Here is a 230686-nt window from a genome sequence, read left to right as displayed (position 1 = left end):
GTCGCGCGCGGTGGCGCCGTCGCCGTGTCCGGCGTCGACGCCTGGATGACCGGTGAGACACGCTCGGGACAAGCCGGTTCCGCGCCCGCAGCCGCCGGAACGGATCTGGTTCTCCCGCAGGTCCCGGTTGTCGCGGGTACGCCGACCGTGCGGGTGGCGGTGCCGGGAGCCCTCGGCACCTCGGTGCGGGTACGGGCCATCGACAGCGCCGGCCTGGTCGTCGCAGACGAAGTCACCGATGTCGATGCCAAGTCGACCGTGGCGGTGCCCCTCACGGATGTCCCGAAGGGCAGCTATGCCGTTCGTGTGACCTCCGAGCAGCCGGTGGCCGCAGCGGTACTGGCGATGGCGAACACCTCCGGCACCTCCGACATCGGGTGGGCGACTCCCGTTCGAAGCAGTGGCGCGTTGATCGGGTCGCCGCTGCCGAAACTGCCGGAGGGTGCCGGCGCGACGCTCGGGTTGTTCTCCGCAGACCGTCCGGCGACGGTCGACGTCGTCACCGACGACGGCGCTCCCCGGCGGGTGCACCTGGAGAAGGACCGCCCACTGCGGCTCGACGTGAGTGAACGCGACTCTGTGTGGGTGCGTGTCCTCGCCGGGTCGGTGCGCGGATCGGTGGTGGTCTCCGGACAGATCGAGGACCGGCCCGTGCTCGAGGTCAGTCCGCTCGAACCGGTGGCGGTCGAGGCCACCGTCCGGGAGTCGACCGCCGAACGCGACTGAGCCGCGGTGCGATTCGGCCCGTGTGCGGTTCTACTAGTGCGTGGTCAACCAGGCGGCGTAGGTGCAACCGCCGCGCCGGGCGTCCGGCCCGGGAAGGTTCGAACCGTTCGCGAACGCCTTCAGCACACCACCGACCCGAGGCACGGCAAGGCTGCGACGTAGCTTCACCCCACGCACGTGCGCGGTGAGGACGGCGATCTCGCGGGCACTGAGCACCTCCGGGCCGGCCAGTTCGAGCGGGCCGGTGGCATGGTCCTGCGCGAGCGCCACGTCGACGAGCGTCTTGGCGACCCACTCGGGATCGACCGGGGCCAGGCGAAGTCCCTTGGGCGCCAAAGCTATTCCGGCCGCGTACGGTCCGAGATACTGCGCCGCCAGGGCGTGGAACTGCGTCGCTCGGACGATCGTGTGCGGCATCCCGGACTCGACGACCACCGTCTCCGCCTGCGCCTTCGCGCGGTAGTAGGGCAGCGGGTTGTCCCAACAGCCGACGATCGACACGTGCACCAGCCGAGGTGCCGGTTCGGCGTCGAGCGCGGCCAGGGCAAGCCGTCGGGTGCCGTCGACGTCGACGTCCTGTGCGTGACGTCCGTCGGTTGCGCAGTGGATGACTGCCTGCACTGCGTCGAGCGCCTCGGACAAACCCGAGCCGTCGCGAAGATCGCCGGTCACGTAGCTGACGCCGGCCTCGGCTCCACCATCCGACGAACCGCGGGTGAGGACGCGAGCCGGCACCTGGGAGTGGACCAATTCGGCGACGACTGCGCGTCCGAGGGTGCCGGTGCCACCGGTCACCAGAACGGGGCGTCGGCCGACGGTGGGCAGTCCGGGAAGAATCGTGGGTGGTGCTGCGGCGTCCGACATCAGCGGTCCTTCAGTTCGTCCGGGTCGAGGCCCAGCAGGCCGGCTATCTGTTCGCAGATGACCAGATCGACCAGTTCGACGAGATCGGCCTCGCAGGAGGACCTCGTCTCGATCGGCCGGCGGTACACGACGACGCGGGCCGGCAGCGAGCCCTCGGCGGGAAACGCACGGGCCAGGGCGATCTGATCCTCCCACGGAGCGGGATCGCTGGGCGGGACGTCCTCGACCGCCAGCTCGATCGGCGACTTCTTGATCTCCGCCTTGGTGCACACCTGTTCGAAGGCGTCGAGCACGACCTCGTCGAAGCGTCGGCTGCGCGATCGCATCGCCGGCACACGGGGCCAGGCGACCGGGCCGCGCATGCCACGTCCGCGGCGGCCCGCGCGGCGGTTGGAAGTCATGTGTCGCAGCCTAATTGCTGCGCACCGCGACATCAGGACGTCGGCGTTCGGCGCGGCACACACAGCATGTCCGTCGACGGGCCTAGAGTCGTCGCCGTGATGAAGACGGGTGCGCCGCGATGCTGAAGCGACAGTGCTGCCGGGCCGGTTGCGGCCAGGGCGCCGTGGCCACCCTCACGTATGTGCACCGCGACCAGACGGTGGTTCTCGGACCGCTCGCAACCTACGCGGAGCCGCACGCGTACGACCTGTGCGCGAACCACGCGTCCCGCCTGACTGCGCCCCGTGGCTGGGACGTCGTGCGCCTGCCGATCGACTACAGCGAACCCGCGCCCAGCCAGGACGACCTGCTCGCGCTCGCCGATGCCGTGCGTGCCGCGGGCACCCCGCAGCCCGCACCCGTCGAGGTGCAGCAGCCCGACGAGGCACCGCGACTGCGGGTCGTCCGCTCCCGCTGACCTGCCCGCCGCTAGCGTGGAGCAGTGACTTCCGCGCGCATCCTGTCGACGAACGTCGCCTCGCCCCCGCTTGCCCGTAAGGGTCGACGGTCCACGGGGATCGTGAAGCTGCCACACGAATCGATCGAGGTGTTCGCGCCCGGCCCTGACTACGGGGACGGCTCCGGTGTCGTGGGCGATCTCGTCGGCAATCGCAAGCATCACGGTGGAGCGCAGAAGGCCGTGTATGCCTACGCGCGTGAGGAACTTGACCACTGGGGCCGTGAACTGGGCAAGGAGTTCCCGGATGGATGGTTCGGGGAGAACCTCACCACGACCGGTATCGACCTGGAGCGGGTGCTGATCAACCAGCGACTGCGGATCGGCTCCGCACTGTTGGAGGTGTCGATTCCGCGCAGCCCGTGCCGTACCTTCGCCGACCACCTCGGAGTGCGCGGTTGGGTGAAGCGATTCACGACGCACGGACGCTGCGGGGTCTACCTGCGTGTGGTCGAGCCGGGCACCGTTCGTCCAGGTGACCCCATCGAACTGATCGGTCGACCCGACCACGAGGTCGACATGAAGATCGCCTTCGCCGCCGCGATGGGCGACGACGACGCCTGCGAACTCGTGGTGCGAGCCGGGTGCCTGCCGCCGATGTACCACCAGCGACACGTCGAGCGACTGGCCGCGCGCCCCGTCTCCAGTGACCACTAGGCTTCGCCGGGTGAGTCGAGTGGATCTGTCCGAATTCATCAAGGCGTACGACGTTCGCGGCCTCGTGCCCGAACAGCTCAGCGAGTCGGTGGCGCGAGCGCTCGGCTCGGCGTTCGCGCAAGTTGTCGTGTTGCCGGCCGAGGAGACCGCGGTCGTGATCGGACACGACATGCGTCCGAGTTCACCGGGTCTGTCGCGCGCGTTCGCCGAAGGTGTGGTTGCGCACGGTGTCGACGTGACGCTCATCGGACTGTGTTCGACCGACGGTCTGTACTACGCCTCCGGCGCTCTCGACGTGCCGGGCGCGATGTTCACTGCGAGCCACAACCCGGCCGAGTACAACGGCATCAAACTGTGCCGTGCAGGTGCCCGTCCGGTCGGACAGGACAGCGGCCTCGCCGAGATCCGCGACCTGGCGCAGTGGACGCTGGACCGGGGTGATCTACACCAGCTGTCGGGTGCCGCGCGCACCGGCACGATCACCGAACGCGACCTGCTGGACGACTACGCGCAGTTCCTGCGCCACCTGGTGGACTTGCGGGACGGCCGGCCGCTGAAGGTGGTCATCGACACCGGCAACGGCATGGGCGGCCACACCGTCCCGGCGGTCCTCGGTGATGGTGAGCTGCCACTGGAGATCGTGCCGTTGTACTTCGAACTCGATGGCACATTCCCCAACCACGAGGCCAACCCGTTGGAGCCGGAGAACCTGCGTGACCTGCAGGCAGCGGTCCGCGAACACGAAGCCGACATCGGCCTGGCCTTCGACGGGGACGCCGACCGTTGTTTCGTCGTCGACGAGAACGGAGACCCGGTCAGCCCGTCCGCGGTGACGGCGCTGGTGGCGACACGGGAGATCGCCAAAGCCGTTGCGGACGGGTCGGATCCGTCCGATGTTGCGATCGTCTACAACGTGATCTCGTCGCGCGCGGTGCCGGAGATCGTAGAGGCCACCGGTGCCCGCACCGTGCGCACCCGCGTCGGCCATTCCTTCATCAAGGCGCAGATGGCCGAGCACGATGCAGTGTTCGGTGGCGAGCACTCGGCGCACTACTACTTCCGTGACTTCTGGTTCGCCGACACCGGCATGCTGGCCGCCATGCACGTGCTGGCCGCGCTCGGTGAGCAGGACGAGCCGTTGTCGCAGCTGATCGCGCAGTTCGCCAAGTACCCGGCGTCGGGGGAGATCAACTCCAAGGTGACCGACCAGGCCGCTGCGACCGCTCGCGTCCGCGAGTGGGCTGCCGAGCAGGGTGAGGTCACCGAGGACGAGCTCGACGGACTCACCATCACCCATGAAGGCGCGCCGATGTGGTGGCTGAATGTCCGCTCGAGCAACACCGAACCGTTGCTTCGCCTGAACGTCGAGGCCGCCGACGATGAAACAATGACACGAGTGCGTGACGCTGCGCTGGCAGCGATCCGTTCCTGACCCCGAGGAGAAGCTGATGACTGCACAGATCGACGGCTGGCTGCGCGAGATCCTGCGCTGCCCTGTCTGCACCGGTGAGTTGATCGACGGCACCGCACCCGACGGCGCTGCGGAACTGCAGTGCGCCGGCGACTGCGAGCAGCCGGGGCAGCGCCGCGGTTACCCGATCGAGAACGGCATCCCGGTGATGCTCGCCGACGAGGCACGAGTCTTCACCGTCTGAGTCTTCGTCCGGCCGGCCGAAGGACACCGCGCACCGAGGAGGGTTCATGCCCGAGCTGCAGGAATCGTGGGTCGATGACCCGGACGAACTGGCGTTGCGTGATTCGCGCGACACACTCCGGGCACTCGCCTCGGCCGGCGCACAGGTGCGCGAGAGCATCACTCTGTCGCAGGAAGCCGGCATCGAGCGCATCGGTGATGGCACCCGTCCGCGCTCGGTGCTGGTGGCCGCTGTCGGTGGCACGAAGGTCGTCGGCGATGTGCTGCGGGTGCTGGCCGAAGCCGGTTCGCCGGTGCCTGTCGCGAGCCGCAGCAACGTTCCTCTCCCCGGATGGGTCGGACCGCTCGACATGGTGATCGCGGTGTCGTTGTCCGGACGTGCTCCGGGTCCGCTCGGGCTCGCCATCGAAGCTGCTCGGCGCGGTGCGTCACTGTTGACCGTGGGTGCGGAGGATTCACCGCTGGCAGACGTCACCCGTCAGGCCAGGGGAGTTCACGTCGGAGTCGGACGTGGGAGGTCTTCCAGCCGGACCGCGCTCTGGTCGTTGCTCACCCCAGTACTGCTGGGTGCCCATCAGCTCGGGATCGCCGATGCGTCAACTGACGCGCTGACCGAGGCGTCGACGGCGCTCGATCAGAAGGCGGAGGAGTGCCGTCCGTCGTCCGAGTCGTTCGTGAATCCGGCGAAATTGGCCGCCGCGACGCTTGCTCCGACGGTGCCGATGATCCTGGGTGACGGCGCGTTGACCGGCGTGGCTGCGGTTCGGGCGGCCGGCATGCTGGCCCGGACGGCTCGCGTGCCTGCGTCGTACGGCTCACTTCCCGATGCCGCGTCCGAAGTCGTGGCGTGCTTCGACGGACCGTTCACCGCCGGCGGTGGGAACGGCACTTCGGCCGGCCGCGAGGCCGACATCTTCGCCGACCCGTTCCTGGACGGGCCGGCCCAACCCCGGCTGGGCCTGTTGATGCTTCGGGACGTCGCGAGCGAGAACCCGGATTCACTGCGTCAGGTCGCGCTCGCCGACGCGGTCAAGGCAGAAGCTGATGCGGCCGGATGCAAGATCGTCGAACTCGTTGCGGCGCAAGGACATCCGATTGCGCGCCTCGCCGGGCACCTGGCGATGGTCGACTACATCGCGACCTACCTTGCCATCGGCACCGGTATCGACCCGTCGATCTCGCCGCACGTCGCCGACCTGCGCGACCGCACCCGCGGCTTCTGAGCGACGAAGGATCGTCCCCACTTTCGCTGGTTGAGCCCTGCGCCCGAGGTACGAGGGCGCAGTCGTCTGCGCTGCTCAAGCAGCGGAACGCGTCCGGCGCCGCCGGTCGACCAGCACCACGGTGCCGACCATCATCGCGACGAGCGCGAACACCACGAACGTGAACTGCGCCGGCGTGAAGACGTACTTGTCGTTGTAGGCCACGGGGATGTGCTCGGCGTCCGTCGCCGCGCGACCGAAGGTGAAGTCGCTGACGATCTGCTTGTGCGGAGCATCGAAGCCCTGTTCGAGCACAGTCAGGTAGGGCGCCTTCGCCACTGCATCCCGGATGGGTGCCGTCACGGTGCCACGGCGCTTGCGCATGTCAGCAGCGAACCTCGTCTCCACCGAGGTGGAGCGAGCGGAAGAGTCGGTGCGCTGCACACGGCGGTCACTCAGCACATACGTCGTCACGACCGGGTCGATCGTCGCTGCCTGCGACAGCAGCATCGGGTAGACGAACTGCTTGTCGGCGTAACTCATCGTCACCGGCGGAATGCCTCCGTCGAGTTTCCTGCCGGCCGAGGTCAACTGCATCGCCACGAACGCCCAACCCTTCGCGACGTACTGGTCGAGGATGTGCTGAACAGCCGGACGCACCGTGTAGCCGCGAGTGCTCAACCATTGCCTCAGCGATGCCGGGTCGCCGGCCTTGAGCGTCGTTGCACGCAACGGACCGAGATCGATGCTGGACAGCTCCTGGACGCCGCTGCCTGCGGGAGCACCGTCTCGAGTCGCTGCACCGGACACCCCTGTGTCGCCGTCACTGCCGATGAGGTGCCAACGGTCCTTGCGGATGGGGCGGGTGGCTCGATCGAGGGCGAGGAAAGTGTCGTTGTCCGCGAGTGAGACCGTCGCCGGTGCCGGCGTGGGCACCACCAGACCGGCATCGCCGACCTCGGAGCGCACCAGCAGACTCATCGTCACGTCCGTGCGGCCACCCGAATGCACCACCAATGCCTTCTCGGTCGGCACGGTCAGGCTCGATCCCTCGCGCACGAACATCCCGCCGCACGCGCAAGCGTCCGCCGTCGGGAGTGCGAAGAGGCCGGTCACCGTCGTGAGCACGGCAGCCAGCACCAGGCGAAGCACCTGCCTCGTGGTGAATCTCATCTCAGCCCCCGTAGTCTCGCTCTCGTGACCCACGATGTGACCCACGACTCATCCGGAATGTCGTACGGCGATTACCTCGACCTCGACACCCTTCTGGACGCCCAGCACACCCGCGCCGTTCCGCCGCAGCACGATGAGCTGCTGTTCATCATTCAGCATCAGACCAGCGAACTCTGGTTCAAACTCGTCATCCACGAACTGCGCTCGGCACGCGAACTGATCGCCGCCGACCAGTTGGCGCCGGCATTGAAACGACTGGCCAGGGTCAAGCACATCCAGGCGACGCTGAGCCAGCAGTGGACCGTCCTGGCGACGCTCACGCCGAGCGAATACGCCCAGTTCAGAAGGTTTCTTGCGACCTCGAGCGGTTTCCAGTCGCTGCAGTACCGCATCGTCGAGTTCATGCTCGGCAACAAGAACCCCGACATGGTCAAGGTCTTCGAAGGGCGCACGAACGCCATCGCCGAACTCGAGCGCGAACTGCACGAACCCAGCCTCTACGACGTCTTCCTGCAACTACTCGCTCGCCGCGGGTTGCCGGTGCCGCCCGAACTGCTCGACCGCGACTGGTCGCGGCCCTATCCGGCCTCGGAGGAACTCGTCGACGTGATCGCGAGCATCTACCGCAAGCTCGACGAGTACTGGGACATCTACGAAACCTGCGAGGAACTCGTCGACCTGGAGGACAACTTCCAGCTGTGGCGATTCCGCCACCTGAAGACCGTCGAACGGATCATCGGCATGGGACGCGGCACCGGAGGCAGCGCAGGCGTCCCCTTCCTGCGCCGCGCCCTCGAGCAGACCTTCTTCCCCGAGCTCTACGCCGTGCGTGGGCGCATCGCCGAAGGGACGATCGGTTCGTGATCGACGAACTCGTGCGCCGGGCGATGGACCTCGACCTCGACGACCCGTTACAGCACTTCCTGGACGATTTCGTCCCGGCGAAGCAGGGTCGCCTGGCCGCCTACCTCGACGGCAACTCGCTGGGCCGCCCGACGAAGGCCGCCCAGTCGGCACTGGCCGAACTGGTGACCGATGCCTGGGGGAGCGAGTTGATCCGCGGCTGGACCGACGGCGACGACCCCTGGATGCAGTGGCCCGAGCAGACCGGCGACCTCATCGCCGATGCCTGTCTCGGAGCCGCTGACGGACAGACCGTCGTGGCCGACTCGACCACCGTCATGCTCTACAAGCTTGCGCGAGCTGCCGTCGACGCGGCCCCGGACGGACGCGACGAGATCGTCCTCGACACCGACAACTTCCCGACCGATCGCTATGTGCTGGAGGGGATTTCACGCGAACGTGGCTTCAACCTTCGGTGGATCGATGCCGACCCCGACACCGGCGTCACGCCCGATCAGATCGCCGCAGTGGTGGGGGAGCGCACCGCGCTCGTCGTGCTCAGTCACGTCGCCTACCGCTCCGCATGGCTGGCCGACATGCCGGCGATCACGAAGATCGTCCACGACGCCGGCGCCCTGGTGCTGTGGGATCTGTGCCACTCGGTCGGGGTCGTTCCCATGCAACTGGACGAGTGGGGTGTCGACCTCGCGGTTGGCTGCACCTACAAGTACCTCAACGGTGGCCCCGGCGCGCCGGCCTTCGGTTACGTCGCGCGGCGCCACCAGGGCAACCTGCGTCAGCCGATCCATGGCTGGATGGGACGAGCCGAACCGTTCGAGATGGCGCCCGGTTACGTGCCCGCCGGTGGTATCCGGTCGCTGGTGAGCGGCACTCCGCCGATCGTCGGCATGGTGCCGGTGCGAGCCGGTGTGCAGATGGTGCAGCGTGCGAAGGTCGAGGCGATCCGAGAGAAGTCCGTCGCGTTGACCGAGTTCGCGATAGAGGTGCACGATGCGTGGCTCGCCCCGCTGGGTGTGCGACTGGCGTCGCCTCGCGATGCTAAGCGGCGAGGGGGGCACATCACGTTGTGCCGCAACGACTTCCGGGAGGTCTATCGGCAGCTGTGGGACGACGGTGTGATCCCCGACTTCCGTGCTCCCGACGGCATTCGGATCGGCCTGGCGCCACTGACGACCCGGTTCACCGATGTCACCACGAGCATGGAGCTCATTCGCGGTTCACTGGGCTGAGAGTCGACCGTCTCGGCCGATTCGGAGTCTGCACTTAGTGCAGACTAACCTTACGCCGTGCTGCTGGAACCGGCGTTCGCCTCGCCGCGCCTTGCTGCGTTCGCGAGCTCGACGCGGACGCAGCTCGACGCCTGCGCGATCACGGCCAACGGACGCGACATCAGCCGCGCGGAATTGACCGAACTTGTGCACACGCGGGCGGCGCTGTTGCCCGACCGCCTCGACGGCCGCTGTCTGGTCCACATCCCGTTCGAGCGCACGCTCGAGGCGGTCGTGTCCTATCTCGCCGTGCTGGAAGCCGGTCACGTCGCCCTGGTTCTTTCACCGGCTCCCAACGACGAGGTGCTGCAGGCCTACTCACCCGACTTTCGGCACCGCGACGACGCCTTCGAGCGGGTGTCCTACGACGGGCGACCCACCCATCTGCTGCACGACGATCTCGCCGTGCTGACCAGCACGTCGGGCAGCACCGGATCGCCGAAACTGGTGCGTCTGTCGCACGACAACCTGCGCGCGAACGCTGCCGGTATCGCCGAAGCGCTCGGTCTCACGCCGCAGGATCGGGGCATCACCGCCCTGCCGCTGTTTTATTGCTACGGGCTGTCGGTGCTGCACTCACACCTGATGGCGGGCGCGTCCATCGTGCTGCACGACGGATCGTCGATCGACGACGAGTTCTGGGACCTCGTTCGCCGCGAGCGCGTCAGCAACGTCCCGCTGGTGCCGCACTCGGCCCAGTGGATGCTCGAGCACGACGTGCTCGACGCAGCCTTCCCCGACCTGCGGATGCTCACCCAGGCCGGCGGACGATTGGCGCCCGAGTCGGTGACCCGGCTCGCCGGCTCAGGATCCCGCCAGGGCATCGATCTGCGCGTGATGTACGGACAGACCGAGGCCACAGCCCGGATCGCCATCGCACCCGCCGGGGCCGCATCGACGCACCCCGACACCGTCGGAGTCGCCATCCGAGGCACCCAGGTGCGGCTGGATCACACTGTGCCGGAGGCGAATTCGGACGGCGTCGGCGAACTCGTCGTCACCGGAGACAGTGTGATGCTCGGCTACGCCGAACATGCGGACGATCTCGCACTCGGGCGCATGCAGCACGAACTGCGCACCGGCGATCTCGCACGCATCGACGACGACGGCGTCATCCGGATCGTCGGCCGACGCAGTGGTTTCGTGAAGCTGATGGGTCTGCGGGTCGATCTCGGACGGGTCGAGCGCCTGCTCGGCGACGCCGGGTACGAAGCCGTCGTCGGCGGAGACGACACCGGCCTGCGCATCGCGGTGGCACCGCGGCTGCGGGAACTGCGCCAGGCCGCCAAGGTCCGCCGGGCGGCAGCCGTCGCGAGCGGGGTCGGCCCCGCCGTCATCGACGTCGCGGTCACGCCGATTCCACTGCTCGACAACGGCAAGGTCGACCGAATCGGCGCGGACGCACTCGTGCGCGCCGCCACCCGCGACGAGTGCTCGCAGACCCGTCGGGCGGTCGACGGCGCCGGTACGGGTGCGACGGTGTCCATGGTCGCCGCGACGATCGGCGACGTGCTTGCGCTCGACGCCGTCGACCCCGACAAGTCGTTCGTCGAACACGGGGGCGACTCACTGACCCACGTCCCGGCGACCGCGCGTCTCACCGCATTGGTCGGGGATCTACCGCGCGACTGGCACCGGCGACCCGTCCGCGAACTCGCGACGGCAACCGCCCAACGACGAAGCACCATCGAGACCTCGGTCGTCGTCCGCGCCATCGCCGTGGTGATGATCTGTGCCTCTCACACCCAGGTGGTCGACCTCGCCGGCGGAGCGCACATCCTGCTCGCGCTCGCCGGCTGGAGCGCCGCCCGCTTCGGGCTGGCGCTGCCCGACACCGGACGCCGATGGCGCGCCACCCTACGATCGGTGATCGGCATCGGCGTCCCGACGGCCTGTGCCGCGTTCATCGGCATGGTGCTCACCGAACGCTACGGCTGGCCGAACGTGTTCATGCTCAACTGGCTGTTCGGCAGTACCAGCGACTCCCGGGTGGAATTGTGGTTCATCGACGCCCTCGTGTTGAGTCTGCTCGTGCTCACCGCACTCGTCGCGATCCCGGCGGTCGCGAGGGCACGGGATCGCGACCCTTGGCGTCTGTACTTGCTGATCGCCGCTCTCGCCCTGGTGCCCCGGTTCGTCACGCAGGCCGTCACCGATCGCCCCATCGACGGACTGCCGTACACCGTGTTCTGGATCGTCGCCACCGGCGCGGCGCTCGCGCACGCCGACGACGTCGTCCGCAAGCTGGTCACGATCGCGGTCGTGGTGGCAGGCATCGCCACGTTGTTCCCCGACCCGCGCCGCAGCCTGATGGTCGTCGCCGGCGTGACGGTGATTGCGTTCGTGCCGGAACTGCGCGTGCCAGTACGGATGATCGCGCCGATCGTGCTGCTCGCCTCGGCATCGCTGTACATCTACATCTTCCAGTTCCAGCTGTTCCAGGCCGTCCCGGACACCGGGATCGGGACCGTCACTGCGATCATCAAGACGCTCACCGGCCTGGCCGGTGGTTGCCTCATCTGGTGGCTCGCCGACCCAGCCGTTCGCCGGCTGCGCAATCGGCTTCCCGCCCAACCCGATCGGAAGGATCACTGACCGTGCAACCGAACCTGCGTCGACGCACCTTCATCGCGGGCCTCACGGCCGCCGCACTCACCCTGACCGCCTGTGGTGGCAGTGACGACGAGTTCAAGGCCGACCCCGACGCGCTGGTGATCTACTCCTCGCAGCACGAGAACGTCACCCAGGCGTGGGCTGAGGCCTTCACCGAGGCGACCGGGGTCAAAACCCAGGTCCGCCCCGGCAAGGACTCCTCGATGGGGCAGCAGATCGTCGAGGAGGGCGCCAAATCGCCCGCCGACGTCTTCCTCACCGAGAACAGCCCGGCGATGACCGTGGTGTCCCGCGCGAACCTCCTCGCGCCCGTCGAAGCGGCGACGCTCGCCCAGCTGCCCCAAGGTTTCGCGCCGTCCAGCAAGGACTGGACCGCGATCGCCGCGCGCTCGACCGTCCTGGTCTACAACCCGTCCAAGATCAAGGAATCGGCGCTGCCGAAGTCGATGATGGATCTGCAGCAGCCGCAGTGGAAGGACAAATGGGGCGGCGCACCGGGCGGCGCCGACTTCCAGGCGATCGTCGCCGGGATGCTGGCGATGAAGGGGAAGCCCGCGACGCAGGCGTGGCTGAAGGCGCTGAAGGCGAACGCGAAGATCTATCAGAACAATGTCGCCACCATGAAGGCCGTCAACGCCGGCGAGGTGCCGGTCGGGATCATGTACCACTACTACTGGTACCGCGACCAGGCGAAGACCAAGGAGGGCAGCAAGAACACCAAGCTGCACTACTTCAAGGGCGAGGACCCGGGCGCCTTCGTCAGCCTCTCCGCCGGTGGCGTGCTGAAGAGCTCGAAGAAGGCGGACAAGGCGCAGCAGTTCCTGAAGTTCATCACCGGGCTGCAGGGGCAGCAGGTGCTGACCGACAGCAAGTCGATGGAGTACGCCGTGGGCAAGGACGCCAAGTCCGACCCGGCGTTGCCCGCGCTCAACTCGCTGCAGGCGCCGAAGGTCGACCCCTTCAACCTCAACTCCGACATCGTGATCCAGATGATGACGGATGCGGGCATCCTCTAGAAGCCCCCTCGTCACGCTGCTCGCTGCCCTCGTTGCGGCGTCCATCGTGCTGCCGCTGATCGTCATCGCGGTGCAGGCGTTCTCGCTCGGCTGGGACGCCGCCGTCGAGTTCCTGGTGCGTCCTCGCATCGGTGAACTGCTGCAGCACACCGGCCTGCTGATGGTCGTGACCGTGCCGGCCGCCGTCCTGATCGGAGTCGGCGCCGCATGGCTGGTGGAACGTACCGACCTGCCGGCCGCCGGGATGTGGCGGACGTTGCTGCTCGCCCCCCTGGCTGTCCCGGCGTTCGTGAGTGCGTACGCCTGGGTCTCGGTGCGCCCGCAACTGAGCGGGTTCACCGGAGCCGCGCTGGTCACGACCTTCGCCTACTTCCCGTTCGTCTTCCTGCCTGTCGCAGCGCTGCTTCGCGTGCTCGACGGGGCCGACGAGAACATCGCCCGATCGCTCGGGCTGAACCGCAGGCAGGCCGTGCTGCGCACCGTGCTGCCGCGCCTGCGTCCGGCCATCTGCGGCGGAGCACTCATCGTCGCGCTGCACCTGCTCGCCGAGTACGGCGTGCTGGAGATGATGCGCTACCAAACCTTCACCACCGCGATCCTGCAGCAGTACGCGATCGGGTTCAGCGACGCACAGGGAAGTCTGCTGGCCGCTGTCCTGCTGCTGCTGTGCGTTGTCGTCCTGACACTCGAGGTGGTGCTGCGCGGACGCGCACGCGTGGCTCGTGTGGGTGGCGGAGCGCCTGAACGTCCGCAGCGAGTCCCGCTGGGGCTGTGGAAGATTCCCTCGCTCTTGGCCCTGTCCGCGGTCGTCGCGGTGTCCGTCGTCGTCCCCGTCGTGCTGGTCGCCCGCTGGATGCTCACCGCGATCGGCAGGAACGCCGTCGACGTGCCGGCGCTGCTGCGGGTCACCGGCACGAGCCTCGGCCTGGCGGTCGCCGGCGGGCTCCTCGCGGTGCTCGCCGCGCTGCCGGGGGCCTGGTTGCTCAGTCGCCGCCGTGATCTGACCGCCATGAGCCTGGAGCGGATCACGTTCGTCGCGTCCGCATTGCCCGGAGTCGTGGTGGCGCTGGCGCTGGTGACGCTCAGTGTTCGCTGGGCCGACTGGCTCTACCAGTCGGTCGCGCTGCTGGTGCTTGCTTACGTGATTCTGTTCGTGCCACGGGCGATGGTCACGCTGCGTGCCGGGCTCGCGGCGGCGCCACCGGAACTGTCGGAGGCATCCCGTTCGCTCGGTGTCGGCGGTGCCGGGACGTTCGCGCGCGTGGTCTTTCCGCTGGCGCTGCCGTCCTTTCTGACCGGGTTCGTACTGGTGGCGCTCGCGGTGTCCACCGAACTGACTGCGACCCTGCTGCTGGCTCCCACCGGCACGCGGACACTTGCTCTGGCCTTCTGGGGTGCGAGTGACGAACTAGACTACGTGGCCGCGGCGCCTTACGCGGTCATGATGATCGCGCTGTCCGTGCCGATGACGCTGCTGCTGCGACGGCAACTGCGCCGCACGAGCAGCCGTGTGAGCCCGAAGGAGATGGCGTGAGCGACGTCGAGGTGCGAGGTCTGCGCACCGGCTACGGTTCGACGCCGGTGCTGCACGACATCGACCTGCTGGTTCGTTCCGGCACCACGACCGCCGTGCTCGGCGACTCCGGCAGCGGAAAGTCGACCCTGCTGAAGGCGATCGCCGGCTTCCTCGTACCGCTGGCCGGGTCGGTCCTCATCGACGGCCAGGTGGCCGCCGACGGCAAGACGTTCGTCGCACCGGAAAAGCGTGGTATCGGCTATGTGCGCCAGGACGGCGGACTCTTCCCCCACCTGTCGGTTGCCGGAAACATCGCCTTCGGACTACCGTTCCCGCGCCGTAAGCACCGTGGACGCGTCCTGGAACTGCTCGAAATCGTAGGTCTGCCAACCGAACTCGCAGACCGTCGTCCGGATCAGCTGTCGGGTGGACAGCAGCAACGGGTCGCGCTGGCGCGCGCGCTGGCACTCTCGCCCACGGTGGTGCTGCTCGATGAACCCTTCTCCGCGCTCGACACCGCGCTGCGGGAAGCAACCCGCGAAGCCACCGCGCAGGCGCTGCGCGAGACCGGCGCGACTGCACTGCTGGTGACCCACGACCAGCCGGAGGCGCTGTCGTTCGCCGACGAGGTCGCCGTGCTGCGCGATGGACGCTTCCGCCAGGTCGCGCCACCGCGCACCGTCTACGGCTCGCCGGTCGATCCCCACGTCGCCACCTTCCTCGGCGAGGCGATGATCCTGCCGGGCACCCCGTCGCAGGGGAAGGTGCACTGCCGGCTCGGCGATCTGACGGTCGCCGGATTCATGCCCTCCGGCGCCTGTGAGGTCATGGTGCGTCCCGAGCAGGTGCAGGTGTCACCGGCCGGCACCGGGGCGGTGGACGCCGTCGTCGAGTCGTGTGTCTACTACGGCCACGATGCGTTGATGAACCTACGCATCGGGGACAGCGACACGGTCAAGGCTCGAGTGGTCGGTGCCGACTCGATGGAGCCGGGCGAGCACGTTGCGCTGACGGTCCGGGGTCCGGTGCGGGTCTTCGCGGCCCAGGACTGAACCTCAGCCCGTCGGTGCCTGCCAGTCGACGCGGGTACCGCCTTCGGGGCGGGGTTCCACCTTGCAACTGCCGCCACGGGCAACGGCGCGGTCGCGGATGTTCGCCAGGCCGCTGCGCCTGGACACCGTCTGGTCGATGCCGACTCCGTTGTCCTGCACAGTGATTCGCACACCTGATGGGTCGACACCGATGCGTGCGGTCGTGACGTCGGCGTGAGCATGCCTTGCCACGTTGGCGAAGCACTCACGCAGCACGGTGAGAATGTCGGCGGCGAGTTCGTCGGACAGACATGAGATATCGCCGTGCAGTTCGATCTGCGCGGTGTGTCCCATCGCGGTCGCGCTGTCGTTCGCCAACGCATTCAGCTGGGCGGGAAGGGTCAGGGCTACCGGTCCGGTCTGCAGCTCGAAGATCGTGCGGCGGATCTGTTTGATCGTCTCGTCCAGGTCGTCGACCACCCGGTTGATGCGTGGCTGAGCGGCAGCCGGAAGCGAACCCAGCGTGGCCTGCACCGACAGACCGGTGGCGAACAGGCGTTGGATCACCACGTCGTGCAGGTCGCGGGCGATACGGTCGCGGTCCTCGAGCACCGCCAGTCGCTCCAGTTCGGCACGCCGACGGCCGAGCAACCAGGCTCCGGCGACGCGATCGGCCAGCGAACGTCCTTGTTCGACGATCGGGTCGCGCACGGTGTCCTTGCCGCCCCGCCAGGCCAGTTCCATCGCGCACAGACGTTCGCCACCCGCCTCGATCACCAGTAATAGTCCGGTGTCGCGGGCCGGGATGAGTCCCCAGGCGCTCAACTCGTCGTCGGTCAGCAGGCGGGTCGACTCGTCGGGTGCGTCACGCAGGCGTACCAGGTCTGCGCCGACGACCGACCGGAGATGCTGGCTCAGTCGTTGCCAGACGTCCGGCGTCCAGCCCTCCTTTTCGATGATGTCGACTGCGTCCACTCCCGCCTGCAGCCACCGTTCCCGCGCGGTGGCTGCCTGGAACAGCTGTGCGTTGTCGATCGCGATCGATGCCGCCGCCGCAAGGGACTGGGTGATCGCGAGATCCTCGTCGGAGAACTCGTTCGCTGCGATCTTCTCGGTCAGATAGAGGTTGCCGAACACCTTGCCGCGACCCTGTACCGGAACACCGAGGAAGCTTTCCATGTGTTTGTGCGCGGCAGGCATGCCCACCGACACGGGGTGGTCGGTCATCTTCGCCATCCGGATGGGACGCGGGTCGTCGATCAGCAGACGCAGGATTCCCCGGCCGTGCGGAGTCTCCCGGATCGGGCACTTCGACGCGTCGACACCGTGGAAGATGAGCCCGTGCAACTCGCCTGCGGTGTCGACGATTCCGAGCGCGCCGTAGCGGGCTCCGACGAGTTCACATGCGGTGCGGACAATGTTGTCGAGGACGCTCTCGAGCTCGAGTTCCCCGGTGACCTGGGCGACCGCGTCCAGAACCCGCCGGATCGGATCAGCGGTGGGCAGCAACCGTTCGGGCATGCGTCCGACCCTAGGCGGTGCCCACCGTGGTGCCCTTCACCGGTGGGCCGAGGTGAAGCTCGGTGAGAGTGATGATCGTCGGGAAAAGGCACACTGAACAAGGGGATTCAGGCGCGAGGACGCCGGTCACCACCACGCTGCACCCGCCGCCGTCCGTTCTCACGTCGTCGACCTGAAAGGCGACCACGTCGCCGGACTCTGCGGCGCGGGCGAGTGTCTGGTCGTCGCTGCGCAGCAAGATGCGGTCGTCGTCGGTTTCACAACGCACGACCAGGACGACCGGGAGAGCGCCGCGCGACAACGCGACGCGGCCGAGACCGACGGTGTTGATGAGCGTGTCGATCAACGACCGGCTCTGCGCGGGCAGGATCGTCTGCTGAGCCATGACGCAAGTGTTGTGAGTCACGGTGGAGATCTCCAGGGACCAAGGTCCCGAGGAGGGCCTGGCAGAATGCGGGAGCGTGAGCACCTTGACGAACACTCCCGTGAAGATCTACCTGGTCGACGACCACGAGATCGTCCGCCGGGGGTTGGCCGAGGTGCTGTCGCAGGACGGCCGCTGCGAGGTCATCGGCGACTCCGGTTCCGCCGTCGAAGCCATTGCGCGGATCCCCGCCCTGCGCCCGGACGTCGCGGTGCTCGACGGCCGCCTGGGTGACGGCTCGGGAATGGACGTCTGCCGCGAGGTGCGCTCGATCGACCCGCACATCCATTGCGTCATCCTCACGTCCTACGACGACGACGAAGCGATGATGCAAGCCATCCTGGCGGGGGCTCAGGCGTACGTTCTCAAGCAGATCCGCGGCAACGAGCTCGTCGATGTCGTGCTGCGCGTGGCCGCAGGGGAGAACCTGCTGGACGACGGCGCCGCCCGCGAGGTGCGTGACCGGATCGCCGCGACCGACATCTCGCATCACCCGGCGCTGGAGAAACTCACCGAACAGGAACGCAGGGTGCTGCTGCTGGTCGCCGACGGGATGACGAACCGCCAGATCGCCGGCGAATTGTTCCTCGCCGAGAAGACGGTGAAGAACTACATCACCAGTATCCTGGCCAAACTCGGCCTCGGCTCCCGCACCCAGGCGGCCGTCCTCGTCGAGCGGTTACGCACCCACGCCTTATCAGCACCGAACGTCCGCAACTTGGCATAGGTGACCCGCGCGTCCTGCGGACAGTCGAGATCGAGTGTCCGCGGGACTGGTCAGCTGACCCGCGAGTTCTGCGGACCTTTCACTCCGCCGACTCGGCTCGTCTGCCTTCGAGGTGAGCGCGCTCGACAGGGTTGTCGCAGTGGGCGATTGCTTCGTCGTAGGCGGTCCGTGCCGAACGACCGGTGATGCGAGTGCCGGGTGATCGAGGAGACCGAGTCCCTCGGCGATCTCGTCGTGGTGCCAACGGCTCCGGTCCTGATCGGCGAGGAGGACGAGCGTGCCGTCCACGACACGAGCATCGCGTCGCGCGTGCTGCAGCAGCATCAACGCCAGCAACGCCTCGTCCATCCGCCGGCTATGGCGATGCTCGGTGTCCTCGGCCTGTCGAAGCAGTTCGTCCGACCGGCTGCGGGCAGTGTTCTCGGCCCGAAGCGCATCGATCAGGCGACGGCTCGCGACGGTCATCAACCAACCGGTCGGGTTGGTCGGACGGCCGTCTCGTGGCCACGTCCGCACTGCCGCCTCGCAGGCGTCCGCCAACGCGTCCGCGGCGAGGTCCACTCGCCCAGTGCGTCGCACCAGCAGCGCGGTCAGGCGCCCCCAGTCGCAGCGCACTGCCTCGGCGAGTGCGTCGGCGGCGTCTGCATCGTTCACACCGGGTCGACCACCGGCGCGACCTGGATGTCGTAGGCGGGCAACAGACGCAGCAGCTCGAACAGTGTGTCGAGATCGGGACTCTCGACGAGGTAGAAACCGCCCATCCCCTCGATCGCTTCCGCGTAGGGACCGTCGGTGATCGAGACCTGACCGGCACGCGAGCGCATCACCTTCGCATCTCCAGGCGCGCCCAGTGCCTCGCCGGCGAGGATCTGGACGCCGCTGCGCTGGGCGCACGCGGCGTCGAATGCGCCGAACTTCTCTATCGAGGCGGTTTGTTGCTGTGGCGACTGCTCGTTCCAGGGGATCTCTTCGCCGTCGCCCATCAGCAACACCAGGTACTTCATGTCGAGCTCCTCTCGGTGGGTGAGTCTCGCGCGATTCGCGATCTCGACACCATGTCGTGCGGAGACGTCCGAAATCGACAACACACTGAAAACTTCTTTCCGAGCACGACGCTGTCACACAAGAACAACTGCAGGCCGCGAGTTCGAATCGACGGGGACCGAGCGTCAGCTCTTCTTGGGAGCTCCCGGACGTGCGTAGCGCCACCAGGTGATGGCGATGCACATGACCGCCCAGGCGACACCCAGCCAGTAGAAGGCCGGGCCACCCATCGTGGTGATGCCGATACCGAACAGGAACGGACCGAACGCCGCGATGGCAGCCGTCCAGCCGATCACACCGCCGGCCTGGCGCCGCTCGAAGATCATCGGCATCTGTTTGAAGGTGGATGCGTTGCCGATGCCGGAGAAGAAGAAGATCGCGAGCATCCCGAACAGGAACTGGTTGAAGCCCGAGTCCAGGGCTGCAGCGGACGAGGTGTCCGGCGTCAGGCTCGGGATCGTGTAGATGATCGAGGCGACCAGTCCGATGCCGGAGATGAGCGACCAGATCGCTCCGCCCATGCGGTCGGTGAGCGGCGAGAACAGCACGCGAGCACCGGCACCGATGAGCGGGCCGAGGAAGACGAACTTCACCGGGTCGGGCAGCGTGTACCCCTCGACCAAAACCCTTGCGGCAGCACCGGATCCGCTGACGATCTCGCTGTTACCGGTGCCGTACAAGTCGGCCATGAGCAGACCGAACTGCGCGGACAGGCCGGCGAACGTGCCGAAGGTCATGATGTAAAGCAACGTCATCCACCAGGTGTCCTGGTTCTTGAAGATGTCGAACTGCTGCTTGACGTTCGCATGGATCGGCACCGACTTCAGCATCGTCCAGGCCAGGATCGCGCCGATTATCATCAGCGGGATCCAGACGAACGCGGCGTTCTGATACCAGACCTGCTGACTGGCCTTGCCCGGCGACTTCATCATCTGGCTGCCGCCGAAGATGGCCAGGCCGCTCATCGCGATCAGGTACGGCGTGGTCAGCTGGACGATCGAGACGCCGAAGTTGCCCAGGCCCGCCTGCAGGCCGAGCGCGGTGCCCTGCTTGGACTTGGGAAAGAAGAACGAGGTGCTCGGCATGAAGCCGGAGAAGGCGCCTCCACCGATACCGGCGAGGAAGGCCAGCACCATCAGCTCCCAGTACGGAGCGGTGGGGTTCTGGACGCGGACGCCCCAGCCGAGGGTCGAGGGTACCAGGAGCAGGGTGGTCAGCGACACCATCTTGCGGGTGCCCATGATGGGCGGCAGCACCATCCAGACCAGGCGCAGCAGACCGGCGGCGAGGCCGGGCATCGCGGCCATCCAGTACAGCTCGGACTTCGTCCAGCTGTACCCGAGGGCATTGAGCTTGGGGATGATCGCGCTGGGCAGGAACCAGGCGATGAACGCCAGGGTCAGGCAGAAGGTCGTGATCCACAGGGTGCGCCAGGCGAGGCCGGAGTCCCACTGCTCACTCTCGGGATCCCATTCCTCGAGCCACTCCTTGCCGCGGCGTTGCGGCGCGGGCGCGGTCGTACTGGTCATCGGTGTGCTCCAACTGTTTCGGGCCGCTCGATGCGGTCGGCGATTTCGGGGGAGTGCTCGCGGTGCATACGCAGGACGGTCAGGTGCATCCAGATCGCGCAGAGGGCCGTGAGCAGGAAGAGGACGAAGAAGGTGCTGGACGGGAAGCCGGACCACTGTTTGGTGTAGGCGAACAGCGGGGGCAGGACGAATCCGCCGAGACCACCGAACATGCCGACCAGGCCACCGACCGAACCGACGTTGTCGGGGAAGTACTCGGGAATGTGCTTGTAAACAGCGGCTTTTCCGATACCCATCGCGCAGCCGAGCAGGAACACCAGCACGGCGAACGGGGCGATGCCGAGGTTCCAGGCAAGGTGCTGACTGGTGTGTCCGTCCGGGTGCGCGATGACCAAGTGTCCGTTCGGCATCATCAGGATGCCGGTGGTCACCAGCATGACGCCGAAGGTGAGATACATGACCTTGCGGGCGCCGAGGCGGTCGGAGAACGCGCCGCCCACCGGACGTAACAAGGACGCCGGGAAGATGAAGGTGGCGGTCAGCAGAGCAGCGTCGTGCAGCGAGACGTCGAAGTTGTCGACGTAATACTTCGGCAACCAAGCCGACAACGCGACGTACGCACCGAACACCGCGGCGTAGTACAGGCTGAAGCGCCACACCCGCATCTGCTTCAGCGGCTCGAGCATCTCGCCGATCGGCTTGCCCGCGCCGGCCATCCGGTCCGTGCGGGGAGTCACGACCAGGATGAGGACGGCGACGGCCACGAGGGCGAAGGAGTAGATCACCGGGAACAGACGCCAACCGCCCTCGATGAAGCCGAAGTAGGTCGCGCCTGCCGTGGCGGTGAGTACGGTCGGGAAGACGACGAGCATCAGCTTGGTGACCGATGCGCCGACGTTGCCGGCACCGAAGACCCCCAGCGCGAAGCCCTGGCGTTCCTTCGGCGTCCACGCCGAGTTCCACGCGACGCCGACGCTGAACAGGTTGCCGGCGAAACCGACCAGGAAGGCCAGCATCAGCAACATGCCGTAGCTGTGTGCGTGCGCGACCAGGTAGCAGGGGATGGCCGTCAGCAGCAGCATCGCGATCGTGACGACGCGTCCACCGATGCGGTCGGTGAGCATCCCGGCGGGCAGGCGCCACAGCGAACCGTTCAGGACGGCTACCGCGCTGATCCAGGCCAGCTGCGGGTCGCTGAGCTTCAACTCCTTCTGGATCGGCACACCGAGGATGCCGAACATCAGCCACACCGCGAACATCAGCGTGAAGGCGATCGTGGACATCACCAGGACCCTGGTGGAACCCCGCGACGTGTCGGCCGGGGTGGTGCTGGATGCCGTAGCGGACATCGCGTGTGTGCTCCTTGAATCATGCGGGGCGCACGGTAGACAACCGTGCATCACACAAATTAGGAGGATGGACGCGTCCGCAATAGGGACGTTGGTCCTCTTCCGGACGGTTCTGTCCCTCCCTAGTGTCAAGGGAGTTGGGACAGCTGTGCCGAGTGTGAGGAATTGATCCGATGTCGATCGACGACCCGATGACCAATGCGCTGTTGCGCACGCGGCGTCATTTCGAACCGCAGAAGGTGTCGCCGGACCTGCGCACCCTCTATAAGGAGGGCGGCCGTTCGGGCGATGCGTTCTACCGCGACCGTTGGGCGCACGACAAGGTGGTCCGCTCGACCCATGGCGTGAACTGCACCGGGTCCTGTTCGTGGAAGGTGTACGTCAAGGACGGCATCATCACCTGGGAGGCGCAGCAGACCGACTACCCCAGCGCCGGGGCCGACAAGCCCGAGTACGAACCGCGCGGCTGCCCGCGTGGCGCTGCGTTCAGTTGGTACACCTACAGCCCGACCCGGGTGCGCTACCCGTACGTGCGCGGTGTGTTGCTGGAGATGTTCCGTGCGGCGAAGGCCGAGCACGGCGGCGACCCGGTGCTGGCCTGGGCCTCGATCGTCGAGGACCCGGAGAAGGCCCGCCGGTACAAGCGCGCTCGCGGCAAGGGCGGCCTGGTGCGGGCTACCTGGGAGGACGTCGTCGAGATCGTGGCGGCCGCCCACGTCCACACGGTCAAGCAGTACGGTCCCGACCGCATCGCCGGCTTCTCACCGATCCCGGCCATGTCGCCGGTGTCCTACACCTCCGGTGCTCGCTTCCTCGAACTCGTCGGCGCGCCCATGCTGTCGTTCTACGACTGGTACGCCGACCTGCCCAACGCCTCGCCGCAGATGTTCGGCGACCAGACCGACGTCCCCGAGTCCGGTGACTGGTGGGACGCGGGCTACCTGATCATGTGGGGCTCGAACGTTCCGCTGACCCGTACGCCCGACGCGCACTGGATGACCGAAGCCCGCTATCGCGGCCAGAAGGTCATCGCCGTCGCCCCCGACTACGCCGAGAACGTGAAGTTCGCGGACGAGTGGGTCACCGCCGCGCCCGGCACCGACGGGGCGCTCGCGATGGCGATGGGCCACGTCGTGCTCAAGGAGTTCTTCGTCGAGCAGCAGGTGCCGTTCTTCGAGGGGTACAACAAGCGCTTCACCGACCTGCCGAACCTGGTCGCCCTGACCCAGGGCCCGGACGGCGTGCTGCGGCCGGGCAAGTACCTGGTGGCAGGCGATGTCGAAGGCGGACCGAAGTCCGACTCCGAGAACGCAATGTGGAAAACCGCCGTATTCGACTCCAACACAGGAGAATTGGCAATCCCGAACGGATCCATCGGGGACCGTTACGGCGAGGAGGGTATGGGCAGGTGGAACCTCGAACTCGAGGGAATCGACCCGCTGCTCAGCGTCTACGAAACCCGTGACGACGCCGTCGAGGTCGAGCTTCCGCGCTTCGACGCCGGCGACGGAAAGGTCGCCTACGAGAGCCGGGGTGTCCCCGTCCGCCGCGTCGGCGAACGTCTGGTCACCACCGTCCTTGACCTCATGCTGGCGCAGTACGGCGTCGGACGTGAGGGCCTGCCGGGTTCGTGGCCGACCGGCTACGACGACCCGTCCGCACCGGCCACTCCGGCCTGGCAGCAGGAACACACCGGTGTGCCGGCGCAGCAGGTCGAGCGCCTGGCGCGCGAGTGGGCGCAGAACGCGATCGACACGGGCGGCCGCGGCATGATCCTGATGGGCGCAGGCGTGAATCACTGGTTCCACTCCGACCAGATCTACCGCGCGATGCTGGTGCTGACCACGATCACCGGTTGCCAAGGACGCAACGGCGGCGGCTGGGCGCACTACGTCGGCCAGGAGAAGATCCGACCGATCATGGGCTTCCAGCACATGGCGTTCGCGCTCGACTGGCACCGCCCGCCACGGCACATGAACCAGACCTCCTACTGGTACGTGCACACCAGCCAGTACCGCTACGACACCCACAACGCCGACGACCTGGACGCCGGCACCGGCATCTTCGCCGGCAAGGGAGTGATGGACCTGCTCGCGCAGTCGGCCCGCCTCGGCTGGAGTCCGAGCTACCCGACCTTCGACCGCAGCAGCCTCGACATCGCCGACCAGGCCGAGGCCGCCGGAATGGAGGTTCCTGCGTACGTCGCGTCCGAATTGAAATCCGGTGCAATGAAATTCGCGGTCGAAGACCCGGAGAACCCGGTCAACTACCCGCGCGTGCTGTCGTTGTGGCGCTCCAACCTGCTCGGCAGCTCGGCGAAGGGCAACGAGTACTTCCTGCGTCACCTGCTCGGCACCGACAGTGCCGCGACGGCGCTCGAGGCCTCGCCGGAGCACCGTCCGACGTCCGTCGAATGGGCCGACGAGGCGGGCGAGGGCAAGCTCGACCTGCTGATGACCATCGACTTCCGCATGACCAGCTCGACGATCCTGTCGGACGTCGTGCTGCCGGCGGCGACCTGGTACGAGAAGCACGACCTGTCGACCACCGACATGCACCCGTTCATCCATTCCTTCAACCCGGCGATCAACCCGCCGTGGCAGACGAAGTCGGACTGGGAGGCGTGGAAGGCTGTCGCGAAGAAGTTCAGCGAACTCGCCGTCGAGCACCTCGGCACGCGCAAGGACGTCATCGCCAAGCCGCTGTGGCACGACACCCCCGAGGCCATGGCCACCGTGCACGGTGAGGTGAAGGACTGGAAGTTGGGGGAGTGCGAGCCGATCCCGGGCAAGACGATGCCGGTCATCGCCGTCGCCGAACGTGACTACACCGCGGTCTACGACAAGATGACGACCATCGGCCCGTTGCTGGAGAAGGTCGGCATGCTCACCAAGGGCGTCGCCTACCAGGTCGGACGCGAGGTCGACATCCTGCGGCAGCGCAACGGGGTCGCGATGAGCGGCGCCGGCAAGGGACAGCCGAAGGTCGAGACCGACGTCCAGATGGCCGACGCCATGCTGCACCTCGCGGGCGTCTCCAACGGTCACCTGGCCACCCAGGGATTCAAGTTCCTGGAGAAACGCACCGGCACCCAGCTGGCCGACCTGTCGGCCGAGCACGAGGGCAAGCAGATCACCTTCGCCGACACCCAGGTCTCACCGGTTCCGGTGATCACCTCACCGGAGTGGTCCGGTTCGGAGTCCGGCGGACGCCGGTACAGCCCGTTCACCATCAACATCGAGCGCAAGAAGCCGTTCCACACCCTCACCGGGCGGCAACAGTTCTATGTCGACCACGACTGGTTCATCGGGATGGGCGAGGCGTTGCCGGTGTACCGGCCACCGCTGAACATGACCCAGTTGTTCGGTGAGGCACCGATCGGTGAGCAGAACGAACTCGGTGTCTCGGTGCGCTACCTCACGCCGCACAACAAGTGGTCGATCCACAGCGAGTACCAGGACAACCTGTTCATGCTGTCGCTGTCGCGCGGTGGCCAGTCGGTCTGGATGAGCGACCGCGACGCCGACAAGGTCGGCATCAAGGACAACGACTGGATTGAGATGGTCAACCGCAACGGTGTCGTGGCGGCGCGGGCGATCGTCAGCCACCGCATGCCCGAGGGCACGGTCTACATGCACCACGCACAGGACCGGCTCATCGACGTCCCGCTCACCGAGCGTGACCGCAAGCGCGGCGGAATCCACAACAGCCTCACCCGAATTCTGTTGAAGCCCAACCACATGGTCGGTGGCTACGCCCAGCTGGCCTACTTCTTCAACTACATCGGGCCGATTGGGAACAACCGTGACGAGGTCACGATGATCCGCAAGCGCACCACCCCCGTCGAGTACTGAGCCAGCGCGAAGAAGAGGAGACGAAGACATGAAAATCATGGCTCAGATGGCGATGGTGATGAACCTCGACAAGTGCATCGGGTGCCACACCTGCTCGGTCACCTGCAAGCAGGCATGGACCAACCGGGCCGGCACCGAGTACGTGTGGTTCAACAACGTCGAGACCCGTCCCGGCCTGGGCTATCCACGCACCTACGAGGACCAGGAGGAGTGGAAGGGCGGCTGGACCCTCGGCAAGAACGGCAAGCTCCAGCTCAAGGCCGGCGGTCGGTTGAAGAAGCTGGCGAACATCTTCAGCAACCCCAAGATGCCCTCGATCGACGACTACTACGAGCCGTGGACGTACGACTACGAGACGCTGCTGACCTCGCCGGCCACCAAGAACTTCCCGGTCGCCCGGCCCAAGTCGCTGCTCACCGGCAAGGACATGAATGTCCGCTGGTCGGCCAACTGGGACGACGACCTCGGTGGCTCGAAGGAGATCGCGGTCAAGGACCCGATGCTGAAGGGCATCGAGGACAAGGTGAAGTTCGAGTTCGAACAGACCTTCATGTTCTACCTGCCGCGTATCTGTGAACACTGCCTCAACCCGTCGTGTGCGGCCAGCTGTCCCAGCGGTGCGATCTACAAGCGTGAGGAGGACGGCATCGTCCTGGTCGACCAGGACCGCTGCCGCGGCTGGCGCATGTGCGTCTCGGGATGCCCGTACAAGAAGGTCTACTTCAACCACAAGACCGGCAAGGCCGAGAAGTGCACTTTCTGCTACCCGCGCGTCGAGGTCGGCATTCCAACCGTCTGCGCGGAGACCTGCGTCGGACGACTGCGGTACATCGGCCTGATGCTGTACGACGCCGACCGAGTGCTGGAAGCGGCCAGCGTCGAGAACGATCACGACCTGTACGAGGCACAGCGCTCGGTCTTCCTCGACCCGAACGACCCCGAAATCGCTCGCGCCGCGGAGGAAGCGGGCATCCCGGGCGACTGGGTCGAAGCAGCCAAGAAGTCGCCGGTGCGCCGACTGATCCAGGATTACAAGGTGGCGCTGCCGCTGCACCCGGAGTACCGCACCATGCCGATGGTCTGGTACATCCCGCCGCTGTCGCCGGTGGTCGACGTGATCAAGGAGACCGGTCACGACGGCGAGGACAAGAACAACCTGTTCGCCGCGATCGACACCCTGCGCATCCCGGTCGAGTACCTCGCCAACCTGTTCACCGCCGGTGACGTCGGACCGATCAACGACGTCCTGCGCAAGCTCGCCGCGATGCGGTCGTTCATGCGCGACATCAACCTGGGCGGCGACCCGGACGAGTCCATCGCCGAAGCCGTCGGCATGGACGCCGAGTCGATGTACGAGATGTTCCGGTTGCTCGCGATCGCCAAATACAACGAGCGCTACGTCATCCCGACCGCCCACGCCGAGCAGGCGCACGGACTGGAAGAACTCGCGACGGACTGCCCGGTCAATTACGACTACGACGGTGACAGCATTGACCCGTTCGGCGAAGGATCCGGTGAGCTCACCCCGGTCGCGGTGGAGAACTTCCGGATGCTGCAGGAGCGTCAGACCAGCGAGGAACTCGTCGGTGGAGGCACCAAACGCGGACGCGTGAACCTGCTCAACTGGGATGGCAAGGGCAGCCCGCGCGGGCTCTTCCCGGGCCGGAAGGACAAGTGATGAACATCTTCCGCCGGGTGGCCAAGAGCAACCGTTCGCGATTGCCCGAGGGTCAGTTGCGCGTCGTCTGGCAGGCAGTGTCGTTGCTGCTGGAATACCCGCACGACGACTCCGCCGAGCAGCGCACGATGATCCGGGCGTCCATCACGGATCTGCCTGCGACAGTGCGGGATCCGTTGAACGCCTTCCTCGACCATGCGCAGCAGGTACCACTGCAGGACCTGCAGGCCGACTTCGTCGAGACCTTCGATCACACCCGGCGCGGCTGTCTGTACCTCACCTACTTCGCGTACGGCGACACTCGCCGTCGCGGAGTGGTGCTGGTGCAGTTCAAGCAGGCCTACCGCAAGGGCGGAGCCGAGTTCGAGTCCGATGAGTTGCCCGATCACATCGCAGTGGTGCTCGAGTTCGGTGCGACGGTCGACGTCCAGACCTCCTGGAAGTTGCTGGGTGACTACCGCGCCGGTGTCGAGATGCTGCGGATCGCGCTGCAGGACAAGGGTTCTGCTTGGGCGAACGTGCTGATCGCGCTGTGCGCAACGCTCCCGCCCCTCGGCGACGACGAGGTGCAGGCGGTAGCTCTCCTGATCGAACAAGGTCCTCCTCAGGAGGACGTCGGGATGGACGGCTACGGAATGGACCCCGCCCTCGACGCACCCTCACCCGGCGCCTTCACGCCGCCGACCATTGCCAACGCGCCCGAGTTCCTGGGCAACGAGATTCCGGTGGGAGCCCCCCGATGAACACCTTCCTGTGGGTGATCGTGCCCTACATGTGCCTGGCGATCTTCGTGGTCGGGCACTGGTGGCGGTACAAATACGACAAGTTCGGTTGGACGACCCGCTCCAGCCAGCTGTACGAATCGAGCCTGTTGCGGTGGGGCAGCCCGCTGTTCCACTTCGGCATGTTGGGTGTGGTCGGCGGCCACATCATCGGTCTGCTCGTGCCGCGTTCGTGGACCGAAGCCGTCGGCATCAGCGACCACGTGTACCACCTGGTCGCGGTCATCGGCGGTCTGTTGGCAGGCATCATGACGATCGTCGGCCTCGCGATCCTGATCTACCGTCGCCGGGTCACGGGACCGGTGTTCTCCGCGACCACTGTCAACGACAAGGTGATGTACGTCTTCCTCGCAGCGGCCATCGTCCTGGGAATGTGGAACACCATCGCCGGTTCGATCTTCACCGTCGGCGGCGAATACAACTACCGCGAAGGCGTGTCGGTCTGGTACCGCTCGTTCCTGGCATTTCAGCCGGACGCCGACCTGATGGCGCAGGCACCGATCGGGTTCAAGTTGCACGCGCTGGTGGCGTTCGCGCTCTTCGCGATGTGGCCGTTCACCCGGCTTGTGCACGTGTTCAGTGCACCGCTGCAGTACCTGTGGCGCCCGTACATCGTCTACCGCTCGCGCGACACGCAGCGCGGTCGCGTCACGTCCACGACCCGCGCCTGGGAGCGTTCCTAACTCAAGAAGTGAGTGCAGCACGTCCCGACGTGGCGCACCGCACGACATGAACCGAAGGCCACCCGCTGGTGCGGGTGGCCTTCGGATGTGCGTGGTGCGGCTCAGATACCGCCGATGCTGATCGCCTTCTGACCGACCGTGCAACCGCCGGTGACCGTGCTGCCCTGGGTGAGGATGCCGCACTTCCAAGTCTCACCGTTGTGGTTCACATCGCCGGAGGCGATGGCCTGGTCCTTCTGGGAGAATTTGCCCCAGATCTGAGTGGCGTCCTCACAACTGATGCCCACCGCCTGAGCTTGCAGTTGTTCGCCCTTGCGCTCCAGCTTGCAGTTCTGTACCCCGCCGACAGCGCCGTCGGAGCTGGTGGTCTCGCTCGCGGGCGACTCGCTGTTGCTCTGGGCGGGAGTCGACTCGCTGGACGACTGGGTCTGCGGGGTGGTGGACGAGGTCTGCGAGGTGGTGCCGGTCTCCTCGGACTTCTTGTCGTCCGAGCCGCAACCGGACAGGCCGATCGTCACGGCCAAGGCACTTGCTGCGACGAGCGCATTCAACTTCTTCACGAGGTCTCTCCCTGAACTTCACGAATGATGTCGACCCTGAGTTTGTCACGGGCGTTGCGACGGCGGGTGATTCGGCGCTGCCGGTCGGCCCCTGGACGACGGTCGTGCGCCGTCGGGTGACAATGGCAGAATGCATTTCGACCTCGCGATCATCGGTACGGGCTCAGGCAACTTTCTGGTCACCCCTGAATGGGACGGCAAGCGGGTCGCGGTGATCGAGAAGGGACTGTTCGGCGGTACCTGCCTGAACGTCGGCTGCATCCCGACCAAGATGTTCGTGTACGCGGCCGAGGTCGCGACCACGATCCGGGGGGCATCACGCTACGGCGTCGATGCCCGGATCGACGGCGTCCGCTGGCGTGACATCCGTGACCGCGTCTTCGGCCGGATCGACGCGATCGAGGACAGCGGGCGCAACTACCGGGTCAACGGCGACAACACGACTGCATTTCTCGGCACGGCGCGGTTCACCGGCCCGAAGACCATCGTGGTCGACGTCCAGGGGCGCGAGCAGGAGATCACCGCCGACCAGATCGTGGTCGCCACCGGTTCGACTCCGGTTGTGCCCCAGGGCATTTCCGATTGCGGCGTGCGGTATTACACGAACGAGGACGTCATGCGGATCGATGAACTCCCGCAGCGCATGACGATCGTCGGTGGCGGTTACATCGCGGCCGAGTTCGCGCACGTCTTCGGCTCGCTCGGCGTCGAGGTCACGATCGTCACCCGGGGTCCGGTGATGCTGAGCCAGCAGGACGATCTGATCAGCACGGAGTTCAGCGCGCTCGCCAGTGAGCAGTGGAACGTCCGCTTCAACTGCACAGTGTCGTCCGTCGTCCAGAACGACGACCACATCGAGCTGTCGCTGTCCGACGGAACGAGAATGGAGACTGACCTGCTGCTCGTTGCCACCGGTCGTAAACCGCTTGTGCCGCAGGGCCTTTCGCTGGCCGGCATCGAGACCCGGGAGGACGGCCGCATCGTCGTCGACGAGTACGGACGCACCACCGCGGACGGCGTCTGGACGCTCGGCGACGTCAGTTCGGACTACCAGCTCAAGCACGTCGCCAACCACGAGGCGCGGGTCGTCGCGCACAATCTGACCCACCCGGGCGACCTGCAGACCTTCGACCACCGGTTCGTCCCGGCGGCGGTGTTCACCCACCCGCAGGTCGCGTCCGTCGGGCTCACCGAGCAGCAGGCGTCCGAGGCCGGACACGACATCACCGTGAAGGTGCAGAACTACGGTGACACCGCGTACGGCTGGGCGATGGAGGACACCACGAGCATCGTGAAGCTGATCGCCGACCGCAGCTCGGGGCAGTTGCTGGGCGCCCATTTCATGGGGCCGGACGCCAGTTCGTTGATCCAGATCGTCATCCAGGCGATGAGCTTCGGGCAGTCGGCCAAGGACCTCGCCCGCGGCCAGTACTGGATCCACCCGGCCCTTGCCGAAGTGGTGGAGAACGCGCTGCTCGGCCTCGAGTTCGACCAGGACTGAAGCGGACCCGCCAGCGCGAGCCCGGAATCGCGACCTACTGCAAGCGGTCGAGCAGCTGCGATCCCCAAGGGCTAGTGCGGCGCGTCGTGAGTCGTTTGACGGTTTGGGAGACTGGGGCATGGCAAACCGACCTGCCCCGGCGTTGTCGTTGCGTGATGGTGATCGGGAGGAGCTGGCCCGGTGGACGCGGTCATCGTCGACACGTGCTGGCCTGGCACAGCGGGCGAGGATCGTGCTGTTGGCTGCCGACGGTTCCTCGAATACCGAGATCGCTGACAAGGTCGGCATGAGCCGACCGACGGTGATCTCATGGCGCAAGCGGTACCAGGACAAGGGGATCGACGGGCTGGTCGATCAGGACCGGTCCGGTCGCCCCCGGCGCATCGATCACCGGCAGATCGTGTCTGCCACGTTGACTCCGCCGCCGAAGAAGTACGGCGTCACGCACTGGTCGACGCGACTGCTGGCCAAGCATCTGAGCGTGGGGGACGCGACGATTGCCCGGACCTGGCGTGAGTACGGGGTGCAGCCGTGGCGGTCGCAGACGTTCAACGGGCGGCCGCGGTTGCCAAATCGGCTCCGGCGTAACGGGCTTGAAGGTTGGTGGCCGTGCCCGCGCCGTAGACGAAGAGCGCGACGAACAGCAGCGGCACGTTGTCGAGCGCGGCCGCCAACACCACGCCGGCCGCGCCGAGCCCGCCCGCAGCGAACCCGAGACCCAAGCCGAGCCGGCGTCCGGAACGTTGGCTGATGCGTCCGACCAGGTAGGCCGCGAGCGCCGAGCCGAGCGTGAACAGCGCGGCCGGCACGCCCGCGAGCCCCTTGGTGTGCATCATCTGCTCGGCGAGCAGCGCGCCAACGGTCACGCCGGCCGCGAGCCCGGCGCCGCCGAGCACCTGCCCGAGCATCACCACGCGCAGCGTCCGCTGTTGCACCCGGTCGCGCTCGGCCTCGGTGACCTTTCCAACTGTGTGCATAACTCGTATCCTACTTGTATACGAGTTTGAGGAGCCAGTCACGATGTCCACCACCGCCGCCGACCGTGCGCACACCCACCTCCGCGAGGAGATCCTGCAGGGCCGCATCACGCCCGGCACGATGCTCAGCGAATCGGAGCTCGCCGGACGCCTGTCGATGAGCCGCACTCCAGTACGCGCGGCGCTCACCCGCCTGCAGGACGAGGGCTGGGTGACGATCTATCCGCAGCGCGGCGCGCTGGTGCGCGAGGTCGGCGAGCAGGAGGTGTGGGACGCCGCGGCGGTGCGGCACGCGCTGGAGTCGGCCGGGGTGCGTCGTGGTGTTCCGTCGCTGCGCGATGCACTTTCGGGCGAGCTGGCTGAGAACCTTGAAGCGCAGCGGGTTGCCTTGTCGGACAACGACTTTGCTTCATTCATGAGCCTGGCAATGCGGTTTCACCGCGGGTTCGTCGAGCTGGCCGGCAACGCCGTGATGCTGTCGGTATATGACCGGCTGCAGGACAAGCAGGCCGCCGCGATCGCGCGCAGTTCGGGCACGATCACCGGCGACATCGACCAGGTGATCGCCGAGCATCGGCGGCTGCTCGATGACGCGCTGCGGGGCGACTGGGTGACGTTCGCGACGCATCTCGACGACCACCAGACGCGCAACCACGGGTTGGAGTCGGGGTCGACGCGCTGAGTTCGGGGATCCCACGCGAAAGTGCCCGGACGATTCCGTCCGGGCACTTCACGATGTTGTATCTGCTTACTTCGGCGAGAGGTCACTCGGACGCGACGTGATCGCCACCATGACGCCACCGGCCAGCTTGTCTTCCGTGACGGTGCCGTAGGGCTGTTTCTGGGCCGCGTTGCCTGACCAACCCAGCGCTACCGGCAGTTCGTTGACGCCGATCTTCGCCTTGTAGTTCTTGACGACCTTGTACCCGCGCTTGGTCAGTTCCTTCTCGTAGAAGGAGATGATCTGGTCGCTGGGCACGCCGCTGAGCGAAAACTGCCACGAGCCGTTGAACGGGCCGGCAAGTTCATCGAGCGTCGCCTCGGCCGGCACCGGCCAGGTCTTCACTCCGGTCGGGCCGCCGTCTTTGACCGTCACTTCCTTCACGGTGAGCGAGTTGCCTGCGGCAGCGGTCGACGAACCGCCGTTCGTCGACGAACCGCCTGCCTGTTCGGAGGTGCTGGTCGCACCGCCATTCGCCGACGTGGTGCTGCTGCTCGAAGCCGCCTCGGATGGCGTGCTGGAGTCGGACCCGCCGTCCGACCCGCACGCCGTGAGCGCGAGCGCGCACGTCACTGCTGCGGCCAGCTTCATCGTGTGTTTGTGCATTGCTGCCCCTCCTGGCGCCGGGCAGAACCCGGCTATCGATGATTTGCCAGACCGGGGACGCAACGATCGGCGGGACGGTTCCACCAACGTCCACCAGTTGAGACTCGCTCTTACGGGGAATGGCCGACGTCCACGACGCCCACACACTCAACCGTCAGACCTGCAGCGTGCGCGAGATAGTCATTCAGTGCGAGCGAGGCCTTCTCCGCGCTGTCCGAGTCGCTGTCGAGCACCGACTGCAGCATCATCGCGTGCAGCCGCGACCCCATCGCGATCTCGGCAGACTCGACCCGACTGAACCAGAACCGAAGGGACAGCCCCTGCAGCGGGGCGATCGCGTCGGCCAAGAAGTCGTTGCGAGCGCCGGCTACCAGCAGATCGTGGGTTTCCTTCACAGTCTCCGCGTAGGCGGGCGTGCGCGCCGTAGTCTGGGCGGCGATGATTCCGACCGACCACGTGCTCGACCTGTTCGCCGTCCCCGGCGCTCTCGAACCCCTCGCCGGCGGCCAGGGGAACAGCGTCCGTGCCGGTGATCTGGTGCTCTCCCCCGGCCGCAACCCGCAGCTGCAGAGCCGGCTGAGTCCGATGCTGGCGGCTGGCCGCCGAGCTCGACACGCGTCCGGGGCGTGACCGCCGAGACCTACGCATCGCCATGCCGGTGCCCGCGCGCGACCTCTCCTGGGTCGTGGACGGTTGGGCTGCAAGCAGATTCGAGCCCGGCACACGTGCGCTGACCGACCTGCCGCCGACGCGCGCCGCGGGTGCGGTCTTCCATGCTGAGCTCGCCCGGGCCGGTCTCACCTGGACGCCGGTGAGCGACGACCGCTGGCAGGTCGCCGAGCGGATCGCGTTCGGTAACGAGCCGGTGCCCGACGACGCGCCGCCGCTGGTGCATGCCCTGGCCGATGAGCGCGACGACACCGACCTCGGGCCCGACCAGTTCGTGCACGGCGACCTCGCCGGCAACCTGCTGCTCGACGCCGACGGCGCCCCGGTGGTCATCGACGTCGCGCCCTACTGGCGTCCGGCGTTGTGGGCCGAGGCCGTGTGGGTGCTCGACTCGGTGATGTGGCTCGGCGCCAATGCGGGGCGATGGAGGAGTTTGCTTCCGGCGCAGGCCGGCAGGCGATGGTGCGGGCGGCGATGTTCAGGCTGCTCAGTGACCGCCCAGCGGATGTTCCCAGGTTCGAGGAAGTGCTGGGCCTTTGAAGGCTCATCACAAACCAGGGTGTAGCTGAGGTCTGAAGCCGCCGGTTTCGAGGAGGGATCGGGCGATGTAGTGGGCGAGGTTGCGGAAGCCGAGGGCCGACCCGCGTAGGTGCTCGAGGCGACCGTTGATCGCCTCCGTTGGTCCGTTGCTGGTGCCAGGCCGGTCGAAGTAGGCCAGCACGTCGGCGGACCGCTTGGTCAGGGTGCGGCCAAGGGTGGTGATCTCGGTCAAGGCCTTGGGCACACCGGTACTGATCGAATCGATGAGGGCGGTCATGAGCTTCTTGCCGGTGGCACGGTCGCGGTGCCGGTACGCCGCGATCATCCGCTGGTAGATGCCCCAGGTGCACTCAACTTCCACATGCTCCTCGACCGCGAACAACGCGGTGAGGCGGTCCTGCTGCCGGTCGGTGAGCAGGGGGCCTGACCCCGGTTCTTGGACACGCTGAATCCAGCACCTGGTGCTGGGGAAGCGAGATGATCCGAGAATCATGGCCAGGAAGAACTACTCCGAGGAGTTCCGTCGTCAGGCCGTCGACTTGTACGAGTCCACCCCGGGCGCCACGGTCCGCGGCATCGCCGAGGACCTCGGCATCGTGCGTGGCACGCTGCGGGGTTGGCTCGAGGTCTACGGGACCGGCAAGAAGACCGCCGCTGACGGGACGTTGACCTCCAGCCCGCTGCAAGCCAAGACGTCCGCCGCGAGCTCGTCGGCACCGACGGACGAGACGCCGGAGCAGAGGATCGCCCGGCTCGAGGCCGAGAACGCGGCGTTGCGAGCGGAGACCACCAAGCTCACGACCGAGCGGGAGATCCTGCAGCGGGCGGCCAAGTATTTCGCCGGGGAGACGCGCTGGTGAGTCGCTTCCAGTTCGTCGCCGACAACTCCGCCACCTTCGAGGTGAAGCGACTGTGCGAGCTCGTCGAGATCGAGCGCTCGTCCTACTACGCCTGGCTCAAGGCCGCGCCGGCCCGCGAAGCCAGAGCAGCTGACGACGCAGCGCTGGCTGAGCGGATCAGAGCGGTCCATGCCGAGGACAACACTCAGGGCGCGCCGCGGATCACCGCCGAGCTCAACGCTCAACTCGGTGACAGCGCGGCTGCCGGTGAGCGGGTCAACCACAAGCGTGTCGCGAGGGTGATGCGCTTTGAGGGCATCCGCGGCTACATGAAGAAGCGCCGGGTCCGCACCACGATCCCCGAGCCGTCGGGGCAGAAGTACCCCGACCTGCTCCAGCGTGACTTCACCGCCGAGCGCTCCAACGAGCGCTATGTCGGCGACATCACCTACCTGCCGCTGGCCGACGGGACGAACCTGTACTTGGCGACCGTGATCGACTGCTACTCCCGTCGGCTGGCCGGGTGGGCCATCGCCGACCACATGCGCACCGAACTCGTCGAGGACGCCCTCAAGGCCGCCGCCGCGACCCGGGGCAGCCTCAAGGGCGCTGTGTTCCACAGCGACCACGGGTCGGTCTACTGCTCGAAGGCCTACGCCAAGCTCTGCCGCAAGCTCGGCGTGACCCAGTCCATGGGCGCCGTCGGATCCAGCGCGGACAACGCCCTCGCAGAGTCGTTCAACGCCACGATGAAGCGTGAAGTCCTCCAAGACGCCGCCTGCTGGAGTGACGAGCTGACCTGCCGTCGGCAGGTCTTCAGATGGCTCGTCCGCTACAACACCAAGCGACGCCACTCGTGGTGTCGCTACACCTCGCCGGTCGCCTTCGAGACCGGCTACACCGCTACGCTGCGACCTGCTGCGTAATCACACCCCGTGTCCAAGATCCGGGGGTAGGGCCCCAGGTCCGCTCCGGTATGCAGCGTGCGCCGCGCACGGTACAAAGGGTCACCGGCCCGACCCCGGTGGCCGTGCAGCTCGTGCTGGACCCGGCGCCGGCACTTGTCCAGGGCGTCACCGGCTAACCGGACGACATGAAACGGGTCCATCACCGTGGTCGCGTCCGGGAGTTCTTCGGTAGCAGCAGTTTTGAAGCCGGTGAACCCATCCATCGCGACGACCTGCACCGTCTCACGCCACGCTGGGTCACGGTCGGCGAGCCAAGTCTTGAACACGGCCTTGGATCGGCCGGGAACCATGTCTAACAACCGTGCTGGCCCGGTGCCGTCCTGGATCGGGGTCAGATCGATGATCACCGTGACGTACTTGTCGCCGTGCCGAGTGTGGCGCCAGACGTGTTCATCGACCCCGATCGCGGTGACACCTTCGAACCGGGCCGGGTCGTTGATCAACACCCGGTACCCCTCGGCGAGGACCGCGTCATTCGCGGTGTTCCAGGCAACGCCGAGTCCTTCAGCGACCCGGGCGACGGTCAGGTGCTGACACACGATCGCGGCAAGTGCCCACGCCATCGCACGCCGCGACAAGGTGGCTCGCGGTTCGGCCGCGAGGCTGGTGTCTTGGCGCCACACATGCCCACACTCGGTGCACCGGTACCGCCGTACCGTGACCAGCAGTGTCGTTGGTCGCCACCCGAACGGTTCGTGGGCCAACCGGCGGACCACGCTGCCCCGCGGGGTCCCTTCGCAGCCGCACCGGTGACACCACCGGTCATCCTCAACGACCCGGCACGTCAGCACCGCCCGGCCTGGTTCAAGACGTTGACCCGTCGCGAGGAGACCAAGCTCATCCAGGCGGCAGAACGTAGTCAGGTCAGGCGTCGTGAAGGTAGCGTTGTGCACGTCGAGGTCTTCCAGATGAGTTGCGTCAGAACTCTCATCATCGGGAGACCTCGACCCTCACCCCCGGACCGACGCGCCAGGAACTCCTACCTGAGTTGGGTCAAACGCTTAGTGCCTTGAGGGCGGGCGTTCCAGCGCCTCGATGATCTCGGCTTCGTCGCTGTTCAGTGCGGGTGGGATGGTCGTGACGACGCCGTTGATTTCGATGGTGGCTGAGCGCAGTGGTTTGAGGGCGCGCAGGACACGGCGCAGGGACAGCCCGGTCCGGGCTTGTACTTCGCGGCTGACGGCGAGGGCGGTGAACACGATGGTGAGGTGGGCCTCGATCGCGTCGCGGGTGCGGGCGAACATGGGCCGGGCGCGCAGGTCGGTCTTGGACATCCGGAATGATTGCTCGACGTGCCACAGGTCGTGGTAGCTGGCGATCACTTCGCTCGCGGGCATCAGTTCGGCCGGGATGTTGGTGACGTACCCCTTGAGCCCGACCAGCCGGCGTGCCCTCGCCAGTGACGCCTCATCCAGCGTGCGTGAACCGTTGGTGGTTTTGACGAATCGTGGTGTCCGCGCGGCCTTTTCACCGGCGACGACGGCCTTGGCGCGGTTCTCCTGCAGGGTCAAGGTGGTGCTGTCCCGGGCGGCGCGTTTCGCGGAGTACGCCCACACTGCCCGCCACGACCCGGGATGCTGCTCCCGATCCCACACCGGTTCCGCCTTGAGGTTCGGGTCGTTCTCGACCGTGTGCCCGGTCCGTGGGGTGAGGGTATCGATGAGCTGCCCGTCGGTGAACGCGTCACCGTGCCACCGGAAATGAGACTCCAGATCCTTGGGTGCCTTGGTCACCCGGGAGCCCACGATGAACCGCAAGTTCGCCTCGTCGAGGGCTGTGAGGTTGGACGTGGACAGCATCCCCGCGTCGGCGACCACGACCATGTCCGCGATGTTGTGGCGTTCCTGGAACTGCTTGACGATCGGGATGATCGTGGCCGTCTCGGCCTTGTTGCCTTCGAAGCAGCCGATCTCCAGCGGGAACCCTTCCCGGTCGACCAGCAACCCGACCACGATCTGCGGGTCGACCCGCCGCTCCTTGGAATACCCGACCTTACGCAGGCCGTCCTCCTTCTCCGCCTCGAAGTAGAGCGTGGTGACGTCGTACAACACCAACGACACATCACCGCTGGTGCAGGCGTGCTCGAAACAGGCCACCGCGACCTGGTCGCGGTACGAGCCCTGATGCGCCCGCCGCAACGTCCGCTTCCGCGTCGACAGACTCACCGCTCGCCGCCCCAACTCGGCCAGGACCCGGTCCACATCGAGCAGGCTCGTCGGCTCCACGACCCGAGCGATCACCAAGTCCCGGAAGATGTCATCGGCCACGACATCGAAACCCAGGTCCGTGTACACCCCGGCCAGGGCCCCGTACAGCAGCCCCGAGGACGTCTTGAGCACCCGTGACCTCGACACCATCGGCCGAGCCGCTGACACCGCTGGCACTGCCGACACTGCCGACGATGGCTCGGGGTCCATGAACAGCCCCGACGGCCGCGCCGCGGGCACCATCACCGCCTTCGCGGCCACCGGCGTGATCCCGAGGTCCAGCACCCCCTGCCGGTCATCGGCGAGCAGAGCCCGCGCCTGCTCCATCAGCAACCCGAGGTCGGCCTCGTTCCTGGCGGACCCGACATGACGCACGATCCGACGCCGACCGTTGACCGACTCAGCGATCTGCACCGCGGTCGCTCCCGAGGCCGTCCGCACCCGCCGAATCCACACCACCGCGCGACCCTCACCATCGAATTAGTGCCTTAGCGACACACTAATCGTCGGCATCCCCGCAGGTCACAGCGATTCAAACCCCTCGAATCCATCAAAGTGACCCAACTCAGGTGGCGCCAGACGTGTTCATCGACCCCGATCGCGGTGACACCTTCGAACCGGGCCGGGTCGTTGATCAACACCCGGTACCCCTCGGCGAGGACCGCGTCATTCGCGGTGTTCCAGGCAACGCCGAGTCCTTCAGCGACCCGGGCGACGGTCAGGTGCTGACACACGATCGCGGCAAGTGCCCACGCCATCGCACGCCGCGACAAGGTGGCTCGCGGTTCGGCCGCGAGGCTGGTGTCTTGGCGCCACACATGCCCACACTCGGTGCACCGGTACCGCCGTACCGTGACCAGCAGTGTCGTTGGTCGCCACCCGAACGGTTCGTGGGCCAACCGGCGGACCACGCTGCCCCGCGGGGTCCCTTCGCAGCCGCACCGGTGACACCACCGGTCATCCTCAACGACCCGGCACGTCAGCACCGCCCGGCCTGGTTCAAGACGTTGACCCGTCGCGAGGAGACCAAGCTCATCCAGGCGGCAGAACGTAGTCAGGTCAGGCGTCGTGAAGGTAGCGTTGTGCACGTCGAGGTCTTCCAGATGAGTTGCGTCAGAACTCTCATCATCGGGAGACCTCGACCCTCACCCCCGGACCGACGCGCCAGGAACTCCTACACCCTCATCTGTGATGAGCCCCTTTGAAGCGCCCGAGATTTCAGTTCTTCTTGGCGGGAATACAAATGAGGGCGATCCAATGGATCGCCCTCATTTGTTGCTCGCGGCTAGGTCGCGTCCAAGTCAACGCGGGTTCCACCGTCCAGGGTGTCGACCGTGAATTTCACGAGTTCAAGAACTTCTGGGGTGTATCCGCTCGACCGGCGGGGGTCGTCGCTAATCCAAGCTTCCGCAGCGCGGAGTGAGAGATGTGCGCTTGCTACTGCCGGGCTGTCCGGCCATGCCGCGAGCCAAGCGTGGACCGTGTCTGCGACTCGCCCCGGCTCGGAGACGATGACCTCCTCCCACGTGGCGGACGCATCCGCGCGCGAGTCGATGCTCTTCGCAGCCTCGTGCAGTAGCTTCTCGTCGGTGAACACGCCCTCGATGGGACTGCGCTCTTCTGAATCGGAGAAAAGGAAGCGAAGTGTGGTGCTTACATCTTGCACGCCAGCACCCGTGACGGTGTGTATGCACGTGCATAGTAGGTCTTGCCTCCGTACACGATAGTGCCCAGAGTGACGCCGATGAACGTGGTGTTCGTCTTACCCTGACAGGTCTTGTTTACGTTCTTCTGTTCCAGGCGGGCTACATTGCTCGCGTATGACATCGTCGTGCCACCGGCCTTTGTCCACAGTGTGTACCACTTGTAGCGGATGTCGTTTGCGTGAGTAATTTTTGATACCGGAACGGTGCAGGTCGTAATGGGCTTGTTTCCTGCCGCATTATGGCCGTATGACGCTCGGAGGTAGATCGCGCCAGGATTTAGTGTGCATGGCCCGTAGTTGGGGGTTGCCATCATTTGGGTAGCCCCAGATCCGCACTCCAAGGAATCCAGTTTGGCCATGGCCTCGGCGGTCGATCGAGCTTCCACAAACCGCGTGGCATGGGATTGGCCGTCGGCTGTCACCTGAGACATGCATTCACTTACCGTTGTCACGGCAGTCTCGGCCGCGCTTGAGGCGGATGCGGCAGGTGCGTACGCGATGCTCCCGAGAGTGAGGGTCAAAACCGTGGCAAGTGGGCCTGACTTCACGAATCCCCCTAGATTCTGAAAGGTGCCTGTCGGAACGAGGTAGACCGGAGCTGCTGTGAGGATAGATCACCGGCCAACGGTGGCCGTAGGTGGGCGAGCAGGTGATCTGTATCACCCCAATGGGTGAGAGAGTCCGGCTCAATGCCGCGTGTGCGCGATGGCGTTCATTGGGCCGGTCGAACCCAATCAACTTGCACTCCGTCGCCAGCGGGAACGGGAGGGTTGGGTTGAACGGTGACCTGGCTCCACCCTGCTGAGGGAGAGGGTGCCTTGTAGATGCGGAACGCCGCCCCCTCGACACGGAAGGCCCACCCCGCACCGTTGTTGCGCTTGAACACCACGCCATCGCCCTGCGGGAGCTTCGGGTAGGACTTCTCATCGGTCAGGCACATCGATCACCGGGAGATCGTGTCTGCCACGTTGACTCCGCCGCCGAAGAAGTACGGCGTCACGCACTGGTCGACGCGACTGCTGGCCAAGCATCTGAGCGTGGGGGACGCGACGATTGCCCGGACCTGGCGTGAGTACGGGGTGCAGCCGTGGCGGTCGCAGACGTTCAAGTTCTTCACCGACCCGGAGCTGGTCGCGAAGGTGACTGACGTCGTCGGGTTGTACCTGAATCCGCCGGAGAACGCGGTGGTGCTGTGCGTGGACGAGAAGTCTCAGATCCAGGCGTTGGACCGCACCGCGCCGATGTTGCCGATGCAACCTGGGCTGCCCGAGCGGCGCACCCACGACTACAAACGGCATGGCACGTCCACCTTGTTCGCCGCCTTGGAGATCGCGACCGGGCAGGTCACCGGTGCGTGTAAGAACCGGCACCGCCACCAGGAGTTCCTGGCGTTCTTGAAGCAGATCGCCCGGGCCTACCCCGCCCAGGAACTGCACCTGGTGATGGACAACTACGCCGCGCACAAGCACAAGAACGTCAAGGCATGGCTCGCGGTCAACCCCCGCGTGGTCGTGCACTTCACCCCGACCCACGCATCCTGGATGAACATGGTCGAGATCTGGTTCGGCATCATCGAACGCCAAGCGATCCACTGCGGCACGTTCACCTCCGTGCCCGACCTAAACGCCAAGATTCGCGCCTTCATCACCGGCTGGAGCAACCGATCCCACCCGTTCGTCTGGACCAAGACCGCCGATCAAATCCTCGCGAAGGCCAACCGTCAGAAGACTTCAAACGCAGCCCACTAGTGCCGCGATCGAAACCTGGCACGACGCGCGCCGAAACCTCCACGTTGGTCGAGTAGGTGCGAGCCCCGTGGGGTACTCCTCGGAGACCAGGACTCCCGACGGAACATCGTCAAGATTCCGTAAAGGTCCCGAGGTCCGAAGGTCGGCCGTGATCGAATGTCTCCCAGCCGGCGGTCACTTCCGATCGTCATCGACTCGGGGGAGCGCATGGGCGCCGAATTTGCTGTCTGCACAACAGGATTGCGCAAGGTCTATCGAGGTCGTCGAGGCCGGCACGTCGCCGTTCAGGGGCTCGACCTCAACGTGCCGGTCGGAGGTGTGCACGGCTTCCTCGGACCGAACGGATCGGGCAAGACAACCTCGCTTCGCATGCTGCTCGGACTCATCCGAGCCGACGGCGGCACGATGGAGATCTTCGGACGCTCGGTGCCTGATCACCTGCCGGAGGTGATCTCGCGCGTCGGCGCGATCGTCGAGTCGCCCAAGTTCTTCCCTGCCTTCAGCGGCCGACAGAACCTGTCGCTGCTGGCCGACGCCATCGGTGCCGATCGCCGCGCGGTCGACCGGGTGTTGGAGGAGACCTCGCTGAAGGAGCGCGCCGGTGACCCCTTCAAGTCGTACTCGCTCGGCATGAAGCAGCGCCTGGCGATCGCCGCCACGCTGTTGAAGTCGCCCGAACTGTTGATCTTCGATGAGCCTACGAACGGCTTGGACCCGGCAGGCATTCACGAGATCCGGCGCACCATGCGGTCCTTGGCCGACGAGGGGCGCACGGTGCTGGTGAGCAGTCACATCCTGAGTGAGATCCAGCAGGTCGCCGACACGGTGTCGATCATCGGTCAGGGACGGCTTCTGGCCGAGGGATCGGTGGCCGAGCTGATGGCGCAGGGCGGTGGGGGCGCCACCGTCCGGACGACGGACGACGAGAAGGCCCGCGAGGTGCTTGCGGGAGCCGGTCTGCCGGTGAGAACCGAGCACGGACATCTTGCCCTCGAGGACGTCGCTGATCCTGCGGTGATCTCCGAAATGCTTGCCGCACACCGGATCTGGTTGCGGGAACTACGTCCTACCGGTCACGATCTGGAGTCGGTGTTCCTCGAGCTCACCCGTTCCGAAGGCCTTGAGGCGACCGGCGGTGTGCGATGACCCGATTGATCAAGGCGGAGTTCCGGCGTGCGTTCGCTCGGGGCATCACCAAAGGCGTGCTGTTGCTGGCGCTGCTGTTCGCCGGGTTCACCATCTTCGCGATGCGCCAGCAGGTGTCGAACATGCCGACCCAGGCCGAGGTGCAGCAGACCTTCAGGTTCGCCCACGACGACTGGGCGAAGAATCACCAGAGGTACGAGAAGGACTGCCTTGCGAGCACTCCCGAGTCGGAGCGAAACAACGCGCCGACGGACTTCTGCGACTTCCCTGAACCGAAATTGTCGGACTTCGTCGGTCAGAACGGCACCCTCGGTGGGGTACTGAAACAGGGGACTTCGGGCCTACTGATGGTGGCCGCACTTGCTGCCCTCGTCTTAGGCGCGAGTCTGGCGTGCGCCGAGTTCGCCTCCGGATCGATGATGACCTGGCTGACCTTCGAGCCCCAACGCATCCCCGTATATGCCTCCAAGGTGCTGGTGGCGACGCTGATGGGGCTGCTGCCGGTCCTGGTGCTCGTGGCGATCGCCGGCCCGGGTTTCTGGTTGGCCGGCTCGTCCGGGGAACTGGAGTTCGCTGCGGGTGAACAGTCGACCTATCTCGCGACCTTGGGACGGCTCTTCGGCGTCGGTGTGTTCTGCAGTCTGGTCGGCACAGCCCTTGGCTTCGTGCTGCGCCACACGACGGCCGTCCTCGGGTTCGCTGCCGTTTGGCTCATCGCGGTCGAACTGATCGGGGGGAATTCGATCGCCGACGCTCGTCGCTGGACCATCGGCACTGCGTTGAGTGCGTTCGTCGACCACGGCAAGGAATGGGAGACCTATCCGCCGTGCTACAGCGGTGGAGCCGACTGCAGACCGGTCATCCACTGGCTCGGTTTCTGGCCTGCCACGAGCTATCTCCTCGTCGTCGCGGTGGTGGGCTTTCTGATCGGCCTGGTCACTTTCCGCCGCCGCGACGTCGGCTGACGTCGGCTGACGTCGGCTGACGTCGGCTGACGTCGGCTGACGTCGGCTGACGTCGGCTGACGCGCCGAGTGTCAGACGGTTTGCTTCGTCCGTGACTCAAACCGTCTGACACCCGGCACGTACGGTCGAGGCATGTCCAACCGTTTGCAGCACGCGACGAGCCCCTACCTGCTCCAACACGCCGACAACCCGGTCGACTGGTGGGAGTGGGGGCGGGACGCGTTCGCCGAGGCTCGGCGCCGCGGCGTCCCGGTGCTGCTGTCGGTCGGGTACGCGGCCTGCCACTGGTGCCACGTGATGGCCCATGAATCGTTCGAGGACGACGCCACGGCCGCGTTGATGAACGAGCACTTCGTCAGCATCAAAGTCGACCGCGAAGAACGCCCGGACATCGACGCGATCTACATGAACGCCACCACCGCGATGACCGGGCACGGCGGCTGGCCGATGACCTGCGTCCTCGACCACGACGGCTCGCCCTTCTTCGCCGGCACCTACTTTCCGCCGCAGCCGCGCCACGGTCAGCCCGCCTTCCAACAGGTGCTCGGCTTCCTCGCCGACGCGTGGGAGAACCGGCAGGACGACATCCGCGGCGCGGCCGATGCCCTGCGCCAGCACCTGAACCGCGAGTCCGCTGCAGCACGCCCCGTCACGGGTGCCGAACTCGACATTGCGGTCGCGCTGTTCGAACGCGAATTCGACCGCCGATCAAAGGGATTCGGGGGTGCACCGAAGTTCCCGCCGTCCATGGTCCTGGAGTTCCTGCGCCTACGGGCGACGCACGGTGACGGGTCGGCGGCGACGATGCTCGAGCAGACCTGCGACGCCATGGCGCGCGGCGGGATGTACGACCAGCTCGGTGGTGGCTTCGCCCGCTACAGCGTCGACAGCGACTGGGTCGTGCCGCACTTCGAGAAGATGCTCTACGACAACGCACAGCTGCTCGGTGTGTACGCCCGGCTCGGCACGCCGCTGGGCGACCGGGTCGCGCGGCAGACCGCCGACTTCATGCTGCGCGAACTGCGGACCGACCATGGTGCCCTGGCCAGTTCCTTGGACGCCGACTCCGAAGGCGTCGAGGGCAAGTTCTACGCCTGGACCCCGGAACAACTCCTCGAAGTGCTCGGTGAGGACGACGGCCGGTGGGCGGCAGAGGCCTTCGGGGTCACGCGCACCGGCACCTTCGAGCACGGCAGTTCGGTGCTGCAACTGAGCGACGACGTCGACGAGACACGACTCGCCGACGTCCGGCAGAAACTGTTGGACGCGCGCGAACTGCGGATCCGCCCCGAACGCGACGACAAGGTGGTCGCCGCCTGGAACGGCCTGGCGATCAGCGGACTGGTCGCGGCGGCGCAGGCGCTCGCCGATTCCCAGTACCTCGACGCGGCGCGCGCGATCGCCGATCACCTGCTCGAAGTGCACCTGGTCGACGGACGCCTGCGGCGGGTCTCCCGCGACGGTGTCGTCGGCAATCCGGACGCCGTGCTCGAGGACCTCGGGTGCCTCGCTGCCGGCCTGCTCGACCTCGCAGCGGCCACCGACGACAGCGTTTACTTCGAGGCGGGCACACAATTGCTCGACGACGCGCTGGCCAGGTTCCGGGCGGACGACGGCGGCTTCCACGACACCGCGACCGATGCCGAGCAATTGATCGCCCGCCCGCGGGAAGCGGCCGACAATGCCAGCCCGTCCGGTCTGTCCGCCACCGTGAACGCGCTGGTCACGGCCACCGCTCTCGGCGGGTCCGGTCGGTACGAGGAAGCAGCGCGGGAAGCTCTCGCCACCGCCCACGAGGTGATGACCCGTGCGCCCCGGTTCGCCGGGTGGGCGTTGGTCGCCGCGCAGCGGTTGGCCGACGGCCCGGAGCAGGTCGCGGTGGTGGGTTCGCCCGGGCGGGATCGCGACCGACTCGTCGCGGCCGCCGTCCGGCGGTTCGGGGGACCGGTCGCGGTGGGTGCGTCCGACGATGCCCGGTTGTCGGTACTCGCCGAACGAGGGATCGTGACCGAGCCCGCGGCGTTCGTCTGCCGGGGCCGAACGTGTGATCTTCCGGTCACCGACCCGGATGCGTTGCGCGCTGGTCCGAACCAGGCCTGATCCACCCGTACGATTACGCGCATGGCCGGAGGACTTGCTGCACTTCTCGACGACATCGCGACCCTTGCTCGCGCTGCCGCCGCGTCCGTTGACGATGTGAGCCTCGCGGCCGGACGGGCCAGCGCGAAGGCCGCCGGCGTGGTGGTCGACGACACCGCGGTGACCCCGCGCTATGTCACGGGCATCGACCCCAAGCGCGAATTGCCGATCATCAAGAAGATCGCGATCGGTTCGCTGCGCAACAAGCTGCTGTTCATCCTGCCGGCCATCATGCTCGCCTCGCAGTTCCTGCCCTGGATCATCATGCCCGTGCTGATGGTCGGTGGCGCCTACCTGGCGTTCGAAGGTGCGGAGAAGCTGTACGAGGCGCTCACCGGCAAGCACGAAGAAGACAGCAACGAGGGCAAGTCCGAGGACGAGATCGCCTCCGGCGCCATCCGCACCGACTTCATCCTGTCCAGCGAGATCATGGTGATCTCGCTGAAGGAGGTCGCCGATGAGCCGTTCCTGTCCCGCCTGGCGATCCTGATCGTCGTCGCGATCTTCATCACCGTGGTCGTCTACGGCGTCGTCGGTCTCATCGTGAAGATGGACGACGTCGGCCTGGCCATGGCGAAGAAGGAATCCAGCGGCGCGCGCAAGTTCGGCAACGCGCTGGTCAAGGCCATGCCGAAGGTGCTGTCGGTGCTGTCGGTCGTCGGCATCGCCGCGATGATCTGGGTCGGTGGGCACATCCTGCTGATCGCGCTCGACGACATCGGTTGGCATTGGCCTTACGGCCAGGTGCACCACTTCGAGCAGTGGGTGAAGGACTCCACCGGTGCTCTCGGCGGAGTACTCGGCTGGTTCGCGAACACGCTCGCGTCCGCTCTGGTCGGCCTTGTGGTCGGCGGCATCATCACCGCGATCGTGCTGAAGTTCTTCCACAAGGACCACGGAGAACGCCATGCCGAGGGTCATGCTGAGGGTCATGGCGAAGGTCGTGACGGCGAGGCGGACGGCGTCGACCTCGACAAGGCCGACCCGGAGCCGCACGGCAACTGATCCGGCGGCCCCACCTTCGGCTTGATTGAGCCGGCGACGCCGGGCCTGGCCGGTGGCGAAAATCGGTAGTGCCCGTCGGGGAAGCCCAGCAGAATTGCCGCATGACAAGCAGCGATCTGTGGGACAGCGAGGCGGCGCTCCGTTATGACGAATCGTCGGCGTTCATGTTCGAGCCCGAAGTGCTCGATCCGGCCGTCGACTTCCTGGCCGCGCTGGCCGACGGTGGCTCGGCGCTGGAGTTCGCCATCGGCACCGGACGTGTCGCGATTCCGTTGGCTGACAGAGGAGTCCACGTCGCGGGGATCGAGCTGTCGGAGCCGATGGTCGAGCAGCTCCGTTCGAAGGACGCCGACCTTCCGGTCTCCATCGGTGACATGGCGACCGCGACTCGTCCCGGCGCGTTCGACCTCGTCTACCTGGTGTGGAACAGCATCGGGAACCTGCGCACCCAGTCGGAGCAGGTTGAGTGCTTCCGCAACGCGGCGCGCCATCTCAAGCCGGGCGGTCGCTTCGTCATCGAGCTGTGGGTGCCGGGGATCCGCCGCTTCCCGCCGGGCCAGGCAGCCGTGCCGTTCCACATGGGCGAGCACCACGTCGGCTTCGACACCTACGACATGACCACGCAGCAGGGCACCTCGCACCACTACACCCGCGGCGACGACGGATCGGTGCGCTACGGCGCGAGCAACTTCCGCTACATCTGGCCCGCAGAATGCGACCTGATGGCACAGCTCGCCGGCCTTGAGATCGAAGCGAGGTACGCCGACTGGTCGAAAGCTCCGTTCACCACCGACAGCGAGAGCCACGTATCGGTTTGGCGCAAGCCCTGACCGTCAGGCCCGCGGCCTATCGTGGCGGGCATGGAACGCATCGCGCTGATCTCGGACGTGCACGGCAATCTCACGGCGCTCGAGGCGGTGTTGGCCGACATCGACGCACGCGGAATCGACCGCATCTACAACCTCGGCGACTACGTCGGCAAGGGCCACCGCGGCCGCGAGGTGATCGAGCTGTGTCGGCAGCGGTGCGAGGTCAACATCCTCGGCAACTGGGACGACTTCCTGCCCGCCCTGGAGGAGTTCGGCAGCGCTGCAGACAATCCCGCGCTGCGGTGGTGGCGCGACGAACTCGGTCCCGGGCAGGGGGAGTGGTTGCGTGCCCTGCCGTTCAGTCACGACTTCACGATGAGCGGCCGGCGCATCCGGCTCTTCCACGCGTCGGCGACCAGCGTGCACAACCGGGTGCGGTTCGACCACGACGCCGGCGAGTTCTTCGGCATGTTCCAGAACACCCCGGCCACCGGCGACGGCCCCACTCCGACCGTCGTGGCGTACGGCGACACGCACGACTCCTTCCTGGAGACCGAGTTCGGGCTGACGCTGATCAACGCCGGCAGCGTCGGCAACGCGCTCGACGACAACATCCCCGTCTACGTCATTCTCGAAGGCGTGCTGGACGGCGAGGAGCCGGCGCCGTTCGGTGTGCAGTTCGTGCGGGTGCCCTACGACATCGAGGCGGAGCTCGCCCACGCGAAGCAGGTCGACGCACCCGAGTACGAGCTCTACGTCGCCGAATTGCGCGACCGCCGGTACCGCGGCGACGTCAAGCGTGGCCTGCCGAGCGAGTACCACCGCGCGTCCGTGACGTCGTCCGAGTGACGTCGTAGCGCGACGAAGAGCCCACCGACACAATCCGGTGGGCTCTTCGTTCGCGATGCAAATGCGATCAGGTGGTCTGACCGTCGGTCGGTTCCTCCGAGCTGCGGTCGTCGTGCTCGTGCTCGTCGCGGGGCTGCTCCGACCCGCCGTCCGAGGACGCGTCGTCAGCACGGTCGTCAGCACGGTCGTCGCGTCGGTCACTGCCGGCGTCGTCACCGTCCTGCACTTCACGCGCCGGCTCGGGGTTGCCTTCGCCGGTCATGATCGGACGCTCGGCAGCGTTCTCGTCCTTCACGCCGTAACTGCCGCGGACGTCGTCCCATGCCTTGAGCTTGTCCTCGTCGATGTCGATCTTGAGCTCGTCGGGCATCTGCTGGGCCCGCTGCTCGCGGGTGGCTTCGTCAGGCCCCTGCTGATCGCGGTCTTCCGGATGGACTGCCTCCAACGGCTTGTCCTCGTCCTGAGCGCCGTCGTCGGTCGGGGCGGCACCGGACGTGGCCGCCGCCGGGGTGGGGGAGTCGACCTCACCGTCGTTGTCCGGGTCGAGACCGGCCTCGTCGGCAACGGTGGGCCTGCCCTCGGTCAGTTCGTCCGAACGCCCGTCACCCGATCTGTCCGATTCGGAGTCCGAATCCGCCGCGGCAGAACCGGGTTCGCCCTGTCCACTGTTGTCGGCACCGGTGTCTGTCGGGTCGGATCCCGTCGCACCGTGGTCGTTGCGGTGCTGGGCGTCCTGCCACGAACCATCCACCGCCGAGTCCTGGGTGGTGCGGCCGTCACGCTCCGATTGCTGATCCGACATCTGCTGCTCCTTTGCCACGATGAATTGCGAGGTGCTCGGACACTCATTAACGCACCGTCGCGGGCCCCGATGGGCTGTACGCGGGCGGAGGATTGCGCGGACTTTCGCGATGGTCGGCGGGCGCCGGTATCCTCGCGGGAGCCGGCATGGGTGATGACCCGAGAAGCTCAGATGGGCGATGCCAGCGTCCGCTACTGCAGTCAAAGCCGCGTCCACGCGGCAGAAGGAGAACAGGACACTCATGTCCTTCGACTACAAGGTTAAGGACCTCAGCCTCGCCGAGGCCGGCCGTCACCAGTTCCGCCTCGCCGAGCACGAGATGCCCGGCCTGATGGCGTTGCGGGAAGAGTTCGGCGATTCCAAGCCGCTCAAGGGGGCGAAGATCGCCGGTTCGCTGCATATGACCGTTCAGACCGGTGTGCTCATCGAGACCCTCACCGCGCTCGGCGCCGAAGTTCGCTGGGCCTCCTGCAACATCTACTCCACACAGGACGAGGCCGCCGCGGCCGCCGTGGTCGGGCCGAACGGCAGTGTCGACAACCCGCAGGGTGTTCCGGTGTTCGCCTGGAAGGGCGAGTCGCTGCCGGAGTACTGGGAGTGCACCAACGAGATCCTGACGTGGCCGGGCGGCGAGGGCCCGAACATGATCCTGGACGACGGTGGCGACGCCACGATGCTCGTCCACAAGGGCAAGGAATGGGAGGCCGCCGGTCAGGTGCCGCCCACCACCGAGGACGACTCCGAGGAGTTCTCGGTGTTCAAGGACCTCGTCCGCAAGACGATGACCGAAGACCCGCAGAAGTGGACCAAGATCGCCGCCGGCATCAAGGGCGTCACCGAGGAGACCACCACCGGCGTCCACCGCCTGTACGAGCTCGCTAAGTCCGGCGAACTGCTCTTCCCGGCGATCAACGTCAACGACTCGGTCACCAAGTCCAAATTCGACAACAAGTACGGCTGCCGTCACTCGGTGGTCGACGGCCTCAACCGTGCGACCGACGTCCTCATCGCCGGCAAGACCGCCGTCGTCGCGGGATACGGTGACGTGGGCAAGGGATGCGCCGCAGCGCTGGCCGGTCAGGGTGCACGTGTCGTCGTCACCGAGGTCGACCCGATCTGTGCGCTGCAGGCCGCGATGGAGGGCTTCCAGGTCGCCAAAATGGACGACGCCGCCGAGTACGGCGACATCTTCGTCACCACGACCGGTTGCTACGACGTCATCACCTCCGAGCACATGTCGAAGATGAAGAACAAGGCGATCGTCTCCAACATCGGTCACTTCGACAACGAGATCGACATGGCCGGCCTTGCCAAGCTTCCCGGCATCACCAAGACCGAGATCAAGCCGCAGGTCCACGAGTGGACCAAGCAGGACGGCAACTCGATCATCGTGCTGTCCGAGGGACGCCTGATGAACCTCGGCAACGCCACCGGTCACCCGAGCTTCGTGATGTCCAACTCGTTCGCGAACCAGACGATCGCCCAGATCGAGCTGTTCGAGAAGTCCGAGGAGTACGTCGACGAGGACGGCAAGCCCACGGTCACCACGCTGCCCAAGCACCTGGACGAGAAGGTCGCCCGTGCGCACCTCGCCGCCCTGGGTGTCGAGCTCACCGAGCTGACCAAGAACCAGGCCGAGTACCTCGGCGTCGACGTGGCGGGCCCCTACAAGCCCGAGCACTACCGGTACTGATCCGGGAGCATCTGAAATCGGCGTGAGTTCGTGACCTTCGCCAGGCCTGGCGAAGGGCACGAACTCACGCGCATTCTCGTTGCGGATCCGTTTGCCTGCTGTGTGAAGATAATTCGAGGTGAACGCGAGAAAGGCTGGATCTGAATGAGTGCCCGAGTGCTTGTGGTGGACGACGACCCGTCGCTCGGGGAGATGCTCGGCATCATCCTGCGCGGGGAAGGGATGCAGGTCGCCCACTGCTCGACGGGGTCCGGCGCATTGGCGGCGTTCCGCGATGCCAAGCCCGACATCGTTCTGCTCGACGTGATGCTGCCCGGTACCGACGGCGTCGAGGTCTGCCGACAGATCCGTGCCGAGTCGCACGTACCGATCGTGATGCTGACCGCCCGCACCGACACCACCGACGTGGTCGCTGGACTCGAGGCCGGCGCCGACGACTACGTCAACAAGCCATTCAAGCCACAGGAACTGGTCGCCCGCGTCCGTGCTCGGCTGCGCCGTGGCGACGAACCCGAGGTGGAGCAGCTGCGCCTCGGCGACCTCACGATCGACGTCGCCGGTCACTCCGTCGTCCGCGACGGCGCGCAGATCTCGCTGACCCCGTTGGAGTTCGACCTGCTGGTGGCGCTCGCGCGAAAGCCGTGGCAGGTCTTCACCCGGGAGGTCTTGCTGGAGCAGGTCTGGGGTTACCGACACGCCGGCGACACCCGACTGGTCAACGTGCACGTGCAGCGTCTGCGCTCCAAGGTCGAGCGCGACCCCGAGCACCCCGAGATCGTCCTGACCGTGCGAGGAGTCGGCTATAAGGCCGGACCGAGTGCCTGACCTCGGCGAGCCGCACGCGCAGCAGTCCGCTGCTCGCCGGTGGTTCGCCGCGCTCGGCGCGGCTCTGCTCGCCACCGCGCGCAGCGTCCGACACTCCTGGCGTCGTTCTTTGCACACCCGCGTGGTCACCACGACCGCGCTCGCCGGCGCGATCGTGACGCTGGTGCTCGGTTCCTACATGTACCACCGGATCGCGACGGACCTGGTGGAGTCGCGGACATCGTCCGCCGAGGCCGAGAGCCAGAGCCGCCGCGCCGACGCGCAGGAGATCTTCGCCAGTACCCCGAACACCGACCTCAGCTCGTTGCGGCAGCTCGCCAGCGACATGGTTCAGCAGGTCAGTTCGCCCGGGGACGACCTGTCCCGCCGGGTCGTCTTCATGCAGGCGGCCGACAACACCGCGCAGCCGATCCCGAAAGTCTCCTCCGCGCAGGCGAGTCCGGAGATGATCCCTGAAGCGATCCGGACGGCGTTGAAGGACGACCCCGATCACCAACAGGTGCAGATCATCACCGTCCCGCAACCGGACGGGGATTCGGTGCCGGCGGTGCTGATCGGTTCGCGGGTGTCGGTGCCGAACGCCGGCCCGTACGACCTGTTCTTCATCTTCCCGATGGACGACGAGGTCACGACGCTGAACATCGTCAAGGGCAGTTTCGCCGCCGGCGGTGTCGCCCTGCTCGCCCTGCTCGCCGCTCTCGCCTACCTGGTGACGCGCATGGTGGTGACGCCGGTGCGGTCGGCCGCGCACGTCGCCGAACGGCTCACCGCAGGTGCGCTCAACGAACGCATGCAGGTGTCCGGCGAGGACGACCTGGCCCGCCTCGCGACCTCGTTCAATGCGATGGCAGACAGCCTGCAACGGCAGATCCGGCAGCTGGAGGATCTGTCCTCACTGCAGCAACGGTTCACCTCGGACGTCTCGCACGAGTTGCGCACGCCGCTCACCACGATCCGCATGGCCGTCGACATGATTCACGCGCACCGCGCCGACTTCAGCCAGCCGCTGTCCCGCTCGGCCGAACTCCTCAGCGCCGAACTCGACCGATTCGAGGCACTGTTGTCCGATCTGCTCGAGATCAGCAGGTTCGACGCCGGGGCGGCTGCCCTCACCCTCGGGCCGGGCGACATGCGTGACCTGGTGGATCGCGTCGTCGACTCCGTCCAGATTCTCGCCGAACGCAACGGCACCGAGATCACCGTTCTCGGCAAGCGCGGCGTCGTCGTCCCGATGGACCACCGACGCATCGAGCGCATTCTGCGTAACTTGGTCACCAACGCGATCGAGCACGGTGAGCGCAAGCCGATCGAGATCGACATCGGTTCCAACTCCGGTGCCGTGGCAGTGACCGTGCGCGACCATGGTGTCGGGCTCGAACCCGGTGACGCTGTCCGGGTGTTCAACCGTTTCTGGCGCGCGGACCCGGCGCGTGCACGTACCACCGGAGGTACCGGCCTCGGCCTGTCGATTTCGCTCGAGGACGCCCGACTGCACGAGGGCTGGTTGCAGGCGTGGGGTTCGCCCGGTGAAGGCAGTTGTTTCCGACTCACCCTTCCGCGTCGGCCGGGTCAACCGATCGGTCGCTCGCCGCTGCCTCTGGCGCCCGACGACTCCCAGGTCGGACGGGTCATGCCGGCCGGCAACTCACTCACCCTGGGCACGAATTCCGGGAGCCAGACATGAGCCGTGTCCTTCGTTCGATCCTGGTCGCCGTTGTCGCCTTCGTGCTGGCAGCATGTGCCGGCCTTCCGACGTCCAGCGATGTCGAGGCTCGTCGACCGATCTCCGACGCACCGAGTGCACCCCCGGCCAATGTCGAGTTCTACGGACCGCGCAGCAACGCCGATCCGGTCGAGACGGTGAAGGGGTTCCTGCGCGCCAACGGCAGCGTCGACGAGGACTTCGCCGTCGCACGGCAATTCCTCACCACGGACGCCAGCCGCGGCTGGGCGCCCGGCGGGCGTGTCGCGATCAACCAGGGTGAACGCGACTTCGCGGTCACCCAGGTGACCCCGGGCCGCGTCTCGCTCACCGCGACGCAGTGGGCCGAACTCGACGCCGGCGGACACCTTCGTCAGTTGGCGGTGCCCAGCCACCGCACCGTCGACATCGGCCTCAAACAGGTCGACGGACAATGGCGCATCTCGCAACTGCCGGCCGACTTCGGACCGTACCTGTCGATGCGTGACTTCCGGGACCGGATGTACACGCCCTACACCGTCTACCTGGCCGAGCGCCGCACCCGCACCCTCGTGCCCGACCAGCAGTGGTTCCCTCGCACCGGACTCGCTGCAGCCCTCGCCCGCGCCGTGCTGCGCGGCGCGCCGGAATGGCTGGCACGGGCGCAGGGCACGACGCCCGACCTCAACCAGGTGCCGGGCGGTACGCGCCTCGCGGTCGACGCCGTCCCGATCGATCAGGACGGAGTCGCGACCGTCGACCTGACCGAGGGCGTCCGCACCGCTGACTCCGCCACTCGAAATGCGCTGTGGGCGGCGATGATGGCGACCTTGAACCAGGTGCCCAGGATCCACCGGGTGGCGATCACCGTCGGTGGTTCGCGTCTGGACACTCCTGATCTTCCGGACATGCCGGTCACGCCGACGGACGTAGGGTTCACCGTGCCGGCGACCAAGGACAACGGAGTGATCACGCGGTCGGGGCAGACGCTGCAATGGCGTGCCGACGCCGGCGCGGCGCAGCCACGTGGTCGAGCGCGACCAACTCTGCCGACATTGAACCGCAACTGGTACATGCTGGCGGCCGATGCCGACGGCGGACAGGTCGCGGGGATCAGCGGCGATCGCAAACTGCTCGGACGTTGGGTCAGTGGTGGCCAGGCCTACCAGGTTCCGGCGTTCGGACGACAGTTGACGCGCCCGAGCTTCAACTCACTCGACGAACTCTGGCTCGCCGGCCTGTCGTTGTCGAATGCAGGTCCCGACCGCGAAGTCTCCAGCGGCGCCGCCGTCTGGGTCATGGACACCACGAACTTCGTCGCGACGACGCGGGCTCAGGCGGTGTCGGTTCCCTGGTTGCGCGACGCGCAGGTGCTGTCACTGAAGTCCTCACGCGACGGCCAACGGGTGGCAGTCCTGACCCGGACGCCGAGGGGCGTCACCAAGTTGCTGCTCGCGTTCGTGATCCGGGATGCCAACGGCCAGGCCACGGCGTTGACCGAACCGATCGAGGTCGGGCAAGCCGTCAGCGATGTCAGCGATGTCGCGTGGGCCAACGACGTCACCCTTGCCGTCATCGGGCGAATGCGACCGGACGACGGTCAGCAGATCATCGAGGTGCCACTGAGCGGGTTCGTGAACCCGATGGGCGCCGTACCGGGTGCCGTACACATCGTGGGAACGGGCCGCGGCACCGGCGAACTGTTCGTCGTCACAGGCGATCCGGGCGTGCAGGAGCGGGTTGGCGGTGGCTGGCGGCGCGTCCCCGGCGTCCTCGACGTGGTGGCACCGGGAAGCTGACTTTCCACACGCCGACAGTTGCTCGGCGTGTCGTCCACAACGCTTGCTCGTCGCTCCGACGGCACGCGTGCATCGGGTTGGCTGGCCACCGTGCAGCGAATCACCCGAGCTCTCCGCCATGCCGCCTTCGGTCTGGAGCGATTGGGGGAACTCGCCGCGCCGCAGGCGTGTGGTGGATGCGGTCTGCGCCACCAGCGCCTGTGCGAGCCGTGTCGGGTGGGTTTCGAACGGCGTCTGGCTCAGCCCGCATTCGGTTGGGTCGAGCGCCCGCTGCCGGGTAGTCCGCCGTGCTGGGCCCACCTCGTCTACGAGGGTGCGGTCACGCGCATGCTTCCCGCGTTCAAGGACGACGACCGAGTCGATCTGCTGCCACCGTTGGCTGCGGCGGTGCGGGCTGCCGTGGAGGGAGTCTTCGACCAGAAGCCTGCGCTGGAGCGTGCCTTGCACACCGGTCGCCTGGTCGTCGTGTGTGCGCCGTCGACAGCCGCGTCGGTGCGGTTGCGGGGTCGACTGCCGCTGCGGGACCTCGTTCGTCGAGCCCTCGAAGGGTCCTCGATGCAGGTGGCCCCGCCAGGCGCACTGCGCTTCGGTCGAGCCGTGCGCGACCAGGCAGGTCTCGGGGTGACGCAGCGGGCCCGCAATCTGTCGGGTTCGATGCGCGCCACCGACGTCCAAGGACGACTTTGCCTGCTCCTGGACGATGTCATCACCTCGGGCGCGACCTTGACGGAGGCAAGTCGCGCCTTGCGCGTCGCCGGAGCGGACGACGTCGTGGCCCTGACTGCCGCTGCTGCCGTGCTGCGTCGACGCTGACGATGCGTGCCGTGCTGACGGTCGACCAGGCGAAAACCGTTGGACCTCATCGTTCTTCGTGTTCGTTTGGTTCCCACTGCAGCGCTCTGTCTCACCGTCGTGACCGACTGGCGGACGGTGCGCGATGGGTGCGTCGATCTGTGGACGCGGCGCCCGCGGTGGCATAGCGTTGGGTCATGGAGAGGCCTTGCGAAATCTCAGTTCGCAGCCGGCCTTGTGTCGCCACCGGAAAGGCAGGTGGTTCATCAGGAGATCAGGACGCTGAAGTCCGCACGACACTCTTGTAGAACACGAGGAGATTCCATGGAGATCACCGTCACCGGACGTCACACGTCCGTGCCCGAGCGTTTTCAGCGCCACATCGAGGAGAAGCTGGCGAAGGTCAACCAGCTCGACCCGCGGGTCACCCGTTGTGAGGTCGTAGTTTCCCACGAAGCCAACCCACGCCAGGCCAAGGAAGCCGAGCGCGTGGAGATCACCTGCTTCGGCAAGCGGGCCGTGATTCGCGCCGAGGCCAGTGCCGATGACACCTACGCAGCGCTCGACCTGGCGACCACCCGACTCGGGGAGCGATTGCGCCGGCAGCACGACAAGCGCAGGGTGCATCGCGGCGGACGCAAGGCACCCAAGTCTGTGCACGACGCCACTGCACCGCTCGCAGACCTCGACCTGTCGCCCGCACAGGGTGGGGCCGAGCAGGAGCCACCGGTGCCCGAGTCGATCGCGAAGCTCGGCGGTGACGCAGACTGCCCGGTCGAGTTGCGCGAGAAGGTGCACAGTACGTCTCCGATGACGGTCGACAACGCGCTCAGCGCCATGGAAGCCGTCGGACACGACTTCTTCTTCTTCCACGACGTCGACTCCGACAAGCCCACCGTCGTCTACCGGCGGCGCGGTTGGTCGTACGGAATGATCACCCTGGACATTCAGGAGCAGACGGAGCAGAGCGCCTGACAAGTCGAGCGACGGGCGGCGGATCCCTGGCGGGTCCGCCGCTCCCGCGTACCGGGCTACGGGTTGTTGTCGGTGACGCGGTCTAGGCTCGAACCGATGACCGACCAACCAGACCTCACGGCTGTCACCGAGACGCTCACCAAAGCGCAGGCGCGACGAATTGCGTTGGCCGCGCAGGGTTTTCACGACCGACGCCCGGAAGCTTTCGCGGCTTCGATGAGGCACGTGCAGCGAGTGATCGACCGGGTCGGCATCATCCAGATCGACAGCGTCAACGTGCTGGCGCGCAGTCAGTACCTCCCGCTGTTCTCCCGTCTCGGGCCCTACGACACCTCATTGCTCGATCGTGCTCGCGACACCGCGCCACGACGGCTCGTGGAGTACTGGGCTCACGAGGCATCCTTGATCCCGCCGACCACCTGGCCGCACCTCACGTTCCGGATGCGGCGTGCCGAGTCGGAGGCCTGGCGTGGGATGCAGAGTGTGGCCCACGAGCATCCTGAGGTGGTTGCTGCGGTCGAGACCGAGGTGCTGCGCTTCGGGCCGCTCACCGCGCGTCAGGTGGAGGCTCGCCTCAAGCACGATGTGCCGCGCAGCAAGGATCAGTGGGGCTGGAACTGGAGCTTGGTCAAGAACGCACTCGAGCATCTGTTCTGGGCGGGCCGGATCACCAGCGCCGGACGCACGACCCAGTTCGAGCGTCGGTACGCGGCAATCGAAACGGCCTTCCCGCCGGCAGCACGCGCGGCCGCCGGGCCTGAGGCGAGGCCGGCCGAGCAGGAGTCCTTCATCGAACTCGTCCGCATCGCTGCGCGGTCCCACGGCATCGGCAGCGAACTGTGCCTGCGCGACTACTTCCGGCTCAAGACCGAACAGGCCCGCCCCGCCATCGCGGAACTGGTGCGTACGGGCGAGTTGCGCCCGGTCGAGGTGCGCGGTTGGAAGCGTCCGGCATTTCTGTACGTCGATGCGGCTCGTCCGCGGCGGACCGAAGCCGAGGCTCTGCTGAGTCCGTTCGATTCGCTGGTCTGGCAGCGCGAACGCACGCACGACCTGTTCGATTTCCATTACCGCATCGAGATCTACACGCCGGCCGCTGATCGGGTGCACGGCTACTACGTGCTGCCGTTCCTGCACCGCGGCGAACTCGTCGGCCGCGTCGACCTCAAGGCCGATCGCAAGTCGAGCGTGCTTCTGGCACAACGCATTTCCTGGGAACCGGAAGCTTCACCGACCGCCGCGAAAGCGTTGATGCGCAATCTGCGATCGATGGCCGACTGGCTCGAGCTCACCGATCTTGCGATGCCGACCGACTGATCCTCGGTCAGTCGTTCCGTCGCTGCCGCTCGCGGTAGGCGGCAACGGCCGCGGCGTTGCTGCAACTGGGGGAGCAGAAGATCTTCGACCGGTTGCGGGTCAGGTCGAGCACGACGCCGTCGCAATCGTCCGCCTCACACACGGACAGTCGCGACAGCTCGTCGGCGCGGATGAAGTCGATCATCGCCATGGCCGTCTCGACCAGGATGCGCACATCCAGGGGGCGGTCGTCGGCCACGACGTGCAGGTGCCAGTCCAGGTCGTCGTGGCGCACCAGGCGGGGCTGCGTCTGCACCTGCGCGAGCGCGTCATTGACCAGGTGGGCCGCGCTGTCCCGATCGGCGGTGAGGATCGCGCGTAATCGCGGACGCAGCGCGCGGACGGCATCCAGGTCTGCCCGCGTTCGTGGGGCCTGTCCGGTGTACCCCTCGCTGCGGTAGAACTCGTGCAGTTGTTCGAGTTCAGTCATGGTATCCGGCTCCGATGCCGAATTGACCAAGCGTACGGCGGCACGCAGGGCAGGCTCGGTGTCATGAGCAAAGCGCATGTTGACACCTTACATCCCGCCGTCCTACTGTCATGAGTCATGACCACCTTGACTCATGACGACACGCACGTCGCCCCAACCGTGAAGAACTCGCGTGGGTTGATGTTCGCCCTCCTGTCGGCGCTGTCGTTCGGTGGTTCGGGAGCGCTCGGACGCGGCCTCATCGAGCTCGGCTGGACACCCGGTGCCGCCGTGTTCTACCGGATCCTGGTCGCTTCGCTGGCACTCAGCATCCCGACCGCGCTCGCCCTTCGTGGACGGTGGCATCTGCTGCGCCAGGACGCTCGACTTGTCGTCGCCTACGGCTTGGTCGCGGTCGCCGGCACGCAGTTGTTCTACTTCAATGCGGTGCAGACCATGCCGGTCGCAATGGCATTGCTGGTCGAGTACGCCGCGCCGATCGCGGTGGTGGCGTTCCTGTGGGTGCGGCACGGTCAGCGTCCCTCCCGCACAACCGTTGTGGGGGCGGTGGTCGCGATCGTCGGGCTCGGGCTGGTTCTCGACCTGCTGTCGGGCGCGAGCGTCGACGTGGCAGGGATGACCTGGGCGTTGCTGGCGACGTGTGGTGCGGCGGTCTACTTCATCCTGTCTGCTCAGGAGACGCACCTGCCGCCGCTGGTTCTGGCTGGTGCCGGGCTGTGGGTCGGTGCTCTCGCGATGGGCCTCGCCTGCGCGACCGGAGTCGTGCCTTACGCAACGGCGACCGGCACCGTCGACTTCAGCGTCGGCGACGTCCCGTGGTGGATCGTGCTGCTCGTGCTCGGCCTGGTGACTGCTGCGCTCGCGTATGCGACCGGTATCGCTGCTGCCCGGGCGCTGGGCTCCCGGGTGGCCTCGTTCTTCGCGTTGATGGAGGTGCTGTTCTCGCTGATGTTCGGTGCGATCCTGCTCGGCCAGCAGCCCGGGCTCCTCCAGTTGGCAGGCGGCATTCTGATCCTCGGTGGTGTGGTGCTGGTCAAGCTCGGCGAGCCCGTCCCCGAACTCGAGCCCACCATCCCCGACCCCGTCTGACTCACCGAGTGGCCGGGCTATGAACCGGTGGCCGCCCTATAGCCCGGCCGCTTGTTCATAGCCCGGCCACTCGGTCAGTCAGGGCCAGGCGTTCGAAGCGCAGGCGGTCGACGACGCGGCCGTCGCCCAGCGGCTCGGTCAGGCTGTCTCGTCCGGTCTGCCGGAAGCCCGTCCGCCGCGCCACTGCGATCGACGGTTCGTTACCTTCGGCCACATTGATCGAGAGCCGTCTCAGCGCGAGACCTTCGGGTGAATAGGCATATCTTGCAGCAGCATTCACCGCTGCGACGGCCAGGCCGCGACCGCGCGCGTCCGGGTGCACCCAGTAACCGAGCTCGCCCGACCGGGTGCGCTGATCGATGTTCTGGACCGTGACACAGCCGAGGAACTCATCGCCGTCCGGTGCGCAGATCGCCCACCGCTGCCGGTCGGCGGTGACCTGACGTTCTCGGCTGAGCCACTCGCGCGTCTGCTGCAGGGTGCGGTCGGCGGACCCGTCCAGCCACAGCACCCAGGACGGATCGACGGACGCCTCGTGCGCGCGGTCGAGATCGGACGGCTGCAGCGGACGCAGCCGCACATCATCGGTTCGGACCGGGTGCGGCAGGCGCTCGTCGACCGTGCGATGGCGCTCGGTGGCAAGCAGTTCGAAGTACGCGCCGTCGGTCACCGACCCGTCCGCGTTCGTGTAGGCCTGATGATCGGCGCCCCACTGACGAAAGCCCGCCGTCAGCAGGATCTTCTGCGAGGCGATGTTGTCCAAGTCGGTGGCGGCATGGATGCGGGTGAGACCCAGTTCGTCGAAGCCGTGGTCGAGGACGGCAGGTAGTACCTGCGCGATGACCCGTCGTCCACGCGCGCTCTGCCACAGCCAGTAACCGACCTCGGCGTTGCCGGTGGTGCCCGCTCCGATGTCGAACAACCCGACGTTGCCGAGCGGTTCGCCGCTGTTGGCGTCCTCAATGCACCAGTTGAGCGACGTGCGCCGGTCCAGCCCGAGACGGTGGCGACGCATGAAGTCGGGGAAGGTCTGCTCGGTCGGAAGTTCATTCGCCATGAATCGCCGGGCGTCGGGGTCGGTGACATGCTCCGGACGCGGAGTGTCGGCGTACGTCCACTCACGCAGCACGAACCGCTCGGTGCGAAGCGTGGGGATCGAGAACGGTGCAATGCGCCCGGTCGCGCGATCGTCGGACGCCAGGAGTTCGAAGCTGATCGCGCCGGAATGCGGTCGGTCGTCGTGGGCCAGCGCAGCCCGCTCGGTGGCGCACTCGGTGAAGCCGGCCCGTCGCAGCGCACGCTGCGAGGCACGGTGGTCCTCGTCCGTGCCGGCGTACAGACGGTGCAGACCCAACCCACCGTCGACGCCGGCAGAATCCGTCCGATCGGCGAAGGCATGCGGGATGAGCAGGTCGAGAGCCTCGGCCAGCACTCCGCGTCCTCGAGCCGACGGGAGCAGCCAATAGCCGACCCACCCCGTGCCGCGGATGAAGTCGACGTCGAGGCGGGTGACCTGGATGTGGCCGAGGAGTTCATCGGTCGCTGCATCGGCGATGCACCAGAAGACACCGTCGCCGATCGCCATCCGCCGACGCCGGTCTCGCAGCCATCGCGGAAAGTCGCCGGCTCGCGGCTGCATGTCGGCGTTGAAGCGCTGCGCGATCTCGTCCGGGCCGTCCGACAACCCCTCGTGATCCCGGTACGGACGCAGCACCACGCGCTCGCCGCGCAGCAGCTTCGCCTCCCACCACGGATGTGCTGCACGGTGCTCCCGCCCGAGCGACAACCCCCATTCGGCGCGAGTGAGCGAGCCCAACCAGAGGTTGTCCGAGTCACCGAACGACCCACGGTGCATGCGGCGCCAGACGCCGTCGAAGGCGAAACCCGCCGCCCAGACCGCGCGCCAGGACGCGAAGTTGCCGGCGCCGCAGCGCCAGGTGACGGCCAACGCGTCCAGATCGCCGAACGCGTGATCGACCACCAACCGGACGGCGCGGGTCATCACCCCGCGCCCGCGCAGTTCAGGGTGCATCGAGTAACCGACCTCCCACGTCCGCGAGCCCCGAGGGTGCAGGTTGATCCCGCCGGCGAACTGCCCGTCCACCTCGATCGCCCACACCGGGTGCACCGGATCGGCAGCCCAGTTGATCGCGACCGAGTCGAGGAACTCCTGCGCCTGCTGCGGTCCGTAGGGATCGGGGAGCGGGATGAACCGCCGCGAGCGCTCGTCGTTCGCGAATTCGATGATCCGGTCGGCGTCGCCGGGGTGGTGCGCTCGCAGCGTCACGACGTCGTCGGAGAGCGTCGGGACGTCCGCCGGGAAATTGACCATGTAACGAGCCAATCAGAACGCGGCGATGGGATCCTCCGATTAACTTCGCCCGTTGGTGCAACAGGCGAGGATCGGACGCCACCGAATCGTCATTGTGTCGCCCATTAGTCTTGGTGGGTCTGTACACGAACGAGGAGCAACAGTGCCGAAGGTAGTCGAGAAGGTCCTGCGGGCCGGTGAAGGCCGCACGCTGAAGAAGCTGCAGGGTCTCGCGGCGCAGGTGAACCTGCTTGAGGACGACTTCAAAGCGATGACCGACGCGGAGTTGCGAGCAGAGACCGACAAGTTCAAGGAGCGCCTGGCTGACGGCGAGACGCTCGATGACCTGTTGCCGGAAGCGTTCGCCGCCGTTCGCGAGGCGAGCGTCCGCACGCTGGGCAAGCGTCACTTCGACGTCCAGCTGATGGGTGGCGCCGCGCTGCACCTCGGCAACGTCGCCGAGATGCGCACCGGTGAGGGCAAGACCCTCGTGGCGACCCTGCCGAGCTACCTCAACGCGTTGTCCGGCAAGGGTGTCCACGTCATCACGACCAACGACTACCTGGCCGAGTACCAGTCCGAGCTGATGGGACGCGTGCACCGCTTCCTCGGCATCGAGACCGGGTGCATCCTGTCCTCGATGACGCCTGACCAACGTCGCGCCGAGTACAACAAGGACATCACCTACGGCACGAACAACGAGTTCGGCTTCGACTACCTGCGCGACAACATGGCGTGGAGTTCCACCGAACTGGTGCAGCGCGGCCACAACTTCGCGATCGTCGACGAGGTCGACTCGATCCTCATCGACGAGGCGCGCACCCCGTTGATCATCAGCGGTCCGGCCGACGAGGCCACCCGCTGGTACACCGAGTTCGCCAAGATCGTCGAGCACCTCACCTGTGCGCCGAAGAAGGCCGGCGAGAACAAGCCGGGCGACGGCGACTACGAGATCGACGAGAAGAAGAAGTCCGTCGGCATCATGGAGTCGGGTATCGAGAAGGTCGAGGACCTCCTCGGTATCGACAACCTCTACCAGGCCGAGAACACCCCGCTGATCGGTTACCTGAACAACGCCATCAAGGCCAAGGAACTGTTCAAGAAGGACAAGGACTACGTCGTCAAGGACGGGGAGATCCTCATCGTCGACGAGCACACCGGACGCATGCTCTCCGGCCGTCGCTACAACGAGGGCATGCACCAGGCGATCGAGGCCAAGGAGGAGGTGGAGATCCAGAACGAGAACCACACCATGGCCACGATCACCCTGCAGAACTACTTCCGCATGTACGACAAGCTCGCCGGCATGACCGGTACGGCCCAGACCGAGGCCGCCGAGTTGCACCAGATCTACAAGCTGGGCGTCGTGACCATCCCCACCAACAAGCCGATGGTCCGTAAAGATCAGGCCGACTTGATCTACCGCACCGAAGAGGCGAAGTTCCGCGCCGTCGTCGACGACATCGTTGACCGCCACCGCGAGGGACAGCCGGTCCTGGTCGGTACGACGAGCGTCGTGAAGTCGGAGTACCTCTCGGAACAGTTGCGGCGCAAGGGAGTTCCGCACGAGGTCCTCAACGCAAAGTTCCACGAGCAGGAAGCCCAGATCATCGCGCAGGCCGGCCGCAAGGGCGCCGTCACGGTCGCGACGAACATGGCCGGTCGAGGCACCGACATCATGCTCGGCGGTAACCCCGAGCACATCGCTGTCGCCGCGCTGAAGCGCAAGGGTCTCGACCCGGAGCAGACGCCCGAGGAGTACGAGGCTGCCTGGGACGAGGCGCTCGCGAAGGCGGAGAAGGCGGTCGAGCAGCAGCACGAGGAGGTGCTCGAACTCGGAGGCCTGTACGTGCTCGGCACCGAGCGCCACGAGTCGCGCCGTATCGACAACCAGCTGCGTGGTCGCGCCGGCCGCCAGGGCGATCCGGGCGAGAGTCGCTTCTACCTGTCGTTGCAGGACGACCTCATGCGCTTGTTCAACGCGAGCATGGTCGACCGCTTCATGCAGACCGCGAAGATCGAGGACGAGGTCCCGATCGAGTCCAAGATGGTCAGCCGCTCGATCCAGTCGGCGCAGACCAGCGTCGAGGCGCAGAACTTCGAGATCCGCAAGAACGTCCTGAAGTACGACGACGTGCTGAACCGGCAGTGCGAGACCTTGTACAAGGAGCGCCGCCGCATCCTCGAGGGCGAGGACCTCGAGCCCCAGGTGCGTCACTTCATCAACGACGTGGTGGACGCGTATGTCGACGGAGCGACCGCGCAGGGCTTCTCCGACGACTGGGACCTCGACGAACTGTGGTCGGCGTTGCGCGACCTCTACCCGGTCTCGATCACGATCGAGGAGATCGAGGACGAGGTCGGCGGCCGAGCCGGTTTGAACCGCGACATCCTCGTGCAGGAAATCCGCTCCGATGTCCACCACGCCTACGACACCCGCGAGAAGGCTTGGGGCGCCGATGTGGCTCGTGAGGTCGAACGCCGCGTCATGCTGTCGGTTCTGGACCGCAAGTGGCGCGAGCACCTCTACGAGATGGACTACCTCAAGGAGGGCATCGGCCTGCGCCAGTTCGCCCAGCGTGACCCGTTGGTCGAGTACCAGCGAGAGGGTTACCAGCTCTACTCCGCGATGAACGACGGGATCAAGGAGGAGGCCATTCAGAACCTCTTCCACGTCGAGGTCGACCCGGACGAGGTGCAGGCATCCCTGCCGGAGAAGACCAACGAGAAGCTCACGCTGACCGCACCGGGCGAGGACGGCCAGGCGCACCAGCACGAGATCACGGACGACGGTCGTGTTCTCGATGACGAGGACGACAGCCAGTTGCCGCGTGCGCAGCGCCGTGCCAACGCGCGCAGGGCGAAGAAGGCGAAGGCCTCTTCCCAGAAGTGACCTGCACGATGAAGGCGGCCGTCCCTCTGGTCGGCCGCCTTCGTCTTTCGTTGCACGTCAACCCATTTCGAGCTCGGTGAGCAACCAGCGTCCGTCGCATCCGCTGAGCCGCATCGCGACAGCGCGGACACGACCGCGGTCGTAGACGACCGCACTCACCTCGGCGATTCCGTCAACGGCATCACACACGCGCACGCGTAGTACGCGACTAGGGCGTCCCGGTCGTGCGCCGCGACGAACCGCGGTCGCGTACGCACGGCGGACCCGTTCGCGCAGTTCGAGAGTCAGACAGCGCTCGATCTGCGACGGTGGACGGACCCCGCTCATCACCTCGAGCAGGCCGTGCACCAGCCGCGTACCCCACGCCGTCGGGTCGGGCAGGTCACTGGTACTGGAGTGCTGCGGACCGAACTCGACGTCGTGCCGTCCCGACCGGAAATCGACGGCGAGCGATGACTGGTCCAACGAGACCGACTGCAGATGGCGGCGCGGTCGAGCAGCCGGCAGCAGGCTCGGCGCCGGACGGGAGTGGACCGGCGTGGGTACGTGGACGGGTGCGGCGCTCATCGGGAACTCCCTTGTCTGGCAGTGAAATCGGTATCAGTGGGCGGGTGAAGGATCTGGCCCGCGAGCAGTAGGTCCGGGTTGTCGCCGATGACCGTTCGGTTGGCCTCGTGCCAGGCAGGAACAGCCCGCGCGATCTGCGCGGCGGACGCGTCAGGGCCGAGAGCTCGTCCGACGATCGCCCAGAGTGTGTCGCCCCGGTGCACGACGACCGAGTGATCGTTCGCGGCACCGGGCATTACGAGCGCGCTCCGGTCGGCCGGGTCGACCGCCTTCGGTGCGGTCGGCAGCCACCCGGGGTCCGGTGCCGGGTCGTCGGACATTGCACTCGGAGCCGTCCGGAAGTCGGGGGTCGGAAAAGGAGAACCGTTCGTGGACAACGCAGTTGCCGGTGCCGTGGCCACTGCGTCCGGGCCCATCGGTGATGCCGACGCCGGTACTCCTGAGAAGGACACCGTCCAGCCGGCGATCGCGATGAGCGCCGTGGCAACGAGGCGGGTGGCGCCGTCGACGCGCATCCGCGGACGGGCGATCTCGGTCCGCGCCACGAGCGCGACGGCGCCTGCCCACGCGCACGTGATGGCCAGCGCGGTCAACAGCGCGGTCGACCACAGGGAATCGAAGGACACGAACGGTTCGCGACCCTGCTTCAGGAGTGTCAGCACGCACCAGGACGACGCGGAAGCTGCGACAGCGGCGAGCAGGAGTGCGAGAGCTCGTGCTCTCCTGCGGGTGGACTCATCGATCATGAGATGACAGTAAACGTAGTAAAACGTCATCAACAGTCTGCAAAAGTAAGAAGTGAGTAAAGTTCTGCGCGGGTACTCTCCCGGCATGCGGTGGGACCACTTGTTCGATGACCTCGAAGCACAGTTCGCGCAGCGCGAACGCCAGGAAGTACTGGCCCAGGTACCCGATCGCACCCGCCATGAGCGGGCTCAGGTCTCGTGGTTCGACCGGGTGGCAGCGGGGGTCGGCACGAAGATCGTCCTGTCGACGGTGGCCGGTCCGGTCGAGGGAGAACTCACCGACCTGGGCCGCGACTGGGTGGTCGTCGAGGAGCCGGGCCGTTCGAGTGCGATCGTTCCGGCGACGGCGATCGTCAGCATCGGCGGACTGGGCCGCCGCAGTGATCAGGCGCCTTCGGTGACCCGTCGGTTCGGGCTCGGTGTCGCCCTGCGCGGAATCTCCCGAGACCGTTCAGCGGTGGCTGTCCACGACACGGCCGGATCGGTGTGGGTGGGCACGATCGACTTCGTCGGAAGTGACCACGTCGAGGTGGTGCTGCACCCAGCGGATGCGGTGCGCCGAGGCGGCGCGGTGACCGGCCGCCGGGTTCTGCCATGGGCGGCGATCGCGGTCATCCGGCGGATCGGCTGATCACTCGGTCACGGTGCCCGACTCGACCTTCGAGCGGGTGTCGGCGTACGCCCGTTGGATGTAGGCCTCGAGTTGATCGGCTTCGATACGCCACGACTTGCCCACCTTGATCGCCGGTAGATCCCCTGAACTGATCAGGCCGTACACGGCTCGCGCAGAGATGTTCAATGTCTCCGCGACGTCCGAGATCTGCAGAAAGCGGGCAGGCACCGAGGCGTCCTTTCCGGTCGGCCGAAGTGGTGGTCATCGGGCTGAGCACGTGCTGTGGCCATTGTGGCGCATCGCAGGTTTGAACAAGTTTTTACCTGTGGACAACTCGCCTTGGCGTGGATCCGAACGCAAGATGAAGCGGACAACACGTATCGACGGGAGAACGACCGATGGGCGACACCCACACCACGACGTCTCGCATGACGCCTCGCGCGACGTCGCAGTCGGCTGCCGACGGGCGTCCGGCCCAACGCCTGCAGAAACCGTCGTGGAAGGACGGTCGCCTCATCGCCGGGGTGCTGCTGGTGATCCTGGCGATGCTCGCGGGCGCGCTGACCCTCAAGCAGTTCGACTCGTCCGTCGAGGTGCTCCGTGCGAAGCGGACGCTCCTGCCGGGCGACTCCGTGGCGGCATCCGATCTCGAGGTGGTCAAGGTGCGGATCGACAACGGGCGAGAAGGTTACTTCGGCACCGGCAAGAAGCCGACAGGCACCGTGCTGCGGGAGGTCCGCGAAGGGGAACTGGTGCCGACGAGCGCCATCGGGTCGGCCGGCGAGGTGAACGCGAAGAGCATCGGTCTGCCGGTCGCCGGCTCGCAGGCGGCCGCACTGGTGCGCGGCTCGGTCGTCGACGTGTGGGTCGCGCGACGCACGCCGGGTTCGACCGGTACCAACGACTTCCAGCGTCCGACCAAAGAGGTACAACGGGCGACCGTGCATCGTGTGCCCATGTCAGGATCGGGCCTCGGAGTGTCGTCCGGCGGGGACCAGGTCTACGTCCTGGTGCCCGATGGGAAGGTTGCCACGATCATCGAATCGGTGAACGGTGGTGCGAAGGTCACGCTGATCCCCGCCGCGGGTTCACCGATGAAGGGCAACTGATGGCGATCGCGGTCATCACCGGGGTCAGTGCGCACGCCGAGGCGGAGATCGCTGCGGTGCTCGGCGCGGCGAACGGGGTGGATCTGGTCCGACGCTGTGCTGATCTCGCTGAGGTGCTCGCCGTCGCTGCCGCCGGTCGTGCGGAGGTGGCGCTGGTCTCGGCGGACCTGCCCGGTCTCGATCTGTCGTCCGTACGCGAACTACGCGACCAGGGCGTACGTGTCATCGGCGTGTTCGCCGACGAGTCGCAGGAGCGCACACTGCGTGAGTGGGGTGTCAGCTGGCTGATCGGTGATCGAGCTGCCCAGGACGAACTCCTCGAGCAGGTGCACGCGGCGGCGACGACCGACGTACCGCGTGTGGCAGCCCTGCCCGAGGAGGATGCCGGTTCTCCGGCACCCAACGAGCAGGACGAGGACGGCAAGGTCATCGTGGTCTGGGGCACCGGGGGCGCACCCGGACGTTCGGTCCTCGCAGCCAACCTCGCCGTCGAATTCGCGGCTGCCGGAGAACCCACGATGCTGATCGACGCCGACACCTATGGTGCGTGCCAGGCCCAACTGTTCGGCGTGCTGGATGAAGCACCGGGCGTCGCCGCTGCGACACGGCTGGCTGAAGCCGGACGCCTCGACACCGTCTCGCTCGCCGGGCTGGCGCCGATGGTGGGGGAGAGGTTGCGCATCCTGACCGGCCTGCCGCGCCCGGACCGTTGGCCGGAAGTTCGTTCTGCTGCACTGCAATCGGTACTTGAAACCTCGAAACGGATGCATCGATGGACCATCGTCGACATTGCGGCACCGACCGATCTGGACGAGGAGTTGAGCTTCGACACCGTTGCGCCACAACGGAACATGGCCACTCGTGCAGTGCTCGACAACGCGGACGAGGTGTTGGTCGTGGCTGCCGGTGACCCGATCGGAATCGGTAGGCTCGTGCGCGCGATCGACGAGGTCAAGGAACTCACCGTCGCTCGGTCGACGGTGGTGGTCACCAAGGTTCGTGCATCGGCCGCCGGTCGCAACCCGCGCCAGGAGATCGAGCACGCGCTGCAGCGGTTCGCCGGCGTCGAACCGGTGTTGATCCCGGACGACCGCGACGCGTTGGACGCTGCGCTGCTCGCCGGCAGGGCACTTGCCGAAACCGCCCCGTCGTCGCCGGCGGCAGCAGCGATCCGCGCACTCGCGCACGAACGGATGGGTCTGGCGCAGGGCCGTCCCGCGCGCCGGGGACGAGGTCTGCGTAAGCGAGCGGGCTGACCACCAGGGATGAGAACATAGCCGCGTGGCTGATCGACTGACCTCACTCGACGCGTCCTTCCTGTACCTGGAGGACGCCACCACGCCTATGCACGTCGGTTCGGTGATGGTGTTCGACCCGCCGGCGGAGGGGTTCGAGTACGACAACATCATCGACCTTGTCAGCAACCGCATCGCCTACGTGCCGCGGTACCGCCAGCGGGTTCGGCACACCCCCGGACGCATCAGCAACCCGGTCTGGGTCGACGACCAGGACTTCGACATCACGTATCACGTACGTCGCTCCGCACTGCCGAAACCGGGCAACACCGCCCAGCTGGAGGAGTTCGTCGGACGTATCCAGTCGCGCGCGCTGGATCGGGATCGTCCGCTGTGGGAGCTGTACCTCGTCGAAGGGCTTGAGCGCGGACGCTTCGCGATCGTCACGAAGACCCACCAGGCACTCGTCGACGGTGTGAACGCGATCGACATCGGCCAGGTGATCGTCGACTCCGACGCGGGCCGCGAGGACCAGATCCCGCACACCTGGCGGGCGCGTCCGGAGCCGTCGGCGATCGAACTCGTCGCCGACAGCATCTTCTCGATGCTGCGCAGCCCGGGGCGAGTGATCCGCGAGGGAGTCGAGGTACTGACCGACGTTCACACTCTGGGTCGGCGAGTCGCGGGCACGGCAACCGATCTGTTGGGTGTGCTGGCCCGGAGCACCGCGCTGCGGGCGCCGAGCAGCCCGCTCAATGCGCAGGTCAGCGGGTACCGGCGGTACGTGATGCTGGAGAGTAAGCTCGCCGATTACCAGAAGGTGCGTACCCGCATCACGGCCGACAGCTCCAATGAGCACGTCACTGTCCATGACGTCGTGCTTGCTGCGGTCGCGGGCGGTCTGCGGGCGTGGCTGATGTCGCGTGGGCAGGCAGTCGACAGCGGTGCGACGATCCGCGCAATGGTGCCGGTGAGCACGCACTCCGTCGACGACGACCCGGACCAGGACCAGGTGACCGCATGCTTCATCGACCTCCCCGTCGGGGAGCCGAATGCACGGATGCGACTGCACCAGGTCGCGTACGCGATGCAACAGCAGGTTGATTCGCGCACCGCCGTCGGAGCGCGGTCGCTGTCGGGCCTGTCCGGGTTCGCGCCGCCCACCCTGCACTCTCTCGGGGCTCGCCTCGGTGGTGTGATGTCCCGCCGGATGTTCAACCTGGTCATCACCAACGTCCCCGGGCCGCAGCACGAGCTGTACGCCGCGGACGCCGAGATGATCGGTTCCTATCCGGTGATCCCGATCGCCAAAGGTCAGGCGCTCGCCATCGGTCTCACGTCGTACAACGGCAAGGTGTTCTTCGGCCTCACCGCAGACCGCGACTCGATGCCTGACGTCGAGATGCTCGGCCAATGTGTCGAGGAAGCACTTGCCGAACTCGTGTCCGAGAGCTGAGGAGGCACCCGTGACCACCATGCGCCGGATCTACCTTCAGCTGACCACCGAGCAACTCCTCGCGCTGCGCGACGGACGTGAACTCACCGACGAGCGATTCGACGCATTCGCGGTGACGGACGCAGCTCGCGCCGGACGCCCTGGTGTCGACGACGACGAGGTGCACGAGTACGCCGCGAGCCAGGACGCCGCGCTGGCCGCGATCGCGCTCGGGGCGCAGGTCGTCGCCGCTGCTGACGTCGCCGAAGGCTCGGTGACGGACGGTAATGCCGACGCGAAGGTGGTCGCCTGTGGACCGTTGCCGCTCAAGCGGTTTGCCAGCTTTCACCTGATCGATGGCGACGCGGCCGCCGAGCATCCGGACCAGGACATCGAACTGTCCTGGTTCGACGCCACGGAGTTGGGTGTGCTTCTCGACGTGATCGACAACCAGTGACCGAACCCTTCCCGCTCGCCCTGGACGAATCTGTCCGCCTCGCGACGCAGGTTGTGGCACAACGGTTTTCCTCCCCGGTTGCGGCCTGGCTCGGCGGGAGCGTCGTTCGAGGAACGGCCACCGCCCTGTCGGACCTGGACATCACTGTCCTGCTGGACGGGCCACCTGCACCGATGCGGGAGTCGCTGCGGGCCGACGGCGTTCCGGTCGAACTGTTCGTCCATACCGAATCGTCGTTGGCGTTCTACCGGGCGACGGATCAGGATCGTAGACAGCCGACGATGCAGCGGCTGGTAGGCGAATCGGTCGTCCTGGTCGATCGGGACGGATCCGGTGAACGACTGCGACGAGACTGTCTGCACGAGATCGCTGCAGGCCCGAAACCGTTGTCCCAGAGTGAAACAGAGCATCAGAGATACGGACTCACAGACCTGATCGACGACCTCGAGGGCGCTGAGTACAACGCTTACCTCGCGTTCTACGTCTACGAGAAAGCGACTCGTTTCCTGCTGGCCCACGATCGGGCATGGCAGGGCACCGGCAAGGGTCTCGAGGCCGCCGTCGCCGAGTGGGCGAAGACCCGCCCGGAGCCGTGGACTCGCTGGCGTCAGGACTGGCAGGCCGCTTGGGACGGTGCCGACCAGATCGCTGTCGTGAGGCTGGCTCGTCGTGCTCTCGACCACTGCGGTGGTCCGCTGTGGGAAGGTCACCGGGTCGAGGGCACGACCGGCTGAGGACGCCGGCGGTCAGTCGAAGTCCTGCTCGGGTGCCCGCTGCCCGCTGCTGTCGACCGGGTAGCCGTGGGTGCGGTCCGTGGCCCGGGGTTGTGTTCTCGGCGACGTACACGAAGAAGCGACCGGCGGGCAGGTGTGCGCGGTCAGGGAAAGGTTCGGTCGCGATCGTGCGGCCATCGATCCGATAGCCGGTGGCGTCCCGCGAGACCGGGCCCGCGAGCACCGTGGTGTCGCCCGGATCAAGTGAGATACCGATCGTACGGCCGCCAGACGGGTTCCCATTGAAGCCGCATCCGGCCGTGCCCGGTCTCGACTTCGTCGCTGCCGCAGTCGGAGGTGTAGCGCATGACGCTGCAGGACGTGAACAACAGCAACCAGGACCGGACCGAAGCCCAGGAATTGTCTCGGCGGCGTGAGCCGGCCGATCGTCTGCCAAGCAAGTCCGAGGAGCAGGCTCGCCGACTGGCGGCGATCACCGAACTGGTGCAGGAAGCCCGCGCCAACGGTGACTCGCTGACCGGCCCGTCAGGACTGTTGAAGGACCTGACCAAGATGGTGCTGGAGGTCTCCCTGGAAGAGGAGATGACCGAGCACCTCGGCCACGGCAAGCACGATCCGCCGGCCCCGGCCGCTGGTACTGACCACGATGATGTTGGGAGTCGCACCACGGACGAGCGGATTCGTAATGTTCGCAACGGTTCCCGGACCAAGACCGTGTTGACGGACACTGTCGGCAGGGTCGAGATCCAAGTGCCACGGGACCGGGCGGGCACGTTCGAACCGGTGATCGTGCCCAAGCACCACCGCAAGCTCGGCAGCGTGGAGCAGGTCGTGCTGTCGCTGACCGCGAAGGATTTGACGACTGGTGAGATCAGCGCGCACTTGGAGGAGATCTACGGCGCGAGCGTGTCCCGGGACACGATCAGCCGGATCACTGACCGGATCGGCGAGGAGATGAACGAGTGGCTGTCGCGGCCGCTGGACCCTGTCTACGCCGCGATCTTTATCGACGCGATCGTGGTCAAGGTGCGTGACGGGCAGGTCGCCAACCGGCCGTTCTATGCCGCGATCGGGGTCACCGTCGACGGCTGCAAGGACCTGCTCGGGTTGTGGGCCGGCACCCCCGGCGACGGGGAGGGAGCCAAGTACTGGCTGGCGGTGCTGACTGAGTTGAAGAACCGCGGCATCAAGGACGCGATGTTCGTGGTCTGTGACGGCCTGAAGGGCTTGCCGGAGGTGGTGGCCACGACCTGGCCGGACGCGACCGTCCAGACGTGTGTCATTCACTTGCTGCGCAACAGTTTCCGGCTGACGTCGCGTAAGTACTGGGATCAGATCGCCCGGGAGTTGAAGCTGGTGTACACCGCGCCCACTGCGCAGGCGGCACGAGCACAGTTCGAGACGTTCACCGACAGCTGGGGCCAGCGGTATCCGGCGTTGATCCGGTTGTGGGACAGCGCGTGGGAGGAGTTCACCCCGTTCCTGGCCTACGACGTCGAGATCCGGCGAATCTTCTTCAGTACCAACGCGATCGAGTCGTTGAATGCCCGCTACCGACGAGCGGTGCGAGCTCGCGGGCATTTCCCGAACGAGCAAGCAGCGCTTAAATGCCTGTACCTGGTGACCAGGTCGCTGGACCCCACCGGGCGAGGACAGGCACGATGGACCATGCGATGGAAGCCAGCACTCAACGTGTTCGCGACCGTCTTCGAGGGCCGCTGGCCCACCGCAGAGAAGTACTAATCAACAGGACCAGAAACACCGAAATTCTGACACTCCCCTGAAAAGGACGGCAGATCGCCTGAATCGCCGATCAGCAAAGAGTTCGTGCAGAAACTGTGCTGGCGCGGGGTGGGGATGGGTCGTCTGCGCGCCGTTCAGGCGGCGTTGACACCCTTGCTGTGGTGCCAGGTCACGGTGTGGTCGGTGACGGTGGCGGTGAGGTGGTCGCGGTGCACGATGCGGTGGTGGGTGGTGCACAGCAGGGCTGAGTTCGCGAGGGACGTTTCACCGCCGGCCCACCAGGGGGTCACGTGGTGCACTTCGCACATGACGGGTGGTCGGTCACATCCGTCGTAGGTGCAGTGTTTGTCGCGTTGGATCACGGTTCTTCGGAGTTCTTTGTCGACCAGCCGGACCTTGCGTCCGACGTTCAACGGTTGGGACTTGGAGCCGAGGACCATCGGGATGATCTCCGCATCGCAGGCGAGTTGTCGGATCGTGTCGGGGGTGACACCGACCCCGGTGTCGGTGACCCCGAGTCCGGCAAGGGCTTTGGCGAGCACCTCGTAGTCGATGGTGACGACCAACCGGGCACTGCCGAAGGTGCGGATGCTGCCGTCACCGTCGATTCCTTGGGCGCCCATGGTGATCAGCGTGAGCAGCGCGTCCGCGCGTCGTTTGCCCGGTGACCGGGTATCCGGCTCCCCCGTCTTCGCAGCACCCTGGTGGTGGCGGTGGTTCGGCTCGTCACAGCAGTCGGTGACCGGCGCCGGTGCGGACAACGCACCGATGGCGTGCTTCACGATCTCCGCGTGATCCGGGGACAGGTCCGCGATCAGGCGGACCATGCCCTCAGGCAGGTCGATCCAGGTCAACGATTCGTGTGCCCGGACCGCGTCTTCCTTCTCGTCCAACACCTCATCACCGAACATCGCGATGATTCGCTTGGTCAGTTCGTGGACTGCTTTGGCGCCGGAGCCTGGTTCCAGGCCGAGGAACCAGGAGAACACTTCACCCCGGCCTGCCGTGGGGAGCACGGCTTTGATCGTGTCGATATTGTCCAGCGCGGTCTTGGCGATGGTGGTGTTCACCGATCCGGTGCACACCGCGTCCGCCAGCACCTGGTTCAACGGGGACCGGCACGCATCCGCGAGTTTGCTGATCCGGGCGGCGTGCGCCGGCTCGATCCCCGACCGCAGAGGTTCCTGCCCGAGATCGCCGGGTTCACTGGTGGCGCTGGCAGGGTCACTGGCCGGCGGGGACTCGGGAACCAGTGGTCCGGCCACGGACAGGGTTTCCGCACCCAACAACCCGGGCACGGGTTCACCGGTCGACAACCGTTGCACCCACTGCGCCGCGTTCGCGGCGGTGGACCGGTCGATCACACCCCGCCCGATCGCGTCCGTGGTGAGCGCGACGAGGGAGGCTTCGGCCTGCTGCATCATCACCACCAGCGATTGCGCAGTGGCCGTGAGTTCGACATCGGTCAGGTTCGACGACACCTTCCCAAGGCGCCGCACCGACGCCAACGCGTCGGTCGCGACGGCAGCGCATTCGGCTGCTTCACCGGGGTAGGAGGTGGTCTCGAACATGGTTTCATCGTACATGTGTTCGGACCCGTACGGCAGCCTTTCCACACCCCGATTTCGTTCGCTGACAGCGAAATTCGCTACCGACGGGTATCCACAGCCCTGATGACAGTGACGAGTTGTCCACACGGATGAGCCGGAGACTTGATGCGGGAAAGGGCTGGTGCTGGACGAGTTCGTTGCCCGGTCTGCGAGGGGTATGGACGCTGGTGATCGAGCAGGCCGACTTCTCCGGGCCACGGCGTTCACGGGTAACCGGACAGTTCGACGTCGAAAGACTGCGGTCGCCGAGCGTCTGAGACGATGGCCGGACGAACGTCCGCATCTTTGCCGGACACTTCCGAGCACGACAGGAGCCACCCTTCATGGACGCAGTGACCAATCCGCCCGCACCGGTCAACGAGCCGGTCCTCGATTACGCACCCGGAAGTCCGGAGCGCGCCTCGCTCGAACTCGCCCTCGTGCAGATCGGCGGCGAGCAGGTCGACCTGCCCCACACCATCGGTGGCAAGCGAGTCATGGGCGGTGGCAAGGCCATTGCCGTACGTCAGCCGCACGCCCACAAGAAGGTGCTCGGCACCCTCAAGAACGCGACCGTGGCCGACGCGGAGGCGGCGGTCCAGGCGGCCAAGGACGCCGCTCCGGGCTGGCGTGAACTGAGCTTCGACGACCGCGCAGCGATCCTGCTCAAGGCTGCCGACCTGCTGGCCGGCCCCTACCGCTCCCGCATGAATGCAGCGACCATGCTCGGGCAGAGCAAGACCTGCTACCAGGCCGAGATCGACGCCGCCTGCGAACTGATCGACTTCTGGCGTTTCAACGTCCACTTCGCCCGACAGATCCTCGCCGAGCAGCCGCCGGCCAACGCGCGCGGCGTGTGGAACCGCACCGACCACCGTCCGCTCGAGGGCTTCGTCTATGCGATCACGCCGTTCAACTTCACCGCGATCGCCGGCAACCTGCCGACCGCTCCTGCGTTGATGGGCAACACGGTCGTCTGGAAGCCGAGCCCGACGCAGAACCGCGCCGCGCAGCTGACGATGGAACTGCTCGAAGAAGCCGGCATGCCCCCGGGTGTGATCAACCTGGTCACCGGCGACGGACTCAACTTGAGCAAGGTCGCACTGGCCGACCGCGACCTCGCAGGTATCCACTTCACCGGATCCACCCCGACCTTCCAGCACCTGTGGAGCCAGGTCGGTGCCAACCTGTCCGACTACCGCACCTACCCGCGCCTGGTGGGGGAGACCGGCGGCAAGGACTTCATTTTGGCCCACCCGTCCGCCGACCCGGACGTGTTGCGGACCGCGATGATCCGTGGCGCTTTCGAGTACCAGGGCCAGAAGTGCTCGGCCGCCAGCCGCGCGTACGTGCCGGCGAGCCTGTGGAAGAAGATCAAGGCCGACCTCGTCTCGATCACCGACTCGCTCACCCAGGGTGATGTCACCGACTTCTCCAACTTCATGGGTGCGGTCATCGACGATCGTGCGTTCGCCAAGCACAAGGACGCCATCGACATGGCACATGCGCACAAGGACATCGAGGTGCTGGCCGGCGGCACCTACGACGACTCGGTCGGCTACTTCGTGCGCCCGACCGTGCTGGAGATCGGCGACGCCGACAACGAGATGTTCTCCACCGAGTACTTCGGTCCGATCCTCGCGGTGCACGTCTACCCCGACCGCCAGTTCGACAAGGTGCTCGACCAAATGGAGTCGGTCGCGCCGTACGCCCTCACCGGTTCGATCATCGCCACCGACCGGGTGGTCATCGCGGACGCCACCCGTCGCCTGCGGTTCGCTGCCGGCAACTTCTACATCAACGATAAGCCGACCGGCGCCGTCGTCGGCCAGCAGCCGTTCGGCGGGGGCCGTGCATCGGGCACCAACGACAAGGCCGGCTCACCCGCGAATCTGATGCGCTGGACGAGCCCGCGCTCCATCAAGGAGACCTTCGTGCCGCCGACCTCCTACGAGTACCCGCACATGGGCTGACCTGCAGCACAACATGCGCAGTCCTGGGCCCGGAGGTTCGGCGGGCACACCCGATCACTGCACCTGCAGGGGACTTTCGCCTTCCGGGTGAACCACTGAAGCCAGTGTGGTGCTCAACTCCAACTGACAACAACGCGAGTCGGTCTGGGAACCAACGTGATTCCCAGACCGATCTGTCTACGCTCAGTTGCCGGCGAGGTATTCGGTGCCGATGCGTTCTTCCTGCTCGAGTGCGTGGATGAAGGACGGTGCGGCGGCTTTTTCGATCTTGCCGCCGATGATCGGGATGCCGCCCTTGAGGTCTCCGTCGACGTCCAGTCGGGTCTGTGTGTCCGACACCGGGGTCAACGTCACCGTGCCCTTCATCGACGCCGGCGTGCCCTTCACGTCGACCGCCAGGTCGGCGACCCGCGAACCGTCGTCGCCGGCGAGACCCCAGGTCTGGGTCTCGACCACCGTGATGGTGTTGCCGACCATCGCCCTGATGTTCTCGGGAAACGCATCGGTGGGCAGCACCCGGGCAACGGTGATGAGGTGTCCGCCATCGGCGGTCTGGGCGAGTTCGACCGTGCCGCCGTCGGTGCTGGTCGCCTCCGATTTGCGTCGCTGGTAGGCCTCGTCGGTCACCATCGCGTACACGTCGGCCACGGGGGCGGGGTAGGTCCAGGAACGCTTGATCTTCATGCGCGCAGCGTATCGAGCACCCTGCGGTGCAGGACGCGTTCGGCGACACTCAGTCGCGCCTGTCGGGTGTCGGCCGCGGCACCACCGCCCGGCATCAGTTCGCGCACCTGAGCGACGTGATCCTGCAACACCTCGGCGAGCCCGCGCAGCACATCGGTCAACTCCTGTCCGGTGGCACGCGACGCCTCGTCCCTCACCTCGTCCACGACCGTCTGCAGCGTTGCGGCACAACGGCGCAGGTCGTAGGCGGCCGACGCCAGCGCGGCAGGGTCGACCCCTGGACCTGCGCGCGGACCGAAGGTTCCGGTGGGTGCCAAACCGTCACTCAGACGCAGTTGCACGGCCGACCCGCCGACCAGCCAGTCGTGCCACGCCAGCAGCGCTTCGGCGACATGTTCGATGGCCTGCCCGATCGTCGCCGTGGCGGTGTCGGTGGCGGTCTCGACCCGCACCGACAACAGCTGTGGAACCGTCGCCGCGAGTCTGCGAAGGGCGTCGTCGCGGACCTGGGTCGAGGAAGGCATGCGGGCCAGGCTAACCCGCCCAACCGGACTGTGGCGTACTTCACAGGGGCGATACAGTCGACGGGCGGCGCACAACGACGTGCGCCGCCACGCTACGCACCCATGAGGTTTGTTGGCTTTGTCTGCTGACTTGTCCGGTCACCACCGGCAGGAAGTCCTGCGCGAGAGCGCTTCGCACGACTGCGGCGACGGGGGGTGCACCGACCCGCTCGCCGAGCGTTACTTCCGGCACGTCGCCGACGAGGACATCAACGCTTTGGGATCCGCGAATCTCCACGGCTTCCTGCACGCGCATCAACAACTGGCCAAGCAGCGTCCGCCGGGTCGAGCCAACATCCAGGTGTTGCACCCCAACAAGGACGCCGACGGCTGGAGCTCGTCGTACGCGGTCCTGCAGATCGTCACCGACGACATGCCGTTCCTGGTCGATTCGGTCACCGCGGCGCTCGCTCGTCTGGGCCGCCGCGTCCACCTGCTGATCCACCCTCAGCTCTGGGTCGAGCGGGACGCCTCCGGCGAGCTGCGCGAGATCCTCGACACCGATGACCAGCCCCAGCACCGTTCGGGCGCGGCCGATCCCATCGCCGAGTCGTGGATGAACCTGCAGATCGATCTGGCTGCCGACGAGTCCGGCGACGCCGACCTGGTCGCTGTTCTCCACGAGGTGCTCGACGACGTCCGCGACGCCGTCACCGACTGGGAACGCATGCGCGCACAGTGCGATGTCATCATCCGCGACCTGGAGGCCGACCCGCCGAGTTCGGTCGGCAAGGACATCGTGGAGCGCACCCAAGGTTTCCTGCGGTGGCTCGCCGACGAACACTTCACCTTCCTCGGTTACCGCGAGTACGTGTTGGACGAGGTCGACGGCGAGGACGTCCTGCGCGGCGTCGCCGGTAGCGGCCTCGGTCTGTTGCGCTACGACGCCCCGGCGTCCGAGGCGTTCTCGCGCCTCACCCCGCACGCGCGACGCACTGCCCGCGACCCGCACCTGTTGACGGTCACCAAGGCGAACTCCCGCTCCACGGTGCACCGGCCTGTCTACCTCGACTACATCGGCCTGCGCACCTTCGACGCTGCCGGCAATGTCATCGGTGAGCGCCGCTTTCTCGGGCTGTTCTCCTCCAGCGCCTATGTCGAGTCGGTGCGTCGCGTGCCGATCCTGCGCGAGCGCGTGGCTGCGGTCGTGACCAACTCCGGGTACGCCCCCGACAGCCACTCCGGCAAGGACCTCATGCAGGTGCTGGAGACCTACCCGCGTGACGAGTTGTTCCAGATCCGCACCGAGGAACTGAAGTCCATCGCGAGCCAGGTCATGCGCGTCCAGGAGCGACGCACCCCGGCGGTGCTGCGCCGCGACGACGAGTTCGGCCGGTTCACCAGCGTCGTCGTCTACATCCCGCGCGACCGGTACAACACCCGTGTACGGCTGGCGATGTCGAACATCCTCAAGCGCACCTTCGACGCCACGGCGATCGACTACACGACCCACGTGACCGACGCCGAGATGGCACGCATCCATTTCGTCGTCCGTGTCGATCCCGGCACCGGCGTGCCGCAGGTCGATGACGAGGCACTGCGCGAGGAACTGCTGCGCTCCACCCAGACGTGGTCCGAGCAGCTCGGAATGCATGCCCGCGACGAAGACGGTGAGGACGCGTCCGCGCGGGTGATGTCGTTGTACGCCAATGCTTTTCCCGAGGCGTACAAGGAGGACTTCGGTCCGCGTCAGGGCGTCGCCGACCTGCGCCACATCGAGTCGCTGAAGGACGGTGACGACACCAGTCTGACGCTCTACCGTGACCCGTCCGGTGACGCGCGGGAGCGCCGGTTCAAGTTGTTCCGCCGCAACGGGGTGCTGCTGTCGGACGTCATGCCGATCTTCACCGACCTCGGCGTCCGGGTCACCGACGAGCGTCCGTACTCGATGAACCGCGCCGACGGCGAACTCATCCACATCTACGACTTCGGCCTACGCGCCGATGACGCGGACGTGTGGGGCACCGATGCCGAACTCGCTCAGGTGCGCGAGCGCTTCCAGGACGCGTTCGCGGCGGTGTGGAACAAGCACAGCGAGTCCGACGGGCTCAATGCGCTTGTGTTGCAAGGTGGTTTGACTGCCCGGCAGGTGACGGTGCTTCGTGCGATCGCCCGTTACATGCGCCAGGTCGGACTGCCGTTCAGCCAGGAGTACGTCGAGCAGGCGTTGGTCACCAACGTCGAACTCACCCGTGATCTCATCGCGCTGTTCGACGCCCGGTTCGACCCGACCGCCGAGCAGGACCGTGAAGCCGCTCAGGCCGAGGTGAACGAGCGCATCGACGCCGGGCTCACCCAGGTCGCCAGCCTCGACCAGGACCGCATCCTGCGTTCCTTCCGCGGAGCGATCATGGCGATCCTGCGCACCAACGCCTTCCAGGACGGCGGACACCGTCCGGTGATCAGCTTCAAGATCGACTGTGCGTCGGTACCCGGCATGCCGCACCCGCAGCCGATGTTCGAGATCTGGGTCTACAGTCCGCGCGTCGAAGGCGTGCACCTGCGCTTCGGCAAGGTCGCCCGCGGCGGTCTGCGCTGGAGCGACCGGCGCGAGGACTTCCGCACCGAGGTGCTCGGGCTGGTCAAGGCGCAGATGGTCAAGAACGCGGTCATCGTCCCGACCGGTTCCAAGGGCGGCTTCTACGCCAAGCAGTTGCCGAGCCCGAGCGACCGCGATGCGTGGATGGCCGAGGGCATCGAGTCCTACAAACTGTTCATCGGCGGGCTGCTCGATCTGACCGACAACCTCCTCGACGGTGAGGTCGTGCCCCCGCAGGACATCGTCCGTCACGACCCGGATGACACCTACCTCGTGGTCGCGGCCGACAAGGGCACCGCATCCTTCTCCGACATCGCCAACGGCGTCGCGCAGCATCGTGGGTTCTGGCTGGACGACGCGTTCGCGTCCGGTGGCTCGGCGGGCTACGACCACAAAGGCATGGGCATCACCGCCCGAGGCGCGTGGGAGTCGGTCAAGCGGCATTTCCGCGAGATGGGCCACGACACGCAGACGCAGGACTTCACGGTCGTCGGCGTCGGCGACATGAGCGGCGACGTGTTCGGCAACGGCATGCTCCTGTCGGAGCACATCCGGTTGGTGGCCGCGTTCGACCACCGGCACATTTTCCTCGACCCCGACCCGGACGCTGCGACCTCGTACCCCGAGCGCCGTCGGTTGTTCGACCTGGCGCGTTCGTCGTGGGAGGACTACGACAGCTCGCTGATCAGCGCGGGTGGAGGGGTGTACCCGCGAACGGCCAAGTCGATCCCGCTGACCGACGAGGTGCGCGAGCGCCTCGGCATCGACGAGGGCATCACCGAGATGGCGCCGTCCGACCTGATGAACGCCATCCTCAAGGCGCCCGTCGACCTGTTCTGGAACGGCGGCATCGGCACGTACATCAAGGCGAGTACCGAGTCGAACTCCAGGATCGGCGACCGTGCGAACGACGCGATCCGGGTCGACGGAAAGCAGATGCGCGTCAAGGTCATCGGTGAGGGCGGCAACCTCGGCGCCAGCCAGCTCGGACGCATCGAGGCCGCGCGAAACGGCGTCCGCGTCAATACCGACGCGATCGACAACTCCGCCGGCGTCGACACCTCCGACCACGAGGTCAACATCAAGATCCTGCTGACCGACCTGGTCAAGCGTGGTCAGTTCGATCTCGACGAGCGCAACGAGATCCTGTCCTCGATGACCGACGAGGTCGCTCACCAGGTGCTGCGTGACAACTACGAGCAGAACACTCTGCTCGGCAACGCGCGCGCCCAGACCGGTGTGATGGTCACCGTCCACCAGCGTCTGATCAAGTGGCTCGAGGCACGCAAGGAACTCGACCGCGGCCTGGAGTTCCTGCCGAGCGATGAGGAGATCGAGCGCCGGCTCGAGGACGAGGGTGGTTTGACCTCGCCGGAGTTCTCGGTGCTGGTCGCCTACGCCAAGCTCGCGCTGAAGAACGACCTCACCGGCAGCGACCTCACCGACGACCCGTGGTTCACCCGGACCCTCCGCGAGTACTTCCCGCAGCGGGTCCGCGACAGCTTCGGGGACGCTATCGCGCAGCACCCGCTACGTCGCGAGATCGTCATCAACTCCGTCGTCAACTCGATGATCAACCGGGGCGGCATCACGTTCGCGTTCCGGGTGATGGAGGAGACGCAGGCCTCGGCCCCACAGATCGCTCGGGCGTACGTCGTGGCCCGCGAGGTCTTCGACCTGACCGGCTTCGTGGCCCAGGTGGAGGCGCTGGACAACAGCGCCTCGACCGATGCCCAGACGACGCTGTACCTGGAGTTCCGCCGGTTGCTCGACCGTGCGGTTCGCTGGTTGCTCAACAACCGGCCGACGGCGCTCGATGTCGGCAGCGAGATCGACCGGTTCTCGGCCGACGTGACCGCGCTCGCGCCGAAGGTGCCCGATCTGTTGCGCGGTACCGAGCGCAAGCGGTGGGAGACCAACAAGGCGTCGTTGGTGGACCAGGGCATTCCGGACGAACTGGCCGGCCGTGCTGCCGCGCTGCTCGACCTGTTCTCGGTGCTCGACATCACCGAACTCGCGGTCAACAGCGACCACGACATCGAGACGGTGGCCGGTGCGTACTTTGCGGTGTCCGAGCGGGTAGGGATCGACACCATGCTCGGTGCGGTCTCGGCACTGCCGCGCGAGAACCGCTGGGACTCCTTGGCTCGTGGCGCGATCCGCGACGACCTGTACCTGGTGCTGGAGTCGTTCACCGCGGCTGTCCTGGCCGGCACGCCGGACTCGGCGGCTCCGGCCGACCGTGTCGCGAGCTGGCTGGAGCAGAACCCCGACTCGGTCGGTAGGGCCCTCGCCTCGCTGGACGCGATCAAGACGCTGCCGCACCCGGGGCTCGCCCCATTGTCGGTAGCGCTGCGGACGCTGCGCGGGGCGATCCGTAGCGGCACCGCCAGCTGAGCCGATCACGTCACCGGGCCCGGGAACGCCGTCGCGTCCCGGGGCTCGGCCGTACCGGGGTCATCCACCGCATAGGCTCCCGCCGTGCCCACTTTGAGCGACGTGCTGAGCCGGCACGAGGTGACCGCGGCCGATTCGGACTGGCTGCACCGTCTCGTCGGTGACTGGCAGCTGATCGCAGACCTGTCGTTCGCCGATCTGGTCCTCTGGGTGCAGTCGCAGGCGGGGGAGTGGTTCGCCGCGGCGCATGCCCGTCCGACCACCGGCGTCGGCGTCTTCACCGAGGACCTCGTCGGTCAGCCGGTGGCGGTGCCTCGAGCCCGGATGGTCCAGGCCGCACGGGATCAGCAGGAGATCGTCCGAGCCGGCCAGACCGTCTGGCGCGACGACATGCCGATCCGCGAGGAGGCGATCCCGGTTGTCCGCGACGGACGTGTGGTCGCGGTGCTCACCCGGCACACCAATCTCGCCTCGATGCGCACGCCGAGCCGACTCGAGGTCACCTACCTGGCGACCGCCGACGCGCTCGCCCGGATGATCGCTGCCGGTACCTTTCCGCAACACGAGCCGGCCACCCACGTCCGGCGCGGCACCCCGCGGGTGGGCGACGGGGTGCTGCGCCTGGACGTCGACGGCCTGGTCACCTACGCCAGCCCGAATGCGGTGTCTGCGGTGCACCGCCTCGGGTACGAAGCCGATGTCATCGGGATGCCGCTGGCCTCGGCCGTCTACGACCTGCTGCCCGCGCGTTCACCGGCCGACGAGGACCTCACCCAGGTGCTGCGCGGACGCGTCGCGCACCGCGGTGAGGTACGCACCCGGTCGGCAAGCGTGATGGTTCGTTCCATTCCGTTGCAGGAGAACGGTCGTCGCATCGGTGCCGTGCTTCTTGTGCGCGATGTGAGTGAGCTGCGTCGTCGTGAGCGTGAACTCGCCACCAAGGACGTCACGATCCGCGAGATCCATCACCGGGTGAAGAACAATCTGCAGACCGTCGCCGCTGTGCTTCGACTCCAGGCACGGCGGGTCGACGATCCGGCCGGCCGCGCAGCCTTGGACGACGCGGTCCGTCGGGTGGCGACGATCGCCTCGGTGCACGAGACACTCTCATCCCGGCTGGACGACCACCTGGATTTCGACGAGGTCGCGCAGCGCGGAGTGCAGGCAGCCCTCGACCTGGGCAACCGCTCGGGCATGCGGGTCAGCGGCGCGATCGACGGCAGCTTCGGGACGCTGTGTTCCGAGGACGCGACCTCGATCGCGATGGTGCTCGCCGAACTCGTCCAGAACGCCGTCGAGCACGGCCTCGCGCAGCAGGACGGTCACGTGCAGGTGACAGTGCGTCGGAAGCAGACTCGTGACGGCGATCTGTTGCGGGTGGAGGTGGCCGACGACGGTGCCGGGTTACCGGACGATTTCGCGCCGGGCAGCGGCGGACTCGGGGTGCAGATCGTCCGGTCGCTGGTCGCCGACCTGAGCGGCGACATCGACTGGGAACGGACAGAAAACGGCACCGCCGTGAAGTTCACGGCGGTGCTGCGGGATATCCCGGTGGAGCGTTGACTTCGGCGGACTCAGCCTGCGCGTTCAGCCGGTACGTTCAACCGGCACGGCGGGCGCGTGCATTGCGCCGCTTCATGGCGCGTCGTTCGTCCTCCGACAGTCCACCCCAGACGCCGGCGTCCTGCCCGCTCTCGATGGCCCACTTCAGACAAGTGTCGATGACCTCGCAGCGTCGACAGACAGCCTTGGCGTCCTCGATCTGCTGCAAGGCAGGGCCCGTGTTCCCGATGGGGAAGAAAAGCTCCGGGTCCTCTTCCAGGCATGCAGCGCGGTCGCGCCAATCCATAGTCGTCCTGCTCCTTGAGTAGATGTTCCCGGTGCCGGGCCATGCGTCGTGCGCGTGAAACCGACGGGGCACCCATCGTTCGTCGGTTCGTTTCGAGTGGCTACGCTGTGGTTGGGCGTGCCGACTGTCTAGGCTCACAGATGCTGGCTGTGTTGCACAAGGGGTTTGACCGAATCTTTTCTTTTCGAAGGTGAGTCCTTGGTCACACCACGCCCTTGACCTGCCCCGTAACTCGCGCTTTTCAGCGTTTCACCTGTTCTGTCCGTGCCCCGGAGGAAGGATGCCGTGTGTCCGATCAGACATCTTCACCGCTGCGCGAGGCGACCCCGGGAGTGACCACCCCATGGCGGGTGGCCGCCGCCCTCATGGTCGTGCAGGCAGTGGCTCTGTTCGGGGTGGGAATCTGGTCGGGGTTCGACGGCGGCTCAGCGCGTTCGTGGTCGTTCGCTGCAACGCTGGTGGTGCTCGCCGGATGTGTCGCCGCCCTCGCCTGGCTACTGAACGCGGGACGGTCCGCGGCGCGCTCGCCGACCCTATTGTGGAACGCGCTGCTCCTGCCGATCGGCTTCACGGTCGGTGACGGCGGGGCTCCATGGGCCGGATGGCTGATCATCGCCGTCGCCGTCCTCACCTTCCTCGCCACCGTTCTGGCGCGCCCGCACGAAGTCGCCGCGCGCGACGGCCAGGACTGATCCACCGGATCCAGGCGCCCGCCTCGTAGGGTTCAGTCATGCGAAGGTTCTGGGCCGTGTTGGCCGTACTCCTCTGGTCGGCAGCGGTTGTGTTCCTGCCCGTCTCGAGCGCGAGAGCGGCAGGTGGGGAACGGATCCTGTCGTTCACCGCCGACTACGACGTGCAGCCGAATGGCTCGGCCGAGGTGACAGAGACGATCAGGTACCAGTTCGCCGGCGACCAGTCGCATGGCATCAAGCGATCGATCATCACCTCGCAGGGCTACGACCCCGAGCCCGACAAGTACCGCGTCTACCCGATGACCGACGTCCGGGTGAGCAGCCCGACCGGCGCACCGGACGATGTCGACCTGTCCGACTTCGGTGCGATGACCGTCATCCGGGTCGGATCCGCCGACGAGACGGTCCGTGGCACCCACACCTACATCGTGAAGTACAAACTCGGTTCCGTCGTCAACAAGCAACCCGACGGGACCGTCGAACTCTATTGGAACGCAACAGGATCCCAGACCGGAGTGCCCACCGACGAGGTGCGGATCTCGGTCACCGGCCCGGCCGCTGTCACGAACGCGGTGTGTTACTACGGCGTCACGAAGACGTCCGACAAGTGTGAATCGTCCGCCGGGCAGAAGGCCACGTTCAGCGCCTCGTCCCTCCAGCCGTTTCAGCAGGTGACGATCGGAGCAGCGTTCCCTGCGGCGCCTTTCACCAGCACCGCACCCGACCTCGAACAAGGCACGGTCGACGACTCCAAGGGCGGCGCTGAAGACTCGTCGCTGACCCCGCAGCAGCAGGACACGCTGCGAGCGGTGGGTTCCGGTGCAGCGGTGGGTCTGCCGGCCCTGGCTGCGGCGGTCATGGGTCTGGCCGTCTGGAAGCGGGGCCGCGACGAGCGCTATGCCGCTGTTGCGCCCGGGCTCGAACCGGCGGACGGCCAGGACGACTCGGTGGTCCGGGGCGGGCGCCGCACCGTGGTGGTGCAGTTCCAGCCGCCGGCCGGTGTGCGCCCTGGACTCATGGGCACGGTGATCGATGAAGAAGCCGGCACCGTCGACGTCTCGGCCACGGTGGTCGACCTCGCGGTGCGCGGCTTCTTACGGATGGAGGAGGTCGAGCGCGGCGGTCTGTTCGCCAAGAACGACTGGCAGCTCACCCTTCTCGACCCGCCGGACGGCGAACAACTGCTGCCGTACGAGGAGACCTTGCTCGATGGGCTCTTCCAACTGGGTTCGCCGGTCCTGCTGTCGCAACTGCGTAACCACTTCAAGTCCACGTTGACCAAGGCGCAGAGCCAGATGTACACCGAGGTCGTGCAGCGCGGCTGGTTCCGGCGATCACCGGAGGCGGTTCGCGCCGGTTTCCAGATGGGCGGCATGGCCCTCATCGGGGCGGCGTTCTTCGGATTCTTCCTGCTCCCGGGCATCAGCGCAGCCGCCATCGGCCTGCCGATCGGGCTGGCGATCGCAGGTGTCATCGTCATGCTGATGGGGCGCAAGATGGCATCGCGTACCGCTCGCGGCTCGGCGGTCACCGACCAGTCGCTCGGTTTCCGCGAGTACCTCGTCACCGCCGAGGCGCAGCAGATCAAGTTCGACGAGGCGGAGCAGATCTTCAGCCGGTACATGCCGTACGCCGTCGTCTTCGGGATCGCCCAGCAGTGGGCCGACAAGTTCGCCCAAGTGGCGCGAGCGGCCGAAGCCGCGGGCCGGCCGCTGGTCATGCCGATGTGGTACATCCCGCTGGGCGGCGGTTTCGGTGACTTCGGCAGCATCGCCGGCGGGATCGACGACTTCGGCACCGTCTCGGCCGGCACCTTCGTGTCCACCCCCGGATCCTCGGGTGGATCGGCGTTCGGTGGTGGAGGCTTTTCCGGAGGTGGCGGGTTCTCCGGCGGCGGTGGGGGCGGTGGAGGCACCGGAAGCTGGTGATCCCGATACACCCGACGGGAATGGGTTCGCGTCCGGCGCCGTTACACCGTTAGGCTGGCCAAGCCTTACAACTCCACAGCGTGACGTGCTCGCCGGTGTCACCCCTGAACTTTCAGGTGTGCCACCACACGAACTCGGGGGTGATCGGTTTCGACGTTGATCGCCGACGAGGGAGAAGCGGGTCGAGGAGGCACGGTTATCTCGTAAACGCTCCGTGCAAAACCAATAGGTGCCAACAACAAGCGCACCGACTTCGCCCTCGCCGCCTGAGCGAGCCTCGAAGTCCGTCAGCCTGAGTTAGTTCTCGCCTCAGTGTCTGGCGTCAGCTAGAGAACTTGCTGCGTCGTCATGTCGAGGGACGACGCGGGACTCTTACTCGACTGGGCCTGTCAGGGAACGTGTGCGCGCGAGCCCTGGGGCCGAGAAAATCCACAGCGCACTGCACCCGGAGAAGTCCCTTCTCGCGGTGAGCGGACGCGGGTTCGATTCCCGCCACCTCCACCACCACCGAATGGGCACGTCACGCTGTGGAGTCGGCCCAGCCCCAACTCACCTGCACCTGTTCGGCGACCTCGATCTCGCCGGGTGCGAACGAGCCCGCCTTGGCCATCGCCATGGTCTGCCCCCTATAAATTTCCGGGCGGTCCGCGGGCATCACCGTGGTCACCGAACGCACCTCACCCAGGGTTCGTCCGGACCTCTGCGCGAGGGCTCGTGCTTGCTCCACGGCGTCGTCGTACGCTGCGGCGCGAGCGGCCGCACCTTCTGGCGCTCGCCCCACTGGACGTCGACCGAGAGTCCGGTGGTCTGGATGGACCGCTCGGCGATGCCGGCTCCGCGCAGTCCGGCACGCAACGTCCGGGCGTTCTCCGAGGACCGGGGTGAGTGCTTCGGCGGCACCGGCCGCGGACTGCTCGACAGCGATCCGGAGGCGGACGCGGTCGGCAGCGGTGCTCACGGTGGACGACCCGATGACGGTGATTCCGCTCTGTGTCTGCCGCATGAACCCACCCTGACACGTGACCCCGTCCGCACGGCAGGCATGGACACGGTAAGAAAGGAGTCATGACTGCGATGCCTTCCGTCTCCAACTCGATCACCGTCCGACTCGAGGTGCCCGGCCGGGCCACCGCGATCAGTGAGTTGACCGGCGCGATCGAGCGCACGGGCGGCCTCATCACCGGCCTCGACATCACCTCGTCCGACGCCGAGAGCATCAAGATCGACGTCACCGTCGCCGCGCGCGACGGCGACCACGCGAACGAGATCGTCGAGGCCATGCGTACCGTCGCCGGCGTCGTCGTCCACAAGGTCAGCGACCGCACCTTCCTGGCGCACCTGGGCGGCAAGATCGAGATCAAGTCCAAGCACCCGATCCGTAACCGTGACGACCTGTCGATGGTCTACACCCCGGGCGTTGCACGCGTCTGCATGGCGATCCACGACAACCCCGAGGACGCCCGCCGCCTGACCATCAAGCGCAACACGATCGCGGTGGTCACCGACGGCACCGCAGTCCTCGGGCTCGGCGACATCGGCCCGCTCGCGGCCATGCCGGTCATGGAAGGAAAGGCGGCGCTGTTCAAGCGGTTCGCCGACATCGACGCGTTCCCGATCTGCCTCGACACCAAGGACACCGAGGAGATCATCGCCACGGTGAAGGCCATCGCGCCGGTCTTCGCGGGGATCAACCTCGAGGACATCTCCGCCCCGCGCTGCTTCGACATCGAGCGCCGCCTGCGCGACGAACTCGACATTCCGGTCTTCCACGACGACCAGCACGGGACCGCGATCGTCGTGCTCGCCGCACTGCGCAACGCGCTGCGCGTGGTCGGCAAGGAGCTCAAGGACGTCAAGGTCGTTCAGTCCGGAGCCGGCGCGGCCGGTACGGCGATCACCCGACTGCTGCTCGCCGCCGGCGCCACCCACGTCGTGGTGTCCGACATCAAGGGGGTCGTCTCCCGCGACCGTGAGGACATCGTCGAGGGCAAGGACCCGTTCCTGCGCTGGGTCGCCGACCACACCAACCCCGACGGCATCTCGGGCACGCTGCGCGACTCGCTGCGCGACGCGGACGTGTTCATCGGGGTCTCCGGGCCCAACATCCTCACCGGTGACGACATCGCGACCATGAACGAGGACGCGATCGTCTTCGCGCTCGCCAACCCGATGCCCGAGGTCGATCCGACCGCCGCCGCTCAGCACGCGACCGTGGTGGCGACCGGCCGCAGCGACTTCGCGAACCAGATCAACAATGTCTTGGTGTTCCCGGGTGTGTTCCGCGGCCTGCTCGACGCAGTAGCGGACGGCATCGACGACAACATCATGCTGGCTGCGGCTGAAGCGCTCGCCGACGTCGTCAGCCCCGACGAACTCAACCCGGCCTACATCATCCCGTCGGTGTTCCAGCCCGATATCTCGATGGTCGTGGCCCGCGCCGTCGAGAAGGCTGCCCGCGCCGAACTCGAAGGGGAGCGGCACAGCACCAAGCAGGACGAGCCGTTCGAGGACTGACCGACGTTCGGGCGAAGTAGCGCGAAAGGCACGAGGGAACTGCGTAGGCGCAGTTCCCTCGTGCACTTCCGGGTGTCTCGGGGCGAGGAGCGCCACGGTGTGCCCGACGTCACCGCCCGGCAACCCCTGCGTGGTCGGAAGTTCTCGCGGGAGCCGTTAGACTGGGGGCATCCATTTTCGCGATCTTGCGTTCATCTGTGTGAATTTTCTTGTGGGCGCCGAGATCTGAGGCACCCGGATCACCCCATCCACAGCGTGGCGAATACGCCTGAAACGCAGTCACTTTCGGCCGACAATCGGCCCTTGTAGGGGTTCTCTTGCGGTGCCCGTAATCCGACAAGAGGTACTGCACGATGACGCCCAAGAAGAACGACGGAACCAAGAAGGCCCGCTGGAGCCGTAGCCAGAAGGTCGAGGCCAAGCGCGGCGAAGTTCGTCGCACGTCCGCCGAACGCGGCAAGCCCGCCCGCCGCGAGGACCGTCCGGAGCGTTCCGGCGCTCGCCGGTTCGACCGCGACGACCGCCGGTCCTTCGACCGCCGCGACGACCGAAACAATGACCGGAGCAACGACCGTGGTGGGTACCAGGGTCGCTCCGAAAACCGTGAGGGTCGCTCGTACGACCGGCGCGACGACCGTCCGCAGGGTAACCGCGGCGGCTATCAGGGCCGCGATGACCGTCGTTCGTTCGACCGTCGTGACGACCGCCCTCAGGGGAACCGCAGCAACGACCGTGGCAGCTACCAGGGCGGACGTTCCTTCGACCGTCGCGACGACCGCAACAGTGACCGCACGGGTGACCGGGGCGGCTACCAGCGTCGTGACGACCGTTCGCAGGGCGACCGCGGTGGCTACCAGGGCCGCGATGAGCGTCGTTCGTTCGACCGTGCTCAGGGTGACCGCAGCAACGACCGTGGTGGCTACCAGGGCGGACGTTCCTTCGACCGCCGTGACGACCGTCCCCGCGGTGGCTCCGACAACCGCTCCGAAAACCGCTCCGAAAACCGTGGTCAGCGTCGCTGGGACCGCGATGGCGGACGCGATGGTGGACGCGACTTCGGCCGCCGCGACGACCGCGGCTTCCGTCGTGACGACCGTCCGCAGGGCAACCGTGGTGGTTACCAGGGCCGTGATGACCGTCGTTCGTTCGACCGCCGGGACGAGCGTCCCCGTTTCGAAGAGACCGAGAAGCCCGCAGGTCACCTCGAGGAACTCGAGCCGACCAACGAGGCGTTCGGCTGGTCCGAGCGCAACGAGGTCGACGAGGTCACCACGACCGAGCCGATCGAGTTGGAGGGCAATGGCTTTGCCGATCTCGGTCTTCCCGAGTTGCTGGTCGCGCGCTTGGCCCGTGACGGCATCACCCAGCCGTTCCCCATCCAGACCGCGTCCATCCCGGACGCCCTCGCCGGGCGCGACGTCCTCGGCCGTGGCCGTACCGGCTCCGGCAAGACGCTCGCGTTCGGTCTGCCGACGCTGACCCGTCTGGCCAAGGGCGGCAAGGCGCGCGCACACCAGCCGCGTTCGGTCATCCTCGTCCCGACCCGTGAGCTCGCCATGCAGGTAAGTGATGCGTTGCAGCCGTTGGTGCACGTCATCGGCCTGCGCCACAAGCTGGTTGCCGGCGGGATGCCCTACGAGCCGCAGCTGTCGGCTCTCGAGCGCGGCGTCGACGTCCTCATCGCCACCCCGGGTCGTCTGAAGGACCTCATCGAGCGCGGCGCAGCCGACCTGTCCCGCGTCGAGATCACGATCCTCGACGAGGCCGACCACATGGCGGAGATGGGCTTTCTCGAAGCGATCGAGGAGATCCTCGACCTGGTGCCGGCCGACGGCCAGCGCCTGATGTTCTCGGCCACCCTCGACCGCGGCATCGACGGTGTGGTCGAGAAGTACCTCACCGATCCGGCGGAGCACTCGACGGACGACGGCACCGCGACCGTCACCACGATGGCGCACCACGCGCTGCTGATCGAGCCCAAGGACAAGAAGATCGTCACCGCCGAGGTCGTCAACCGACCCGGACGCACGGTCGTCTTCGCCCGCACCAAGCTCGGTGCCGACCGCATCGCCTCCGAACTGCGCGAGTGCGGCGTCGTCGCAGCTGCCTTGCACGGCGGCCTCAACCAGAGCCAGCGCAACCGCGCACTGTCGGCCTTCCGCGACGGACGCCTGCCGGTTCTCGTCGCCACCGACGTCGCAGCTCGCGGCATCCACGTCGACGACGTGGGCGTCGTCCTGCAGGTCGACCCGCCGGCCGACCACAAGGACTACCTGCACCGTTCCGGGCGTACCGCTCGCGCCGGTGAGCAGGGTGTCGTGGTGTCCTTGGTGCTGCCGCACCAGCGCCGTACCGTCGAGCGTCTGCTCGACCAGGCGGGAGTCGACACCGAACTGAAGAAGACCCGTCCGGGCGACGAGGTCATCGCGGCCACCGGGGGCAGCACCCCGCAGGGTGCACCGGTGAGCGACGACGACCTGCAGCAGGTGTTGCAGCCAGGTCGCGGTGGACGCGGCCAGGGTCGTGGACGCGGTTACGCCGGTGGTGGCCACCGGGGTGGTCCGCGCCGTGGCGGCGGGGGCGGCGGCTACCGCGGTGACCGCGAGGGTCGTGGCGGCCGTGACGGTGGACGTCGTCCGCGTTACTGAGTCATAGCGGGACTGTGCAAACCGTGGTTTGAAACGTCCTGGTGGTGCAAACCGCGGCCGATCGGTCGCGGTTTGCACATCTGGGGGGTTCTGATCCGCGGTTTGAGCAGTTCTGGCTCGGCGACATCGCATCCGCGCCGGGGCAGTCGTCCACAGCAGGATCGGCTCGCGTCAGAATGGGACGGTGGACAACCTCACCGGACGACTGCTGGTCGCAGTCCCGCGCGAAGAACAGGACGTCGCCGACGACGACCTGTTCGACCGCTCGGTGGTGTTGCTGCTCAACCACAGCAGCGAGGGTGCCCACGGCATTGTGCTGAACCGCCCGCTCGAAGCCGTCGTGGACGCCGTCCTGCCGGGTTGGCAGGAGCACGTCACCGACCCGGACCACCTCTTTCAGGGCGGTCCGCTCGGACTCGATTCCGCGCTCGGGCTCGTCTCGATGCCCGGTGGCGGGGAGTCGCTCGGTCTGAAGAGACTGTTCCGTGGAGTCGGGTTGGTCGACCTGGACGCCCCGCCCTCGGTCGTGCTTCCCGAGATCGCGGCACTGCGTATCTATGCGGGTCATTCCGGTTGGGGTCCGGGCCAATTGGAGACCGAGATCCGCGAAGGTCACTGGTTCGTGGTGGACGCCGAAGCTGCCGACGCCTTCTCCGAATCGCCCCTGCGTCTGTGGGAGGACGTGCTGCGTCGAGTCGGGGGAGTCGCCGCCTGGTCGATCACCTTCCCGGACGACCCGACGATGAACTGACCCGGTTCACGGGGTCGAGCGGTACATCGGACCCGGCGATCCGGAAACCCTCCCTGGTCGACGTGTTGTGGCAGGTGACCACCGAACGCCCCGACCGCGACGGCTATCACCGCCGGTGCGTTGCGGGGGACGACTCATTGCCGGTCATTTTGTCAGCGCCGACCTATGCTGGACGCATGAGCACCGAACCGTTGGAGAACGAACGCCTCTCGTCGCCGAGCACCTCGACGGGTGTCCTCGAGCGTGAAGAGGTCCAACCGCAGTTGCAGGAACCGGGCGATCACGAACGGTTCAGCCACTACGTGAAGAAGGAGAAGATCCTCGAGAGCGCGCTGTCCGGAGACCCCGTCACGGCGTTGTGCGGCAAGGTCTGGGTGCCCGGTCGTGACCCGCAGAAGTTCCCGGTCTGCCCGGCCTGCAAAGAGGTGTACGAGAAGTTCGGCGCCGGCGGCGACGACTCCGGCGACTGACCTCACGAGATCAGACCAAGGCCCGGTGCAAGCACCACGCCGGGCCTTCGTCGTCCTTCCGTCGCGGGAGTCGCAGAAGTCTGGAGCGATCTTTGTCGTCTCTTGACCTCGTCTTGACCGAGTTGTTTCTAGCCTGAGCGGGTTCCCCTGAGCCGGGCGCCCCGCCGTCCGGCTGACGTCTTGGAAAGGACGCTCATGATCCGCCGTTCCACCACCGTGCTCGCCTCCGTCGCTCTCGCCGGTAGCGCCGCGTTCAGCCTCGCCCCCGGCGCGAACGCGAGCCTTTCGCTCGCCCAGGCCAAGATCGACTCCGCGTCGGTGTGTGTTCCCGACAGCCATGACCACGAAGGCGCCGGAGCGACCGCCCGGGTGAAGCACGGTTCCGGCAAGCACGACCCGAACGAGCTGACCCCGGCACAGGTGGCGGCCGCAGAGAAGAAGTTCCAGGCGGACGCCGCTCGCAAGGGGTTGGCGAAGAACGCCGACGGCAAGCTGACCAAGACCGGCGCAAAGGCAGCAAAGCCGGGCACCGGCACGTTCAGTGCCGCGGTCATCGACGTGTACTTCCACGTGATCACCGACGGCACCAAGGGTGCGCTGACCGACTCCGAGGTGTCGACCCAGATCTCCGTGCTCAACCAGGCCTACAGCGGTTCGGGCTTCTCCTTCCGCCTGGTCTCGACCGACCGCACCAACAACGCCACCTGGTACAACGGCTTGGTGCACGGCTCGACCGCCGAGTCGCAGATGAAGTCCAAGTTGCGCAAGGGCGACATGGGCGACCTCAACGTCTACACCGCCGACCTCGGCCAGGACCTGCTCGGCTGGGCGACCTTCCCGACCAGCAGCCTGAGCTCTCGTGACGGCGTCGTACTGCTCGACGAGAGCCTGCCCGGCGGCAGTGCCGCGCCGTACAACCAGGGGGACACCGGCACCCACGAGGTCGGTCACTGGCTGGGCCTGTACCACACCTTCCAGGGCGGCTGTAAGGGTCAGGGCGACCAGGTGAGCGACACCCCCGCGGAGGCTTCACCGGCATCCGGTTGCCCGACCGGCCGCGACTCCTGCCCGTCGTCTGCCGGACTCGACCCGATCACCAACTTCATGGACTACACGAGCGACGTGTGCATGAACAAGTTCACCCCGGGGCAGGTCACCCGCATGCAGAACCAGTGGACGACCTACCGCGCCTGACCCACCGTCCTTGGTTGTGAGGCGCATCTGAACCAGCGCGTCGCGGCGGCCGAATCCCTCGGAAGTGGGGTCGGCCGCCGCGGTGCGTCCTGGGCGGCCTGGCGAGCTCGTTCCGCCTCACGGCGCTGACCTGCGCATTCGATCGTTGTCACCGTGGGCGGTTAGGGTTTGCCATCGTGAGTACCTCGGCCGCTTCCCATCTGTCGCCGGCCTTCCCCGAACGCGCAGCGTGGGGCACCGCCGGCAAATTGCGTGCCTGGCAGGCCGGGGCGATGCACACCTATTTCGAACATGAGCCCCGCGATTTCCTGGCAGTCGCGACCCCCGGTGCCGGCAAGACGACGTATGCATTGCGGCTGGCGACCGAGCTCATCGACCGCGGTGTCATCGACCAGGTCACGATCGTCGCGCCGACCGAACACCTCAAGGTGCAGTGGGCCGACGCCGCTTCACGGGTCGGGATCAACATCGACCCGCGCTTCACCAACGCCCAGGAGGAGCACGCCGCCGACTACGACGGCGTCGCGGTGACCTACGCGGGCGTCGCCAGCCGTCCGGCACTGCACCGCGCTCGCACCCTCGCCCGCCGCACGCTGGTGATCCTCGACGAGATCCACCACGGCGGCGACAACAAGTCGTGGGGTGACGCGATCCGCGAGGCCTTCGAGCCCGCGACCCGCCGGCTGGCGCTGACCGGTACGCCGTTCCGTTCCGACACCAGCCCGATCCCGTTCGTGCGGTACGAGGAGGGCGCCGACGGCATCCGTCGTTCGGCCAGCGACTACAGCTACGGGTACTCCGAGGCGCTGCGCGACGGCGTCGTCCGGCCGGTGCTGTTCATGGCGTACGGCGGGGCGATGCGGTGGCGTACCCGCGCGGGCGACGAGATCGCGGCCCGCCTCGGCGAACCCATGACCAAGGACGTCACGGCTGCCGCCTGGCGCACCGCACTCGACCCCAAGGGCGAGTGGATCCCTGCCGTGCTACGCGCCGCCGACAAGCGACTGTCCGAGGTGCGTCGGCACGTCCCGGACGCCGCAGGCCTGGTCATCGCCTCCAACCAGACGGCCGCGCGGTCGTATGCGCGCACGCTGGAGGAGTTGACCGGTGTCAAGCCGACCGTCGTGCTGTCCGACGACGCCGGGGCCTCGGCCCGCATCGAGCAGTTCGCCGCGTCCGACGACCGGTGGATGGTCGCGGTGCGCATGGTGTCCGAGGGCGTCGACGTCCCGCGTCTGTGCGTCGGCGTCTACGCCACCTCCACCTCGACGCCACTGTTCTTCGCCCAGGCGGTCGGGCGCTTCGTCCGTGCCCGGCGACGCGGTGAGACGGCGTCGGTGTTCCTGCCCACCGTCCCGCTGATCCTCGAACACGCCGCCCGACTGGAGGAGCAGCGCGACCATGCGCTCGACCGCCCCAAGCCCGAGGGGGAGGAGCCGCTGTGGGCCGAGGAGGACGGCTTGCTCCAGGAGGCGAACCAGCAGGAGAAAGCGCTGGCCGACGAGCAGATGTCGTTCGAGGCGCTGGAGTCCGAGGCGGAGTTCGACCATGTGCTGTTCGACAAGCAGCAGTGGGGTCTGGGCAGCGAGACCGGTGGTGAGGACGAGCAGGAGTACCTCGGACTTCCCGGTCTGCTCGAACCCGACCAGATGACTCATCTGCTGCGTGAACGGCAAGCCAAGCAGCAGAGCAAGAGCACCAAGAAGAAGCAGGAACAGGACGCCCCGCTCGCCGCTCACCGGGCGCTCGCGGCCCGGCGCAAGGAACTCAACTCACTCGTCGCCGCCTACGCCAAGAAGACGGGGCAGCCGCACGCGGTCATCCACAACGATCTGCGTGGGCAGTGCGGCGGACCGACGCTGGACCGCGCCTCCAACGACGAGGTCGGCGCTCGCATCGATCTCATCCGACGCTGGTTCGTCGGCAAGCGCTGAACTCAACGGTCGAGCAGGCCGCGCTCGCGCAGGGTCTCGCGTAGCCCGTACGCCACATGGCCCGCACGACCGTGTGTGGTCTCGGCGTGCCAGAGCGAGGAGACGATCGCCTGCGCAGACGCCTCGAGCGTCGCGCTGAAGAACGGATCGAGATCCTTCTCGCGAACGCAGCCCGAGCGGGCGTCGTCCGCGCGGCGTGTGCTGAACGCGATTGCGTAGTCACCCGACCCGTGGCTGTACGCGGCACCGACCGTGCCCATCGCGTACACCCCGCGACGGGCGATGCGGCCGAGTTGGCGTGCATCGAGCGGGGCATCGGTCGCGACGACAACCACGCACGAATTTCCTTCCGGATCAGCCGTGTTGGCCGGTTCGACGGGCCGTCCGTCGAGTCGGAGATGGCCCGTGAAATTGGTCAGAGCCAGCACGCCGAGTCGCTGGTCTCCGACCGCACGGGACGCGGTGCCGATGCCGCCCTTGAACCCGAGGGCGCGCATTCCGGTGCCCGCTCCGACGGCACCGAGCGCGAAGTCGTCGCTCGCGTCGTCCAGGGCTGCGCGGACGTCCGCAGCCGTGACCGCCCGTTGCCGGATGTCGGACAGCCACGAGTCGTTGCACTCTGCGACCAACGGGTTGAGAGTGACCACGTCGGCACAGTCGGGACGGTCGAGCATCCATCCCACCAGCGCGTCCGCAGCACCGAACGCGCTGAGGGTGTTGGTGAGAACGATCGGGGTCTCCAACGTGCCCATCTCGGCCACCTGGGTCGAACCGATGAGCTTGCCGTGTCCGTTGCCGACGAACAACCCGCATGGCAGCGGTCGTTCCGGTGTCGGCACAGGCGTGGGGACGATGGCGGTCACGCCGGTGCGGACGTCGTGGCGCACGATCGTGCGGTGCCCGACGCGCACCCCCGGCACATCCTTGATGCTGCCGGTATCGGTGAGGACTGCGAGTCGATCGGTCATGGCCGAACGACCCTATCCTCCGCGTGCCGGCAGGTACGGTGCATCGCATGGTGAATGAGAACGACCTGGGCGGTGAGACCTCGCAGACGATGGATCGTGGCCTCGCGGTCATCGCCTTGCTCGCCGACCCGGCGCACGCAGGTGGGCTCACGGTCACCGAGATGGCCCAGAAGCTGAGTGTCGGGCGTCCGGTGATCTACCGTCTGGTCGCCTCATTGGCACGTCGCGACATCGTGATTCGCCGCATCGACGGACGAATCTCGTTGGGAGTGGGGCTCATTCACCTCGCCAACGCGGTTTGGCCGGGCCTGCGCGATGTCGCTTCACCGATCCTGCGGGAGCTCGCTGAGAACACCGGACTCACCGCGCACCTCACCGTCGCCGACCGCTCCGAGGCGCTCGCGATCGCTGTCGTCGAGCCGCGCTGGACGGGTCTGCACGTCTCCTACCGCGAGGGCACTCGCCACCCGCTGGAGGTGGGCGCCGCCGGCCGGGCGATCCTCGGCGGGCGCGACGGGAACGACTCGTGGGTGACCAGCGACGGCGAACTCCAGCCGGGTGCACACGGATTGGCCGCCCCGGTCATAGGCGCGCACGGGCTGGACGCCTCCATCGGCCTGGTCGCGATGGCGCCGTTCGACGGCGACCGTGTCGGTGCCGCGGTCCAATCAGCGGCATCCGATCTCGCCATCGCGCTCAACCACTGACCTCCACCAGCGGCTGAGTGCGATAGGGGACGAGCTCGGCGAGTGCGATCACCGTCGAACTGCGCACGACCACGTCCGTCGCGAGCACCTCGTCGATCACGCGTTGTAGATCGCCGTTGTCCCGACCGACGATCCGGATCCACAGGTCGCCCTCACCGGTGATCGTGTGTACCTCCAACACCTCCGGGACACCGGCCAGATGTGCGATGGCCGGGTCGTGTCCGTGCCGCTGGGCGATCGACAGGGTGCAGAACGCGGTGACCGGGAAGCCCATGGCGGCAGGGGAGAGGGAAGGGCTCTCCGAGGCGATCACGCCGCGCGAGCGCAGTTTGTCCAGGCGGGCTTGCACCGTGCCGCGGGCGACGCCGAGTTCACGGGCGGCGCCGAGCACTCCGATCTGCGGCTGAGCGTCCAGGAGGTGCAGCAGGCGGCGGTCGAGATGGTCCAACATGGTCGAACTGTATAGAGTTCACGCGCCCGCAGGTGTCAGTTTGTACATGATGATCAAGCTTGGAAGGCCCGGTTGAACAGTCTCTGTGGCTTGGGTCACAGTGTGTCCATGACTGACACCCTTGACCTCACTGCGCAGGAGCGCGAAGCCAACCTCGACTTCGACCAGTTGAAGCAGTTGGTCGGCCTCGTCGAGTACGACGCCAAGAACGACCCCTTCCCTGTCACCGGTTGGGACGCCATCGTCTTCGTGTCCGGAAACGCCACCCAGTCGGCGCAGTACTACCAGAGCGTCTGGGGCATGGACCTCGTTGCATACAGCGGCCCGGAGAACGGCAACCGCGACCACAAGTCGTTCGTGCTGAAGTCCGGCTCCATCAAATTCGTCATCAAGGGCGCGGTCGACCCCAACAGCGAACTGGTCGAGCACCACCGCAAGCACGGCGACGGCGTCGTCGACATCGCGCTCGAGGTGCCTGACGTCGACAAGTGCATCGATCGGGCCCGCTCGGTCGGCGCGAAGATCGTGCGTGAGCCGGAGGACATCACCGACGAGCACGGCACCGTCCGCATCGCCGCGATCGCCACGTACGGCGACACCGTCCACACGCTGGTCGACCGCTCCAAGTACGAGGGTCCGTACCTGCCCGGCTACTGCGAGGCGTCCTCGACGTTCGTCAAGCGCGAGGGTCAGCCCAAGCGTCTGTTCCAGGCCCTGGACCACATCGTGGGCAACGTCGAGCTCGGCAAGATGGACGATTGGGTCACCTTCTACAACAAGGTCATGGGCTTTGTGAACATGGCCGAGTTCATCGGTGACGACATCGCCACCGACTACTCCGCGCTGATGAGCAAGGTTGTCGCGAACGGCAACCACCGGGTGAAGTTCCCGCTCAACGAGCCGGCCGTCGCCAAGAAGAAGTCGCAGATCGATGAGTACCTCGAGTTCTACTGCGGCCCCGGCGCACAGCACCTCGCCGTGGCCACCAACGACATCCTCAACTCGGTGGATGCGTTGCGCGCCAACGGAGTCGAGTTCCTCGACACCCCTGACTCCTACTATGAGGACCCGGAGCTGCGGGCCCGCATCGGCAACGTTCGCGTGCCGGTCGAAGAACTGCAGAAGCGCGGCATTCTGGTCGACCGCGACGAAGACGGCTACCTGCTGCAGATCTTCACCAAGCCGCTGGGTGACCGCCCGACGGTGTTCTTCGAACTGATCGAGCGGCACGGCTCGCTCGGGTTCGGCAAGGGCAACTTCAAGGCCCTGTTCGAGGCGATCGAGCGCGAGCAGGACCGCCGCGGCAACCTCTGACGCCGCTGAGTGCCGAAACCTCCGGCACTCGAAGAGCCCCGACGACGGCCCGTCGTCGGGGCTCTTGGTTCTTCGAAACCTGGTTCCTGGAAACCTGGGTATGGGTCGGGCGTTCGCTGGTTAGGCTCGCCGACATGTCGCAGATCTCTCCCGCGCTCGCCGCACTGCAGGCCGCCGTCCGGTGGCGCACGGTCGCCGGGCCGGACAAGGACCCAGCTCAGTTCGAGGGGTTGCACGGCGACCTTCGGGCACACTTCCCGCGGCTGTTCGAGGCGTGCGAAAGCGTCGAACTTCCCGACCATGCACTGCTGCTGCGCTGGCGCGGATCCGGTGATGAACGGCCGGTGGTTCTCATGGCCCACCAGGACGTCGTGCCTGTCAACAGCTGCGACGACTGGACGCACCCGGCCTACGAGGCAGTGGCCGCCGACGGATTCCTCTGGGGGAGAGGCACCCTCGATTGCAAGGGGTCGTTGATCGCAATCTGCGCCGCGGTCGAACAGCTCATCGTCCAGGGGGTCACTCCCAGCCGGGACGTCTGGTTGTCCTTCTCGTCGGACGAGGAGATCGCCGGGCACACCGCGCCCGCGGCCGTCACAAAGTTGAAGCAGCGCGGGGTCGAGCCGTGGTTCGTGCTGGACGAGGGCGGCATGGCGGTCACGGGCGTCTTCCCGGGCGTCGATGCTCCGCTCGCCGTGATCGGTCTCGCCGAGAAGGGGCTGGTCGTCGTCCGTCTGACTGCGCGCGCGGAAGGCGGGCATGCCTCGATGCCGCCTCGCAGGAGTGCGCCGGCGATCCTCGCGAAGGCGATCCTGTCGTTGGAGAAACACCCCGCACCGTCGAACCTGACCGAGCCGAGTCTGCGCATGCTGGAGACCATCGCGCCTCATGCGAAAACGCCGGTCCGTCAGCTGCTGTCCCGCGCGGGTTCGATGCGGAAACCGCTGACCCAACTGCTCGCTCGCACGGGACCGGCGACCGCGGCCATGGTGCGGACCACCTACGCGGTCACCCAGCTGGAAGGGTCCCCGGCGCAGAACGTCCTGGCGACGGACGCGTCCGCCACGGTCAACGTCCGGGTGTCGGTCGACGAGAGCGCCGAAGAGGCTGTTGCCCGGATCCGACGCATCCTGGGTGACGACATCGAGGTGGCCGTGCTGACCTCGTACGACCCGAGCCCGGTCGCAGCGACGGGTGACGCGTACGAACTCATCGCATCGGTCACCGAACAGGTCATGCCGGACGTCGTCCCGACGCCGTACGTGGTGATGGCAGCCACCGATGCTCGCCACTTCCAGCGGGAGTGGCCCGACTGCTACCGGTTCAATCCTTTCCGGATGACCGCGAGCCAGCGCGAGAGCCTGCACAACGTCGACGAGCGCCTGGAAGTGTCGTCCTTCGAGGAGGGAATCCGTTGGTACACAACACTTCTGACGCAGATCTGAGCAAGACCGGGCTTAAGAGCATCGGCGCTGTCGTCGGGTTCCTGGTCTGCGTCGAGATCGCCAGCGGTTTCCTGCAGGGTTTCTACACGCCGTTGTTCACCGACATCGCTCGTGAACTGCGCATCCGGGACGCCGACGTCAACTGGTTCGAGGCGGCACAGTTGACGGTCTCTGCGCTGGTCGTACCCATTCTCGCTCGACTGGGAGACGTGATCGGGCATCGCAAGGTGCTGCTGCTGTCGACGGTCGTCACCGCGGTCGCGACGTGGGCGGTTGCGTTCGCGCCGACCTTCTGGACCTTCCTCATCGCCTGGGCGTTCGCCGGTTTCTACGTGGTGTGGCTGCCGTTGGAGGTGGCGATCATCCACCGCCGCACGGAGGGCGACCCGAAACGCACCCGCCTTGCGGCCGCGCTGCTGGTCTTCGGACTCGAGGCATCGGTCATCGCGGCTGCGGTGTTCGCCGGGGCGTTCGCACAAACCTGGTCGATGACCGCGTTGTTGTCGATCCCCGCCGTCGTGGTCACCCTCGCGATCCCGGCGATCTGGTTCGGGGTTCCGGAAGTGCCGGTGCTGCGCAGAGCGTCGCTCGACCTCGGCGGGTTCGCGCTGATCACCATCGCGTTGTCGCTGATGATGAGCGGTCTGATCCTGGTACGTCTGCACGGCCCGCTCAGCGTTTGGCCGTTGATGCTGCTCGTCGCCGCGGTCGCGGCGTTCGTCGTGTTCGGGCGGTACGAGTTGGGTCACCACGAACCGCTGGTCGATCTGCGCGTGCTCGGTGCCGGCCGGCAGTGGCCGATCCAGCTGACCGCGTTCCTGTTGGGAGTCTCCGTGCTCGGCGCCCAGATCCCGCTGTCGACCTTCGCGCGCACCGACCCGGACGTCACCGGCTACGGACTGGGGGCGACCGCGGCGAGCGTCTCGACGATCATCGGGCTCTACGTGATCACGCTTGCGATCGGCGCCCTGGCTCTGCCTTGGCTGGCGCGGCTGCTGTCATCGAACGGCGCACTCGTCCTGGGAGCGACGCTGGTCGGTGTCGGGTATCTGATGTTCCTGCCGCTCCACGACGGGCTCGCGCAGTTGATGATCAACATGGCTGTGGCCGGCTTCGGTTCCGGACTACTGGTGGCGGCGCTCCCGGCGGCTGCGGCCGCGCAGGCACCGGACACCCATACCGGCTTCGTGACCGGGATGACCAACATGACCAAGACCGTCGGCGGCGCGGTCGCCAGCAGTGTGTTCGCGATCGCGCTGGCGACCACCGGCAGCATCGACGCTGACGCCGCGGCGAACCACGCCTCGCTGGGCGGTTACATGACGGTGTGGGCGATCTGTGGCGCCACGGCACTGCTCGCTGCGGTCATCCTTGCATTACGTGGACCCCGCACGCAGGGCTCGGGGAGTTGACTCGGCCCGGTCAGAGCGCAGCGGTCGGCTGCGTCACCGGACCTTCGAGGACAGCCGGCGCTGCACCGGTGTCGATGGCAGCGTGGGTGTCGGTGTCGGTGTCGGTCTCGGTGTCGGTCTCGGTGTCGGTCTCGGTGGCGGCGTCCGGGTTGTCACTCGAGTGCGCGGCGTCGAACCGGCGGGCCACCAGCCACCTGCTGAGGTCGCGGCCGAGGAAGACGCCCCACAACAGGATGGTGCTGAACGCCACGAGTACCAGCGCCAGGATGAATGCGGCCCCCACCAGTCCGTAGTCGGCGACCTGTTCGGTGATCTCGTTCGGCGCGAGCACCTGCACGGCGAGGATCAGAACGGTCGTGCCGAGAACGATCAGGACCGCACCCGGCAACAGTTGCCCCCAACGTGCCTTGCCGCGCGTCGACGGTGAAGCCGACCGACTGACCGTGGCGGAGGGGCTCGCCGATCTCGTCGCTCGGGTGCGCTCGAGCGCGGTCGAGACGGCTCCGCGCATCCGAGTGTTGCCGCCTGTGGTGCCGCACGATCAGTTGGCGGGATCACCGGCACCGGGGCTGGTTCCGCTCGGCCTGGACGAGATGACGTTGGCGACCGAGATGCTCGATCTGAACGGGGCGGACCGACACGTGGTTGCGATCGGTGAGTCACAGACCGGACGAACTTCGTTGCTGCCAACACACGCCGGAGCAGATCGTCTTCGCGGTGATGGATCCGCGCCGCACCTTGAAGGACGAGGTGCCCGAGGAGTACCTCGGCGCGTACGCCGGTTCGGTGGGCCTGGCGGATCGCCTCGTCGGCGCCGTCCTGCCGGAGCTGGCGAAGCGAGCGGGAGTTTCCTGCGGCCGCGCCCAGACGACGCGGACGCTGACCTCTGCGACCGGCGCGGTGGTGGTCGTGTTCATCTGCTCAGACCTTCAGTGTTGAACGACACCGACTTCGGGACGACTTCGTCACCTACGCGTCATCGGGATGGTGAGGCTCTCGACCGGCAGGGGGTTCTGCCCCGCATCGAGGGAAGAGATCTCCTCGTCGGTGTAGGTCCGGCCTGAGTGCATGACTTCGGGCTCACGCCATGCGGTGTAGCTGAGTTGCTCGGGGGTCGAGGTTCCGTACACATCGCGCAACGCGACGACACAGCTGTGCGCGAGCTGGTCGAACCGTGCTGTGATCGCCGGAAGGTCGAGGCGAAACGTCCAGTTCGGCTGGGCATCGGCGTACAGCGTCCAACCTGATTCTGCGAGCAGCTGCTCACCGTTGTCGTCGGCAGGGTGAGTGAGTTGTTGATTGCTGTTACTGGTGCACTCCGCTGCGACTGCGTCGTGGTCGGCCGCGAACTGCACATAGGCATGAGTCGCTCCGTCCTGGACGACGAGGAATCCTCGATCCGGAAGTTCACGAATGGCACGCGCCAGTTGTGTCGTGAACTCCTCCCAGCCCAGTCCCGCCTGCTGCACGCTCACGCGGGCCACTCCTTGTTCGCCTTCCGCAGGTCGACCTCGGGTTGAGTGAGGTACAGCGCTTCCACAACTTTCGAGCGGACGATCATGACACCGCCCCGTGGTTCCAGATCGAAGTAGGCGCGATCGACCTCGCCGCGACGCAATGCGCCTTTACCCCAACGCTTTTCGGCACCGGCGACGTAATCGGCGAAGCGGTCGGCGATGAATCGAGCAAAGTCGTCGGTGATGTTCTTCTCGTGATCGGTGAGGGTCAGCATGATCCTCTTCACGGGGTCATCTGCCGGTCCGATGCCCTCGACGTCGGGAAAGCTCAGTCCGAAGCGGTCGTTGGAAACCCATCCGTCCTCGTCCTGGGTCCAGCCGATCTCGCTGGACAACTCCGCGGCCTCCCGCTCGGTCATCGGCCAGTTCGCGTCCACCCAGAACTGCAGCATGCCGAGCGCTTGATCGACGGGAATCGACTGCCGGATGGACCGCACCGTCAATGAGGTAGCTCGTCGAGCCCGTTCAGCTCGAGCGTTTTCTGAGTGGCATCGACAACCTGTTGGGCGGACCAGTCGTCGGGCAGGGTCAGCAGGGTGCCGGTCTCTACTCGCTCTGCCTGAACCCCGTCGGCGACGTGATCGATTCTGCCAACGGCGTCAGCGAGCCAGAGCCGATACCTGGGAGTGATCTTCCAGTTTCCGCGGCGCGCCAGACGCTGCATTTCGATCGTTCCGAGCCGAACCATCAGGGGATCCCACCCCTCGACCGCTGAACTGACGACAGCATCGGTGAAGGCCCGCGGGATATGTCCACCGTCGACCGCGGTGACCTCGATGTCAGCGCGTTGAGCCGGGATGCGGCCCCCCGTGTGATCCTGACCCGCGCTGACATGCGCGACTGCCATCGCCTCACTGTTGAAGCCTCGCACCCAGAACGCGTAACCGTCCCAATCGCCCTGCCGCGCCAGGCCTTCGGTCGACTTCATCTGCGAGACCAGTTCCGCTTGTTCTGCCTGGTCCTTGGGCCACGGCGTGCGTTCGGTCCCCAGGGTCCACACCGAGATACCGGTACGTTCTCGCATTCCGTGCATGAACAGATCGACCTGGTGCGCGATCTCCTCGGGGGTCTCCTGCGGCCGCGCCCATACAACGCGGACGCTGACCTCTCCAACCGACGTGGTGTTAGTCGTGTTCATCTGTTCAGACCTTCGATGTGTGAATGACGTCGATCTCGAAGATACCTCGGGAATCCAGCAGATCCTTGATGGCGGCAGCACCGGCAGGGTCGGACGCGTGCCACTCCAGACGCGCGCCGTCCGGCAACGCACGCACCTGACGTTCTGCCTCGCTGACCAGTCGATCACTGGTGCCGGTCGACCAGTCGCTTCGAGGCTGGTGAGCGAGCTGGGCGTAGCCGTGCTTTGCATCGAGGAAGGTTTCGACAGGTGGGTCCCCGCGGAACGTCCGTCCGTCGAAGGCAACCGGCCGGCCCGAGGTCGGGTCATGGCGCACGTACTCTGACAGATGCCCGTTGGCGGTTCGCTGCGCGCCGGTGATCTGCTCCTGGTATCCCATCCAAGGTTGATCAGGCCCTCGGTTGAGGTGTGACCAACCGTCCACTCTGTTGGCCAGACGCAGGAGGAGAAGCCGTCCGGGTGGCGTGAACCACGCGACTCCGCCTGGGTATTCGCGCTCGACGCCGAGGTGCTGCACCCCTATGACCGGGCCACGCCCGGAACGATGACGGAGTCGGTGGTCGCGGCCTTCGATCGCGGCAAGCCGCAGTTCGCGGGACTGATGGAGCCACCGGAATCGGAATGGGACGTCGCGGCGGTCACCGAACTCGCCCGGGTGATGTCGCAGGGGTCGACCAGCCTTTGCGTCGAGGGCCAGGGCTGGCACGGGTCGCTCACCATTCAGCCCGAGCCCGGCGGGGTGATGGAGCGTTGCGAGTTGCTGCTCGACGCCGGCGCCGAGCCGATGGACGCGAACGGTCTGTTCGCGCTCGGGCAGCGAGTGGCCGACACGGGCGTCCAGTTCGCGATGATCGGGTACCGCTGGGCGACCGAACGACATGTCATCACTCCCGCGTCGGTGAATCCCGCACTCCCCGCGGCGCTCGTGGCCGACCCCGCCCGCTTTCCGGGGCTGACCAGCCGGACGCTGCGGGCACACGTCGGCGACCACCTGCGCGAACACGGCCGTCACTGGGTGATGGCGTTCGAATCGCCGCACGACACCACTCGCGAGCAGTCGCGCCAACTGATGCAACGTTGGGGAAGCGCGCTGGAACTGCTGCGTACCCACGACGAGATCGCCCTGGCCGTAGCGCGTCAGCGGGACAACTGAGCACGGCTGTTCGCCTCCTCCCCAGGGGGAGGTACGCGGTCGGTGGTCGCCGCCGCCCGAGGCGGTTGACACAATGCGGACATGAGCGAACGTGCGTCCGGCTGGTATCCGGATCCGAACGACCCGGACACCCTGCGGTACTGGGACGGAATCCTGTGGACCGACCGGACGATGCCCCGCGTCAAGCCGGGCCTGGAGAAGTCCCACATCAGCGCGGCGCCGCAGGTGCCCCAGCACCACCAGCACCCGCACCTCCCGCATCCGGGCCAGCACCGGCCCGGTCAGCAGCAGAGCAGTCCGAACGGTCCGTATCGTGGCCAGTTCCAGCCGGCGTCTGCCACGGCACGCACACCGGACGGCGCCGAACTCGCACCGTTCTGGCGTCGAGCGCTGGCATTCATTGTCGACAACATCCTGACCTCCGCGATCGCCGCGCCGCTGGCTTGGCCCTGGTTGTCGGACTGGGTGCACGTGGTCCGCACCTACTTCAACGAGAGTCTGGACGCTGCCCGCGAAGGCCGGGGTACACCCGACGCCCCGGACGCGCTCTACAACTTCCCCTGGCAGGTCGGACTCGTCGCCGTCGCGGTCTACTTCGTGTACGAGGTGGCCCTGACAGTATGGCGTGGGCAGACCGTCGGCAAGATGCTGCTGGGCATCAAGGTGCGCCGGGAGGAGAACGACAAACCGCCCACCTTCGGTGCCGCCGTCTACCGGTTCGCGGTCAAACAACTCACCTCGATCGTCGGCCCTGTTCCGTTGCTGAGCTTCCTGGTGACGATCTTCCAGATCGTCGACTACCTGCGCCCGCTGAGCGACCGCATGAACCAGGCCTTCCACGACTCGTGGCCCGGCACCTATGTGGTGCGCAAGCAGCGCGGTGGTGCGAGTGAGGAGCAGACACCACCCGGCGACCGCATGTACTGAAAATCACTGAGCAGCAACAGAATCGGCGCACCCACTCCGGGTGCGCCGACTCTGTTCCTGCCGCCGATCAGGCGGACTTCGTCATACCGTGCGGGTCGATGACGTACTTCTTCGCGGCTCCTTGGTCGAAATCGGAGTAGCCCTGCGGGGCGTCGTCCAGGGAGATGACCGTCGCGTTGACGGCCTTCGCGACATCGGCCTTGCCCGCGAGGATCATCTTCATCAGACCGCGGTTGTACTTCTCACCGGGCACTGGCCGGCGTAGAAGGAGTGCGACTTCGCCCAACCCAGGCCGAGCCGGACGCCGAGCGTGCCTTCCTTGGCGTTGTCGTCGACAGCACCGGGGTCGCCGGTCACGTAGAGTCCGGGGATCCCGATGCCGCCCCCGCCCGCGCGACCGCCATGCAGGGTTACCGGTTTGTCGGACACATGATCTCGGCTCTCGGCTCGCGGGCACGACGCCCGCCGGTCGGGAGGTCAGGTGCGCGCCGGGAGGATCCTGCCGGTGACCTCGCCCAAGCCGATGCGTGCGCCGTCGGTGCCCGGGGCGGTCGCGCGCAAAGTGACGATGTCGCCGTCCTCGAGGAATGATCGGGTCGATCCGTCGGCGAGCGCGAACGGCTCCTTGCCGCTCCAGGAAAGTTCGAGGAAGCTGCCGCGCTCGTCCTTCTCATCGCCCGACACCGTGCCCGAGGCGAACAAGTCGCCGGTGCGCAGGCCGGCGCCGTTGACCGTCATGTGCGCGAGCATCTGGGTCGGTGACCAGTACATCGTGGAGTACGGAGGACGGCTCACGACCTGACCGTTGATCTCGACCTCGATCGCGATGTCGAGTCCGAAGAGGTCGTCGCCCTGCAGGTACGGCAGCGGTTGCGGATCCTGTTTCGGCAGAGCCGTTTTCGCCGCCCGGAGCGCCGCCATCGGGGTGATCCAGGCAGCGAGCGAGGACGCGAACGACTTGCCGAGGAACGGGCCGAGCGGCACGTACTCCCAGGCCTGGATGTCGCGTGCCGACCAGTCGTTGAACAAGCCGACTCCGAACAGGTGGTCGCTCGCCTCGTCGATGGACACCGGGCTGCCGACCGCCGTGTCGCCGCCGACGACGAACCCGAGCTCGGCTTCGATGTCGAGCCTGATGCTCGGGCCGAACGTCGGTTCGGTGTCGGTGGGGGCTTTGCGCTGACCGCACGGCCGGACGATGTCGGTGCCGCTGACCACGACGGTTCCGGAGCGGCCGTGATATCCGATCGGCAAGTGCTTCCAGTTGGGCGTCAACGCGTCACCGTCGGGTCGGAAGATGCGTCCGACATTCGTGGCGTGGTTCTCGCTGGCGTAGAAGTCGACGTAGTCGGCGACCGCGATCGGCAACTGCATGGTCAGGTCGTCGAGGGGGTGGAGCCGAGCCAGCACGGCATCACGCCGGCTCTGGTCATGCAACGTTTCCTGCAACCAGGTTCGTGCCGCCGCCCAGGAAGAAGGTCCTTGTGCAACAAAGGCATTGAGGTTCGGCTGCGACCACGCATCTATCCAGGCGGCTCCGTCGGCGTCGGTCGCAAGGCCCGCCAGGTCGACGGCGTGATCTCCCAGCCGGGCGACCACGTGGGGTGCGTGGCACGCCTTGGTGGCGACACCGTAGGGGAGGTTGTCCAGGCCGAAGAGTTCGGTGGTGGGCAGGTCGGTCACAGGTTCTCCTCGATGAGTCCGAGCGTGCGAAGGTCACGGATGGGGTCGTCGACGTCGCAGCAGCCGTACGACTGGAACAGGTTGCGGACGTCATGGGCGCGGCCATCGTCGATCCGGCCGACGTGTTCGAGCACGCGGGCGGCCTCGCGTTCGTCGAGGATCGCTTCGAGGTCGACGGCGGTGACGCCGTCGAGCACGGCGTTCACGGCGGCGAGCACGTTGAGGAAACCGAACTCGCGTTCGTCGCCGGCGCCGTGGCTGATCGCGTGATGCATCCCGCCGGTCAGCTTGAACGAGACCTCTCGCTCATGGCAGGCGACAATGAACGCCGCCAGTTGGGCGCAGGAGGGGACGTCGTTGTTCGGCGTCGCGCCGGTGCGCAGTTTGGCCAGCACTTGAAAGCGGTGCGGCACAAGCGAATCCAGGCCGCGCTCATAATCGCCGGCGGGTAGTTCGACGGCGACCGGGACGCCCAGTCCGATGATCTTCTCCCAGCCGCCCTGTCGGGCCAGCTGCACGCCGGCGAGGGCGTGCGTCGAGTCCTCCGCGACGGCGTCCGCCGACCCAAGGACCTCATCGAGGTCGGCGCCCGGACGTCCGATGACCACGACGGTGACCGGGTGCACCTCCTGCAGGATGCGGTCGATCAGCGCCGGTGGTGCAAGGAACGAGCCGACGTATCGCGCGTCGACCGTCGCGGCGCGCTCGAACCGGCGCTGCAGAGCGACGTCGACGGGGTAGCTACCGGGCGGGAAGACGGCGGCGTCGTCGAAGAGGCCGGCGAACAACGCGAGGGGCGACGCAGACTGCGACCGGCGGGACGGCGTTGACATGAGTCACACCGTACTGAATGCTCGTAGCGAAAAGTAGAACAGTCGCGTCCGATTATCGGTCGCATGGTCGGGCCTCGCTCCGGTGTTGTGGCCTCGCGAGAAGTGAAGGGGAGAAGCAACGTGGCTTTCTACCGGTCCCAGGGCTCGGTGCCCCCGAAGCGGCACACCCAGCACCGCAACGCCGACGGCGACCTCTACTACGAGGAGTTGATGGGTGAGGAGGGGTTCTCCTCCGATTCCTCGTTGCTGTATCACCGCTACATCCCGTCGGCGATCAGCGATGCCCGCGACTGGCCACTGACCGACGCGCTGCGCACCACACCGAACCATCCGCTGTTGCCGAGGCATCTCAAGCTGCACGACCTGTTCGGTCCCGACCAGGAGGGCGTCGACGTCGTCACCGGTCGCCGGCTCGTGCTCGGCAACGCCGACGTGCGCATCTCCTACGTCGTCGCCGATGCACCGAGCCCCTGGTACCGCAACGGCATCGGTGACGAATGCGTGTACATCGAGCGCGGTGGCGCCCGCGTCGAGACCGTGTTCGGTGCTTTCACGGTCGGCCAGGGCGACTACATGCTGATCCCGCGGGCGACCACACACCGCTGGATCCCGCTGACTGAGGGCGACGAAGGTTTCGTCGAACCGCTGCGCGCCTACCCGATCGAAGCCAACTCCCACATCGCGCCGCCCAAGCGCTACCTGTCCAAGTTCGGTCAGCTGCTGGAGCACGCGCCGTTCTGTGAGCGGGACCTGCGCGGGCCGCAGGGGCCTCTGCTCGCCGAGGACATCGGCGCCGAACCGTCCGAGTCCACCGAGGTCTACATCAAGCACCGCGGCTCGACCGGCATCGTCGGCACCGTCTACACCTATCCCTTCCACCCGCTCGACGTCGTCGGCTGGGACGGCTGCCTCTACCCGTACGCGTTCAATGTCGACGACTTCGAACCGATCACCGGACGCGTCCACCAGCCGCCGCCCGTCCACCAGGTGTTCGAGGGCCACAACTTCGTCATCTGCAACTTCGTGCCGCGCAAGGTCGACTACCACCCCTTGGCGATCCCGGTGCCGTACTACCACTCGAACGTCGACAGCGACGAGGTCATGTTCTACGTCGACGGCGACTACGAAGCGCGCAAGGGATCGGGGATCGGCAGGGGTTCGATCTCGCTGCACCCGGGTGGTCACGCGCACGGCCCGCAGCCGGGTGCAACCGAGAAGTCGATCGGGGTCGAAGCGTTCGACGAACTCGCTGTCATGGTCGACACGTTCCGTCCGCTCGAACTCGGAGAAGCCGGCCAGGCGGTCGACGACGGCAAATATGCCTGGAGTTGGATCGGCGGACGGATCAATACGCCGGTCGAGTAGGTGCGAGCCCCCTGGGGCGAGTGCCGCGATCGAGACCCCGTGAGGTGCGACGGCCGACCGGTCAACTCTTGTCCGAACGGCAGGTAAACAGTTCGTCATGCTTTGCCGACCGGTCTTCTCCCGGCGGTGAGGCGCGGCTAGCGTCGATGGGTACCCCTCCCCGCACACCCTGGAGCACCATGTCCGACAAGTTGCAGACCACCCGCCGTCAGATGCTCGGAATGGCGGTGGTCGGCGGTGCCGGCTTGTTCGCCGCGTCCGCGCCGTCCGCTGAGGCCAAGCCGAACGGCGCTCGCCTCACCGTGCTCGGCACCACCGACCTGCACGGCAACATCTTCAACTGGGACTACTTCAAGAACGCCGAGTACGACGACCGCACCCACAACGACATCGGCGCCGCCAAGTGCTCGACGTTGATCAAGGCGATGCGGCAGGAGCGGGGCGCCGACTCCTGCATCACGCTCGACGCGGGTGACACGATCCAGGGAACGCCGCTCGCGTATTACTACGCGAAGATCGACCCGATCACCAAGGGGTCGACCCACCCGATGGCGTTGGCGATGAACGAGATCGGGTACGACGCCGCGGCGATGGGTAACCACGAGTTCAACTACGGACTCGACACGTTGGACGAGTTCCGTCGCCAGGTGAACTTCCCGATGCTCTGCGCGAACGCCCTCGACTGGAACACCCGTCGTCCGGTGTACCCGAGTTACGTCATCAAGACGGTGAAGCTGAAGGGGCACAAGCCGATTCGTGTCGGCATCGTCGGTCTGGTGACGCCCGGTGTGTCTATCTGGGACAAGGCGATCGTCGACGGCAAACTGCGGTTCAACGGGATCGTCGAGCAGGCCAAAGTCGTCATCCCGCAGGTGAAGCGGGCGGGTGCGGACGTCGTCATCGTGTCGGCCCACTCCGGTGCCGACACCTCGTCCTCCTGGGGTGACGCGTTGCCGTACCTGGAGAACGCGTCCTCGGTGCTGGCCGAAGAAGTGCCGGACATCGACGCGATCCTCGTCGGGCACGCACACAAGGAGATCCCGCAGCGTTACGTCACCAACAAGGCGACCGGCAAGCAGGTCCTGCTCTCCGAGCCGCTGTACTGGGGCATGCGGGTGACGGTCATGGACCTTGACCTGGTGAAGGTGCGCGGCCAGTGGCAGGTCCAGTCGTCGTCGGCAACTCTGTTGAATGCCAACATTGTTCCCGAAGACCCGAAGGTCGCTGCCCTCGTCCGCCCGGCCCACCAGAAGGTGCTCGCCTACGTCAACGGTGTGATCGGCACCAGCAAGGTCGCGATGTCCGCGGCAACCTCGCGCTACGAGGACACACCGGCGATCGACTTCATCAACTACGTGCAGGCGAAGGCGGTGCAGGACGCGCTCGTCGGTACGCCGTACATGAACCTGCCGGTGCTGTCGATCGCCGCCCCGTTCAACAAGGCTGCGGCCATTCCGGCCGGTGAGGTCACCGTCCGCGACGTCGCGGGCCTGTACATCTTCGACAACACCCTGATGGCGATCACGTTGACCGGCAAGCAGATTCGGGCCTATCTCGAGACGTCGGCTCAGTACTTCAAGCAGGTCTCGGGCACCGGTCCGTTCACCGCCGACCAGGTCACGAACGCGTCCACGCCGCAGGCTCCGAGCGGCACGCCCGACTACAACTACGACATCATGGCCGGCCTGGACGAGCGCCTCACCTACGACATCGACATCGCGTCCGCTCCCGGCAACCGCATCCGCAACCTCGAGTACGGCGCAGAACCGTTGGTCGACGAAGCGACCTTCGTCATCGCGATCAACAACTACCGCGCCTCCGGCGGCGGCAGCTTCCCGGGAGTCACCACGGCGCCGGTGATCTACAACCAGCAGGTCGAGATCCGACAGTTGCTCATCGACTGGGTCACCGCGAACAAGGTCATCGACCCGGCGCTGTTCGCCTCGGACGACTGGCGCCTGGTCTCAGGCTCGACCGCGATCACCGTCACCGAATAGCAGCGATACTCGGTGAGCACGAAGGCCGCACCCGTTCGGGTGCGGCCTTCGTGGTGAGCCGCCGGGGACCCATCGGGCGCTAGTCCTCGGTTGTGTTCTCGTTCGAACGCGCGCTGGTTGAGCCGGACAACCGAGGGACGAGGTTGCCCACGCCGAAACCACGGTGACAAACACGAGGACGGGACCACGTGGTGTCGGGTTGTCCGAACCAGCGGCCGGGGCGGGTGGGTTCAGCTTCGGACGACGGGGGTGCCGGTCAGGCCGACTTCGTTGTCGCGCAACGCTCTCAAGGCGTCCGCAGTAGTGCTGGATGAAACGCCGGCGGTGAGGTCGAGCAGTACGGTGGTGTCGAAGCCGGCGGCCTTGGCATCCAGTGCGGTTGCCTTGACGCAGAAGTCGGTGGCAATGCCGCATACGTCCACGGATGAGATTTCGCGCGAACGCAGCCAGTCGACAAGTGCCCCGTCGTCCTCGCTCTTGCCCTCGAACCCGCTGTAGGCCGCTTCGTACTCGCCCTTGCGGAACGTGCGGTCGGTGCGCTCGATCGCGGGCAGCACCTCCGGCCTGAAGTCGGCTCCTGCCGTGCCCACCTCGCAGTGCACCGGCCAACTGTCGACGAAGTCGGGGGAGTCGGACCAGTGGGTGCCAGGGTCGATGTGCCAGTCGGCCGTCGCCACGATCGTCGTGTAGTCGTCGCCCTGCGCTCTGACGTACTCGGCAATCTCGGACGCGACCTGGGTGCCGCCCGCCACGGCGAGCGAACCACCCTCACAGAAGTCGTTCTGGACGTCGACGATGATCAGCGCGCGAGTCATGACAACGAGGGTATTGCGTCATCGCCTCGTGCGCGGGAACACCTCGGCGAACGCGAGCGCCGCGACGCACCGAAGCTCGGTTGGTGCTGGGCGAACAACCGTTACTCCTGGCTGGGATTCGCCTCTGCTGCCGAACGCATCCGACGTCGGTGCGGCCGATCTCAGGAGCGTGCGGACTCGTCCTGATAGATCGTCGGGATGACGGCCTCGCCGCGAGACATCTGCAGCGCTTTGGCGGGCAGCTCGGCCCGTGACTGCTCGTGCCGCTTGCGAGCCTCCTCGATCCCGGAGTGGTCGACGCGCCTACCGTCCTTGAACAACTCCACCATCAGGTGCCGGTCGTTGGAGTCGCCGTCGGGGATCTCACCGATGCCGATGATCTCGGCCTCCGCGATCCCGGACGTGTTCAGCCGGCGCATCGCGTACTTGCGACCCGCGACCGACTTCTTGTCCTTGCTGGCCTTGGCGACGCCGACCATCTGGCCGTTGTCGTCCTCCCGCTGCACCAACTTGTAGACCATGCTCGCCGTCGGTGCGCCCGATCCGGTGACCAGCGAGGTGCCGACGCCGTACGCGTCCACGGGCCCGGCCTGCAACGCGGAGATCGCGTACTCGTCCAGGTCGGAGGTGACCACGATCTTGGTGTCGGTCGCGCCGAGGTCGTCGAGCTGCTTGCGTACCTCGCGGGCCTGCACGAGCAGGTCGCCGGAGTCGAGGCGGACACCGCCGAGCTCGGTGCCGGCCACCTCCACGGCGATGTTCACCGCGTTGGTGACGTCGTAGGTGTCGACCAATAGCGTGGTGTCCTTGCCGAGGGAGTCGACCTGCGCCTGGAAGGCCTCACGTTCGTCGTCGTGCACGAGGGTGAACGCGTGTGCGGCGGTGCCCTTGGTGGGAACGCCGTAACTGCGTCCGGCCTCGAGGTTGGAGGTGGTGTCGAACCCTGCGATGTACGCCGCGCGGGCAGCAGCGACGGCAGACCATTCGTGGGTGCGGCGAGAGCCCATCTCGATGCAAGGGCGTCCGTCGGCCGCAGCGGTCATGCGGGAGGCTGCAGCGGCAATTGCACTGTCGTGATTCATGATCGACAACACGAGTGTCTCGAGGATCACGCCCTCGGCGAAGGTCGATTCCACGACGAAGACAGGAGAGCCGGGGAAGAAGGTCTCGCCCTCGGCATAGCCCCAGATGTTGCCCTTGAACTCGTAGTTCGCCAACCACTCCAACGTCGGCTCGTCGACGACCTTCGTGCGGCGCAGGTGCTCGAGTTCGGCATCCCCGAACCGGAACTGCTCGATGAGATCCAGGACGCGACCGGTGCCGCCGACGACCCCGTAACGGCGACCGTCCGGCAGGCGTCGGGCGAACACCTCGAAGATGCTCCGACGGTGTGCGGCACCGCTGTTCAGGGTGGCCTGAAGCATCGTGAGCTCGTAGTGGTCGGTCAGCAGGGCCGTGCTCGCAGCAGCGGCGACATCCTTTTCCGTGGTCACGCGGTTCACCCTATGGTGGGAGGCGTGTCCGTGGCTCCTCCCGAGGTCGAAGAGGTCGTCGAGATCGACTTCGGCACAGAAATCGACAAACCCTGGGTGACCATCGTCTGGAACGACCCGGTCAACCTGATGTCTTACGTGACCTGGGTGTTCCAGACCTACTTCGGCTACTCCAAGGAGAAGTCCGAGCAACTGATGATGGCCGTGCACCACGAGGGCCGCGCCGTCGTCTCGCACGGCACGCGTGAGCGGATGGAGACCGATACCGCTGCGATGCACGGGTATTCGCTGTGGGCGACCTTCCAGAAGGACGAGTGATGGCACAGGCGTTCGTCCGCAAGGGGAAGAAGTTCGTCGGTGTCCTGGACCGCATCGAGCGCAGCGTCGTCATCGACCTGCTCGACCAGACCCGCGAACTGGTCGCCCCCGAGGAGACAGAGAAGACGGGCGACCCGTTCACCGACCTGGTGGCCGGTCTCGGTGACGAGTACGACCCTCGAGAGGTGGCCGGACGGGATCCCGTCGTCCGCCGCATCCTGCCCGACGGGCACCGGGACGACCCCGAGGCCAGCGCCGAGTTCCGTGCCGCGACCGAACGCAACCTGCGCGAGCAGAAGACCCGAAAGCTGACCGCCGCGATCGACCTGCTCTCGGGTGTCTGCGAGCGCGAGTCACGCATCGAACTCACCGAGGGCGACGCGGTCACGTTGATGATGGCGCTCGCGGACGTCCGCCTTGCGCTGGGGGAGCGGCTCGGTCTGCGCACCGACGAGGACAGCCTCAAACTGCACGCCGACCTCAATTCCGAGCAGGCGTTGGAAGAACCGAGGCTGACCCTCATGTACTACTACGAGTTCCTCACCTGGTTGCAGGAGACCATCTCGCTCGCGCTCGTCAACTGATCCAAGGAGCACCATGTCCGAGCGGACCGACACCGATGGGGGTCGAGCTCGAACTGCGTGGCACCCCGACGCAGGTGAAGGAGCGCAAGGTGGTCGTCGACATCACCCTCGCCGCGGACGGCGCGATGTGCGCGACCGGCACCGTCATCGCCGTGCTCGCGCCCGACTCGATGTTCGAAGCAGCGCGCACCGGCGGCTGAGGTCGAAGGGGCGGGTAGCCGCCTAGAATGGCGCTCACCATGACGAAGCATTCCGAAACCGGTCCTGTCCGCCTGCGTGTGGCCCCGTCGCCCACCGGTGACCCGCACGTCGGCACCGCCTACATGGCGATGTTTGACCTCGCGTTCGCGCGCCAGCAGGGTGGCCAGTTCATCCTGCGGATCGAGGACACCGACCGCGCGCGCTTCCGTGAGGACAGCGAGCAGCAGTTGTACGACACGCTGCACTGGCTCGACCTCACCTGGGACGAAGGCCCCGACAAGGGTGGCCCCTACGGGCCCTACCGCCAGTCCGAGCGTCTGGACACCTACAAGCCGTACGTCGAGCAGCTGCTCGCCGATCGCAAGGCGTATTACTGCTGGTGCTCCTCCGAGCGGCTCGCCGAGATGCGCGAGCGTCAGCAGAAGCTGAAGCAGCCCACCGGCTACGACCGCCTCTGCTACGGCAAGACCGAGGAAGAGCGCGCCGAACTGCCGGGCTTCAACTCGACGCCGGTCGTCCGGATGTTCGTGCCCGATGATGTCGAACTCACCTTCGACGACCTCATCCTGGGCCGCACCAGTGCGCCCAAGCCCGACGACCAGGTGATCCTCAAGGCCGACGGATTCCCCACGTACCACTTGGCCGTCGTCGTCGACGACCACCTGATGAAGATCACGCACGTGGTGCGCGGCCAGGAATGGATCTCCAGCACCCCCAAGCACCTGCTGCTGTTCAAGTGGCTGGGATGGGAGGCACCGAAGTTTGCGCACATGCCGCTGCTGCGGGACGAGAAGAAGGCCAAGATCTCCAAGCGCAAGAACCCGTGGGCTCGCCTCACCTGGTTCAAGGAGCAGGGTTACCTGCCCGAGGCGCTCGTCAACTTCCTTGCGTTACAGGGACACCCGCCGGTCATCGAGGCAGACGGCACGGAGCGCGAGATCTTCACCTTCGAGGAATTCGTCGAGCGCTTCGACTGGAGCAAGATCAACCCGGCCGGCGCGATCTTCAACCTGGAGAAGTTGAACTGGTTGAACGGCCACTACATCCGCGAACTCGAGGTGGGCGACTTCGCGTCGCGTCTGCTGCCGTTCCTGCACGCCGACGGGGTGCTCGACGCGCACCCGTCGCTGCCCGAACTCGGACGCCTGCAGCGGGTCGCCGAACTCGTCCAGACCCGCATAGTCCTGCTCTCGGAGGCGACGCCTCTGGTGAAGCCGTTCTACGTGCCGGACGACGACCTGGAGATTTCCGAGGACGCGCGCAAGGACCTCAAGGACAACGCCAAGGAGGTGCTGTCCGCCGCGATCGATGCACTGGAGCCGATCAGTGGTTCGCTCGGCGACGCGCTCGGCGACGGCGTCGAGTGGACCGCTGAGCGCATCGAGAAGGAACTGCGTGAGGCAATCGTCGAGGGGCTCGGGGTGAAGCCGCGCCTGGCCTTCGGGCCGCTGCGTACCGCTGTCTCGGGCCAGAAGATCTCGCCGCCGCTGTTCGAGTCGATGGAGATCCTCGGCAAGGCCTCGACGATGAACCGGTTGAAGCTGCTGCGCGACGAGCTCTGAGTCACTTTCCCTGCGTGCGTTGGAGTGGACACCCTGCCCAGTCCCACGCCCGAGCGAATGTGTGGGGGGTGACGACGGCGGCCGCTCAGTGTGGTGCCGCGCACCTTGCCGGCCGGAGGGCGCGAGGACACTTCGGTCTCCATGCTCAAACGCCAGGGATGGCGGTGTCGGCGAACCCTGTGGAGATTGCTACGAACAGCCGGTGGGTATGTGGTCGTGCGACACCGTCGGGCGCGCTTCGCACGAGCTGATGGTCGCGGTGCGGCCGGCGGGAAGTGGTGTGGCGATCCGCAGGGGTGCGGGACGTCCCGGATTTGGGCGAGGCGCGCTGCTCCGGTACTGTTGCTCCTCGGTTCGCCCCACTCGAAGGTTCGTGCTGAATGCCCGGACGCGCGAGTAGGTCGATACCCCCTTGGGGTATGGTGTAATTGGCAGCACGACTGATTCTGGTTCAGTTAGTCTAGGTTCGAGTCCTGGTACCCCAGCTTTCGAGAAGCAGTTCTCGATTCGGAGAAACGGCGCCGTTCCGGTAAAGTTCCTTCACGTGCCAAGTGGCGCGAAGTGCGGCCCCGTTGTGTAGCGGCCTAGCACGCCGCCCTCTCAAGGCGGTAGCGCGGGTTCGAATCCCGTCGGGGCTACAAGTAGCCGAAACCCCCTGCATCGCAGGGGGTTTCGCCATTTCAGCGGACATGTCTCGGTAACCTCGTCGGTCGTGAACGATGAACTCGTCTGGTACGCGGCGTACGGTTCCAACCTGTCCGCCGAGCGCTTCTCGCACTATCTCGAAGGCGGCCGGCCACGTGGTGCGCAGCGCGTACACGAAGGCTCCCGCGATTGCGCGCCGCCGCACGATGTCCGTCCGATCGAGCTACCGGGATCGGTGTTCTTCGCCTGGGAGTCGCCGACCTGGGGCGGGGGAGTGGCGTTCTACGACCCGGAGGTCGTCGGACGTGCTCTGGCCACCGCCTATCTGATCACGCACGCCCAGTTCTCCGACCTCGTGGCGCAGGAGATGCACCGGACCGTCGGCGACGATCTCGATCTCGAACCGCTATGGCAGCACCGGGTGCACGAACTCGGTATGGATCGCTACGAGCGGCTCCTGGTCGTCGACGAACTCGACGATCTCCCGGTCGTCACCTTCACCTGCCCGGTCGACCACCGGCCGCCGCTGAACCCGCCGAGCCAGGGTTACCTCGACACCATCGCCCGTGGTCTGCGCGAGACGCATCACCTGGACGACGCTGCGATCGCTGCGTACCTGGCGAGTCTTGCGCCGAAGAACCCCCAGCGCGCACCCGGCGAGGACTGATCGCCGGGCGATGCGAATCAGCCCACGTCGGACGACGGACGCGGACGCTGCTGTGCGGCGTGTGCCCGGGCGAGGATCTCGGTCAGCTTGTTCGCGCCGGCCACGACGGTCGCCGCGTGCAGGCGTCCTGGCTGGCGGGACACGCGCTCGATCGGGCCCGAGATGGACACGGCCGCGATGACGCGTCCGGACGGGCTGCGCACCGGGGCCGACACGGACGCGACCCCCGGCTCGCGTTCGCCGACGCTCTGGGCCCAGCCGCGCCGACGGACCCCGGAGAGCATCGTCGCCGAGAACTTCGCGCCCTGCAGGCCTCGGTGCAACCGGTCCGGCTCCTCCCAGGCGAGCAGTACCTGGGCGGCCGAGCCGGCGGCCATCGACAAGGTGGCTCCGACCGGGATCGAGTCGCGCAGACCCATCGGGCGGTCGGCGGCCGCGACGCAGATGCGCTGGTCGCCCTGGCGGCGAAAGAGCTGCGCGCTCTCGTGGGTGTGGTCGCGCAGGGCGCCGAGCACGGGTCCGGCTGCGGCGAGCAGGCGGTCCTCACCTGCGGCAGAGGCAAGTTCACCCAGGCGCGGTCCGAGGATGAAGCGTCCCTGCAGATCGCGGGCGACAAGACGGTGATGCTCGAGCGCGACGGCGAGTCGATGCGCCGTCGGGCGGGCGAGTCCGGTGTGCGCAACAAGTTGCGCGAGGGTCGAGGGGCCTGCCTCGAGAGCCGCAAGAACGACGGCGGCCTTGTCAAGGACACCGACACCGCTAGAGTTGTCCATGTAATGATATTGCCGTCTCATTGAGCGAGACGCAAGCTCATTTGCAAAATCGGTCGGCGATTCTGCTGATCACAACTGGTACGAGTCTGACGCGAAGTCGGTAGGAAGGGTGGGTCATGGGGCGCACACTCGCTGAGAAGGTGTGGGAGCAGCACGTCGTACGACGTGCCGAAGGAGAGCCGGATCTGCTCTACATCGACCTGCACCTCCTGCACGAGGTCACCAGCCCGCAGGCCTTCGACGGACTTCGCCTCGCCGGCCGTCCGGTGCGCCGGCCTGACCTCTCGCTGGCGACCGAGGACCACAACGTCCCGACGACCCCCGGCCCGATCACCGACCTCGTCAGCCGCACCCAGGTCGAGACTCTGCGCACGAACTGCGAGGAGTTCGGCGTCAAGCTCTACCCGATGGGTTCGGCCGAGCAGGGCATCGTCCACATCATCGGCCCGCAACTGGGCCTGACTCAGCCGGGTATGACGATCGTCTGCGGTGACAGCCACACCTCGACACACGGCGCGTTCGGCGCTCTCGCGTTCGGCATCGGCACCAGTGAGGTCGAGCACGTGCTGGCCGCGCAGACCCTCCCGCTGAAACCGTTCAAGACGATGGCCATCAACGTCGAGGGTGAACTCACCGAAGGCGTCACCGCCAAGGACGTCATTCTCGCCGTCATCGCAAAGATCGGCACCGGCGGCGGGCAGGGATATGTGCTGGAGTACCGCGGCTCGGCAATCCGGTCGTTGTCGATGGAAGCGCGAATGACAATGTGCAACATGTCGATCGAGGCCGGTGCACGCGCCGGCATGATCGCGCCGGACGAGATCACGTTCGAGTACCTCAAGGGTCGGGACAAGGCACCGTCGGGTGACGACTGGGACGCCGCGGTCGAGGCTTGGCGTGAACTGCGCACCGACGACGACGCCGAGTTCGACGCGGTCGTGGATCTGGACGCCGCCGACCTGGCCCCGTTCGTCACCTGGGGCACGAACCCGGGTCAGGGGTTGCCGTTGACGGCGAGCGTTCCGGAACCGGATCGCATCGGCGACGACAACCAGCGCTTCGCGGCGGAGAAAGCGATCGAGTACATGGGGCTGACCCCGGGCATGCCGTTGAAGCAGATCGCGGTGGACACGGTCTTCCTCGGTTCCTGCACCAACGGGCGCATCGAGGATCTGCGTGCGGCGGCCGACGTCATCAAGGGTCGCAAGGTCGCCGACGGTGTGCGGATGCTCGTGGTGCCCGGCTCGGCCAGGGTCCGCCTGCAGGCAGAGTCCGAGGGACTGGACGCGGTCTTCCAGGACGCCGGTGCCGAGTGGCGCCTCGCGGGTTGCTCGATGTGTCTGGGCATGAACCCCGACCAGCTCAGCCCCGGGGAGCGCAGCGCTTCCACCTCGAACCGCAACTTCGAAGGGCGCCAGGGCAAGGGCGGTCGGACGCACCTGGTGAGTCCGTTGGTCGCCGCCGCGACCGCTGTCCGCGGCACCCTGTCGAGCCCGGCCGACCTGAACTGAAGGAGTGACGATGGACAAGTTCACGACTCACACCGGCGTCGGAGTTCCGTTGCGCCGCAGCAATGTCGACACCGACCAGATCATTCCGGCTGTCTACCTCAAGCGCGTGACGCGTACTGGTTTCGAGGACGGCTTGTTCGCCGCGTGGCGGAACGATGAGAGCTTCGTGCTGAACAATCCGTCCTTCGCGCAAGGATCGGTGCTGGTGGCCGGATCCGACTTCGGCACCGGATCGTCGCGTGAACATGCGGTCTGGGCGTTGATGGACTACGGCTTCAAGGTCGTGCTCAGCTCACGGTTCGCCGACATCTTCCGCGGCAACTCCGGCAAGGCCGGACTGCTCACCGCACAGCTGGCGCAGGACGACATCGAACTGCTGTGGAAGCTGCTGGAGAACGAGCCGGGCACGCAGGTCACGGTGGATCTCGTCGAGCGCACAGTGACCGCCGGCGAGCACACGTTCGCGTTCGAGGTGGACGACTACACCCGTTGGCGTTTGCTCGAGGGACTCGACGACATCAGCCTCACGCTGCGACACGCGCATGCCATCGAGGAATTCGAATCATCCCGTCCGGGTTGGAAGCCCACTGTCGAAGTTCCCTGACAGCGGCGACGATTCACGCCTCGATCCGTTTGGATCGGGGCGTGTTTCGTTGTCGTGCAGAAGAATTCGCCAGTTCGTTGGATCGTTCAGGTATTCGGACCGTGCTGCTCGTGCAGCGGGGTCGACGTCCGAATGTCCTTGTGGCGCAACGTATTGCGTGCTCTGAATGGTTGCCTGCGAGTCTCGCGGGTCCTAACGTCTGTAGTGAGCCGTGCGAGAACGGACGGCGCATCGGACAGGAACGCCCACCGGTTCGCCGGAGCGCCCGAAACCCGAAGGGGTGTCAGTAGTGAACAAGGCAGATCTCATCACCGCCATCGAGACCCGACTCGGCGGCAAGAAGGCGGCCACCGACGCTGTCGACGCCGTCCTCGACGCGATCATCCGTGAGGTGGCACGTGGCAACAAGGTCACGATCACCGGCTTCGGCACCTTCGAGAAGGTCACCCGAGCAGCGCGCACCGGCCGTAACCCGCGCACCGGCGACACCGTGCCGATCAAGAAGACCGCCGTCCCGAAGTTCAAGCCGGGCACCGGCTTCAAGGCCGTCGTCGCCAAGCCGAGCTCGCTGCCGAAGACCGGTAACGCGGCCGGCCGCGCGTCGGCAGGCACCGCCGGCACCACGGCCACCACCAAGGCGGCGGCCAAGAAGGCTCCGGTGAAGAAGACCACCACGAAGGCCGCCGCCAAGAAGACGACCGCCGCGAAGACCACGGCGACCAAGGCTGCCGCCAAGAAGGCTCCGGCGAAGACCGCGACCAAGGCGACCACGCGCAAGACCGCCAAGAAGTAGTCGCACCGAACGACAGACCGGCCCCGCTCGAAGCGAGCGGGGCCGGTCCGTCGTCTGCGGTCGGTCAGCGGATGCGTTGACCGGGTCCGATGCCCTCGATCCACATCCTGCTGATACCGGAGGCGCCGACCTCGATGTTGACCCGTTGCCCCGGACGCAGATGCAACAGTGAGGTGTTGGCGAATGCGGCTACGCCGAAGTCGATCTCGCGACCGTTGTCGGTCAGAACGCTGCCCGAAGCGGTGTCGGGGTCGAAGCGGTGCACGGTGGCCTGCATGGTTCTCCTCAGCCTGCCTCGGGGGCGGTGTCGAGCAACCCCCGGGTCCGCGGCCCCAGGCCGAGACGGCGGGCGCGTCCGAGTGCCTCGGTGTCGTCGACGTCGGTGCGTAGCTGCGGTAGGTCGGGACGCAGGATGCTGGCGGCGCGGCTGTGCCGGGCGGCCGAACCGGTGCCGAAGCGGGGGACGAGACGTGAGGCGTCGTGGTGCGTGAGCAGCACCGTCCCGTCGCCGGATTCGTCGGGGACGATGCTGGATTCTGTTGCGGCACAGGCACGTAGCGCTTCGTAGAGCGCGTCTGGGGTCAGCGCGGGAAGGTCGGCGAGCAGGACTGCTCCCGGTGCCCCCGGTGCCATCTCGCCCACCTTCGCGAGGCCGAGTTCGATGGCCGGGTTGAGTCCTCGTCCCGGGTCGTCGACGACGTTGATCGCCATCGATTCGGCGTTGGTGCGCACGATCGGGTCGTCGGTCACCAGCACGATCTGAGCGGCCGGAACGACCTGCAGCACCACGTCGATGGTGTCCAGTGCCATCGCCAGTGCGAGGTCGCGGCGGGCCACGCCGCCCGGTGGGGTGAGCCGACTCTTGCCCCGTTCGGTGTTTTTCACCGGCAGGACCAGAAACCAGGTGGATGTCAAAGTGGGGCTCACGCCTCCCATCGTCCCAGATGGTGCCGTTGGTTGCGTCGACCCCTGATGCATGCCCCCAACCGGTCGACATCGACGTCCACGCGTAACGAAGATGTGGTCGCACACGCAAGCAGGCACCCAGACGAGGAGGTCCGGTGGCGCATCCCACGATCAGTGAGGACACCCCGCCGATGTACGAGAACATCGTCAAGGGGCTGTGGCCAGTGCTCCTGCGCACCTGGCGTCACGACTGGCAGGGCGGCGAGCACATCCCGAAGAGCGGTGGTTTTGTCGCCGCCGCGAACCACATCTCCTACCTGGACGGCTTCACCCTGGCGCAGTTTCTGATCAGCCAGGGTCGGGCGCCCCGCTACCTCGCGAAGTCGGCGCTGTTCGGTATGCCCGGGTCAAGCGGGTGATGACGGGCACCGGACAGATTCCGGTCGTGCGCGGGTCCGCGCAGGCGGTGCACGCCTACGAGGCGGCACTGGACGCGATCGAGCGCGGCGACTGCATCTGCGTAATGCCGGAGGGCACCCTGACCCGGCACAAGGATCTGTGGCCGATGCCCGGTAAGACCGGGGCGGCGCGAATCGCCTTGTCGACCGGCTGCCCGCTGATCCCGATCGGGATATGGGGCACCCAGGACGTCCTGTTCCCCTACCGCGGCGTCACGCCGAAACTGCTGCCTCGCAAGACGATCAAGGTCTATGCAGGGGCGGCCGTCGACCTCGACGATCTGCGCGGCGTTCCCATGACCGGCGGGGTGCTTCGCGAAGCGACTGCCCGCCTGATGGACGCGATCACCGTGCAACTCGAGCGTGCACGTGGTGAGGTTGCACCTGATCGGTCGAACGACATGGACGGAGAACACTCATGACCCGCGTCGCAGTTCTGGGCAGTGGAAGCTGGGGGACCGCTTTCTCTCTCGTGATGGCGGAAGCCGGGCAGGACGTGATGCTGTGGGCTCGTCGACCCGAGCTCGCCGCGGCCATCAACGCCGACCGCGTGAACGTCGACTACCTTCCGGATCTCGTTCTGCCCCAGAACATCCGGGCTACCAGCGATGTCGCCGAGGCGACGGACGGTGCGCAAATCGTCGTGCTCGCGGTGCCGTCGCAGAGCCTGCGCGAGAACCTCGGCCGGTGGGGTGACCACATCGGTGAGGACGCGGCCGTCGTGTCCTTGATGAAGGGCATCGAGCTCGACACCGGCAAGCGGATGAGTGAGGTGATCACCGACGCGGCCGGCATCGACCCGGCACGCGTCGTCGTCGTGTCCGGGCCCAACCTCGCCAAGGAGGTCGCGCAGCGGCAGCCCGCAGCGTCCGTGGTCGCGTCCACCAGTCCGCGGATGCGTGCTCGCGTCGCCGAAGCCTGCGCCACGCCGTACTTCCGGCCCTACCTCGGCGGCGACGTGATCGGCACCGAGATCGCCGGAGCGACGAAGAACGTCATCGCGTTGGCGTGCGGCATGGCGTCCGGAATGGGCATGGGGGACAACACTCTTGCCAGCCTCATCACGCGCGGTCTCGCCGAGACGGCCCGTCTGGGCACGGCGTTGGGCGCCGATCCCCAGACCTTCCTGGGTCTCGCCGGAGTGGGTGACCTGATGGCGACCTGTGCCTCGCCGTTGTCCCGCAACCGAACCTTCGGTTACGCACTCGGGCAGGGCAAGACGCTGCAGGAGACGATCGCCGCCACCAAACAGGTCGCGGAGGGCGTGAAGTCGTGTAAGTCGATCCTCGACCTCGCCCTATCGCTCGACGTCGAGGTGCCGATCGTGGAGAACGTCGAAGCCGTCGTCTACGAGGGACGCAGCACCCGCGAGGTCGTGGCGGCGCTGATGTCGCGCGCTAGGAAGCTCGAGACGAGCTGAGTGCCTGATCCAGGTCCTCCCAGAGGTCCTCGACGTCCTCGATGCCGACCGAAAGGCGGAGCAACTGCGGAGGGACAGTGACCGGCTCGGACGCGTGCCGGCGGCGCCGTTCGACCATCGACTCGACGCCGCCGAGGCTGGTCGCCGGCAGCCAGACCTCGACCTGTTGCTCGACCTTCTCCGCTGCCGCCGCACCACCGCGTACCTCGATGGCGATCATCGCCCCGAAGCCGGGGTAGCGAACCCGTTCGACGACGGGGTGCTCGGCGAGGCGGGTCGCGAGTCGCGCCGCGTTGTCGCACGCGCGCTCGAAGCGCACGTGCAGGGTGCGCAAGCCGCGTAACGCGAGCCAGGCCTCCATCGGGCCGGCGATGGCGCCCCCGAGCGTCCGGGAAGTCAAGAGTCGTTGCTGCAGTTCGGGATTCGTGGTGACCGTCACGCCGAGCAGCAGGTCGGAGTGGCCGGACAGATACTTCGTGGCGGAGTGGACGACGAGGTCCGCGCCCAGCTCGAGCGGCTTCTGCAGCAGGGGGGTGGCGAACGTGTTGTCGCACACCGTGATCACACCCGACTCGCGGGCTGCCTTGATCAAGGTGGGCAGCTCGGCAACCTCCAGCATCGGGTTGGTCGGCGACTCCAACCACACCATGGAGACGTGGTCCATCGCGTCGATGTATGCCGAGGTGTCGGCGATGTCGGCTCGTCGCACGCTGAGCCGTCCGGCGTCCTCCAGCTGCTGCAGCAGCGAGGTCGTGCCGTTGTAGCAGTGCTGCGGCACCAGGACGCTTCCACCCTGAGCAACCAGATCGACGGCGGCACGCACGGCCGCCATCCCACTGGCGAACGCGAGGGCCGAACCACCCTCGAGTGTACCGATGGCCTCCTCGAAGGCGCTCCACGTCGGGTTGCCGAACCGGGCGTACGCGTTGTCGCCTCCCCGCACGAAGGTGGAGGTGAACTCGACGGACGGACCGACCGAAGCGCCCGGCGTGCGCTCGGGGCGACCGAGGCCGACGACCAGAGTGGCGGGGGAGTGCGGCTGGCTCATGGGCGAAAGCGTCCCAGACGGCGCCTTCCGTGCGAGCGGCGGTCCGCGGGCTAGGCTGCTGCGCGATGAGTACCCAGCCTGCGCCCGAAGCCCAGCCGACCGACGCGCCCACCGATCGCAAGCCGGTCGTCGCCCTCGTGTTCGGTGGTCGTTCCGCCGAGCACGTCGTGTCGTGCGCGACAGCTGCCAGCGTGCTGCGGTCCATCGACCGCGCAAAGTTCGACGTGCTGCCCATCGGCATCACCGCCGAAGGCCGTTGGGTGCTGATGGCGGACGACCCTGAACCGTTGCAGCTCACCGCAACTCACACGCCGTCCGTGCAAGGCACGAGTGAGGTGTTGATCAGCACCGATCCGGCGAGTCGCGGGCTGACTGTGCGCGAACCCGGTGACGTGCCGCGCGAACTGGGCGACGTCGACGTCGTCTTCCCGCTGCTGCACGGCCCGTTCGGTGAGGACGGAACCATCCAGGGCCTCATGGAACTGTCCGACATGCGTTATGTCGGATCAGGGGTGTCGGCGTCCGCAGTGATGATGGACAAGCACCTGATGAAGGTCGTCTTCCGTGCCGCCGGGCTGCCGGTCGGCCCGTACGTGCTGATCACCGACAAGGAGTGGCAACGCGACAAGGCGGCGTGCATGGAGCCGGTCGCTGCGCTCGGCCGGCCGGTGTTCGTCAAGCCGGCCCGCGCGGGTAGCAGTGTCGGCGTCAGCCGCGTCGACTCCCAGGAACAGCTCGAAGCCGCCATCGAGGAGGCCCGCCGGTTCGACCCGAAGGTGCTCGTCGAGGCCGCGATCGACGGCCGCGAGGTCGAGTGCGGCATCCTCGAAGGTCGCGGAAGCGACCTGCCCCGTGCCTCGCGGATCGGCGAGATCACCGTGACGGAGGGCACGCACGCTTTCTACGACTTCGAGTCCAAGTACCTCGACGACTCCGCTCGTCTCACCTGCCCGGCAGACCTGCCTGACGCCGTCGCGCAGGAAATCCGCGAGCAGTCGATCCGCGCCTTCGACGCCGCCGGTTGCGAGGGGCTCGCCCGTGTCGACTGGTTCTACTCGCCCGACGGCACGTTGACCCTCAACGAGATCAACACGATGCCCGGCTTCACGCCGTCGTCGATGTACCCGCGGGTGTGGGACGCCGAGGGTGTCGACTACCAGAGCCTGATCACCGAGCTGATCGAACTCGCGCTGCACCGTCGCGTCGGACTGCGCTGATCCGCCGATGACCGGTCCGCGCGTCCTGCTGGTGATGGCGGAGGCGAGCGGCGGCATCGCCGGCCACGTGGCGAGCCTCGCTCGCGAACTCTCCGCCGCGGGTTCGCCGGTGACGATCGCGACCACTTCTGGCAGTGCCGGCAGGCTCGACGGTTCGTTGCCGGATTCCGTTGTCCTGCGGCCGGTCCTGCGGAGCGGACGTTCACTGCCGGCCGGGTTGCCTGCTCTGCGTCGGTTGTGTGCGGGCGCCGACATCGTGCACGCCCACGGCCACCAGGCCGGACTGCAGGCCGCATTGGCCCTGCAGGGGCTTCGACGTCGGCCACCGTTGGTGATCACCTGGCACAACGCACTCCTCGGGTCCGGTCCTCGGGCCACGGTCGGTGCCGCGGTCGAGCGTCTACAGATCGCCGGTGCGCAGTTGGTCACCGGGGCGAGCAGTGACCTGGTGGAGCGTGCGCGCTCACTCGGTGCAGACGCTCGGCTCAGCGAGGTCGCGGCGCCGGAGCTGACCCCGTGGCAGGGCGACCCGGCGATGGTCAAGGCGGACCTCGCGCAGATGTACGGCCTTCCGGGCGATCGGGCGTGGGTGCTCACCGTCAGCCGTATCGCACCGCAGAAGGACCTACCGGTACTGCTCGACGCCGCCGCCCGGATGAAGGATGACAACGTCTCGTTCGTCATCGTCGGTGATGGCGACACGCAGCTGACCGAGTATCTCTCGCAACGGATTTCGGCGGAGCGTCTGCCGGTACACCTCATCGGCGCGAGCCGCGAGGTGCCGCGCTTCATCGCCGCCTCGTCGGTGCTCGCGTTGCCGAGCCGGTGGGAGGCTCGCTCGCTGGTCGTCCAGGAGGCACTTGCCGGCGGTTTGCCGTGCGTCGTGACCGACACCGGTGGCCTTCCCGACCTGGTCGGTTCCGCCGGCGTCCTGGTGCCGGTGGGTGACGCGGCTGCGCTCGCGGAGGCTCTCGAGCGGGTGCTCGCCGATGATGCTCTCGCAGATTCGCTGCGCGCCAGTGGAATTCGTCGAGCGGCTGAACTTCCCGATGCGGCCGATGTCGCTCGAGCGTGGATGCTGCGTTACCGGCAACTGGCCGGCTGAGCGGTCAGCTGCACTTCCTGTTGCCCTGCGGGATCTGCTTCGCCGCCGCAGCGAAGGCGCCGATCGCGTCCCCGGCGTAGTCGGACGGCACCAGCACTTGGATCGCCGGCTCTCGTCCGAACGTGACGAAGCCTGCACCGTCCGACAGTTCGCTGTACACCCAGTCGACGCCGTTCGCGTCGACACAGTGCTCGTCGGCTCCCGGCGAGGTGACGCCACAGCGGGCGATGATCGCGGGGTCACCCCAAGCGGCCTCGGTACCGCCGGAGGTCGAGACGTCGCGTTGTTCCTGACCGGCCACCTTCTGGGGCCAGTGCTGGGCAACCTTGGCGCACAACGGATTCGCAGCCTTCTCGGCTTTGGTGACCGACACTTCGGGCGAACCGCACGCGGTGAGCAGGAACGTCGCCGCGCTCGACGCGGCGAGGAGCCTCAGACCTTGACGACGGTGCACGTGAGGGTGCGGGTGATGCCGGGCACTTCCTGGATGCGGGCGATGACGAGCTTGCCGAGTTCGTCGACGTTCTCGGCCTCGAGCCGGGCGATGACGTCATAGGGACCGGTGACGTCCTCGGCCATCGTGACGCCGTTGATCTGCGCGACCGCGGTGGCGACCGCGTGCGCCTTGCCGACCTCGCACTGGATCAAGATGTACGCCTGGACCATGGTTCTCCCGCTCGCTCGATGCCCTACCGGGCATCCTCGGTCTGTCGCCATGACGCTACCGTGCGACCTGAGCCGACAACGGAGAGGGCCGAAATGATCCCGGCAGGTGGACGCACGCTCGCCGAGACGAGTGAGGAGGAACTGCTCGCCACCATCTTTGCGACCCTACCCACCCGGAACGAGGTGATGATCGGCGTCGGGGATGACACAGCGTTGCTTCGGGTGCCGACCGGGTCGGTACTCGTCACCACCGATTCCATGGTGCTCGGACGTGACTGGCTGGACGCCTGGAGCAGCGGGCACGAGGTGGGTCACAAGGTCGTCGTCCAGAATCTCGCCGACATCGCCGCGATGGGCGGTACCTCCACTGGTGTCGTGGTCTCCCTCATCGCGGGACGTGACACGACGATCGAGTGGTGCCGCGCCCTCAACGAAGGAATCGCGGACGCCTGTCGCGCCGAGAATGTCGCTGTTCTCGGCGGTGATCTGAGCTCGGCTCCCGACGGTGTCCGCATGGTCAGCATCACGGCGCTGGGGGAGTTGCGGGACGTGCCGGCTGTCCGCCGCGACGGGGCACGGGTGGGTGATGTGGTCGCGGTGAGCGACTTGCTCGGCCGGTCCGACGCCGGACTGCGACTGTTGCAGCGTGGCGATGTGGACCATGCCCCCGAACTCGTCGACTTCCACCGTCGCCCGGTCGCTCGCCTGGCCGCAGGTCCCCAGGCTGCGCGAGCCGGGGCGACCTCGATGATGGACGTCAGCGACGGCTTGGTCCGTGACGGCCGACGAATCGCCACGGCGTCCGGCGTCCGGCTCGATCTCGACAGCGCACTGCTGCGTCCGTTGGTCAATCACCTGATCGCGCTCGGCGAAGACGCGTGGTCGTGCGTGCTGACCGGGGGAGAGGAGCACACCCTCCTGGCGACCTTTCCGCGGGGAAAGGTGCCGGACGGCTGGTACCCGATCGGCGAGGTGGTCGAAGGTGGCGACGTCACGCTCGACGGGCGCGCCCAGCAGGGCGGCGGTTGGGACCACTTCGCCGGTTAGCCGTCACGACACGTGGTTGAGTTGACGGGCACGAAAAAGCCGACCCCGAGGGGTCGGCTGATTCAGTGCGAGAAGGCGGGGGTCAGCGGGTGACCTTGCCGGCCTTCAGGCAGGAAGTGCAGACATTGAGACGCTTCGGGGTCACGCCGGCGTCGCCCACGAGCGCGCGAACGCGCTGGATGTTCGGGTTCCAGCGGCGCTTGGTCTTGCGCTGCGAGTGCGAGACGTTGTGACCGAAGCCGGGTCCCTTGCCGCAGACGTCGCAGGTGGCAGCCACGGTGATCTCCTGAAGTTGGTCGATAAGAATCTTCTTGTTCCCGGGATGCGGGCGCACGGCAATGACCGGAACTCGCGTGGGAACTTCACAAGGATAGCGGCGCGACCGGACATGACCAAACCGGCGCGTTGACTCACGCTAAATGCCCGCGTGGGTGGAGTCATTGACTCATCCCAGAATGCCCGCGTGGGGTGCAGCCTCGATGGATGGAGCTCACGGTGGGTCAGCGCAAGGCGGTCCTGGTCTCGCAGGTGAAGGCGTGGCCGAAGGCGACGAAGGCGGAGAAGACAGCGATCCTGGACCATCTGGTCGCGGTCAACGGGTGGCACAGGGACCACGCCCGCAAGATGCTCCGCCGCGCGGTCGCCGGTCATGACCCGAATCGTCCCCGAGCACAGCGTGATCCGGTCTACCGCTACGACCCTGCCGTGATCGATGCCCTGGTGACCTGCTGGGTGGTCCTGGACGGCCCCACCGGGAAGCGACTGCACCCTGCGCTGCCCGACCTGACCACCGCGCTGATCGCCCACGGCGAACTGCACTGCACCCCTGACACGTTGGCCGCGCTGCTACGAATGTCACCCGCCACGATCGACCGCCGCCTCAAACCACACCGCACCGGCCTGATCGCGACCAAGGGCCGGTCGATGACCAAACCCGGCAGCCTCCTCAAGGCCAGCATCCCGATGAAGACCTGGCACGAATGGAACGAAACCGTCCCCGGCTTCCTCCAGATCGACCTGGTCGCACACGAAGGCGGCGACAACAACGGAGCCTTCCACTACACCCTGGACGCCACCGACATCGCGACCGGTTGGACCGAAGCGATCAGTGTCCGCTCCAAAGGCGAACGAATCGTCGCCGCCGGCCTGACCGACCTGATCCTGCGATTCCCGTTCGGCATCAACGGAATCCACTCCGACAACGGGGGCGAGTTCATCAACCACCACCTCGCGAAGTGGTGCGACGCGCGACGTATCACCCTGACCCGCGGCCGGGCCCACCACAGCAACGACCAGGCCTACGTCGAGCAGAAGAACTGGTCCAGCGTCCGCCGCGCGGTCGGTTACTACCGGTACGACACCCGCCACGAGCTCGACCTGCTCAACCAACTGTGGCCCCTGCAAGCAGCACTCGACAACCTCTACCTGCCCCAACAAAAGCTGCGCAGCAAGTCTCGCAACGGCGCCAAGGTCACCAAAACCTACGACACCGCCGCGACCCCGCTGCACCGCCTGACCCGGGACCACCCGCAGTACCTCACCGATCAAGACGCCGCTGACCTGAGCACACGAGCCACCCAGATCAACCCCGCCGAACTACGCCGTCAGATCCACGCGATCCAAGCCAGTCTCATCGAACTCGCCCGCCGCAGAGGCAAAGTCGAACAACGACCCAAGCGCAACGCGACCTACCTCAGCCGCAAGAAAATCCACCCCACCAAGCGGGCAAATTCAGATGAGTCAACGACTCACTCCACGCGGGCATCTTGACGTGAGTCAACATGACCGGCCGTCGGCCGGGGCGGATTCGGGCGAGTCGGGTGGCTTGCGTCACGTGCTGTCGGCGGCGACGGATAATCTTCCTTGCGTTGAACGCTCGGTCGGCCCACGCACGAAGGATGACAGACAGATGGCGCTGGAAACGCTCGACCTCGACGCCCTGCGTCGCTGGGTCGTCACCGCGCGCGCCGATCTCGCCACCTACGCCGAGCGGATCAACCGGCTCAACGTCTTCCCGGTACCAGACGGCGACACCGGCACCAACCTGCTGATGACAGTCGACGGTGCGATGGGGTCGCTCGCCTTCACCCAGCCTGCTGATCTGATGCAGGCGGCGCGCGATCTCGCGCAGGCCACCTTGATGGCCGCACGCGGCAATTCCGGAGTGATCATCAGTCAGGTCGCTCGCGGTGTGGCCGAGGTGCTGACCGAATCTCCCGACCAGCGCATGACCGGAAGGCAACTCGCCGATGCGCTGCGACGGGCAGCGGACTATGCCTGGCGCAGCGTCAGCATCCCGGTCGAGGGAACGATCCTCACGGTGGCGAGCGCCGCCGCCGACGGTGCCGCGATTCAGGCCTCCGGCTCGCTCGAGGACGTCGTGACCGGCGCAGTTCGCGCCGCGGAGATCGCGCTGGTCAACACCACGCACGAACTCCCCACGCTCAAGGAGGCCGGCGTCGTCGATGCCGGGGGCGCAGGATTCGTGGTACTCCTCGACTCGTTGCGTCGGGTCGTCGAGGCCGACGCAGGGCCGATCAAGGGCCTCGGCGAACCGCCGTCCTGGCTCGCCGGCGAAGGGGCGATTCGCGACTCCGATTGCGAGAGCATCGAGGGGCCCGGCTACGAAGTGATGTTCATGCTCGCCGAGACCGACGAGTCCCGTGTTTCGCGCTTGCGAGGTGTCCTCGACCGGCTCGGCGACTCCCTCGTCGTGGCGGGGGGACCCGACGTGTGGTCGGTCCACGTGCATGTCGACGATGTCGCTGCAGCCCTCAACGCGGGTGCTGACGCCGGGCGTCCGCACCGGTTCGAGGTGACCCGCTTCCAGGACGAGATCACTGCGCGTCACCCGGTACCTGTTTCCACCGAGACGAAGACGCTCGTCGTCGCCGTCGCAGATTCACCCGGCCTGGCCGAATTGGCCCGCCAGGACGAGCGCATGGTCGTGACCGGTGACGCCGGGCGCATCGCCCGGGCTTCCGCCGTTCGGGCTGTCCGCGAGACCGGACTGGCCGAGGTGTTGCTCGTGGCTGACGGACGACGTAGCGGTCGCACCGCCGACGCGCTCGAAAAAGCGCTGCGCGACAAGGACATCCGCGTCATGCGTCCCGGCTCGACCGGACCGACCGAGTTCCTGGCGACCCTCACCGTCGCACATCCCGAGCAGGCCGGTGCGGAGGTGATCGCAGCAGTCGACGATGCGCTCGTGAGCCTGTCGACCGGCATCCTGACGATCGCGTCGGAGGAGTTCGAGACCCCGTCCGGCACCTGCCCGAAGGGTGCGGTCGTGGGACGCATCGACGGCGAGGTGATCGAGTACGGCCAGGAGGCTCTGCCCGTGGCGGCGCGCGTGGTGCAGACGTTGGTCACCGAACACGACTGCGAGATCGTCACGCTGGTGGTGGGGGAGAAGGTGCCGGACGCGCTTGCCGACACGCTGCGCGCCAGCCTGAGCCGCACCCACCCGGACATCGAGGTGACGGTCGTGCAGGGCGGCGGTCCGTATGTTCTGGCCGTCGGGGTGGAGTGAGCGTGCAGGTCACACGGGGTACCGACCTGGCGAAGGTGATCGACAAACGTGTCGCCGGGCGTCTGGCCGAGGCGCGCGACGTCCACACCGTGGGCGACTTCCTCGATTTCCTACCGCGTCGATATATCGATGCGAACACAGCCGGACGCCTGGCGGAGTTCCAGGTCGGCGAGATGGCGGTGCTCGTCGCGACCGTGGTCAACGCGAACGCCCGCTCGATGCGTAACCGCAAGGGCCGGATGCTGGAGGCGGTCATCGAGGACGCCGACGGCACGACGGCGCGGCTTGTCTTCTTCCGTGCCTACGGCCACGAACAGAAGCTCGTTCCGGGGGCCACCGCCTTGTTCCGCGGCAAGCTGGAGGCGTACCGCGGGTCGTTCCAGTTGTCCCATCCGGAGTACACCTTCACCACCGACGACTCCGCGAGCGTGTACGCCTCGGGCATCGTCCCCACCTATCTCGCAGTGCCCAAGACGACGGATCTGTCGCTCACGATCGCGATGCAGCAGGTGCTGGGCTCCTGGGAGGGTGAGGACCCGCTGCCTGCCGATCTCCTTGCCAGACATCGACTTCCGTCGATGCACGAGGCATATCGGTTGCTGCACCTGCCCACCTCGCAGGCCGACGTCGGCCGTGGCCGCCGCAGGCTGCGTTACGACGAGGCATTGGTCGTGCAGACGGCGCTGGCCGCACGTCGGGCGCAGTACGACGCCCAGACCGCGACACCGCGCGTGCCTCAGGCGGACGGCCTCCTTGCCCGTTTCGACGAGCGACTGCCGTTCGAACTCACCGCCGGACAGCAGGAAGTGAGTGCTCAGATCGCCGCCGATCTCGCGGCCGAGCGGCCGATGCACCGTCTGCTCCAGGGCGAGGTCGGCTCCGGCAAGACGATCGTCGCGCTCCGAGCGATGTTGGCCACCGTCGACGCCGGCGCGCAGGCCGCGTTGCTCGCTCCCACCGAGGTACTCGCGCAACAACACGAACGTTCCGTCCGCAAGATGCTCGGCGACCTCGCCGAGGGGGGCATGCTCGGCGGCGCCGACGGCGGTACCCGGGTGGCGCTGCTCACCGGCTCGATGAGCAAGTCGGCCAGGGAGCGTGTTCTGCTCGACATCGTCTCCGGCGAGGTCGGCATCGTGATCGGCACGCATGCGCTGATCCAGGACAACGTCAACTTCTTCGATCTGGGGCTGGTGGTCGTCGACGAGCAGCACAGATTCGGGGTGGAGCAACGAGATGCCTTGCGCGGCAAGGGAACTCGTACACCGCACGTCCTGGTGATGACCGCCACCCCCATCCCGCGGACGGTCGCGATCACGGTGTTCGGCGACATGGAGACGTCCGAGTTGCGCCAACTGCCGTCCGGGCGCGCGCCGATCGTGTCCCACGTCGTCCCGGCCGCCAGACCCGGTTGGCTCCAGCGCAGTTGGCAGCGCGTGGCCGAGGAGGTCGGGCGCGGCCACCAGGCGTACGTCGTGTGCCCGCGGATCGGCGCGGAGGACCCGGACGCGTTCCTGGACGACTACGGCATCGCGAACCCCTGGGCCGATGAGTCCGACCTGCCTGACCCGACGAAACAACAGACTGCATCAGTGCTGGAGACCCTCGACACGCTGCGGGCCGAACCTGCCTTGGCGGGCCTACGGATCGAGATGCTGCACGGCCGGATGAGCGCGCAGGAGAAGGAGCTCGCGGTGAGCGAGTTCGCGGCGGGCCGCATCCACGTGTTGGTGTCGACCACCGTCATCGAGGTCGGCGTCGACGTGCCCAACTCCACGATGATGGTGATCATGGACGCCGAACGCTTCGGCATCAGTCAGTTACACCAGTTGCGCGGACGCGTCGGTCGAGGCAGTGCCGGTGGGCTGTGCCTGTTGGTCACCGGTTCGGAGAACCCGGTGACACTCCAGCGGCTCGAGGCCGTCGCTGCGACCAACAACGGATTCGAGCTCGCAGACCTCGACCTGAGCCTGCGGCGTGAGGGCGACGTCCTCGGCGGGCGGCAGTCCGGTGGCAAGAGCGGCCTGAAGCACCTACGGATCACCCACCCCAAGGACGTCGAACTCATCGAACTCGCCCGTGCCGACGCAACGCAGCTCATCGCCGACGACCCGACGCTCGCCGACCACCCGGGCCTGGCCGAACTCCTGTGGGAACGCCTGGACGCCGAGCAGGTCGCCTTCCTGGAGAGGGGCTGACATGACCCGCATCATCGCCGGTGTCGCGGGCGGACGCCGTTTGGCAACGCCCCCCGGTGACTCCACGCGTCCGACCAGTGAGCGGGTCCGGGAGGCGTTGTTCGCCCGCCTCGAACACCTTGATGCGTTGCAGGACGCACGTGTGCTCGACCTCTACGCAGGATCCGGAGCGCTCGGCCTCGAAGCCGCCAGTCGGGGCGCCTGCGCGGTGGTGCTGGTCGAGAAGGACCGCCGCGCGGCGGCGGTGGTGCAGCGCAATGTGCGTGAACTCGGGCTACCGGACGTGCAGGTGCGTACCGAGTCGGTGGAGAAGGTGGTGGCCGGTGCGACGGGGGAGCCCTTCGATCTGGTCCTCATCGACCCCCCGTACGACATCGACGACGCCAATCTCGCCACCGTCCTGCAGCGTCTGGCAACGGGTTGGCTCAATCAGGACGCGGTGCTGGTGGTGGAGCGCTCGTCGCGCTCACCCGAGCCGGTGTGGCCGGCCGATGTGGAGTTGATCGGTCCGCGCCGTTACGGCGAGACGACCGTGTGGTTCGCTGAGTTCGTGCCTGAAGGAGATGCCGCGTGAATGATGTGAGCGCCGACGTGCGTCGGGCTGTGAGCCCCGGTTCGTTCGACCCGATCACCGTCGGCCACCTCGACGTGATCACCCGCGCCGCCGAGCTGTTCGACGAGGTCGTCGTCGCGGTCGTCTACAACCCCGACAAGAACGGCACCTTCACGCCCGAGGAACGCGTCCGGCTGATCGAGGAGTCCGTCGCACACCTGCCCAACGTGCGCGCGCAGGCGTTCGGCAACCGGTTGGTCGTCGATGTGTGCCGCGAACTCGACGCGGGCGTGATGATCAAGGGCCTGCGCAACGGCACCGACTTCGCGTACGAGATGCCGATGGCTCAGATGAACACCGAGATGACCGGCGTCGAGACGCTCTTCGTCGCGGCCGATCCGAGCGTCTCGCACTACTCCTCCTCGCTGGTGCGGGTGTGTGCGCAGCACGGCGCGGACGTGTCGGCGATGGTGCCGCCCCCGGTACTCGAGCCACTCGTGCAGCGATTGCGCGGTGACTGAGCGCGCCGGTGGCTGAGTGCCGACCGCGAGTTTGGGGAATCGGTGCTCGCACCGGTAACCTTGTGTGTCGGTCTGCATCGTCCTTGACGTGGTCCGAACCGAGCAGTACCACCACCCATGACTCACCACGAAGATCGCCGAGCCGACATGCACCTCGACCCGCGTAACCCGCTCGTCCTTGACACCAAGGAACTGGGGCGGCGTCCGGGGCACATGGCTCAGATCGAACGTGATGTGCCGGCGCCCGATCTCTTCGGCAACGAGGTGATCGAGATCGCGCAGGGCGAGCCGATCGAGCTCGACCTGCGCATTGAGTCGGTGATGGAAGGGGTGCTGATCTCCGGTTCGGCCCGTGCCACGGCGACCGGTGCTTGCGTGCGGTGCTTGGAACCGGTCCACGAACCTGTGGATGTCGAATTCCAGGAGCTGTTCGCTTACGCCGACCGCGCGGCCCACCACAACCAGGTGGCCGGCGACGATGAGGACATGCACGTTCTGGACGGCGATCTCGCCGATCTGGAGCCGATGTTGCGGGATGTGGTGGTGCCTTTGCTGCCCTTCCAGCCGGTGTGCCAGGAAGACTGTCCGGGTCTGTGCTCCGAATGCGGAGCGCGCCTGGCGGACGACCCGGACCACCATCATGAAGTGATCGATCCCCGATGGTCGGCGCTGGCCGGTATGGCCGACGCCGAGAACGACGAGAAGAGGAACTGACGTGGCTGTCCCGAAGCGGAAGATGTCGCGCTCCAACACCCGTTCGCGCCGTGCGAACTGGAAGACGACGCCGGTCGTGACCACGACGTGCCCGAACTGCAGCGCCCTGGCCCAGCCGCACATGGCTTGCCCGGCCTGCGGCACCTACAAGGGTCGTCACTACAGCGCCGCGGAGCAGACCGCTCACCAGGCCTGAGACACCCGGTCGACGTGGCTTCGTCGAAACGGGCTGCCTCTGCGAAGGCTTCGCAGCGGCCCGTCGGTGACCTCTCCGCCCTGCTTGCGCAGATCAGCGGAACGGACATCGACGAGCCGCTGCTTCTGCGTGCGCTGACGCATCGGTCGTACGCGTACGAGAACGGGAACCTCCCGCACAACGAGCGCCAGGAGTTCCTCGGCGACGCCGTGCTGGGGTTGGTGGTCACCGAAGCGCTGTATGTCACCCACCCTGACTTGCCCGAGGGGCAACTGGCGAAGTTCCGCGCCTCGGTCGTCAACGCGCGTGCGCTCGCCGGCGTCGGCCGCGCTCTGGAGTTGGGCGAGTACATCCTGCTCGGACGCGGCGAGGACACCAGCGGCGGACGCGACAAGGACTCGATCCTGGCCGACACCGTCGAGGCAGTCATCGGTGCTGTCTACCTGTGCGGAGGCATCGAGCCGGCACACCGCCTGGTGCACCACATGGTCGACGACCTGATCGAGCAGGCTGCGGATCTCGGCGCCGGTCTGGACTGGAAGACCTCCCTGCAGGAGCTCGCCGCCGGCCACGAACTGGGCTCTCCGTCCTACCAGGTCACCGATCAGGGCCCCGACCACGACAAGGTGTTCACCGCATCCGTCCTGGTGGCCGGTGAGGTGCTCGGCACCGGAGTGGGTCGCAACAAGAAGTCCGCGGAGCAGGTCGCCGCCGAGGCAGCGTGGAAGACGCTCAAAGCGCGCACCTCCGCGAAACCCGCCACCGAACTCAAGCGGGACGTCGAGCTTGCCTGAACTGCCTGAGGTGGAGGTCGTCCGCCGCGGGGTCGCCGATCACGTGGTCGGGCGACGCATCGAAACGGCCGAGGTGCTCGGCTCGCGGGTGGCACGCCGCCACGAGGCCGGACCGGCTGCGCTCGCTGCTGCGCTCACCGGCGTGCGGGTGGACTCCGCCCGCCGACGCGGCAAGTACCTGTGGATGGATCTGGACGACGGGCAGGCGCTCGTCGTCCACCTCGGCATGAGCGGCCAGTTGCTCGTAGAGGATCCCGATGCGCCGCGGGAGAAGCACTGTCACGCGCTCTTCGGACTCGACGACGGCAAGCAGTTACGGTTCGTCGACCAGCGCACCTTCGGTGGGCTCCAACTCGTCGAGATGCTGCCGGACGATCACTCGAATGCGTCGATCCCCAGCGTCATTCGGCATATCGCGCCCGACCCACTGGAGTCCGCGTTCGACCTACGGCAGACCCTCACCCGGATGCGGCGCAAGCACACCCAGATCAAACGAGCCCTGCTCGATCAGACTCTGGTGTCCGGCATCGGCAACATCTACGCCGATGAGGCGCTGTGGCGCGCGAAGCTGCACGGTGAGCGGCTGACCGACAAGGTGAGTGCGAAGGCGGCCGGCGAGGTGCTCGCGCACGCGGCGACCGTGATGTCCGAAGCGCTCGGCCAGGGCGGCACCAGTTTCGACGCGCTCTACGTGAACGTGAACGGCGCCAGCGGCTACTTCGACCGTTCTCTCAACGCCTACGGCCGCGCGGGCAAGGAGTGCCGCCGCTGCGGTGCGCTCATGGTGCGCGAGCAGTTCATGAACCGCGGGTCGTTCTCCTGCCCTGTCTGCCAGCCGAGACCGCGGCGGTCACGCTGATCTGTGCCGACCTGATCTGCCGTCCATGCCTTTAGGATTCGTTGGCGAGCTTCAGGAGGGCGCATGGCCAAGCGGCACGAGCAGGAGACCAATCCGCAGTCGCGGTACTACGACCACTATGCGAAGAAGCTTCGCGACCCGCAGGACAACTCGGGCGGCAAGGGTAAAGCGCTGCTGGCGGGTGCCGTGGTAGGTCTGTTCGCGGTCGCCGGGCTCGGGTACTGGGCGACTCAGCAGGCCGGTGACGACAAGGCGGCCACATCGTCGACGACCTCGCCGGCCACCACGACCTCCGGTTCGTCTGTGCAACAGACGTCCTCACCCAGCACCTCGTCACCGACCGGACCGAACCCTTCCGTTGTTCCCGGCTGGCAGGTGGTCCAGGGAAAGCCCGCGGACAAGGTCGCCTACTCGGTGCCTGCCGGCTGGAAGCAGGTGCCGAACGTCATCTGGGGACAGCAGAACGCCGAGGGTCTGCAGAGCCCCAACCTGTTCGGAGTCCACTCCGCCGCGACGCAGGGATCCGGGAGCTGCGCGACCGAGCCGAGTGCTCCCACGACCGCGGTCGGTCTGCGGGGACAGGTGAGCGATCCTCCGAGCAGCGCTGCGACGGACGCCGCCACGCGCATGGCCAAGACGATCGGGACGAAGGCCGACGGCTCAGCGGGACCGGTGCCGGCCGCGCCGAAGGTGACGTCGGTGCGGGTGAACGGCTTCATGGCGACTCTTGCTCGAACGACGGCTACGAACGGCGCCCCTGGTGGCAAGAACTGCAACGCGGTGCGCTCGGATGTGTTCGCCGTTGCGGTGCCGGTCGGGACCAAATCGACCGTATGGATGTTGGTGCGGGACCAGGGCGGCAAGCAGGTGCCTAGCGATGCCGAGGTCATGAAGATGATCTCGACCCTCACTCCGCGTCCCTGAGGTCCGGCAGTCGCTTGCCACCGCGCCGGCGCGGTTAGGCTGGCGGACGTGACTTCGACTCCGCTTGCCCTGCCCACCGACGACGCTCTCGACTGGCTGACCGACCGCTGCGACGGTGCTCTGGATGACGCCAAGACCCTCGTCGAGCGACTGAAGGACGGCTCGGTCAAGGACGTGCTCGCGACCTGGAACGCGGTGCAGATCGAGCTCGGTAACGCTGCGGCCGCATCGTCCTTGTTCTCCGAGGTGCACCCGGACGCGGGCGTACGTGACGCCGCCGACGAGGCGATGCAACGCGTCGACGCATACTCCACGGAGCTCGGTCTCGACAGCGAACTGTTCGCGGTGCTCGACGCGGCTGATCCGGGCGGCGACCCCGACGCCCAGCGCCTGCTCGAACTCACCCGGCGCGACTTCCGCCGCGCAGGCGTCGACAAGTCCGAGGCCGACCGTGAGCGCCTGCGTCAGCTTGCGCAGGAGGTACTGAAGGCCGGGCAGGAGTTCGGCAAGAACATCCGCGACGGCGTCCGCTCCATCACCGTCGCACCGGAGCAGCTCGCCGGTATGCCGCAGGACTGGCTCGATGCCCACCCGGCAGGTCCGGACGGCACGGTCACGGTCACCACCGACTACCCCGACTCCGTCCCGCTGATGACCTTCTGCGCCGACCGCACCGTTCGTCAGGCAATGACGCACGAGCGCAGCAACATCGCGTGGCCGGCCAATGACGCTGTGCTGCAACGGCTTTTCGCTCTTCGCCAGGAGCACGCCGAACTTCTCGGGTACGCCAACTGGGCCGACTTCGATGCCGAGGTGAAGATGATCGGTGAGGGCAAGGAGATCCGTACCTTCATCGACAAGATCACCGACGCCGCGAACGACCGAGCGCTCGCCGACAAGCAGACCCTGCTCGATCGACTGCACCAGGACCACCCGGACGTCGAGGACGTCACTGCCGTCGACACGGCGTACTACTCGGAATTGGTGCGCAAGGAGCAGCACGACGTCGACGCGCAGCTGACCCGAACCTACTTCCGGTTCGACCGCGTCCGGCAGGGCCTGCTCGACGTGACCGGTCGGTTGTTCGGTCTGGAATGGAAAGCCGTCCCGGAGGCCACCGTGTGGCACGCGGACGTCACCGGCTACGACGTCCTCAAGGACGGCGAACGCATCGGCCGGATCTACCTCGACCTGCACCCGCGCGAGGGCAAGTTCAAGCACGCTGCACAGTTCACGCTGGTGAGTGGTGTCGACGGTGTGCAACTGCCCGAGGGAGTGCTGGTCTGCAACTTCAGCCGCGGGCTCATGGAGCACGACGAGGTCGTCACGCTCTTCCACGAGTTCGGTCACCTCGTTCACCACGTGGTGGGCGGTCAGGCACAGCAGTGGAACCGCTTCTCCGGTGTCGCCACCGAGTGGGACTTCGTCGAAGCACCGAGCCAGATGCTCGAGGAATGGGCTTGGGACGCAAGCGTTCTCGCGACGTTCGCCACCAACGACGAGGGCGAGCCGATCCCGGCCGACCTGGTCGCACGCATGAAGGAAGCCGACGAGTTCGGCAAGGGCTTCATGGCGCGGACGCAGATGTTCTACGCGGCGGTGTCCCTTGGGCTGCACGTCGACCGGCCCGAGGACATGACGTCCTATCTGCAGCAGACGCAGCGCAAGTACTCCGTCTTCCCGCCGTTGCCGGACAACCACTTCCACTGCTCGTTCGGCCACCTCGACGGATATGGCTCGGGTTACTACACCTACATGTGGTCGCTGGTCATCGCCAAGGACATGTTCAGCGCCTTCGATGCCGGCGACCTGTTCGACCAGGACGTCGCGACCCGGTACCGGGAGACGGTGCTCGGCATGGGCGGACGCAAGGACGCTGCTGAACTGGTGCGCGACTTCCTCGGACGCGACTACACCTTCGACGCCTACGCCGATTGGCTCGAAAAGTGATAGAACTCCGCTCCGCCAAGGAGCTCGAACAGATGCGTCCGGCCGGTCGGCTCGTCGCTGAGGTGCTCACCGCGCTGCGGGAGAAGGCGGACGTCGGCGTCAACCTGCTCGAACTGGATGCGTTGGCGCACAAGATGATTCGGGACGCCGGGGGAGAGTCGTGCTATATCGACTACCACCCGAGCTTCGGGGCGAGCCCGTTCGGCAAGGTGCTGTGCACCAGCGTCAACGATGCGGTGCTGCACGGTCTGCCGCACGACTACGTCCTGGCCGAGGGTGACCTGCTCAGCGTCGACTTCGCGGTGTCGATCGACGGGTGGGTGTCGGACTCGGCGCTGTCGCTGGTCGTCGGCACGCCCCGAGCACAGGACCTTCGTCTGATCGAGACGACCGAGAAGGCGCTCGAAGCCGGCATTGCAGCGGCGACTGTGGGTAACAAGCTCGGCGACATTTCTGCGTCCATCGCGGAGGTTTGCAAGGCAGCCGGCTACCGGGTGAACACTCAGTTCGGTGGACACGGTGTCGGCCGCACGATGCACGGCGAACCGCACGTGCCCAACGACGGTCGGCCCGGTCGCGGACTCAAGCTGCAGCCGGGGCTGGTGATCGCGATCGAACCATGGCTGATGGAGTCGACCGACGAGATCTATACCGATCAGGACGGCTGGACGTTGCGCAGTGCCGATGGTTCGCGGGGCGCGCACAGCGAGCACACCGTTGCGGTCACGCAGGACGGCCCACTGGTGCTGACCGCCCGGGGCTGAGTACCCGGCACCGGACTGCGGACGTCAGCTGTCGCGCCGGCTCTCGATGGTGTGGAACGCCTTGCGCAGCAGTGCGTTCAGTTCCCGCAGTTCCTCGACCGACAGGCCCTCGAGCATCCGGACATCTTCACCGGACCAGCGGTTGGCGATGCGCTCCCAGGCCTCGCGGCCCTTGGCGGTGATCTCGACGATGACACTGCGGCGATCATCGGTGTCGGGGGTGCGGGTGACCAGACCGGAACGCTCCAGCTTGTCCAGACGCCCGGTCATGCCCGCGCGGCTCACGCCGGCCAGATCGGCCAGTTGGGCTGGGGTGGAGCGCGGACGCCCCTTGGTCTGACCACCGACCAGCACGTGCAGCGTCATGTACTCATCCAGTGAGAGCGGGTCGTTCTGGAGCACCTCGCGCAACCGGCGATCCGACTCGTTCTTCAGGCGCACGACTCGGTTGAGGACCCCTTCGGTCTCTCGATCACGCCCGTCGTCGTCGCTGAACATGGCGGACCAGACGTCCAGGTGGGCGTCGGTCGAGTCGGTGATTCGTTCTTGGTGCACGAGCGCACAGTACCCGGCGCCTCACCCGTACGGACCAGTCACCGAACCGATGTTCGAGGGGTGGACGCCTGGTGACCGCATGGTCACCGCGCCCGCTGATCGAATCTCATGGACAAGGAACGCTCGTACCGAGCCGTCCTCGAACCGCTGGTTGAGCCAGGTGTCCGACGAAGGCTTGTACTGAGCTGTGGCTTCGCCGCTGGTTGAGCCAGGTGTCCGACGAAGGCTTGTACTGCGTTGTCGCGAATCGCTGGTTGAGCCATGCACCCGACGAAGGAGGGCGCATGCGCCGAAACCCGGTGACCGTGAACGGCTACCCGGCCACCCGGGACTGATTCATGAAGCGTCGTGCACGGAGTCGGGGTAGGTGACGTATGTGCGGCCGGTGCGGGAGGTCCAGGTACAGACTCCGTCGTCGCTCATCTCGTAGTCCCAGTGCTCCTTCGTCTTCGCGTCATGATGGTGACGACAGAGCGCGGCGAGGTTCTGAACGGCAGTCGGTCCCTGCGGCCATTCGATGACGTGGTCGATGTCGCACCTGGTGGCGGTCCTGGTGCACATCGGGAACCGGCAGGTCTGGTCGCGTTGCTGGACGAACTCCCTCATCCTTGATGTCGGCTCGTACGCCGTCGTCGAGGTCTCACCGGTGACTCCGGTGTCGGCGTCGACCAGTGCTCGGGTGAGGCGGCAACCGAACTGCTCGATCAACGCGTCGAGCACCTTGGGTGGGATGAACCCGATCCCGGCGATGCGTGCCCACCCCGTTGAGTATGAGGTTCCCGATTCGCCTGATGTTGAACACGATTCGGAATCGGGAGCGTCGGTGGGCTCGTGAGCGGTATCCGGGCCGCGGGGCGATGAGGCGGACTGTCCGGGTGGGGGTGATCCGTCGTCCGGGGACGCGTCGGGCTCGTGCTCTGGGTCGTCGGTGGCACGTTTCGTTGCAGCCGTGGCGGCCTGTTCCTCACGAACGACAGGGACCTGGATGACGACCTGGTAGGTCACGTCGGCGCCTGCGGTGACGAGGTCGTGCAGCGCGCCGAGGCGCAGTTGTCCGAGCGTCGGCTTCGACTCACCGGTCTCGTCACCCTCGGGCGGGTTCTTGGCGCGTTGATCAGCCAGTTGGTCGACGGCTCCGTAGATGCGGGCGATCTGGTCGGCGGGACCGACGGCACACAGCTCGGCCATGCCCGGGATGTCGGAGGGACGCACCCAGACACCGGTGGCTTCTTTGGCTTCCTTCTGGCGGGTCTTCTTCGCGGCTTCCTCTTCCCATTGGGTCACCAGCGCCCGCGCGGCAGTCTTCACCTTCAGGTAACCCCAGGTGTTGAAGCCTTTGGTGTCGAGCAGGTGCTGCTCGACCCGGCGGGACGTCTCGGGTGAGGCGTTCACCAGTTCCGAGGCAACGAGGCTGACTTTCCAGTACGGGATCGAACCCTCGACCGTGGCCGCCAACAGACCGGGCGTTTTGGTGCACGTGTCGATGGAGTTGCTCATCTTGCTCGACGCGGTGCGGGGTGCCATCTGACAGGCAGCTGCCAGGTCGGTGTCGGCAAACAAGGCCTGATGACCGAGCGGGTGTTCGACCTTCGCCGTGACCCCGGTGTCGGAATCGACCAACTCCTCGTCGATCGCTGCGTACCTGGCCATCGCCATTGCCTGCACGGCTTGGGAGATCGATGCCAACTGGGTGGAACCGGTCACTGCTTTCTCGAGCATACGATGGTCATCGACATCGACGGGCCGAGCGGTGCTGATGGACCCGGCGTTGCGCACGGCGTGGGCATCGAGCCGGTAGAACGCTTCACGGGACATCCGGTTCGCAAACGTCAGTACTTCCGCGGGTGACCCCAACGCATTCAGAAGCTGGTTCAACAAACGCTGCTTCTGATCCGAAAGCGATTGCAGCAGAACGAATTCCACCGGAGACTCCGGTTCGTAGAACTCGTAGCTGATGGCCATGAAGAAACTCTAGGCGGGACCACCGACAACCTCCGTCGGTGAGCCGACGGCATGGTCGCGCAGGTTTGATTTGTGTCTCGACACACCTACTCAGACGGCAGGATCTCCGGTCGCAACAGGCGCCGTGCGTTGAGTACCTCAAGGCCCAGGAGGCGTCCCCGAGCGTCAACGTCCAGATTGACGATTCCGTCGATGCTGACGCCACCGACGGGCACCGTCAGGACGGCCTCTCCAGGATGGATCACGTCGGCGAAACAGAACTAGGCAGCGTCGGCGTCGGCGTCGTACCTGACGCGAAGCGGAGTCATCAGAGGAGTCTGTCCGAAGCCGATGGCCTCGGGGAAGATCATGTCGCGATCGTTCCTGTCCGCGGCATCACCGCTGATCGCCGCGGTGACGAACCCTCGTGCCGGTAGGCTGACCGAACCCGTAGCCCGGCCGGAGGATCCTGAACTCGTGTACGTCAAGAGCCTGACCCTGAAGGGCTTCAAGTCCTTCGCCTCGGCCACCACGATGAAGCTCGAACCGGGCATCACCTGCATCGTCGGCCCCAACGGGTCCGGCAAGTCCAATGTCGTCGACGCACTCGCATGGGTGATGGGCGAGCAGGGCGCCAAGAGCCTTCGCGGCGGCAAGATGGAAGACGTCATCTTCGCCGGCACCCCCAACCGGCCGGCGCTCGGTCGGGCAGAGGTCTCGCTGACCATCGACAACTCCGACGGTGCGCTGCCGATCGACTACACCGAGGTGACGATCACCCGGACGATGTTCAAGGGCGGCGGCTCCGACTACTCGATCAATGGCACGAGCTGCAGACTGCTCGACATTCAGGAACTGTTGTCCGACAGCGGTATCGGCCGCGAGATGCACGTGATCGTCGGACAGGGCCAGCTCGACACCGTCCTTCGTGCGACCCCCGAGGAGCGCCGTGGGTTCATCGAGGAGGCCGCCGGCGTCCTGAAGCACCGCAAGCGCAAGGAGAAGGCGCTGCGCAAGCTGGAGCAGATGGAGGGCAACCTCACCCGCGTCAGTGACCTCACGACCGAGATCCGCAGGCAACTCGGACCGCTCGGTCGTCAGGCGGAGACGGCGCGCAAGGCGGCGATGATCCAGGCCGATGTGCGTGACTCCCGGCTGCGTCTGCTCGCGGACGACCTCGTCCAGCTGACGACGACCCTCGAGCAGGAGGTCGCCGACGAGACCGCGCTGTTGGAGCAGCAGAAGCGAGTCCAAGAACGTCTCGCTGCCGCTCAGCGGATGCTCGGCGAGTTGGAGGCCGAGGCCGAAGCCGCTGCCCCTTTGCAGTCGAAGATCCAGGACCAGTGGTTCGCGCTGTCCTCGCTGAAGGAGCGGGTCGACGCCACCGCGAGCCTCGCCGCCGAACGAGTGCGACTGCTCGCCGACGACGATGCTCATGAACAGCAGCAGGGCTCGGGTCGGGACCCGGAGAAGCTGAAGGCTCAGGCCGCGGCCGCCCGCGAGGAACTCGCGCGGCTCAACGATCAGATCGAGCAGGGCCGTCGAGCGCTGGACGAGGCCGTGCAGCGGCGTGGTGATCTGGAGAATGCCCACACCGCGGAGCAGCAGCGGCTGACCAAGCTCGCCCGCGCAGCCGCCGACCGCCGCGAGGGGTTGGCCAAGCTGGAGGGCCAGGTGTCGGCCCGTCGCAGCCGGATCGAGGCGGGGGAGGCCGAGCTCGGACGAATGGCCTCCAGTGCCCAGGAGATCGCGGATCGCATCGCCGGTATCGAACGCGATCACCGCGAACTCGAGTCCACGGTCGCGCAGGACGAAGAGGGCGAAGAAGGGCTCGACGCCGCGTACGAGGACGCCGAGACGCGTCTCGCTGCGGCCGAGGAGGAACTCGCCGGCGCGAAGCAGCGGCTCGCCGATGCCGAGAAGGAACGCAGCACCTACCAGGCCCGTGTCGATGCGCTCGAGATGAGCCTGACCCGCAAGGACGGCGCCGCACATCTCATTGAGAACGGTGTGGTGCGCGGTTCGCTGACCGAACTGCTGCAGGTCGAGTCCGGCTACGAAGCGGCGATCGCCGCCGCGCTCGGGTGGGCCGCGGACGCGGTCGTCGTCGACGACCTCGAAGCCGCGGCGTCCGCCGTCGATCGGCTGCGGCAGGACGACGCGGGCCGGGCAACGCTGTTGCTCGCGTCCGGATCGAAAACCGTTGACGTGCAGTCGATCTCGTTGCCGGACGGCGCGCGGTGGGCCATCGATGTGGTGTCCGCGGACGACGGCCTGCGTACGTCCGTCGCCCATCTGCTCGCCGGTGTTGCCGTCGTCCCCGACGCTTCCTCGGCCAAAAGACTTGCGGCTCAGGATGTTTCGTTGATCGCGGTGACTCAGGAGGGCGACGTCTTTGCGGCCGGGTACGTGCGTGGCGGGTCGACTGCTGCACCGTCGCTGCTCGAGATCCAGGCCGCCGTCGACGAGAGTCGCGAGAAGGTCGAGACCGCCAAGCGCAACGGTGAGCAGGCCCAGTTCGCCGTCGAGAAGTCGCGCACCGCCGTGCAAGAGATCCAGGCTGAGCTGGACGCTGCGCTCGACCGGTTGAACGCGTCCGATGCCCGTCTGTCCTCCGTGGCCGAACAACTCAGTCGTCTGGGACAGGCGCTGCGCAACGCCCGTTCGGAACAGGAGCGTCTGGTGAACGGGCGGGCCGGCGTCGAACAGAACCTCGCCACCGCCCGCACCGAGCTCGAAGAACTGCAGCAGCGGCTGACCGCTGCGCAAGAAGCGCCGCAGGAGCAGGAACCCACCACCGACGAGCGCGATCGGCTCGCCGCAGAAGCCGCCGCTGCTCGCAGCCGCGAGACCGACGTCCGGCTCGGTCTGCGCACCAAGGAGGAGCAGGCCCGCTCGGTCTCCGGTCGTGCCGACGGACTGGAAGCCGCTGCGCGATCGGAGCTCGAAGCTCGCGAGAAGGCGCGCGTGCGCCGCGAACGCCGTGCCCGTGAGGCGGCGACCGCACGCACCGTGCAGACTGCCGCCGTCGAACTGGCCGGGCACGTCGCCGCAGCTCTGTCGATCGCCACCGGACGCCGCGCCGAGGCTGACCGGGCCCGCACTCAACGTGACCAGGCGCTCGCCACGCAGCGCAAGGACGTCACCGCGATCAATGACGAACTGCGCGTACTGACCGACACGGTCCACCGTGACGAGGTCGCTCGCGCGCAGCAGCGCCTGCGCATCGAAGCCCTTCAGACCAAGGCCGTAGAGGAACACGGGATCGACCCGGAGGTGCTGGTCGAGGAGTTCGGGCCGCACCAGTTGATCCCGCCCGTGCCCGGTCCCGACGACGATCCGGACGATCTGCCGGAACCGAAGCCCTTCGTCCGCGAGGCGCAGGAGAAGCGGCTGCGCTCCGCCGAACGCAAACTCGGACAGCTCGGACGGGTGAACCCGCTCGCGCTCGAGGAGTTCGCGGCGCTGGAGGAGCGGCACAAGTTCCTGGTCGAGCAACTCGAGGACCTGCGAACCTCCAAGCGCGACCTGCTCGACATCGTCGACGAGGTCGATCGCCGGGTCGAGGAGGCGTTCGCGAGTGCCTTCCACGACACCGCCGCGCAGTTCGAGGGAGTGTTCTCCCGACTCTTCCCCGGCGGCGAAGGCCGACTCATCCTGACCGACCCGGACAACATGCTGACCACCGGACTCGAGGTGGAGGCGCGCCCGCCGGGCAAGAAGATCAAGCGGTTGTCACTGCTGTCGGGCGGCGAGCGGTCGCTGGTCGCCGTCGCGCTGCTGGTGTCGATCTTCAAGGCGCGCCCCAGCCCGTTCTACATCATGGACGAGGTCGAGGCCGCCCTCGACGACGCCAACCTCGGACGCCTGATCACGCTGTTCGAGGAACTGCGTGACTCCAGCCAGCTCATCGTCATCACCCACCAGAAACGCACCATGGAAGTGGCCGATGCGCTGTACGGCGTGTCCATGCGTGGGGACGGTGTGACCAATGTGGTGAGTCAGCGGATGAGTGACGTGCGGCCGGCCGACGAGGCCGCCGCGGTGTGAGATCCGACACAAAACACGTCGTTCACCGGAATTTCGCCGAGAAACGGTGTTTCGGATTCGGGTTTGTGCGGGTCGTTCGGTCACCATGGAGACATGCTCTGGTTGATCCTCGCGCTGGTCGTCTGCGTAGCCCTCGCCTCCGCCGTTCTCGGCATGGTTGCCGTGCCTGCCCGTCGTGAGGGTCGGCCTGTCCTGACTCAGCGTGGCGAACACCTGGTGACCACCGTCTCGCAGACCACCGACAAGGTCAGCACCAAGGCCAAGGGAGCCACCGACGGCGTCGTCAGGACCGTCAAACGGGAGCGCTCGCAAGCCTGACCTGCACATCTTGCGAGTTCGTCTCGCACGATGACCCGGGGGCGACACGATGTCGGCCCCGTTTGTCATGATGGGCGCGTGGATCAGCTCTGGGAAATCCTTGTCGTTCTGACCGTCGTCCTCCTCGGAGCCGTCGGTCTCGCCGTCGCCTTCCTTCGCGGCAAGGGAGGCAAGACCAAGGAACTGCCGCCGCAGGAGCCGCCGCCCGCAGCGAAGGATGCTCCGCAACGCAAGGCGAACACCTACACGCCGAGCAGCACCGCCAAGATCGACACCAGCAAGGGGTCGACCGCCACCGCGCCGCCGCCGGCGGACACCGACGAGCGCGACGAACCGCCGGTCCGCTCGGCCGAACCGAAGGAGAAGGTAGAGAACCGCGGCGGCACGGCCGTCGAGGAAGCGCCCGCTCCGGTCGAGCCCGCGCCTGCGCCCCCCACCGAACCGTCGATCGAGGAGCCGGAATCCGCCCGTGGTCGCATGACCCGGTTGAGCTCCCGGATGGCCGCGTCCAACAGCGCCATGGGCAAGGGACTGCTCGGCGCCTTCTCCGGCGGCGGCAAGCTCGACGAGAGCGTGTGGGAAGAGGTCGAGGACATCCTGCTGGGCGCCGACCTCGGAGTTGAAGCCACCACCGAACTCGTCGACAACCTCAAGAAGCGGGTCAAGACCGAAGGGTCCGCAAGCCCAGAGCAGTTGGAGATGTGGCTGCACGAGGAACTGTTGAAGCTCGTCGACCCGACGATGGACCGTCGCATCGCGGCCAGCCGGGTCGGTGACCGTCCCGCCGTCGTGATGGTGGTCGGCGTCAACGGCACCGGCAAGACCACCACGGTCGGCAAGCTCGCGCGCGTCCTGGTTGCCGAGGACAAGGAGGTGCTGCTCGGCGCCGCCGACACCTTCCGCGCCGCAGCGGCCGACCAGCTCGAGACCTGGGGTGCCCGCGTGGGCGTGGCTACCGTCCGCTCCGAGAAGGAGGGCGCCGACCCGGCTGCAGTCGCCTTCGACGCGGTCAAGGCTGGTAAGGACGAGGAGGTCGACGTCGTCATCATCGACACCGCCGGTCGCCTGCACAACAAGGTCGGCCTGATGGACGAGCTGTCGAAGGTGAAGCGAGTCATCGAGAAGCAGAGCCCGATCGATGAGTGCCTGCTGGTGCTCGACGCGACGACGGGTCAGAACGGCATGCGTCAGGCGCAGGTGTTCGCGCAGGCGGTCAACATCACCGGCGTCGTGCTCACCAAGCTCGACGGCACCGCGAAGGGCGGCATCGTGGTGCTCGTACAGCGTGAACTCGGGGTGCCCGTCAAGCTCGTCGGCCTGGGCGAAGGTGCCGACGATCTCGCCCCGTTCGACCCGAAGGCGTTCGTCGACGCCGTCCTCGACTGATCGGCGCCAGGGCACTCTTCGTGCACGAGGACACTCCGGATACGGAGTGCCCTCATGCATTTGGCGTGACCTCGGCGTCCGACCGGAGAGCGCGGTGTGGAATCGGAGGACTTCCGGCGGGCGGCGACCTGCTCGGTCAAGGAGGGCGACGGGGACCGCTGGTCGCGGCACGGCGGAGTACGCGGGTGCGCGCCACTTCATCTTCTGGCGCGAACAGGAATGGCGGGAAGTCCTGGCGGCTGCCGGCTGGTCGGTCGAACGACTGGACCTGCGCCCGGGAAGCAAGCTCGGCGAGAACTGGGTGCACGTCGTTGCGGTCCGCCCCGATTGATCAGTTCGTACCGTGGGTGAATGTGGTTGTGCCCCAGCTCGTCTCACCGTGGTTTCGGCGCGCACGCCTTCGTACCTCAGGCGTTCGGCTCAACCAGCGGTGAGTGCGGCTCTGTCGTGGCGCTCGGCTGGTGGTCACAACCTGATGTGCCTGGCGGCCACCGCGATTCGTCGTGTCTGGTGGCGAAGCGGACTCAGCCGCGGCCGTTGCAGGGTCAGCTCGAGATCGGCGGCGATCCATTCGACGACCTCGTCAAGCGACCGCGAGGTGTTGTCGACATGTACACCGAACTCATCACGAGTCAGCGCAGCCAGGCAGCGGTCGAGCTGCTGCAGTCCCCAGGTCTCATCACGGCCGAGGATTCGACCCAGCACGTACCCGGAGCGCAGCTTCAATCGGCGTTCCAGTTCGGCTCGTGACGTGAGCAGCGCATAGTGCCGCACGTCGACTCCCGCCGACCGAAGACCGCCGACGATCTCCTCGAAGTAGTCGTTTCGTAACAGCGTCATCGGCACGAAGACCGGACCGGTCGTGCGACGAGATCCCTCGATCAGGCTGTCGCGCACCATGATTCGCCACAACGGCAGGTCCTGGAAGTCGCCGTCCGAGGCGGGCAGTGTCTTGCGCAGCGCGAACCCCAGCAACTCCGGGTCGGCGACGTGCGACCCGGGGAGCCGGCGCTGAAGCTCGTGCGCGGTGTGGGTCTTACCGGCGCCGAAGGCACCGTTGATCCAGACGATCATCGCGCCGTGCCTGCTGGGGAAAGTTGCTCGTGCGTCAGCCGGTCGTCTGCGACGAGGGGATCGTTCAACATCCAACGGACGGCACTGACACCCGCGTCTCCGACACGCAGAGCGGTCGCCGATCTGGCTGAGCCCCAATCGATTCCGAACAGGGCGCGGGCATAAGGCGGGAGCGACGCGAGTGCGCCGTTGAACAGCGCCGTATATCCGAGGAGTCCGGTGCGATCCAGGCCGGCGGGTCGGCGAAGGTAGGTCAGTACGTCCAGAGCGTCAGGGCCCGCCTCCAGCAGCGGACGGTAGGAGGCGAGGACGTCGGTGAGTTCGGCTTCCGAGCGCGGGGCAGCAGGCACACCGATGCCCTCGGCGGCGCGGGCGGTCTGCGCGACGTAACGGTCGGCGTCCAACGGGCCCGCATGACCGAAGCGGCGGTAGGCGTCCAAGAAGCTGTCGATCTCGGCGCAGTGCACCCACAGCAGCAGATCGGGATCGCTCGCGGTGTAGTGCCGACCGTTCGGCGCGACCCCGGTGATCATCGAGTGCACCTTCGTCACCCGCGCCATCAGCCGCTCGGCATCCGGCACCGGTCCGTAGGTGGTCATCGAGATGAACGTGCTGATCTGCTGCAACCGACCCCAGGGGTCCTCACGGTAGGTGGAGTTCTGGGCGACTCCCGCCATCGCGACCGGGTGCAAGGCCTGGAGCAGCAGGGCACGCAGGCCACCGAGGAACATCGAGGCGTTCGCATGGACCTGCCAGATCGGGTCGTCCGGGGTGAACCAGCGCGGCCCAGGCGCTCCCCAGATCGTGCGAGCCCGGGCGGTCGCGTCCGCGCCGCCGGTACGCGAGCGCAGGTCGAGTGCCGCCTTGTGGCGCACCTCGTCGTGCACCCTGATGACGGTCTGCCACGGGGAACCCATGGGTCCCAGTATCGGTAGTGAGCCATGAAACGAGGTGTTCACGGGGCCGCGGAACATGTCACATGGATGAAACATGACGACGCATCGGGCGAAATCGAAGCCGCACAAGGTAGTTCGTCATGAACACCTACACCGCCCTGACGCAGGTCGCGGCGACGACACCACTCGACACGGGCAACACGGCCTGGATGTTGATGGCGGCGTCACTCGTCCTGTTCATGACCATCCCAGGCTTGGCGCTCTTCTACGGCGGTCTCGGCCGTTCCAAGGGCGTCCTCAACATGATGATGATGTCGTTCGGTTCCTTCGGGCTCATCGGCATCCTGTACGTGCTGTACGGCTACTCGATGTCGTTCGGCACCAAGGACATCGGCGGCCTGTTCGCCGGGCCCTTCGAGTTCTTCGGCCTCAAAGGCTTGATCCCCGGTGAGCCGGGCGCCGAGACGATCACCAGCGCCGGCATCCCGGCCCTCGTCTTCGTCGGCTTCCAGTTCACCTTCGCCGCTATCACCGTCGCCCTGATCAGTGGCGCGATCGCCGACCGCGTGAAGTTCAGCACCTGGATGGTGTTCAGCGCCCTCTGGGTCACGCTTGCCTACTTCCCGCTCGCCCACATGGTGTGGGGTGGGGGATTGCTGTCTGGTTCGGAGAGCGGCATTGCGGCCAAGCTGTTCGGCACCACCGACGGTGCGGCCACGGTCGTCCCGATCGACTTCGCCGGCGGCACCGTCGTCCACATCAACGCCGGTATGGCCGGCCTGGTGCTCGCCGTACTCGTCGGCAAGCGCATCGGGTTCGGACGCCAGCCGATGCGTCCGCACAACGTCCCGTTGGTCATGCTCGGTGCCGGAATCCTGTGGTTCGGCTGGTTCGGTTTCAACGCAGGCTCCGCGCTCGGCGCGAACGAGTCCGCCGGTCTCGCATGGATCAACACGACCGTCGCCACCTGCGCCGCGGTGCTCGGCTGGCTCCTGATCGAGAAGGTCCGTGAGGGCCACATGACCTCCGTCGGTGGTGCGTCCGGTGTCGTGGCCGGTCTGGTGGCCATCACCCCGGCGTGCGGCAACGTGACCCCGCTCGGCGCCATCGGCATCGGCCTGATCGCCGGAGCACTCGCGGCACTCGCGGTCGGCCTGAAGTACAAGTTCGGGTACGACGACTCGCTCGACGTCGTCGGCGTCCACCTGGTCGCCGGCCTGTGGGGCACCGTCGCCCTGGGCATCTTCGCCCGCGGCACGGGCCTTGCCTACGGGGAGTGGAAGCAGCTCGTCGTCCAGATCGTCATCGCGCTGTTCGCCCTCGTCTACACCGCCGTCATCACCTTCGTCATCGGCTTCGCGCTGAAGAAGACGATGGGTTGGAGGATCGACGAGGACGACGAGATCGCCGGAATCGACACCGCCGAACACGCTGAATCTGCTTACGATCTGGTCGGATTCGGCAGCGGCAACCGCATCGGGCAGAGCCGTCCGGAGAAGGACGCTCGCCACCACAACGAAACGCAGAAGGCAGGAGCGCAGGCATGAAGCTCGTCACCGCCATCATCAAACCCTTCAAGCTCGATGAGGTGAAGGAAGCCCTCGAGGCGTACGGCGTCGCCGGGATGACGATCAGTGAGTCCAGCGGTTACGGCCGCCAGCGCGGGCACAGTGAGGTCTACCGTGGCGCGGAGTACACCGTCGACTTCGTCTCCAAGCTGCGCATCGAGGTGCTCGTGGAGGATATGGATGCTCACAGCGTTGCCGAGGTGATCGTGAAGTCCGCCCAAACCGGACGGATCGGTGACGGCAAGGTGTGGATCATGCCGGTCGAGGACGTCGTCCGCGTGCGCACCGGCGAACGCGGCGAAGCAGCGTTGTGAGACCTCCGGGTGGCCCGCGTCCCCCAGCGCGGGCCACCCGGTGAACACTTGCTTCAGGGAGGGAAGGCACATGAGCAACGACCACGCGGCCAAGCGCCTCGATCTGGCCGACACCCGGTCGTTTCATCAGGCCGGCTCCGGACCGGTCCGAAGGCAGCGGCTCGGCGCCTACACCCAGACCGTGCTCGCGGACCTGTGGGACGCCGCCACCCAGCCCTACGGCAACCGCACCGCGGACGGCATCGCGCTCGCCGCAGTCGGCAGCCTCGGCCGCGGCGACGCCGGACCACTGAGCGACTACGACTTGATCCTGGTCCACGACGGGCGGACGGTCGGCGCGGGTGACGTGGCAGCGATCGCCGAATCCATCTGGTATCCGTTGTGGGACAACGGGATCCGTCTCGATCACAGCGTCCGGACCTTGAGGGAGTGCCGGACGGTCGCCTCCGGTGACCTCAGCGCTGCGATCGGCATGCTCGACATCGAATGGATCGCAGGGGACCCGGTGCTGGTGGCCGGTGTCCGGCACGGCATCGCTCACGACTGGCGCTCCAACGCCCGCACCAGACTGCCCGAGGTCATCGAATCGCTGCGTGCACGACACGACCGTCAAGGCAACCTCGCCAGTTCGCTCGAGCCGGACATCAAGGAAGGTCGCGGTGGTCTACGCGACATGACCGTGCTCCGTGCGCTCGCCGGAGCCTGGCTCGCCGACCGTCCCCACGGCGACGTCGACGAGGCGTACGCGCGACTGCTCGACGTGCGGGACGCGCTGCATGTCGCGACCGGGCGCGGGCGCGAGAAGCTGCACCTCGAGGACCAGGACGCCGTCGCAGCCCTGCTCGGACGCCCCGACAGCGACTCGCTCCTGGTGACCGTCGCCGATTCCGGCCGCCGGATCAGCCACGCACTGGAGGAGACGCTGCGCCGCGCCGGTCAGAGCCAACGGGCGCGCGTGCTGCGTGTCGGCCCGCGGCGCCCGATCCTCAACCCACTCGGATACGGACTCTACGAGCACGACGGTGAAGTCGTGCTCGGCCCGAATCACCGCTCGACCCAACCGGATCACCTGCTGCTGATGCGCGCCGCACGAGCAGCGGCACGATCTCGAATCCCGTTGTCGCCCACGACGATCGACAACCTGTCGCGAGACCTCGCGCCCTTGCCGACTCCGTGGCCGACGGAGGTCCGGGACGCCTTCCTCGACCTGCTCGCGGCCGGCCCAGGACTGGTGCAGGTGTGGGAGACGCTCGACCTCGCCGGCATCATCGACCAGTGGATCCCGGAGTGGAAGGCCGTCCGGAGCAGACCGCAGCGCAACTCCGTCCATCGCTTCACCGTCGACCGCCACCTCATCGAAACCGTCGTGCAGGCCTACGAACGTCGCGCCGATGTCGCCCGACCCGACGTGCTGTTGCTGTCGGCCCTGTTGCACGACATCGGCAAGATCGCCGGGGTGCTCGATCACGCCGCAGAAGGGGCACCCGTCGCGGCGACGATCGCCCGCCGGATCGGGCTGGGGGATCGCGAGGTGGCCTCTCTGGAACTGCTGGTGCGCGAGCACCTCACGCTCATCGATCTCGCCACCCGCCGCGACCCGCGCGACCCCGCGACCGTCACCGCACTCACGCAGGCGGTCGACGACCGGCTCGATCTGTTCGAGCAACTACGCGCCCTCACCGAGGCGGACGCACTCGCCGCCGGACCCAAGGCCTGGACGGGCTGGCGTTCCGGTCTGGTGAACGAACTGTCCGACCAGGTGCGTGGCGCCCTCACCGCGCGTCCGACCCTGGAGCCGGAGGAGGACCCGGCGACCGAGATCGTCACCGATGCGATGCCGTCGCTGCAGATGGGGGAGCCGTACGTCCGGGTGGACTCGACGCCGGGCGGTGCGCAGATCCTGATCGCCGACCGCGACCGGCTCGGCCTGTTCGCGGACTCGGCCGGGCTTCTGGCCGCGACCGGGGTTGTGGTGCGCGCTGCCCGCGTCCGCACGATCGACGGCGTGGCGGTGAACACGTGGCAGATCGAGTCCCCCTTGGGTGATCTCCCGGCCGAACATGACCTGGTCCGTGGTTTGAGTCAGCTCGCATCCGGTGACTCGTCGCCGCTGCGGGCTCTCGAGCGACGGCGGCGGGCGCCGTTCCCGCTGGGGTCGCCACCGCCGCGCGCAACGGTCGTTCCGGGTGCCTCCGACACGGCGACGGTGGTGGAGGTCCGGTGCCCCGACCGTCCGGGCCTGCTGCGCGACATCGGTCTGGCGTTCACGAAGGCCGGAATGGCGGTGCGTTCGGCTCATGTGGCGACCTACGCCGGCCAGACCCTCGACACGTTCTATGTGACCGCGTCTGACGGACGACCACTGGAACCACCGGCCGCGGCAGCACTGATCGGATCTGTCATCGACGCGATGCAGGCCTGACCAGGGCTTGCCCTCGAGGCTCGAAGGGCGGACAGCGATGCGGGGATTCGACCGACGCGCTCGACCGATTACCCTTGTGCGGTGTTCAACAGCCTGAGTGACCGCCTCACAGCCACCTTCAAGAACATCCGTGGCAAGGGTCGACTGACCGAGTCCGACATCAACGCCACCATCCGTGACATCCGGATGGCGTTGATCGACGCCGACGTCGCGACCGCCGTGGTGCGCGAGTTCACCGGACGTGTCCGCGAGCGTGCGCTCGGAGCCGAGGTCAGCGCGGCGCTGAACCCGGGCCAGCAGGTCGTGAAGATCGTCAACGAGGAACTCATCGCGATCCTCGGCGGCGAGACCCGCAACCTCAACATGGCCAAGACCGGCCCGACCGTCATCATGCTGGCCGGTCTGCAGGGTTCGGGTAAGACGACCTTCGCCGGCAAGTTGGCCCGCCATCTGCGCGACAGGGGCCACTTCCCGCTGCTGGTCGCGGCCGACCTGCAGCGTCCGAACGCCGTCCGTCAGCTCGAGGTCGTCGCCGAGCGCGCCGGAGTGCCGTGCTTCGCTCCCGAGCGCGGCAACGAGGGCGGCCACGACGCGACCACCGAATCCGGTGAAGGCACGCGCAGCTTCGGCGACCCGGTCTGGGTGGCACGCGCCGGCATCGGCCAGGCGAAGGTGCGCCAGTACGACGTCGTGATCGTCGACACCGCCGGACGCCTTGCCGTCGACGAGAGTCTGATGCAGCAGGCCCGTGACATCCGTGACGCGATCGAGCCGGACGAGGTGCTGTTCGTCATCGACGCGATGATCGGTCAGGCCGCGATCGAGACGGCGCTCGCGTTCAGCAAGGGTGTCGACTTCACCGGTGTCGTGCTGTCGAAGCTGGACGGTGACGCCCGCGGTGGTGCGGCGCTGTCGGTCGCGACCGTCACCGGTAAGCCGATCCTGTACTCCTCCATCGGCGAGGGTGTGAAGGACATTGAGGTCTTCCACCCCGACCGCATGGCCTCGCGCATCCTCGACATGGGCGACGTGCTCACCCTCATCGAGCAGGCCGAGCGGGCGTTCGACCGTGGTCAGGCCGCGGCGATGGCCAAGAAGTTCATGGACGAGGAGGACTTCACCTTCGACGACTTCCTGCAGCAGATGCAGGCGGTCAAGAAGATGGGCAACCTCAAGTCGATCCTGGGCATGATGCCGGGCATGGCGCAGATGCGCGACCAGCTGAACTCGCTCGACGAGCGTGAGTTCGACCGGGTCGAGGCGATGGTGCGCTCGATGACCCCCTTCGAGCGCACTCACCCCAAGCAGATCAACGGTTCGCGTCGCGCGCGTATCGCCAAGGGTTCGGGCGTCACGGTGTCCGAGGTCAACCAGTTGTTGGAACGCTTCGGTCAGGCGCAGAAGATGATGCGCCAGATGCGTAAGGGCGGCGGCATGCCCGGGATGCCGGGTATGCCCGGGATGCCCGGCGTGGCCGGTGGTGGCGGCAAGCGTGCCAAGCAGCAGCCGAAGAAGAAGGGCAAGTCGGGTAACCCGGCCAAGCGCGCCCAGGAAGAAGCAGCTCTCGCACGACGTCAGTCGGAGGCCCGCGAGAAGGCCCTCGGCAGTGCGTTCGGGCAGCAGGACGAGCCGGACATGAGCAACCTGAAGCTCCCCAAGGGCTTCGAGAAGTTCCTCGGCCCGGGTGCCGACAAGGACTGAGCGCGTCCTAGGTCGGGCCACCGGCCCGGCGCCGGTTGCGCGGCAAACGCGCGAGCGCAGGGACGGACGGCAACGGCGGGTGGGTCGGGGTGGCTTTCACCGCGTGCGCCCCGCGTGGCAGCATCGCGATGAATCCCCACCCGCGCCGGCCGAACTGGACGTCCATGGTCTCGGATTGGTCGCCACCCACGATCGACATACTCGTCGTGTGGTCCTTCGTCGAGGAACCCACATTCCCGCGCGAGTGAACACGTAGACGGTCTGATGTTGTTGCGTGACAACGAAGCTCGCGTTCTCGCCGTCGGACAAAGTGATCCGTTGGCTGGCGGTGCGCCACATGAGGCCCTACACCCCTTCGAGCGGACCGAGGTGCCGCCCGGCAGCGAAGGTCGCGTGGTCACGACAGCGTTAGGCTGTCGCCGTTCGAACCACCTCGATCAGGAGAACCGTGTCGCCCCGTCTGCACACCACGTCCGTCGGCTCGCAGGGACCGCGAATCGCCTTCCTGCACGGGTTGTTCGGTCAGGGCAAGAACTGGAACCAGATCGCCAAAGCTCTCGGTGACCAGTACCGGTCGACCTTGATCGACCTGCCGAACCATGGACGGTCGACGTGGACCCAGGACTTCTCGTACCAAGCGATGGCCGACGCCGTTGCCGAGGAACTCGACCTATCGGCACCGGGGGAGCAGTGGATCGTTCTCGGCCACTCGATGGGCGGAAAGACCGCGATGCTGCTGGCGTTGCAGCACCCGGAACTCGTGAAGCGACTGATCGTCGTCGACATCTCGCCGGTCTCCTACGGTGGGCTCACCACCTTCGACGACTACGTCGAGGGCATGCAGGCGATGGACCTCGGCCGCATCGAGAACCGGTCGGACGCCGACCGCGCTGCCCAGGAATGGGTCGACGATGCGGGTGTACGCGCTTTTCTCCTGCAGAACCTGCGCCGCGAGGACGACGGTTGGCGCTGGCAGATGAACCTCGACCTGATCGCCCGCTCATTGGCGGATCTGGGGGGATGGCCGCAGGACGTCGCGTCGGCTGCCCAGCCGTACGAAGGGGCCACCCTGTGGGTGGCAGGCAGTGACTCGGGTTACGTGCAGGCGCGCAACACCGACGCGATGAGGGCGTTGTTTCCACGCGTCCGGTTGGTGACCATCAAGGACGTGGGCCACTGGCCGCACTCTCAGAAGCCGGACGTCTTCTTGAGCACGATCCGCCCTTTCCTCGCCGCCGACCGGGACTGAGGACAACATGCTCGATCACCGATCCCTTTCCCGCACTTGGGATTTCGCCGACGCCAAGCAGACAGCGCGAACGTTCGCTGGACTGAGGGGTTGCCCCGCCCGATAGTGTCAGGACATGAGCGCCGTCCTGCACGTGAAGGGCCAGATCCTGGTCTCCGAGACCGGGGTTCGTGACGAACTCTGGGTGGTCGACGGACGGGTGACCTTCAACCGGCCGCTGTCCGGCGACGTCGACACCGTGTCGGGTTATGTCCTTCCGGGGCTGGTCGACGCGCACTGTCACGTCGGTCTCGAGGCGACCGGCGGGGTGACGCAGGAGCGGGCCGAGGAACACGCGATCACCGATCGGACGGCGGGCGCTCTGCTGCTGCGGGACGCCGGCTCACCGGTCGACACGCACTGGATGGACGAGCGCGACGACCTGCCGCGCATCATTCGGGCCGGCCGCCACATCGCTCGCACGAAGCGCTACATCCGCAACTTCGCGCACGAGATCGAACCCGAAGACCTCGTCGCCTACGTCCGCCAGGAAGCTCGGCGCGGCGACGGGTGGGTCAAGCTCGTCGGTGACTGGATCGACCGCGACCGCGGTGACCTCGCGCCGTGCTGGCCACGTGAAGCGCTGAAGGCGGCGATCGACGCAGCGCACGAGGAAGGCGCACGGGTCACCGCGCACTGCTTCGGCGAGGAGTCGCTGCTCGACTTCGCCGCAGCCGGCACCGACTGCATCGAACATGCCACCGGTCTCACCACCGAGAGCATCGATCAGTTTGCGGCTCAAGGAATTTCGATCGTCCCGACGCTGGTCAACATTGAGAACTTCCCGAAGTTCGCCGAGGCCGGTGAGGCTAAGTTCCCCAAGTACGCCGCACACATGCGCGACCTGTACGACCGCCGGTTCGAGACGGTCGCCGCCGCCCACGAGGCCGGCGTCAAGATCTACGTCGGCACGGACGCGGGCGGGCAATTGCCGCACGGACTCGTCGGCGACGAAGTGGCCGAGTTCGTGAAGGCGGGCATGACCAACCTCGAAGCGTTGAGCGCCGCGACCTGGGGGGCGAGAGCCTGGCTGGAGCGTCCGGGCATCGAGGAGGGCCAGAGCGCCGACTTCGTGGTCTACGCATCCGACCCACGCGAGGACGTCGGCGTGCTCAAGGACCCGCAGCAGGTCGTGTTGCGCGGTCAGGTCGTCTGACTCCCCATGTCTGGTCCCTTGCCGCCTCTGCGAGCGGACGGAGAGCGGGTGTGGGTCGCGACCGTGCACGAGGCTGACGTCGTCCCGTACATGCGGGCCGTTGCCCGCTCGGCCGAGCGAATCCGTGAGTGGAACCCGGTCGACCCGGGCGACCTCGCCGGGCAACTCGAGCGCCAGAGTTCGGTTCACCGTACATTCGTCATCCACGCCCGCAAACCCGTCGGCGATCACGCGATCGTCGGAATCGTCAATGTCTCCAACGTAGTTCGCGGACGATTCCAATCGGCGACGATGGGCTACAACTCCTACGACCCGTACGCCGGCACGGGCTTGTTCGCCGAGGGTATGCGCGTCCTGCTCGGTCTTGTCTTCACCGCCGAGCCCTACGGAATGGGTCTGCATCGCCTCGAAGCGAACGTGCAACCGGCCAATGTCCGGTCGGCAGGTCTGTTGCGGTCCATCGGTTTTCGGCGTGAACGGCACATGAAGCGGATGCTCTGGCTCGAGGGCGCGGGCAGACCGGCGAGTTGGCGCGACCACGACTCGTACGCGATCACCGCTGAGGAGCATCCCGTCGCGTACCGGCCGAACGACCATCCAAGCGTCACCGTGGTCGTGGAGTCCGCAGGTGGGCCGTCTCCGACGGCCCGGGACCTGGCGTGCGAACTCGGCGTCCCCGTCCTGTCCGACGCAGTGCTCAGTCCGGAGCAGACGGCGGCGGTACTGGCCGACGCGGCTGGGGGAGCGGTGCTTGAGATCGGCTCGGGCACAACGGGATCCGCCGTCGTCGACGAAATCCTACGAAGGGCAGACGTTCAGTCCGAGCGAGTGTTGTTCGTCCATGCAGGCGCCACCGGTCCCGCCGCCATCGCACGAATTGCGCTTGAGGCCCGCGCCCTCGCTCTCGGTTGAACAACGCGAAAGTCCGCGGATCCGGCGAGTTGACCTCGCAGATCCGCGGACTTTCGCGGTCGTGTGTCAGGCGGCCGAACCGGCCTTCGCCGAGCTGTCGACCATCTCCGACTGGCGGATGTCTTCCTTGTCGATCGGTCCGCTGATCCGCAGCGGACGGTCGATCAGGTATCGCACGTACGCGTAGGTGGTGAAGAAGCCCGGCAGGTAGTCGCCGAACGCCGTCTCCTCCAGGATGCCGCGAGCCTGCTGGTAGCGCTCGGTGTGCTTGTCGTCGAGGCCACGGGTGAGCTTGGCCATCTCCTCGTCCACCACCCGGTCGAGCAGGTCACGCGTCACGAACGGACCCTCGGCCAACTGCGACTCGTGGAACAGCCACTGCCACAACTGGGCTCGGCTGATCTCGACCGTTGCCGCGTCCTCCATCAGTGTGTCGATCGCGACCGCGCCACGTCCACCGATCCACGAGGCGAGGTAGCGAAGCGCGACCGAGACGTTGGTGCGCACACCCTGCAGGCTGATCGTCTGCTGCACGCCGTCGAGCGAGATGAGGTCGTCCGCAGTCACCTGCACCTCGCGCTGGACATCACGCTGGTCGTGCTTGGTGCCGAGGACGGCCGCGTACGCGGTCCGGCAGGTCTCGACCAGCGCCGGGTGAGCGACCCATGAACCGTCGAAGCCCTCAGCAGCTTCGCGCTCCTTCTCCGCCCGGACGACGTTGAGGGCGCGCAGGCGGCGCTCCTCGTCCTGCAGCGTCGGATTGACCGCGGCCGGGCCACCGATGGCGTGCGCGCCGCGCTTGTGACAGGTCGAGACCAGCAGCGAGGTGTACGCCCGCATGAACGGGGTGGTCATCGTGATCTTGTCGCGGTCGGGGAGCACGAACTCCTCGCCGCGGTGAGCGAAGGTGCGCACGTAGCTGAAGATGTAGTCCCAGCGTCCGGCATTGAGGCCCGAGCAGTGCTCGCGCAGTTCGTAGAGGATCTCCTCCATCTCGAACGCCGCGGTGATCGTCTCGATGAGCACGGTCGCGCGGATAGTGCCCTGCGGGATGCCGAGTTGGTTCTGCGCGAAGACGAAGACGTCGTTCCACAGGCGGGCCTCGTGGTGATTCTCGATCTTCGGCAGGTAGAAGTACGGACCGGCACCGAGGTCGGTCAGCTTCTGGGCGTTGTGGAAGAAGTACAAACCGAAGTCGACCAATGAAGCCGACATCGGACGCGAGTCCACGGCGAGGTGCTTCTCGCACAGGTGCCACCCACGCGGACGCATGACCAGGGTCGGACGGTGTTCACCGACGGACAGGCGCTCGCCGTTGGACTCGTCGTAGCTCAGCTGGCCCCGCACCGCGTCGAACAGGTTGAGCTGACCCTGGACGAGGTTCTTCCAGGACGGCGCGGTGGCATCCTCGAGGTCGGCGAGCCAGATGTCGGCGCCGGAGTTGAGGGCGTGGACGGCCATCTTGCGGTTGGCCGGGGAAACTAACTCGCACCGGCGGTCCTCCAGGCCCGGTGCCGGATCGGCGACCCGCCACGAGGTGTCCTCGCGGATGGACGCGGTCTCGGGCAGGAAGTCGAGGTTTGCGCCCTGGCTGATCCGGCGTGAGTGCTGACGACGTGCCTGGAGCAACTCGGCCCGGCGGCCGGCGAACTCGGCGTCGAGCTTGGCTACGAACGCAAGGGCCTCGGGGGTGACGATCTCGTCGAAGCGGGGGTGCATGGTTCCACGCACCGTCGGGGTGCCGTTGGGTCGATTCATGACGTGCCTCCTTCAGGGGCCCCGGCTCTGTGCCGGTTGGTTCTGACTCGCGGGTTGCGTTGTGCTGATTGAGAACTCGGGCTCCTGCGACCGGAGCCAGTTGACCGCAGGAGCCCGAGTGGTACTAGGTAGTGCTCACTTGTGGAACTGAGCGGTCTCCGTGGAGTCCTTGAGCGCGGTGGTGGAGCTGTCCGGGTTCAAGGCGGTGGAGATCATGTCGAAGTAGCCGGTGCCGACCTCGCGCTGGTGACGCGTGGCGGTGTAGCCGCGCTCCTCCGATGCGAACTCGCGCTCCTGCAGCTCGACGTAGGCCGACATCTGGTTGCGGGCGTAGCCGTGGGCCAGGTCGAACATCGAGTAGTTGAGCGCGTGGAAGCCGGCCAGGGTGATGAACTGGAACTTGAAGCCCATTGCACCCAGTTCACGCTGGAACTTCGCGATCGTCGCGTCGTCCAGGTGCTTCTTCCAGTTGAAGCTCGGCGAGCAGTTGTACGCCAGCATCTGGTCGGGGAAGTCGGCCTTGACCGCTTCGGCGAACTTGCGAGCAAGCTCCAGGTCAGGCGTGCCGGTCTCCATCCAGATGAGGTCGGAGTAGGGCGCGTACGCCTTGGCGCGGGCGATGCACGGCTCGATGCCGTTGCGCACCTTGTAGAAGCCTTCTCCGGTGCGTTCGCCGGTCAGGAATTCCTTGTCACGGTCGTCGACGTCGGTCGTGATCAGCGTCGCGGCCTCGGCGTCTGTGCGGGCGATGACCACGCTCGGCACGCCGGCGACGTCCGCGGCGAGGCGGGCGGCGTTGAGGGTGCGGACGTGCTGCTGGGTCGGGATGAGCACCTTGCCACCGAGGTGACCGCACTTCTTCTCGGAGGCCAGCTGGTCCTCCCAGTGCACACCGGACGCGCCGGCGGCGATCATGGCCTTCATCAGCTCGTACGCGTTCAGCGGTCCACCGAAGCCGGCCTCGGCGTCGGCGACGATCGGCACGACCCACTCGTCGACGGTCTTGATGCCTTCGGAGTGCTCGATCTGGTCGGCGCGCAGCAGCGCGTTGTTGATGCGCTGGACGACGGACGGCACCGAGTTGGCCGGGTAGAGCGACTGGTCGGGGTAGGTGTGGCCGGAGAGGTTGGCGTCACCGGCGACCTGCCAACCCGACAGGTAGATGGCCTTGAGGCCGGCCTTCACCTGCTGGACGGCCTGGTTTCCGGTCAGGGCGCCGAGGGCGTTGACGAAGTCCTCGGTGTGCAACTTCTCCCAGAGCTGCTCGGAGCCACGCCGCGCGAGCGTGTACTCGATGGGGAAGGAGCCACGCAGCTTGACGACGTCTTCCGCGGTGTAATCGCGGTCGATGCCCTTCCAGCGCTCGTTGGTCTCCCAGTCCTTGGTCAGCTCTTCGGCGGACAGCTGCTTGTGGTCGGTCATGGCTCCTCATTCGTTCGGTGGAATCTTTGCTGCATCTCGATTCTTGACCCGCCTGACGCGAAAGTAACCGGGTTGCGGATGTAAATATCCACGAATTTTTATGTAACATGCAGCCATGACGTCTGTTTCGAGTGATCTACGTCGCACCGCCTCCAAGGGCCGCGCCAGGGTGGGGCGCATGAACTCCGTTGCCGCAATCGGCCGCCTCACCGAGCCCGAAGCGCCGGGCGAACAGGTCGATCTCGACAGTGCTGCCCCCGACCCGCTGACCATCGGGCGCCGGGTGCGGCACGTGCGCCAGGAGGCGGGCCGCACGCTCGGTGACGTCGCCGACGCGATCGGCATCTCGGCGTCCGCGTTGTCGCTGATCGAGACAGGCAAGCGTGAGCCGCGGTTGTCGGTCCTGGCGGCTCTGGCCAAGGTGCTGGACGCGTCCGTGCAGGACTTCCTGACAGCAACTCCGCCGAGCCGGCGCGCGGCCCTGGAGATTCGGCTGGAGAAGGCGCAGCGTGCCGAGAGTTACGAGTCGCTCGGTCTGCCGAAGGTGAAGATCGGTCCGCGGCTGCCGATGGAGGCGCTCGAAGCCCTCGTCGGAATGCATGAGGCGATGGCATCGGCGCAGGCCGATCAGGCGGCCACACCCGAACATGCACGCCGGGCCAACGGTGAGTTGCGCGAGCGGATGCGCTCGGCCGACAACTACTTCGGTGAACTCGAGAACGAAGCCGCCCGGCTGCTGAAGTCGATCAACCACCCGGGTGGTCCGATCAGTCGCGCCGCGATCGACCGGATCGCGGGGCACCTCGGCTACAAACTCGTGCACACGTCCGACCTGCCGACGTCCACCCGGTCGGTCAGCGACCTGCGCAACAAGCGCATCTACCTGCCGCAACCCGAAGCGGGGCAACACGATTCACGCTCGCTGGCGATGCAGGCGGTCGGCCACCTCGTCCTCGGGCACCGTCCCCCGGCCGACTACTCGGAGTTCTTGTCGCAACGCGTCGAGATCAACTACTTCGCCGCCGCGCTGCTCATGCCGCAGAAGGACACCGTCTCCCTCCTGCGATCGGCCAAGACCGCGAAGGACATCGCGATCGAGGACCTGCGTGACGCGTTCGCGGTGTCGTACGAGACCGCAGCTCACCGCTTCACCAACCTGGCGACCAAGCACCTCGACATTCCGGTGCATTTCATGCGTATCTCCCAGGACGGTGTCATCTACAAGGCGTACGAGAACGATGGCATCGTCTTCCCGTCCGACACGACGGGTGCGATCGAGGGGCAGCGGGTGTGCCGCCAGTGGACCGCGCGCCGCGTCTTCGAGCAGCCTGATCTCACGAAGGCCTACCAGGCGTACACCGACACCCGTTCGGGCACGTACTGGTGCACCGCCGTCGTCGACCGCACGTCGGCCGGATCGTTCTCGGTCAACGTCGGTGTGCCATATCAGCACGTGAAGTGGATGCGCGGCCGCGACACCCAAGAGCGGTCGAAGTCGCGCTGCCCCGATCCTTCGTGCTGCCTGCAGCCGCCCACCGACCTCGCCGGACGCTGGGACGGACGTGCGTGGCCGTCCGCGCGGGTGCACTCGCACCTCTTGGCGGCCATGCCGCCGGGAGTCTTTCCCGGCGTCGACGACACCGAGATCTACGCGTTCCTGGAGAAGCACGCCCCGGCGGAGTGAGACTTCGGATTGGGAGGGTCACGGGCTGCTCTGGCATGATGGATCGCGTACCCACTCGCACACGGCTCGCTCGCGCGCCCGGCAGCGAGGGACTACGGCCCCGAGCGACGGCTCCCCGGTGTGGACTTCACCCGGTCTTGCCGCCGCTCATAACTATGAACAGGAGACACCACAACTGTGGCAGTCAAGATTCGTTTGAAGCGCCTCGGCGCCATCCGCAACGCCCAGTACCGCGTCGTCGTCATGGACTCGCGCACCAAGCGTGACGGTCGCGCGATCGAGGAGATCGGCCTCTACCACCCCAAGGAAGAGCCGAGCCTGATCCAGATCGACTCCGAGCGCGCGCAGTACTGGCTCGGTGTCGGCGCGCAGCCGACCGAGCAGGTCGCGGCGCTGCTGAAGGTCACCGGTGACTGGCAGAAGTTCAAGGGCGAGCCCGGCGCCGAAGGCACCCTGAAGGTCAAGGAAGCCAAGCCGGAGAAGAAGGCTCTGTACGAGGCGGCCCTCAAGGCTGCTCAGGACGGTGCCGACAAGGCTGACAAGGGCTCGGCGACCACCGCCAAGAAGAAGGCGGAGTCCCCGAAGAAGGACGAGACCAAGACGGTCGAGCAGGTCGAGGCCGACGAGGCCGTGACCGTCGACGAGACCCCGGACTCGGCGAAGGCCGAGGCCGAGGCCGAGACCACCGAGAGCTGATCCGGTGCTCGAGGAAGCGCTCGAACACCTGGTCAAGGGCATCGTCGAGCACGACGACGAGGTGGTGGTGCGCCACAAGGAGATTCGCCGCGGCGAACTCCTGGAGGTGCGCGTCCACCCCGACGACCTCGGCCGCGTGATCGGCCGATCCGGTCGCACCGCTTCGGCGCTGCGCACGGTCGTCCAGGCTCTGGCATCCGGCCGCAACATCAGGGTCGACATCGTCGACACCGATCGCAGCCGCTGATCGCCGACACCTGCACGAGACTCCCTGGAGGGAAACCTCCGGGGAGTCTCGCGTTTCCCCGATCCACTACTGACACAAGAGGATTCACCAAGTGCGTTCTGCATTGAGCAGCCGCGACGCCGTCGTGGCCACGGTCGCGACCTTCGTGGTCAACGGTGTCGGGGTCGGCACCGTCGGCGCTCTGATGCCGACGCTGGCCGACCGCTGGAACACCGACGCCCGTGGGCTCGGCGTTCTGCTGATGGCTTTCGGTCTGGCGGCGATCGGCGGTATCAACATCGGGGGACGCATGGCCGACCACGGTGGGGCGCTGCGTCCGCTGCGTCTCGGCACCGTCGTGATGGCGGCCGGGATGCTCCTCATCGCGGCCTCCCCGAACCTGGCCGTGGCCGTCGCAGTGGCGGCGGTGTACGGCTTGGGCAACGGCCTGGTGGACACGACGATGAACGTCATGGCCGTGCAGGTCGAACAGGTGCGACCACGTCCGCTGATGAGCCGTTTTCACGCCTGCTGGTCGATCGGATCATTGCTGGGGGCGCTGATCGTGCTCGTGTGTGGATCGTTGTTCAGTGGGGCGGTCACGATCTCGGTGGCTGCGTTCGTGATCGCGGCGGTGCTGATCGCCACCGATCTGCCCGTGCTGCACCGGTTCGCGGCCGACACCGCGCCGATCGATCACACCGATGAATCGGGAGGGCGGACGAAGGTCCCCCGCGTCGCCTGGATCCTGGCCGCCATGGCCGTCGGTTTCGGTCTGGCCGAGGGCACTGCCTTCGACTGGTCCTCGGTGCACGTGCGCGACGTCGCCGAGGTCTCCTCGACGACCGCGGCCTGGGGTCTGGCAGCGTTCTCGGTGTGCATGGTCGGGGTTCGCATGTCCGGCGACTACCTGGTGCACACGTTCGGCCGCCGACTCGTCGTGCGCATCGGAGCCGGTGTCGCAGCAACCGGGTACCTCGTCGCGATGTTGGGCCCCACGATGCCGGTGCTCCTGCTCGGTTGGGCACTCGTCGGTGGGGGAATGGCACTCGTTGCGCCGCAGATCTACGGGCTGGCCGGCATGCTCGGTGGTGGACGCGCGATGTCGCGGGTCGTCACGTGTGGGTACGCGACGACGCTCGTCGGCCCGGGAATCATGGGTCTGCTCGTTCACGAGTTCGGCATTCAGCACGCGATGTTGCTACCGCTCGCCGGTGCCGTGATGGTGTCGGCACTGTCGCTGGTGATGCCCACCGAGGAATCACGGGGGACTTGGTCGAGGACTTTGGAAGGATGACGCCCATGGATGAGGTTCTCGTCGCTCGCATCGGCAAACCCCACGGTCTGAAGGGTGAAGTGACCGTGCAGGTACACACGGACTCCCCGCAGGAGCGTTTCGTCGAAGGGGCGAGCTTCTCGACCGAGCCCGATCGCGGATTGCTGACGATCCGCGCCGAGCGCGTGCACAACGGCATCCAGTTGCTCTCCTTCGAGGAGGCGAGCGACCGCACTGCCGCCGAGGCGCTCCGTGGCACCCGTCTGTTCGCCGCTCCCGACGAGGAGGACGACGAGGGGTTCTACGAGGACGACCTCGTCGGTCTCGAAGTCGTCGACACCGCCGGCACGACCCTCGGGAAGGTCGTTGCGTTGCATCCGCGTCCGGTACAGGACCTGCTGGAGATCGAGCTGCCGGACGGTCGCACCGCCTATCTGCCGTTCGTCGAGCAGATCGTGCCCGAGGTCGACCTCGACGCCGGCAAGGTCATCGCCGATCCGCCGCCCGGTCTGCTCGAACTGGGGGAGTGAGCGTGCGCCTCGACGTCATCTCCATCTTTCCCGAGTACCTGTCGCCCCTCGACCTGTCGCTGATCGGCAAGGCTCGCCGTGACGGTCTCCTCGACCTGCGCGTGCACGACCTGCGGACGTGGACGCACGATCGGCACCGCACTGTCGATGACACTCCCTACGGCGGCGGCGCCGGCATGGTGATGAAGCCCCAGCCGTGGAGTGAGGCCCTCGATTCGCTTGCTGCAGACGATGATTCGCGTCCGACGCTGATCGTCCCCGGTCCTGGCGGCGAACGCTTCACCCAGCAGATCGCCCGCGAGTTGGCGGGCAAGGAGCGACTGGTCTTCGCCTGCGGTCGCTACGAGGGCATCGACGAACGCGTCTACGAGTACGCAGCTCGCGACTACGACGTCCGAGTGTTGTCGCTCGGCGACTACGTTCTGAACGGCGGCGAAGTGGCGGTGCTCGCGATGGTCGAGGCGATCGCGCGACTGCTGCCCGGCGTCATCGGCAATGCCGAGTCGCTCGTGGAGGAATCGCACGAGGACGGCCTGCTGGAGTACCCCGTCTACACCAAGCCGGCCGACTGGAACGGCCTGGTTGTCCCGGAGATCCTGCTGTCGGGAGATCACGGACGGATCGCCGCTTGGCGCCACCAGCAGCGACTCGAGCGCACCTCGGCTCGGCGCCCGGACATGTACGCCGCCTACCGGCTGTCTCACCCGGACGCGTAACTGGCGACCCGGCCCGCGTCCGGACTTCCGGATCGCAACTGGTGCCGCCGGCGGTGCCAGAAGCAACCTGGATCACCAGAGGTGAGCTGCATGTCAAGGAGCGGCACGATTTCACCGGTGGGCCGAGTCTCTGGCAAACTTGATCCTTGTGTCCTGGCCCCCGCCCCAGGGGGAGTGGTCCATCGGCAGGTTCCGGTGGTCATGAGGCCGAAAGGGACACGTTCCGAACCACGAAATCGTGGCGACCTGTGGCGCCACAAGGAAGCAGCAGTCATGCAGAAGTTCGACGAGCTCGACGCCAAGAGCCTGAAGTCCGACATCCCCGCGTTCCGCGCCGGTGACACCGTCAAGGTGCACGTCAAGGTCGTCGAGGGTAACCGCTCCCGCGTCCAGGTCTTCCAGGGTGTCGTCATCCGCCGCCACGGCGCCGGTGTGGGCGAGACCTTCACCGTCCGCAAGATGAGCTTCGGCGTCGGCGTCGAGCGCACCTTCCCGCTGCACACCCCGGTCATCGACAAGATCGAGGTCGTAACCCGCGGTGACGTGCGTCGCGCGAAGCTGTACTACCTGCGCGAACTGCGCGGCAAGGCAGCCAAGATCAAGGAGCGTCGCGAGACCCCGGCCAGCAAGGCCTGAGTCCAGTCGTGACCCTCGAGGGCGGCGATGTGTCTTCGGACGCGTCGCCGCCTTCTGCTTCCCCTCGGCGTTCCGGGCGTCGGCGAGCGTGGATCGCAGTGTTGGCCGCACTTGCGGTGTTGGTGTTGCTTCGTCCGTTGGTGTTCGAGACGTACACCGTGCCGTCGCGGTCGATGTCACCCACGCTGTCACCCGGAGACCGCATCGTCGTCACCAAGAACGGAGAACTCGAGCGCGGCGATCTGGTGGTGTTCGTCGCCGACGAGGCCTTCTACGATCAGCACCCCGATCGAGGAACGCTGCAGCGGATCGGCGACTTCCTCGGAATCCGGCCGAACGAGCGCGTGTACGTGAAGAGGGTCATCGGTCTGCCGGGCGAACGACTGACCGTCGACGAGGCGGGAACGCTTCGCATCGATGACGTCGTTGTCCAGGAGCCGTACCTCGCACCCGGGGTGCTGGCGAGCACGACACCCTTGCGCATCCGGGTCCCCCCGGGGCGGTACTTCGTGATGGGTGACAATCGACCGGCGTCGGACGACTCGCGTAATCATCTGGGAGACCCAGGTGGAGGGAGCGTACGGGCCGCCGATGTCATCGGAGAGGTCGTGTGGAGATACTGGCCGAAGAGCGGATGGGGGAGTGTGGACGATGAATGACCGTCAGTTCCGCCTGCCGCGCAAGGAGTCGAAATCCAAGACGAACGACGCTGTCACCGGTGCTCTTTCTCGTGCCGACCTGAATCGCCTCAAGGCGAACACCCAGGACTCATCGGTCCAACAGACAGATGCCATCTCGGCCGACGAGCTCGACGAACTGCGCCGACACGGGCAACGCGAGCAGGTCGGGCGGCTCCCGCGTCCCCAGGACCCGGACGTATCGGCGACCGAGTCCATCTCCCGCGAACAACTGGCGGAGCTCACCAAGCGAGGTGAACCGAACCAGGTCGGACGGCTTCCGGGCCCCGCGGCACCCCGCAAGAGCCGCTTCGGGCGCGAGAAGAAGTCGAGTCGTCCACGGTCCCTCCTGCGTGAACTCGGCATCGTCGTCGCCATTGCCCTCGTCCTGTCGGTGCTCGTGAAAACCTTTCTGGTGCAGCCGTTCTGGATCCCGTCGGGTTCGATGGAGAACACCCTCGTCCGCGGCGATCGGGTGGTCGTCAGCAAATTGACCCCCGGACCGTTCGATCTCAAGCGCGGCGACGTCGTTGTCTTCTCCGACGACGAGAACTGGCTCGAGTCGCCGAACGTCGAGCGCAGTGCCATCGCCAACGCGATCGTGAAGCCGCTGCAGTTCGTCGGGCTCTACCCGGAGGGCGACGACCACCTGATCAAGCGGCTGATCGGACTTCCCGGTGATTCGGTGAGTTGCGTGCCGGGTGAACGCATGAAGATCAACGGGCAGCCGGTCTCCGAGCCCTACCTCTACTCGGGAGACGAAGCCTGCGACGAGCCGTTCGACATCGTCGTCCCACAGGGTCGAGCCTGGGTGATGGGCGACCATCGCAGCGGTTCCAGCGACAGCCGTGCGCACGATGAGGAATCCGGCGGCCTGCAGGGTTCGATCCCGATCGACTCGATCACGGGGCGGGCAGTTGCAATCGTCTGGCCACTGGACAGAATGGGTGGGCTCAGCAATTTCTCCTCGACCTTCGACAAGGTGCCGAATTCATGACGAACGACTCCGCGGACTCCGCGAAGGCGAACGACCCGCACGACACCTCGCGTAGCACCCCGGACGACGCCAAGGTCGATGATTCCTACGCGCCCGGCGAAGTTCCCGAAAAGCAGGATGCCCAGCACAAGCGCGGTAAGGCCAGCGTCCTGAAGGAAGCGATTGTGGTCGCGGTCATCGCGCTGACTCTGTCGTTCCTGGTGAAGACTTTCGTGGCGCAGCCGTTCTACATCCCGTCGCAGTCGATGGAGAACACCCTCGACATCGGTGACCGCATCGTGGTCTCGAAGTTCACCCCGCAACACTCCGACCTGCATCGCGGCGACGTCGTCGTGTTCTCCCAGCCGGCCACCTGGGGACCCCCGCCGCCCGAGAGCAGCAACGCCGTGAAGCGGGTCGTCAAGGACGGCCTGACCTTCGTCGGCATCCTTCCGGGTGGCGCTCAGCACCTCGTCAAGCGGCTCATCGGCCTGCCCGGCGACGAGGTGGCGTGTTCCGGCCAGAAGATGAAGGTCAACGGCGTCACGCTGAACGAGCCGTATCTCAAGCCTGGAGTCAAGCCCTGCCAGACCGACTTCTCGGTCACCGTCCCGAAGGACCGGATCTGGGTCATGGGCGATAACCGGGACTCCTCCTACGACTCCCGTGGTCATGATGACGGCACCGGGAGCAAGGGGTCGGTGCCCGAGTCCGACATCACCGGACAGGTCGTGGCCGTCGCCTGGCCGCTGACACGGATGCAGAGTGTCGATGCCCACCCCGCGACGTTCGAGAAGGTGCCGAACAAGTGACGGTCGGCCGCAAGCCGAGCCTGCGAGCGGAGCGGGCGCTGCAACGCGAGGGCTACCGGGTGCTCGCCGGAATGGACGAGGTCGGACGCGGAGCGCTGGCCGGACCGGTGTCGGTGGGAGTCGTCGTCATCGACGAGCGCACTCGCACCGCACCCGCCGGCGTGAAGGACAGCAAGCTGCTCAGCCCGCGCGCCCGTGAGGCGATGGTTCCGCGAGTGCGGCGTTGGGCACTCGAACACGCCGTCGGCCACGCCAGTGCGGCCGAGATCGACCAGATCGGCATCATCGCCGGACTACGGTTGGCCGGACGCCGCGCGCTCGCGCAACTGACGATCGTGCCCGACCTGGTGATTCTGGACGGCAACCACGACTGGTTGACCGACCCACACCAGGAAGGACTGCTGGCTCTGGTCAGTGATCAGCCGCCCGCGCCCCCGGTACGGACGATGATCAAGGCCGACATGAAGTGTTCGTCCGTTGCAGCTGCAAGCGTGCTGGCCAAGGTGGAACGCGACTCGATCCTCGTCGCCCTGCACGACCAGCACCCGCATTACAACTGGGCCGGTAACAAGGGTTACTCCGCGCCCGACCACCTGGCCGCACTCGATGAGCACGGGCCGTGTGAGTTGCACCGTCGCTCCTGGCGCCGATTCACTCAAGCCGATCAGGTGCTCGACGGATGCGACGCCGGCAGCGACAGCACGCTTACAGTGGAGCGCACCAGCGTGAAGGAGGGCGCGTGAGCGCTGAGGATCTTGAGAAGTACGAAACCGAGCAGGAACTCCAGCTCTATCGGGAGTACCGCGACGTCGTCGGTCTGTTCACGCACGTCGTGGAGACCGAGCGTCGGTTCTACCTGTGCAACGAGGTCGACGTGCTGGTGCGCGGCGAAGGCGCCGAGGTCTTCTTCGACGTCCGGATGAACGACGCGTGGGTGTGGGACGTGTACCGACAGGCGCGTTTCGTGAAGAACGTGCGGGTGCTGACGTTCAAGGACGTCAACGTCGAGGAACTTCCGCCCCGCGACCTGCAGATGCCGGAGTGATCCACAGCCTCGATCTGAGTACCGGGTTGTCCACAGCCCGCCACTGAGCGGTCGCCCGTTCTCGGGCGTCGTTGCAGGCTCACCGTCGGAGGTGAGCTGATGAGCGAAGAAATGACCCGGCACCGTCGGTCGCTGGGGGAAGAAGGCGAGGAGATCGCCGCCGACTACGTGCGATCACTCGACTGGATCGTGGTCGAACGCAATTGGCGGTGCCCTGCCGGTGAGCTCGATCTGATCGCGTACGACCAGGCCGAGGCATGCGTGGTCGCCGTCGAGGTGAAGACCCGGACGACCGCCTACTTCGGACGGCCCGTCGAAGCCGTCAAGCAGGCGAAGATCGATCGGCTGCACCGCCTCGTGCGGATGTACCTGTCACAGCAACGTCTGTTCGCCCGACAGGTGCGAGTCGATCTGATCGGCATCGTGTTGGTCGACGGCAGCGTCGTCGACCTCGAGCACCTGCGGGACATCGCATGACTCTGGGACGGACGCTGTGTGTTGCCGTCAACGGTATCGACGGCACGGTCGTGGAGGTCGAGGCCTTCACCAGCCCCGGGCAGCCGGCATTCGGGATCATCGGTCTGCCCGACAGCGCATGCCGGCAGGCTCCCGACCGGATCAAAGCTGCTGCGGCCAACAGCGCGCTCCTGCTCCCGCGCGACAAGATCACCGTGAATCTCTCGCCGGCGGCGCTGACCAAACAAGGATCCGGCTACGACCTCGCGATCGCGTTGGCCGTGTTGGCGACACGAAAAGCACTGGATCCCAGCGTGATTCGCGACATTGTGCATCTCGGTGAGCTCGGACTCGACGGGATGCTTCGTCCGGTCGCGGGCGTGCTGCCGGCGGTGCTTGCAGCACGTGATCACGGCGTCTCGACCGTCGTGGTGCCGGTGGGCAATGCGCGCGAGGCCAGTCTGGTGAGCGGGATCCAGGTCGTACCGGCGTCATCCCTGGCCCAGATCGTCGAGCGCTACCAGTGTGTGTACAAGAGGCGGCCGCTCCCGCCGTTGCCGGACGTGCCGGCCCCTCGTAAGCGGGGTGATCGCGCAGCCCACGACATGGCCGACGTCATCGGTCAGCCAGAGGCCAGGTTCGCGATCGAGGTCGCCGCCGCCGGCGGACACAACCTTGCGATGGTCGGGCCTCCCGGAGCCGGCAAGACGATGCTCGCCGAGCGGCTGGTCGGCATCCTGCCGCCACTGCCGGAGGAGACCGCGCTGCAGGTGACGGCCATCCATTCAGTGCTCGGCGCGTTGAAGGACGGCGAGTTGGTGCGCCGCGCCCCGTTCGTGGCGCCCCACCACGGCGCGAGCATGGCGGCGATGGTCGGCGGAGGCACGCAGAAAGTGCGGCCCGGCGCGATCAGTCGCGCGCACGGTGGAGTGCTGTTCCTGGACGAGTGCCCGGAGTTCTCCAGGGAGGTGCTCGACGCGCTGCGCCAACCGCTGGAGTCAGGCATGGTCGAGGTGGCGCGTTCGGCGGGCTACTTCAAGTACCCGGCGCGCTTCCAACTGATCCTCGCTTCCAATCCGTGCCCGTGCGGCCTTGGCCTCACCCGTGGATGTCGTTGCACCGCAACGATTCTGCGTACCTACCGCAACAAGCTGTCCGGCCCGTTGATGGATCGCGTCGACGTGCAGTTGCAGGTCCAGGCAGTGACGAAGGTGCAGAACGCGCCGCCCCAGGAACCCTCCGCGGTGATCGCCGAACGGGTGGAGGTCGCGCGACGGCGACAGCGCGAACGCTGGGCGAGCGAAGGTCAGACGACGAACTCTTCGGTCAGCGGGGCCGTCCTGCGGTCCGGGCGCTGGCGACTGCCCGCGGAGGTCACGCGGCCGCTCGACCATCAGCTCGACCGCGGGATCCTCACGCTGCGCGGTTACGACCGCTGCCTGCGCCTGACGTGCAGTGTAAGATAGCAGACGTGAAGGCAAGCGTCTACGTCCGAATCTCACAAGATCGAGCAGGGGAGCGAGCCGGCGTCGACCGGCAGCGCGAGGACTGCTCACAGCGCGTTGCGTCGCGCGGGTGGGAGTTGCACGCCCTGCACGAGGACAACGACCTATCCGCGAAGACCGGCCGTCGGCGCCCAGGCTTCGAGGCGCTGCTGTCCGATATCGAGTCCGGCGCCGTTGGTGTCGTCGTGGCATGGGCGCTAGACCGACTGCAGCGCAACCGGCGCGACGAGCTGCGGCTGTGGGAGGCGTGCCAGAAGCACAATGTCATGCTCTCACTGGTCAACGGCGCCGATCTTGACTTTTCGACCGCCGCGGGCCGTTTCGTCGCCGACACGCTGTCATCGGCCGCTCGGCTTGAGGTCGAGTTGAAGTCCGACCGGCAGAAACGCGCTGTGCAGCAGCAAGCCCAGGCGGGCCGATGGGGCGGTGGGCGCCGACCGTTCGGATACGATTCCGACGGCATGACCGTGCGCGAGTCGGAGGCCGCGATCGTGCGCGGCATGTATGCCCGGTTCCTCGCCGGCGTGCCTCTCGGTGCGCTGGCCAAATGGTTGAACGGCGAGGACGTTGCCACGACCCAGGAGCGGTGGGGTCGACGCAAGGGCGAGCCCCCGGAGTGGTCGCACGACACCGTGCGCCGCGTGCTGCTCAACCCTCGCAACGCCGGTCTGCGTGCCCATCATGGCGAGGTTGTGGCCGCCGCTGTCTGGCCGGCGCTGGTGCCCGAAGAAACGTGGCGAGCAGCGGTCGACAAGATCGACGGCAGGCGGCATGGCATCGTGCGGGCGAGCAACTACCTACTGACCGGCCTTGCTCTGTGCGGCGTCTGCGGCTGGACGGTGCACGCTGGCGGTGGCGCCCGTCGTGGCATCCGTAGTTACCGCTGCGCGGGGTCGACAGGTCATTTCGCGCGCATGGCCGACCCGGTCGACAAATACGTGCGTTCCGTCGTCGTGGCACGCCTGCAGCGCCCTGACGCCCGCGACCTACTGCAGGAGCCGACAGCAGCCCCAGACAAGGCCGCGCTGCGTGCCGAGGCGAACGCGATCCGTTCCCGCTTGGAGTCGGTCGCCGTGGAGTTCGCCGACGGCAGCCTGACGCCCGCACAACTACGTGCTGTCACAGAGCGTCTACGGCAGAACCTTGCCCAGGTCGAGGGCCGGCTGGTCGACGCTGGCCGGGTGCCGGTGCTCGGGCCGCTGGTCGACGCCAAGGACGTCGAGGCGGCATGGGATGGACTAGCCGTCGGTCAGCAGCGAGCCGTTATCGATCTGCTGATGACGGTTCGCATCGACCCACCCGGCCGCGGCGTGCGAACGTTCCGGCCGGGCACGGTCCGCATTGAGTGGAAGGGCGGCGCGCATGAATGATGAGTGCGTAGGTATCGAGTGCCGGGCGGTCTCGCATCCCACCAAGGTCGCCTATGTCGGTGTCCTTGGGCGCGAGTCTGGCAGTCGTGAGGTCATTATCTGGCCGTTTCAACCGATGGGCGTGATGGTGAAACAGGCCGTCGATGCTGCAGGCAAGGAGTTCCCTTGGATGTTTGCCGCGTTCGACGGCACCGTGTCACCGGAGGCGCGAGCACCGGGTGCCGACGATCGCACCCGGTTGCGCCTGGAGTGTCCGTTATGCGGCCTGACACTGACGCGTCGCTGGCCGGATCCCAGACTGCAGGCTGTTGTGAATGCCGTACTAGACGCAGGCGTGTCGCGTCTTGTGCTTTCCGATCTAGTTGCTAGGCTATGAAGTAGCAAGTCCGAGTTGGCGCGGTTTACGTCATCATTCAGCCTCTCAGCGGAGGACGATTTTTCGTCCCCTGAGAGGCTTCAATGTCTTGGACTACAGAGAGAGCGCGAGTCGCTTCCCTGTCTCGATCGCGACCCGCTGACGACCCCGACCTAGCGGCTGCGCGCCGCAATCTTCGTGCCGAGAAGCTGGCCGAGCACATCGCCAAGGTTGTCGCCCAGGCCCCGCCGCTGACGCCTGAGCAGCGCGATCGCCTGGTGGTGCTGTTGCGGGGTGGTGCAGCGTGACCCTTCTCCCACAAAGAAGCCGCCCCCAGGGTGACCCGGGAGCGGCAAAAGCGTTTGGCGGCGCTGAGATTGATTCTACCGCAATCGCCCGCTGCCGCGTCTGCCGCCACGTGCTGCACGCTGACAAATCGGTGCACCGCCTGCTCGGGCCGGTCTGTGCCCGCCGCCTGGCTGCCCTGGTGCTCGCTGGTGGTGGTTCCGATGAGTGAGCCGACGATGATTGGCGACCTCGACCAGCCGGCGTTCAGTCTCAGGTTCCTCATCGCCACATCCGAGGCGGCGTACGACAACGGCCTGAGAGCTGGCCTGGCTGCTGCTGGCCGCATGGATGCCGAGGACTGGCAACGCGCCGTTGAGGTAGTTCGGTCCGCCGCTGGCGGTGACCGGCACCCGGTGTTCGACCGGCTCGGTATCGACCCGGTGCGTGATCCGTGGGCCGAGGTTGCCGAGCGGCTGGAACACGCTCGCGAGACGCAGCGCCGCGCCGTGCATGACTCCCTGCGGGGTGGTGCAGCGTGAAGCACGCAAGCGTTTTCGACGGGTCGAGTACCCGATACGTGTTCGTCCGTGGGCACGTCTCCGAGGTGTTCAAGCGGTACGGCGTGCCGTCCACGAACGATCGCATCGTGCGGGCCCGTGCGGTCCGACGAGAGCGGTTGTCGGACCTGCTGTCCATGTTGCAGCACGAGGGTTACGACGTCCGTCTGATCGAAGGTGATCCGCGATGAGTTTGCACAGTGTCGACGTCGACCAGTTCGACGAGGACGGCCGGCCGGTCTCACCTGATGGTGAGCGTCACCGCGGGCAACTGCGAATGGCCTACCGGCTGGCGCGGTCCCACCGTGACCGGCTGCTGTTCGTGCGTGGGATCGGGTGGATGGTCTACGACGGCAAGCGGTGGAGCGAGGACGAACGCGGGGCGGCCAAGCGTGCGGTGCTGAGCGTGCTGCGCGATGCCCTGGCCGATTCCCTGCATGATCCGACCCTGCGGGCTGATGTCACTAAGTGCGAGACCGACGCCGGCGTGCTGGGCGTGCTCGGACTGGCATCCGCGCTCGAGGAGTTCGCCGCGACGATCGACGACCTCGACGCGGATCCGCACCTACTCAACTGCGCGAACGGCACGCTCGACCTGCGCACCGGACAACTGCGCGAGCACGACGCGCGGGACCGGCTGACCAAGGTCACCCGTGCCGCGTACGACGAGACAGCAGCGGGGTCGACGTGGAGCACGTTCCTGGCCTCGGTGCTGCCCGATGAGAGCGAACGGGAGTACCTGCGCCGGGTGATCGGTCAGGCGCTCTACGGCCGCGTACGTGAGCACCTGTTGCCGATCCTGATCGGCACGGGCGCGAACGGTAAGAGCACGGCAATGAACGCGCTCGGTTACGCGCTGGGCGATTACGTCGCGGTGATCGACCCGGCGCTGCTAATGGCGCACGACCGCGGCCGAGGCAGCGCCAACCCCGAGTTGATGGAACTGCTGGGCGTCCGGTTAGTGATCGGCTCGGAGACCGAAGAAGGGCGCAAGCTCGACGAGGCGGTGATGAAGCGACTGACCGGCGGTGACCCGATCACGGCCCGACCGCTGTATCAGAAGCCGGTGACATGGGCACCGAGCCACCAACTGATCTACGTCACCAACCACCTGCCGTCGGTGAAGGGCAACGACCCGGCGACCTGGCGACGAGTCCGGGTGATCCCGTTCGATGTGACGGTGCCGCCCGAGGCACGCGACCTGCGGTTGGGTGAACGCCTCGAACTTGCCGCCGATGAGGTGCTGCTGTGGGCGGTGGCCGGCTACCTCGACTACCTCGATCACGGCATGGCCGAACCGTCGTCGGTGATGCGCGCGACGGACGCCTACAAGGCCGAGAGCGACGACGTTGCCCGGTTCATCACCGACGCCTGCACAGTCGGCGCACAGGTCGCTGCAACCACCCGAGAGCTTTACGCCGCATGGCAGCGGTGGGCTGTCTCGGACGGTGCTGAGCCGCTCACGGAGAAGGCTCTTGGCAAGGAGCTTGACCGGCTCGGATACGAGGCTCGACGGACCAAAAAGGGCATGACGCGAGACAGCATCGCGCCGCTTGAAACGGGTGGGGGTGAAGGGTGGTGAAGGTTTCCCACAAACTTTCCCGCGGGGAAATACAAGGAGAGTTAGCGGGAACCCTTCACCCACCTACACCCAGGCCGCTGACCTGCACAAACGCAGGAACGGCGGTGACTCGATGAACGCCGATCACCTGGCTTTGACCCGCGTTCCGGATGCGTTGACGCGCGGCCGGACTGACCAACCGAACGAAGGAGACACCGTGAACCGTGAGGACTACTTGCGACAAAACGCGCAGGTTGGGACGTACTACCAGCCGCCGCCGGAACTGATCGAGGACGTCGACGGCATCCCTGCCGGATTCGCCCCCAGTGATTGCGACTGGGGCTATCGCGCCGGCGTCGGCGTGACGTTGGCCGAACTGGCCACTGTCGGGCTGACGCCGGCGGACGTGCCGAAGCTGACCATCATCAACCCACCGAAGGAGATCAACCGTGACTGAGCAGACCAAGCTCGACCCGACCGACGAGACCAGCGACGACACCCAGGGGGAGGGGGCCGCGAGCACCACCACCAAGCCCGCTCCCGGCAATGGGCCGCTTACACACACAGAGCCTGAGGGCGAAGGCACTGAGGGCGACGAGCGCACCGAGGACGACCGCGAGGCTGCCCGGTACCGGCGCAAGCTGCGGGCGGCCGAGGGCGAGCGAGACACCCTGCGGGCCACGGTCGAGCGTCTGCAGCGCGCCGAGGTCGAGCGGCTGGCGGGTGTGCACCTGAGCAAACCCGAAGGGCTGTGGGCGGCTGGGGTGAGCCTGGCCGACGTGCTCGACGAGGACGGCAACGCCGACGCCGAGAAGATCACGCAGGCATGCCGGGACGCATCCGACCGGCTCGGACTGTCGCGCCCGCGTCCGGGCAACATCGTGCCGAAGGAAGGCCGCAACCCCGAGATGCGCGGCGATACCGGATTCAGCGGGGCGTTCGCTCCCCAGTTCTGATAACCATTCTCACCGGCCTGGTATCCTTGCAGTGTCTGAGGATGCCGGGCCGGTGGCCTGTCCCGAGGACACGTAGCCCCAGCGGGGCAACGGTGACCGGCCAGGGGCCGAAACCGCTCGAAACACATCATTCGTTTCGCGGTGCCCGTGTGCCCGCATTCCCTTGAAAGGCCACCAACATGGCTACTGAAACAACCGTTACCAGCGCACCGGGCTGGCGTCCGGACGTGTTCACCTTCGCACCTGCCGAGGCGGTCGGAGAGTCCCTGATCCTGCAGGCGTCGACCGTGGCCGGAAGCGTCGAAGGTGACGCGCCTGCGGTGCGTGTCGCGTACGTGGACGACGCCGCCGCGACGTTCACCGCCGAGGGCGACGTAATCCCCGAGGCCGACCCGTCCCTGTCCGAAGTCCTGGTCTACACCGGCAAGGTGTCCCAGCTCGTGCGCCTGTCGCGCGAGCAGTGGATGCAGCCGGGCGTGAGCACCCAACTGTCGGAGTCGGTGCGCCGCGCCGTCACCAAGGCGGCAGATGCTGCGTTCATCGCGCAGGCGAAGCCGACCGCGCCCGCTGTCACACCGCCGCCCGGTCTGCTCAACGTGGCCGGCATCGTCAACGGTGGAGCCGTCGCCTCGAGCCTGGACAAGCTGATCGATGCCTTCGCCACGATCGAGGGCAATGGCGGCACCCCCTCGCACATCATCGTTGCGCCGGATGCGTGGGCGTCCCTGCGGAAGTTCAAGGCCGCGACCGGCTCGGCGCAGAACCTGCTCGGTGCCGGGATGAACGACAGTGCTCGGATGCTGCTCGACGTGCCGGTGCTGGTGTCGTCGGCCATGACCTCGGGCGCTGGCCTGGTGATCGACAAGAGCGCGGTCGTGTCCGCGGTCGGTCAGGTGCAGGTCGCACAGTCCGAGCACGTCTACTTCGCCTCGGACTCGATCGCGCTGCGCTGCACCTGGCGCTTCGGTGCGAACGTGGTGCTTCCCAACCGGATCGCCAAGTTCACGGTCACGGCGCCGGCATGATCCTGAGCGCGACGGCGCTGCTCGACCGGACGCAGCGCCGTCGCTGTCACATGGAGTCACCGCAGGCTGAGCGCACGATCTGCGGCCGGCCCGTCGTGGCAACCGGAACCGTCCTGACCGGGCGACGCACCGTCATCAACTGTCCAGACTGCTGGGCGGCGATGGCGTTCGTCACCGGTCACTAGATCGACGGTCGAGCGCGAGGGGTTCCCGCTCGAACCGTCACGCACCCCCGTCACCTCACGGCATGAGGGTGGCGGGGGTGCCCCTATCCGGCCTCCCTAGCCCGCTCCGCACAGGGCTTCGCGTATCCCCCCGAGGCACCCCCCCCACCGCAGCCGAGCGGCCCGCTGTGGAATATCGGCGCTGCTCTCTCCTGTGGCCCTGTGCGGAGCGGGCCGGCGAGGGGGGTGGGGCGGAGGCGTCCCCCTGGGTCACCAATGAGTGACGCCTCGTGGGGGTGGGGGGGTGTCCCTATGGTCTTCGTCAAGCGGCGGGGGTTTTCTGTTGGTAGAGGGTTCCGTCGCGAAGCATCGCGTACATCACGTCGCAGCGTCGTCGGGCGAGGCAGATGAGGGCGGCGTTGTGCTTCTTGCCTTGGCCGCGTTTGCGGTCGTAGTAGGCCCGCGAGGTCGGGTCGTGCAGTGCGGCGAACGCGGCGAGGAACATCGCTCGTTTGAGGTGCTTGTTGCCGCCTCGGGCGGGGTGCTCACCGCGGATCGAGGTGCCGGATCGGCGGGTGACGGGTGCGAGGCCGGCGTACGCGGCGAGGTGGCCGGAGGTGGGGAAGCTCGAGCCGTCGCCGACTTCGAGCAGGATCCGTGCGCCGGTCCTGACGCCGATGCCGGGCATCGAGGTCAGGACCGCGGCAAGAGGGTGGGCATCGAGCATGTCCTCCAGTTGGGTTCCCAGATCGGCGCGGTCGTGCAGCAGGCGAGCCAGTCCGGTCGCGAGTTTGGGCAGGACGAGCTCGGCGGCGCGGGTGCCAGGGACGGTGACGGTCTGCTCGGTGAGCGCTGTCTGGATGTCGTCGACGAGGCGTTGGTAGGAGCGGGGCGCGCGGGGTTTGGCGACGGCGAGCAACCGTCGCCGGCCGGCCGCGCGCAGGCCGGTCGGGCCACCGAAGCGGGTCAGGAGTTCGAGGACTGCTGGGTGTTGGATGCGTGGGCCGAGGACACGTTCGAGGGCTGGGTTCACTTGTGTCAGAAGGCCTCTGATCCGGTTTGCTTGTGCGGTGACCTGTCCGGCCAGGTCGTCATCGAAGCCGACGATGACTTCCAGGTCGGCCAGGGTGTCGTCGCCGACGTCGACCCGTCGCAGGGCGTGCGGCATCGACCGGGCGGCTTCGGCGATGACGTACGCGTCCCTTGCGTCGGTCTTGGCGTTGCCGGGGTGCAGGTCGGCGATACGGCGCATCGCCAGCCCGGGAAGGTAGGCGACGTCCACGCCCATGGCACGAGCAACCGCGACCGGCAGCGCGCCGATCGTTGCGGGTTGATCGACCACCACCAGCAGGCGACCGTGCGTGCCGAGTTTGGTCAGCAGGCCACGCAGCGACGACTCGTCTTGGGGCAACGGTTTGTCGTGCAGCCGTGTGCCATCGACGTTCAGCGCGCAGGCGTGGTGCGTCTGTTTGCCGACATCGAGCCCGATGTACACCGCGTAGTCAGGTCGAGACATGGTCCCTCCTCGTGCGTCCGAGCGGCTGGTCACCAGATCAGGCGCAGGAAGCCGACATCCACGTTACGAAGAGACCTACCCAGGCGTTCGGGCGGCCCGGTCCCTATCAGCGGTCCACCAGCGCCACCAGCACCCGGTGACAACACCCCCCGGATCATGCAAACGACAGGGGCAGTCAGTCATGCCGGGGCCGGCGACCAGGAGCCTTGCTTCAAGGCTCACCAAGACGGTAACGGGGGTCACCGGGGGGATACGAGCTGACTGTGCCGGGAGCGTCAGCGCGGGCCGGGGGTGGGGGGGAGTGGGGTGGGGGCGAGTTCGCAGGCGCGGACCACCTGACGGTGGGCGCAATGATGGGAATCCCTCCCAAAGAACCGACCTCGCGTTGATTCCAGCCCACGCCGACTAGCCCACCCGCCGAAGGCGCGTAGGCTGTCGCTAACCCCCGGTTGGCCGTGCACTGCGAGCCGGGGGCAACCCTTGCCGGTTCAAGGGTCTAGAGGTCAATCACCGGGCGCGACAACTGTTTTGGTGACGCGGCTAGGGCGCTGTCCGACGCCGCGAGAATCGTTCTCAGTTGTTGTAGAGCGAGGGCACCTCTTTGCCGGACCCGATGTAGTCGAGAGCGCGATATACCTCATGCGCTGCGTCGCGGGCGCTGAGCATCATTTCGACGGTGTGCGAGTGATCCGACCCGGCGGGCGGTGCGACAACGACCTGATCGAAGTCGCCGTCACAGTCGAGCGCGATGAGGACGAAGCCACCTTCGGCGTTGATCGGCAGTCGCGGCCACGTCGGGCGAGTGGTCGCCATGAGGTCGCTCAAGTCGGAGTTCTCGGAGAAGTAGAGTTCGTTCGACCCTTCGGTGATCCGGAGCTCAATCGGCGTGATCCGTCGTGCGGGCATGGTCAGTTCCTTTCGGTTGGGTTGGTGTTCAGTCGGGCATCTGACTGGCGAGCCGGATGATGGAGGCAGCAACGTCGAGTGCTGTGCGCTTGGTGAGCACGGCCCATTCATCGGTTCGGACGTGCAGGGCGAGCTCGCCCTCATACCAAGCGAGTTGGACCGCTACGGCGTCGGAGCGCTCGGGTACGTCCCACTCGATGTGAACCTCGGTGAAGGTGTCGGCGCTGCGGATGGTCTGCCCATCGACGCCGATCCAGCCGTTGCGCTTTTCCTGCCAGGTCACGCCGACCACCGAGCCGGGTGCTCAACCTCGGGCGCAGGTGTCGTTGAAAGTGACGGCTGCTCAGTCCGGTGAAGCAAGTAGTGCAGGCGCAGCACCGCAACGATGAGAGCGCCGAGGACGGCGAGTAACGCGGTGCCCTGCAGAAGGGTGCACACCTGCACCCATGTCTGTACGATCGATCCCACGTCAGAACCTCCTACTGTTCTGCGTCATGCCCCCGGACGGTTGCCGCCGTCGCGGGGGTTTCCCAACCCACATACGCCTTTGCTCATGCTTCGGGCTGGCCTGGACACTCGCCGACCTCGCCGGCGCTGATCGCCCGCAGGCGCCACATCTCATGCAGGCATTGGGTCTGCGGTCGGCACAGGAGGCGGCATGAGTACCGAGTCCGGTCACCGGCAGTCGCTCGACGCCGAAATGCGGCACCTGACTGCCGAACGCGAGGCAAGGCTGCGGCTCAACATCGCCGTCGAACCACTCGATCGCGTCGTCACCCCGAAGCTGGTGGGCCTGTCGGCCCAGGACGCGTGGACGACCGTGCAGAACGGTCTCGGCGGACCGTTCGAACGGTGCCGTGCACGCATCGAACAACTCGAACTCGATCGGTTGTTGGACGCCGCAAGGTGCCTGCGAATGCGACCGATCTTCCCCGGCGACGACGAATGGCCGACCGGCCTGGACGATCTGGCCGTGCCTCCCTGGTGTCTGTGGGCGCGCGGGCACGGACGGCTCGATCAGTTGGTCGCCCGTTCGGTCGCGATCGTGGGGTCCCGGGCGGCCACGCCGTACGGAAGCACGCTCGCGCGGACCCTGGCCGCCGAACTGAGCAGCAACGGCGTCACAGTGGTCTCGGGTGCGGCATTCGGGATCGACGCCGCAGCGCACGAGGGAGCACTCGGCTCGGGATCGGCGACAGTCGCCGCGCTCGCCTGTGGGCTCGACCGTGCTTACCCAGCGGCGCACCGCGACCTACTGGACCGCATCCGGGACGACGGCGTCCTCGTATCGGAGTATCCGCCGGGACAGACACCGATGAAGTACCGGTTTCTTGCTCGCAACCGGTTGATCGCGGCCCTCACCGGCGGCACGGTGGTGGTCGAAGCGGGTCTGCGGTCCGGATCGCTCAACACCGCGAGCTACGCGAATGATCTCGGGCGCCCGGTGGGTGCGATGCCCGGACCGGTGACCTCCGCGACCAGCGCCGGCTCCCACGAACTGATCCGCCAGGGAGCGCACCTGGTGTGTGATGCGAGCGAGGTGATCGAACTGCTCGGTCCTTTCGAGGCCTGCGCTGCACCCGATCGGCGCGAACCCGACACTCTGCTCGATCTCGTCTCGGAAGTGGCGGCTCGTACCAGGGACGCTTTCCCGGCAACCAGAACGGTGAATGTCGACCAACTCGTGGCGCGGGCAGGTCTGGCGGTGGCTGAAGTGCTGGCCGGACTGGGTGAACTGAACGCACTCGGTCTGGCCGAACAACGGAACGGAGGTTGGCGCCTGGTACGAGGTGAGCCAGGCGGGTAGACGGGACCCGGCGTTTCAGGCGGCCGGCGCACGATCGGGAGACTAGCGTTTGCGCCATGGCCTGCCCGCTCGACGACGTCCTTGTCGCAGACTTCCTGCGGCATCTCGAAGTCGAACGCAATCGGTCGGAGCACACCGTCCGGGCGTATGCCGGGGACCTGAGTGCGTTGGCACAGTTCTTCGGCGAGCGAGGTATCCAGCGTTGGGACGATGTGCGGTTGGCGGACCTGCGGTCCTGGCTGGCGCAGATGTCGCAGGACGGCGCGGCGAAGTCGACGATCGCCCGCAGAGCGACCAGCGTCCGCGCTTTCTTCCGCTGGGCCGTACGGCGCGGTGAGTTGGAACAGGATCCTGCGCTGCGGCTGGCCTCGCCGAAGAAGTCGAAGACTATCCCGGGCGTTCTGCGGCAGTCGGAGGCGGGCGACTTGATGCGGATCGCCGAGATGGCAGCCGACGACTCCGACCCCGTGCACCTGCGCGACCGCGCGGCCCTCGAACTGCTCTACTCCAGCGGCCTGCGCATCGGTGAGCTGGTCGGGCTCGACATCGACGATCTGGATCGTGACCGCCAGGTCGTCCGGGTCCTCGGCAAGGGGAAGAAAGAGCGGACGGTTCCGTACGGCCGCCCGGCCGGCATCGCGATCGAACACTGGCTGGGTGAAGGTCGGCCGAAGTTGGCCGTCGCCGGATCGGGCCCTGCGCTCTTCCTCGGTCGTCGGGGCTCCCGCATCGACCCACGCACGATCCGGCGCTCGTTGGAGGCGGCGCTGCGGCACGTCCCCGACGCCCCCGACCTGAGTCCGCACGGCCTTCGGCACAGCGCCGCCACCCACATGCTCGAAGGGGGAGCGGATCTACGCATGGTGCAGGAGATGCTCGGGCACTCCAGCCTGGCGACCACCCAGGTCTACACCCACGTTTCGGTCGAGCGGCTGCGTCGCTCCTTCACCCAGGCTCACCCCCGTGCCTGACCATCCTCCCGCACCCCCGAGCCGTCCGCGTGACCCGCCACGAGCCCCGCCACGAGCACTGCGTCCGGCACGAAGCCGCGTCCGACGGTTCCCGTGCCGGTCTGAGCCAGCAGACCCTCGGCCTCGGCGGATGCACCCCGAACGCCTGGCCCGAGAAACCCGCCGCGAAGTAGTCAGGGCACCGGCAGCAGCCTGACGCGCGACGGACGCAACAGCGTCAGCGGATCGCGGTACTCGCGCTTGCCGACGAGCAATCCCCAGTGCAGGCAGGCGCGCGGTGCGCAGTGACTCCCGTCCGATGACAGTGTTCCGACTAGGTCGCCCGCAGAAACCCGCGTCCCGGCAGCGATCCGGGCTTCCAGCGGCTCGTATGTGGTTCGCCGTCCGTCGGGGTGGGTGATGCTCACCGTTCCGCGGCCCGCGATCACTGCGGAGTGACTGATCAAACCGTCTCCGGCGGCGAGCACACCGACCGATGGGGCGGCGAGCAGGTCGACTCCGCGATGTCCGGCTGCCCAACGCTGCGGCGGCGCTTCGAACCGGCGGACCACGGACGGTTCGGGGGACAGCGGCCATCGGTAATCACCGACCGGCGTCGCCGGAACCACGACCTGCGGGGACGAGGCGGGGGCGGTCAGTCCGAACGTCGAGGTCAGCCAGACCATCGCCAGGAGAGTCTTCATCCCTGCACCGTGGGCCCGCACCACGTCGTCGTCCACCGCTGCGACAATGCGTGTGGACGAACGGGAGGGCAACCGTCAGGCTGTGGAGAACGTACGACGCAGACGGTCGATGCCCTCGGTGATGACGGCGGGCTGCTTGCAGAACGCGAACCGCACCAAGGTGGCGCCTGCCGCAGGATCATCGTGGAAAGCGGACACCGGAACAGCGGCGACGCCGGCCTTGGCCGGGAGTTCCCGGCACACAGTCAGGCCGTCCGGCCCCCATGCCGAGCAGTCGGCCACGACGAAGTAGCCGCCGGACGGAACAGCGACGGGCAGGCCGATCTCGCGCAACCCGTCGACCAGCAGATCGCGTCGGGCGCGCATGACATCGCGCAACTCGGCGAAGAAGGTGTCGGGCAGTCGCAGGCCGGTGGCGATCGCGGGCTGGAAGGGTGCGCCGCCGGAGAAAGTCACGAATTGCTTGACGGTCCGCACCGCCGTGATCAGTTCGGCAGGGCCGGTGATCCAACCGATCTTCCACCCGGTCGTCGCGAACGTCTTGCCGGCCGAGGAAATCGTCAGCGTGCGGTCGGCCATCCCCGGCAGCGACGCCATCGCGATGTGCTCTGCGTCGTAGACCAAGTGCTCGTACACCTCGTCGGTCACGACCACTGCGTCGTGTTCACGGGCGAGTGCGGCGATGAGGTCCATCTCGGTCCGGCTGAACACCTTGCCGGTCGGATTGTGCGGGGTGTTGAGCAGCACCAGCCGGGTGCGTTCGCTGAACGCGGCGCGCAGCGAGGTCTCGTCGACCGTGAAGTCGGGGAACCGCAGGACGCTGGTGCGCCGAACCGCCCCGGCGAGTGCGATCGACGCCGCGTACGAGTCGTAGTACGGCTCGAAGGTGACGACCTCGTCTCCCTGCTCGCACAGGGCCAGGATGGTGGTCGCGATCGCCTCAGTGGCGCCGGCCGTCGCCATCACCTGGGTCACCGGGTCGACCTCGACCCCGCGGAAGCGCCGTTGATGTTCGCTGACTGCCTCACGTAGGTCGGGAAATCCGGTCGAGGGTGGGTACTGATTGCGGCCCGCACGGATGGCGTCGACGGCGGCTTCGAGCACGGCGCTCGGCCCGTCGGCGTCCGGAAACCCCTGCCCGAGGTTCACGGCGTCGGCCGCCAGGGCCCGTTGGGTCATCTCGGCGAAGATGGTCTCGCCGAAGTCCTGCATGCGGTGCACGAGTGGGTTGCTCACCTTCGGCACCTTACGGGGGCCGCGCGATTCGGCGGTTCGTGGGCGGTGCCCCTACACTGGCAGTACGGCCCGAACTGTCGGGTCGAATTCGCGTGCTCGATCCGGCTCCGGCCGGGCGCATCCGTTCGGTCCCGTCGCTTCGGCGGCGGGTGGGGAGGCGTCCGAGCACCAGGTTCACCGCAGGCACCCGTCCGTGGTGAAGGACAACTGGAAACCTCTACGAAAGGACTTCGGCATGGCCGTCGTCACCATGCGCCAGCTCCTCGAGAGCGGCGTCCACTTCGGACACCAGACCCGCCGCTGGAACCCGAAGATGAAGCGCTTCATCATGACCGAGCGCAATGGCATCTACATCATCGATCTGCAGCAGTCGCTCACCTACCTGAACGACGCGTTCGAGTTCATCAAGCAGACCGTCGCCCACGGTGGCACGATCCTGTTCGTCGGCACCAAGAAGCAGGCGCAGGAGTCGATCGCCGAGCAGGCGACCCGCGTCGGCATGCCGTACGTGAACTACCGCTGGCTCGGTGGAATGCTCACCAACTTCAACACCGTGCACAAGCGCCTTGCTCGCCTCAAGGAGCTCGAGGAGATCGACTTCGACGACGTCGCCGGTTCGGGACGCACCAAGAAGGAACTCCTGGTCCTCAAGCGCGAGAAGGACAAGCTGGAGCGCACCCTCGGCGGTATCCGCGACATGAACAAGGTGCCCTCGGCCGTCTGGGTCGTCGACACCAAGAAGGAGCACCTCGCGGTCACCGAGGCGCGCAAGCTGAACATCCCGGTCATCGCGATCCTCGACACCAACTGCGACCCGGACGAGGTCGACTACAAGATCCCGGGTAACGACGACGCCATCCGCGCGGTCACCCTGCTGACCCGCGTGGTCGCCGACGCCGTCGCCGAGGGACTCATTTCCCGTTCGGGCCAGAGCGGCGCGACCGAGGGCGCTGCGTCCGAGCCGATGGCCGAGTGGGAGCGCGAGCTGCTCGCCTCCGACGACACCACGGACAAGGACGAGGCCAAGGCGCTCGCGGAGGCCACCGAGGCAGCTGCCGCTCCGGCCGACGCTGCCGGTGCGGTCGAGGTCGAGGCACCCGCGTCCACCGACGCCCAGGCCTGACACAACCCTCGTTCAACTTCAATTCGCGAAGGAGCGAACAAACACATGGCGAACTACACCGCGGCCGACATCAAGGCGCTGCGTGAGTCGACCGGCGCCGGCATGCTCGACGTCAAGAAGGCACTCGACGAGGCCGACGGCGACCAGGCCAAGGCCACCGAGATCCTTCGGGTCAAGGGCCTGAAGGGTGTCACCAAGCGTGAGGGCCGCACGACGGAGAACGGCCTCGTCGCCGCCTCCGCCGAAGGATCGGTCGGCAACCTCGTCGAGGTGCTGTGCGAGACCGACTTCGTCGCCAAGGGCGAGAAGTTCGGTGCCCTCGCCGACCGCGTGCTGAAGCAGGCTGTCGCCGTCAACGCCAAGAACGCCGAGGAGCTGCTCAGCAGCGAACTGGACGGTCAGACCGTGCAGTCGATCCTCGACGAGGCGAACGCCACCATCGGCGAGAAGATCGAGATCAAGCGCGTCGCGAGCGTGGAGGGCGACACCGTCGTCTCCTACCTGCACAAGACGAGCCCCGACCTGCCCGCGCAGATCGGTGTCGTCCTGGCGGTCAAGGGTGACGACGCACAGACCGCTCGCGACATCGCGATGCACATCGCAGCGTTCAGCCCGACCGTCCTGTCCCGTGAGGACGTCGACGCCGACACCGTCGCCAACGAGCGTCGTGTCGCCGAGGCGACCGCCCGCGAAGAGGGCAAGCCGGAAGCCGCGCTGCCGAAGATCATCGAGGGTCGCGTCAACGGCTTCTTCAAAGAGAACGTCCTGCTGGAGCAGGCGTTCGCCAAGGACGCGAAGAAGACCGTCGGAAAGGTCGCGGAGGAGGCCGGTCTGCAGATCACCGGTTTCGCTCGCTTCAAGGTCGGCGTCTGATCGCACAGCTTCACCCCGAAGGGGCCGGGCACCGCATGTGGTGTCCGGCCCCTTCGTCATGCAATGCAGCAGAATGATCCGCATGCGCGATGACGTGATGGACATGTTCGACGCCGATCCGACTGTGCTGCACATGAATTCGGGGGCGTTCGGGATGGTTCCCCGCTCGGTGCGGGAAGCGCAGCGACGATGGAGCGACCGGGTCGAGGCGAACCCGGTGCGGTTCTTCCGGCAGGAGTGCCACGACGAACTCGCGCGGGTGCGCGCAGAGGTGGAACGTTTTCTCGGTGTCGGTGACGGCTCGACCGCGCTGGTGCGCAACGTGTCCGAGGGCGTCGGGGTGATCCTCGATGCGATCGGCCTGGGGGAAGGGGACGAGGTCGTCGTCTCCGACCACGGGTACCCGACGGTGGCGACCGCTGCTGCGGTGCGCGGCGCCCACGAGCGGATCGCCGGCTTCGCCATCGATGCGACGGACGACGAGATCGTCGAGGCCTTCCGGGCTCAGGTCACCGAACGCACCAAGCTGGTGGTCATCGACCAGATCACCTCACCCACGGCCCTGATGCTCCCGGTGAAGGCCGTGGTGGACGCCGTCGCGCCCGTTCCGGTGTACGTCGATGCCGCCCACGCGTCGGGCACGCTCGACGTCGACGTGGCCGGCCTGGGAGCAGCGTTCTGGGCGACGAACCTGCATAAGTGGTGCTACACGCCGCGGGGTACCGGTGCGCTGTGGGTGGCCCCCGAGTATCGCGACGCCATCCGTTCCGCGGTCACCTCATGGACCAGCGCACGCGGATTTCCCGCGTCGCACGACTTCCCGGGCACGGTCGACTTCACGCCGATGCTCGCGATCCTCGACGGGTTGGCGTTCTGGCGGGAACACGGCGGGTTCGAGATCGCCGCACGGTCCACCGATCTGCTCCGAACAGGTTCGGAGATCGTTCATCGGCAACTTGCGATGGCATTCCCGGGTGACATGCCCGCCTACGACCACGGGTGGCCGGCACGGACCGCACCCACGATGCGGCTGGTGCCGTTGCCGGACGGCTTGATCGGCGACGCCGAGGACGCCGCCGCGGTGTACCGAGCGATGAGCGATTCGGGTGTGGAGTGCCCGCCGGTGTACTTCGCCGGCCGCGGCTACATCCGCCTCGGCGGCGGGTTGCACGTGGACGAGCTCGATTACGACCGGTGCGCGGCAGCTCTGATCGCGGCGTTACGGACGGTCAGCGGCTACTGACGCCGTCCGCGGTCGGACCCGCCACCGCTGTTCGTGCGGAACCGTGGCCGAGGTCAGCGGGCGACCTTGGTGGTGACGCGGGTCGGGCTGATCTTCAGGATGGCCTTCTCGAAGGTCTGGGTTGTGCCCGTGGAGTTCGTCACTGTCGCACCGACGGGGAACCCGACGGCGGCCTCGGCCCCGTACTTCACGAACGTCGACTGCATCGCCGGCATCACGGCGTGGGACCTGGTCTTGGACGACCAGTAGATCCATCCTCGCTGGAAGCCCTGAGTCAAGCCATTGGTTCCGGTGGGGGACACCGCGGCCCGCTTCGGCAACATTGTGGGCAGGCCGTAGGTTGCCAAGCCGCCCCCGGCAGCCCAGTAGCGGTAGTTGTCACCCCAGACGGCGAACGTGCCGCGGCTGTACTTCACGGCGATCCCGTTGGAGAACGGCACGTACCGCACACCGGATGCGTAATCGGTCTCTGCGGCCAGGGGACCGCCGAGGGATCCATTGACCCCACCGAGCTTGGTCCACAACGTCAGGATGGTGCCGTACGGGCGTGCTGCCTCGTTGATGTACTTCTGCGCGGTGGCCTGCGCCTGGTCGTACCGGTAGGGGTACCCGGAACGTTCGACGGCTTGCGCCAGTTGACCCGCGGTGGAGTACCGGCTCTCGAGGGGGAGTGCGACATTGATGAACTTGTTCACCTGGTACGTCACGTCGCGCAGTTGCTCGTAGGTGCCCCACCCCATGCTCGGACGCATCTGGAAGATGCCGATGGAATCGCGGTCACCGCAGTTGAGGTTGTTGAGCCAGGACTCGACCCAGCCCGCCTCGAACATCGCGAGCATCACCTTCGCGGAGATCTTCCGGTTCTGCCCGATCTCGTACATCTTGCGAGTCACGTTGATGTCACGACCCGACGGGTAGGTGCTGCAGGCGGCCTTGGAGATTCCGGGGCTCCGCAGGCCGGTCGTCGGCGAGTAGGCGCCGACCTTGTCGTCCGTGGCAGCTGCGGATGCGGCGAAGGGGAGCAGGAGGGCGGCGGCCAGGAATGTTGACAAGCTGGCGCGGCGACGGAAGAGGACAGTCATCGGCGGGGGCTCCGGTGGCTTCGGGGGACGGGATCCTGGATGTGAATCGTGCGACACGCCGTGACAGTCGTTGACCAAAGTGGCTCTTGTGACTAAGGGACGGCTGGTACAGAGTGCCAGCCGTCCGCGCGGAAGGCAACCGTGGACGGAGCAGCGTTGCGAATGTGGAAGTATTTGTCGACCGCATCGTCAGGGACGGTCGCAGGATCTCCTCCGGGGGAACTCACCGACGCCCAGTCACGAACTCGGAGGCACGCATGACCGAACCCGCCATCAGCCGGACCTACAACCGAGTGCTGTTGAAGCTCTCCGGTGAAGTATTCGGAGGCGGGAGCATCGGCCTCGACCCGGACGTCGTCAAGGGCATTGCCGCTCAGATGGCGCAGGCCAACCGCGCCGGCGTCCAGATCGCCGTCGTCATCGGAGGAGGCAACTTCTTCCGTGGCGCCGAACTGCAGCAGCGCGGCATGGACCGGGTACGTGCCGACTACATGGGCATGCTCGGCATCGTGATGAATTGCCTTGCCCTGCAGGACTTCCTGGAGAAGGAAGGCATCGAGACTCGCGTCCAGACCGCCATCACCATGGGTCAGGTCGCCGAGTCGTACATCCCGCGTCGCGCGATCCGCCACATGGAGAAGGGCCGCTTGGTCATCTTCGGCGCCGGAATGGGCATGCCGTTCTTCTCGACCGACACGGTCGCGGTCCAGCGCGCCCTGGAGAGCCGCTGCGACGCCGTCCTGATCGCCAAGAACGGCGTCGAGGGCGTCATGACCGCCGACCCGAAGAAGGACCCGAGCGCCACCCTCATCGACGAGGTCACCTACCAGGAGGCGATGGAGCGCGAGTTGCGGGTCATCGACCAGACCGCGTTCGCGCTCGGTGCCGAGAACAAGTTGCCGATGGTCGTCTTCGGGATGGAGGGCGAGGGCAACATCACCCGAGCCCTGCAAGGTGAGAGGATCGGGACGTTGGTGGTTCCGGCCTGACCGGACCACATCTGAGCATTGTCAGAACGACTTTCCGTACGAAGGAGCACGCGCGCGATGGACGGCAGTATCGAAGAGAGCCTGTTCGAGGCCGAGGAGAAGATGGACAAGGCCGTCGAGGTGGCCAAGGAGGACTTTTCCGCCATCCGCACCGGCCGGGCGAACGCCGCGATGTTCAACAAGCTCACCGTCGACTACTACGGTGCGCCGACCCCGCTGCAGCAGCTGGCGTCGTTCCAGACACCCGAGGCACGCACCATCCTCGTCCAGCCCTTCGACAAGGGCTCGATGGCCGCGATCGAGAAGGCGCTGCGCGAGTCCGACCTCGGCGTCAACCCCAGCAATGACGGAAACGTCATCCGCATCGTCCTGCCGCAGCTGACCGAGGAACGCCGCCGCGATTACATCAAGATCGCGCGCGACAAGGCCGAGCACGCCCGCGTCTCGGTGCGCAGCGTCCGCCGCAAGGCCAAGGAAGAGATGGATCGTCTGGTCAAGGACGGCGACATCGGTGAGGACGAGGGCAGCCGCGGCGAGAAGGACCTCGAAGCACTGACCAAGAAGCACGTCGACGTCATCGACGATCTGCTGAAGCGCAAGGAAGCCGAACTGCTGGAGGTCTGATCGACCTCCGCGTCCGCTCATGAACGACACCGCACCGCAGCGTCTGCCGCAGCCCGACCAGGCTGCGGCGACGTCGGTCACCCGTCGCTCGGCGCGTGCCGGCCGGGGCGCCACGGTGGCTCACAACCCGACCCCGAAGGCCGGACGCAATCTCTACGCCGCGATCGGTGTGGGGCTCGGCCTGGCGGCGCTCGTCCTGGTGTCGTTGTTCGTTCGAAAGGAAGCCTTCGTCGTTCTGGCGACCGCCGCGGCGGTCGTCGGCACCAGGGAACTGCTGCGCGCAATGGCGCACGGCAACATCCACCCGCCAGCGGTCCCGACGCTTGCCGGCGCGGCGATCATCCCGCCGGTCGCGTACGCGTTCGGTCCGCAGGCTCTCGCAGCCGCAGTGGCGCTGACCTTCGTCGGGATTCTGGTCTGGCGCTCGATCGGGCGGGTGCGTGACAGCGCCGCCGATGTCGCGGGCGGCATCTTCACCACCTTGTACGTACCGACTCTCATCTCGTTCGCGATCCTGCTCGTCCACCCGGCCGACGGACCGCAACGCATTGTCGTGTTCATCCTGACCACTGTCTGCTCCGACATCGGTGGGTACGCGGTCGGGGTGGTGTTCGGCAAGCACCCGATGGCACCGACGGTGTCTCCCAAGAAGTCCTGGGAAGGGTTCGCAGGATCGTTCGCGTCCTGCGTCCTGGCCGGTTCGCTCGCCGTCCACTTCCTGCTCGATGGACGTTGGTGGATCGGCGCGCTGATGGGTTGTTGCCTGGTGGTCGCCGCCACCATAGGCGACCTGTGCGAGTCGATGATCAAGCGAGACCTCGGCATCAAGGACATGAGCAATCTCATCCCCGGTCACGGCGGTCTGATGGACCGTCTCGACTCCCTGGTGATCGCAGCACCCGTCACCTGGGCCATCCTCACTCCCTTCGTAGCGGTGAACTGAAACATGTCAACTGATCTGCCCACCCCCTCGACCCGCAAGCCGGTACCGGGGCAACTCACCTTTACCGCGCCCCGGCGCGGCAAGCCGCCGGTGCACCTGGCCGATCTCGACGAGGCCGGCCGCAAACAAGCGGTCGAAGCATTGGGGCACAAGGGTTTTCGTGCCAAGCAGCTCTCGACGCACTACTTCGAGCACCTGGTCACCGACCCGGAGCAGATGACCGACCTGCCCAAGGGCGGGCGCGACGAGCTCGTGTCGGCGATGCTCCCGCAGCTGCTCACGCCGGTGCGTTCGCTCGAAGCGGACAACGGCCGCACGATCAAGCAGGTCTTCCGGCTCTTCGACGGAGCACTCGTCGAGTCGGTCATCATGCGTTACCCGGGTCGCGTCACGATGTGCATCTCCAGCCAGGCCGGCTGTGGCATGAACTGCCCGTTCTGCGCCACCGGCCAGGAGGGGCTCACCCGCAACCTCACCACCGCCGAGATCGTGGAGCAGGTCGTCGCCGGTGCGCGCTACCTGCGCAGCGGACAGCTTGCCGGCGGCAACAGCGAGGACCGCGAAGCCCCGTTGCGCGTTTCCAACGTCGTCTTCATGGGTATGGGGGAGGCGCTGGCCAACTACCGGCAGGCGGTGAACGCGATCCGCCGCCTCACCGAGGCGCCGCCGTCCGGTCTCGGCATGAGTGCGCGCGGCCTGACGATGTCGACGGTCGGCCTGGTGCCCGCCATCGACAAACTGGCGGCCGAAGGCATCCCGGTCACCCTGGCGCTGAGTCTGCATGCCCCTGACGACGAACTGCGCAACGAACTCGTCCCGATCAACACGCGCTGGTCGGTGGACGAGGCGCTCGACGCCGCGTACCGCTACTACCAGACCACCGGTCGGCGGGTCTCGATCGAGTACGCGCTGATCAAGGACATCAATGATCACGCCTGGCGGGCCGACCTGCTGGGAGAAAAGCTGAACGCCCGCGGCAAGGGTTGGGTGCACGTCAACCCCATCCCGCTCAACCCCACGCCCGGTTCGAAGTGGACGGCATCCCGCAAGGGGGTCGAGCAGCAGTTCGTCGAGCGACTGCGTGCGCACGGTATCCCGACCACGGTGCGCGACACCCGCGGCTCCGACATCGACGGAGCCTGCGGACAGCTGGCGGCCTCGACCGCCTGAGCCGTACGGACGGGCACGGACGGGCACGGACGGGCACGGACGGGCACGGACGGGCACGGATGCCGCTAGCGTGGGCGTCATGTTGCCCCAGGATCTGCTCATCGACGGCATCGGACGCAGCCAGGAGGTCGCGCACGGTCTCGTGGATGAACTCGACGCCGCGTCGCTCAACCGTCGTCCCACGGACGAAGCGAACTCGATCACCTGGCTGGTCTGGCACCTGGCCCGTCAGCAGGATGTTCAGATCGCCGACCTCGCCGGCGCCGAACAGGTGTGGACCCGCGACGGTTGGGCGCAGCGGTTCGGTCTCGATCTGCCGGACGAGTCGATGGGGTACGGGCACACTGCGGCCGACGCCGCGAAGGTGCGGGTCGACGACCCGGCACTGCTGACCGGCTACCTGGATGCGGCCGTCGAGACGACGTGCGCTTACCTGCGTGACCTGGACGAGTCGAGCTGGGACGACGTCGTCGACGAAGACTGGGACCCGCCGGTGACCCGTGCGTCCCGCCTGGTCAGCATCGTCGACGATGCTGCTCAGCACGCGGGCCAGGCCGCCTACGTCCGGGGACTCCTGGCCTGATCCAGCAGGATCGCCTGCGCTTCGTCGATGGTGTCGACGAGGTGGAGTGAGTCGCCCAGGGGCGACTTCGCGCCCAGTGCCTGCAGGGCGGGCCAGACCGGGATGGTCCGGGTCCACTGCTCGCGGCCGACCAGGACGAGGGGCGGGCCGGGCTCGGTGCCGTAGTAGAGCCGCGTCGTCACCTGGAAGATCTCCTGAACGGTGCCCGCTGCTCCCGCGAGCACGACGATGCCGGCGTTGCAGATCGCAAGGAGGATGTCCTCGCGCAACGCGTTGCTGAAGTACTTCGCGATCGCCGAGCCGAACAGGTTCGGCGGCTCGTGCCCGTAGAACCACGTCGGGACGCCGAGCGAGCGGTGGGTGTCGGTCGGCACGTGACGCTCGCGCACCTTCCACGCTGTCGACGCCCACCCGTCGATACTTTGTGCGAAGTCCGGTTCGTCGGCGAGGTCGATCAGCGCTTGTTGCAGTTCTTTCGAATCACCGAGCAGCGCACCGAGATTCGCGGCCTCCATGGCTCCGGGTCCGCCGCCGGTCACCACCGTGACCCCGGCGTCCGCGAGCCGGGCCCCGAGTCGCGCGGCATCCTCGAACTCAGGAGTCCCACGGCGCAGCGCGTGCCCACCCATCACGCCGACCACGTGACGTCCGTGCACCCACTCCTGCAACGCGTCGGTGATGCCGTCGTCGTGCATGGCGCGTTGCAGCGTGGCGTACGCGTCGTGAGCGGAGCGGGCGTCGCGGCTCCAGTGGTAGGCGCGAGCATCCGGTGTGTTCTCGTAACCGCGGGCAAGCAGGCCCTCGTACAACTCGGTGTAGTCGTACAGCGCAGGCCGGAAGGACGAGACGGGCAGCGACGGATCGTCGTGGAAGATGACAGCGCCGTGCCTGCGCAGATGCTCTTCCAGTTTCGGACCGATCACCCCACCGAGTACGACGACGCCTTCGAAGTCGTTGCGGCGCAGCAGATCTGACTCGCGCGTGGTCAGGTCGAGACCTTGCAAGCGGGCGTGGTGGAAGTGTCCGACAGGTTGCTCGAGCAGCCTGTCGAGCGCGGGGAGCGTTTCGACTTCGTGCGGGTTCACGTCGTCCATCCTGCGTGATCGAGCCCGCTCGGAGGTTGTTCCGCGCACGGCACGCCGGGATTCTGGGGCGGCTGCCCCAGGGGCTGAGCCAGAATGTCGGTATCGGCCAATAGCCTGCCGACATGATCTCCACCGTCGCGGTCGCCGGCTATCGCTCGCTGCGTGACATCGCCCTACCGCTGTCGCGGCTGACCGTCGTGACCGGCGGTAACGGCTCCGGTAAGAGTTCGCTGTATCGCGCCCTGCGTCTGCTGGCCGACTGCGGCACGGGTGATGTGGTGGGCTCACTTGCCCGGGAAGGGGGTCTGCAGTCGGCGCTGTGGGCCGGCCCGGCCACCCTCACCGCCGCGCGCCGGGGTGCACCGGTCGAGGGTCTGATGCGCAACGGCAAGCGAGTCAGTCTGCAACTCGGTTGCGCCACAGACGATTACGGTTACCTCGTCGATCTCGGCATTCCGCAACAGTCAGGATCATTCTTCGATCGCGACCCGGAGATCAAGCGTGAGGCCGTGTTCTCCGGGCCGGTCATGCGTCCGGCGACGACGGTCGTCCGGCGCCGCTGGCACACGGTCGAGCAGCGCGACGGACGGGTGTGGGCCGAGGTCGGTCAACTGCCGACCTACCGCTCGATGCTGACCGAGTTCGCCGATCCACGTCGGCATTTCGAGCTCGCCGCGCTGCGCGCCCAACTGCGCACCTGGCGCTTCTACGACGGCTTCCGCTCGGACGCCGACGCCCCGGCCCGAGCACCGCAGGTCGGCACGCGCACCCGGGTGCTGGCCGGCGACGGCCACGACCTCGCGGCAACCGTGGCAACGACGCTCGAGGCGGGATTCGAGGACCTGCCTCGAGCCGTCGCCGACGCCTTCGACGACAGCACCATCGACGTCGAGGTCAACGACGGACTCTTCCGGTTGGTGCTGCAGCAACCCGGGATGCTGCGTCCGATGCGGGCCGGCGAACTGTCCGACGGCACTTTGCGATTTCTGCTCTGGGCGGCCGCGCTCACGAGCGTCGATCGGCCTTCGCTCATGGTGCTCAACGAGCCCGAAACCTCTCTGCATCCCTCGCTGATCCCAGCCCTGGGACGGTTGATCCGAGCCACGAGCCGGCACACTCAGGTCATCGTCGTCACCCACAGCGACCTGCTCCTCAAGGAACTCGATCCGACGCCGTTCGAGCCGGACGAACCGGTCGAGGAACGCCTGCTCATCGAGCTCTACAAGGACTTCGGTGAAACGTTGGTGCGCGGGTTCGGCCTGCTCAGTACACCGGCCTGGGAGTGGGGCAGCCGCTGAGCACGTCGCGCACCACGGCGGCCGGGTCGTCCGCGTCCATGATCGAGCGCACCAGCGCCACGCCGGCAACTCCAGCGCCCATGAGGGCCGGCACATCGGCCGGTGTGATGTCACCGATCGCAACGACCGGCAGCGAGGTCGCCGCCACGATCGGCGGATAGCCCTCGACGCCCAGCGGGTCACGGCCGGAGTCCTTGGTCGGGGTCCGCCGGAAGGGTCCGGCACCGATGTAGTCGATCCACTCCTGCTGCTGCTGCGCCCACCGGGCGAGTTCGACGGTGCCGGTCGTCAGTCCGATGACGGCCTCGTCGCCGAGCATGGCCCGGGCCGCTTCGGCGGGTAGATCGTCCGTACCGAGGTGCACCCCGTGCACCGGCGCGCCGTGCAGGCGGGCGGCGTGCGCCACATCCGTGCGGTCGTCCACGAGAACCCTCGTCGCCGGCGCAACTGCGTGCACGGCGTCGGCCACCGCGATGGTGAGGTCGAGCAGTTGCCTGGTCGTGGCCTGTTTTGCCCGCACCTGCACGACGCCTGCTCCTGCTGCTGCGGCGTCCGCAGCAATCTCGACCGTGCGACGCGAGGTGCCCGACGTCACCAGGTAGCACCGCAGATCCAGGGACGTGCTCAGCCGCTGCACCATCGGGTGCTCACCTCCAGATGAGCTGGTCCGATCCGGTCGAGAGCGTCCAGCAGCTCCACCTTGAAGCTGCCGGGGCCGGCGCTCTTGCGGGCGGCGTCCTCGGCGGCGGAGCTCATCAGGGCGACAGCGGTGAGGGCCGCATCGAGGGGGGTTGCCACCGTGATGAACGCCGTGACCAGCGCGCTCAGCAGGCAACCGGTTCCGGTCACCTGGGTGAGGCGTGCGTCGCCGCCGGTCGATCCGATGACCCGGTGCCCGTCGGTGATGACGTCCAACTCGCCGGACACGACCACGACACACCTTGCGTCGTGTGCCAATCGGGCCGCATCGTCGATGACGGCCCGGGAGGAGCACGTGGTGTCGGCGCCACGAGCGCCACCGTCCGCCCCGGCCAACGCGCGGATTTCGGACGCGTTGCCTCGGATCGCTCCCGGATGGTGGCGAACAAGGTTGCGCGCCAGGGGAGTTCGCACCGGAGTCGGTCCGACGACCGCAGGGTCGAGTACCCATGGACGGCCGCCGTCACGGGCAGCTGCGACCGTCGGCAGGATCGCTGCCGCGGTCTCCTCGCCCAGAGCAGCGAGGTTCACCAACAGCGCGTCCGCGCCCCGGACGAGGGTGGGTGCCTCGCCGATCGTGGCGGTCATCAGTGGACGGGCACCGGCGGCGAGCAAACCATCGGCGACGAACGGCGCGGATACGGCTCAGGTGAGGCAGTGGACCAACGGGGCCTTCACTCTCATTGCGTCCAGGATCGATGCAACATCAGGAGTGTGCATGGGAGGTCTCCTTCGCAGCAGGGTGAAGGTCGAGTTGTCGGACGTCGTCGCGCGGCCCCAGGTGCCCGCAGGAAGCCACGAGCAGACCGGCGAGCACCAGCAGAGCCACGACTGCCGTCCGATGACCGATCGCGTGCTGCAGTTGCGGCAACCAGAAGGGATGCAGCGCGGGGACGATGATCGACAGGCTGTAGGCCGTGCCGTAACCGGTCGACCTGATGGCTGCCGGAAAGCCTTCGGCGAGATAGGCGCCGACGGGTCCGTAGCCGCAGACCGTGATGACCTGCAACAGACACGCGAGGGCCATCGCGCGCCCGATCTGGGAGGTGCCGACCAGCTCGAGCCAGACCAGCGGTCCACTCACCGCCGCCAGCAGACCCCACAGGACGAAGAACCGTCTGCGGCCCACCAGGGTCGACAGGTGACCGGTGCACGCCATGATCATCGCCTGGGCGACGGCGGCCGCGCCCATGGTCCAGGCCGCGGTCGTGGTGTCCAGGCCGACGCTGCGACGCAGCTCGTCCGGCAACGCGATCACGACCAGGTTGGTCATGATCCACAGGCCGGTCATCAGCCCGAACAGTTGCCAGAACGAGCGGCGGTGCTGTCCGGTGAACAAGTCCCGCAACCCGATTCGTGAGCTTGCGGCCGCTGTTGCGCGGTCGGCGACCTGGCGTCGGTAGAAGTGCAGCAGAGTCAGGGAGGCAACGCCGCCGGCGACGAAGGGTACCCGCCAACCCCAGGTTTCGTAGGCGCCGGGATCAAGCAGCGACAGCAGCGCCCAGGTGGTGAAGGCGATCGTCGCCTGCGCCCACGGTGCCATCGACATGATCAGCCCTGAGTAGAGACCGCGCAGGCGCGGACGCGACCATTCCATCGCCAGCGGGATGGCGGCCGAGTACTCACCGGCGATGAACACGCCACCCAGGAAGCGCATCGCCAGGATCCACCAGATCGCCGCCGCGCCGATGACCTCATGGGTGGGGGTCACCGCGATACCGAGGGTGCACGTGGCGGTTCCACCGATCGCCACGGTCGCGGTTCGGGTACGTCCGAACCGGTCGCTGAGCCGGCCGAAGACGACGCCACCCACGGGTCGTCCCAGCAGCATCGCCATCACGACGATCGTCGCGCCGGCAGTGCCACCGTGCGGGCCGGTGATGGCCGGAAGGGCAGGGGCCAGCGCGACGAGGGGCAGGAAGATGTGGACCTGATCCACGAAATTGCCGGCCACTCCGCCCCGCAGGGCGGCGCGGCCCTGCGGGGAGAGGGTGTCGGTGTGTTCGCGGTCGGTGGCCGCTGCGCTCACTGGGCCGCGTCGACGTAGACGCTGGCGCCGAGCTCGATGAACTCGCGCGACTTCTCCCGCATCCCAGCCATTGCCGACTTGTGTTGATCCCGGATGTCCTGGCTGATCCGCATCGAGCAGAACTTCGGTCCGCACATCGAGCAGAAGTGCGCCGTCTTGGCGCCTTCGGCCGGCAGCGTCTGGTCATGGAAGGCGATCGCTGTGTCGGGGTCGAGCGAGAGCGCGAACTGGTCGTGCCAGCGGAACTCGAAGCGTGCCTTCGACAAGGCGTCGTCGCGCACGCGCGCTCCGGGGTGTCCCTTGGCGACATCGGCCGCGTGCGCCGCGATCTTGTAGGTGATGACCCCGGTCTTCACGTCATCTCGGTTGGGCAAGCCCAGGTGCTCCTTGGGGGTGACGTAGCACAGCATCGCCGTGCCGTGCTGGGCGATGACTGCGGCACCGATCGCGGAGGTGATGTGGTCGTACCCCGGCGCGATGTCGGTGACCAGCGGACCGAGCGTGTAGAACGGCGCTCCGTGGCACCAGTCCTGTTGCAGTTCAACGTTTTCCGGCACGAGGTGCAGGGGCACGTGTCCCGGGCCCTCGACCATCACCTGCACGTCGTACTCCCAGGCGCGCTCGGTGAGTTCGGCCAGGGTGCGCAGTTCGGAAAACTGGGCCTCGTCGTTCGCATCGGCGACCGATCCGGGACGCAGTCCGTCGCCGAGGCTGAATGCGATGTCGTACTGGGCGAAGATCTCGCACAGCTCGTCGAAGTGGGTGTAGAGGAACGACTCCTCGTGGTGTGCCAGGCACCAGCCGGCCATGATCGACCCGCCACGACTGACGATTCCGGTCACGCGTTCGGCGGTGAGCGGGACGTACCGCAGGAGCACCCCGGCGTGGATCGTCATGTAGTCGACCCCCTGTTCGGCCTGCTCGATCACGGTGTCGCGGAAGATCTCCCAGGTGAGGGCCTCGGCGCGCCCGTCGACCTTCTCCAGGGCCTGGTAGATCGGCACCGTGCCGATCGGCACGGGGGAGTTGCGGACGATCCACTCGCGGGTGGTGTGGATGTCGTCGCCGGTCGACAGGTCCATGACCGTGTCGGCGCCCCAGCGCGTCGCCCCGCTGAGCTTGGAGACCTCTTCCTCGATGGAGGAGGTGACCGCCGAGTTGCCGATGTTCGCGTTCACCTTGGTGAGGAACCGGCGGCCGATGATCATCGGCTCCGACTCCGGATGATTGATGTTGGACGGGATGATCGCGCGACCCGCCGCCAACTCCTCGCGAACGACTGAGACGTCGACGTTCTCGCGCAGCGCGACGTAGCGCATCTCGGCCGTCACTTTGCCCTGACGCGCGTAGTGCATCTGGGTGACGGTGCGACCAGGCTTGGCGCGCAACGGATTTCGTCGCTCACCGCGCCATTCGTCGGAAGCTTTGCCGCGACGGACGGCGGAGCGTCCGTCGTCCTGCAGGGTGCGTTCGCGACCCTCGTAGGTCTCGACATCGTCGCGGCTTTGGATCCAGCCGGAACGAGTGGCGGGTAGGCCGACGGCAGGATCGCTGCCGGGGCCCGCGGTGCGGTAGACATGCACATCGGGATTCGTTGTGCCGTCGGGGGATTCGTCGAGGCTGATCGCGGTGACGGGCACGCAGATGTCGCCGTCGACGAGGTGGTGGAGGCGGTGCTTGGGATGAATCTCGGACATCGAGATCTCCTCACTTCCTTCGCCGGAATGACCCGGGCAGGTTCGGACGGTCCGAGCGGCGTCAGCTCGATCTCAGCCCTCTGCCGAGGGCTCCCGTGTGGGTGTCGCCACCGTAACCCATGTCACTTACGGTGTCGCACATGGTCCGTCCGCCAGCCGTCGTCTCGATCGCCGGCAGTGACCCGAGTGGAGGTGCGGGAATTCAGGCAGATCTGAAGACCTTCGGCGCACTCGGTGCGTACGGCATGAGCGTTCTCACGGCACTGACTGCGCAGAACACGATCGGTGTGCAGAAGGTGTTACCAATCGATTCGGAATTCGTTGCGGCACAGCTTGATTCAGTGACGAGTGACGTGCGTGTCGACGGTGTGAAGATCGGTGTTCTGGGCTCAGCGGGGGTCGCTGAGGTGATCCGCCCGACGCTCCTGCACATGCGTGATCGCGGGGTGCCGATCGTGCTCGATCCGGTGCTGGTCGCAACCTCCGGAGACCGCTTCGGTGACGCGTCGGTGACGTCTGCCCTACGTGACCTGCTGTCCGTTGTCAGCGTCGTGACACCGAACCTGTCGGAGGCCGCCGCATTGACCGCCACCCCTGTTGCGACCGACGAGCGGGGGATGCGCGATCAAGCCAGGAGCCTGCTCGACCTCGGTGCGCCCGCGGTGCTCATCAAGGGGGGCCACCTCGACGGCGACGCGGTCGACCTGTGGGTCGACGCACACGGCTTCGAACGGTTCGCAGCCCCGCGCATCCCCACGTCCAACACGCACGGCACGGGCTGCAGCTTGTCGTCCGCACTGGTCGCCCTGCGTCCGCAGCGGCCCGACTGGCACACCACTGTGACCGACGCAAAGGGCTGGCTGACCGACGCGCTGCGCGCGGCCGACTCGCTCGAGATCGGCGCCGGTCACGGGCCGGTGCACCACTTCCACCGATGGTGGTGACCGCCGCTGAGCGACCGATTCAGGCCGTCCGGCGCGAGTCGCAGCGGCCGGAGTGTGGCCGATGACACACTCGCGCCATGGGTGCTTACAGCGACGAGTATCAGCGCAGCATGGCCGACCCCGAGGGCTTCTGGCTGGACGCGGCATCGGCAGTGCACTGGTTCAAGAAGCCGACCCAGGCGCTCGACGACACGAACCCTCCGTTCTACCGGTGGTACCCCGGCGCGCAGACCAACATCTGTTACAACGCGCTCGATCGCCACGTGATCGAGGGCCGGGCCGACCAGACGGCGTTGATCTACGACAGCCCGGTCACCGAGGGCCGGTGCAGCTACAGCTACGCCGAGCTGCTCGATCTGGTCGGGCGGGCGGCCGGGGTGCTGAAGGCGCTCGGTGTGGGCAAGGGCGATCGTGTGGTCGTGTACCTGCCGATGATTCCCGAAGCGGTGATCACGATGCTGGCCTGCGCCCGGATCGGTGCGGTGCACTCGGTCGTGTTCGGCGGTTTTGCGCCGGCCGAGCTCGCCGCCCGCATCGACGACGCGCGGCCCAAGGTCGTCGTCACCGCGTCGTGCGGCGTGGAGCGGACCCGCGTCATCCCGTACAAGCCGATGGTCGATGAGGCGATCGAGCGCGCCGAGCACAAGCCCGATCGCGTACTGCTGGTGCAGCGTCCGCAACTCCAGGCCGAGACGGGGGAGCGCGACATCGATTGGGCGACGGCGATGAAACCGGGCGCCGTCGAGCCGGCGGGCTGTGAGACGGTCGCGGCAACCGACCCCCTCTACGTGCTGTACACCTCCGGCACGACCGGCAAGCCGAAGGGCATCGTGCGCGATCACGGTGGATACCAGGTTGCGCTGCAGTGGTCGATGACGAACGTCTACGGCATGGAACCGGGTGACGTATGGTTCACCGCGTCCGACGTGGGTTGGGTCGTCGGTCACTCCTACATCGTCTACGGACCCCTCATCGCCGGCTGCACGACGATCGTGTTCGAGGGCAAACCCGTTGGTACACCAGACGCTTCGACCTTCTGGCGGGTCATCGCCGAATACAGCGTGAAGGCGTTGTTCACCGCGCCGACCGCCTTCCGGGCGATCAAGAAGGAAGACCCGGATGCGGCGTTGATGGCAGGCCACGACCTGTCGTCGTTCCGCACCCTCTTCATGGCCGGCGAACGTCTCGACCCCGACACCTGGCAGTGGGCCACCGACAAGCTCAGGGTGCCTGTGGTCGACAACTGGTGGCAGACCGAGACCGGCTGGCCGATCGCGTCCAACCAGATGGGGCTCGAGCAGTTGCCGATCAAGCCGGGATCAGCGGCGGTGCCGACCCCCGGCTACGACGTGCAGATCCTCGACTCGATGGGTGAACAGGTGCCGCCGGGCACCGAGGGCGCGGTCTGCATCAAGCTGCCGCTCCCGCCCGGCACACTCCCGACACTCTGGCAAGACGACGCCCGGTACGAGTCGTCGTACCTGTCGGCCTACCCGGGCTACTACCTCACCGGCGACGGCGGCTACATCGACGACGACGGCTACCTGTTCGTGCTCGGCCGTACCGACGACGTGCTCAACGTGGCCGGGCACCGGCTCTCCACCGGCGGCATCGAAGCGGCGCTGGCCGGCCACCCCGCGGTCGCGGAGTGTGCGGTGATCGGTGTTGCCGATCCGTTGAAGGGTCAGGTGCCGCGGGCGCTGGTCGTGTTGAAGGCCGGCGACAAGTGGGCCAACCTCGACGATGCCGGGCTCGCACAGTTGCGCACCGAGCTCGGACAGCGGGTGCGCGAGGAGGTCGGCGCCATCGCCACCCTGCAGCAGGTCGACGTCGTCGCCGCACTGCCCAAGACCCGGTCGGGCAAGATCCTTCGCAAGACGATGCGCCAGATGGCCGACGGCCAGGACGCGCAGGTGCCCTCGACCATCGAGGACCCTTCCGTGCTCGACGCCCTCGCGAAAAGCCTCGGGCGACAAGGCACTTCGCAGGGTTAAGGCACTTCGCAGGGTTATGGTCGCGGAGCGAGCCGTACCTCGGGTGAAGACGCAGGTCACCGCCCGGACGGTCGGGTCGGAGCGATCCTCTCGTTGCCCTCGGGGTCGGCGAAGATCACCCGTGCACTGCGGGCCCGTGCACTGCGCGGTGCGGGCGCCGAACGGCAACGCAATTGTGAGTCAGCGAACCTCGCGCGGTTGCTCCATCGGGCCGAATCCGGTGTGCCACAACCGATCTGCGAGGTCGAGTGCGGCTGCGGCCCACGGTGTCATCCGCTCGCCGTGCGCGAAGTCGATGGGAGTGAACCGCACCAACGCGCCCATCGCTGCGGGTCCGAGCTCGACGGTGCCGACAGCGGTGGCGTCGTCGTCGCAGGGGCGTAGATCATCGGGGGTGCCGCACACGAACATCGCGGTCGTCGCCTGTGGCGTCACCGCGTCCGTCGCCAGATAGGCGGAGCCGGCGCGGTTCGCGTCGGCTGCGTCGAGCAGCTCGGTCTCGACGGCGTCTAGCTCGACGTCGAGGTTCGCGCCGGAGCGGACGGTCTGGTCGAGGAGGTTGAGTGGCACGTCGGCCGTGCCCTTGTTGATGGTGTTGATGCCGCCGGAGAAGCGGGGGTTGAGCTCATGCGGACGGAAACCGTCGGCCGTGAGGATGCCGTCGATGCCGAACGCGCCGCGGTAGCGGTGTTCTCCGGCAAGCGCCTCACCGACGCGTCGTGCAGCGGTGCGCATCTCGTCGCGCTGCGTCGAGGTCGGATCCCACCACGTGGAAATGCCGGCTTGCACGAATCGGTGCCCGCCCGCTGGGCGCAACATGCACAGCTCCACCGGCCGCAGCACGAGCACGCCCCGGTCGGTGACGATGCCGTGAATGCTGCAGGGCTGACCCTCCAGGAAAGGCATCACCCGCGCGCGCTCGCCGGCTGCGGCCACCTCGCGGAAGACGGTTGACGGGTCGGTCCCAGGACGCACCCACCACACTTTGGCGGCGCCGCCGTTCATGCCCTGCGACGCGTCCGCCGAAATCACCACGCCGGCGCCGCGGTCCAGACGAAGAACGCTGCCGCGCAGCGATTTCGAGTCCGCGGGGACCACCTCCTCGGGAGGTGTCCGGAGACCGGCAGCCTCGAAGATGGCGCCGCACAACGTCTTGTCCTCGAGCGACTCGTCGGCCAGCGATCTGCCGCCGATGACGTCGCGTCCGAAGACCTTCGCGTCACTCGCCGTCGGAGCCGCGTTGAGCACCAGCGCGGTGCCCTCCGGGTCGAAGCTGTCGACCGCAGCGAGCACGTGAGCGGGCGGGTTGTTGAGCACGTGTCGCCACCCTGCCAACTCATCCATCACCGACTGCACAGGCGCTTCGTAGGTCGCGCGGACGACGGTGAGGTCGTCGCCGCTGGGGGAGGAGGCCGGTGCCGTCACCGAAGGTGACGATCAGCTGTTCGGTCACCCGAGGGTGCGGTAGTGCTCGACCCGCGGGGTCGCGGATGCAAGCACCGGCGCGAACACCACGAGCTAGCGTCCGCGCAGTCGCTCGGCCTCTTGCGTTCGCAGTAGGTTGACCAGTCGGGTGAGTGCCTCGTTCACACCATCGGCTCGGCCTCGATGGTGAACCCCTGCGCGCGCAGCCGCTCGATGTAGGGCATGCCCAATGCCGTTGCGGGAGTGAGCAATCCACCCTGGCGCCCATCCGGGAGTGGGAGTTCGTCGCGCTGCAGTGCCAAGGCGAGGCCGGCCTCGCCGAGCATCACGCACGTCGCCGCGTACCCGGGGTCACCCTGCGCGGCGACGATCGAGTGCCACTTCTTACCGGTGGTCGTCGTGGTGCGGATATCCATCTTGAAGAAGCCCTCGTTGCGGGCCTTCTCGCTCGGTCCGGTGCCGGGCGCCGGCACAACCTTCTTGACCACAGGCCTCAGCATGCCGACGTTCATCGCCGCGACTGCACCGCCGAGGCCGGCTGCGACGCCATACCCTGTGAGCCTTCCACCGACGCCCTTGCCGGTCTTCATGACCTCGCGGTAACGGAACGACCGGCCGTACGGGTAGCCGGCCAGGGCGTTGCTGCGGCGCACGATGCGGGTGTTGTAGGTGGCCATGACGAAGGGGGCGGTCCACGCGCCGATCTCGGCGTCCTCGCGCACTGCCGCGGAGTCCTTCCACTCGCCGGACGGCTCGGCCGAGCGGTCGGGGGAGAGGCCGAACTTGTCGGTGACCACCTTGCGGCGTTCCTTGTCACCCTTGATCGCGTCGACCTGACCCATCATCGAGGCAACGGTGCCACCGCTGACGCCACCCTTCATCGACGCGTACGTGGTGGTGTCACCGAGTTCGCCGTCGCCGGCTTCACGCACGGCGTTCGCCAGTACGAACACACCGATGTCGGAGGGCACCGAGTCATATCCGCAGGAGGGGACGATGCGCGCTCCGGAGGCATTGGCGCGCTCGTCTAAGGCGTCGATCGCGTCGCGGTGGAAGAGCACCTCGCCGGTCAGGTCCACGTAGTCGGTGCCGGCATCGGCGCAGGCCTCGACCAGCGGCAGGCCGTAGGAGGCGTACGGTCCCACGGTCGTGATGACGACCTTCGTCCGCTCCACCATCGCCTTCAGCGATGCCGGGTCGGAGGAGTCGGCGGTGAGCAACGGCCACTCGCGCGCTGCTGCGGGCAGGTCGCCGCGACTGTCGGCGAGCTTGGTCTCGCTGCGGCCGGCGAGGCCGATGCGGGTGCCTTCCGGGGCGTGCTTGGCCAGGTGGGCGGCGGTGAGCTCACCGACGAAACCGGTGGCGCCGAACAGGACGATGTCGAACTCGCGGGTACGGGAATCCATGGCCCAACCGTAAGGTGTGCGCCCGGCCCGGTTGTCGAACCGGCGCCTAGGATGGCGTGACGCAGGCCTCATCAACCATCAGGTCTGCGGACAATCCCGTCACCTCGAGGAGCCGACACCCATGGCGCTCAGCGCTTTCGACCTGTATTCCATCGGCATCGGACCGTCGTCCTCTCACACGGTCGGTCCCATGCGCGCGGCGAAGATGTTCGTCGACGCACTGGAGCAGGACGGCCGGTTGGACGATGTCGTCCGGGTGCACGCCCAGTTGTTCGGTTCGCTCGGTGCCACCGGACACGGCCACGGTTCCGGCAAGGCCGTGCTGCTCGGTCTGGAGGGGGAGGACCCCGAGACCGTCGACGTCGACACAGCCGATGCACGCGTCCAGAACATGAAGGTGCGCCGGCTGGTCCGCCTCGGCGGCACCCACGTGGTCGCGTTCGACGCGGACAAGGACCTCGTCCTGCACCGTCGCAAGTCGCTGCCGACGCACCCGAACGGCATGCAGTTCGACGCGTTCGACGGTGACGGCGAGGTCATTTCCAGCCGGGTCTACTACTCGGTCGGCGGCGGCTTCATCGTCGACGAACACGCCACCGGCGCTGATCGCGTCGTGCAGGACGACACCGCGCTGCCGCTGTACTTCACCACCGGCGAGCAACTGCTCGAGATTTGCGAGCGGGAGAGCCTGTCGATCAGCGAAGTGATGATGCGCAACGAGCAGGTCTGGCGTTCGGAGCAGGAGATTCGTGACGGACTGCTGCGCATCTGGGCGGTGATGCAGCAGTGCGTCATGAACGGGTACGGCCGCGAGGGCGTGCTGCCCGGAGGTCTGAAGGTGCCGCGTCGTGCACCCGGCCTGTACCGCGACCTCACCGCCGACGGTGCGCGGATGGACCCGCTGCACGTCATGGACTGGGTCAACCTCTACGCGCTGTCGGTCAACGAGGAGAACGCATCCGGCGGACGCGTCGTGACCGCCCCGACCAACGGCGCCGCCGGCATCATTCCCGCGGTGCTGCACTACTACCGCGACTTCGTCGGCGGCGCGGACGACGACGGCGTCGTTCGCTTCCTGCTCACTGCTGCGGCGATCGGCATCCTGTTCAAGGAGAACGCATCGATCTCGGGTGCGGAGGTCGGCTGCCAGGGCGAGGTTGGTTCGGCGTGCGCGATGGCGTCCGGCGCATTGTGTGAAGTGCTGGGCGGCACACCCGAGCAGGTCGAGAACGCCGCCGAGATCGGCATCGAACACAACCTGGGCCTGACCTGCGACCCGGTCGGCGGTCTCGTCCAGATCCCGTGCATCGAGCGAAACGCGATCGCCTCCGTGAAGGCCATCAACGCAGCTCGTTTGTCGCTCAACGGAACTGGCGCTCACCACGTGAGCCTCGACAAGGCGATCAAGACGATGCGCGACACCGGGCGCGACATGTCGATCAAGTACAAGGAGACCGCCCGCGGCGGTCTTGCGGTCAACGTCATCGAGTGCTGACTTCGTCGCGAATGAGGGGCTGACCGGCCTCGTGAACCAGCTGCGCTTCGGCGTCGAATTCAACCTTCGGTGGACGGTTGCCTTCTCCACAGCGTTGGTCGCAGGCGGGTACCACCTGAGCAGCATTGCAGTATGAAGTTGCGTGCGAGTCCGTCTGACGCGGATGTCGCCGCGCTCGACAAGTTCGCCCGTGCTGCGGGCGTCGAATCGCGCTTTGCGGCGATCCAGCGTGCAAGTCGCCTGCTTACAGACGCCAACCTCGAGGACGCTCACGAGCAAGCCTTCGTGGAGTGGGAAGGCTTGGGGGAAGCAGATCTGTGGGACGTGACCGCGAGTGAAGGCATCGGTCTTGCGTCGCGGTGAGATCCGGCTGGTGGTGCTTCGCCCGCGCGAGGATCACCGTGTGCAGTGCCCGATTCAGATGGCGATCGCCGCCGCGTGAGAGCCGGTGGCGGGTCTGGGTTTGTCCCGAGGTCGCTTCCAGTGGCGCGACGCCACCGAGCCTGGCGAAAGCGGCTTCGTCACGGCAGCGGCCAGGGTGGGACCACGACACCAGGATCCGGGCGGCCATCAGCACGCCAATGCCGGGGTCGGTCATTCTGTGGGTCACACCAGCCAGCACCACCTTGCCGCGCAGCATGCTGGGAGTCTCACAGTCGTTCTTTGCCCTACTCCAGAAGAACGTTCTGAACCGGAAGCGCTGGCGTACCCGCCAGGAGCTACGGATCGCGATCATCACCTGGATCGAGCGCACCTACCACCGACGCCGGCGGCAAAATGCCCTCGGCCGATTGACCCCATCGAATACGAGACCATCATGACCACACCAGCCACGTGACCACCGTGTCACCTATCCGTGCAGCAGTCCCTGCGTCGTGATCGGGACTGCTAAGCGAGTCGAAGATCGCTTGCGCGGTGACGGTGAGTTGGGCCTCGAGCGTGGCGCTGGTGGGCACCGATCGTGACAGTGACGTGCTACAGCGGCCCTAGAGCGCGGAGGATTCGTTTGATGCTGAGCCGGGCTCTCGTTCTGGAGGTAGTGACGACCGCGAGGGCGGCGAACACCATGGTCGGGTCCGTCAGGAACCTTGTGTAAGTGGCATGGGGTGGGGGCACTTCACAATCCAGAGTTGGCGGCGTACGTGCGGCACGAAGGCGAGCGGTCGATGGCGATCATGTGGAAGGTTCGATGCGCCGATGCCTGAGGGTGTGTCCGCGTCGCCAGCGGTCTAGCGGCTTCCTGCCAGCAGCTTCTCGGCGGAGTTCCTGTCTGCGGCGCGCTCCGCCAGCGTCGCAGCTGCAAGGTCCGGCGGAAGCAATTCCTTGAACTTGAGCCGACCTAGCGCGTCGGGGCTCACTTCGGGGAGGAGGACGTCCAGGGTCCGTTCCCGTGACACGTTGAGAGCGCTCGACAGATCGGCCGATGTGGCTCCGGGCGCGATTGAAATGCTGAGGTTGTCGTATCCCGACTCACCAACGAGGGCGCTGACCTCCTTGAGCGCGGCAACCAGAACGGCATTCGCGCGCGCGCCCGCGTACGTCCACCAGCGAACGCGGCCGCCCTCGCTGACGACGACTCGAGAAGTGGCAGACACTGTGTGTGCCTGTTCCTGGCGTAACGCGGCGAGTCGATCCAACGCGCGATTGCTCAGGTAGGGCGACTTTGGGGTTGCCCCAAGAAGAACTCGGCGCATGGCATCCGAGAGTTCGAAGGTGTACGCCCGGGCATCGCCGGACCATCGGCTCGTGCCCCGCTGCTCGCTGGGTTCCACAATGGCCCGACGGCGTCGCCAGTCGATGTGGGTGACGAGCCATGATCGCCCGCCGAGTGCGATGACGCGCGGGCCAGCGACCTTCGTTACTAGGAAGGTTGGGTCGATGCTGCCAATCTCGCGGGTGCCATGCAGCACGGTGACTTCGGGTGGAGCGGAGAACACTGCCAACAGCTCAAGGAAGCTTCTTCGTCCAAAGTGCTGCTCGGCCGTCGGACCGACGAACGCGAGACCCTGATCAATGTCGAGATGGCCGGTGCTGACGAGCCATTCACCGATGCGCGACATGTCCTGTTCGGAAGCGAGTCCCAGTCGTGTGAGCCAGGCAGTCTCCTCGGAGAGGTGAATGCGCCCCTTCTGCAGGGCAAGTGCGAGGAGTTGCTGAGCGGCGATGTGTCTCGGACTCGGCGGCGCAGCGACCGGCTCGACGAATCCTTCCTCCAAGAGGAGGAGTAGCGCGGTTGCGCGCAGTAACTCGTCGTCCGTAGTGGCGAGGAACGTCATGTTCCGTGTGCTGCTTGGTCGGCGCCCTGTCCGTCCGAGCCTTTGCAGGATGGACGCCACTGTGGCCGGGGCGCCAAGTTGGATGACTCGGTCCAAGTCGCCGACGTCAATTCCGAGCTCGAGCGTTGAGGTCGACACGATCACACAGTCGCGGGCCTCGGCAAACGCAGCCTCGGCTCGGCGCCGCTCATCGAGGGACAAGGAGGAGTGCGACACGAACGTCTCAACCTCGAGGTCCCTGAGCCTCGTGGCCAGTGACTCAACCGACCGTCGGGAGTCGGCGAAAACTAAACGCTTCTCACCGAGATGAATACGGCTGATGACGGACGCCGCGTTTCCGGTGCTCCCGACGAAGTCCAGCGCGAGGTCCGGGGCTGCAGCGGATTCGGTTGGCGGGGCGACGACCGCGCGGGGTCGACCCCGCGCCGACCCCTGCAGCCACATGAGCAGCTGTTCTGGGTTGCCCACCGTTGCCGACAAACCGATTCGCTGCAGGGGGCGACCGGCAATAGCGGAGAGGCGTTCAAGGAGGGCGAGCATGTGCCAGCCTCGATCATCGCCGGCAAACGAGTGCACCTCATCGATCACAACTGCCCGAAGATCGCCGAACATCCTGGTGGGGTCGACCGTGGTCGACACCAGCATCGCCTCGATCGACTCGGGTGTCGTCAGCAGAATTGACGGGCGTTCGGCAACCTGCTCACGCCGAGCCCGCGCAGTTGTGTCGCCATGGCGCGTGGACACGCCTCGCCCAAACCAACTGGCGTACATCGAGATTCGCGGCTCGAGGTTGTTGAGCAGCGCCTTGAGCGGGCACAGGTAGAGAACGGAGATGCCGCGCCAGTTCTCCTGACCCATCCGACTGAGTAACGGGAAACACGCTGCCTCGGTCTTTCCTCCAGCAGTGGGGGCGATCAAGAGGCAGTCGGCACCAGACAGCACTGGCTCGATTGCTTCTGCTTGCAGCGGCCGAAGCGCGGGCCAGCCGAGAGAGTTGACGATGTGGTGCTGAAGGAGCGGATGTAAGAGCTCAAGCCCTCGGTCGTCAGTGGTCGATCCCATGGCTAGTCGAGATCGTCGGCGGAGAGATCAAGCTCGATGTCATCCAACGTTCCGCCATTCGCCGCCGCGCGTTCTTCGGGCGTCAGTTCAGCGTCGGACAGGGTTAGCGGATAGTGCGTGCGCGGGTCAAAGTCGTCGTACAAGTCGACACGATCGAGCACGTCGGAGATGAGCTTTTTCAGGTAGACCCGAGGGGATACACCCACCCGCCCGCCCAGGCGCCCGGCGACAGCATCCGCCAGCGTGGCCACGTAGGAGTCGTCGACGACCGCTCGAATTCGGCCCTCGTGATCGGATCCGCCGGCGTACAGATCGCGGACCTTCTGTCCAAGTTCCACGAGCGAGTCGTGGCCGAAGCCAGGAAGCCGCAGTTGCACCGCCCGTGGGTTATCGAATCGAGCGTCCGGCCCGAAATCCGTGGCCAGACGCTGAGCCAAGGGCGCGAGTCGGGAGACTCCGGACTGCCCGTCATAGAAGGCGGTCGTTCCGGTCATCACGAGGTATAGCCCTGGAAACCGACCGCTGTCGATCTCGTCAATGAGCTGTCGAAGTGCGTTGAGTGCCTTGTCCCGCACATCGCCGCGCACCCGCTGCAGCGTCTCCACCTCGTCGAGCACAAGCAATAGACCCGGATGCCCTGCGTCACGCAGCACTACCAAGAGCCCTTGCAAGAAACCCATCGCGCCGAAGTGGTCCAGGTCGCCTCGAATGCCAGCAGCTCGCTTTGCCGACGCGGCGACCTGCGGTTGGCCTCCCATCCATGCAGCCAATGCGTCGGCCGACGCCGAATCTCCGGCGAGCGCCGCGGCTCGGTAGCCACGCAGTGCTTGGGCGAAGATAGGAGTTCGACTGCTGACGACAGCGAGTCGCTGTTCCATCAATGACTGGACCGCGTGATCGAGCGCCGCCTCATCGGTCTCGAGCGCCGGTTCGGCTGCAATCGCATCGGATTCGAGTGTGTAGAGCCACGAATCCAGCACCCCGCGGAACGCGCTCGGTGGCATCGACGACGTCCGAAGAGTCTCGGTGATCCGTCGATACACCGTTTCCAAGCGGTGCAGCGGGGTCTGAGTTTCGGAGATCTGCACTTCGGCGGCGGCGAAGCCACGTCGCACGGCTCGCTCCGCCAGATGCCTGGTGAAGAACGTCTTCCCAGCGCCGTACTCGCCGCGAACTGCCTTGAACACTGCTCCGCCCTCGGCAACAGCACTTAGCTCGCTGTCCAGCGTCGTTTGGAAACGGTCGAGGCCGACGGCCAACAAATCGAGGCCGGCTTCCGGCACAGTGCCGCGTCGGAGTGCATCGATGACGTCGCGCCGCCTGCGCGTGGACACTTCTGTCATCGGTGCACCTCGAACTGATCACGCAGAACAGACTCTGACAGCACGACGGTCTGCCCGTCGGCATCGATGGTCAGCACGCCGTAACCCTCGACATTCAGCAACTGTTGCGACTGGCTGACGGCCCCTCGAACCCGAACAAGCGCCACACCGAGAGCGGTCGCAATCTGCGAGAGCGGCAGGCGATTCGACGTCGCGCCCGCCAAAGCATCGACCAGAGCGACGATCTGTTCGTCCGTCACGGCGATGCGGCTGGCGATGCGGCGTTGATCGGCGAAGACCGTCGACGCAACGACCGCCTGCCCGAGAGTGGGCACCGCATCCTTGGCCGTTGTCGGCGAGGTCGGTGTGGTCTCGAACAGCGTTGGCCCGTCCTGCGCAACCGGCTTTCGTTTCGTACTGCGCGCCGCGGTCGCCTTGGACGAAGCAGCTGGGTCCGCTGAGTCGCCCACGGGGGACTCGACGGAAAGCGGAACGTCCCACCAACTCGGTTCCTGCGGCGGAAGCAGATTCAGCCCGAGTGGGTTGAGTTGCTCGTCGGGAAGCAGCGCGATGACGGGCACAACGACCTCCGCTGCGCTGGCTCCGCCGTGGTACCCCGCCTTCAATGGTCCGTAGCGTAGACCTTCGCTGATTGCCAGCACCGCTCGATTCCCCTCGGTGAGCACCCGATGGCCATGAACCTCGATCTCGTCTACGGCAATGGTTCCGTCGGGAACACGGGAGCGGCCACTGGTCATTCCTGGGTAAGAGCGTTGGGTACCGAGCCGGCGTTCGACCACATGGCCGTGGTCCGCGGTCATGACAACGAGACGCCCCGCCGAGCGAGCTCGGTCGAGCAACGGTGCGAGGTGCTTCACGGCGTCGGCTGACCAGCTTGTGCCCGCGGGATCGGAACGATCGAGCGCATCATCGATCGTGTTGAGCACGACCGTGACCAGCGGGATGCCGTCCATATTGTCGATGGCGGCGCCGACACCGTCCGCGACCAAAGCCCCCGGCGCTGTCGTGTCGACTCCCTTCTTATGGAAGAGCTCGGCCTTGATTTTGGCGGTCTCGGCGGTGAGCTTGCGATAGCCCTCCCGCTCGACCTGCTGCTGTCCCCGGGTCAACGTGCCGCACAGGAGCGATGCTCGGCTGACCTCGGTCACCGACGGTAGGACCGCCAATGCTGCACTCCGTTGATTGGTCTTGGCCGTCGGGAGCGCCGCTTCAATCCAGCCGCGGTTCTCAGTTGCGTCTTCGGCGATCTCTACAGCCGCTGCCGCGCTCATGCCGTCCATCACCAGGAACAGGACGGGGGCCTTCTTCGCCATCGGAAGCACAAGCTGGGGGAGAAGGTCCTCGAGATGCCAGACGACGCCTGCGTCGTCGATCAGGCTGTTTGCGGCGTCGTCCGCAAGCCCGGTGGTCTCGGCAAGCCTGGCCGCAAAGGCGCGTTCGGACACGTCCCTGCGCGCAAGGGCAGCTGTAACGACTGTTCCGATGTCTCTTCCGAGCTCGGGGTCGTCCACCCCTTTGGCGGCGTCATTGATCGCCCGATCGACCCAGCCGTCCTCACTGATATGGCGTCGGGCGCGTGCAGTCAGGGTGTCGTTCGCGGGCTCAGCAGGACGTTGCATCCAGCGCCACAGACGCACAGCCGCATCGATCGGGGCGGCTTCGGCGGCGGTGCGGTGCTCGAGATGGTTCTTGACGCGTGCGTACGACGACTCGACAACGCTGGTGGCTTCTGGCTGAGAACCCTGGCCATCGCAGAATTGCGCCAAGCGACGCCCGAGCTTGGCAAGTCGTTGTCGATAGCCCAAACGAAGGGTGTCGGAGCGTGCGGCCAGGGCGCCGATTTGGAGTTCCTCGACCAGAGCATCTGCTCGTTGGAGCACCCGTCGGACGTGGGCTGGATGCTTGTCGACGAGCTCAGCGACCACTGCAGCAGAGGCATTGCCGAGCGCAGTGAGAGCAGCCATCGAGACAGCAGGTGGCAGCTTCGGCTCCAGGCGAACTCGTCCCAATTGGGCGGTGTGCCGATCCTCGGTGTTGAGAGTCGTGTCAGTCAGCAATTGCGCGACAAGGCCGATGGGCACCATATCGGCGAGATCACCAGCGGTCAGTAAGGCATGAATCGCGGGTGCTGCAGTCTCTGTGCTGTCGGCGATCCATTCGATGACCTCGTCGGTGAGGGAGTCGCCGAAAGTACTTCGCAAGGTTGCCAAGGAGGTCAACGAGTTCGGCCATACGGACCAGGTGAGCACTGCAAGCAGATCCAACGGGGTGTGGTCGAGTTGGAGGCGCTCGGCGGCAACGGCGGACATGGCATGCGTGCGAGTAAGCACGCCGGCTGGTGCCGGTGGCCAACCTGCCGCGGGCGTCGCGTCGAGCAGGCCGATCGCGAGTTCCCTTCGGTGTGCAGCTAAGGCAGGGTCAATCCGGTTGGCTTTGAAGGCGGTTCGCAACGCCTCCCACGGGTCTGCCGATCTCACCTTTGCCCAGATGAGATGGGAGAGAACGCCCGCGCCGAGATCTTCGGGCGTGCGGTCTGTGACGATGACAAGCCACTCGCCCGGGCGGTATCCGGCGATGTGCGCGCGGGCTTCGAGGGCGGATCGTGCACCGACGACTCGGACAGGTTGGCCCCCGCGATTGAACTCGCGCTGCGAAATCGACTTTGGGTCACCGGTGATTCCTAGGATCCCGCTGCGGTAACCCTTCTGGGCCGCCTCCTCAAGCTTTGCCAGGATCAACCTGCGCGTCATCGGCACAGCCTGTGTCAGCGCGGTGTCGGTCACTCCTTCGCCTTCCAACTCACATCAACGTCAACGTCATTGTGGGCCTGGAGGAAGGCGCGCAGCGACGTGATGACGTCGTCGTCGGCGGTACCCGCACGTCGGGTTCGGGTGACCGGAGCGGCGCCGACCGCAGCCGATGGTGCCGGCTCAGGGGTGGGTGCCGCCGGTGTGGGTGCGACGGGCGTCGGTGGTCGATGAAGGCTCAGCCACTCCCACGAGTCCTGCTCCGCCGCCACGAGGGCCGCCGCGGCTCCGCTAGAAAACTCGTCTGCGCTCAAGGCGTCCCGAAGCCGAGTGATGGCGGAGGCAGCGTCGTCTCGGCCGTTACCTTCGGTGCCGAGGGCATCGAGCATTGGGTTGAGCCTCGACCAGGTGAAGCTGTCCAGCGCGCGTGTAACACCTTCAGCGGTCTTCAGTGACCTGCCGGCTGCGGTGCCGCGCTCCTTCAACTCTGACGTCGCTAGCGCTTGTACGACCTGGACGCCATCGAGGTGTCGAAGTCGCTGCACCAGGGCTGCGGTCGACTGTGCGGTGGCGAGTCGATTCGGGCCAGTCTCAGTGACGACCCCCAGCCGGTCGTATGCCGACTCCAACGACTTGATGAGGTCGGCTGCGGGCCCTACGAGGGCTGCCGCCTCCTCCTTTACCTTGCTGACGAAATCGGCGACCGCAGGAGCGGTCATGTGTGGCGACGCCGCAACGCCCAACATTGAGGCACCGAGGCTTGTGCCGGCCGTCCATTCGCTCAGCGACGGAAGGGGCTGCATACGCAGTTCCATTTTGGGCTGCAGCGCACCAGGGTCTGGGGCGGTCGCTAAGGGCGATCCCTGCAGATACCACGCTCGCTGGCGCAGCGCGGCCCACGTGATGATCACGAGGTCGCTCATCGGGTCTTGCAACCCGGTTGGCGGCGTGACCTCGTTGATCCACGAACGCAGTTCTTCGACGGTGACGGGTGCGTCGGCTGGCGTGCCGGCGCTCTCGCGTGCGCCGAGGGCCTTCTCAAGCGCTGTGCCCCAACGGAATCGGTCGTCTCCCAGAATGAAGTGCATCTCTGCGGCGGTGCCAACCCCAAGCGGCCCGGCGATTCGCCGAACAGCCATCGCATCGCCCTGGAGCTCGACTCGCTTCTCCTTGTCTGCGGCCGCGCGAGCGACGTGGGCGGCGACCGTCCTCAGCTGCGCGACCTTGATTTCCTGGTCTGCGGGCTCGAATCGGGGGTGATCGGGGTAGGTCGCATCGAATGCTTGCGAGACGAGGTTTTCGAACGCTGCCCCGAGCGTTGCGCCCGATGGATCCTGGGGGTTGAAGGAGCGGTCGAGTGAGAAGAGGGTGCGGAAATGGCCAGGGTCATCTATCACGACATTGGGACGCAGCGTTGCAGCACCGTACGCCTGCTGAATGGCGTCTTCGATGCTTCGCTGCAGCGAATCGCGGTGCAGCTCTAGGATGTTCTTGGCGAGAACGCGATTTTGTTCGCTGAGGTGATCGGCGTGGCTCTGCCAGCGGTCACCGGGTCCGTCGAGCAACCAGTTCAGGATGACGAGACGACTCAGATCGTGCATCACATCGTCTGACAAGAACCGCGGAAGCCACACGATCGTCGGCGACTGGAAGTTGCGGGCGGTCAGTTGCTCGAGCCGCTCGAAGTCTTCGGCTCCGGTGTGCCCTTGGTCATCGAACGGGTGGTCGATGACGATGCGCCAGGTGCCGGGCGTGGCACGGAAGTGGTCATCGGACAGCCACGAGCTGTCGCGCACGTTTCCGAAGACGACCTCGACGCGCCGCTTCGTGCCTCGCCAGACGATGTCTCGTCCGTACGCGTTCTGCAGGTTGGCGACGCTGTTGCGATCGATGCCGATGGAGTCGCTGATGAGCTCGCGGATCAGTTCACGGCGGCGCCCCGCGTTGTCCTCGCCCTTCGCCCGGTCAATGATCGATTCGTAGTCGACGTCGGCGAGTTGGACGCGAATCGACGGATTGCGTTCAGAGCCGTCGATGTGAAGCTCGGGGATGTCGCGGGACCACGCGCGCACCTTCGACAACACGGCAGCTTCTTCTCCACCGGGGAGGGGCGAGACGATGGAGCCGTGGTTGAGGGCGGCGAGCCGTCCCCCGGTGAGTGCCTTCAGGGCGGGCACGTTCGGTGCGACAGCAGCGAGCAAGAGCGTCTTGACCAGGCGGTCGTCCGCTCGGAACCCGGCGGGTTGACCAGCCGGGTCGTTATGAATCGACGCGAGATCCAGATCATGGTTGCGAGCCAACAGCGGCAGGAAGCTCTCCTCGTAAAGACGGTTCGCCGACTTGAACAGAGAGGCGGCCTCAGTTTCCAGGGGTTGTGTCCCGCGCACGATGTAGTCGAACGAGTCGCCCACCGGCACGAGGTCATCGACGGTGAGGCTGTCCCGCCGATCGACCAGCATCTGCTGCATCACCTTCAGCGCCGTGCGCTCGCGCTGCATGACGCTGGCCAACGATCGGAGGGTTGAGATCAGCGCGGGGGAGAACGGGTAGGTCAAGCGAAACGCCTGCTCGTCCGACCCTCGGTTGGTCTCATCGGTGTTCACGCCATCGAGCAGCACGTCCCATACCTGCGGTCGCCGATCGATCGCGTCGAACGCGTCGCTGAGCACGCGCCCCCCCTCAGCATCCTTGGGACGGAGCAGCCGGCGGTTCGCGACGTACGGCAGGTTGGCGTCGCCGAGTTCGATAACCGAGAATCGCCCTTCCTGGTGCTTAAACGCGCGGTCGAGCGCCTCTTGCTCGGCCCCACTTGCACCAGCATCGGCGAACCAACGTCGCAGATCCATCTGGCGAGCGACGAACGAGATGAGCGGAATTGCTCGGGTGCCGGTAGACGACTCAACCAGCTTCGTGAGCTTCTGCGATTCACGGGCGAAGAACTCTCGGTCCTGCACCGCAAAGGCAAGCCACAGCACCAACTCGTCGAGAAAGAGGACCACAGCGTCGTAGCCAAGGCTCTTCGCATGTGCTGACACGGCTGCGAGACCGGTATCGATGTCGACGAACTCTGCCGCATCGGTGTAGGCGGTGAACATGGTGCTGGTCAACGCCGACACTAGCTTGAGCCGCTCCTCGCTCGAGGAGGCAGCAGCACGTGCCCGGTCATACGACGCCGCATCCCACCCGCCGCCGGCAGGACCGAGAACGGCGCTCCACGGATCGCTCTCGGTGGCGCCCACCTCCGTTGCAGAGTCCAGTCGATTCAGCTTCGCGAAGAACTGCTCGTCGCCCAGAGAGGCGCGCATCGAGTCGGCGTCGTTGAGGAGCTTGTCCGAGCGATGAACGGCTGGCAGCGGAGCGCCCGGATGCCGCTGCTCAATCTGCCGTAGGTAGCCCCGGAAAAGGGCTTCCTCCATCGACTGTGCGCCGAGCAAGTGGAACGCAAGAGGCAATATCTTGCGGTCCTCGAGGTCACTGTCGTGCTTGGCAATGACCTGTTGTAGCTCGGGCTTTGCTCGCGCTGCAGGCTCGCGCTCGAGCAGCGCGTACAGCACCGCCATGAAGTGTGACTTACCCGAACCGAACGAACCGCTGAGGAAGGCGCCACGACTGATCCCCGACCGGACCGACTCGCCGACCAGGCCGAGCGCCTTGTCGAAGGCGTCTACAAGCCCCTCCGTGACCACGTAGTCGTCGATCGTACGAACCGCAGAAGCATGACCAACGGAGTCGGTGAGTCGTAGCACGTAGTCCTCGGCGCCTGCATGGTTGGGGATGTTGATGACATCGCGCAGCGGAGTCGTCATGCCGGCTCGTCCTCTCTCGAAACTTCGGTGCCTTCGGCACCGAGAAGCGTGTCGTCGTCGCCTTCGTCAACAGGGTCATCCTCGGCGTCGGCCGCCTCGGCGCCCGTCGCCGGCGCGACGGGCTTCTGGGCCGGCCAGCGCTGCAGCGCCCATTCAGTCAACGTCAGGCGGCGAGCTTCCATGGTCTCGGGTGTCCAGTCGGCGAGCTGAGCGAGGTCGCTCTCCTGTGCCAGACGCGAATTCGCGTAGCACGGGCTGCTCTGACCGGCGGTTCCCTTCTTTGCCGCGAAGGATTTGCGGCCGTAGGACGAGTTGTCGTCGGTGAGTACGAGATTGGCGATGCTGTGGACCAACTCCTGGTGCTGGTCGGGGAGGAACGCGCTCCACTCGCCCGAGGTCCACGACGGATTCTGGGGGAGGATGTGCTCGGTGGTGCGGCCAGCCCGCGAACCGTCGGCGTAGGTCTTGAAGTCGTTGACATCTGACTCACGCCGGGCGCGTGAGAGCTCATACTCGTAGAGGAAGTACTTGTGCCCCTGAGTTCGCCAGTACCACTGCTGGTTTGAGGAGAGTCCGGAGCGAACCACGTCGTCATCGGCGTGGTACCAGATGAGAGCTTCGATCTGGTCAAGGATGTAATCGCGATCTGCGCCGTTGTATAGCTCGAACGCGAGCCGGTAGAGACGTGCCTGACCGGTGTTGCTCCGGCGCTGACCAATGACGAATACCCGTGCGGCGTAGCGCTCGCACGCCGCGAGAAGCGCGTTGTGGAACTGCCCGTCCATGTGGTGGGTGAGCCGCGCCGCGAGTAGCAGCGGACGAAAGACGGCGGTGACTCCGCTGCGGCGCAACCGAGCTGCGGCGGACCTGGCGCCCGCCGTGACGCCGAGATCGCTACCGAAGGACTGATAGGCCGCCTGCGGATCGAGGAACTCTGCGGTGAAGTGCGCGCTGTCTCGGAGGCTGGTGACGTAATTGCTGACGTCTCGGACCAGATCCCCGACGGGTTCGCGCGCGGTGTTGGAAAGTCTCGAGGACCCGGGGATGTAGCGGTCGCGGGAGAAACGCGCCTTCACGGACGCCGCGCCCTTCCAGTAGCGGGCCATCGGCTCGTAGGTGGCGATCCAGTGAGAGCGCAGCAGAGTGCCTTCGCCAGCGCCCTGACTGGCGAGGGTTTCGTAGATGTCCGACCATGCCTTGTTGATGAGGCCGGCCAAGCCCTCTGCGGCGGCCGAATCGGCAAGGAAGAGCAGGTAGTTCTTGATGAGTTCCAGGTCGGTCAGGTCGCGGCCGCGACCGTTCAACGTCTCGAAGATCTCTCCGGCATGTGAGCTGGGCTCCACCTCATAGATCAGGAAGCGCAAGCCGCTCGTGACACGAGTCTGTAACCGCTGGAGCACCATGAGGCTGTCGTCCACGTTCATGCCCTCGTGGAGGTTGGCAATGCGTTCGCGGAAGTACTCCGCCGCCGCGCTCAGTCGCTGTTCTCCTGCGGTGAGTGTGAGTTTGCCCTGTCGGCCGTTGCCGAGCACGACCGTCATCCAGTGATCGTTGAGGTCGTCGGCGAGCCGCAATCGGGAGAAAGGAAGGCCGCCTACGGCCAATGTTCCGTAGGTCCGGCGCAGCAGGTCGGAGCGCTCCTTGGCAAGGGGGTGATCGATACCCTCAAGAGCGCGACGCAGCTGGTCGATGAGGATTAGGCACGTTGTGAGTCGCTGCTGGCCGTCGACGATTTCGCATTCGGTGAGCACGTCACCGGCGTCGGTAACGACTTCGGTCTCGCGCTCCTTCAGCACAAGCGTGCCGGTGTAGTGCTTCGCCGAATCGTGCATCAGGTCGAGGTCTTGCCACAGGTCGTCAAGCTGGGGTGCTGTCCAGGCGTACGGCCGTTGGTAGTCGGGCACGACGAACGCTCGTCCGTTGACGATCTTTGGGAGGGGCACTGCGGCGGTTGGCATCTAGGCGCCCTTCCGTTTGCGGCCGCGGGTGGCCGGGGATGGCCGCCACGCACGGATCTCTTCGATCGTCTTGCCCAGGCGGGCAGAACGTTCACGCAGTTGCTCGGCGAAGAAGTCGGCCATGTTGATGCCGAACGTTGGGTCAACTTCGTTGTGCCACTGGGCGACCCACGGCTGAAGCTCAGCCAGACCTGCAACAAGCGGCACCAGCTTCTCGTCGGGTGCGCCTTCGCTGGTGCGTTGATCGATGATCGTCGCGAGGGCGAGAGCCTGTTGCGCGTGGTCCCAGCCTGCCCAACCGAGCAGGAGCGTCGGGTCGGTGTCACGCGATGCATCCGGATAGATGATGAACCGTTCCTTCGGCACATCCAGCTTGCCGCGGTGTTGCCACCAGGTCGGCTTGCGGAAGTCGGCGCTGGTGTACTTCGGCGGCACGGGAATCTTGTCGATCTTCTCCCCGGCATCTTCGCGCCGTTGCAGCTGCCAGGTGTGCTCCCACGCCTCGCGCTTGCGCAGGCCAGAGTCCTTCAAGCGATAGGCCGCCAGGTAGGGCACAGCCTCGTTGGTCAACAGGTCGGTCAGCGACTTCGTGATGCTTTGGTCCTTCACACCGGACCACAACTCAAGGACTGACACCAGGTCGGAGTCGCGGGCCACGCGATCGGCCAGCTGTCCGATCGATGTCGGGGCGGGGCGTCCGTGGGAGTCGAACCAGTACTTTCGGTCCTCCAGTCGGTCGAGCAACCAATCGCGCAACGCACGCTCGACCTGCTTCTCCCACGGATCGCTCGCCCAGCGTCGCTTATGTTCCGGTTTCTCCAGCAAGCGGATGAACCTATCCGACTCGATGAGGTCGAGCCGGCGCTGCACCAGTTCGCGGTACGCGGCCGGCCAGTGGGAGGGGATCTCGGTGATGGGTGTCGAACCGTGGCGGGTGAACCAGGCAGTCTCCTCACCTCCTGACGCGACCTCTCGGGCGAGGGCAATCTCGAAGGCGCGCTCACCTAAGGCCAGCTCGGGGAGGTCGTCGCCGGGGTAGGTGAGTGCATCCTCGGTAATGCCGTAGTCGGCGTAGACCTCCCAGTCGAGTTCTTCTTGCTGCGCGATGAGCTGACCAGACAAGTGGCCGGTGGTGAGGTGCGCCGACTCGAGGCCGGCAATCATCGGCACGGACGACGGCGAAACGGCCTCGGCGAAGACGTTCGCCTTTTGCTGCGCGAGTCGATCGAGCAAGCGGCCGCGGCTGAGAGGCAGTCGGGATGGAAGTGGGAAGTCTTGAAGGGTGGAGCCGGTGAACTCGTAGCGGTCGGACCATGGTTGCTGTGACACGCGTGCTCCATCGCCGCCCATTGGATCTCCGCCCTTTGGGTAGCTGTTTTGCTTGAGCCAGAAGCAAGCGGTCGACGAGTTCAGCACCCCGAGCAGCGCGAGATGGTCGTCCTCCGTCGCGTCCTCTGGCAGCTTGATGACTGGGGCGGAACGGTTGAACACCTTGCCGCCACGGTCGAGGACGAAGTGGTTGTGGGTCGCCACAAACGCGAACGTGATCGATAGCGGCGTAACGTACGGCTTTCGCGTGAATTGCATGTATTCCCACCATGCGAGTCCGGCGTCAG

Annotated in this window: 210 protein-coding genes, 2 tRNA genes, 1 other RNA gene, 10 pseudogenes and 1 riboswitch (2 of these 224 only partly in view); of the genes and pseudogenes, 147 read left to right on the top strand and 76 right to left on the bottom strand. The window is 66.7% G+C overall.

Features of this window, described 5'->3' with window-relative positions:
* On the top strand, window positions 1-726 hold the 3' portion of the coding sequence (locus FB459_RS14870) for a DUF5719 family protein (protein WP_141929046.1). Its footprint begins 711 nt before the window's first position; the window shows 726 of its 1437 coding nt (coding positions 712-1437); the start codon falls outside the window, past its left edge; the stop codon is at window positions 724-726.
* Between the two features lie 33 nt (window positions 727-759).
* Here FB459_RS14870 and FB459_RS14865 read toward each other — a convergent pair whose 3' ends face one another.
* Together FB459_RS14865 and FB459_RS14860 are read right to left on the bottom strand one after the other, a co-directional pair.
* Window positions 760-1590, bottom strand: a complete 831-nt coding sequence (locus FB459_RS14865) for an SDR family oxidoreductase (RefSeq protein WP_141929045.1) — start codon at window positions 1588-1590, stop codon at window positions 760-762.
* The gene (locus FB459_RS14860) at window positions 1590-1991 is read right to left on the bottom strand and encodes a metallopeptidase family protein (protein WP_129625797.1); all 402 of its coding nucleotides are present in this window, start codon (window positions 1989-1991) and stop codon (window positions 1590-1592) included. Before FB459_RS14860 ends, FB459_RS14865 begins: the two co-directional genes overlap by 1 nt.
* Window positions 1992-2110: 119 nt before the next feature.
* On the opposite strand from FB459_RS14860, the gene FB459_RS14855 reads away from it, so the two are divergent.
* Genes FB459_RS14855 through FB459_RS14835 form a run of 5 tightly spaced genes read left to right on the top strand, consistent with a single transcriptional unit; the run spans window position 2111 to window position 6022 of the window.
* Window positions 2111-2449, top strand: coding sequence for a DUF3499 domain-containing protein (locus tag FB459_RS14855; protein ID WP_129625796.1), 339 nt, complete (start codon window positions 2111-2113; stop codon window positions 2447-2449).
* A 24-nt stretch (window positions 2450-2473) separates the two neighbouring features.
* On the top strand, window positions 2474-3145 hold the full coding sequence (locus tag FB459_RS14850; RefSeq protein WP_170221956.1) for an MOSC domain-containing protein: 672 nt from the start codon (window positions 2474-2476) through the stop codon (window positions 3143-3145).
* Between the two features lie 10 nt (window positions 3146-3155).
* Entirely contained in the window at window positions 3156-4577 is a 1422-nt protein-coding gene (locus FB459_RS14845) for a phosphomannomutase/phosphoglucomutase (RefSeq protein WP_141929044.1), read from the top strand.
* 16 nt (window positions 4578-4593) lie between these two features.
* Entirely contained in the window at window positions 4594-4800 is a 207-nt protein-coding gene (locus FB459_RS14840; protein WP_141929043.1) for a Trm112 family protein, read from the top strand.
* A gap of 46 nt (window positions 4801-4846) precedes the next feature.
* The gene (locus FB459_RS14835) at window positions 4847-6022 is read left to right on the top strand and encodes an SIS domain-containing protein (protein WP_141929042.1); all 1176 of its coding nucleotides are present in this window, start codon (window positions 4847-4849) and stop codon (window positions 6020-6022) included.
* A gap of 75 nt (window positions 6023-6097) precedes the next feature.
* Here the strand turns inward: FB459_RS14835 and FB459_RS14830 are convergent, their stop codons facing one another.
* The gene (locus FB459_RS14830) at window positions 6098-7174 is read right to left on the bottom strand and encodes a DUF2330 domain-containing protein (protein WP_129625792.1); all 1077 of its coding nucleotides are present in this window, start codon (window positions 7172-7174) and stop codon (window positions 6098-6100) included.
* Between the two features lie 57 nt (window positions 7175-7231).
* Here FB459_RS14830 and FB459_RS14825 point away from each other — a divergent pair, with 57 nt between their 5' ends.
* Genes FB459_RS14825 through FB459_RS14800 form a run of 6 tightly spaced genes read left to right on the top strand, consistent with a single transcriptional unit; the run spans window position 7232 to window position 15503 of the window.
* Window positions 7232-8038, top strand: coding sequence for a tryptophan 2,3-dioxygenase (locus FB459_RS14825; RefSeq protein ID WP_141929562.1), 807 nt, complete (start codon window positions 7232-7234; stop codon window positions 8036-8038).
* A gap of 23 nt (window positions 8039-8061) precedes the next feature.
* The gene (gene kynU, locus FB459_RS14820; RefSeq protein WP_141929561.1) at window positions 8062-9267 is read left to right on the top strand and encodes a kynureninase; all 1206 of its coding nucleotides are present in this window, start codon (window positions 8062-8064) and stop codon (window positions 9265-9267) included.
* A 57-nt stretch (window positions 9268-9324) separates the two neighbouring features.
* A complete protein-coding gene (locus FB459_RS17935; protein ID WP_141929041.1) occupies window positions 9325-11901 on the top strand; it encodes an AMP-binding protein in 2577 nt (858 codons plus the stop codon).
* Window positions 11898-12935, top strand: a complete 1038-nt coding sequence (locus tag FB459_RS17930) for an iron ABC transporter substrate-binding protein (protein ID WP_275578382.1) — start codon at window positions 11898-11900, stop codon at window positions 12933-12935. The genes FB459_RS17935 and FB459_RS17930 overlap by 4 nt, the downstream gene beginning before the upstream one ends.
* Entirely contained in the window at window positions 12919-14469 is a 1551-nt protein-coding gene (locus tag FB459_RS14805; protein WP_141929039.1) for an ABC transporter permease, read from the top strand. The genes FB459_RS17930 and FB459_RS14805 overlap by 17 nt, the downstream gene beginning before the upstream one ends.
* Window positions 14466-15503, top strand: coding sequence for an ABC transporter ATP-binding protein (locus FB459_RS14800; protein ID WP_141929038.1), 1038 nt, complete (start codon window positions 14466-14468; stop codon window positions 15501-15503). The genes FB459_RS14805 and FB459_RS14800 overlap by 4 nt, the downstream gene beginning before the upstream one ends.
* 3 nt (window positions 15504-15506) lie before the next feature.
* Here the strand turns inward: FB459_RS14800 and FB459_RS14795 are convergent, their stop codons facing one another.
* Both FB459_RS14795 and FB459_RS14790 read right to left on the bottom strand, forming a co-directional pair.
* Window positions 15507-17003, bottom strand: a complete 1497-nt coding sequence (locus FB459_RS14795) for a GAF domain-containing sensor histidine kinase (RefSeq protein WP_141929037.1) — start codon at window positions 17001-17003, stop codon at window positions 15507-15509.
* Between the two features lie 10 nt (window positions 17004-17013).
* Window positions 17014-17388, bottom strand: coding sequence for a pyridoxamine 5'-phosphate oxidase family protein (locus FB459_RS14790; RefSeq protein WP_141929036.1), 375 nt, complete (start codon window positions 17386-17388; stop codon window positions 17014-17016).
* A 76-nt stretch (window positions 17389-17464) separates the two neighbouring features.
* Here FB459_RS14790 and FB459_RS14785 point away from each other — a divergent pair, with 76 nt between their 5' ends.
* Window positions 17465-18154: a response regulator gene (locus tag FB459_RS14785; protein WP_211345206.1), complete on the top strand. Its 690-nt coding sequence runs from the start codon at window positions 17465-17467 to the stop codon at window positions 18152-18154.
* On the opposite strand, the gene FB459_RS14780 is transcribed toward FB459_RS14785, so the two are convergent.
* The 4 genes from FB459_RS14780 to FB459_RS14765 all read right to left on the bottom strand — a co-directional run bounded on the left by FB459_RS14780 (window position 18125) and on the right by FB459_RS14765 (window position 22010).
* Window positions 18125-18715: a DUF6596 domain-containing protein gene (locus FB459_RS14780; RefSeq protein WP_239702844.1), complete on the bottom strand. Its 591-nt coding sequence runs from the start codon at window positions 18713-18715 to the stop codon at window positions 18125-18127. The two genes, FB459_RS14785 and FB459_RS14780, sit on opposite strands and share 30 nt — an antisense overlap.
* An 89-nt stretch (window positions 18716-18804) precedes the next feature.
* Entirely contained in the window at window positions 18805-19158 is a 354-nt protein-coding gene (locus FB459_RS14775) for a YciI family protein (protein WP_141929034.1), read from the bottom strand.
* Window positions 19159-19323: 165 nt separating this feature from the next.
* Window positions 19324-20727: an MFS transporter gene (locus FB459_RS14770; protein WP_141929033.1), complete on the bottom strand. Its 1404-nt coding sequence runs from the start codon at window positions 20725-20727 to the stop codon at window positions 19324-19326.
* A complete protein-coding gene (locus FB459_RS14765) occupies window positions 20724-22010 on the bottom strand; it encodes an MFS transporter (protein ID WP_246092470.1) in 1287 nt (428 codons plus the stop codon). Before FB459_RS14765 ends, FB459_RS14770 begins: the two co-directional genes overlap by 4 nt.
* Before the next feature lie 239 nt (window positions 22011-22249).
* Here FB459_RS14765 and FB459_RS14760 point away from each other — a divergent pair, with 239 nt between their 5' ends.
* From FB459_RS14760 to narI, 4 genes are read left to right on the top strand one after another with little or no spacing between them, the layout of a single operon-like run.
* A complete protein-coding gene (locus FB459_RS14760; RefSeq protein ID WP_141929031.1) occupies window positions 22250-25930 on the top strand; it encodes a nitrate reductase subunit alpha in 3681 nt (1226 codons plus the stop codon).
* A 28-nt stretch (window positions 25931-25958) separates the two neighbouring features.
* A complete protein-coding gene (gene narH, locus FB459_RS14755) occupies window positions 25959-27608 on the top strand; it encodes a nitrate reductase subunit beta (RefSeq protein WP_141929030.1) in 1650 nt (549 codons plus the stop codon).
* The gene (gene narJ, locus FB459_RS14750) at window positions 27608-28351 is read left to right on the top strand and encodes a nitrate reductase molybdenum cofactor assembly chaperone (protein WP_141929029.1); all 744 of its coding nucleotides are present in this window, start codon (window positions 27608-27610) and stop codon (window positions 28349-28351) included. The genes narH and narJ overlap by 1 nt, the downstream gene beginning before the upstream one ends.
* Window positions 28348-29073: a respiratory nitrate reductase subunit gamma gene (gene narI, locus FB459_RS14745; protein WP_141929028.1), complete on the top strand. Its 726-nt coding sequence runs from the start codon at window positions 28348-28350 to the stop codon at window positions 29071-29073. The genes narJ and narI overlap by 4 nt, the downstream gene beginning before the upstream one ends.
* Before the next feature lie 101 nt (window positions 29074-29174).
* Here narI and FB459_RS14740 read toward each other — a convergent pair whose 3' ends face one another.
* Window positions 29175-29633 (bottom strand): hypothetical protein, encoded by a 459-nt coding sequence (locus tag FB459_RS14740; protein WP_141929027.1) that lies wholly within the window; start codon window positions 29631-29633, stop codon window positions 29175-29177.
* A 130-nt stretch (window positions 29634-29763) separates the two neighbouring features.
* On the opposite strand from FB459_RS14740, the gene mtr reads away from it, so the two are divergent.
* The gene (gene mtr, locus FB459_RS14735; protein ID WP_141929026.1) at window positions 29764-31134 is read left to right on the top strand and encodes a mycothione reductase; all 1371 of its coding nucleotides are present in this window, start codon (window positions 29764-29766) and stop codon (window positions 31132-31134) included.
* Between the two features lie 118 nt (window positions 31135-31252).
* Window positions 31253-31633 (top strand): annotated as a pseudogene (locus tag FB459_RS14730) (helix-turn-helix domain-containing protein); the annotation flags it as partial.
* Window positions 31634-31682: 49 nt separating this feature from the next.
* Here FB459_RS14730 and FB459_RS17925 read toward each other — a convergent pair.
* Entirely contained in the window at window positions 31683-32111 is a 429-nt protein-coding gene (locus tag FB459_RS17925; protein ID WP_246092584.1) for an MFS transporter, read from the bottom strand.
* A 43-nt stretch (window positions 32112-32154) separates the two neighbouring features.
* Between FB459_RS17925 and FB459_RS14720 the strand changes: the two genes are divergently transcribed.
* Window positions 32155-32793 carry a GntR family transcriptional regulator gene (locus tag FB459_RS14720; protein WP_141929025.1) on the top strand — a complete coding sequence of 213 codons (639 nt, stop codon included), beginning with the start codon at window positions 32155-32157 and terminating at the stop codon, window positions 32791-32793.
* 66 nt (window positions 32794-32859) lie between these two features.
* Here the strand turns inward: FB459_RS14720 and FB459_RS14715 are convergent, their stop codons facing one another.
* Together FB459_RS14715 and FB459_RS14710 are read right to left on the bottom strand one after the other, a co-directional pair.
* Window positions 32860-33438, bottom strand: a complete 579-nt coding sequence (locus FB459_RS14715; RefSeq protein WP_129626577.1) for a hypothetical protein — start codon at window positions 33436-33438, stop codon at window positions 32860-32862.
* A gap of 110 nt (window positions 33439-33548) precedes the next feature.
* Complete coding sequence (locus tag FB459_RS14710) at window positions 33549-33833, bottom strand: GntR family transcriptional regulator (RefSeq protein WP_141929024.1); 285 nt, start codon at window positions 33831-33833, stop codon at window positions 33549-33551.
* A 43-nt stretch (window positions 33834-33876) separates the two neighbouring features.
* On the opposite strand from FB459_RS14710, the gene FB459_RS17920 reads away from it, so the two are divergent.
* Together FB459_RS17920 and FB459_RS14700 are read left to right on the top strand one after the other, a co-directional pair.
* Window positions 33877-34068 carry a hypothetical protein gene (locus FB459_RS17920; protein WP_141929023.1) on the top strand — a complete coding sequence of 64 codons (192 nt, stop codon included), beginning with the start codon at window positions 33877-33879 and terminating at the stop codon, window positions 34066-34068.
* Window positions 34069-34090: 22 nt separating this feature from the next.
* Window positions 34091-34672: a hypothetical protein gene (locus FB459_RS14700; protein ID WP_170221955.1), complete on the top strand. Its 582-nt coding sequence runs from the start codon at window positions 34091-34093 to the stop codon at window positions 34670-34672.
* Here FB459_RS14700 and FB459_RS14695 read toward each other — a convergent pair.
* Window positions 34655-35065 (bottom strand): annotated as a pseudogene (locus FB459_RS14695) (transposase); the annotation flags it as partial. The gene FB459_RS14700 and the pseudogene FB459_RS14695 overlap by 18 nt on opposite strands.
* Before the next feature lie 73 nt (window positions 35066-35138).
* Here FB459_RS14695 and FB459_RS14690 point away from each other — a divergent pair.
* A protein-coding gene (locus FB459_RS14690) for an IS3 family transposase (protein WP_425472361.1) occupies window positions 35139-36412 on the top strand; the annotation gives its coding sequence in 2 pieces (ribosomal slippage) (window positions 35139-35487 and window positions 35487-36412; 1275 coding nt in all).
* A 35-nt stretch (window positions 36413-36447) separates the two neighbouring features.
* On the opposite strand, the pseudogene FB459_RS14685 reads toward FB459_RS14690, so the two are convergent.
* The 4 genes and pseudogenes from FB459_RS14685 to FB459_RS14670 form a co-directional block, all read right to left on the bottom strand.
* Window positions 36448-37347 (bottom strand): annotated as a pseudogene (locus FB459_RS14685) (ISL3 family transposase); the annotation flags it as partial.
* Between the two features lie 108 nt (window positions 37348-37455).
* Window positions 37456-39120: an IS1634 family transposase gene (locus tag FB459_RS14680; RefSeq protein ID WP_141927224.1), complete on the bottom strand. Its 1665-nt coding sequence runs from the start codon at window positions 39118-39120 to the stop codon at window positions 37456-37458.
* Between the two features lie 110 nt (window positions 39121-39230).
* A pseudogene (locus FB459_RS14675) lies at window positions 39231-39749 on the bottom strand (transposase); the annotation flags it as partial.
* Between the two features lie 197 nt (window positions 39750-39946).
* Window positions 39947-40258: a hypothetical protein gene (locus FB459_RS14670; protein WP_141929020.1), complete on the bottom strand. Its 312-nt coding sequence runs from the start codon at window positions 40256-40258 to the stop codon at window positions 39947-39949.
* A 1046-nt stretch (window positions 40259-41304) separates the two neighbouring features.
* Between FB459_RS14670 and FB459_RS14665 the strand changes: the two are divergent.
* From FB459_RS14665 to FB459_RS14635, 7 genes and pseudogenes are all read left to right on the top strand, one after another.
* Window positions 41305-42114: pseudogene (locus FB459_RS14665) on the top strand (IS630 family transposase); the annotation flags it as partial.
* A 156-nt stretch (window positions 42115-42270) separates the two neighbouring features.
* Window positions 42271-43260 carry an ABC transporter ATP-binding protein gene (locus FB459_RS14660; RefSeq protein ID WP_246092469.1) on the top strand — a complete coding sequence of 330 codons (990 nt, stop codon included), beginning with the start codon at window positions 42271-42273 and terminating at the stop codon, window positions 43258-43260.
* Window positions 43257-44225 (top strand): ABC-2 transporter permease, encoded by a 969-nt coding sequence (locus tag FB459_RS14655; RefSeq protein ID WP_141929019.1) that lies wholly within the window; start codon window positions 43257-43259, stop codon window positions 44223-44225. Before FB459_RS14660 ends, FB459_RS14655 begins: the two co-directional genes overlap by 4 nt.
* A gap of 132 nt (window positions 44226-44357) precedes the next feature.
* Window positions 44358-46325: a thioredoxin domain-containing protein gene (locus FB459_RS14650; protein ID WP_141929018.1), complete on the top strand. Its 1968-nt coding sequence runs from the start codon at window positions 44358-44360 to the stop codon at window positions 46323-46325.
* A 21-nt stretch (window positions 46326-46346) separates the two neighbouring features.
* Entirely contained in the window at window positions 46347-47369 is a 1023-nt protein-coding gene (locus tag FB459_RS14645) for a DUF808 domain-containing protein (protein ID WP_141929017.1), read from the top strand.
* Window positions 47370-47470: 101 nt separating this feature from the next.
* Window positions 47471-48199: a class I SAM-dependent DNA methyltransferase gene (locus tag FB459_RS14640; RefSeq protein WP_141929016.1), complete on the top strand. Its 729-nt coding sequence runs from the start codon at window positions 47471-47473 to the stop codon at window positions 48197-48199.
* Between the two features lie 30 nt (window positions 48200-48229).
* A complete protein-coding gene (locus FB459_RS14635) occupies window positions 48230-49027 on the top strand; it encodes a metallophosphoesterase family protein (RefSeq protein WP_141929015.1) in 798 nt (265 codons plus the stop codon).
* Window positions 49028-49094: 67 nt separating this feature from the next.
* Here the strand turns inward: FB459_RS14635 and FB459_RS14630 are convergent, their stop codons facing one another.
* Entirely contained in the window at window positions 49095-49829 is a 735-nt protein-coding gene (locus FB459_RS14630; RefSeq protein ID WP_141929014.1) for a hypothetical protein, read from the bottom strand.
* Between the two features lie 241 nt (window positions 49830-50070).
* Here FB459_RS14630 and ahcY point away from each other — a divergent pair, with 241 nt between their 5' ends.
* The 7 genes from ahcY to FB459_RS14595 all read left to right on the top strand — a co-directional run bounded on the left by ahcY (window position 50071) and on the right by FB459_RS14595 (window position 58911).
* Complete coding sequence (gene ahcY / locus FB459_RS14625) at window positions 50071-51522, top strand: adenosylhomocysteinase (protein WP_239701368.1); 1452 nt, start codon at window positions 50071-50073, stop codon at window positions 51520-51522.
* Window positions 51523-51666: 144 nt separating this feature from the next.
* Window positions 51667-52347 carry an MtrAB system response regulator MtrA gene (gene mtrA, locus FB459_RS14620; protein WP_129625770.1) on the top strand — a complete coding sequence of 227 codons (681 nt, stop codon included), beginning with the start codon at window positions 51667-51669 and terminating at the stop codon, window positions 52345-52347.
* Window positions 52340-54031: an MtrAB system histidine kinase MtrB gene (mtrB, locus tag FB459_RS14615; protein WP_129625769.1), complete on the top strand. Its 1692-nt coding sequence runs from the start codon at window positions 52340-52342 to the stop codon at window positions 54029-54031. Before mtrA ends, mtrB begins: the two co-directional genes overlap by 8 nt.
* Complete coding sequence (locus FB459_RS14610) at window positions 54028-55827, top strand: LpqB family beta-propeller domain-containing protein (RefSeq protein WP_129625768.1); 1800 nt, start codon at window positions 54028-54030, stop codon at window positions 55825-55827. Before mtrB ends, FB459_RS14610 begins: the two co-directional genes overlap by 4 nt.
* Window positions 55828-55854: 27 nt before the next feature.
* On the top strand, window positions 55855-56640 hold the full coding sequence (locus FB459_RS14605; RefSeq protein ID WP_129625767.1) for a ComF family protein: 786 nt from the start codon (window positions 55855-55857) through the stop codon (window positions 56638-56640).
* A gap of 303 nt (window positions 56641-56943) precedes the next feature.
* Window positions 56944-57594, top strand: coding sequence for a ribosome hibernation-promoting factor, HPF/YfiA family (hpf, locus tag FB459_RS14600; protein ID WP_129625766.1), 651 nt, complete (start codon window positions 56944-56946; stop codon window positions 57592-57594).
* 96 nt (window positions 57595-57690) lie between these two features.
* Window positions 57691-58911 carry a winged helix-turn-helix domain-containing protein gene (locus FB459_RS14595; protein WP_129625765.1) on the top strand — a complete coding sequence of 407 codons (1221 nt, stop codon included), beginning with the start codon at window positions 57691-57693 and terminating at the stop codon, window positions 58909-58911.
* 7 nt (window positions 58912-58918) lie between these two features.
* Here the strand turns inward: FB459_RS14595 and FB459_RS14590 are convergent, their stop codons facing one another.
* Window positions 58919-59458 (bottom strand): CGNR zinc finger domain-containing protein, encoded by a 540-nt coding sequence (locus FB459_RS14590; RefSeq protein WP_141929013.1) that lies wholly within the window; start codon window positions 59456-59458, stop codon window positions 58919-58921.
* Window positions 59459-59497: 39 nt separating this feature from the next.
* Between FB459_RS14590 and FB459_RS14585 the strand changes: the two genes are divergently transcribed.
* Window positions 59498-60469, top strand: coding sequence for an EamA family transporter (locus FB459_RS14585; RefSeq protein ID WP_141929012.1), 972 nt, complete (start codon window positions 59498-59500; stop codon window positions 60467-60469).
* A 55-nt stretch (window positions 60470-60524) separates the two neighbouring features.
* Here the strand turns inward: FB459_RS14585 and FB459_RS14580 are convergent, their stop codons facing one another.
* On the bottom strand, window positions 60525-62801 hold the full coding sequence (locus FB459_RS14580) for a GNAT family N-acetyltransferase (protein WP_141929011.1): 2277 nt from the start codon (window positions 62799-62801) through the stop codon (window positions 60525-60527).
* A 142-nt stretch (window positions 62802-62943) separates the two neighbouring features.
* Here FB459_RS14580 and secA point away from each other — a divergent pair, with 142 nt between their 5' ends.
* Window positions 62944-65673, top strand: a complete 2730-nt coding sequence (secA, locus tag FB459_RS14575; protein ID WP_141929010.1) for a preprotein translocase subunit SecA — start codon at window positions 62944-62946, stop codon at window positions 65671-65673.
* 57 nt (window positions 65674-65730) lie between these two features.
* On the opposite strand, the gene FB459_RS14570 is transcribed toward secA, so the two are convergent.
* Both FB459_RS14570 and FB459_RS14565 read right to left on the bottom strand, forming a co-directional pair.
* A complete protein-coding gene (locus FB459_RS14570) occupies window positions 65731-66240 on the bottom strand; it encodes an Rv3235 family protein (RefSeq protein WP_129625760.1) in 510 nt (169 codons plus the stop codon).
* Entirely contained in the window at window positions 66237-66986 is a 750-nt protein-coding gene (locus tag FB459_RS14565; protein ID WP_141929009.1) for a LysM peptidoglycan-binding domain-containing protein, read from the bottom strand. The genes FB459_RS14570 and FB459_RS14565 overlap by 4 nt, the downstream gene beginning before the upstream one ends.
* Window positions 66987-67071: 85 nt before the next feature.
* Here FB459_RS14565 and FB459_RS14560 point away from each other — a divergent pair, with 85 nt between their 5' ends.
* The gene (locus FB459_RS14560; protein WP_129625758.1) at window positions 67072-67617 is read left to right on the top strand and encodes a hypothetical protein; all 546 of its coding nucleotides are present in this window, start codon (window positions 67072-67074) and stop codon (window positions 67615-67617) included.
* Here FB459_RS14560 and FB459_RS14555 read toward each other — a convergent pair whose 3' ends face one another.
* The gene (locus tag FB459_RS14555) at window positions 67618-67827 is read right to left on the bottom strand and encodes a helix-turn-helix domain-containing protein (RefSeq protein WP_129625757.1); all 210 of its coding nucleotides are present in this window, start codon (window positions 67825-67827) and stop codon (window positions 67618-67620) included.
* 170 nt (window positions 67828-67997) lie between these two features.
* Between FB459_RS14555 and FB459_RS14550 the strand changes: the two genes are divergently transcribed.
* The 6 genes from FB459_RS14550 to FB459_RS14530 all read left to right on the top strand — a co-directional run bounded on the left by FB459_RS14550 (window position 67998) and on the right by FB459_RS14530 (window position 74312).
* Window positions 67998-68708, top strand: coding sequence for a CpaB family protein (locus FB459_RS14550; protein ID WP_141929008.1), 711 nt, complete (start codon window positions 67998-68000; stop codon window positions 68706-68708).
* The gene (locus tag FB459_RS14545) at window positions 68708-69964 is read left to right on the top strand and encodes a CpaE/TadZ family protein (RefSeq protein ID WP_141929007.1); all 1257 of its coding nucleotides are present in this window, start codon (window positions 68708-68710) and stop codon (window positions 69962-69964) included. Before FB459_RS14550 ends, FB459_RS14545 begins: the two co-directional genes overlap by 1 nt.
* A 25-nt stretch (window positions 69965-69989) precedes the next feature.
* On the top strand, window positions 69990-71399 hold the full coding sequence (locus tag FB459_RS14540; RefSeq protein WP_141929006.1) for a WS/DGAT/MGAT family O-acyltransferase: 1410 nt from the start codon (window positions 69990-69992) through the stop codon (window positions 71397-71399).
* Between the two features lie 19 nt (window positions 71400-71418).
* Window positions 71419-71835 (top strand): DUF6912 family protein, encoded by a 417-nt coding sequence (locus FB459_RS17440; protein WP_425472385.1) that lies wholly within the window; start codon window positions 71419-71421, stop codon window positions 71833-71835.
* Window positions 71832-72569, top strand: coding sequence for a nucleotidyltransferase domain-containing protein (locus FB459_RS14535; RefSeq protein ID WP_170221953.1), 738 nt, complete (start codon window positions 71832-71834; stop codon window positions 72567-72569). The genes FB459_RS17440 and FB459_RS14535 overlap by 4 nt, the downstream gene beginning before the upstream one ends.
* Before the next feature lie 345 nt (window positions 72570-72914).
* Complete coding sequence (locus FB459_RS14530; RefSeq protein WP_246092468.1) at window positions 72915-74312, top strand: IS256 family transposase; 1398 nt, start codon at window positions 72915-72917, stop codon at window positions 74310-74312.
* A 134-nt stretch (window positions 74313-74446) separates the two neighbouring features.
* Here the strand turns inward: FB459_RS14530 and FB459_RS14525 are convergent, their stop codons facing one another.
* A complete protein-coding gene (locus FB459_RS14525; protein ID WP_246092467.1) occupies window positions 74447-75883 on the bottom strand; it encodes an HNH endonuclease in 1437 nt (478 codons plus the stop codon).
* Window positions 75884-76245: 362 nt separating this feature from the next.
* Between FB459_RS14525 and pruA the strand changes: the two genes are divergently transcribed.
* Window positions 76246-77874, top strand: coding sequence for an L-glutamate gamma-semialdehyde dehydrogenase (pruA, locus tag FB459_RS14520; RefSeq protein ID WP_141929004.1), 1629 nt, complete (start codon window positions 76246-76248; stop codon window positions 77872-77874).
* 183 nt (window positions 77875-78057) lie between these two features.
* Here pruA and FB459_RS14515 read toward each other — a convergent pair whose 3' ends face one another.
* Both FB459_RS14515 and FB459_RS14510 read right to left on the bottom strand, forming a co-directional pair.
* A complete protein-coding gene (locus FB459_RS14515) occupies window positions 78058-78558 on the bottom strand; it encodes a DUF2505 domain-containing protein (RefSeq protein ID WP_141929003.1) in 501 nt (166 codons plus the stop codon).
* Window positions 78555-79082: a hypothetical protein gene (locus FB459_RS14510; RefSeq protein ID WP_141929002.1), complete on the bottom strand. Its 528-nt coding sequence runs from the start codon at window positions 79080-79082 to the stop codon at window positions 78555-78557. Before FB459_RS14510 ends, FB459_RS14515 begins: the two co-directional genes overlap by 4 nt.
* 118 nt (window positions 79083-79200) lie before the next feature.
* Here FB459_RS14510 and FB459_RS14505 point away from each other — a divergent pair, with 118 nt between their 5' ends.
* Both FB459_RS14505 and FB459_RS14500 read left to right on the top strand, forming a co-directional pair.
* Complete coding sequence (locus tag FB459_RS14505; RefSeq protein ID WP_246092466.1) at window positions 79201-84057, top strand: NAD-glutamate dehydrogenase; 4857 nt, start codon at window positions 79201-79203, stop codon at window positions 84055-84057.
* 84 nt (window positions 84058-84141) lie between these two features.
* Window positions 84142-85620: a sensor histidine kinase gene (locus FB459_RS14500; protein ID WP_141929000.1), complete on the top strand. Its 1479-nt coding sequence runs from the start codon at window positions 84142-84144 to the stop codon at window positions 85618-85620.
* Window positions 85621-85657: 37 nt separating this feature from the next.
* On the opposite strand, the gene FB459_RS14495 is transcribed toward FB459_RS14500, so the two are convergent.
* Complete coding sequence (locus tag FB459_RS14495) at window positions 85658-85906, bottom strand: WhiB family transcriptional regulator (protein ID WP_115922524.1); 249 nt, start codon at window positions 85904-85906, stop codon at window positions 85658-85660.
* A gap of 287 nt (window positions 85907-86193) precedes the next feature.
* Here FB459_RS14495 and FB459_RS14490 point away from each other — a divergent pair, with 287 nt between their 5' ends.
* The 3 genes from FB459_RS14490 (at window position 86194) to ssrA (ending at window position 89030) form a co-directional block, all read left to right on the top strand.
* Window positions 86194-86598: a hypothetical protein gene (locus tag FB459_RS14490; protein WP_141928999.1), complete on the top strand. Its 405-nt coding sequence runs from the start codon at window positions 86194-86196 to the stop codon at window positions 86596-86598.
* Between the two features lie 38 nt (window positions 86599-86636).
* Window positions 86637-88526 carry a DUF2207 domain-containing protein gene (locus FB459_RS14485; protein WP_141928998.1) on the top strand — a complete coding sequence of 630 codons (1890 nt, stop codon included), beginning with the start codon at window positions 86637-86639 and terminating at the stop codon, window positions 88524-88526.
* 136 nt (window positions 88527-88662) lie between these two features.
* Window positions 88663-89030: a transfer-messenger RNA gene (gene ssrA, locus FB459_RS14480) on the top strand.
* Between the two features lie 16 nt (window positions 89031-89046).
* Here ssrA and FB459_RS14475 read toward each other — a convergent pair.
* Window positions 89047-89529 carry an SIMPL domain-containing protein gene (locus FB459_RS14475; RefSeq protein WP_141928997.1) on the bottom strand — a complete coding sequence of 161 codons (483 nt, stop codon included), beginning with the start codon at window positions 89527-89529 and terminating at the stop codon, window positions 89047-89049.
* A 62-nt stretch (window positions 89530-89591) separates the two neighbouring features.
* On the opposite strand from FB459_RS14475, the gene FB459_RS14470 reads away from it, so the two are divergent.
* The 6 genes from FB459_RS14470 (at window position 89592) to FB459_RS14445 (ending at window position 98037) form a co-directional block, all read left to right on the top strand.
* Window positions 89592-91040 carry an NAD-dependent malic enzyme gene (locus FB459_RS14470; protein ID WP_141928996.1) on the top strand — a complete coding sequence of 483 codons (1449 nt, stop codon included), beginning with the start codon at window positions 89592-89594 and terminating at the stop codon, window positions 91038-91040.
* 353 nt (window positions 91041-91393) lie between these two features.
* On the top strand, window positions 91394-93688 hold the full coding sequence (locus FB459_RS14465) for a DEAD/DEAH box helicase (RefSeq protein WP_141928995.1): 2295 nt from the start codon (window positions 91394-91396) through the stop codon (window positions 93686-93688).
* 184 nt (window positions 93689-93872) lie between these two features.
* Window positions 93873-94439 (top strand): YqgE/AlgH family protein, encoded by a 567-nt coding sequence (locus FB459_RS14460; protein ID WP_141928994.1) that lies wholly within the window; start codon window positions 93873-93875, stop codon window positions 94437-94439.
* Window positions 94440-94615: 176 nt separating this feature from the next.
* On the top strand, window positions 94616-94909 hold the full coding sequence (locus tag FB459_RS14455) for a DUF3039 domain-containing protein (protein ID WP_129625741.1): 294 nt from the start codon (window positions 94616-94618) through the stop codon (window positions 94907-94909).
* 195 nt (window positions 94910-95104) lie between these two features.
* Window positions 95105-96103, top strand: a complete 999-nt coding sequence (locus tag FB459_RS14450) for a zinc metalloprotease (protein WP_141928993.1) — start codon at window positions 95105-95107, stop codon at window positions 96101-96103.
* A gap of 176 nt (window positions 96104-96279) precedes the next feature.
* Window positions 96280-98037, top strand: coding sequence for a DEAD/DEAH box helicase (locus tag FB459_RS14445; RefSeq protein WP_129625739.1), 1758 nt, complete (start codon window positions 96280-96282; stop codon window positions 98035-98037).
* 2 nt (window positions 98038-98039) lie between these two features.
* On the opposite strand, the gene FB459_RS14440 is transcribed toward FB459_RS14445, so the two are convergent.
* Window positions 98040-99005: a P1 family peptidase gene (locus FB459_RS14440; RefSeq protein WP_141928992.1), complete on the bottom strand. Its 966-nt coding sequence runs from the start codon at window positions 99003-99005 to the stop codon at window positions 98040-98042.
* 47 nt (window positions 99006-99052) lie between these two features.
* On the opposite strand from FB459_RS14440, the gene FB459_RS14435 reads away from it, so the two are divergent.
* Window positions 99053-99712: an IclR family transcriptional regulator gene (locus FB459_RS14435; RefSeq protein ID WP_129625737.1), complete on the top strand. Its 660-nt coding sequence runs from the start codon at window positions 99053-99055 to the stop codon at window positions 99710-99712.
* Here FB459_RS14435 and FB459_RS14430 read toward each other — a convergent pair.
* On the bottom strand, window positions 99702-100163 hold the full coding sequence (locus tag FB459_RS14430) for an Lrp/AsnC family transcriptional regulator (RefSeq protein WP_129625736.1): 462 nt from the start codon (window positions 100161-100163) through the stop codon (window positions 99702-99704). The genes FB459_RS14435 and FB459_RS14430 overlap by 11 nt on opposite strands.
* Before the next feature lie 108 nt (window positions 100164-100271).
* On the opposite strand from FB459_RS14430, the gene hppD reads away from it, so the two are divergent.
* From hppD to FB459_RS14415, 3 genes are all read left to right on the top strand, one after another.
* On the top strand, window positions 100272-101477 hold the full coding sequence (gene hppD, locus FB459_RS14425; RefSeq protein WP_141928991.1) for a 4-hydroxyphenylpyruvate dioxygenase: 1206 nt from the start codon (window positions 100272-100274) through the stop codon (window positions 101475-101477).
* A 134-nt stretch (window positions 101478-101611) separates the two neighbouring features.
* Window positions 101612-102922 carry a M20/M25/M40 family metallo-hydrolase gene (locus FB459_RS14420; protein WP_141928990.1) on the top strand — a complete coding sequence of 437 codons (1311 nt, stop codon included), beginning with the start codon at window positions 101612-101614 and terminating at the stop codon, window positions 102920-102922.
* A complete protein-coding gene (locus tag FB459_RS14415) occupies window positions 102892-104334 on the top strand; it encodes an MFS transporter (protein WP_141928989.1) in 1443 nt (480 codons plus the stop codon). The genes FB459_RS14420 and FB459_RS14415 overlap by 31 nt, the downstream gene beginning before the upstream one ends.
* A 10-nt stretch (window positions 104335-104344) precedes the next feature.
* Here the strand turns inward: FB459_RS14415 and FB459_RS14410 are convergent, their stop codons facing one another.
* Complete coding sequence (locus FB459_RS14410; protein ID WP_141928988.1) at window positions 104345-104845, bottom strand: hypothetical protein; 501 nt, start codon at window positions 104843-104845, stop codon at window positions 104345-104347.
* Between the two features lie 143 nt (window positions 104846-104988).
* Between FB459_RS14410 and FB459_RS14405 the strand changes: the two genes are divergently transcribed.
* Entirely contained in the window at window positions 104989-105273 is a 285-nt protein-coding gene (locus FB459_RS14405; RefSeq protein WP_141928987.1) for a hypothetical protein, read from the top strand.
* 26 nt (window positions 105274-105299) lie between these two features.
* Here the strand turns inward: FB459_RS14405 and FB459_RS14400 are convergent, their stop codons facing one another.
* The 4 genes from FB459_RS14400 to FB459_RS17435 are packed head-to-tail and all read right to left on the bottom strand — an operon-like array spanning window position 105300 to window position 107368.
* On the bottom strand, window positions 105300-105809 hold the full coding sequence (locus FB459_RS14400) for a TY-Chap domain-containing protein (RefSeq protein WP_141928986.1): 510 nt from the start codon (window positions 105807-105809) through the stop codon (window positions 105300-105302).
* Window positions 105806-106288 carry a DUF6301 family protein gene (locus tag FB459_RS14395; protein WP_141928985.1) on the bottom strand — a complete coding sequence of 161 codons (483 nt, stop codon included), beginning with the start codon at window positions 106286-106288 and terminating at the stop codon, window positions 105806-105808. The genes FB459_RS14400 and FB459_RS14395 overlap by 4 nt, the downstream gene beginning before the upstream one ends.
* A 2-nt stretch (window positions 106289-106290) precedes the next feature.
* Entirely contained in the window at window positions 106291-106989 is a 699-nt protein-coding gene (locus tag FB459_RS17595; RefSeq protein WP_211345204.1) for a hypothetical protein, read from the bottom strand.
* Between the two features lie 4 nt (window positions 106990-106993).
* A complete protein-coding gene (locus FB459_RS17435) occupies window positions 106994-107368 on the bottom strand; it encodes a Tox-REase-5 domain-containing protein (protein WP_168990234.1) in 375 nt (124 codons plus the stop codon).
* 96 nt (window positions 107369-107464) lie between these two features.
* On the opposite strand from FB459_RS17435, the pseudogene FB459_RS17430 reads away from it, so the two are divergent.
* Together FB459_RS17430 and FB459_RS14375 are read left to right on the top strand one after the other, a co-directional pair.
* Window positions 107465-108142 (top strand): annotated as a pseudogene (locus FB459_RS17430) (DUF6177 family protein); the annotation flags it as partial.
* 81 nt (window positions 108143-108223) lie between these two features.
* A complete protein-coding gene (locus FB459_RS14375) occupies window positions 108224-109069 on the top strand; it encodes an RDD family protein (protein WP_141928983.1) in 846 nt (281 codons plus the stop codon).
* A gap of 67 nt (window positions 109070-109136) precedes the next feature.
* Here the strand turns inward: FB459_RS14375 and FB459_RS14370 are convergent.
* The 3 genes and pseudogenes from FB459_RS14370 to FB459_RS14360 all read right to left on the bottom strand — a co-directional run.
* Window positions 109137-109456: pseudogene (locus tag FB459_RS14370) on the bottom strand (formaldehyde dehydrogenase, glutathione-independent); the annotation flags it as partial.
* Between the two features lie 90 nt (window positions 109457-109546).
* A complete protein-coding gene (fahA, locus tag FB459_RS14365; RefSeq protein ID WP_129625723.1) occupies window positions 109547-110752 on the bottom strand; it encodes a fumarylacetoacetase in 1206 nt (401 codons plus the stop codon).
* Window positions 110749-111585, bottom strand: coding sequence for a hypothetical protein (locus FB459_RS14360; RefSeq protein WP_129625722.1), 837 nt, complete (start codon window positions 111583-111585; stop codon window positions 110749-110751). Before FB459_RS14360 ends, fahA begins: the two co-directional genes overlap by 4 nt.
* Before the next feature lie 120 nt (window positions 111586-111705).
* On the opposite strand from FB459_RS14360, the gene FB459_RS14355 reads away from it, so the two are divergent.
* Window positions 111706-112950: a homogentisate 1,2-dioxygenase gene (locus FB459_RS14355; RefSeq protein WP_141928982.1), complete on the top strand. Its 1245-nt coding sequence runs from the start codon at window positions 111706-111708 to the stop codon at window positions 112948-112950.
* 179 nt (window positions 112951-113129) lie between these two features.
* Complete coding sequence (locus tag FB459_RS14350; protein ID WP_141928981.1) at window positions 113130-114947, top strand: bifunctional metallophosphatase/5'-nucleotidase; 1818 nt, start codon at window positions 113130-113132, stop codon at window positions 114945-114947.
* A gap of 230 nt (window positions 114948-115177) precedes the next feature.
* Here FB459_RS14350 and FB459_RS14345 read toward each other — a convergent pair whose 3' ends face one another.
* Window positions 115178-115762 carry an isochorismatase family protein gene (locus FB459_RS14345; protein ID WP_141928980.1) on the bottom strand — a complete coding sequence of 195 codons (585 nt, stop codon included), beginning with the start codon at window positions 115760-115762 and terminating at the stop codon, window positions 115178-115180.
* On the opposite strand from FB459_RS14345, the gene FB459_RS17915 reads away from it, so the two are divergent.
* Complete coding sequence (locus FB459_RS17915) at window positions 115646-115948, top strand: DUF5701 family protein (protein ID WP_246092575.1); 303 nt, start codon at window positions 115646-115648, stop codon at window positions 115946-115948. The genes FB459_RS14345 and FB459_RS17915 overlap by 117 nt on opposite strands.
* Here FB459_RS17915 and FB459_RS14340 read toward each other — a convergent pair.
* A complete protein-coding gene (locus tag FB459_RS14340) occupies window positions 115924-117255 on the bottom strand; it encodes a nicotinate phosphoribosyltransferase (protein ID WP_211345203.1) in 1332 nt (443 codons plus the stop codon). The two genes, FB459_RS17915 and FB459_RS14340, sit on opposite strands and share 25 nt — an antisense overlap.
* A gap of 24 nt (window positions 117256-117279) precedes the next feature.
* Between FB459_RS14340 and clpS the strand changes: the two genes are divergently transcribed.
* The 7 genes from clpS to FB459_RS14310 all read left to right on the top strand — a co-directional run bounded on the left by clpS (window position 117280) and on the right by FB459_RS14310 (window position 121232).
* Complete coding sequence (gene clpS, locus FB459_RS17590) at window positions 117280-117573, top strand: ATP-dependent Clp protease adapter ClpS (protein WP_239701412.1); 294 nt, start codon at window positions 117280-117282, stop codon at window positions 117571-117573.
* Window positions 117573-118157 (top strand): DUF2017 family protein, encoded by a 585-nt coding sequence (locus FB459_RS14330; protein WP_141928979.1) that lies wholly within the window; start codon window positions 117573-117575, stop codon window positions 118155-118157. The genes clpS and FB459_RS14330 overlap by 1 nt, the downstream gene beginning before the upstream one ends.
* Before the next feature lie 35 nt (window positions 118158-118192).
* On the top strand, window positions 118193-118357 hold the full coding sequence (locus FB459_RS17425) for a hypothetical protein (protein ID WP_170221948.1): 165 nt from the start codon (window positions 118193-118195) through the stop codon (window positions 118355-118357).
* Between the two features lie 39 nt (window positions 118358-118396).
* Window positions 118397-119920 (top strand): glutamate--tRNA ligase, encoded by a 1524-nt coding sequence (gene gltX, locus FB459_RS14325; RefSeq protein ID WP_246092463.1) that lies wholly within the window; start codon window positions 118397-118399, stop codon window positions 119918-119920.
* Between the two features lie 413 nt (window positions 119921-120333).
* A tRNA-Gln gene (locus FB459_RS14320) sits at window positions 120334-120405 on the top strand.
* An 80-nt stretch (window positions 120406-120485) separates the two neighbouring features.
* A tRNA-Glu gene (locus FB459_RS14315) sits at window positions 120486-120558 on the top strand.
* 74 nt (window positions 120559-120632) lie between these two features.
* A complete protein-coding gene (locus FB459_RS14310) occupies window positions 120633-121232 on the top strand; it encodes a histone deacetylase (protein WP_141928977.1) in 600 nt (199 codons plus the stop codon).
* A gap of 17 nt (window positions 121233-121249) precedes the next feature.
* Here FB459_RS14310 and FB459_RS14305 read toward each other — a convergent pair whose 3' ends face one another.
* Entirely contained in the window at window positions 121250-122005 is a 756-nt protein-coding gene (locus FB459_RS14305; RefSeq protein WP_141928976.1) for an IclR family transcriptional regulator, read from the bottom strand.
* Window positions 122006-122121: 116 nt separating this feature from the next.
* On the opposite strand from FB459_RS14305, the gene leuC reads away from it, so the two are divergent.
* The 3 genes from leuC (at window position 122122) to FB459_RS14290 (ending at window position 124913) form a co-directional block, all read left to right on the top strand.
* Window positions 122122-123516: a 3-isopropylmalate dehydratase large subunit gene (gene leuC, locus FB459_RS14300; RefSeq protein ID WP_141928975.1), complete on the top strand. Its 1395-nt coding sequence runs from the start codon at window positions 122122-122124 to the stop codon at window positions 123514-123516.
* Window positions 123517-123526: 10 nt separating this feature from the next.
* Window positions 123527-124120, top strand: coding sequence for a 3-isopropylmalate dehydratase small subunit (gene leuD, locus FB459_RS14295; RefSeq protein ID WP_129625712.1), 594 nt, complete (start codon window positions 123527-123529; stop codon window positions 124118-124120).
* A 289-nt stretch (window positions 124121-124409) separates the two neighbouring features.
* On the top strand, window positions 124410-124913 hold the full coding sequence (locus FB459_RS14290) for an HU family DNA-binding protein (protein ID WP_141928974.1): 504 nt from the start codon (window positions 124410-124412) through the stop codon (window positions 124911-124913).
* A gap of 64 nt (window positions 124914-124977) precedes the next feature.
* Here the strand turns inward: FB459_RS14290 and FB459_RS14285 are convergent, their stop codons facing one another.
* Both FB459_RS14285 and cofC read right to left on the bottom strand, forming a co-directional pair.
* Complete coding sequence (locus FB459_RS14285; RefSeq protein ID WP_141928973.1) at window positions 124978-125190, bottom strand: hypothetical protein; 213 nt, start codon at window positions 125188-125190, stop codon at window positions 124978-124980.
* An 8-nt stretch (window positions 125191-125198) separates the two neighbouring features.
* Complete coding sequence (cofC, locus tag FB459_RS14280) at window positions 125199-125840, bottom strand: 2-phospho-L-lactate guanylyltransferase (protein WP_170221946.1); 642 nt, start codon at window positions 125838-125840, stop codon at window positions 125199-125201.
* A gap of 134 nt (window positions 125841-125974) precedes the next feature.
* On the opposite strand from cofC, the gene FB459_RS18075 reads away from it, so the two are divergent.
* The 3 genes from FB459_RS18075 to FB459_RS14265 are packed head-to-tail and all read left to right on the top strand — an operon-like array spanning window position 125975 to window position 127697.
* The gene (locus tag FB459_RS18075; protein WP_141928971.1) at window positions 125975-126238 is read left to right on the top strand and encodes a lysophospholipid acyltransferase family protein; all 264 of its coding nucleotides are present in this window, start codon (window positions 125975-125977) and stop codon (window positions 126236-126238) included.
* Window positions 126238-126699 carry a lysophospholipid acyltransferase family protein gene (locus FB459_RS14270; RefSeq protein WP_141928970.1) on the top strand — a complete coding sequence of 154 codons (462 nt, stop codon included), beginning with the start codon at window positions 126238-126240 and terminating at the stop codon, window positions 126697-126699. Before FB459_RS18075 ends, FB459_RS14270 begins: the two co-directional genes overlap by 1 nt.
* On the top strand, window positions 126696-127697 hold the full coding sequence (locus FB459_RS14265) for an NAD(P)H-dependent glycerol-3-phosphate dehydrogenase (protein WP_141928969.1): 1002 nt from the start codon (window positions 126696-126698) through the stop codon (window positions 127695-127697). The genes FB459_RS14270 and FB459_RS14265 overlap by 4 nt, the downstream gene beginning before the upstream one ends.
* Here FB459_RS14265 and FB459_RS14260 read toward each other — a convergent pair.
* Window positions 127675-128745 (bottom strand): trans-sulfuration enzyme family protein, encoded by a 1071-nt coding sequence (locus FB459_RS14260; protein ID WP_141928968.1) that lies wholly within the window; start codon window positions 128743-128745, stop codon window positions 127675-127677. The two genes, FB459_RS14265 and FB459_RS14260, sit on opposite strands and share 23 nt — an antisense overlap.
* Window positions 128746-128810: 65 nt before the next feature.
* Between FB459_RS14260 and FB459_RS14255 the strand changes: the two genes are divergently transcribed.
* Entirely contained in the window at window positions 128811-129962 is a 1152-nt protein-coding gene (locus FB459_RS14255; protein ID WP_129625705.1) for a D-alanine--D-alanine ligase family protein, read from the top strand.
* Window positions 129963-129969: 7 nt separating this feature from the next.
* Window positions 129970-131067, top strand: coding sequence for a glycosyltransferase family 4 protein (locus FB459_RS14250; RefSeq protein ID WP_141928967.1), 1098 nt, complete (start codon window positions 129970-129972; stop codon window positions 131065-131067).
* A 4-nt stretch (window positions 131068-131071) separates the two neighbouring features.
* On the opposite strand, the gene FB459_RS14245 is transcribed toward FB459_RS14250, so the two are convergent.
* Both FB459_RS14245 and FB459_RS14240 read right to left on the bottom strand, forming a co-directional pair.
* Window positions 131072-131521: a DUF3515 family protein gene (locus tag FB459_RS14245; protein ID WP_246092462.1), complete on the bottom strand. Its 450-nt coding sequence runs from the start codon at window positions 131519-131521 to the stop codon at window positions 131072-131074.
* Window positions 131500-131733: an Lrp/AsnC family transcriptional regulator gene (locus FB459_RS14240; RefSeq protein WP_129625703.1), complete on the bottom strand. Its 234-nt coding sequence runs from the start codon at window positions 131731-131733 to the stop codon at window positions 131500-131502. Before FB459_RS14240 ends, FB459_RS14245 begins: the two co-directional genes overlap by 22 nt.
* A 93-nt stretch (window positions 131734-131826) precedes the next feature.
* Between FB459_RS14240 and thiL the strand changes: the two genes are divergently transcribed.
* Window positions 131827-132780 carry a thiamine-phosphate kinase gene (gene thiL, locus FB459_RS14235; protein WP_141928966.1) on the top strand — a complete coding sequence of 318 codons (954 nt, stop codon included), beginning with the start codon at window positions 131827-131829 and terminating at the stop codon, window positions 132778-132780.
* A gap of 82 nt (window positions 132781-132862) precedes the next feature.
* Here the strand turns inward: thiL and rpmB are convergent, their stop codons facing one another.
* The gene (gene rpmB / locus FB459_RS14230) at window positions 132863-133057 is read right to left on the bottom strand and encodes a 50S ribosomal protein L28 (RefSeq protein WP_129625701.1); all 195 of its coding nucleotides are present in this window, start codon (window positions 133055-133057) and stop codon (window positions 132863-132865) included.
* Between the two features lie 206 nt (window positions 133058-133263).
* On the opposite strand from rpmB, the gene FB459_RS14225 reads away from it, so the two are divergent.
* From FB459_RS14225 to map, 12 genes are all read left to right on the top strand, one after another.
* Entirely contained in the window at window positions 133264-134550 is a 1287-nt protein-coding gene (locus FB459_RS14225) for an integrase catalytic domain-containing protein (RefSeq protein WP_211345110.1), read from the top strand.
* 139 nt (window positions 134551-134689) lie between these two features.
* Window positions 134690-136312, top strand: a complete 1623-nt coding sequence (locus tag FB459_RS14220) for a DAK2 domain-containing protein (protein ID WP_170221944.1) — start codon at window positions 134690-134692, stop codon at window positions 136310-136312.
* Between the two features lie 2 nt (window positions 136313-136314).
* Window positions 136315-138510, top strand: a complete 2196-nt coding sequence (locus tag FB459_RS14215) for an ATP-dependent DNA helicase RecG (RefSeq protein WP_141928964.1) — start codon at window positions 136315-136317, stop codon at window positions 138508-138510.
* A gap of 1 nt (window position 138511) precedes the next feature.
* Window positions 138512-139084 carry a 16S rRNA (guanine(966)-N(2))-methyltransferase RsmD gene (rsmD, locus tag FB459_RS14210; protein WP_141928963.1) on the top strand — a complete coding sequence of 191 codons (573 nt, stop codon included), beginning with the start codon at window positions 138512-138514 and terminating at the stop codon, window positions 139082-139084.
* A complete protein-coding gene (coaD, locus tag FB459_RS14205; RefSeq protein WP_342771354.1) occupies window positions 139081-139584 on the top strand; it encodes a pantetheine-phosphate adenylyltransferase in 504 nt (167 codons plus the stop codon). Before rsmD ends, coaD begins: the two co-directional genes overlap by 4 nt.
* 147 nt (window positions 139585-139731) lie before the next feature.
* Window positions 139732-140298 carry a YceD family protein gene (locus FB459_RS14200; RefSeq protein ID WP_246092573.1) on the top strand — a complete coding sequence of 189 codons (567 nt, stop codon included), beginning with the start codon at window positions 139732-139734 and terminating at the stop codon, window positions 140296-140298.
* 1 nt (window position 140299) lies between these two features.
* Window positions 140300-140494 (top strand): 50S ribosomal protein L32, encoded by a 195-nt coding sequence (gene rpmF / locus FB459_RS14195; RefSeq protein ID WP_129627494.1) that lies wholly within the window; start codon window positions 140300-140302, stop codon window positions 140492-140494.
* A gap of 14 nt (window positions 140495-140508) precedes the next feature.
* On the top strand, window positions 140509-141288 hold the full coding sequence (gene rnc, locus FB459_RS14190) for a ribonuclease III (RefSeq protein ID WP_211345201.1): 780 nt from the start codon (window positions 140509-140511) through the stop codon (window positions 141286-141288).
* The gene (gene mutM / locus FB459_RS14185; protein ID WP_141928962.1) at window positions 141281-142147 is read left to right on the top strand and encodes a bifunctional DNA-formamidopyrimidine glycosylase/DNA-(apurinic or apyrimidinic site) lyase; all 867 of its coding nucleotides are present in this window, start codon (window positions 141281-141283) and stop codon (window positions 142145-142147) included. Before rnc ends, mutM begins: the two co-directional genes overlap by 8 nt.
* Before the next feature lie 63 nt (window positions 142148-142210).
* Entirely contained in the window at window positions 142211-143071 is an 861-nt protein-coding gene (locus FB459_RS14180; protein ID WP_141928961.1) for a DUF8017 domain-containing protein, read from the top strand.
* A gap of 48 nt (window positions 143072-143119) precedes the next feature.
* A complete protein-coding gene (locus tag FB459_RS14175) occupies window positions 143120-145021 on the top strand; it encodes a M3 family metallopeptidase (RefSeq protein ID WP_141928960.1) in 1902 nt (633 codons plus the stop codon).
* Complete coding sequence (map, locus tag FB459_RS14170) at window positions 145018-145785, top strand: type I methionyl aminopeptidase (RefSeq protein ID WP_141928959.1); 768 nt, start codon at window positions 145018-145020, stop codon at window positions 145783-145785. Before FB459_RS14175 ends, map begins: the two co-directional genes overlap by 4 nt.
* Before the next feature lie 24 nt (window positions 145786-145809).
* On the opposite strand, the gene FB459_RS14165 is transcribed toward map, so the two are convergent.
* Together FB459_RS14165 and FB459_RS14160 are read right to left on the bottom strand one after the other, a co-directional pair.
* Window positions 145810-146340, bottom strand: a complete 531-nt coding sequence (locus tag FB459_RS14165) for a MarR family winged helix-turn-helix transcriptional regulator (RefSeq protein ID WP_141928958.1) — start codon at window positions 146338-146340, stop codon at window positions 145810-145812.
* Window positions 146341-146676: 336 nt separating this feature from the next.
* The gene (locus FB459_RS14160) at window positions 146677-148302 is read right to left on the bottom strand and encodes an HNH endonuclease signature motif containing protein (protein ID WP_141928957.1); all 1626 of its coding nucleotides are present in this window, start codon (window positions 148300-148302) and stop codon (window positions 146677-146679) included.
* 456 nt (window positions 148303-148758) lie between these two features.
* Between FB459_RS14160 and smc the strand changes: the two genes are divergently transcribed.
* The 3 genes from smc to ftsY all read left to right on the top strand — a co-directional run bounded on the left by smc (window position 148759) and on the right by ftsY (window position 154035).
* Window positions 148759-152331 (top strand): chromosome segregation protein SMC, encoded by a 3573-nt coding sequence (gene smc, locus FB459_RS14150; RefSeq protein WP_141928955.1) that lies wholly within the window; start codon window positions 148759-148761, stop codon window positions 152329-152331.
* Between the two features lie 93 nt (window positions 152332-152424).
* Window positions 152425-152649: a hypothetical protein gene (locus tag FB459_RS14145; RefSeq protein ID WP_141928954.1), complete on the top strand. Its 225-nt coding sequence runs from the start codon at window positions 152425-152427 to the stop codon at window positions 152647-152649.
* Between the two features lie 78 nt (window positions 152650-152727).
* Complete coding sequence (ftsY, locus tag FB459_RS14140) at window positions 152728-154035, top strand: signal recognition particle-docking protein FtsY (protein ID WP_246092461.1); 1308 nt, start codon at window positions 152728-152730, stop codon at window positions 154033-154035.
* A gap of 465 nt (window positions 154036-154500) precedes the next feature.
* Here the strand turns inward: ftsY and FB459_RS14135 are convergent, their stop codons facing one another.
* Together FB459_RS14135 and FB459_RS14130 are read right to left on the bottom strand one after the other, a co-directional pair.
* Complete coding sequence (locus FB459_RS14135) at window positions 154501-155109, bottom strand: AAA family ATPase (protein WP_141928952.1); 609 nt, start codon at window positions 155107-155109, stop codon at window positions 154501-154503.
* On the bottom strand, window positions 155106-156026 hold the full coding sequence (locus FB459_RS14130; protein WP_170221942.1) for an oxygenase MpaB family protein: 921 nt from the start codon (window positions 156024-156026) through the stop codon (window positions 155106-155108). Before FB459_RS14130 ends, FB459_RS14135 begins: the two co-directional genes overlap by 4 nt.
* A 119-nt stretch (window positions 156027-156145) precedes the next feature.
* Here FB459_RS14130 and FB459_RS14125 point away from each other — a divergent pair, with 119 nt between their 5' ends.
* The 4 genes from FB459_RS14125 (at window position 156146) to ffh (ending at window position 162010) form a co-directional block, all read left to right on the top strand.
* Complete coding sequence (locus FB459_RS14125) at window positions 156146-157552, top strand: ammonium transporter (protein WP_246092460.1); 1407 nt, start codon at window positions 156146-156148, stop codon at window positions 157550-157552.
* The gene (locus FB459_RS14120) at window positions 157549-157887 is read left to right on the top strand and encodes a P-II family nitrogen regulator (RefSeq protein ID WP_129627455.1); all 339 of its coding nucleotides are present in this window, start codon (window positions 157549-157551) and stop codon (window positions 157885-157887) included. The genes FB459_RS14125 and FB459_RS14120 overlap by 4 nt, the downstream gene beginning before the upstream one ends.
* A gap of 70 nt (window positions 157888-157957) precedes the next feature.
* A complete protein-coding gene (locus FB459_RS14115) occupies window positions 157958-160309 on the top strand; it encodes a [protein-PII] uridylyltransferase (protein ID WP_141928950.1) in 2352 nt (783 codons plus the stop codon).
* 81 nt (window positions 160310-160390) lie between these two features.
* Complete coding sequence (gene ffh, locus FB459_RS14110; protein ID WP_141928949.1) at window positions 160391-162010, top strand: signal recognition particle protein; 1620 nt, start codon at window positions 160391-160393, stop codon at window positions 162008-162010.
* A gap of 7 nt (window positions 162011-162017) precedes the next feature.
* Here the strand turns inward: ffh and FB459_RS14105 are convergent, their stop codons facing one another.
* Window positions 162018-162209 carry a hypothetical protein gene (locus FB459_RS14105; protein WP_141928948.1) on the bottom strand — a complete coding sequence of 64 codons (192 nt, stop codon included), beginning with the start codon at window positions 162207-162209 and terminating at the stop codon, window positions 162018-162020.
* 249 nt (window positions 162210-162458) lie between these two features.
* Between FB459_RS14105 and FB459_RS14100 the strand changes: the two genes are divergently transcribed.
* The 3 genes from FB459_RS14100 (at window position 162459) to FB459_RS14090 (ending at window position 165366) form a co-directional block, all read left to right on the top strand.
* Window positions 162459-163259 (top strand): alpha/beta fold hydrolase, encoded by an 801-nt coding sequence (locus FB459_RS14100; RefSeq protein WP_141928947.1) that lies wholly within the window; start codon window positions 162459-162461, stop codon window positions 163257-163259.
* Window positions 163260-163374: 115 nt separating this feature from the next.
* A complete protein-coding gene (locus FB459_RS14095) occupies window positions 163375-164454 on the top strand; it encodes a metal-dependent hydrolase family protein (protein ID WP_141928946.1) in 1080 nt (359 codons plus the stop codon).
* 48 nt (window positions 164455-164502) lie between these two features.
* Window positions 164503-165366 (top strand): GNAT family N-acetyltransferase, encoded by an 864-nt coding sequence (locus FB459_RS14090; protein ID WP_246092459.1) that lies wholly within the window; start codon window positions 164503-164505, stop codon window positions 165364-165366.
* A 66-nt stretch (window positions 165367-165432) separates the two neighbouring features.
* Here the strand turns inward: FB459_RS14090 and aceB are convergent, their stop codons facing one another.
* Together aceB and aceA are read right to left on the bottom strand one after the other, a co-directional pair.
* Entirely contained in the window at window positions 165433-167124 is a 1692-nt protein-coding gene (gene aceB / locus FB459_RS14085) for a malate synthase A (protein WP_141928944.1), read from the bottom strand.
* Window positions 167125-167259: 135 nt separating this feature from the next.
* Window positions 167260-168546 carry an isocitrate lyase gene (gene aceA, locus FB459_RS14080; RefSeq protein ID WP_141928943.1) on the bottom strand — a complete coding sequence of 429 codons (1287 nt, stop codon included), beginning with the start codon at window positions 168544-168546 and terminating at the stop codon, window positions 167260-167262.
* Window positions 168547-168724: 178 nt separating this feature from the next.
* Between aceA and FB459_RS14075 the strand changes: the two genes are divergently transcribed.
* The 23 genes from FB459_RS14075 to FB459_RS13960 all read left to right on the top strand — a co-directional run bounded on the left by FB459_RS14075 (window position 168725) and on the right by FB459_RS13960 (window position 186078).
* Window positions 168725-170230: a helix-turn-helix transcriptional regulator gene (locus FB459_RS14075; RefSeq protein WP_170221940.1), complete on the top strand. Its 1506-nt coding sequence runs from the start codon at window positions 168725-168727 to the stop codon at window positions 170228-170230.
* 177 nt (window positions 170231-170407) lie between these two features.
* Entirely contained in the window at window positions 170408-170926 is a 519-nt protein-coding gene (gene rpsP, locus FB459_RS14070) for a 30S ribosomal protein S16 (protein ID WP_141928941.1), read from the top strand.
* 4 nt (window positions 170927-170930) lie between these two features.
* Window positions 170931-171173: an RNA-binding protein gene (locus FB459_RS14065; RefSeq protein WP_115922617.1), complete on the top strand. Its 243-nt coding sequence runs from the start codon at window positions 170931-170933 to the stop codon at window positions 171171-171173.
* A gap of 91 nt (window positions 171174-171264) precedes the next feature.
* Complete coding sequence (locus FB459_RS14060; RefSeq protein WP_141928940.1) at window positions 171265-172449, top strand: MFS transporter; 1185 nt, start codon at window positions 171265-171267, stop codon at window positions 172447-172449.
* Between the two features lie 5 nt (window positions 172450-172454).
* Window positions 172455-172958 (top strand): ribosome maturation factor RimM, encoded by a 504-nt coding sequence (gene rimM, locus FB459_RS14055; protein WP_129627421.1) that lies wholly within the window; start codon window positions 172455-172457, stop codon window positions 172956-172958.
* A gap of 2 nt (window positions 172959-172960) precedes the next feature.
* A complete protein-coding gene (gene trmD, locus FB459_RS14050; RefSeq protein WP_129627418.1) occupies window positions 172961-173674 on the top strand; it encodes a tRNA (guanosine(37)-N1)-methyltransferase TrmD in 714 nt (237 codons plus the stop codon).
* 273 nt (window positions 173675-173947) lie between these two features.
* Window positions 173948-174310, top strand: coding sequence for a 50S ribosomal protein L19 (gene rplS / locus FB459_RS14045; RefSeq protein WP_129627415.1), 363 nt, complete (start codon window positions 173948-173950; stop codon window positions 174308-174310).
* A 98-nt stretch (window positions 174311-174408) separates the two neighbouring features.
* The gene (gene lepB, locus FB459_RS14040) at window positions 174409-174969 is read left to right on the top strand and encodes a signal peptidase I (RefSeq protein ID WP_168990306.1); all 561 of its coding nucleotides are present in this window, start codon (window positions 174409-174411) and stop codon (window positions 174967-174969) included.
* Window positions 174962-175984, top strand: a complete 1023-nt coding sequence (gene lepB / locus FB459_RS14035) for a signal peptidase I (RefSeq protein ID WP_141928939.1) — start codon at window positions 174962-174964, stop codon at window positions 175982-175984. The genes lepB (FB459_RS14040) and lepB (FB459_RS14035) overlap by 8 nt, the downstream gene beginning before the upstream one ends.
* Window positions 175981-176775, top strand: coding sequence for a signal peptidase I (gene lepB, locus FB459_RS14030; protein ID WP_141928938.1), 795 nt, complete (start codon window positions 175981-175983; stop codon window positions 176773-176775). The genes lepB (FB459_RS14035) and lepB (FB459_RS14030) overlap by 4 nt, the downstream gene beginning before the upstream one ends.
* Window positions 176772-177518, top strand: a complete 747-nt coding sequence (locus tag FB459_RS14025) for a ribonuclease HII (protein ID WP_281279574.1) — start codon at window positions 176772-176774, stop codon at window positions 177516-177518. The genes lepB (FB459_RS14030) and FB459_RS14025 overlap by 4 nt, the downstream gene beginning before the upstream one ends.
* Window positions 177515-177820: a DUF2469 domain-containing protein gene (locus tag FB459_RS14020; protein ID WP_115922624.1), complete on the top strand. Its 306-nt coding sequence runs from the start codon at window positions 177515-177517 to the stop codon at window positions 177818-177820. The genes FB459_RS14025 and FB459_RS14020 overlap by 4 nt, the downstream gene beginning before the upstream one ends.
* 99 nt (window positions 177821-177919) lie before the next feature.
* Window positions 177920-178297, top strand: a complete 378-nt coding sequence (locus tag FB459_RS14015) for a YraN family protein (protein WP_129627404.1) — start codon at window positions 177920-177922, stop codon at window positions 178295-178297.
* Complete coding sequence (locus FB459_RS14010) at window positions 178294-179742, top strand: YifB family Mg chelatase-like AAA ATPase (RefSeq protein ID WP_141928937.1); 1449 nt, start codon at window positions 178294-178296, stop codon at window positions 179740-179742. The genes FB459_RS14015 and FB459_RS14010 overlap by 4 nt, the downstream gene beginning before the upstream one ends.
* A gap of 5 nt (window positions 179743-179747) precedes the next feature.
* A complete protein-coding gene (locus tag FB459_RS14005; protein WP_170221938.1) occupies window positions 179748-181151 on the top strand; it encodes a recombinase family protein in 1404 nt (467 codons plus the stop codon).
* A complete protein-coding gene (locus FB459_RS14000; protein WP_141928935.1) occupies window positions 181144-181527 on the top strand; it encodes a hypothetical protein in 384 nt (127 codons plus the stop codon). Before FB459_RS14005 ends, FB459_RS14000 begins: the two co-directional genes overlap by 8 nt.
* A 488-nt stretch (window positions 181528-182015) precedes the next feature.
* Window positions 182016-182333 carry a hypothetical protein gene (locus FB459_RS13990; RefSeq protein ID WP_141928933.1) on the top strand — a complete coding sequence of 106 codons (318 nt, stop codon included), beginning with the start codon at window positions 182016-182018 and terminating at the stop codon, window positions 182331-182333.
* Window positions 182330-182542: a hypothetical protein gene (locus FB459_RS13985; RefSeq protein WP_141928932.1), complete on the top strand. Its 213-nt coding sequence runs from the start codon at window positions 182330-182332 to the stop codon at window positions 182540-182542. Before FB459_RS13990 ends, FB459_RS13985 begins: the two co-directional genes overlap by 4 nt.
* Window positions 182539-183933, top strand: a complete 1395-nt coding sequence (locus FB459_RS13980; RefSeq protein WP_141928931.1) for a DNA primase family protein — start codon at window positions 182539-182541, stop codon at window positions 183931-183933. The genes FB459_RS13985 and FB459_RS13980 overlap by 4 nt, the downstream gene beginning before the upstream one ends.
* 112 nt (window positions 183934-184045) lie before the next feature.
* On the top strand, window positions 184046-184369 hold the full coding sequence (locus tag FB459_RS13975; protein ID WP_141928930.1) for a hypothetical protein: 324 nt from the start codon (window positions 184046-184048) through the stop codon (window positions 184367-184369).
* The gene (locus FB459_RS13970) at window positions 184362-184868 is read left to right on the top strand and encodes a hypothetical protein (RefSeq protein ID WP_141928929.1); all 507 of its coding nucleotides are present in this window, start codon (window positions 184362-184364) and stop codon (window positions 184866-184868) included. The genes FB459_RS13975 and FB459_RS13970 overlap by 8 nt, the downstream gene beginning before the upstream one ends.
* 179 nt (window positions 184869-185047) lie before the next feature.
* Window positions 185048-185893: a phage major capsid protein gene (locus FB459_RS13965; RefSeq protein WP_141928928.1), complete on the top strand. Its 846-nt coding sequence runs from the start codon at window positions 185048-185050 to the stop codon at window positions 185891-185893.
* The gene (locus FB459_RS13960; RefSeq protein WP_141928927.1) at window positions 185890-186078 is read left to right on the top strand and encodes a hypothetical protein; all 189 of its coding nucleotides are present in this window, start codon (window positions 185890-185892) and stop codon (window positions 186076-186078) included. The genes FB459_RS13965 and FB459_RS13960 overlap by 4 nt, the downstream gene beginning before the upstream one ends.
* Before the next feature lie 301 nt (window positions 186079-186379).
* On the opposite strand, the gene FB459_RS13955 is transcribed toward FB459_RS13960, so the two are convergent.
* From FB459_RS13955 to FB459_RS13945, 3 genes are all read right to left on the bottom strand, one after another.
* A complete protein-coding gene (locus FB459_RS13955; protein ID WP_141928608.1) occupies window positions 186380-187573 on the bottom strand; it encodes an IS110 family RNA-guided transposase in 1194 nt (397 codons plus the stop codon).
* Window positions 187574-188146: 573 nt separating this feature from the next.
* Window positions 188147-188479, bottom strand: a complete 333-nt coding sequence (locus FB459_RS13950; RefSeq protein WP_141928926.1) for a hypothetical protein — start codon at window positions 188477-188479, stop codon at window positions 188147-188149.
* A 28-nt stretch (window positions 188480-188507) separates the two neighbouring features.
* Window positions 188508-188762 (bottom strand): hypothetical protein, encoded by a 255-nt coding sequence (locus tag FB459_RS13945; protein ID WP_141928925.1) that lies wholly within the window; start codon window positions 188760-188762, stop codon window positions 188508-188510.
* Window positions 188763-188925: 163 nt separating this feature from the next.
* Here FB459_RS13945 and FB459_RS18300 point away from each other — a divergent pair, with 163 nt between their 5' ends.
* The 4 genes from FB459_RS18300 to FB459_RS17420 are packed head-to-tail and all read left to right on the top strand — an operon-like array spanning window position 188926 to window position 191430.
* Window positions 188926-189141: a magnesium chelatase subunit ChlI family protein gene (locus FB459_RS18300; RefSeq protein ID WP_484455999.1), complete on the top strand. Its 216-nt coding sequence runs from the start codon at window positions 188926-188928 to the stop codon at window positions 189139-189141.
* Window positions 189138-190286: a DNA-processing protein DprA gene (dprA, locus tag FB459_RS13940; protein ID WP_141928924.1), complete on the top strand. Its 1149-nt coding sequence runs from the start codon at window positions 189138-189140 to the stop codon at window positions 190284-190286. Before FB459_RS18300 ends, dprA begins: the two co-directional genes overlap by 4 nt.
* A gap of 56 nt (window positions 190287-190342) precedes the next feature.
* The gene (locus FB459_RS13935; RefSeq protein WP_141928923.1) at window positions 190343-191257 is read left to right on the top strand and encodes a tyrosine recombinase XerC; all 915 of its coding nucleotides are present in this window, start codon (window positions 190343-190345) and stop codon (window positions 191255-191257) included.
* A 29-nt stretch (window positions 191258-191286) separates the two neighbouring features.
* A complete protein-coding gene (locus FB459_RS17420) occupies window positions 191287-191430 on the top strand; it encodes a hypothetical protein (RefSeq protein ID WP_170221936.1) in 144 nt (47 codons plus the stop codon).
* Here FB459_RS17420 and FB459_RS13930 read toward each other — a convergent pair whose 3' ends face one another.
* Both FB459_RS13930 and FB459_RS13925 read right to left on the bottom strand, forming a co-directional pair.
* The gene (locus FB459_RS13930) at window positions 191431-191940 is read right to left on the bottom strand and encodes a M23 family metallopeptidase (RefSeq protein WP_240795983.1); all 510 of its coding nucleotides are present in this window, start codon (window positions 191938-191940) and stop codon (window positions 191431-191433) included.
* Window positions 191941-192015: 75 nt separating this feature from the next.
* Window positions 192016-193176, bottom strand: coding sequence for a pyridoxal phosphate-dependent aminotransferase (locus FB459_RS13925; protein ID WP_141928922.1), 1161 nt, complete (start codon window positions 193174-193176; stop codon window positions 192016-192018).
* 235 nt (window positions 193177-193411) lie between these two features.
* Here FB459_RS13925 and rpsB point away from each other — a divergent pair, with 235 nt between their 5' ends.
* The 3 genes from rpsB to FB459_RS13910 all read left to right on the top strand — a co-directional run bounded on the left by rpsB (window position 193412) and on the right by FB459_RS13910 (window position 196415).
* Window positions 193412-194299 carry a 30S ribosomal protein S2 gene (gene rpsB / locus FB459_RS13920; RefSeq protein ID WP_129625538.1) on the top strand — a complete coding sequence of 296 codons (888 nt, stop codon included), beginning with the start codon at window positions 193412-193414 and terminating at the stop codon, window positions 194297-194299.
* Between the two features lie 45 nt (window positions 194300-194344).
* Entirely contained in the window at window positions 194345-195172 is an 828-nt protein-coding gene (gene tsf, locus FB459_RS13915) for a translation elongation factor Ts (RefSeq protein ID WP_141928921.1), read from the top strand.
* 82 nt (window positions 195173-195254) lie between these two features.
* Window positions 195255-196415 (top strand): aminotransferase class V-fold PLP-dependent enzyme, encoded by a 1161-nt coding sequence (locus FB459_RS13910; RefSeq protein ID WP_141928920.1) that lies wholly within the window; start codon window positions 195255-195257, stop codon window positions 196413-196415.
* Between the two features lie 53 nt (window positions 196416-196468).
* On the opposite strand, the gene FB459_RS13905 is transcribed toward FB459_RS13910, so the two are convergent.
* Window positions 196469-197497 carry an LGFP repeat-containing protein gene (locus tag FB459_RS13905; protein ID WP_141928919.1) on the bottom strand — a complete coding sequence of 343 codons (1029 nt, stop codon included), beginning with the start codon at window positions 197495-197497 and terminating at the stop codon, window positions 196469-196471.
* A 257-nt stretch (window positions 197498-197754) separates the two neighbouring features.
* Here FB459_RS13905 and pyrH point away from each other — a divergent pair, with 257 nt between their 5' ends.
* The 5 genes from pyrH (at window position 197755) to FB459_RS13880 (ending at window position 201806) form a co-directional block, all read left to right on the top strand.
* Window positions 197755-198486 carry a UMP kinase gene (gene pyrH / locus FB459_RS13900; protein WP_129625541.1) on the top strand — a complete coding sequence of 244 codons (732 nt, stop codon included), beginning with the start codon at window positions 197755-197757 and terminating at the stop codon, window positions 198484-198486.
* Window positions 198487-198543: 57 nt separating this feature from the next.
* Window positions 198544-199110: a ribosome recycling factor gene (gene frr / locus FB459_RS13895; RefSeq protein ID WP_129625542.1), complete on the top strand. Its 567-nt coding sequence runs from the start codon at window positions 198544-198546 to the stop codon at window positions 199108-199110.
* Between the two features lie 19 nt (window positions 199111-199129).
* Window positions 199130-200053 carry a phosphatidate cytidylyltransferase gene (locus tag FB459_RS13890; protein WP_141928918.1) on the top strand — a complete coding sequence of 308 codons (924 nt, stop codon included), beginning with the start codon at window positions 199130-199132 and terminating at the stop codon, window positions 200051-200053.
* A gap of 3 nt (window positions 200054-200056) precedes the next feature.
* A complete protein-coding gene (gene rlmN, locus FB459_RS13885) occupies window positions 200057-201223 on the top strand; it encodes a dual-specificity RNA methyltransferase RlmN (RefSeq protein WP_129625544.1) in 1167 nt (388 codons plus the stop codon).
* Window positions 201224-201302: 79 nt separating this feature from the next.
* Window positions 201303-201806 (top strand): mycothiol transferase, encoded by a 504-nt coding sequence (locus FB459_RS13880; RefSeq protein WP_141928917.1) that lies wholly within the window; start codon window positions 201303-201305, stop codon window positions 201804-201806.
* Here the strand turns inward: FB459_RS13880 and FB459_RS13875 are convergent.
* On the bottom strand, window positions 201782-202900 hold the full coding sequence (locus tag FB459_RS13875; protein ID WP_129625546.1) for an LOG family protein: 1119 nt from the start codon (window positions 202898-202900) through the stop codon (window positions 201782-201784). The genes FB459_RS13880 and FB459_RS13875 overlap by 25 nt on opposite strands.
* 113 nt (window positions 202901-203013) lie before the next feature.
* On the opposite strand from FB459_RS13875, the gene FB459_RS13870 reads away from it, so the two are divergent.
* On the top strand, window positions 203014-204189 hold the full coding sequence (locus FB459_RS13870; protein ID WP_141928916.1) for an AAA family ATPase: 1176 nt from the start codon (window positions 203014-203016) through the stop codon (window positions 204187-204189).
* On the opposite strand, the gene FB459_RS13865 is transcribed toward FB459_RS13870, so the two are convergent.
* From FB459_RS13865 to thiC, 4 genes are all read right to left on the bottom strand, one after another.
* Window positions 204155-204829, bottom strand: coding sequence for a thiamine phosphate synthase (locus FB459_RS13865; RefSeq protein WP_141928915.1), 675 nt, complete (start codon window positions 204827-204829; stop codon window positions 204155-204157). The genes FB459_RS13870 and FB459_RS13865 overlap by 35 nt on opposite strands.
* A complete protein-coding gene (gene thiM / locus FB459_RS13860; RefSeq protein WP_246092457.1) occupies window positions 204814-205476 on the bottom strand; it encodes a hydroxyethylthiazole kinase in 663 nt (220 codons plus the stop codon). The genes FB459_RS13865 and thiM overlap by 16 nt, the downstream gene beginning before the upstream one ends.
* Before the next feature lie 118 nt (window positions 205477-205594).
* Window positions 205595-206917 carry an MFS transporter gene (locus FB459_RS13855; RefSeq protein WP_211345200.1) on the bottom strand — a complete coding sequence of 441 codons (1323 nt, stop codon included), beginning with the start codon at window positions 206915-206917 and terminating at the stop codon, window positions 205595-205597.
* The gene (gene thiC, locus FB459_RS13850) at window positions 206914-208614 is read right to left on the bottom strand and encodes a phosphomethylpyrimidine synthase ThiC (protein ID WP_141928914.1); all 1701 of its coding nucleotides are present in this window, start codon (window positions 208612-208614) and stop codon (window positions 206914-206916) included. The genes FB459_RS13855 and thiC overlap by 4 nt, the downstream gene beginning before the upstream one ends.
* A riboswitch (TPP riboswitch) is annotated at window positions 208612-208721 on the bottom strand. (Overlaps the previous gene by 3 nt.)
* Window positions 208722-208754: 33 nt before the next feature.
* On the opposite strand from thiC, the gene thiD reads away from it, so the two are divergent.
* Both thiD and FB459_RS13840 read left to right on the top strand, forming a co-directional pair.
* Complete coding sequence (thiD, locus tag FB459_RS13845; protein WP_141928913.1) at window positions 208755-209558, top strand: bifunctional hydroxymethylpyrimidine kinase/phosphomethylpyrimidine kinase; 804 nt, start codon at window positions 208755-208757, stop codon at window positions 209556-209558.
* 77 nt (window positions 209559-209635) lie between these two features.
* Window positions 209636-211552 (top strand): acetate--CoA ligase, encoded by a 1917-nt coding sequence (locus FB459_RS13840; protein ID WP_141928912.1) that lies wholly within the window; start codon window positions 209636-209638, stop codon window positions 211550-211552.
* Window positions 211553-211732: 180 nt separating this feature from the next.
* On the opposite strand, the gene FB459_RS13835 is transcribed toward FB459_RS13840, so the two are convergent.
* Window positions 211733-212977 carry an ATP-grasp domain-containing protein gene (locus FB459_RS13835; RefSeq protein ID WP_141928911.1) on the bottom strand — a complete coding sequence of 415 codons (1245 nt, stop codon included), beginning with the start codon at window positions 212975-212977 and terminating at the stop codon, window positions 211733-211735.
* 161 nt (window positions 212978-213138) lie between these two features.
* The gene (locus FB459_RS13830; protein WP_141928910.1) at window positions 213139-214383 is read right to left on the bottom strand and encodes a saccharopine dehydrogenase family protein; all 1245 of its coding nucleotides are present in this window, start codon (window positions 214381-214383) and stop codon (window positions 213139-213141) included.
* A gap of 121 nt (window positions 214384-214504) precedes the next feature.
* Here FB459_RS13830 and FB459_RS13825 point away from each other — a divergent pair, with 121 nt between their 5' ends.
* Window positions 214505-215878, top strand: coding sequence for an L-serine ammonia-lyase (locus FB459_RS13825; protein WP_141928909.1), 1374 nt, complete (start codon window positions 214505-214507; stop codon window positions 215876-215878).
* A gap of 132 nt (window positions 215879-216010) precedes the next feature.
* Window positions 216011-216241 carry an antitoxin gene (locus FB459_RS13820; RefSeq protein ID WP_141928908.1) on the top strand — a complete coding sequence of 77 codons (231 nt, stop codon included), beginning with the start codon at window positions 216011-216013 and terminating at the stop codon, window positions 216239-216241.
* A 10-nt stretch (window positions 216242-216251) separates the two neighbouring features.
* Here the strand turns inward: FB459_RS13820 and FB459_RS13815 are convergent.
* A pseudogene (locus tag FB459_RS13815) lies at window positions 216252-216476 on the bottom strand (IS110 family transposase); the annotation flags it as partial.
* 55 nt (window positions 216477-216531) lie between these two features.
* On the opposite strand from FB459_RS13815, the pseudogene FB459_RS13810 reads away from it, so the two are divergent.
* Window positions 216532-216716: pseudogene (locus FB459_RS13810) on the top strand (IS3 family transposase); the annotation flags it as partial.
* 391 nt (window positions 216717-217107) lie between these two features.
* On the opposite strand, the gene FB459_RS17910 reads toward FB459_RS13810, so the two are convergent.
* The 7 genes and pseudogenes from FB459_RS17910 to pglX all read right to left on the bottom strand — a co-directional run.
* Window positions 217108-218154 (bottom strand): hypothetical protein, encoded by a 1047-nt coding sequence (locus FB459_RS17910; RefSeq protein ID WP_246092456.1) that lies wholly within the window; start codon window positions 218152-218154, stop codon window positions 217108-217110.
* Between the two features lie 30 nt (window positions 218155-218184).
* Window positions 218185-219216 (bottom strand): annotated as a pseudogene (locus tag FB459_RS18280) (DEAD/DEAH box helicase); the annotation flags it as partial.
* A 2-nt stretch (window positions 219217-219218) separates the two neighbouring features.
* Window positions 219219-220559: a BREX system ATP-binding protein BrxD gene (gene brxD / locus FB459_RS13800; protein WP_141928906.1), complete on the bottom strand. Its 1341-nt coding sequence runs from the start codon at window positions 220557-220559 to the stop codon at window positions 219219-219221.
* Window positions 220556-223309: a BREX-2 system phosphatase PglZ gene (pglZ, locus tag FB459_RS13795; protein WP_141928905.1), complete on the bottom strand. Its 2754-nt coding sequence runs from the start codon at window positions 223307-223309 to the stop codon at window positions 220556-220558. The genes brxD and pglZ overlap by 4 nt, the downstream gene beginning before the upstream one ends.
* A 29-nt stretch (window positions 223310-223338) precedes the next feature.
* Entirely contained in the window at window positions 223339-227112 is a 3774-nt protein-coding gene (locus FB459_RS13790; RefSeq protein WP_141928904.1) for a BREX-2 system ATPase PglY family protein, read from the bottom strand.
* The gene (locus FB459_RS13785; RefSeq protein WP_141928903.1) at window positions 227109-229070 is read right to left on the bottom strand and encodes a DUF262 domain-containing protein; all 1962 of its coding nucleotides are present in this window, start codon (window positions 229068-229070) and stop codon (window positions 227109-227111) included. The genes FB459_RS13790 and FB459_RS13785 overlap by 4 nt, the downstream gene beginning before the upstream one ends.
* Window positions 229071-230686, bottom strand: partial view of a BREX-2 system adenine-specific DNA-methyltransferase PglX gene (gene pglX / locus FB459_RS13780; protein WP_141928902.1) — the 3' end only. The gene runs 1939 nt beyond the window's last position; the window shows 1616 of its 3555 coding nt (coding positions 1940-3555); its start codon lies beyond the right edge, outside the window; the stop codon is at window positions 229071-229073. It abuts the gene before it with no gap.

It is taken from the genome of Yimella lutea (assembly GCF_006715095.1).
Classification (GTDB): Bacteria; Actinomycetota; Actinomycetes; order Actinomycetales; family Dermatophilaceae; genus Yimella; species Yimella lutea.
This window is presented reverse-complemented; position numbering and strand designations above follow the sequence as displayed.

What these genes read in the sequence shown, in the direction of transcription:
- FB459_RS14790 (WP_141929036.1), bottom strand. Translation starts at nt 17,388, where the DNA reads ATGGCTCAGCAGACGATCCTGCCCGCGCAGAGCCGGTCGTTGATCGAC.
- ahcY (WP_239701368.1), top strand. Translation starts at nt 50,071, where the DNA reads ATGTCCTTCGACTACAAGGTTAAGGACCTCAGCCTCGCCGAGGCCGGC.
- FB459_RS17435 (WP_168990234.1), bottom strand. Translation starts at nt 107,368, where the DNA reads ATGGGATACCAGGAGCAGATCACCGGCGCGCAGCGAACCGCCAACGGG.
- FB459_RS17440 (WP_425472385.1), top strand. Translation starts at nt 71,419, where the DNA reads ATGCGCCGGATCTACCTTCAGCTGACCACCGAGCAACTCCTCGCGCTG.
- rplS (WP_129627415.1), top strand. Translation starts at nt 173,948, where the DNA reads ATGCAGAAGTTCGACGAGCTCGACGCCAAGAGCCTGAAGTCCGACATC.
- FB459_RS14015 (WP_129627404.1), top strand. Translation starts at nt 177,920, where the DNA reads ATGAGCGAAGAAATGACCCGGCACCGTCGGTCGCTGGGGGAAGAAGGC.
- FB459_RS14360 (WP_129625722.1), bottom strand. Translation starts at nt 111,585, where the DNA reads ATGTCAACGCCGTCCCGCCGGTCGCAGTCTGCGTCGCCCCTCGCGTTG.
- FB459_RS14645 (WP_141929017.1), top strand. Translation starts at nt 46,347, where the DNA reads ATGGCCGGAGGACTTGCTGCACTTCTCGACGACATCGCGACCCTTGCT.
- lepB (WP_141928938.1), top strand. Translation starts at nt 175,981, where the DNA reads ATGACGAACGACTCCGCGGACTCCGCGAAGGCGAACGACCCGCACGAC.
- FB459_RS14510 (WP_141929002.1), bottom strand. Translation starts at nt 79,082, where the DNA reads ATGCCTTCCTCGACCCAGGTCCGCGACGACGCCCTTCGCAGACTCGCG.
- aceA (WP_141928943.1), bottom strand. Translation starts at nt 168,546, where the DNA reads ATGACCGACCACAAGCAGCTGTCCGCCGAAGAGCTGACCAAGGACTGG.
- FB459_RS14270 (WP_141928970.1), top strand. Translation starts at nt 126,238, where the DNA reads ATGACGGGCACCGGACAGATTCCGGTCGTGCGCGGGTCCGCGCAGGCG.
- pruA (WP_141929004.1), top strand. Translation starts at nt 76,246, where the DNA reads ATGGACGCAGTGACCAATCCGCCCGCACCGGTCAACGAGCCGGTCCTC.
- FB459_RS14655 (WP_141929019.1), top strand. Translation starts at nt 43,257, where the DNA reads ATGACCCGATTGATCAAGGCGGAGTTCCGGCGTGCGTTCGCTCGGGGC.
- FB459_RS14450 (WP_141928993.1), top strand. Translation starts at nt 95,105, where the DNA reads ATGATCCGCCGTTCCACCACCGTGCTCGCCTCCGTCGCTCTCGCCGGT.
- FB459_RS13870 (WP_141928916.1), top strand. Translation starts at nt 203,014, where the DNA reads ATGATCTCCACCGTCGCGGTCGCCGGCTATCGCTCGCTGCGTGACATC.
- FB459_RS14130 (WP_170221942.1), bottom strand. Translation starts at nt 156,026, where the DNA reads ATGGGTTCCCCGTGGCAGACCGTCATCAGGGTGCACGACGAGGTGCGC.
- FB459_RS13865 (WP_141928915.1), bottom strand. Translation starts at nt 204,829, where the DNA reads ATGGTGCAGCGGCTGAGCACGTCCCTGGATCTGCGGTGCTACCTGGTG.
- FB459_RS14650 (WP_141929018.1), top strand. Translation starts at nt 44,358, where the DNA reads ATGTCCAACCGTTTGCAGCACGCGACGAGCCCCTACCTGCTCCAACAC.
- FB459_RS14455 (WP_129625741.1), top strand. Translation starts at nt 94,616, where the DNA reads ATGAGCACCGAACCGTTGGAGAACGAACGCCTCTCGTCGCCGAGCACC.
- FB459_RS14855 (WP_129625796.1), top strand. Translation starts at nt 2,111, where the DNA reads ATGCTGAAGCGACAGTGCTGCCGGGCCGGTTGCGGCCAGGGCGCCGTG.
- FB459_RS14830 (WP_129625792.1), bottom strand. Translation starts at nt 7,174, where the DNA reads ATGAGATTCACCACGAGGCAGGTGCTTCGCCTGGTGCTGGCTGCCGTG.
- tsf (WP_141928921.1), top strand. Translation starts at nt 194,345, where the DNA reads ATGGCGAACTACACCGCGGCCGACATCAAGGCGCTGCGTGAGTCGACC.
- FB459_RS14545 (WP_141929007.1), top strand. Translation starts at nt 68,708, where the DNA reads ATGGCGATCGCGGTCATCACCGGGGTCAGTGCGCACGCCGAGGCGGAG.
- FB459_RS14265 (WP_141928969.1), top strand. Translation starts at nt 126,696, where the DNA reads ATGACCCGCGTCGCAGTTCTGGGCAGTGGAAGCTGGGGGACCGCTTTC.
- FB459_RS14250 (WP_141928967.1), top strand. Translation starts at nt 129,970, where the DNA reads ATGACCGGTCCGCGCGTCCTGCTGGTGATGGCGGAGGCGAGCGGCGGC.
- FB459_RS14095 (WP_141928946.1), top strand. Translation starts at nt 163,375, where the DNA reads ATGAGCGCCGTCCTGCACGTGAAGGGCCAGATCCTGGTCTCCGAGACC.
- FB459_RS17925 (WP_246092584.1), bottom strand. Translation starts at nt 32,111, where the DNA reads ATGCACACAGTTGGAAAGGTCACCGAGGCCGAGCGCGACCGGGTGCAA.
- FB459_RS14430 (WP_129625736.1), bottom strand. Translation starts at nt 100,163, where the DNA reads ATGTTGGACCATCTCGACCGCCGCCTGCTGCACCTCCTGGACGCTCAG.
- FB459_RS14715 (WP_129626577.1), bottom strand. Translation starts at nt 33,438, where the DNA reads ATGCACAAACACACGATGAAGCTGGCCGCAGCAGTGACGTGCGCGCTC.
- rsmD (WP_141928963.1), top strand. Translation starts at nt 138,512, where the DNA reads ATGACCCGCATCATCGCCGGTGTCGCGGGCGGACGCCGTTTGGCAACG.
- rpsB (WP_129625538.1), top strand. Translation starts at nt 193,412, where the DNA reads ATGGCCGTCGTCACCATGCGCCAGCTCCTCGAGAGCGGCGTCCACTTC.
- FB459_RS14135 (WP_141928952.1), bottom strand. Translation starts at nt 155,109, where the DNA reads ATGATCGTCTGGATCAACGGTGCCTTCGGCGCCGGTAAGACCCACACC.
- FB459_RS14580 (WP_141929011.1), bottom strand. Translation starts at nt 62,801, where the DNA reads ATGGTCAATTTCCCGGCGGACGTCCCGACGCTCTCCGACGACGTCGTG.
- FB459_RS13960 (WP_141928927.1), top strand. Translation starts at nt 185,890, where the DNA reads ATGATCCTGAGCGCGACGGCGCTGCTCGACCGGACGCAGCGCCGTCGC.
- FB459_RS14610 (WP_129625768.1), top strand. Translation starts at nt 54,028, where the DNA reads ATGAGCCGTGTCCTTCGTTCGATCCTGGTCGCCGTTGTCGCCTTCGTG.
- FB459_RS14350 (WP_141928981.1), top strand. Translation starts at nt 113,130, where the DNA reads ATGTCCGACAAGTTGCAGACCACCCGCCGTCAGATGCTCGGAATGGCG.
- rlmN (WP_129625544.1), top strand. Translation starts at nt 200,057, where the DNA reads ATGTCAACTGATCTGCCCACCCCCTCGACCCGCAAGCCGGTACCGGGG.
- FB459_RS14700 (WP_170221955.1), top strand. Translation starts at nt 34,091, where the DNA reads ATGCCGGTGCCCGCGCGCGACCTCTCCTGGGTCGTGGACGGTTGGGCT.
- FB459_RS14640 (WP_141929016.1), top strand. Translation starts at nt 47,471, where the DNA reads ATGACAAGCAGCGATCTGTGGGACAGCGAGGCGGCGCTCCGTTATGAC.
- FB459_RS14530 (WP_246092468.1), top strand. Translation starts at nt 72,915, where the DNA reads ATGACGCTGCAGGACGTGAACAACAGCAACCAGGACCGGACCGAAGCC.
- FB459_RS14125 (WP_246092460.1), top strand. Translation starts at nt 156,146, where the DNA reads ATGAACACCTACACCGCCCTGACGCAGGTCGCGGCGACGACACCACTC.
- FB459_RS14145 (WP_141928954.1), top strand. Translation starts at nt 152,425, where the DNA reads ATGCTCTGGTTGATCCTCGCGCTGGTCGTCTGCGTAGCCCTCGCCTCC.
- mtrA (WP_129625770.1), top strand. Translation starts at nt 51,667, where the DNA reads ATGAGTGCCCGAGTGCTTGTGGTGGACGACGACCCGTCGCTCGGGGAG.
- FB459_RS13910 (WP_141928920.1), top strand. Translation starts at nt 195,255, where the DNA reads ATGCGCGATGACGTGATGGACATGTTCGACGCCGATCCGACTGTGCTG.
- FB459_RS13875 (WP_129625546.1), bottom strand. Translation starts at nt 202,900, where the DNA reads ATGGACGACGTGAACCCGCACGAAGTCGAAACGCTCCCCGCGCTCGAC.
- FB459_RS14260 (WP_141928968.1), bottom strand. Translation starts at nt 128,745, where the DNA reads ATGAGCCAGCCGCACTCCCCCGCCACTCTGGTCGTCGGCCTCGGTCGC.
- FB459_RS14840 (WP_141929043.1), top strand. Translation starts at nt 4,594, where the DNA reads ATGACTGCACAGATCGACGGCTGGCTGCGCGAGATCCTGCGCTGCCCT.
- FB459_RS14585 (WP_141929012.1), top strand. Translation starts at nt 59,498, where the DNA reads ATGACCACCTTGACTCATGACGACACGCACGTCGCCCCAACCGTGAAG.
- FB459_RS14595 (WP_129625765.1), top strand. Translation starts at nt 57,691, where the DNA reads ATGACCGACCAACCAGACCTCACGGCTGTCACCGAGACGCTCACCAAA.
- leuD (WP_129625712.1), top strand. Translation starts at nt 123,527, where the DNA reads ATGGACAAGTTCACGACTCACACCGGCGTCGGAGTTCCGTTGCGCCGC.
- FB459_RS14635 (WP_141929015.1), top strand. Translation starts at nt 48,230, where the DNA reads ATGGAACGCATCGCGCTGATCTCGGACGTGCACGGCAATCTCACGGCG.
- thiD (WP_141928913.1), top strand. Translation starts at nt 208,755, where the DNA reads ATGGTCCGTCCGCCAGCCGTCGTCTCGATCGCCGGCAGTGACCCGAGT.
- FB459_RS18300 (WP_484455999.1), top strand. Translation starts at nt 188,926, where the DNA reads ATGTCTGTACGATCGATCCCACGTCAGAACCTCCTACTGTTCTGCGTC.
- FB459_RS14435 (WP_129625737.1), top strand. Translation starts at nt 99,053, where the DNA reads ATGGTGAATGAGAACGACCTGGGCGGTGAGACCTCGCAGACGATGGAT.
- FB459_RS14255 (WP_129625705.1), top strand. Translation starts at nt 128,811, where the DNA reads ATGAGTACCCAGCCTGCGCCCGAAGCCCAGCCGACCGACGCGCCCACC.
- FB459_RS14180 (WP_141928961.1), top strand. Translation starts at nt 142,211, where the DNA reads ATGGCCAAGCGGCACGAGCAGGAGACCAATCCGCAGTCGCGGTACTAC.
- FB459_RS14115 (WP_141928950.1), top strand. Translation starts at nt 157,958, where the DNA reads ATGAGCAACGACCACGCGGCCAAGCGCCTCGATCTGGCCGACACCCGG.
- FB459_RS14475 (WP_141928997.1), bottom strand. Translation starts at nt 89,529, where the DNA reads ATGCGGCAGACACAGAGCGGAATCACCGTCATCGGGTCGTCCACCGTG.
- FB459_RS14630 (WP_141929014.1), bottom strand. Translation starts at nt 49,829, where the DNA reads ATGTCGGATCAGCAATCGGAGCGTGACGGCCGCACCACCCAGGACTCG.
- FB459_RS13905 (WP_141928919.1), bottom strand. Translation starts at nt 197,497, where the DNA reads ATGACTGTCCTCTTCCGTCGCCGCGCCAGCTTGTCAACATTCCTGGCC.
- kynU (WP_141929561.1), top strand. Translation starts at nt 8,062, where the DNA reads ATGGACCTCGACCTCGACGACCCGTTACAGCACTTCCTGGACGATTTC.
- FB459_RS14075 (WP_170221940.1), top strand. Translation starts at nt 168,725, where the DNA reads ATGAACTCCGTTGCCGCAATCGGCCGCCTCACCGAGCCCGAAGCGCCG.
- FB459_RS13930 (WP_240795983.1), bottom strand. Translation starts at nt 191,940, where the DNA reads ATGAAGACTCTCCTGGCGATGGTCTGGCTGACCTCGACGTTCGGACTG.
- FB459_RS14225 (WP_211345110.1), top strand. Translation starts at nt 133,264, where the DNA reads ATGGAGCTCACGGTGGGTCAGCGCAAGGCGGTCCTGGTCTCGCAGGTG.
- aceB (WP_141928944.1), bottom strand. Translation starts at nt 167,124, where the DNA reads ATGAATCGACCCAACGGCACCCCGACGGTGCGTGGAACCATGCACCCC.
- FB459_RS14550 (WP_141929008.1), top strand. Translation starts at nt 67,998, where the DNA reads ATGGGCGACACCCACACCACGACGTCTCGCATGACGCCTCGCGCGACG.
- FB459_RS14470 (WP_141928996.1), top strand. Translation starts at nt 89,592, where the DNA reads ATGACTGCGATGCCTTCCGTCTCCAACTCGATCACCGTCCGACTCGAG.
- FB459_RS13935 (WP_141928923.1), top strand. Translation starts at nt 190,343, where the DNA reads ATGGCCTGCCCGCTCGACGACGTCCTTGTCGCAGACTTCCTGCGGCAT.
- FB459_RS14285 (WP_141928973.1), bottom strand. Translation starts at nt 125,190, where the DNA reads ATGCAGGCCACCGTGCACCGCTTCGACCCCGACACCGCTTCGGGCAGC.
- dprA (WP_141928924.1), top strand. Translation starts at nt 189,138, where the DNA reads ATGAGTACCGAGTCCGGTCACCGGCAGTCGCTCGACGCCGAAATGCGG.
- FB459_RS14835 (WP_141929042.1), top strand. Translation starts at nt 4,847, where the DNA reads ATGCCCGAGCTGCAGGAATCGTGGGTCGATGACCCGGACGAACTGGCG.
- FB459_RS14240 (WP_129625703.1), bottom strand. Translation starts at nt 131,733, where the DNA reads ATGGTCCAGGCGTACATCTTGATCCAGTGCGAGGTCGGCAAGGCGCAC.
- FB459_RS14305 (WP_141928976.1), bottom strand. Translation starts at nt 122,005, where the DNA reads ATGGACAACTCTAGCGGTGTCGGTGTCCTTGACAAGGCCGCCGTCGTT.
- FB459_RS14375 (WP_141928983.1), top strand. Translation starts at nt 108,224, where the DNA reads ATGAGCGAACGTGCGTCCGGCTGGTATCCGGATCCGAACGACCCGGAC.
- FB459_RS13955 (WP_141928608.1), bottom strand. Translation starts at nt 187,573, where the DNA reads ATGTCTCGACCTGACTACGCGGTGTACATCGGGCTCGATGTCGGCAAA.
- FB459_RS14220 (WP_170221944.1), top strand. Translation starts at nt 134,690, where the DNA reads ATGGCGCTGGAAACGCTCGACCTCGACGCCCTGCGTCGCTGGGTCGTC.
- FB459_RS14440 (WP_141928992.1), bottom strand. Translation starts at nt 99,005, where the DNA reads ATGACCGATCGACTCGCAGTCCTCACCGATACCGGCAGCATCAAGGAT.
- FB459_RS13965 (WP_141928928.1), top strand. Translation starts at nt 185,048, where the DNA reads ATGGCTACTGAAACAACCGTTACCAGCGCACCGGGCTGGCGTCCGGAC.
- FB459_RS14485 (WP_141928998.1), top strand. Translation starts at nt 86,637, where the DNA reads ATGCGAAGGTTCTGGGCCGTGTTGGCCGTACTCCTCTGGTCGGCAGCG.
- FB459_RS13825 (WP_141928909.1), top strand. Translation starts at nt 214,505, where the DNA reads ATGGCGCTCAGCGCTTTCGACCTGTATTCCATCGGCATCGGACCGTCG.
- frr (WP_129625542.1), top strand. Translation starts at nt 198,544, where the DNA reads ATGGACGGCAGTATCGAAGAGAGCCTGTTCGAGGCCGAGGAGAAGATG.
- FB459_RS14010 (WP_141928937.1), top strand. Translation starts at nt 178,294, where the DNA reads ATGACTCTGGGACGGACGCTGTGTGTTGCCGTCAACGGTATCGACGGC.
- pyrH (WP_129625541.1), top strand. Translation starts at nt 197,755, where the DNA reads ATGACCGAACCCGCCATCAGCCGGACCTACAACCGAGTGCTGTTGAAG.
- FB459_RS13830 (WP_141928910.1), bottom strand. Translation starts at nt 214,383, where the DNA reads ATGGATTCCCGTACCCGCGAGTTCGACATCGTCCTGTTCGGCGCCACC.
- FB459_RS13950 (WP_141928926.1), bottom strand. Translation starts at nt 188,479, where the DNA reads ATGCCCGCACGACGGATCACGCCGATTGAGCTCCGGATCACCGAAGGG.
- narJ (WP_141929029.1), top strand. Translation starts at nt 27,608, where the DNA reads ATGAACATCTTCCGCCGGGTGGCCAAGAGCAACCGTTCGCGATTGCCC.
- leuC (WP_141928975.1), top strand. Translation starts at nt 122,122, where the DNA reads ATGGGGCGCACACTCGCTGAGAAGGTGTGGGAGCAGCACGTCGTACGA.
- FB459_RS14560 (WP_129625758.1), top strand. Translation starts at nt 67,072, where the DNA reads ATGCGGTGGGACCACTTGTTCGATGACCTCGAAGCACAGTTCGCGCAG.
- mtr (WP_141929026.1), top strand. Translation starts at nt 29,764, where the DNA reads ATGCATTTCGACCTCGCGATCATCGGTACGGGCTCAGGCAACTTTCTG.
- gltX (WP_246092463.1), top strand. Translation starts at nt 118,397, where the DNA reads ATGACGAAGCATTCCGAAACCGGTCCTGTCCGCCTGCGTGTGGCCCCG.
- thiL (WP_141928966.1), top strand. Translation starts at nt 131,827, where the DNA reads ATGATCCCGGCAGGTGGACGCACGCTCGCCGAGACGAGTGAGGAGGAA.
- FB459_RS14795 (WP_141929037.1), bottom strand. Translation starts at nt 17,003, where the DNA reads ATGCCCGAACGGTTGCTGCCCACCGCTGATCCGATCCGGCGGGTTCTG.
- FB459_RS14660 (WP_246092469.1), top strand. Translation starts at nt 42,271, where the DNA reads ATGTCTCCCAGCCGGCGGTCACTTCCGATCGTCATCGACTCGGGGGAG.
- brxD (WP_141928906.1), bottom strand. Translation starts at nt 220,559, where the DNA reads ATGACAGAAGTGTCCACGCGCAGGCGGCGCGACGTCATCGATGCACTC.
- FB459_RS14805 (WP_141929039.1), top strand. Translation starts at nt 12,919, where the DNA reads ATGCGGGCATCCTCTAGAAGCCCCCTCGTCACGCTGCTCGCTGCCCTC.
- FB459_RS14565 (WP_141929009.1), bottom strand. Translation starts at nt 66,986, where the DNA reads ATGATCGATGAGTCCACCCGCAGGAGAGCACGAGCTCTCGCACTCCTG.
- thiC (WP_141928914.1), bottom strand. Translation starts at nt 208,614, where the DNA reads ATGTCCGAGATTCATCCCAAGCACCGCCTCCACCACCTCGTCGACGGC.
- thiM (WP_246092457.1), bottom strand. Translation starts at nt 205,476, where the DNA reads ATGACCGCCACGATCGGCGAGGCACCCACCCTCGTCCGGGGCGCGGAC.
- FB459_RS17910 (WP_246092456.1), bottom strand. Translation starts at nt 218,154, where the DNA reads ATGACGTTCCTCGCCACTACGGACGACGAGTTACTGCGCGCAACCGCG.
- FB459_RS13790 (WP_141928904.1), bottom strand. Translation starts at nt 227,112, where the DNA reads ATGACGACTCCGCTGCGCGATGTCATCAACATCCCCAACCATGCAGGC.
- FB459_RS14770 (WP_141929033.1), bottom strand. Translation starts at nt 20,727, where the DNA reads ATGACCAGTACGACCGCGCCCGCGCCGCAACGCCGCGGCAAGGAGTGG.
- FB459_RS14525 (WP_246092467.1), bottom strand. Translation starts at nt 75,883, where the DNA reads ATGTTCGAGACCACCTCCTACCCCGGTGAAGCAGCCGAATGCGCTGCC.
- FB459_RS13785 (WP_141928903.1), bottom strand. Translation starts at nt 229,070, where the DNA reads ATGCCAACCGCCGCAGTGCCCCTCCCAAAGATCGTCAACGGACGAGCG.
- FB459_RS14775 (WP_141929034.1), bottom strand. Translation starts at nt 19,158, where the DNA reads ATGAAGTACCTGGTGTTGCTGATGGGCGACGGCGAAGAGATCCCCTGG.
- pglZ (WP_141928905.1), bottom strand. Translation starts at nt 223,309, where the DNA reads ATGACGCGCAGGTTGATCCTGGCAAAGCTTGAGGAGGCGGCCCAGAAG.
- FB459_RS14200 (WP_246092573.1), top strand. Translation starts at nt 139,732, where the DNA reads ATGCACCTCGACCCGCGTAACCCGCTCGTCCTTGACACCAAGGAACTG.
- FB459_RS14570 (WP_129625760.1), bottom strand. Translation starts at nt 66,240, where the DNA reads ATGAGCGCCGCACCCGTCCACGTACCCACGCCGGTCCACTCCCGTCCG.
- lepB (WP_141928939.1), top strand. Translation starts at nt 174,962, where the DNA reads ATGAATGACCGTCAGTTCCGCCTGCCGCGCAAGGAGTCGAAATCCAAG.
- hpf (WP_129625766.1), top strand. Translation starts at nt 56,944, where the DNA reads ATGGAGATCACCGTCACCGGACGTCACACGTCCGTGCCCGAGCGTTTT.
- FB459_RS14330 (WP_141928979.1), top strand. Translation starts at nt 117,573, where the DNA reads ATGGCACAGGCGTTCGTCCGCAAGGGGAAGAAGTTCGTCGGTGTCCTG.
- FB459_RS17920 (WP_141929023.1), top strand. Translation starts at nt 33,877, where the DNA reads ATGATTCCGACCGACCACGTGCTCGACCTGTTCGCCGTCCCCGGCGCT.
- FB459_RS14765 (WP_246092470.1), bottom strand. Translation starts at nt 22,010, where the DNA reads ATGTCCACGATCGCCTTCACGCTGATGTTCGCGGTGTGGCTGATGTTC.
- FB459_RS14410 (WP_141928988.1), bottom strand. Translation starts at nt 104,845, where the DNA reads ATGCGCGGAGCCGTCTCGACCGCGCTCGAGCGCACCCGAGCGACGAGA.
- FB459_RS14120 (WP_129627455.1), top strand. Translation starts at nt 157,549, where the DNA reads ATGAAGCTCGTCACCGCCATCATCAAACCCTTCAAGCTCGATGAGGTG.
- FB459_RS14420 (WP_141928990.1), top strand. Translation starts at nt 101,612, where the DNA reads ATGTCGCAGATCTCTCCCGCGCTCGCCGCACTGCAGGCCGCCGTCCGG.
- FB459_RS14515 (WP_141929003.1), bottom strand. Translation starts at nt 78,558, where the DNA reads ATGAAGATCAAGCGTTCCTGGACCTACCCCGCCCCCGTGGCCGACGTG.
- hppD (WP_141928991.1), top strand. Translation starts at nt 100,272, where the DNA reads ATGACTGACACCCTTGACCTCACTGCGCAGGAGCGCGAAGCCAACCTC.
- FB459_RS14105 (WP_141928948.1), bottom strand. Translation starts at nt 162,209, where the DNA reads ATGTCGATCGTGGGTGGCGACCAATCCGAGACCATGGACGTCCAGTTC.
- narH (WP_141929030.1), top strand. Translation starts at nt 25,959, where the DNA reads ATGAAAATCATGGCTCAGATGGCGATGGTGATGAACCTCGACAAGTGC.
- FB459_RS14720 (WP_141929025.1), top strand. Translation starts at nt 32,155, where the DNA reads ATGTCCACCACCGCCGCCGACCGTGCGCACACCCACCTCCGCGAGGAG.
- FB459_RS14825 (WP_141929562.1), top strand. Translation starts at nt 7,232, where the DNA reads ATGTCGTACGGCGATTACCTCGACCTCGACACCCTTCTGGACGCCCAG.
- FB459_RS14465 (WP_141928995.1), top strand. Translation starts at nt 91,394, where the DNA reads ATGACGCCCAAGAAGAACGACGGAACCAAGAAGGCCCGCTGGAGCCGT.
- FB459_RS17425 (WP_170221948.1), top strand. Translation starts at nt 118,193, where the DNA reads ATGGGGGTCGAGCTCGAACTGCGTGGCACCCCGACGCAGGTGAAGGAG.
- FB459_RS14860 (WP_129625797.1), bottom strand. Translation starts at nt 1,991, where the DNA reads ATGACTTCCAACCGCCGCGCGGGCCGCCGCGGACGTGGCATGCGCGGC.
- FB459_RS13980 (WP_141928931.1), top strand. Translation starts at nt 182,539, where the DNA reads ATGAGTTTGCACAGTGTCGACGTCGACCAGTTCGACGAGGACGGCCGG.
- FB459_RS13880 (WP_141928917.1), top strand. Translation starts at nt 201,303, where the DNA reads ATGTTGCCCCAGGATCTGCTCATCGACGGCATCGGACGCAGCCAGGAG.
- rimM (WP_129627421.1), top strand. Translation starts at nt 172,455, where the DNA reads ATGGATGAGGTTCTCGTCGCTCGCATCGGCAAACCCCACGGTCTGAAG.
- FB459_RS14000 (WP_141928935.1), top strand. Translation starts at nt 181,144, where the DNA reads ATGAATGATGAGTGCGTAGGTATCGAGTGCCGGGCGGTCTCGCATCCC.
- FB459_RS13820 (WP_141928908.1), top strand. Translation starts at nt 216,011, where the DNA reads ATGAAGTTGCGTGCGAGTCCGTCTGACGCGGATGTCGCCGCGCTCGAC.
- narI (WP_141929028.1), top strand. Translation starts at nt 28,348, where the DNA reads ATGAACACCTTCCTGTGGGTGATCGTGCCCTACATGTGCCTGGCGATC.
- FB459_RS13840 (WP_141928912.1), top strand. Translation starts at nt 209,636, where the DNA reads ATGGGTGCTTACAGCGACGAGTATCAGCGCAGCATGGCCGACCCCGAG.
- FB459_RS14495 (WP_115922524.1), bottom strand. Translation starts at nt 85,906, where the DNA reads ATGGATTGGCGCGACCGCGCTGCATGCCTGGAAGAGGACCCGGAGCTT.
- FB459_RS13890 (WP_141928918.1), top strand. Translation starts at nt 199,130, where the DNA reads ATGAACGACACCGCACCGCAGCGTCTGCCGCAGCCCGACCAGGCTGCG.
- FB459_RS14865 (WP_141929045.1), bottom strand. Translation starts at nt 1,590, where the DNA reads ATGTCGGACGCCGCAGCACCACCCACGATTCTTCCCGGACTGCCCACC.
- FB459_RS14345 (WP_141928980.1), bottom strand. Translation starts at nt 115,762, where the DNA reads ATGACTCGCGCGCTGATCATCGTCGACGTCCAGAACGACTTCTGTGAG.
- FB459_RS13975 (WP_141928930.1), top strand. Translation starts at nt 184,046, where the DNA reads ATGAACGCCGATCACCTGGCTTTGACCCGCGTTCCGGATGCGTTGACG.
- FB459_RS14160 (WP_141928957.1), bottom strand. Translation starts at nt 148,302, where the DNA reads ATGGCCATCAGCTACGAGTTCTACGAACCGGAGTCTCCGGTGGAATTC.
- FB459_RS14590 (WP_141929013.1), bottom strand. Translation starts at nt 59,458, where the DNA reads ATGCGCTTTGCTCATGACACCGAGCCTGCCCTGCGTGCCGCCGTACGC.
- FB459_RS17595 (WP_211345204.1), bottom strand. Translation starts at nt 106,989, where the DNA reads ATGAACACGACTAACACCACGTCGGTTGGAGAGGTCAGCGTCCGCGTT.
- FB459_RS14760 (WP_141929031.1), top strand. Translation starts at nt 22,250, where the DNA reads ATGTCGATCGACGACCCGATGACCAATGCGCTGTTGCGCACGCGGCGT.
- FB459_RS13990 (WP_141928933.1), top strand. Translation starts at nt 182,016, where the DNA reads ATGAGTGAGCCGACGATGATTGGCGACCTCGACCAGCCGGCGTTCAGT.